The organism is Mycobacterium sp. Dal123C01 (assembly GCF_052566995.1).
The window spans coordinates 5073356-5304041 of sequence record NZ_CP199580.1; the positions used below are offsets into that span (position 1 = coordinate 5073356).

The following is a 230686-nucleotide window of genomic DNA, read 5'->3' on the forward strand; positions in this document are numbered from 1 at the left end:
ACGCGGTGCGGGCACTGCTGGCCTCCTACCACCGCATCGATGAGTCGCACACCGGCGAGGGCCTGTGGCTGGAAGCCATGGCGGCCAGGCAATTCCGGACCAGCGGCGACGACATCGCTGCCAATCGCGAGGCAGTGCTGCAACGCGGGCGGGCTCAAGTCCGTTAACGAGGGTCAGCGCGATGGCAGAATTCGGCTACTTGTCCACAAGACGAGCAATGTGGAAATGGCCGGGTACGGCTATTGCCGTAATTCCGTTAGTTATGCCGTTGACCTGTATCGCGAAACTTTTTGTCGCCAGCCGCGGCAATAGCCAATACGATCCCAACAGCGACCCGAAGCTATTCAGCCGAGCAGGAGGAATCGATGCGCGTTGTTGTCGACCTCATAATCCGGGTTCTCGGCGTCCTGACCCTGGCAACGGCATCCGCGCTCGTTGTCGAGCAGCACGCGGCCGCACAGCCGCCGCCGCGATTTCCCAGTCTGGACGGATACACCGCAGTTCCGGCCGATGGGTATCTCACGACCTCGCTGCCGGGCAGCTCGCCCCGGGTAAGTTTTTCGTCCCCCAACTCCGTGGTCTGTGACTTCTATGGCGGGCCGGCCCCCGCGCCACAACCGTCACAAGACATTAAGTGCAGCGGCGAAGTGCCCGGAATAGACGACATTCTCTTTCCCGGCGGGAATCACCCAAAACCGGGCGACTGCGTGGTGGGCTCGGTGAATTTCAAGGGACCCGGCTACGAATTGAGCCGCATGTCCTACGGCGGATGCGGCGGCAACGCGGCCGCATTGCCGTATAGCGGCAAGGCATTGGCGGTGGGGCAGAAATTGTCCTACCTCAACGTCACCTGCGCGGTGGGCGCTGACAATCTGGTCGCTTGTCTGGATACCACCAGCGGAGACCACGGATTCGTCCTGCAATCGGTGGGCAGCTGGGCGTTCTAACCCAGCCCTAATCAAGCGCCGTACGCAGCGATGCCACCACGTCGTCGATCGACCCGGCGGTCGAATAGCCGGCCGCGAGCCGGTGGCCACCGCCGCCGAACACCGACGCGACCGCGGCCAGATCCACATCCGTCTTGGCCCGCATCGAGACCGACCACTGTTGTGGGTCAACCTCTTTGAACACCGCAGCCACCTCGGCCTGCTGCGTGGTGCGCACGATGTCGACGATGCTCTCGACTTCCTCCGGACGTGAGTTGGTCCAGTCGTCGTTGTCGACGACCGCGTAGACCAGCCCGCGCCCGTCGACCGCGTCCGGCAGCAGCTGCGCCGAGCCGAGCACCCGCGACAGCAGCGGTAGCCAGACGAACGGATGGGTGTCCATCAGCGTTCGGCTGATCTTCGCGTTGTCCACGCCGATCTCGACCAGCCGGGCACCGAGCCGGAACGCCCGGGCGCTGGCCCAGCGGAACGATCCGGTGTCGGTGGTCAGCCCGGCGTAGATGCAGTGCGCGACGTCGCGGTCGATCGGCTTGCCCCACGCGTCGAGAAGTTCGGCCACCAACAGCGTCGTGGAGTCCGCCGACGGGTCGACGAAGTTCGCGGTGCCGAACATGTCGTTGGAGGCGTGGTGGTCGATCACCAGCAGTGGCTGGTCCGGGCCGGCCAAGTCACCGAGTGCACCGAGGCGTTTGACGCTCGGAACATCAACCGTCACAAGCAAATCGACGTCGCGGCGCATCGCGTCGGGGCCGACCAGCAGCTGGCAGCCGGGCAGCGAACGCAGCGACTCCGGCAGCTTCGCCGGTGCGGCGAAACTGACCTCGACCTGTTTGTCGCTTCTATCGAGCACCGTGGCCAGTGCCAGCCCGGCGCCAATGGTGTCGGCGTCGGGATGGACGTGGCAGATCACCCCGATTGTCGTTGCCGCCGAAAGTAACTCGGCGGCACCAACCGCATCCACCCGCGCGCCCACGATCGGGACGCGGGTCAGCTCAGTCTTCGGGTCGATGGTCGTCACCGGCGCCCTCACCGTCGAGCCCGTCCGCTGCCACCGCCGCCGGCTCCGTTACCGACCCGCCGTCACGGTATGGATCGGGCTCCCCGGCCGGCGTGGCGCCCACCCGAACCCGCGCGACGTCGGCGTCGGCGGCGCGAGCACGGGCCAGCAGCTCATCCATCCGCTGCACGTTGTCCGACGTGGTGTCCCGGGTGAACGCCAACGTGGGAGTGAAGCGCACGCCGGTGCCCGCTCCGACCTTGGTACGCAACGTCCCCTTGGCCCGTTCCAGCGCGGCCGCCGCCGCCTCGTAATCCGGCTCGTCGTCCAGCGTGGGTCCCATCACGGTGTAGAACACCGTCGCGTCGTGCAGGTCGTTGGTCACCTTCGCGTCAACGATGGTCACCCCGTCCAGGCCCGGATCCTTGATCTCGAACTCGATCGCCGAGGCGACGATGGTGTTGATCCGCTTGGCCAGCCGGCGCGCACGCCCCGGGTCAGCCATCAGGTGCGTTCCTTCTCGACCAGCTCGAAGGACTCGATGACGTCGCCCTCCTTGATGTCGGAGTAGCCCAGCGTCATACCGCACTCGAAGCCCTCACGGACCTCGGTCACGTCGTCCTTCTCCCGGCGCAACGACGCGATCGAAAGGTTGTCGGTGACCACGATGTTGTCGCGCAACAGACGAGCCTTGGCATTGCGGCGCACGATGCCGGAGCTGATCACGCACCCGGCGATGACACCGACCTTCGAGGACCGGAAGATCGCCCGGATCTCGGCCCGACCCAGCTGGTTCTCCTCGTAGATCGGCTTGAGCATGCCGCGCAGGGCCTTCTCGATCTCGTCGATCGCCTGGTAGATCACCGAGTAGTAGCGGATGTCCACGCCTTCGCGGTTGGCCAGCTCCGTCGCTTTGCCTTCGGCGCGCACGTTGAAGCCGATGATCACCGCGTCCGAGGCCGACGCCAGGTTGACGTTGGTCTCGGTGATGCCACCGACGCCGCGGTCGATGACGCGCAATTCCACCTCGTCGTCGATCTGGATTCCCATCAGGGCCTCTTCCAGCGCCTCGACGGTACCGGCGTTGTCGCCCTTGAGGATCAGGTTCAGCTGCGAAGTCTCCTTCAACGCGGCATCCAGATCGTCCAGGCTGATCCGCTTGCGGGACCGCGCGGCCAAGGCGTTGCGCTTGCGGGCGCTGCGCCGGTCGGCGATCTGGCGGGCAATGCGGTCCTCGTCGACCACCAGCAGGTTGTCACCGGCGCCGGGCACCGATGTGAAGCCGATGACCTGCACCGGGCGCGACGGGAGCGCCTCGTGGACGTCCTCGCCGTGCTCGTCGACCATCCGGCGGACACGCCCGTAGGCGTCACCGGCGACGATCGAGTCACCCACCCGCAGCGTGCCGCGCTGGATCAGCACGGTGGCCACCGGTCCACGACCACGGTCCAGGTGCGCCTCGATCGCCACACCCTGGGCCTCCATGTCGGGGTTGGCCCGCAGGTCCAAAGCGGCGTCGGCGGTCAGCAGCACCGCTTCTTCCAGCGCCGAGATGTTGGTGCCCTGCTTGGCCGAGATGTCGACGAACATCGTGTCGCCACCGAAATCCTCTGCCACCAAACCATATTCGGTGAGCTGGCCGCGGATCTTGGCCGGGTCGGCGCCTTCCTTGTCAATCTTGTTGACCGCCACCACGATTGGCACATCGGCCGCCTGCGCGTGGTTGATGGCCTCCACCGTCTGCGGCATCACGCCGTCGTCGGCGGCGACCACCAGGATCGCGATGTCGGTGGCCTTGGCGCCGCGGGCACGCATGGCGGTGAACGCCTCGTGACCCGGGGTGTCGATGAAGGTGATCAGCCGCTGGCTGCCCTCGAAATCAACGCCGACCTGGTAGGCACCGATGTGCTGAGTGATGCCACCGGCCTCGCCCTCGCGGACGCTGGCATTACGGATGGTGTCCAGCAGCCGGGTTTTACCGTGGTCGACGTGACCCATCACGGTCACCACCGGCGGACGCTGTTCGAGGTCCTCCTCGCCGCCCTCGTCCTCGCCGTAGGTCAGGTCGAACGACTCCAGCAGCTCGCGGTCTTCGTCCTCCGGGCTGACGACCTGGACGACGTAGTTCATCTCGCCGCCGAGCAGCTCGAGAGTCTCGTCGCCGACGGACTGGGTGGCCGTGACCATCTCGCCGAGGTTGAACAGCGCCTGCACCAGGGCCGCCGGGTTGGCGTTGATCTTGTCGGCGAAGTCGCTCAGCGATGCGCCGCGGGCCAGCCGAATCGTCTCGCCGTTGCCGTGCGGCAACCGCACGCCACCGACGACCGGCGCCTGCATGTTCTCGTACTCGGCACGTTTTGCCCGCTTCGACTTGCGGCCGCGCCGCGGGGCGCCACCGGGACGACCGAACGCGCCCGCGGCACCGCCGCGCTGGCCGGGACGGCCACCGCCGCCACCGGGACGTCCTTGGAAACCGCCGCCACCGCCGGGCGCGGCACCTACGCCGCCTCCGCCGCCGCGGTAGTTACCACCGCCGCCGTCGGTGCGGCCGCCGCCGGGACCACCGGGCCGGCCGCCGCCCCCGGGCCGGGGGCCACCGCCGCCGCCGCCGGTACGGGCCGGACGGAACTGCCCACCGCTGCTACCACCGGGACGGGGCGGCATGCTCCCTGGCGACGCGCCGCCGGGACGCGGCGCCCCGGGCCGGGGTGCTCCCGGCCGTGGGGCCTGCGGACGAGGAATGGGCCGGTCGACGGACGGTGTCGACGAGAACGGGTTGTTGCCGACGCGCGGGGTACGGGCTGCCGGCTTCGGGATCGGGCCGGGACGCGGGCCGGGTGTCGCACCGGATGGCGGCGCCTGTTCGCCGGGTGCCGGCGGTGCCGGCTGCCCGGGGGGCGGTGCCGAGGGGCGCGCGGGCGACGGCGCCGGCCGGTTGGGCGCAGGCGTCGGCGGGGCGGGTGCTTCGGTCGTCGCCGCCGGGGGAGCCGGGGCAGCCGCGGCAGCGGGCTTCGCGGGCGCGGCAGTCACCTCACCGTTCCCGGCGGGCTTTTGCATCGCCTTGTCCAGCGCCTTGTCGAGCGCCTTGTCCGGGCTCTTCACGGCTGCCTTTTCGGCGGCCGCCGGCTTACTGCCGCCGAAGGACTCGCGCAGCCGGCGCGCTACCGGCGCCTCTACCGTCGACGATGCGGATTTAACGAATTCGCCCTGTTCATTCAGCCGGGCGAGAACTTGCTTGCTGGTAACACCGAGTTCCTTAGCCAACTCGTGTACGCGGGCCTTGCCTGCCACTACATCTCCTGTCTATGAGGCGACAGTCGGTGGGCCGCGCCTCGGGTTTAGCTATGACACATGGTCATCGGGACTTCACGGTGTGCTCATGTTCTCTGCTACCTGTTCTGTTGCCCGGCGAGTCGAGCGCGGATAAGTGCTCGACCAACGCGGATGTGTCCGGTGGACGGTCGATGCGCAGCGCTTTTGTGAAAGCCCGCCGCCGAATCGCCTCGTGCACGCACCGCGGTACGGGATGCAACCAAGCACCCCGCCCCGGCAGGCTGGTCGCGGTGTCAACGATTACGGCGTATTCGCCGTTCCCGGTAGGCACAGCCACCACTCGGAGCAATTCGGTGGCCAACTCTCGCTTTCGGCACCCCACACACGTCCGCACGGGTCCACCCATGTGTCTGTGCGCCGAGGCCGAAGGCTCGCGCTGGATCACGGCTCAGTCTAGCGTCACGGAACCGATGGTCAGAACCACCCGGGGTGGGCCGTGACGTGCGGGCCTGATTGCGCACGCCGCCGCAGAAAACGGGCTTTCCCCAAACCAAACGCGCGCCGGCTATACCGGGTCAGTGATCATGCGCCATCGGGTGGCTGGCACCGTGTTCCGGCTGGTCCTCGGAATGCGAGGGCGAATCGCCGCGGATGTCGATGCGCCATCCGGTGAGCCGGGCGGCCAGCCGCGCGTTCTGCCCCTCCTTGCCGATGGCCAGCGACAACTGGAAGTCGGGCACCACCACGCGGGCGGCGCGGGCGGTCTCATCGATGACCGACACCGAAACCACCTTCGCCGGCGATAGCGCATTGGCGACGAACCGGGCCGGGTCCTCGTCGTAGTCGATGATGTCGATCTTCTCCCCGGAAAGCTCGCTCATCACGTTGCGCACCCGCTGCCCCATCGGACCGATGCACGCACCTTTGGCGTTCAGGCCGGACACTCGGGACACGACCGCGATCTTGGAGCGGTGGCCTGCCTCGCGGGCCACGGCCACGATCTCCACCGACCCGTCGGCGATCTCCGGCACTTCCAGCGAGAACAGCTTGCGGACCAGGTTGGGGTGGGTGCGAGACAACGTGATCATGGGCTCGCGCGACCCCCGCGTCACGCCGACCACGTAGCAGCGCACCCGGTTGCCGTGCTCGTAGCTCTCGCCGGGCACTTGTTCGGCCGCCGGGATGACGCCCTCGGATGCCTTGGTTTCGCTGCCCATCCGGACGACGACCAGACCGCGGGCGTTCGCGCGGCTGTCGCGCTGAATCACGCCCGCGACGATTTCGCCCTCGCGGGTGGAGAACTCGCCATACGTCCGCTCGTTCTCGGCGTCGCGAAAACGCTGCAGCATCACCTGGCGTGCGGTGGTCGCGGCGATGCGGCCGAAGCCCTCGGGGGTGTCGTCCCATTCGCTGATGACGTTGCCGTCCTCGTCCACCTCACGGGCGATCACCTGCACGACACCGGTCTTGCGGTCGATCTCGATGCGCGCATCGATCTGGTGGCCCTGGGTGTGCCGGTAGGCGGTCAGCAACGCCGACTTGATCGTTTCGAGCAGCTCATTGACCGAGATGCCCCGATCCACCTCGATGGCGTGCAACGCGCCCATGTCGATGTTCATGCTCCGGCCTCCGTCCTCCGGACCTCGCTCATACCCGCCAAATCCAACTCTTTTTGGGATGGCGACGAAAATTCAACCTGGACAACAGCTTTCGCGATCTCGACAAGCGGGATCTCGCGCACCGCCCAGTCGCGGCCGTCGCGGACCACCAGCCCCAGCGCGTCGGCGCGGGTCTCCCCCACCCGGCCGGTCAACTGCGAGCCGTCCGACAACTCCAGCTCGACCTTGCGGCCTCGCGCGCGGCGGAAGTGTTTCTCGCTGGTGAGTGGGCGGTCCACGCCCGGTGAACTGACCTCGAGCACATAGCCGTCGCTGATGCTGTCCAGACCGTCCAACAAAGCCGACGCCGAACGCGACAGGGCGGCTACGGCGTCCAGGTCCAGAGGGGTTTCACCATCGGCAATCACCGCGATCCGGGGCGGGCTCACCCGGGGATCGATGACCACGTCTTCGATCTCATAGCCGGCGCGCGCGAATTCCCCACCGAGTAGCTCGATCACCTGCGTCTGCGACGGTAGCCCGGTGGTCACGGCGAGCTCCTCATCTTGAGTTGTCCGGTCATCTGGCTGATGTCGCCGCCCCATGCATCTTCGGGCGGCTCCCGGTGTCCCGGTGGAATTGCAATAGCTGCAGTTCCGCGAGAACCGGGTACCAACGATACGCCAGGAATGGCGTAGGACGAGGTGATCGCGTAGGTCAAGGTCCTGGCATCGTGCCTGCCTTCGTTCCAATGGCAGGATGTTGCTGTGCCTAGCGCAGTACCTGTCACCAGCAGGCGGGGTGTGCTCGCCGGGGGTGCCGCACTTGCTGCGCTCGGGGTGGTCGTGTCCGCCTGTGGTGAGTCCCCGCCGAAACCGCCCGCGGCCGAAGAGCTGCTGGGGCCGTTAGACCAGGCCAGACGGGACACTGTGCTGGCTGGGGCCGCCGCCGCGGCGGTCGGGAATCCGCCGCAGGTCGCTGCCGCACTGACGGTGGTCGCGAACCAACGCGCCGCACACGCCCGTGCGCTTTCCACGGAGATCTCCCGGGCCGCCGGCAAGCTCACCGCCTCATCGAGTGAAACGACCGGCCCGAGCCCGGCCGCACCGACGGGGCCACCGCCGCCTCCACCACCGGTGTCCGACGTGATCAATGCGCTGCGCACCTCGGCCGACAACGCCGCTCGCCTGGTGTCCAGCCAATCGGGCTATCGGGCGGGGCTGCTCGCGTCCATCGCCGCGTCCTGCTCGGCGTCGTACACGGTCGCGCTGGTACCCGGGGGTCCGTCGATATGACCTCCGGCAAAGACGCCGACAACGCGGCACTGTGCGATGCGCTGGCCGTCGAGCACTCGACGATCTACGGCTACGGCATCGTGTCGGCACTCTCTCCGCCCAGCGTCAACGACTTGGTGGTGGACGCGCTGGGTCAGCACCGTCAGCGTCGCGACGATGTGATCGCCATGCTGGCCGCTCGCAAGGTCACCGCCCCACCCGCCGCCGCCGGCTATCAGTTGCCCTTGCTGGTGGGCAGCGCGGCCGACGCGGCTCGGCTGGCGACGCGGATGGAAAACGACGGTGCGACGGCGTGGCGCGCAGTCGTCGAACACGCCGAGACCGCCGAGGATCGGGCGTTCGCCTCGACGGCCCTGACCCAGAGCGCGGTGATGGCCGCCCGATGGAACCGCGTGCTGGGGGCCTGGCCGATCACGACGAGTTTCCCGGGTGGCAACGAGTAGCCGGCTAGCCGGTCAGCGCCGCCACGACGTCGGTGGCCAGCGAGACGCCGACCGCCAGCTCGCGAGTCTGTCCGCTGAAGCGGTCGCGCAGCTCGACCACACCGTCCGCCCAGCCCCGTCCGACCACGACGAGCCACGGCATCCCCAGCAGCTCGGCGTCTTTGAACTTGACGCCGGGCGAGGCCGTGCGGTCGTCCAGCAGCACCTCGAGTCCCAACCGATCCAGGTCGGCGGCCAGCGCGGTGGCTCCTTCGCGGGCCTCGGGGTCTTTGTTGGCGATCACCAGGTGAACGTCGTAGGGCGCGATCGCGGCCGGCCAGCGCAGGCCCAGCTCGTCGTGCTGCTGCTCGGCGACGACGGCGACCAGCCGCGATACCCCGAGCCCGTAGGAGCCCATGGTCAATCGCACCGGCTTGCCGTCCTCGCCGAGCACGTCGACGGTGAAGGCGTCGGTGTATTTGCGGCCGAGCTGGAAGATGTGCCCGATCTCGATTCCGCGCGCCATGACCAGTGGGCCGGCCCCGTCGGGAGAGGGATCACCTTCGCGCACCTCGGCGGCCTCGATGATGCCGTCGGGGGTGAAGTCGCGGCCGGCCACCAAACCGACGACGTGTCGGCCCGGCTCGTCGGCGCCGGTGATCCAGCTGGTGCCGTCGACCACTCGCGGATCGACGAGATAGCGAACTCCGTTGTCCTGCAACGCCTTTGGTCCGATGTAGCCCTTGACCAGGAAGGGATGCTTGGCGAAATCGCCGTCTCCGAGCAGCGCATATTCGGCCGGCTCCAGTGCCGCGCCCAGCCGTTTGTCGTCGACTTCGCGGTCGCCGGGCACACCGATGGCCAGCAGTTCCCACTCTCCGCCGGGTTGACGGACTTTGAGCAGCACGTTTTTCAATGTGTCGGCCGCGGTGACGGTGCGGCCGAGGTCGGCCTCATTGGCCCAGGCCACCAGGCTGGCGATGGTCGGCGTATCGCCGGTGTCGTGCACCACCGCGTCGGGCAGCCCGGCCACGACTTCTGCGGGCAGCGCCTCGGGCGCGGCGGTGATCACCGCCTCGACGTTGGCCGCATAACCCGACTCGAGGCAGCGCACGAAGGTGTCCTCGCCGCTCGGGCTCTCGGCGAGAAACTCCTCGGAGGCGCTGCCGCCCATCGCGCCGGACACCGCCGACACGATGACGTAGCGAAGCCGCAGCCGATCGAAGATGCGCTGGTAGGCCTCGCGGTGCGCGTGGTAGGCGGCCTTGAGGCCGGCGGCGTCGATGTCGAAGGAGTAGGAGTCCTTCATCACGAATTCCCGGCCACGCATGATCCCGGCCCGCGGCCGGGCCTCGTCGCGGTACTTGATCTGGATTTGGTACAGCGTCAGCGGGAAGTCTTTGTAGGAGCTGTATTCGCCCTTGACTGCTAAGGCGAAAAACTCTTCGTGCGTCGGAGCGAGCATGTAGTCGTTGCCGCGACGGTCCTGCACCCGAAACACGCTGTCGCCGTATTCGGTCCACCGGTTCGTGGTCTCGTACGGCGCGCGCGGCAGCAGCCCGGGGAACAGGATCTCCTGCCCGCCAATCGCGTTCATCTCCTCGCGGACAACGCGTTCGATGTTGCGCAGCACCCGCAGCCCCAGCGGCAGCCAGCTGTACAACCCGGGGGCGATAGGCCGCACATATCCCGCGCGAATCAGCAGCTTGTGGCTGGCCAGTTCGGCGTCGGCGGGATCGTCGCGCAGAGTGCGCAGGAACAGCTCGGACATCCGGGTGATCACAGCGGGCCAGCCTAATGGCGAGGGCACCGATGGCGGCGACGCGGGCTGCGTATGCGCCAGCTGTCGCGTGCAGTTGGGCCATTCGGCTAGCTGAGGGAAGCCGCCTCCGAAAAATAAATCCCTCGTTCGGGCTCAGTCGCCGCTGGCCTCGATGATCTTGTCGGCCAATCCGTTTGGATTTGTGAAGATAACCTCATGACTGCCCGGCAGTTCGAGGAATCGATGCTCGCCGAGCCGGCTGGTGTATCGCGGATGGTAGCCCCAGTCCCCGGCCGGCATCGAGATGTCATCGCTGCCGAGGATGTAGCTCTTTGGCGTTGTCAAGGAATAGAACTTCTTCAGATCCAACGGCTCGACGATCGGCTGGTAGGGCTCGGGGCACAGCCGCTCATACGTCAAGCGTGCGAGTTCAGGGTCGGCATCGTTGATGAACGCCGTGCGCCAGACGTCAAAGGGCAGCGCAACGGCGTTGTCCGCGGATGCGGCCGCAAGCTCCATGAACATATCGCGGTAGTGCGGTGGGGCGGCCTGCTCCATGGATTCGCCGTCTTTGAGCACATGGCCAGCTACGTAGACCAGCCGTCGCACACGATCGGCAATTTCTTCCACCGCCTTGCTGACGACTGTGCCGCCGTAGCTGTAGCCGACCAGCACAACGTCGGTCAAGTCGCGGTCAACCACGAAGTTCACGATCGACCGGCTCAGGTCGCCGTGGCTGATCCGCGTCGAAGCGTCTGGGCCACGACCGGGCAGGGTGGGGCCAAAGGTGGTGTGGCTGCGGGATTCCAGGCGGTGCCTGACATCGGTCCATGCCGAGCCGTCATGCCAGGCGGCGTGTACTAAAACGAAGGTAGACACGTCCTAATCAACGGCAACCGAATGCGCCTCGTTCTGCGATGTGATGTCGGCCACCGGGCGAATGCGCGCGACGGCGGACGTATGCCTATGTCGAGGAATTGACGGCGTCAGCCCTCGAACAGAAACCCCGGGAGCTAGAGCTCGCCGGCGTCGATGGCTTCCTTAACCTCTTGCGCGTGCGCAACCTGCTCCGGGGTGTAGCCGATGAACAGCGCTGCCACACCGACGATCACGGCCGCTCCGGCGATCCACAGCAGGCCGTAGGTATAGCCCTTATCGAGCGCGTGCAACTGAGCTTCGTTCATGAACTTCACCGGACCGGTGATACCGCCCAGGTACAGCGTGCGCGAGGTGATCACGGCCTGGATGACGGCCAGCACCAGCGGGCCACCCAGGCTCTGCAGCATCAGCGTCATTGCCGACACCGGGCCGATCCGGTCGAAGCCGACACCGGCGATCGCCGACAGGGTCAGCGGGACGACCACCATGCCGATACCGATGCCGCCAACCACGATCGGCACCACCAGGTTGGGGAAGTACGAGGCACCGCGGTGCATGCATGCCGAGCCGTACAGCATCGCTGCCAGCAGCAACCAGCCACCGCCGATGGTCAACACCCGCGGCGAGAACCGTGACACCAGCTGTGAGGAGATACCCAGGCCGATTCCCATCGCGATGACGAACGGGATGAAGCCGATGCCCGCGCCAAGCGCGGTATAGCCCAGGATGTCCTGCACGTACAGGCCGATGGACACGGTCAGGCTGAACATCACGCCGCCGGCCAGGAAGATCGCCACGAACGTGACCAGCCGGTTGCGGTCGCGGAACAAATCGAACGGCACGACGGGGTTTTCAGCGGTGCGCTCCACGAGCGCGAACGCGATACCAGCCGCCACGGCCACCACACCCGAACCAATGGTGGTCAGCGAGATCCAGCCCTTTTCCGGGCCCATGGAGAAAGCGAAAACGGCGGCGGTGCATGCCAAGGTGGCCAGCATGGCCCCGGCGGCGTCGAGCTTCATCCGCTCTCGGTTGGTTTCCCGCAGCGCGGTGCGGGCCAGGTAGATCATCAACAGCCCGATCGGCACGTTGACCAGGAACGCCAGCCGCCACGACCACTCGGTCAGCGCGCCGCCGACCACCAGACCCATCACGGAGCCGATCGCGGTCATCGCGGCGAACACGGCCGTCGCCGCGTTGCGGGCGGGACCCTTCGAGAAGGTGGTGGCTACCAGGGCAAGACCGGTCGGCGAGGCGATGGCCGACCCGATGCCCTGGGAGAGCCGCGCGATCACCAACGTCGCCTCGTCCCAAGCCACCGCGCACAGCACGGAGGAGATGGTGAACAGGGCGACGCCGACGATGAAGGTGCGTTTGCGTCCGATGGTGTCGCCGAGGCGGCCGCCCAGCAGCATCAGCCCACCAAAGGTGAGCACGTACGCGGTGATCACCCAGCTACGGCCGGCGTCGGACAGGCCCAGCTCGTTCTGAATCTTAGGAAGCGCGACGATCGCGACGGTGCTGTCCATGGTTGCCAGCAGCTGCATGCCGCCGATGGCGACGACCGCCGCCAGGAAGCGACGAGAGGGCAACCAGGTCGGGTAATACCTGCTAGTGCGGGTGGCGGCGGTCTCGGACGGGCGCTCGGTGCGCACCGGGGCCGGACGATCGGGGCGTGCAGCAGTCCAATTCTGGGCAGCGCGCTCTGTCTCGTTGAGGGCCGTCATAACGGGTTACCTTACAGTAATCTTAAGAATTGTTTAAACCCCGAATGCCGCTACCGGCCCGATCACGACGATCGCGGGAGGTCTGATCCCTTCCGCGCGAACCTTCTGTGGCGTGTCGGCAAGAGTGGCTCGCAACGTGTGTTGAGCTGGCGTTGTTCCGTGTTGAACCACCAGCACCGGCGTATCCGCAGGTCGGCCACCCTTCAGCAGCACCTCGACGAAGAGCTCAATGCGTTCGACCGCCATCAGCAAAACAATGGTGCCCGATAACCCCGCCAGTGCATTCCAATTCACTAACGATTCGGGATGCCCGGGCGCCAGGTGGCCGCTGACCACCACGAACTCGTGGTTTACCGCCCGATGAGTGACCGGAACGCCCGCCAATGCCGGCACGGCTATGGCACTGGTCACACCGGGGACCACCGTGACCGGAATGCCGGCCTCGGCGCACGCGAGGACCTCCTCGTAACCGCGCGCGAACACGAAGGGGTCGCCGCCCTTGAGGCGGACCACGAAGCTCCCGGAGCGGGCCCGTTCGATCATGACGTTGTTGATCGCGTCCTGGGCCATGGCCCGCCCGTACGGGATCTTGGCCGCATCGATGACTTCGACGTGCGGCGGCAGTTCGGCGAGCAATTCGGGCGGGGCCAGGCGGTCGGCGACCACGACGTCGGCCTGGGCGAGCAACCGGCGACCGCGGACGGTGATCAGCTCGGGGTCGCCCGGACCGCCGCCGACCAGCGCCACCCCGCCGCGCACCACGTCGGAACTCTCTGAACTTTCCGGAGTAATCAGGCCCTGCTGCAACGCTTCACGGATGGCCGAGCGGATCGCTGCCGACCTGCGGTGCTCCCCGCCGGCCAGCACCCCCACCGACAGTCCGGCGTAGCTGAACGACGCCGGGGTCACCGCGGTGCCCTCGAGCGCGATGTCGGCGCGCACGCAGAAGATCTGTCGGCTATCGGCCTCGGCGACGACGGCCGCATTCACCTGCGCATCATCGGTGGCCGCGATCGCATACCAGGCCCCGTCGAGGTCGCCGGCGCGGTACTCGCGCACCGACAAGGTGATTCCGTCCATCGCCTCGACCGCGGGGGTGGCGGAGCGGCTGATCACGTGGATGTCGGCGCCACTGGCGATGAGTAGGGGTAGCCGACGCTGGGCGACCGTGCCTCCGCCGACCACGACGACCTTCTTACCGGTCAGCCGCAATCCGACGAGGTAGGGGCTCTCGGTCACCCGGCAAGCTTAGTGAAGACCATCGGCGCGGCTCTCACGCCGGTTGGCGGCGTGTGCGACGAAACGCACCACCGCGTCCGGGGCCGCGGCAGGGTGAGTGTGCAGATACGACGCGTGTACGCCGGCATGCACCACGCCGTCGCGCACCGCGGCGGCATCGTGGCCCGCTTCGCCGGCCCGGTAGACCCAGGCGGGCTGGTAGCTCTCGGTGAAGGTGACCACGGTCCGGTGGAATTCATGTCCGACCACCCGCGCTCCGGCGGCATACAGCGCCGAATCGGCCACCGCGACCGCGTCGCGATACGCCAACTTCAGGTGTGGGGTGAACCGCGCCGATCCGGCCAGCACTCCGCACATCGGGTACCCGTCGAGTTCGGCAGCCAGGTAGATCAGACCGGCACATTCGGCGTGCACCGGTGCGCCGGTGCCGGCTAGCTCGCTGATCTGCTGTCGGACGACGTCATTGGCGGACAGGTCGGCGGTGAACTGTTCGGGAAAGCCGCCGGGCAGCAGCACCGCATCGGTGCCGTCGGGCAACGTATCGACCAGCGGGTCGAAGTCGACCACGTCGGCGCCGGTGGCACGCAGCAGCTCGGCGTGTTCGGCGTAGCCGAAGCTGAAGGCCTTCCCGGCGGCCATCGCCACCGTGGCGCGGCGCCGACCGGCCGTCTCCCCCACCGCGGCAACGGGATCCCACGCCGGGCCGCTGATCTGGCTGCGCGCGGCCGCCACCACCGCGGCCAGGTCGACGTGCCGCGCGATCAGAGCGGTCATCGCCTCGACCGCGAGCCGGGCGCGGCGCCCATACTCGACCGCGGTGACCAGACCCAAATACCGTGTCGGAAGCTCTAATTCGGCGTTGCGCGGAATGGCACCCAACACCGGGATGCCGGTGTGCTCGCACGCCTGCCGCAACACCTGCTCGTGCCGCGCCGATCCCACCCGGTTGAGAATTACGCCGGCGATCCGGGTTGCGGTATCGAACGTCGAAAAGCCGTGCAGCAGAGCGGCGATGCTGTGGCTTTGGCCGCGTGCGTCGACCACCAGGATCACCGGGGCGCCCACCAGACCGGCGACGTGGGCGGTGGAGCCCGCCGGCAGGGACGTCGCTGGACTTTCAGGGGGACCGATCCGTCCGTCGAACAGCCCCATCACGCCCTCGATCACCGCGATGTCCGCGCCGGCCGCACCATGGGCGTAAAGCGGGCCAATGAGCTGTTCCCCCACCAACACCGGGTCAAGGTTGCGTCCGGGCCGCCCCGCGGCCAGCCCGTGGTAGCCGGGGTCGATGAAGTCCGGGCCCACCTTGAACGGCGCGACCGTATGTCCGACCTCACGCATCGCCCCGATCAAACCCGTTGCGACCGTGGTCTTTCCGCTGCCCGACGCGGGAGCGGCGACGACGACCGCGGGGACATTCACCACTCGATGCCCTTTTGCCCCTTGCGTCCCGCGTCCATCGGGTGCTTGACCTTGGTCATCTCGGTGACGAGGTCGGCGGCCTCAACCAGCCGCGGCGGGGCGGCGCGTCCGGTGATCACCACATGCTGGTGCCCGGGCCGGGCCAGCAACACCTCCACCACCTCGTCGACGTCGATCCAGCCCCACTTCAACGGATAGGTGAACTCGTCGAGCACGTAGAAGTCGTGGCGCTGCTCGGCCAGCCGGCGGGAGATCTCCGTCCAGCCGGCGGCGGCCGCCGCCGCATGATCTTCCTCGCCGCCGGATTTACGCGACCAGGACCAGCCCGCACCCATCTTGTGCCATTCCACCGCTCCCCCGGCGCCGAGCTCATCGTGCAACTGGCCCAGTTGCCGGAAGGCGGCTTCCTCGCCCACCTTCCACTTGGCGCTCTTGACGAACTGAAACACCGCGACGTCAAGGCGTGCGTTCCACGCGCGCAACGCCATTCCGAACGCCGCAGTCGACTTCCCTTTGCCGTCACCGGTGTGCACCGCCAGCACCGGCAGATTGCGCCGGTCCCGGGTGGTCAGCCCGTCGTCCGGGACCTGCACCGGGGTTCCCTGTGGCATAAGGGCGCACCTCCCTTGTTGTGCTCCGCGGCTAGGCCACGCTGCGCACGGCCTGCGTCAAATGGTCGGCGTGCAATTGTTCCAGCCGAATGGTCTGCGCACCGAGCTGGCGGGCCAGCTGCCCGGCCAATCCCAGTCGCACGTACGACGTTTCACAGTCCACCACGACCGCCGCCGCACCTTCGGCGACCAGCCGTGAGGCCGCGATTCGACTGCGGCCCAACGGGTCCGGTCCAGCCGTGGCCCGGCCGTCGGTGAGCACCACGACCAGGGCACGCCGGGCCTGGTCGCGCGCCCGTTCCCGGACGATCAGCTCACGCGCGGCGAGCAGTCCCTCGGCCAGCGGAGTCCTCCCACCGGTATCGAACCGGGCCAACCGTCGGCCGGCGATGTGTGCCGACGACGTTGGCGGCAGCAACAGCCGCGCCTGCTGCTGCCGGAACGTGATCACCGCGACCTTGTCACGCCGCTGATAGGCGTCACGCAGCAGCGACAGGGTGGCGCCGCTCACCGCGGCCATCCGGTCCCGGGCCGCCATCGACCCGGACGCGTCGACGACGAAGATCACCAGGTTGCCTTCGCGTCCTTCGCGAACCGCCCGGCGTATGTCGTCGGGTCGCGGGCGCAGCGGCCCGGCGCCGGCATGCTCGGCGGCCGACAGCAGGGTGGCGAACAGGTGTAGTCCGTGAGCTCCCGCGTCGTTGCCGTCGGCCGCGGCCACCACGCTCCCGGAGAGGTTGCGGGCCCGTGAACGTCGGCCGGGTGCTCCTTGACCGACCCCGGGAACCGTCAGCGTGCGGGTCCGAAAGGTTTTCGACGGCGGGGCGCTGGGCCGCGTTTTAGGCGGTTGGGGCTTCCCGTTCGAGGGTGAGTCCGGTTGTGACGCAGGGTCATTGGCAGACTGGCCGCCCCCGGGTGGGTCGGAATCGGGTTCGGGATCTTTACCGGCCTGCTCCAGGGCCTGGTCCAGCTGGTCGCGATCGATGCCCGGATCGTCGAACGGGTCGCGGCGACGGCGATGCGGCAGCGCCAGTTCGGCGGCCACCCGGATGTCCTGCTCCTCGACGGTCGTCACACCGCGCCAGGCGGCGTGGGCGGCGGCGGTGCGGGCCACCACCAGATCGGCCCGCATCCCATCGACGTCGAACGCCGCACACAGCGCCGCGATGCGCCGTAATTCGTTGTCCGGCAACATGACATCGTCGACGAGCGCACGAGCCGCGGCGATCCGACGGGCCAACTCGGCGTCGGCGTCGGCATACTGCGCGGCGAACGCGTCCGGATCGGCCTCGTAGGCCAGCCGCGCCCGGATGACCTGCACCCGCACGTCGACGTCACGCGACGCGTGCACATCGACCGTGAGACCGAACCGGTCCAGCAGCTGCGGACGCAGTTCGCCTTCCTCCGGATTCATCGTGCCGATCAGCACGAACCGGGCCTCATGCGAATGGGAGATGCCGTCGCGTTCGACGTGCACCCGCCCCATCGCGGCGGCATCCAGCAGCACGTCGACCAGGTGATCGTGCAGCAGGTTGACCTCGTCGACGTAGAGCACGCCACCGTGAGCACGCGCGAGCAATCCCGGCGAGAACGCATGCTCGCCGTCGCGCAGCACCCGCTGCAGATCCAGCGAACCGATCACCCGGTCCTCGGTTGCGCCGAGCGGCAATTCGACCAGGCCGGCCGCGGCACCGTTGGTTCCGGTCGCCGCGGATAACAGCGCGGCAAGCCCGCGCACCGCCGTCGATTTGGCGGTGCCCTTCTCGCCGCGGATCAGCGCGCCGCCGATCTCCGGACGCACCGCACACAGCAGCAGCGCAAGCCGCAACTGATCGTGACCGACGATCGCGCTGAACGGGTAGGGCTTCACGGCTTGTCCGCGAGGCCGGAGCCGGGCCGCAGCATGGGGACGTGCGGAACGCCGTCGTCGAGGAAATCGTCGCCGTCGCGGACAAAACCGTGCTGGGCGTACATGTCGGCCAAGTAGGTCTGCGCGTTGATCCGGCACGGGTAATCGCCGACCTCGGCCAGTGCGGCGCGCAGCAACCGGGTGGTGTGGCCCTGTCCACGCGCGCCGCGTTTGGTGCACAGCCGCCCGATCCGGAACACCTTCGCGCCTCCGGCGTGCTCCTCCATCAGCCGCAGCGTGCAGATCACGTCGCCGTCAGACGTTTCCAGCCAGAAGTGCCGAGTTTCGGCGAGCAGATCGCGTCCGTCCAGCTCCGGATACGGAATCGCCTGTTCGACGACGAACACCTCTACCCGTAGCTTAAGCAGCTCGTAAAGGGTCTGCGCGTCAAGGTCTTTGGCCCAGATGCGGCGTAGCGCTTCAGTCATCGGCGCCGCTCCTCCTCATCGCTTCGCTCTGCATCGTCGCCGTCGCAAGTCATCGGCGCCGCTCCTCCTCATCGCTTCGCTCTGCATGGGTCATGAGGCGTCCAACTGTAATACCTTGGTGCTCCACGAGCGCACCTCGTCGTAGAGCCCCGGTTCATCGGACAGCTTGGCGCCTAACGAGGGAATCATCTCTTTGAGCCTGGGCAGCCAGGACCGATACCGGTTGGCAAAGCATCCCGCAAGCACATCGAGCATGATCGGCACGGCAGTCGAGGCGCCCGGCGAGCCGCCGAGCAGTCCGGCGATGCTGCCGTCGGCCGAGCGCAGGACCGTGGTGCCGAATTCGAGCACCCCGCCACTGCCTTTGACCCGCCGGATCACCTGCACCCGCTGACCGGCCACCGTCAGCTCCCAATCCGAATCCAGGGCACTGGGCGCGAATTCACGCAGCGCATGGACCCGGCCGGGGCCGGTGAGCCGCAATTGGCGGATCAAGTAATTGACCAATGCCATCTCGGAGACGCCGACACCCAGCATCGACAACAGGTTGTCCGGGCGAACGGATCGTGGCAAATCACTGAGGTGACCATGCTTCAAGAATTTGGGCGACCAGCCGGCGTACGGCCCGAAGACCAACCACGATTTGCCGTTGACGAACCGCAGATCCAGATGCAGCGCACCCAGCGGTGGGGCGCCGGGCGCGGGGACCCCGTACACCTTGGCCCGGTGCGCGGCAGTCAGCGCCGGATTGCCGGCGCGCAGAAACCGGCCGCCGATCGGGAAGCCGGCGAAACCCTTGACCTCATTGATGCCGGACTTCTGTAGCAGCGGCAGTGCGTCACCACCGGCGCCGACGAACACGAATCTTGCGTTCAGCTTGCGCTTTTCGCCGGTGCGACGATTCCCGATCTGCAGCGTCCAGCCGCCATCGGAGTGCCGGGTCAGGTTGCGGACCTCGTGACCGAACAGCGCGGTGACGCCGTTGCGCACGCAGAAGCCGACCAGCTGTTTGGACAGCGAACCGAAATCGACGTCGGTGCCCTCGGCGGCCCAGTTCAGTGCAATCGGCTCGGAGAAGTCACGTTTGGCGGCCATGAACGGTAGCCGCCGGGCAAACTCATCCGGGTCGTCGATCAATTCGGTGCCGGCGAACAGCGGGTTGGGCGCCAATGCCCGCTGCCGCCGCCGCAGATAGTCGACCCACTGCGCGCCGTGCACGAAACTGACATGCGGGACGCGGTTCAGGAAGCTTCGATCGGTGAGGATGCCGTTCTCGACGGCGTAAGCCCAGAACTGGCGGGTCACCTGGAATTGCTCGTTGATGACGACCGCTTTGGTGATGTCGATTGAACCGTCGGCATTCTGCGGGGTGTAGTTCAGCTCGCACAGCGCGGAATGCCCGGTGCCGGCGTTGTTCCAGGGACTGCTGCTTTCCGCGGCGACGGCGTCCAGCCGCTCGATCAGCGTGATCGACCAATCCGGCTCCAGCCGCCGCAGCAACGCACCCAGGGTGGCGCTCATGATGCCGGCGCCGACCAGCACGACGTCGGTACGCGCCGTCCCAGGGTCTGCCACCGCCGCGTTGGTCCTTCCGTTGGCTCTGCCGGTCATCAGGCTATCCCGGTCGGCATCGCCGAAACGACCTGAACCGGCCTGGACCGGCCTCGACCAGCAAAAGCTTTCGCCACGCTAAGCTGGCCGGGTGACTGGCTGGGTGCCGGATGTCCTGCCTGGCTGCTGGCAGTACACCATCCCGTTGGGCCCCGATCCCGCGGGCGAGGGCGACATCGTCGCAACCTTGATCCGGCGCGGCCCCGAAACCGGTCTCGAGCACGCGGTCCTGGCGGTCCATGGTTACACCGACTACTTCTTCAACACCGCGCTGGCCGATCACTTCGCCAACCGCGGTTTCACCTTCTATGCGTTGGACCTGCAGAAGTGCGGCCGGTCCCGGCGCGACGGCCAGACCCCGCACTTCATCACCGATCTCGCCCAGTACGACACCGAACTCGAACGCGCCCTCGCCGTCATCGGCGAGCAGGCCGGTCCCGGCCGTGCCGTCGAAGTTCTGATGTACGGCCACTCCGCCGGCGGTCTGATCGTGCCGATGTGGCTGGACCGGTTGCGCCGGCGCAACGCCAAAGCACACGCCGGCATCGGTGGTCTGATCCTCAACAGCCCGTTCCTGGATCTGCATGGCCCGGCGATCCTGCGCCTGGGAATGACCTCGGCGATGATCGCCGGCCTGTCGCGAGTGCGTTCCAAAGGCGTGGTCCGGTCGGCCAGCAAGGGCGGTTACGGCACCAGCCTGCACCGCGACTACGGCGGCGAGTTCGACTACGACCTGCAGTGGAAACCGTTGGGCGGCTTCCCTATCACCGTGGGGTGGTTGCACGCGGTGCGCCGCGGCCAGACCCGGTTACACCGGGGCCTCGATGTCGGGGTGCCCAACCTGATCCTGCGGTCGGACCACAGTGTGCGCGAAACCACCGACCCGAGTTCTATGCAACGCGGCGACGCTGTTCTGGACGTCACCCAGATCGCCAGGTGGGCGGGCTGTATCGGGAACCGCAGCGCCATGGTTCCGGTGGCCGACGCCAAACACGATGTGTTTTTGTCGCTGCAGGAGCCTCGCGAGGTCGCGTATCGGGAACTGGACATCTGGCTGGACGGCTACCTACGCTCCGATAACACCGACGCCTCGGCATCGTTCGGAAAGGGGTGACGGCGTGGAGACCTACGACGTCGCGATCATCGGAACCGGTTCGGGCAATAGCATTCTCGATGATCGACATGCCGACAAGCGGGTGGCGATCTGCGAACACGGCACCTTTGGTGGTACGTGCCTCAACGTCGGGTGCATCCCGACCAAGATGTTCGTCTACGCCGCCGAAGTCGCCCAGACGATCCGGGAGGCGGCGCGCTACGGCGTCGACGCACGCATCGGCGCGGTGCGCTGGGACGACATCGTCTCCCGCGTCTTCGGACGAATCGATCCAATCGGGCTCAGCGGCGAGGATTATCGGAGCTCCGCACCCAATACCGACGTGTACAAGCAGCACACCCGGTTCGGACCGGTTCAGGCCGACGGACGCTATCTGCTGCGCACCGACGCCGGCGAAGAATTCACTGCCGATCAGGTGGTGATCGCCGCGGGCTCGCGGCCCACGGTTCCGCCGGCGATCCTGGCATCCAACCTCGATTACCACACCAGCGACACCGTGATGCGAATCGCGGAGTTGCCCGAGCATCTGGTGATTATCGGAAGTGGCTTCGTGGCAGCCGAATTCGCGCACATCTTCTCCTCGCTCGGCGTCCGGGTCACCCTCGTGGTCCGTGGCGCCACGCTGCTGCGGCACTACGACGACACCCTCTGCCGGCGGTTCACCCGCATCGCCTCATCGAAATGGGAACTGCGCACTCACCGCAACGTCGTCGGCGGCACCAACCGCGATTCGGGCGTCGCACTCGAGCTCGACGACGGCTCGACACTGAACGCCGACCTCTTGCTGGTGGCCACCGGCCGGTTGTCCAACGCCGATCTACTCGACGCCGGGCAGGCCGGGGTCGATGTCGAGGATGGCCGGGTGGTCGTCGATGAATACCAACGGACCTCCGCCCGTGGCGTTTTCGCGCTGGGCGACGTCTCGTCGCCGTATATGCTCAAGCACGTCGCCAACCACGAAGCGCGCGTCGTGCAGCACAATCTGCTCTGCGACTGGGACGACACCGAATCGATGACCGTGACCGACCACCGGTTCGTACCATCGGCGGTGTTTACCGATCCTCAGCTGGCAGCGGTCGGATTGACCGAAAACCAAGCCATTGCACGCGGATTCGACGTCTCGGTGGCAATAGAAAAGTATGGCCACGTGGCCTACGGGTGGGCGATGGAAGACACCACCGGGATCGTCAAGCTGATCGCCGAACGCAACACCGGCTGCTTGCTGGGTGCACACATCATGGGCCATCAGGCATCGTCGATCATCCAGCCGTTGATCCAGGCGATGAGCTTCGGGCTTACCGCCCCGCAGATGGCCCGCGGCCAGTACTGGATCCATCCGGCGCTGCCCGAAGTGGTGGAGAATGCCTTGCTGGCGCTGCGCTGAGCTCAGCGGCGCCCGGCTGACTCGCCCTCCTGGCATCGCGGGCACAGGCCACGCAACGTCAGGCCGGCCCGCTCCGACAGGGCGAACGCACTACCCGCCATCGCGTGCTCGAGCGCAGAGCTGAGCTGCCCCGCGGGCACTTCGATGATCGAGCCGCACTGCGTGCATACCGCGTGGTGGTGCGGGGCGGTCGCCAGCCCGTAGGTCGTGACACCGCCGTCCAGGGTCAAGGCGTGCAACACCGCCTGCTCGACCAGGGTGGTCACCGTGCGGTAGATGGTGGCCACGTCGGGTGGGTGCGCGCCAGTAGGTAGGCAGGCCCGCACCCGCTGATGGATCTCCGCGACCGAAAGGTGCCCGTTAACCGGTTCGAGCACTGCCAACACCTGTATCCGCGACGCCATCCGCCGCAACCCGCGGGCGCGCAGAAAATCACCGATACGTTCGGTGACCGCGGGATCAAGAGCCGACGGATTGGGCGTCACCCGTTAAGTGTCGCGCCGGATATCCCGGATTGCCAGTGCTCGGCGCCGGTCCGAGGGTATTCCTTCATGCAAGTCACTTGCATCCAGTTCACGCTCGAACCTACAGTCGTGGCTGTGGCGTTCTGCCAACGCAGGAGGGACCGAATGGCCAGTATTGAGCTTGCCGCGCCGCGGACCAGGCTCGCCAGGCTGCACGGCTTCCTGACACCCCCGGAATGGGGGCGCCTGGGAGTCATGCTGGCAGTGATCGTCGCACTGCATCTCATCGGCTGGACCACCCTGCTCGTGCTCGTGGATCCGGCGCGATTAAGCGTGGGCGGCAAGGCATTTGGTATCGGGGTTGGGCTGACAGCTTATGCGCTGGGCCTGCGCCACGCCTTTGACGCCGACCACATCGCCGCCATCGACAACACCACCCGCAAGCTGATGAGCGACGGGCAGCGCCCGCTTGCCGTCGGGTTCTTCTTCTCGCTGGGCCACTCCACCGTGGTGTTCGCGCTGGCGATGCTGCTGGCGATCGGGGCGAAGGCCATCGTCGGACCGGTCGAAGACGATTCCTCGACGCTGCATCACTACACCGGCCTGATCGGCACCAGCGTCTCGGGCGTGTTCCTGTATCTGATCGCCATCCTCAACCTCGTTGTGCTGGTCGGAATCCTGCGGGTGTTCCTGCGGTTGCGCCGCGGCGAATACGACGAAGCGGAGCTCGAACAGCACTTGGACAACCGCGGGTTGCTCAACCGGTTGCTCGGCCGTTTCACGCGTTCGATCACCAAGTCCTGGCACATGTACCCGATCGGTTTGCTGTTCGGTCTGGGCTTTGACACCGCCACCGAGATCACCCTGCTGGTGCTGGCCGGCACCAGTGCGGCCGCCGGGCTGCCGTGGTACGCGATCCTGTGTCTGCCGGTGTTGTTCACCGCGGGCATGTGTCTGCTGGACACCATCGACGGCTCGTTCATGAATTTCGCCTACGGCTGGGCGTTTTCCAACCCGGTCCGCAAGATCTACTACAACATCACGATCACCGGGTTATCGGTCGTCGTCGCCCTGCTGATCGGCAGCATCGAGCTGCTCGACCTGTTTGCCGAGGAGCTGCGGTGGCGGGGCCCCTTCTGGGATTGGCTCGGCGGTCTCGACCTCAACACGGTCGGCTTCGTCATCGTCGGCCTGTTCGTCAGCACCTGGGCGGTCGCGCTGCTCGTCTGGCGCTACGGCCGCATCGAAGAGAAATGGGCCGCAAGCGCCTCGGCCGCCGAGACCACGCCCTAACCTGCCGCGTCATCGGGGTATTCGTCGCGGCCCCCGCGGTGTAGAAACGAATTCATGGGCCCGCGCCCGACGCCGGTGACCGGCAATGCATGAGCTATCGCTGTGCGAGGCGATCGCCGGCGTGGTCAAGACACATGCCGACGGACGGCACGTCGACGTGGTCCGCGTCCGGATCGGCGCCCTGCGCCAGGTGGTTCCCGAGTCGTTGTCGTTCTGTTGGACCCTGGTCCGGGACTCGGAGGACATGCCGGACGCCGCGCTGGAACTCGAGTGTGTCAGCGCCGAGGTGCGCTGCCGTGCCTGCGGCCGGCAGTCGGAGATCACCTCGGCCTGGTCGATTTGGTGTCCGCGATGCGACAGTTCCGACGTCGAGGTACTCCGCGGCAACGAATTCCTGGTGACGTCGTTGGACGTCTCGTGAAAGGTGTTGACGATGGGTAGATTTCATCGACACGACGACGGAACCGTGCACACCCATGAGCACGATCACCCGCCCCACGATCGCGACCACGGCGATCACAGCCACTACGAGACCGGCAAGCAGCGCATCGACGTGCTGGAGGCGATCTTCGCCGAGAACGACGTTCTCGCCGACGCCAACCGGGCCGCGTTCGAAAGCAACGGGATCCGCACCCTGAACCTGATGAGCTCTCCGGGGTCGGGAAAGACGACCGTCCTGCAGGCAACACTCGACGAGCTCGCCGGTGAGTTCGCGATCGGGGTGATCGAGGGCGACATCGCCACCGATCTCGATGCGGCCAAGCTGAGCGGTCGCGGCGCCCAGGTGTCACTGCTGAACACCAGTAACGGCTTTGGCGGCGAATGCCATCTCGACGCGCCCATGGTCAATCGTGCACTGCCGGGCCTCGACCTTCGGAGTCTGAACCTGGTGATCATCGAAAACGTCGGCAACCTGGTCTGCCCGGCGGAGTTCGACGTCGGCGAGCATGCGAAGGCCATGGTCTACTCCGTCACCGAGGGCGAGGACAAACCGCTGAAGTACCCGGTGATGTTCCGATCGGTGGATGTGGTGTTGCTCAACAAGATTGACCTGGTCCCCCACCTGGATGTCGAGGTGGACACCTACATCGCGCACGTGCGCGACGTCAATGCGACCGCGACGATCCTGCCGGTAAGCGCGCGCACCGGTGCCGGCATGGGTGCCTGGTTTGGCTGGCTGAGACGGTTCGCCCAGGGCGTCGTGGACTGAACTCCGATTGTCATGCAAATGATTTGCATGACAAGGCCGCTACAAATGCTGTGGACAACCTACCCAACGTCAGAAAAATTAGCCATCCTCAGTGGTTTCGCACCGGGGCGCGTGTCGCCCGAAAAGCGCTGTCCCACAATGGCACTAGGACACCTGGACCGGGCTGCGAAACACTTGTTTGGGTGCCGGTAAAACGGGAACCGTTGACAACTCCGGAGGGCGGGAGTAGACCCAAAAACAACGCTGCGCAAGTGGGCCGACGGTCGACTCCGGCGGCGTAGGGGTCCCAGCCCGGCCCCGGAAAGCTGCAGCATGCCAACGGACGCAGCAGTCAAAGCAGAAGAAACGTTGATCCACGTGTTATGGATCAACGCAGGCCTCAGTTGTGACGGTGATTCGGTGGCGTTGACTGCCGCCACCCAGCCCAGCGTTGAGGAGATCGCCCTCGGGGCGCTTCCCGGTCTTCCCAAAGTCGCCGTGCACTGGCCTCTGATCGATTTCGAATGCGGACCCAGCGGAGGGGCCGACGATTTCCTCGAGTGGTTCTTCAGAGCCGACCGCGGTGAATTGGAACCGTTCGTGCTGGTCGTGGAGGGATCCATTCCGAACGAGAAGATCAAGGACGAGGGGTACTGGTGCGGGTTCGGCAACGACCCCGCCACCGGCCAGCCGATGACCACCAGCGAGTGGCTCGACCGGTTGACGCCCAAGGCCACTGCGGTCGTCGCGGTCGGGACCTGCGCGACCTACGGCGGCATCCACGCGATGGCCGGCAATCCGACCGGAGCGATGGGCGTACCGGACTATCTCGGCTGGGACTGGAAGAGCAAGGCGGGCATTCCGATCGTCTGCGTACCCGGCTGCCCGATCCATCCCGACAACCTGTCCGAGACGCTGACCTACCTGCTGTACATGGCGACCGGTCAGGCGCCGATGATCCCGCTCGACGAGGCGCTGCGGCCCAAGTGGTTGTTCGGGGCGACCGTGCACGAGGGTTGCGACCGGGCCGGCTACTACGAGCAGGGCGATTTCGCCACCGAGTACGGGTCACCGAAATGCATTGTCAAGCTTGGCTGTTGGGGCCCGGTCGTGAAGTGCAATGTGCCCAAGCGCGGGTGGATCAACGGAATCGGTGGTTGCCCGAACGTCGGCGGCATCTGCATCGGGTGCACGATGCCCGGCTTCCCGGACAAGTTCATGCCGTTCATGGATGAGCCACCGGGCGGCAAACTTTCGAGCACCGCTTCGGGCTTGTACGGAACCGTGATTCGTAGTTTGAGGGGTATCACGGAGCGCACCCTCGACAAAGAGCCGCGCTGGCGGCATACGGGCAATGAACTCACCACTGGAGCGCGCCGCACCTGGTAACAGGGTCGCGCGCGCCCCATTCTCACCTCAGACCGACAGCCCTCGGGGCGGAGAGCAGTATTTGCGATGACAACCATCATTCCCAAGCCGACCGAAGCCAAGCGGGAGCCGGGCCAACTCGTCGAAATGGCGTGGGACCCGATCACCAGGATCGTCGGAAGCCTCGGCATCTACACCAAGATCGATTTCGAAAACAAGGAAGTCGTCGAGTGCCACAGCACGTCGTCGATCTTCCGCGGCTACTCGATCTTCATGAAGGGCAAGGATCCGCGCGACGCCCACTTCATCACCAGCCGGATCTGTGGCATCTGCGGCGACAACCACGCGACCTGTTCGTGCTACGCGCAGAACATGGCCTACGGCGTCAAGCCGCCACACCTGGGCGAGTGGATCGTCAACCTGGGTGAGGCCGCGGAATACATGTTCGACCACAACATCTTCCAGGAAAACCTGGTCGGGGTGGACTTCTGCGAGAAGATGGTCGCCGAGACCAACCCGAGCGTGCTTGCCCAGGCCGAGAAGACGGCGGCACCGCACGCCGACGCGCACGGATACCGGACGATCGCCGACATCATGCGCTCGCTGAACCCGTTCAGCGGCGAGTTCTACCGCGAAGCGCTTCAGGTCAGTCGCTGGACACGAGAGATGTTCTGCCTCATGGAGGGTCGCCACGTGCACCCGTCCACGCTGTACCCCGGCGGGGTCGGCACCGTCGCGACGATCCAGCTGATGACCGACTACATGACCCGGCTGATGCGCTATGTCGAGTTCATGAAGAAGGTCGTCCCGATGCACGACGACCTGTTCGACTTCTTCTACGACGCGCTGCCCGGTTACGAGAACGTCGGATTGCGCCGCACCCTGCTCGGCTGCTGGGGTTCCTTCCAGGATCCTGACGTGTGCAACTTCGACTACAAGGACATGGAGCGTTGGGGTAACGCGATGTTCGTGACGCCGGGCGTGGTGGTCGACGGCAAGCTGGTCACCCACTCGCTGGTCGACATCAACCTCGGCATCCGGATCCTGTTGGGCAGTTCGTATTACGACGACTGGACCGACCAGGAGATGTTCGTCAAGACCGATCCGCTGGGCAACACCGTCGACCGTCGGCACCCGTGGAACCAGCACACCAACCCGCACCCGCAGAAACGCGAGTTGGACGGCGGCAAGTACAGCTGGGTGATGTCGCCGCGTTGGTTCGACGGCAAGGATCACCTGGCGCTGGACACCGGCGGCGGCCCGCTGGCCCGGCTGTGGTCGACCGCGCTGGCCGGCCTGGTCGACATCGGCTATGTCCAGGCAACCGGCAGCAGCGTGAAAATCAACCTGCCCAAGACCGCCCTGAAGGGTCCGGTCGAATTCGAGTGGAAGATCCCCAAATACGGCAGCAACACGCTCGAACGGGACCGGGCCCGGACTTACTTCCAGGCTTACGCGGCGGCGTGTGCGCTGCATTTCGCCGAGAAGGCGTTGGAGGAGATCCGCGCCGGGCGCACCAAGACCTGGGAGAAATTCGAGGTGCCCGACGAGGGCATCGGTTGCGGTTTCACCGAGGCGGTCCGCGGCGTGCTGAGCCACCACATGGTGATCCGGGACGGCAAGATCGCCAACTACCACCCGTACCCGCCCACCCCGTGGAATGCCAACCCGCGCGACAGCTTTGGCACGCCAGGACCCTACGAAGATGCGGTGCAGGGCCAGCCGATCTTCGAGGAGAACGGCCGGGAGAACTTCAAGGGCATCGACATCATGCGCACGGTGCGCAGCTTCGACCCCTGCCTGCCCTGCGGTGTGCACATGTATCTGGGAAACGGCAAGACCCTGGAGAGATTGCACACGCCAACCCAGTCACCTGCCGGGGAGTGACATGGCGGATCGCCCGAAAGTCTCCGAGAGCGACACACAGTGGCGTACAGCGGGCGATCGAATCCAGACACTCCTGGATTCCTGCGCGGCGGGCGGCGCCCCAGCGTATGAGCGCGCGCAGCAGCTGGTTCGTGAGGTCGTCGGGCTCTACGGAGCCGGGCTGGATCGGATCGTCCAATTAGGTGACTCGGACCTGACCGAGCGGCTGGCCACCGACGACCTGGTGGCCAGCCTGCTCCTAGTCCACGGCCTGCACCCACACGATGTGCATCGCCGGGTATCCGACGCGCTGGACCGGGTGCGGCCGTACCTCGGCTCGCACGGCGGCGACGTGGATCTGCTCGAGATCGTCCCCGCCGGAACGATGGGAGAAATCACCGTGCGGCTGGCGTTCACGGGCAGCTGTAAGAGCTGCCCGTCCTCGGCGGTGACGCTGGAGCTCGCCGTCGAGGATGCGGTGCGGGCCGCGGCGCCGGAGGTCTCGGCGATCGAGGCGGTCACCGCCGAGCCCGCGTCCGGGCCGACCGTGATACCCGCCGAATCACTGATGGCACCCCTGCGTTCGAATGGCCACAGCCATTCGAACGGCTCAACCTGGTATCCGGTGCCCGAACTGGCCGAGTTGGAGCCGGGCGACGTTGCGGGGTTCCGGGTTTCGGGCACCACGCTGCTGGTGTGCAGGGTCGGCGACCTGCCCCTGGCCTACCGTGACCATTGTCCGGTGTGTAATGACTCGCTTGCGGGTGCCCAGCTGCGCGAGACGCTGCTGGGCTGTCCGCGCTGCGGCACGCAGTTCGACATCGTGAACGCCGGTGCCGGCCCCCACGGAACTCACCTCGAGCCACTCCCCCTGCTGCTTCGCGATGGGGTGCCCTCGGTAGCACTGGCCGAACCGATGGGAGCCGGCGCATGACAACTCCGTATGACGTTCTAGCCCGCATTACCAGCACCCGGGCTGACGCCGAGCCAGACGTCGAGCGGTGCGAAATGTGCTCCGAGCTCATCGCCGACGAGCATCAGCACGTCGTGAATGTTGCCGGCCGGCAGCTGATGTGCGTGTGCCGTGCCTGCTATCTGCTATTCACCGATACCGATGCGCAATTGCGTTACCGCGCGGTGCCCGATCGGTATCTGGCATTCCCGGATTTCGCGCTGGACCGCCGCGTGTGGTCGGCGCTGCAGATCCCGGTCGGCATGGCGTTCTTTTTCAGGAACTCCGAACTCGGGCGCACCGTCGCCTTCTACCCCGGTCCAGCCGGTGCAACCGAATCCGAGCTGGACCTCGATGCGTGGAACGCTATCGGCGGCGCCGACCCGCGCGCCGACCTGATGGCCGACGACGTGGAAGCGCTGCTGGTCCGGGTTCCGGACACTGAAAATGCCCAGCCGCAAAGCTATCTCGTCCCGATCGACGCCTGCTACGAGTTCGTCGGTCGCCTGCGCATGCTGTGGCGGGGTTTCGACGGCGGCCAGCAGGCCCGGCAGTTCATCGACGACTTCTTTGCTCAGATCGCGGCCCGCGCCCGGGAGACGCCGCGATGACCGGTGAGGTGGAGGTGACGTACACCATTCTCGACGTGGCGCCCGAACCGTACGCCGTCAGCCCGGTGCTCACCGCGCGCGTCGGTGTCGTCGCCGACGGGGACGATCCGGTGCACGCCATCGCGCTGCGCTGTCAAGTCCGCATCGAACCGCCGCGACGGCCGTACTCCGACACCGAAGCAGCCGGGCTGAGCGACTTGTTCGGGCCGCGCGAGCGCTGGGCGAGCACCCAACACAGCTTCCTTTGGCAGCACTGCACCGCGATGGTGCCCGGATTCGCCGGTACCACGACAGTGGCACTTCCGCTGGATTGCACCTACGACTTCGAGGTCGCTGCCGCCAAGTATCTGCACGCGCTGCGCGACGGCGCGGTGCCGCTGCAATTCCTGTTCAGCGGAACCATATTCGTCAAATCTGAGCGGGGCTTCTCGGTCCAGCAAGTGCCCTGGGATCGCGAGCACCGCTACGACATGCCGGTCGAGGTCTGGCGGGCCCTGATCGCGCAGCACTATCCCAACACCGGCTGGGTGCGGCTGAACCACGAAACCATCGCCACGCTGGCCAACTACAAGTCGGCACAGGGGATGCTCGACCTCGACCACGCGGTCACCTCGCTGCTGGAAGCCCAACGGACGACGGCATGACGACCTCGAGCTGGGACCGTGCCCGCGCCGCCGCCGACGCGGTGCTCTACGAGGGCTACCTGCTGTATCCGTATCGCGGCACATCGAGCAAGAACCAATCACGTTGGCAGTTCGGCGTGGTGGGACCGCCCGGAGCGGCCGACGCGGGCTTGGGCGAAGATGACGCCCTCGCGGCGCAGTTCCTGGTCGAGGGGGCCGAGGCGATCACCCTGGTGGTGCGATTTTTGCAGTTGCAACGCCGCGGCGCCGAACGTGAACTCACCGATGGGCGATTCGAACCCGTGGCCGAGCTGACCACACCGGGCGGGTCCTGGCTGACCTGGGATGAAGCCATCGAGTGCGAAACATCCTTCGGCCCTCTCGCATTCGACGATCTCCCGGTGACATTGCCGGTTGCGGCGCCGCAAGCGACCGACACCGAACTACTCGACGGCGGTCGCCTGGTCCGCAAACGAAGGCAGATTTGTGGCGAGCTGACCGTCGGCAGCGAACTCGACGGCGGCGTGCGCAGGGTTTCGGTGCGGCTCAACAATATCGGCGCCGCCGCAGTGGACAAGGACGACGCGATCGCGCGGTCCATGATCGGCAGCCACCTGATCGCCGAAGTCCTCGCCGGCGAGTTCGTCTCGATGCTCGATCCACCACCGGCCGCGGCCGACGCGGTGTCCCGGTGCGGCCAGCACCGCTGCTTCCCCGTGCTGGCCGGCCCGCCCGGCAGCACAGACATGCTGCTGATCTCGCCGATCATCCTCTACGACCACCCCGAAGTTGCCGAGCAGAGCAACACCGCGCTCTATGACTGCACCGAGATCGACGAGATCCTGACCCTGCGCGTGATGACGATGACCGATGACGAGAAGGCGCAGGCCCGGGCCACCGATCCGCGGGCCGCGCAGATCATCGACCAGTGCGACGCAATGTCACCCGACGCGATGGCGCGCCTGCACGGGGTGCTGCGCGATCCCCACCGGCTCGATATTCCGGCGGGACTGGTCCCCGAAATTCCCGAGGGCGTCGATTGGTGGGATCCACTGGCCGACAATGCCGTTCGGCCGGAGATTGACGCGGTGCTGGTGAACGGGACGCGGGTCGCCCGGGGCAGCCGGGTCCGGCTATGCCCGCGGCGCAACGCCGACGCCCAGGACATCTTCGTCGCCGGCAGAACCGCCCGCGTCACGTCGGTGCACGAGGACGTCGAGGGCAACAAGCATGTCGGGGTGGTGGTCGACGACGACCCGGCCGCCGACCTGCACGACTGGTACGGCCGCTACTTGTACTTCTCTCCCGACGAACTCGAACCTCTGGAAGCAGAGCACAAAACACCAACCCCTGAAAGGAGTTCGACATGGAAGTCGTAGGTTGGATCTTCATCGCCATCATCGCCTTGGTGGTCGGGATCGGTTTGGCGCTAGGCCTGGTGTCACTGCCGGATGCCCGCCGCTACCTCAAATTAAGGCGAATGTAGCCACCTCGCACACGGGGGACACGGGAATGACAGCGCGCATCCTGGTGGCCGGGATCGGCAACATCTTCCTGGGCGACGACGGATTCGGCTCCGAAGTGGTCCGTAGCGCCGGGCTGCCACCAGACAATCCGAGTGTCCGCGTGACCGACTACGGCATCGCGGGCATGCACCTGGCCTACGACCTGCTCGAGGAGTGGGACACGCTGGTCCTCGTCGACGCGGTACCCAGCCGCGGCCACCCGGGCACATTGCACGTCTTCCAGGCCGATGCCCTTGAACTTGAATCCAGCTGTACCACCGCCGGTCTCGATGCCCACAGCATGGATCCGGCCGCGGTGTTCGCCAGCCTGCGGGCACTGGGCGGCAGTCCGCCCTACACGGTCGTCGTCGGGTGCGAGGCCGGCAGCGTCGAGGAAGGCATCGGCCTCACCGAGCCCGTCGCCAACGCCGTTCCGCGGGCGGTGCACGCCGTCGAGGAGATCATCGCGGCGTTGCAGGTTCCCACCGCCTCCCCGATACCCGAGGAGTGCTGAGATGTGCCTGGGGATACCCGGTCAAGTGATCAGGATGCTGGACGGTTACGAGGGCCAGCTCGCGCTGGTCGACGTCACGGGCGCGCAGCGCAAGGTCAACGTCGGCATGTTGCCGGAAGAGACCTTCGCACCCGGTGATTGGGTGATCATCCACATGGGCTTCGTGGTCGAGAAGACGGATCGCGACGGTGCCGAGCAGGCGATGGCCGGCCTCGAACTGATGGGCCGGGGCGGCATCGATCCGGAAGTCAGCGCGGGGGGCGGGTGAGATGACCGATACCCCCCTGCTGCTGCGGGCCGACGTCTCCGGTACCCAGGTCCGGCAGCGCTTCACCGTGACCGGTGTTGTTCAGGGGGTGGGCTTCCGTCCGTTCGTCCACCGGATCGCCGGCGAGCTCGGCCTGGCCGGGTTCGTCGGCAATGATTCCGGCGCGGTCTTTCTCGAAGTACAAGGCGAACGCGCGCGGGTGGCAGAGTTCGGTCGCCGGCTGCGTGCGCAGGCTCCGCCGCTGGCCCGCATCGCCGCGATCAGCGTGACGGACCTGGCGGCAGACACCACCTACCGGCGCGAGTTCCGGATCGTGGCCAGTCGAATGATTGCCGGTGCCACGACACCGATTCCACCCGACGTCGCGGTATGTGACGACTGTGTCGCCGAGCTGTTCGACCCACGCAACCGGCGCTACCGCCACCCGTTCGTGACGTGTACGAACTGCGGGCCGCGGTTCACCATCATCCGCGAATTGCCCTACGACCGCCCGGCCACCACGATGTCGGCGTTCCCCATGTGTGCGCGGTGTGCCGCCGAATACTCCGATCCCGCGGATCGCCGGTTCCACGCGCAGCCGATCGCCTGCCCCGAATGCGGTCCCTCGCTGTGGTTCTCCGAGGAGGCCGGGCGGGCCGCCGCGCCGGACGCGGCACTGGCGGCAGCCCAACGCGCGTTGGCGGCCGGCGCGGTCGTCGCCATCAAGGGCATCGGCGGCTACCACCTGGCCTGTGCCGTCGACGACGAGACGGCCGTCGGCGCCTTGCGCGCACGAAAGGCGCGGGGCGCCAAGCCCTTCGCCATGCTGGTCCGCGACCTTGAGGTGGCGCGCCGCTACGCCGATATCGACGGCGACGAGGCCGCGGTGCTGTCGAGTCCGGCCCGCCCGATCGTGTTGTTGCGGCGCCGTCCGCACGCGCCGGCTGCCGAGGCCGTTGCGCCGGGAAGCCCACTGCTGGGGCTGATGCTGCCGTACTCCCCGATTCATCACCTACTGCTGGCACCCGTGCCCGGTGCCACCGGGCCGGTGCCCGACGCGCTGGTGCTCACCAGCGCCAACCGGTCCGACGAACCCATCTGCTTCACCGAAGATGATGCCGCGTCCAGGCTTTCGGGACTCTGCGACGGGATCCTCGATCACGATCGGCCCATCCACATACCCTGTGACGACTCCGTGGTCCGCGTCTTGAAGGACGAGGGGGCCGGACGGGAGCTTCCGATCCGCCGGTCCCGCGGCTATGCGCCACTGCCGGTCGACCTCGGCTGCGCGGGGCCTTCGGTGCTCGCGGTGGGCGGGGAACTGAAGAACACCTTCTGCCTCACCGACGGGTCGCGGGCCTACCTATCCGGCCACATCGGCGACATGGCCACCTGGGAGACCCTGCGCGCGTTCGAGCGCGCAGTGGGTCAACTCAGCGAGATCCGCGGCGCGCCGGCCCGATTGGCTGCAGACCTGCATCCGGGGTATTACACCCGAAGCTGGGCCGAGCGCCACGTCGGGAATCGACCTCTGGATCTCGTCCAGCACCATCACGCACACGTGGTGTCGCTGTTGGCCGAACACGGGCGGATCGGCGAACCCATCGTCGGCGTCTCCTTCGACGGCACCGGCTACGGCCGCGATCACACGATCTGGGGTGGAGAGATTCTCGTGCTCGGGCACGACAGCCACCGCTTCGTGCGTGCCGGCCACCTGCTCCCGGCGCCGCTGCCGGGTGGGGACGCCGCTGTCCGCAACCCGTGGCGGATGGCGCTATCGCAGTTGTGGATGGCCGGCATCGACTGGACCCCGGATCTCGCGCCGGTCGCCGCGGCAACCCCGGAAGAATTGCGGCTCACCCGTTCACAATTGGAGGGCGGGGCGGGATGTGTGCCGTGTTCCAGCATGGGCCGGCTGTTCGATGCGGTCGCATCGCTGTTAGGGGTGCGGCACCGCATCGACTACGAAGGCCAGGCCGCTATCGAGCTCGAGGCGCTGGCCGACCGCGCCGGCGGACCCGGGCCGTCGCTGCCGCTGACGGTCCGGGCCGATGGGGTGATCGACCCGGCCACCTTGGTGCAGACGATGGTGTCGGCGCTCTACGCCGGCACGTCACCGGCGCTGCTGGCTGCCGCGTTCCACCGGGCGGTCGCGATCGCCGCCGCCAGCGTAGTCACGCAGGTGGCCGGCCCGATCCGGCTGGTCGGCCTCACCGGCGGCGTGTTCCAGAACGTGCTGCTGCTGCGCATCTGCCGTGAACTGTTGCAGCTGAAGGGGTTTGAGGTGCTGACCCACCACATCGTTCCACCCAACGATGGCGGACTGGCGTTGGGCCAGGCGGCGATCTCGATGCTGACCGCAGTCGAGGAGGCTATGCCATGACAGCGATTACCGCGATCGACCGTGAGCTGGATGCGGAGCTGGCCTCGGATCTGGCCGCTGACTTGGCCGCCACCGCATTCACGTTGGCCAAGCGGTTCGCCGCGGGCGCCACCATGTGGTCCATCGCCCCGGCCTGGGAGCCGCATGCGCTGCACATCGCGGTCGAGTTCGTCCACCCGGTGATCATGGGGAAACGCGCATTGCCAGCAGTCGCGCTGACCGGGCCCGATTTGGTTGATCTGGTGCGGGTGTCGGTACGACCGGGCGACATCGTGATCGCGGTCGCGGGCGCCGACGACGCGCACGTGCGCTCGGTGCTGCGCCGAAGCCCCGCATGGGGTGCGACCACGATCTGGATCGGCAGCGGCCAGCGGCCAATAGCCGGTGTGGCCGATCACGTGCTGTGGCTTGACGACCCCGATCCGCGGGTGCCGGCAACGGGTGGCTTCGTGCTGTTCTATCACCTGTTGTGGGAACTGACGCACGTCTGTTTCGAACACTCCGGCCTGCTCAAACCCGAGTGTTCCGACGTCAATTGCGTGACGTGTAGCGACGAAGGGCGCCTGGGCGAGGTGCTGGCGGCCTCGGCCGACGGGCAGGCCCCGGTGCGTACCGCGCGAGGAGTCGAGGACGTGGTCACCACGCTGATCGACCCGGTTACCGCGGGCCAGCTGGTTTTGGTGCACGCGGGCACCGCGATCAGCAAGCTGGAGGAGGACGCCTGATGGCTGACGACGAGCCCACCAACTTCCTCTACCCGTTCATCGATGCCGAGGAGGACGACCCCACCTCGCTGCTCGCCGACCTGGCCGCGTCGGCGCGGGCCAAAGCGGCCGAGAGCCTGGCGTTGCGGCGCGCCACCCTGGATGCAAACGCCGATCTCCTGGATCGGGCGGCCACCGAGATGGCACGCCGATTTGCTTCCGGCGGACGGATGTTCACCTTCGGAAACGGCGGCAGCTGTACGGATTCCACCACGTTGGCGGGCTTGTTCGCCCGGCCGCCGATTGGCACGTCGCTACCGGCCTGGTCGTTGACCGCCGACCAGGCAATCATGACCGCGCTGGGCAACGACGTCGGGTTCGAGCTGGTGTTCGCGCGTCAGTTGATCGCCCGCGCGAAGGCCGGTGACATCGCCGTCGCGATGTCGACCAGCGGCAATTCACCGAATCTGCTCACCGCGCTCGCCGAAGCGCGTCAACGCGGCCTGTACACGATCGGTTTCGCCGGCTACGACGGCGGGTCCTTCGCGAACAACCCAAATGTGGACGCCTGCTTCGTCGTTCGTTCGCAAAGTGTGCACCGAATCCAGGAATCGCAAGCGCTGCTGGGCTATCAGCTGTGGTCGGCGGTCCACGAACGTTCGGGTGACCAAGGCTTGGGGGCCGCATGAGCCGCGCCAGCGACGATGCAGAGCGAGCGATGAGGAGGAGCGGCGCAGTGAGCACAGCAGCAGGTAAGTACTTGTCGTCAGGGCCGCGCTTCGCCGAGGGCGAGGTGATCGAACGGATCGAAACGTTCCGCAGACGCCGCCCCCGGTTGCTCGACGACCACGTGACGCTGGCGCATGGCGCCGGCGGAAAGGCATCGGCAGCACTGGTCGACGCGGTGTTCCTGGAGGCGTTCCGCAACCCGGCGCTGGAGTCACTCGGTGACGGCGCGGTGCTCACGCTGCCCAGCGGCGAGCGTCTCGCGATGTCCACGGATTCCTTTGTGGTGCAGCCCAGGCGTTTTCCGGGCGGCTCCATCGGTGAGCTTGCCGTCCATGGCACCTGCAATGACCTGGCAATGACCGGGGCGGTGCCGGCCTGGATCTCGGCGGCGTTCGTGCTCGAAGAGGGCTTTGCGATCGCCGAATTGAAAGAGATCGTCGCCGACATGGCGGCCGCCGCCGCCCAAGCCGGGGTGCAGATCGTCACCGGTGATACCAAGGTGGTGCCCCGCGGCGCCGCCGACGGCCTGTTCGTCACGACCGCGGGAGCCGGCGTGATCCCGGCCGGGCGCACGCTGTCGGCGGGTGCGGTACGCGTCGGCGACAAGCTGCTGTTGTCCGGGTCGATGGGCGATCACGGCATGGCCGTCATGCTCGCCCGGGGCGACCTGGCCATCGAGGCCGACATTCACTCCGACACCGCGTCCGTCAGCCCGCTGGTGGAATTGCTGATGGCCGCCGCGCCGTCCACCCGCTGGCTGCGCGACGCCACCCGGGGCGGGGTGGGCACGGTGTGCAACGAACTGGCCCAGGCCTGCGGCCTTGGGGTGCTGCTCGAAGAGGACCGACTTCCCGTGCAGCCCATGGTCAATGGCGCGTGCGAGTTGCTCGGCATCGATCCGCTCTACGTCGCCAACGAGGGCAAGTTCGTCGCCGTCGTCGCGCCGGAGGAGGCCGAGGCCGGTCTGGCCGCATTGCGGTCGCACCCCCTGGGAGCCGAGGCGGCCGAGGTCGGGGAAATCGTGACCGAACCCGCGGAAAGCGTGGTACTTCGCACCGGATTCGGCGGGACGCGGATCGTCGACATGCTCGTCGGGGACCCGTTGCCGCGAATCTGCTGACAGCTAAGGAGATACACCGACATGTGCCTTGGAATTCCGGGCCGGATCGTTGAGATCACTGATCCGGCAAACTATTTGGCGAAGGTCGACGTCAGCGGCGTCCAGCGGGCGATCAGTGTGCGTCTGCTGGAAAGCGACATGCCCGAGCCCGACGACTGGGTGCTGGTCCACGTCGGGTTCGCGATGGCCAAGATCGACGAAACCGAGGCGCTGCTCACGTTGGCCGCGATCCAGAAACTCGGCGACGCCTACACCACCGAAATAGCGGCCTTCGACTCGTCGGCCATCGTCTGAGGGGGACGGCAAAATGAAATTCGTTGACGAATTCCGCGATCCCGCGGCGGCCCGCAAGCTGCTCGTCGCCATCGAACACCTGGCCGGGTCCGGCGCCGACCACTTCAAGTTCATGGAGGTGTGCGGCGGTCACACCCACACCATCTACCGGCACGGCATCGAACATCTGCTGCCCGACAACGTCGAATTGGTGCACGGCCCGGGCTGCCCGGTCTGCGTGATCCCGATGGGCCGCATCGACGACGCGATGTGGCTGGCCAGTCAACCCGACGTGATCTTCACCTGCTTCGGCGACATGATGCGGGTGCCAGGTTCGAACGGAAGCCTGTTGGACGCCAAGGCCCGAGGTGCCGACGTACGGTTCGTCTACTCCCCGCTGGACGCGCTGAAGATCGCGATCGACAACCCGGACCGCCACGTCGTGTTCTTCGCCATCGGCTTCGAAACCACCGCCCCCTCGACGGCGGTGACGCTGGTGCGGGCACGCGACCTCGGACTGCCGAATTTCAGCGTCTTCTGCAACCACGTCACGATCGTGCCGCCGATCAAGGCCATCCTGGAATCACCGGATCTGCGGCTGTCGGGTTTCATCGGTCCCGGGCACGTGTCGACCGTGGTGGGCAACCGCCCGTACCGGTTCGTGACCGAGGTGTACCGAAAGCCGTTGGTAGTGGCTGGATTCGAGCCGCTGGACATCCTGGCCGCGGTCACGATGCTGCTGCGCCAGATCCGGGAGGGCCGCTGCGAGGTGGAGAACCAGTACAAGCGAGTGGTGCCGGAACACGGCAACCCGGCGGCCCTGGCGCTGATGGGCAAGGTCTTCGCGCTGCGGCCGCATTTCGAGTGGCGCGGGCTGGGTTTCATCTCGCAGAGCGCGCTGCGGTTGCACGACGACTTCGCGGAGTTCGACGCCGAGCTGCGGTATTCGATGCCCGGCGTCCGGGTCGCCGACCCGAAGGCCTGCCAGTGCGGTGAGGTACTCAAGGGCGTGCTCAAGCCTTGGGAATGCAAGGTTTTCGGCACCGCCTGCACCCCGGAGACCCCGATCGGGACGTGCATGGTGTCGCCCGAGGGGGCGTGCGCGGCCTACTACAACTTCGGCCGCATGCACCGCGACGCCGTCAAGCTCGTGGGGCAGTCCGGACGGGTGTGAAAGGTGCAGGCGCCGACCCCGGACAGGCGAGCCACCCGCGGCGCCGAGATGTTCGGCCGCTACGCCTATGCGCCCAACGCGCTGGGCTACTGCGGTCCGCCGTTGGGAGCGACCTTGCGGGACGGCTCGGTCGACGAGGTTCGCGCCGCGGCGGCGAAGTTTTCCGGGGCCTGGCCGTATCTGCGGGTGCTGTCCACGCTGACCGGTATCGCCGACCCGCTGGATCATCGCCTCGTCGAATCGTATTGGCTCGGTGGTGGCATCGGCGCCGGCATCGATCGGCAGGACTTCTTCGACGGATTGCTGGCGATCATCGGCCCCCAGGCCGGCCGCTACTGGTCACATCTCACCGCGGACCTGGCCCGCGAGGCGGCCGGCAACCACTGCTTCCACGTATTCGGCGTGTACCCGTGGACGCGGTTTCTGGGCCTTAAAAATGGGGGTATCGATGAACACCCGCTCGGCGTGCTGGACAACTGCCGGATCACGTGGGGCACAGTCGTTTCCCGCGTCCGTGATGGCGTTGAGGTGATGTGCAGCCGGCTGGTGTGCGATGGCCAGGGGCTGGCATTGACCGAACCTTCGGTGCGACTGCTCGACGTCTGGGCCGACGGCTATAGCGCGGTGCCCGATGTGGCCGTCGGTGACGAGGTCGCGGTGCACTGGGGCCGGCTGTGTGGGCGGCTGGACCCGCGGCAGGTACGCGCGCTCGCCGACAGCACGGACCGGCAACTGCGGGTGACCAGTCAACGGCTGGCGCACGTCTAGTCGTGCCAGACTGGGCCCATGCCTGCTCCACTGTCCGGTTCCCTCTGCGATGTACTGCCCGCGGCGGCCGCGCTGCTCGGGGTTCCGGGTGCCGTCGACCGTTTGGCGGTGACGGAATCGGTTGCTGAACAGGTTGATCGGGTCGCCGTCGTGCTGGTGGACGGCATGGGCTGGCACTTGTTGCCTAAGCTGGCGGCCAGCGCGCCGCTGCTTGCCTCGGTGCTCGCCGACGGCGTGGGGCGGATGACTGAACTCACCTGCACCTTTCCGTCGACGACGCCCAGCAGCCTGGTGTCGCTGGGCACCGGCGCGCAGCCGGGCGAGCACGGCATCCTGGGCTTCACCCTCAACGTCCCCGGCACCGATCGGGTACTCACCCACATCCAGTGGCGCGACGACCCGCCGCACGCCGAATGGCAGCCGTTGCCGACCTGGTTCGAACGGCTCACGCGGTGCGGGGTCGCCGCGCGGGCGGTGCTGCCGGCGTTCTTCATGGGCAGCGGTCTGACCGACGCGGCGTATGGCGGCGCTGAGTTCCGCCCGGTGCAGCCGGACGACGACTACGCCCAGCACGTCATTGACGAGTTGCGCGCGGCACCGGGCCTGGTCTACGGCTACACCGCCGACCTGGACACCGCCGCGCACCTATTCGGTATCGAATCGCCGCACTGGCATGAGGCGGCCGCACGTGTCGATGCGCTGTTGACTCGCCTGGTCGAGGCGCTGCCCCCGAACGCGGCGCTGCTGGTGACCGCCGACCACGGCGGTCTCAACGTTCCGCCGCAGGCCCGCTTCGACCTGGACACCGACCCGCGGCTGAGCGCGGGAATCCGGGTGGTCGCAGGTGAACCACGGGTGCGTTACCTGCACACCGAACCCGGCGCCGCGGCCGATGTGCAGGCCACGTGGAGCGAGCTGCTGGACGGCCGGGCCGAGGTTTACCGTCGCGAGCAGGCGGTGGCGACCGGGATGTTTGGGCCAGTCGACCCGCGGCATCTGGCGCGAATCGGCGATGTCGTCGTCATCTGCACCGGCGATGCAGCAGTGCTGGCAACCAAACGCGAGCCCCCGGAAGCGGCTCGGCTCATAGGTTTTCACGGCGGGGCCACCGCTGCCGAAATGGCGATTCCGCTTATTGTGTTCGGATCGCATTAGTGACGGATATCACCGGATTAGGTGACCGCCGTTCGGGATTCGCACGCGGTCCTCTCATCTGATTCCCGAATGCACATTAGATTCTGATCGATCTCACAGCTGATGACCCAGCTTTCCTGTTGTACAGTCAGGCCACTGTGAACGTTCGGGCCGCTAATCAAACTCGACGGTGGCAGCCGGCCATCGCCGTTGTCGCAGCGCTAAGTCTGTTCGTCAGCCTCGTCGCGGGTTCCGCATTGCGATCCCAATTTTCGGCAGCCACCCTGCCCGAGCCCGCCGCCTGGTCACACGTGACACCGAATGCCGGGCCATCGCAAGCTCATAGCGAGTCCCCGGCGACGACCCACCTTCAACATGCCAGTTCGTGGGGCAGCGCACCGACGAACAAAAAGCCGTTCCACAGCATGTGGATGACACACGACCGGCCGGACGCCTGGACACGCCTGCAATCAGTCCCGGTCTGGTTTGCGCTACCGGCCTCGTTCGCCAGCAGGGGTTTTCAATCCGGCGATGTTCACACCGGCGCACTCGCTGCTGAATGTGGCGACCAAGAAATCTTGGCGCTGCTCTGCGTATCTCGTCGCTGACAGCACGGCACCAGTCTCTTGAGCCGCCTCACTTTCACAAGTGAGGCGTCGTGAGGTCACTGTGCCGCGCCCATTCGCCGCACCACTAAGTGCACGCGAGAAAACTTTCACAATCAGCAAAGCTCGACAGCCCACTGCGGCGGTCTATTTCGCGTCGACGTATTGAAGGGAAAGTCCATGTTTTCAACAATCCCCACTGCCCTAAAAGTGAGATAGCAATGGATTTTGGAACGCTTCCGCCGGAAACCAACTCCGGGCTCATGTATTCGGGTCCCGGCTCGCGATCGATGATGAATGCCGCTATCGCCTGGGACGGGCTGGCCGATCGCCTGTATAACACCGCGGCGCGATGTAGTTCGGTGATATCCACGCTGGCGGCCGGATGGCAGGGTCCGGCCGCGACGGCGCTGACCCAGGCTGCGGCAACCCATACCGGGTGGCTGAATACCGTTGCCGCGCAGGCGCAGCGGATGGCAACTCAGGCCAAGTCGGCCGCAAACGCCTACGAGTTGGCCTTGGCGGCGATGGTGCACCCATCGGCGATCGAGGCCAACCGCATGCTGCGCACGTGGCTGGCCGAGACAAATTGTCTGGGCCAATCGAGCCCGGTGCTCGCGGACGCCGAAAGCGACTACGACCAGATGTGGGCCCAGGACGTCGACACGATGTACACCTATGCCGCGGCCAGCGCCGATGCCGTGACGGTGACACCGTTTCTTTCGCCGCCGCCCGCCGGCGCGGAGCCAGGTGTCACTCAAGCGCCCGGCAGCTGGGCGCTGACAGCGGCGCCGGAGGTCATATCGGCTGGGTGCCAAGTGGTTTCCACCATTCCCGATGCTCTCGATGCCCTGTCCGCGTCGCCGCTCACCCCGTTCGACGTATTCCTTTCGCCGGTGACCGCATCGCTGTCGAAGCTGAGTTCGCTGTCCGCGCCGTCGGACTTCGCGATCAACCACTTGAATTCCCTGAACAAGAGGGCAGCGCTGAATAACGCCGTTGCGTTGTTGTCCCGGCTACCGAACCGCAGTCGGGCCGGCGGTGCGGCCTCCACGACGGGGTTGGGGTGCGCAACGGCGGTCGGGACGTTGTCCGTACCTCAGGGCTGGGTAGCCAAGACGCCACGTCCGGTCACCGCGGCGCCGCAGTGCGGTTGGGGGTATGCACCAGTGCGCCTGGTCGAACTCAATGAGACGCCGGAATGGCCGCTCACCCGTTGACGGCGGGGCGAGCTACCGGTGTCCGCGTGTTCGAGGCATAGGCGCGAGCGGCGTCGACTATCGCCTCGAACAGTCGCAGGTCGTCGAGGAACTGCTCGGGATGCCACTGCACCGCAAGCGCGAAGCTGTCACCCGGCACCTCCAGCCCCTCGACGACGCCGTCGGCGTCCCACGCGCTGACGATCAGGCCGTCACCGACCTTGTCGACGGCTTGATGGTGATAGCACCACGCATCCGAAGAGTCGCCCAGCAGTGCGGCCAGTCTGGTGCCCGCAACGGTGCGGACCGGCAACTGGGTGAAACGCCCATAGCCCGCGTGATGCCCGCGGTGTCCGAGAACGTCGGGCAGGTGCTGATGCAGCGTTCCGCCGAACGCGACGTTGAGCATCTGCGTGCCGCGACAGATGCCGAGCACCGGGAGCCCGCGGTCCAGCGCACCGCGCAACAACGCGAATTCCCACGCGTCACGGACCGTGCGAGGCGCGTCGGTCTTCGGATGAGGTTGCTGCCCATAGACCGCCGGGTCGAGGTCGTAACCCCCGGTGATCACCAGGCCGTCCAGGCTGTCGAGCACGCTCTCGGCGATGTCGGGGTCCACCGGCTGCGGCGGCAGCAGCACCGCGATGCCGCCGGCCCTGATCACACCCTCGAAATAGTTCGCACCCAGGTAACCGGCTGGGATGTCCCAACCATCGGACTGCACTTGCTCCAGATAACTCGTCAGGCCTATCACCGGCCGGCTCATCCCAGAGGCGTTCACGCCCCACACATCCTTTCGTGTGACTGTGCGACCGCGATGTCGCGCAAGGCCGCCGCGACCCGTGATTGGTCTGCGGCCCGGTGCTACCAGGTGCTGGTACGCAAGACGATCTCGGCGGCCAATTGCGCGGTCGACTCCTGCGCATTTCGCCGTCCGAGCAGATCCACCGTGCGGTAGTCGGCGTAGACGTAGCGCTGGCTGTTGTTGGCCACCGCCCGTCCGTCCGGAGTGCTGGCCAGCACGGTGGTGCCGATCTCCACCGGCGGGCAGTGGTCGTCACGGACCACGCCGTTGACGTCGGCTACTCGCGGATGTCCGCGGTCGACGACCACCAGGCCCACAAATCGGCCCAGCTTGGTCGCCGCCAGCTCCCAGGCGATGTCGCCGCCGGCCCGGTCACCCACTACGACCGCCCAGCCGATGCCCAGTCCATCGAGGATGCCGACCACCGACTTCGGGGTCAGGCGCGGGTCGAGGCCGATGACGATGGTGCGCAGCGAAGCGGTGTGGAGGCGCTCACAGACCGCGTCATAGGCGGCCAACTCGCGCTGCTCGTCGCCGAGGATGACGACGACAACGCCCTTCTCAGGGCCGGACACGCCTACTGGGACGGGAAACCCGTCGAGCGTGGTCATCATCGAGGGCACTTACGCACGCTACAGCCATTATTCGGACCGCGCGAGGTTTGCCCGGCCTCCCACCAGCCCAAGCCCTACGGCCGAAGCTGGCTTGCCAGGTACGGCCGTGCTGGCGGTGGGCCGTCGAGCAGGCCGAGGACGGCATCGATATCGAGGTGAGACGCCAGCAGCTCGGCCGCCAGATCCAGTTGGGCATCGCGCCGCCCCGCGACGTTGGTGTCGTCGGCGACAACGAACCCTGTCCGTCCGGCGGCCGCGGCGACGCGGGTCAACCACGCACGCCGGAAGTCGTCGTTGTCGAGCAGTCCGTGCCAGTGCGTGCCGAAGACCGCGCCCCGCACGATGCCGTGTGGCCGCGCGTCGACATCGAACCAGGCGGCCTCGTCGCATCGGACGAGCTGCCCATGATGGATTTCGTATCCGCTGAGCGGGTGCTGCCAGCGGTGCAGGGTCTTGTGCTCGCCAAAGACGATGTCGGCATTCAGCAGTCCCAGCCCCGCCACTTCCCCGGTTCCGGATTCCACCGTGTCCTCGATACGTCGGCACAGCATCTGCAGCCCCCCGCAGATCCCCAGCACCGGCTTGCCGGCCCCGGCGTGATCGGTGATCGCGGCGGCCAGACCGCGATCGCGCAGCCAGTTCAGGTCGGCGACGGTGGCTTTGCTGCCCGGAAGCACGGCCAGATCGGCGTCGGCCAGATCGGCCGGGTCGCTGATCCAGCGCACCAGCACACCCGGCTCGCATGCCAGCGCCTCGATGTCGGTGGTGTTGGAGATCCGGGGCAGCCGGATGGCGGCCACCTTGAGCCACTCGCTGCCCAGCGGTGGCCCCGGCCTGCCGACGACGCGATGCGCGACGACCGACAGCGAGTCCTCGGCGTCCAGCCAAAGCTCGTCGGCGTAGGGCAACACCCCATAGGTTGGCCGGCCGGTCATTTCAAGCAGCTGCGCCAGCCCGGGCTCGAGCAGGGCGGGGTCGCCGCGGAACTTGTTGACGATGAAGCCCGCGATCAGCGCCTGGTCGTCGGGCTCGAGCACCGCGACCGTCCCGAACAGATGAGCCAGCAAGCCGCCGCGATCGATGTCCCCGACCAGGACCACCGGCAGGTTCGCGGCCCTGGCCAATCCCATGTTGGCCAAATCTGTTGCCCGTAAGTTGATTTCGGCCGGCGAACCGGCCCCCTCGCAGATCACTACATCGAATTCGTCACGCAAAGAAGACAATTCGTCGATGACGACTTTCGCGAGCCGGTCGCGATGCTCGATGTAATCTGCCGCGGTGACCGAGTCCGCGACGCGGCCCCGGATCACCAGCTGCGACATTCGATCACTGCCGGGTTTGAGCAGGATCGGGTTGAACCGCACGCTGGGTTCCAGCCCCGCCGCCCTGGCCTGAATCGCCTGGGCCCGTCCGATTTCGCCGCCCTCGACGGTGACCGCGGAGTTGTTCGACATGTTCTGCGCCTTGAAGGGCGCGACCCGGACTCCGCTGCGGGCCAGCAACCTGCACAGGCCCGCGACCACCACTGATTTCCCGGCATCGGAGCTGGTGCCCGCGACCAGCAGAGCGCCGTTCACGTGGGGAACGCGGTTCAGACGACCGTGAGGATCTCGACGCCGGTATCGGTGACCAGCAGGGTGTGCTCGAACTGCGCGGTCCACTTGCGGTCCTTGGTGACCACTGTCCAGCCGTCGCCCCAGATTTCGTAGTCCAGCGCGCCGAGATTGATCATCGGTTCGATGGTGAACGTCATTCCCGGCTGTATCTCGGTGGTCACCGAAGGCTGATCGTAGTGCAGCACGACCAACCCGTTGTGAAATGTGGTGCCGATCCCGTGACCGGTGAAGTCACGAACCACGTTGTACCCGAACCGATTTGCGTATGCCTCGATGACGCGGCCGACGACCGACAGCGCGCGCCCAGGTTTGACGGCGTTGATCGCCCGCATCGTCGCCTCCCGGGTGCGGTCGACGAGCAGCCGGTGCTCCTCGGACACATCGCCGGCCAGAAAAGTCGCGTTGGTGTCGCCGTGCACACCGTCGATGTAGGCGGTGACGTCGATGTTGACGATGTCGCCGTCGGCGATCACCGTCGAGTCGGGGATGCCATGGCAGATCACCTCGTTGAGCGACGTGCAGCACGATTTCGGGTAACCCTTGTAGCCCAAAGTTGAGGGGTAGGAGCCGTTGTCGACCATGTATTCGTGCGCGATGCGGTCCAGCTCGTCGGTCGTCACTCCGGGCGCGACCGCTTTGCCCGCTTCGGCAAGCGCGCCGGCCGCAATCCGGCCCGCGACGCGCATCTTCTCGATCACCTCTGGTGTCTGCACCCACGGCTCGGTGCCCTCCCGGGCTGTCGGCTTGCCGACATACTCGGGGCGCGGGATGCGGTTGGGCACCGGCAGAGTCGGGGACAACACTCCAGGCGAAAGCGCGGTGCGAACAGGCATGCCGCTAGCTTAATCGCGTCTTTCTCCAGCGTGCCGGGCATCGCGTGTGCAGCGGCGGCGTTGAGTGTGAACCCAGGGCGCCATGAGCGCACACGTCCCGCCGTCAACGCACCCTCGAGGCCGACACCGCACGCGCGACGCGGGCAACCCGCCGTCAGGCCCCGCGGCGACGCAGCAGCGCTCGGCGCGGTCCATGGATGGTCACCGAGCCGCACACCACCCGCCCGGTCAGCACGACATGCGGCCTGCCTTCGCCCGGCGCATCCTTGCGGCGGTCGCGGGCACTGCCCCCGTAGACCTCGACGTCATCGATCGAGGCGCTGGCGCCATCGGGCAGCCAGATATCGACCGAACCGAACCGCACGTCGAGTTCGACGACTACCACCGGCCCGGCGAACCGGGCCTTGGTGAGCTCGAGTTTGACCGACCCCAGCCGCCGTACCAGCGCCAACCGGGTGGGCACCGTCCATTCGCCGTGCCGCCGCAGCGACCCGGCCCAGCCACGCAGCTCCACCCGGTCTGCCGCGGAAGTGACGATCGCGCCCGGACCGGGCAGGTCACCGACCAGGCCGTCCAGCTCGGGGCGGGTGCGCGCGTAGGACACCCGCGACGAGCGCTGCTCGAACTCGTTGATATCGATCAGCCCGAGCGCAACGGCGTTGTGCAGTCGCCGCATCGTGCCGTTGCGGTCGGCGTCGGAGACCCGCAACGTCACCATGTCCCCGCCGGTATCCGTCATGTTCGCAATTTACCGCTGTCGCGGGCCCGGCGGCCCGGCGCTTCAGGTCAGATAGCCCGGCGGCAGCGACTCGAACATGAATTTCGTCATCCTGACCGCCCACTCCGAGCTGCCGCCCCCGACGATCAGCGCGGCGAAGGCCAGATCGCCGCGGTACCCGGCGAACCAAGAGTGCGATCCGCCCGGGAACTCGGCCTCACCGGTCTTCGCGTAGATCTCGCCCAGGCCGTTGATCTCCTTGGCGGTCCCATTGGTCACCACCAGCCGCATCATCGGCCGCAGCGCGTCGATCATCTTCGGGCTGATCGGCGTTTCGTCGCCCTCGACCGTCGTCGGCCGGCCGGCGATCAGCTGCGGCACCGGGGTTTTGCCGGCCGCGACGGTGGCCGCGACCAGGGCCATGCCGAACGGGCTGGCCAGCACCCTGCCCTGGCCGAAGCCGTCTTCGGTCCGCTCGGCCATGTCGACCGTCGGCGGCACCGACCCGGTCACGGTGCTGATGCCGTCCACCGTGTAGTCGAGCCCGATCCCGTATTGGGAGGCCGTCTGGGTCAGCCCGCGGGGCGGCATCCTGCTGCTCAACTCCGCGAACGTGGTGTTGCACGAACTGGCGAAGGCGCGGGACAGCGACACCACACCGAGGTCGAAGCCGCCGTAGTTCGGGATGGTGCGGTGGCCGATGTCGAGATGGCCCGGGCAGCCCAGCATCGAGTTGGGCGTCACCATGTCGCGGTCGACCGCCGCGCCGGCGGTGACCATCTTGAACGTCGACCCGGGCGGAAACAGGCCATTGGTGGCGGGCAGGCCGTCGGCGTCGGCGCCGCCGTTCTGCGCGATCGCGAGGATCTCCCCCGTCGACGGCTTGATCACGACGATCATCGCCTTGCCGCCCTTGTTGTCCACCGCGCGCTGGGCGGCGTTCTGCACCACCCGGTCCAGCGTGATCGACACCGACGGTGCCGGCGACCCTTCGACCTCGTGCAGCACGGCGACGTCGACGTTGTTCTGGTTGACGCTGACCACCCGCCAGCCGGCCTGGCCGTCGAGTTGGTCGATCACGGCCTTCTTGACGGCGCCGATGACGGCCGGCGCGAAATGCGGGTCGGTCGCCAGCATGTCGGCCTGCGGTGTGACCACGATGCCGGGCAGCCTGCCGATTACGGGAAACACCTTGTCGTTGTCGGCCGGAAGCAGCGTGACGCCCAGGTCCACCTGGTGGGATGTCGAGCTGGCCTGCTCGGCGAGCAGCTGCGGGTCGGTCAGCGCGTCGTTGAACGGCCGCAGCACGTCGACGATCGAGTGGGTGGTGAAGCTCAGCGACTGCGGCGGTCCGGCCTGGGTGGCGTCCAGCGTGTAGTGATAGCGGTAGCCCGGCGCCAGCACATCGCTGCCGCCGAGTTCGTTCACCGACGCGCGGTGTGGCGTATCGGCCCGCAACGCGAACGTCTGATGCTCGCCCAGCTTGGGGTGCAGCCCATTGGGGGCCCAGCGGACCTCCCAGCGCCCCTCGTCGCGGGCCATCCGCAGCTGGCCGTCATAACTCCACACCCGGTTCTTGGGCAGATGCCAGCTGAACCGATAGCTGATCGTGCCGGTGTCCTCGGCGTACTTGGAGCTGAGGATCTGCGCGTCCAAGTGGGTGGCCTGCAGCCCGGCCCAGGCCGCGTTGAGCGCCTCGCGAGCCTCGTTGGGGTTGTCGCTGAGTTGGGCGGCGGTCGCGGTGTCGCCAATCGCCAAGGCGCGGAAGAACTTCTCCGCCGCGGGGCCCGGACCGTCGGGCCGGGGGGTGCACCCGGACAGCGCAACGGCCGCGACGAGCAGCAGTCCGGAGACAATCGATGCGGCTGATTTCAGCGATACCCGAGTGGTTAGAGTTGCCATCGTTACTGATGTTAGAGCTGTGGCTTACCCGCGCGCGCCGACACACCGAGACAGAACCGTTATGCACACGGACGTAACACCGGTGCGAAAAATGAGCCGCTAGTCCAGCAGAACCGTGGCGAAGGTACCGACCTCCGCGAAACCCACCCGGGTGTAGGCGGCACGCGCCACCGCGTTGAAGTCGTTCACGTACAGGCTGGCAATGCGCCCGCTGCCGACGATCACGGCGGCCAGCATCGCGGTGCCACGCGCGCCCAGCCCCAGGCCACGCCACTCCGGATGCACCCAGACGCCCTGGATCTGGCCGACTCCAGGCGATTGCGAGCCCACCTCGGCCTTGAACACGACGTGACCGTGCTCGAACCGGGCCCAGGCGCGCCCGGCGGCGATAAGGCTGGCCACCCGGCGGCGGTAGCCGCGACCGCCGTCGCCGAGCCGCGGGTCGATGCCGACTTCGCCGATGAACATGTCGACCGCGGCCACCAGGTAGGCGTCCAGCTCCTCCGGCCGCACCTGGCGCACCTCGGGATCGAGCTCACAGTTCGGGTGGCTGGTCAGCGCCATCAATGGTTGGCGTTCGCGCACGTCACGGGCCGGCCCCCAGGCCGATTCGAGCCGTTCCCACATCGGCAGTACCAGGCTCGCCCGGCCGACCAGCGACGAACAGCGACGCGTGCCGCTCATCGCCTCGTCGGCAAACGCATTCAGGTCGGCCGGCAGCCCCCGTAGCGGGATCAGGTTGGCCCCGGCGAAGCAGAGCGACTCATCCGCGCCGCGGCGGGTCCACAGCTCCCCGCCAATCGCGCCGGGGTCGATACCGTGATCCGCGACGCGGGAGGCGACCATGCACGAGCTGATCGGATCCTCGTCGAATACTCGCCACACCGCGGCGGCGTCACGCACCACGGACACCCGTCGGTCGCCGACTAGGCGAAAAAGGGGCGGAGCCGACATCTGGCGAACTCTCTGTCGTGCGAACTGAGGGCCAGCAACAGTGAACTGGCCCTATCAGCTTACGGTCACAATTGGCGAACCGCTTGCTGTTGTGCCAGGACCGTTATCAGTTCCCGCTGCTCCGGCTGCTACGTCCATTTCGGAAGCCAGCCGCATGGCCTCTTCGATCAACGTCTCGACGATCTGGGCTTCGGGAACGGTTTTGATCACCTCGCCCCGGACGAATATCTGGCCCTTGCCGTTTCCCGAGGCGACACCGAGATCGGCTTCGCGGGCCTCCCCCGGGCCGTTGACGACGCACCCCATCACGGCGACGCGCAGCGGCACATCCAGACCGTCCAGGCCTGCGGACACCGCGTTGGCCAGCGTGTAGACGTCGACCTGCGCGCGACCGCAGGACGGGCAGGACACGATTTCGAGCCCTCGCGGCCGCAGGTTCAGGGATTCGAGAATCTGGTTGCCGACCTTGACTTCCTCGATCGGCGGCGCCGACAAGGACACCCGAATGGTGTCGCCGATGCCCCGCGAGAGCAGCGCACCGAAGGCGACGGCGGACTTGATGGTGCCCTGGAAGGCGGGCCCGGCCTCGGTGACGCCGAGGTGCAGGGGGTAGTCGCACTGCGCGGCGAGCTGCTCGTAGGCGGCGACCATGATCACCGGGTCGTTGTGCTTGACGCTGATCTTGATGTCGCCGAAGCCGTGCTCCTCGAACAACGAGGCCTCCCACAGCGCCGACTCGACCAGCGCCTCGGGCGTGGCCTTGCCGTGCTTCTCCATGAACCGCTTGTCCAGTGAACCGGCGTTGACGCCGATGCGGATCGGGATCCCGGCGGCCCCGGCCGCCTTGGCGACCTCACCGACCCGGCCGTCGAATTCCTTGATGTTGCCCGGGTTGACGCGCACGGCGGCGCATCCGGCGTCGATCGCGGCGAAGATGTATTTCGGCTGGAAGTGGATGTCGGCGATCACCGGGAGCTGGCTGTGCCGGGCGATCTCGCCGAGTGCGTCGGCGTCCTCCTGTCGCGGGCAGGCCACCCGAACGATGTCGCAGCCCGCGGCCGTCAGCTCGGCGATCTGTTGCAGGGTCGAGTTGACGTCATGCGTCTTGGTGGTGCACATCGACTGCACCGCGATCGGAGAGTCGCTCCCGACGCCGACGTCGCCCACCATCAGCTGACGCGTCTTGCGGCGGGGGGCAAGCGTGGGAACCGGCGGCGCCGGCATGCCCAGGCCAATGGTCATTGGAACAACCTGATCGGGTTGACCAGATCAGCGGTCACCGTCAGCAACATGTAGCCCACCACAAAAACCAAGACCACATAGGTCGCGGGCATGAGCTTGAGATAGTTCACCGGCGCGGCCGCGACCATGCCACGGGCGGACCGCACGAGGTTGCGGATCTTTTCGAACACCGCGATCGCGATGTGGCCGCCGTCGAAAGGCAGCAGCGGCAACAGGTTGATCGCGCCCAGGATCAGGTTCAACTGGGCCAGGAAGAACCAGAACGCCACCCACAGCCCGTGGTCGACGGTGTCGCCGCCGATGATGCTGGCCCCGACGACGCTCATCGGCGTCCCCGGGTCGCGCTGCCCACCTCCGATGGCGTGAACCAGCGCCCCCACCTTCGTCGGGATCGTGACCAGCGCCTTGCCCACCTCGACCGTCAGCTCGCCGGTGAAGGCAACCGTGGCGGGAATCGCGGAGAGCACGCCGTAGTGCGTGGGCGTGACTTTGACGGCACCGACCCCCATCGCGCCGACCGTCGCGGCCTCGGGCTTTCCGCCCTGACCGCCAGCCCCGTTGCTGACAAAGCGTTGGGTGGGCGTGACGTCGACGTAGGCGGTGATCGGGGTGCCGTCACGCTCGACGACGACCGCAACGGTGCCGTGCAACTTACGCACCGCGGCGGCCATCTCGTCGAAGGTGGACACCGGGGTGTCACCGACTTTGACGACGACGTCGCCCGAGCGGATGCCGGCCAGCGCGGCCGGACCGGGGCCGGTGCAGCTCCCGATCTTGCCGGGCGCGACTTCTGGTGCAATACAAGCGGTTTCGCCGACGATCGCCCGGGTGGGCGGATGCAGGTTGGGCAGCCCCCAGACCAACGCGACGACGTAGATGAGGACCAGGCAGATGACGAAGTTCATGCCCGGGCCGGCGAACAGTACCGCGACGCGCTTCCACGTCGTCTGCTTGTACATCGCCCGGTCGGTTTCGTCGGGCGCCAGGTCCTCGACCGGGGTCATCCCGGCGATGTCGCAGAAGCCACCCAGTGGAACGGCCTTGACGCCGTACTCGGTCTCACCCCGCCGGGTCGACCACAGCGTGGGGCCGAAGCCGACGAAATAGCGCCGAACCTTCATACCGGTGACGCGCGCGACCCACATGTGGCCGCATTCGTGCAGAGCCACCGAGACCAGGATGGCCAGCGCGAACAGCACAATGCCGATTGCGAACATCATCAGGCGCTAGGACCTTTCTCAAACCATTCCCGAGACTTTGGCGGGGCTTGCGGTTGCGACCGCGCGCTGCGCCCGCTCCCGCGCCCAGCGCTGCGCGTCTAGTACCTCATCCACGTTAGCGGGTGAAACGGCCCATTGGTCGGCGGCGCTCAGCACGTCGGCGATTGTTCTGACGATCGCGGGAAAGCCGATGCGGCCGTCCAGGAAGGCCGCCGCGGCTTCTTCGTTGGCGGCGTTGTAGACCGCGGTCATGCAGCCGCCGGTCTCTCCGGCCTGCCGGGCCAGCTCGACGGCCGGGAAAACGGCGCTGTCCAACGGCTCGAATTCCCAGGTAGAGGCGGTAGTGAAATCACAGGCAGGAGCGGCACCGCTGACTCGCCGCGGCCAGCCCAAGGCCAACGAAATGGGCAGCTTCATGTCCGGCGGACTGGCCTGGGCGATCGTCGAGCCGTCGTTGAACGTGACCATCGAGTGAACAATCGACTGAGGGTGGACCACCACCTCGATGCGGTCGTAGGGGATGCCGAACAGCAGGTGGGTTTCGATGAGTTCCAGGCCCTTGTTAACCAGCGACGCCGAGTTCAGCGTGTTCATCGGGCCCATCGACCAGGTCGGATGGGCACCGGCCTGCTCTGGTGTGACGGCCTCCAGGTCGGCGGCGGCCCAGCCGCGGAACGGCCCACCCGAAGCGGTCAATACCAACTTGGCGACTTCGTCGGGATCGCCGCCGCGCAGGCATTGGGCCAGCGCCGAGTGCTCGGAGTCCACGGGCACGATCTGACCCGGCTGCGCCGCCCGCAAGACCAGCGGACCGCCGGCGATCAGCGATTCCTTGTTGGCCAGTGCCAGCCGGGCACCCGAGTGCAGTGCCGCCAGGGTCGGCCGCAGGCCCAGCGCCCCGACCAGCGCATTGAGCACGACGTCGGCCTCGGTCTGCTCGACGAGTCGGGTGACCGCGTCGGGTCCGTGGAAGGGGATGTCGCCGAGCGTCGCGGCCGCGTGCTCATCGGCGACGGCGATGTTGGTCACCCCGGTCTCGGCCCGCTGGCGGCGCAACGTGTCCAGATTCTTCCCGCCGGCCGCCAGGCCGACCACCTCGAAGCGGTCCGGGTTCGCGGCGATGACCTCCAGCGCCTGGGTGCCGATGGAGCCGGTGCTGCCCAACACGAGCACCCGGACGGGGCCGTCGGCCTGCGCTTGGGTGCTCGGGTTGCTCACTCACCCATTGTGCCGCCCGATGGGTGCTGCGGGCCATGGCCTGAGCCGTGCGGCCTTGTCGCGGCGTGTGCCAGAATCTCCCATGAGAAGCCGATCCGATCCGAAGGGAAACGCTGTGGCCAGTACCGAGGTGGAGCACTACAACGGCGTCGACCCGGCCGAGGTGCCATCCGCCGCGTGGGGGTGGAGCAGGATCAACATCCGCACCTGGCACGCCGTCGGGGTGATCGGCGTCATCTTTTTGCTGGCGATGCTGCGCGGCAATCACGTCGGCCACGTCGAAAACAACTTCCTGATCGGCTTCGCCGCCCTCGCGCTCTTTGTTCTGGTCCGCGATTGGTGGGGCCGGCGCCGCGGCTGGATCAGGTAGCCGTCAGCCGCTGCTCAACGCCGCGCTCGTCGGTGCCAGGCGCTCACCAGCGCGGCGCCCACCAGCGCTGACAACGCCACGATCCACGGCCACACACCATGCTGGTGCACCCAGCCGGCCAGCTCGCCCTGTAACCGGCCTGCCGCGGTGATCACCGCATCGTGCGGATCGGCCGCGGTGTTCAACAGCCGCAACTCGTAGAGGCCGTAATAGCCGACGTACAGCCCGACCAGCACCAGCAGCGCGCCGCCGATCCGGTTGATGAACGGCAAGATTCGCCGCAGCCGATCGGCCAGGGCCGAACTCGCGGTCGCGGCGGCGACGGCAAGCACGCCGACGACCAGGGTCAGGCCCGCGACGTAAGCCAGATAGATCGACACCCCCGTGACAATCGACCCGCTCCGCAGGCCGGCGGCGGTGACCGCGAGAAACGGCCCGATCGTGCACGACAGCGAGGCGATCGCGTAGCTGATCCCGTACCCGTACACGCCGACTATTCGCGACCCCTGCTGCTTCGGAGCCCACCGCGGTCCCAGCGGTCGCGGCGTCAGCGCGGTCAGCTCCCGACCCGACAGCAACCAAATCCCAAGCGCGACAAGCACAATGCCGATCACCACCGTCGCGTAGGGCAGGTATCGCTGCACCGTCGTGGCCGCCGAGATGGTCAGCGCTCCGAACACTCCGAACACCGTGAAGAAGCCGAGAGCCATCCCCGCGGTGGCTCCCAGCGCGCGCCCGACCCCGCCCAGCAGACTGGTGCGTTTGCTGTTCTGCTCGCCACGCACCACCAGCAGCAGGTAGGCCGGCAGCATCGCGAACCCGCACGGGTTCACCGCGGCCACCAACCCGGCGGCGAACCCCAGACCGACGAGACCCTGATTCACGGGCTCAGCGCAGCGCGGCCACCCGGCCGGCCAGCTCCTGCTGCGACATGGCCGAGGTGGGGTTGTTGACGAACGTCGAGCTGCCGTCGGCCCGGTAGAACACGTACGCCGGCTGCCAGGGCACGTTGTAGCGGGCCCAAATCGAGCCGTCGGCGTCGTTGAGGTTGGTGAAGTTCAGGTTGTACTTGGAGACAAAGGCCTGCTCCGCGCCGACATCCGAGTGCCCGGCGATGCCGACGAAGGCGACACCCGGGTTGGCGGCCGAAACCTGGCCGACACCGGGGGCTTCGGCATTGCAGAACGGACAGAACGGTGCCCAGAACCACAGCACGGCCGGTTTCCCCTGCAGGGCGGCGCCGTTGAACGGCGCACCGGACAGGGTGGTGCCGGTGAACTGCAGCCGATCGTCGGCGGCCCGCGCCCGCGGTGCGGCGGCCGACATCAGGACAACTGCGGCCAGGCCCGTCACCAGAACCACGGCAAACTTCTTCAAGTGCGACAACACGCGAATGGTCATGGCAACCCCTTTTGCTGGACTTCTACTTCACAAGACGGAGTAGGGGGTTGCCCAGTTCAGCGCCGCGGCTTTGCGCCCGCTATCCCTTTTCGAAGGCCAGCTGTCCACACGCGGCACTGATCTCACGGCCCCGGGTGTCTCGCACCGTGCAAGAGACCCCTTTCGCGCGGACCCGCCGGACGAATTCCCGCTCCACGTTCTTGGGGCTGGCGTCCCAATCACTGCCCGGGGTGGGGTTCAGCGGAATCAGGTTCACGTGCACCAGCGGCCCGAGAGCGCCGTGCAGCCGTTTGCCGAGCAGGTCGGCCCGCCAGGGTTGGTCGTTGACGTCGCGAATCAACGCATACTCGATCGACACCCGCCGGCCCGTCACGTCGGCGTAGTAGCGCGCAGCGTCGAGCGCCTCGCTGATCTTCCACCGGTTGTTGACCGGCACCAGCGTGTCCCGCAGGTCGTCATCCGGCGCGTGCAGCGACAACGCCAGCGTCACTCCCAGCCGTTCATCGGCGAGCTTGCGGATCGCCGGGGCCAGACCGACCGTCGACACCGTCACCGAGCGGGCCGAGATGCCAAAACCGTGCGGCGGCGCCTCGGTGATGCGCCGCACCGCGGCCAGCACCCTGGCGTAATTGGCCAGCGGCTCCCCCATACCCATGAAAACCACGTTCGACAGCCGGTCACCGAAGTCGTCGCGTAGCGCCACCGCGGCGGCCCGCACCTGTTCCAGGATCTCGGCGGTCGACAGGTTGCGCGTCAATCCGCCCTGGCCGGTGGCGCAGAACGGACACGCCATGCCGCAGCCGGCCTGCGAGGAGATACACACCGTGTTCCGCTGCGGGTAGCGCATCAGTACCGATTCGAACGTGGTGCCAGCAGGGTCGTTGGTGGCCCGCCACAACGTCTTTCGCGTCTGACCCGCGTCGCAGCTGATTTCGGCGGCGACGGTGAGCAGGTTCGGGAAGATGGCCTCGGCGATCACATCGCGCACGGCCGCCGGAAGGTCGGTCATCTGCCGCGGATCGGCGATCAGCCGGCCGTAGTACTGGTGAGCGAGCTGCTTCGCCCGAAACGCGGGCAAGCCCAGCTCCGCGACGGCCGAGGCTCGGCCCTCCGCGTCGAGGTCGGCGAGGTGCCGCGGCGGCTTGCCCGCGCGCGGTTCTTCGAACACCAATTGTTGGACCATGACCTGTCCAGTATCGGCCCTACCCCGGCAGCAGTGTGAGCACGGTCCACGCCGCGACCGCCGAGGGGAGCACACCGTCGAGCCGGTCCATCAGACCACCGTGGCCGGGCAGCAGCCGTCCCATGTCCTTGATGCCGAGGTCCCGCTTCACCTGGGACTCCACCAGGTCTCCGAGCGTGCAGGTGAGCACCAGGATGAGACCCAGCAGCGCGCCAATCCACGCTGGTTTGCCCGCTAAGAAGGTCGCGGTCAGGATCGCCGCGGTGATCCCGAAGACCAGCGAACCGACGAAACCCTCCCAGGACTTCTTCGGGCTGATCGCCGGGACCATCGGATGCTTGCCGAAGAGCGCCCCCACGGCATACCCACCGGTGTCGGAAGCGACGACGGTGACCATCAGGCAGAACACCCGCCCCGAACCGTCGTGGGCATAGACCAGCATCGCGCCGAAGGACGCGAACAACGGGACCCAGGCGGCCAGGAAAAGGGTGGCCGACGCGTCGCGCAGGTAGTTCGACGACGATCCGGCGGCATCATTGCGGCTGGGATCCTGCATGAACAACCGCCAGAACATGCACATCACGACCATCACACCGAAGCCGGCCACCGCGCCGCCGGCATGGTATGGCCAGGTCAGCCAGATGGTGAGCTGGCCACCGGCCAGCAACGGGATGATCGGGATGATGTAGCCGGCCTCGCGCAGCCGGCGCACCACCTCATGGCTGGCCACGAAAATGGCGATGGCCACGATGAGCACCCAGTAGCGCGGGGCGAACACCAGCGTGGCGACGAGGACACCCGAGATAGCCAGACCCACCGCGATCGCGGCGGGCAGGTCGCGTCCCGCCCGCGACGTTTTCTTGGCCCGCTGCGCCAGGGTGTCCTTAGGCCCCCGCGCCGGGTCGTCGGGCGGGGTGCCTGGGCTGGCGTTGGAGGTTGCCACGGACTCGGTTGCTGAGCGGCCTTTAGACCTCCAGCAGCTCGCCTTCCTTGTGCTTGACCAGCTCTTCGATCTGGTTGACGTACTGCTGGGTGGTTTTGTCCAGGTCTTTTTCGGCGCGGCCGACCTCATCCTCGCCGGCCTCCCCGTCCTTGCGAATCCGGTGCAGTTCCTCCATCGCTTTGCGACGGATGTTGCGCACCGAGACCTTTGCGTCTTCGCCCTTGCCTTTGGCCTGTTTGACCAGCTCTTTGCGGCGTTCCTCGGTCAGCTGCGGTACCGCGATCCGGATCAGGGTGCCGTCGTTGCTGGGATTGAGCCCGAGGTCGGAATTACGAATCGCCGTCTCGATGGCCTGCAGTTGGTTGGCTTCGTACGGCTTGATCACGACCAGCCGCGCCTCGGGGACGTTGATGCTGGCCAGCTGGGTGATCGGGGTGTTCGTACCGTAGTACTCGATGACAATCCGGGTGAACATGCCCGGGTTGGCGCGGCCGGTCCGAATGGTCGACAGGTCGTCACGGGCCACCGACACTGCCTTCTCCATCTTCTCTTCGGCGTCGAAGATAGCCTCGTCGATCATGTGCGCCGCTCCTCCTCATCCTGCGCTGTGCATCGTCGCAAGCGCGGATCATCGCATCTGCACCCTCAGGTGGTGACTAGCGTTCCGATCTTCTCACCAGCGACCGCTCGAGCGATATTGCCGTTGGTCAGCAGGTTGAACACCAGGATCGGCATGCCATTGTCCATACACAGACTGAACGCGGTGGCATCGGCCACCCGCAGCCCACGATCGATGACTTCCCGATGGCTGATCACGGCGAGCAACTTGGCGTTGGGATCCCGGCGCGGGTCCGCGGTGAACACACCGTCGACCGCCTTGGCCATCAGGACCACGTCCGCGCCGATCTCCAGGGCCCGCTGCGCGGCGGTGGTGTCGGTGGAGAAGTACGGCAGCCCCATACCGGCGCCAAAGATGACCACGCGGCCCTTCTCCAGGTGACGGACGGCCCGCAACGGGATATAGGGTTCGGCCACCTGACCCATGGTGATCGCGGTCTGGACCCGGGTGGCGATGCCTTCCTTCTCGAGGAAGTCCTGCAGCGCAAGGCTATTCATCACGGTGCCGAGCATGCCCATGTAGTCCGAACGGGTGCGCTCCATGCCGCGCTGCTGAAGTTGTGCGCCACGGAAGAAGTTGCCGCCACCGATCACGACGGCGACCTGTACGCCGTCGCGGACCACCTCGGCGATCTGACGGGCCACCTGCGCCACGACGTCGGGATCCAGCCCGACCTGGCCGCCGCCGAACATTTCGCCACCAAGCTTGAGCAACACTCTCGAATACTTGGCCGGGTTCGGCGGGTCACCGGAAGGCTGTCCGGGGTCGGGCGAAGACGTCGGCACGCCGTTAGCGCTCGTAGGCTCGGGCTGCGTCATCAGACTCCTCGCATGACAGTGCCATCCCGGGCTCGGCCACAGTCACCCACCCCGGAACGGCATTTCACATCCTGCCCCATCGCAGCACAATCTGGCGCCAGCGGGGTGCATATAGGCGCGGTTTCCGGGGCGGGTCGCTGCCGTGACCCGTCGGTGCAGGTCACACCCGCACGGGGTGTCGTCGCGACTTTGCCTCCGGCATCAGATGTTTGAGCTCACGGTGGTCTGGGCATCCGCATCAACGCGGCGGGGAAACCACGGTCTTGAGAAGCAGGGCACAACCACGCCGCATACCGAATCGATCGTTTAGTCGATCGGCACGAGCGTCTCGCTCGAATCACGTACGCCACTGAGGAGGAATCAATTCATGGCGGACAAAGAAAACTCTGGACCCGCGGAAGCCGTCAAGGGCGTCGTCGAGGACGTCAAGGGGAAAGTCAAGGAAGCTGCCGGCGCTCTGGCCGGTCGCGATGACCTGACCCGCGAAGGCCAGGCCCAGCAGGACAAGGCCGAAGCCCAGCGCGACGCGGCAAAGAAAGAAGCCGAAGCCGACGCCGCGCGCGGTGCCGCAAAGGTCGCCGAGGAACGCCAGAAGTCCAACCAATAGCTTGTTTCAAGGATGGGTCCGGCCCGTATCGACGGGCCGGGCCCGTTCGACTTTTATGGGCCTTTTCGAGGTCCACCCAGGCGTGACCATCTTCACGAACCGCCCACTTCAGCGAGCATTCGCCCGTACGCGAGCAACAAAGTTGGCATAGTTGTGACCTGAATGGGGTATTCAGCGCTGCGCTGGCGGACATCTCCCGCGAGGTGCCTACGCGGCCGGGGGCGGCGACAGACCCTCATGAGGTATGGAGATGTCTTTGGACGTGCTACTGCTTTCCAATGCGGACGATTTCGCATCGGCGGTGCCGACCCTGGAGTCGTTGACGCAAACGATTCGATGCGTTCCGCTCTCCGACCAACTCGACGGACATCATGACAGTGCTGACGTGGCAATCATCGACGCGCGCACCGACCTCGCCGTCGCCCGCAGCGTCTGCCGTGGCCTGACGGCCAACACGCCCGCCATCGCGGTCGTCGCCGTCGTCGCCCCGGCGCATTTCGCGTCGGTTGACGTCGACTGGCGCATCGACGACGTCATGCTGCCCGCCACCGGCGTGGACGAGCTGGAGGCACGGCTGCGCCTGGCGATCAAACGACGCCGCAGCGCAGTGGACGGATCCTTGAAGTTTGGCGACCTCGTCCTGCACCCGGCAAGTTTCGCCGCATCGCTGCGCGGTAAGGATCTAAGCCTGACGGCCACCGAGTTCAGATTGCTGAATTTCCTTGTGCAACATGCTGGTCGGGCATTCAGCCGCACTCGTCTGATGCACGAGGTGTGGGGATACGACGCCAACGGACGCGTCCGCACCGTCGATGTTCACGTGCGACGACTGCGCGCAAAGCTAGGGCCCGAATACGAATCGATGGTCGACACCGTCCGCGGCGTGGGCTACATGGCGGTCACGCCACCGCACCCGCAATGGATTGTCAACGGCCAGGCACAGGGTCCGGGCCTCAACGGCAGGGCCCACCATCGATAAGCTCGGTAATACGCTGTTGCTCAACACCTTTCGCAGCGAATCATCATGCGAAGAGCGGCAGCGCACGCTTGCGCGCCAGCGCGTCCATTCCCCGCTGAATGGCGTCTTGGACCTCCCGGTACTTGCCGTCGACGTAGTCGTCGTCGTCCGCGCGCGCGAGGTCATGATCCACCTCGACCGCCGGCATGAACCGGGTCCGGATCTTGGCCGGCAACGGCAGCTGCGGAAGCGCGGCCGGTGCGATCCCCCACGGTAATGAAATCGCCAGCGGAAATACCTTGAGCCGCAGCATCCGATCGAGTTGTAACACCTTCGACAGGCGGTCACCGCGGATCAGCACCGGCATGGCGTCCGCGCCGCCGACCGTCGCGATGGGCACTATCGGCACGCCGGCACGAATCGCCATCTTCACGAAGCCTTTGCGGCCCGCGAGGTTGGCCCGGTCACGCTCGGCCCAGGGCCGCAGCGAATCCACTTCTCCGCCAGGCCATAGCGCGACGTCTCGGCCCTCGGCCAGTGCCGTGGAGATCGCGTCCGGGGCGGCCGGCAGCACGCCCATCGAGCGAAAGTAGCGTCCGATGAGCGGGATCGCCATCAACGCGTCGTGCGCTGTGCCGTGCAACGGACGCTCCTGACCGAAGCGGCGCCACCATTGCAGACCGACGGTCCAGGCGTCCCAGACGAACGGAGCGCCCGAGTGAATCCCGACCAAGAGCGCCGGTGGATCGGGAATGTGCTCCCAGCCGTCGATCTCCATGCGAAACCAATAGTCCACCAGCACGTTCCAGAAGAACTTCTGGTTCTGCATCGTGGTCTCGTCCTGGCCGCTGAGGTCCCACTGCGCGGCACGCTCGGCGACCCATCCGCTCAGCCCGCCGTCCTGGTCGCTGCGCCTGTCCTCGGCCGTCGCTCGGGCCTCTTCGGCGTGTTGCTGCGCCTGGGCACGTACCTTCGCCGGCCTGTGATCTGCATAACTCATTAGTGCCGAGTACCCATCCGCGCCGCGTCCAATTCGTGAATCGCTCACCAAAATGCTTGGAGCAGCGACGCAAAACTCCCCGCGCCACGGGGTGTGGCGCGGGGAGTCCGCAGCTGTTAGGCCCGAATGGGCTTACGGCTTAGGTGTGCGTCGGCGTGCTGGGCGCCGGGCCCGGCAGCGCACCAGGCGCCGGGGTTGCGTTCGGCGCAGGCGCACCAGGCGCCGAGCCACCCGACATGTTCGACGTCCACATCAGGATGTCTTGCATTCCGTCGTTGTACGCGACACCGTTCGGCGGTGCGCCGGTCACGTCGAAGTAGAGCGTGCCGGTCGACTCGTTGCCCTGCATGATCGGTGCGGGGTTAAGGCTGCCCGGGGCCTGGACCTTGTCGATCACCCGGTAGTTCTGGCCGTTGGGCCCGCGGGCGATGAAGTCGTTGACCATCGGGGTAACCAACCCGCCATCCGACCTGGCGCTGACGTCCGCCTGGTACAGCGTGCCCTTCGGGGTGTACCCGGGGATCGCCACACTGCTGGGTTGCAGGTTGCTCACGGTGTAGTTGGTGACCAGGGGCCCATCCACGAGTTGTTCGCTGGTGCCGAAGCCCTGGATGTTCGGCGGCGCGGCGGTTGCAGTCGCTGCGGTGAAAACGCCAACAGCGGCAATACCGGCGGCTCCGATTACCGATTTCATAGCATTCTTCATGCTAGATACTCCCATCACTACCAATTGTTTCCCGCGTTGATTTCCCCCCAAACGCGGGCTCTTTGCCGCATATCCATTACTTGGTGGATTCAAACATCGCGGCGCTGAGCTGCGTAACGCCATTGCCCCGGGAAAATTATCGCACCCCAGAATTCGCATATACCTCAAAATTACGTTCAGCCTCAAATGCCACAATCGCGCTCGGTGGGTAAACAGAACCTCGCGAATTCGCAGCTCACCGGCGATTAAACGTGGCGCGTCCAGACGAGGAAATCGTCTGCGCCATCGGTGTACACCACGCCGACGGGCCGCTGGCCGGTCACGTCGAAGTACAGTTCGCCGGACGTCTGTTGGCCTTGCTCGATCGGACTGGGGTCAAGCCCGTTGGGAACAGGTCCGTTGTTGACGACCTGGTAGACCGTGCCGTTGAACGCCCTCGCCATGAAACGAGAGATTTGCGGCTGAACCGTTCCGGCATCCGATTTCGCCGTCACATCGGCCTGATAGAGCTGCCCAGCGGGCTGAAATCCCGGTATCGTCGCGTCACTCGGCCGCAGATTGCTGACCGTGTAGTCGGTGATCAGCGGGCCATCGATGGCCTGTTCGGTAGCTCCATAGCCCTGAACGTTGGCACCAGCAGTTGCCGCCATGAAGATGCTCGCCCCGGCAATCCCCGCGGCGCTCAGAGCCGCCTTTGCCATCGTCGTGGTGAATGTCATTGTGACCCCATATCTCTCATGCCAATCCCCGTCATTCACCCGTACCCGTCGGTGTCCGCGCCCCAAACCGACCCCTGATGGCAAGATCGCCGAATTGAGACGACGTTCAAGCGCCGTGCGCTGCCGCGTAACTTCGTATTAGCCGCAGCGTAATTCGGCCCCAATCAGCCGTGCTTACCTCCGGGAGCCGCGCAGATATGTCAATATCGCTGACATGGCTGCGACCGACGACGCCCCGCTTGGCTACCTGCTCTACCGGGTGGCCGCCGCGCTGCGGCCCGAGGTTTCCGCCGTGCTGAGTCCGCTCTGCCTGACACTTCCCGAATTCGTGTGCCTGCGCATCCTTTCGATGTCCCCCGGAATGTCCAGCGCCGAATTGTCCCGCAGCGCCAATGTCACACCGCAGGCGATGAACACGGTGCTGCGCAGGCTCGAGGAGATTGGCGTGGTGGAGCGGCCGGCCTCGGTGTCCTCCGGACGTGCGCTACCGGCCACGCTGACCAGTCAGGGACGCACGCTGCTGAAACGCGCGGAAGCCGCGGTCGGCAACGCGGATGCCCGCATCCTGGCCAAGCTGACCGCGGGGCAGCAGCGCGAGTTCAAACGGATGCTGGAAAAGCTCGGCTCCGACTGACTGCGGCTATTCGGCCGCCTGGATTCGCGCTCGCGGCCGCGCCTCTTCGAGTTCGTAGGCCAGCTCCAGCAGCAGTGCTTCTTGCCCCAGATCGGCGGCGAGCATCATGCCGACCGGCATCCCCTCCGCCGATTGCGCCAACGGCAACGAAATCGCCGGATCTCCGGTGACGTTCTGCAGCGGGGTGAACGCCACCCAATCGATCAGCCGGTCCATAAGCTGCTGATAGTTGGTGGGCGCCAGGTAACCAACTCGTGGTGTCGGGTCGGCGAGGGTCGGGGTGAGCAACGCGTCATAGGTTTGGTAAAACTCGGCGCTACGCCGTCGCATGCGGCGCAACCGCATGATCACCCCCGGCAGCCGGTACAAGTTGTGGGCGGTGTGGCGTTCCAGGCCCAGCGTCAAGGCGTCCAACCGGGTGCGGTCGAACGTCTTGCCGAATGCCCGCCGCCCGGTGCGTACCTGCACCAGCGCGAGAAATCCCCAATACAGAATGAAGTCGTCGACGAAGCTGTCCGGCACCGGATGCTGGTCGATGTGTTCGACGCGGTGCCCCAGTTCCTCGAGAATCCCGGCGGACTTGAGGGTCAGCTCCCGCATCTCCTGGCCGCACTCGCGCCGCACCGAACGGGTCGCCACCGCGATCCGCAATCGCTGCCGGCCGGGCCCGGTGACGTCTCCGATGGGCGCGAGCTTGGGGTTGCGCCAGATACGTTCGGCCTCCCGATAAAACGCCGCGGTGTCGCGCACCGAGCGGGTCAGTACGCCGTTGGTGACGATGCCAACCGGCATCCGGCGCAGCTCCGCGTCAAGCGGCAACCTGCCCCGTGACGGCTTGAGGCCGACAATCCCATTGCAGGCGGCCGGAATTCGGATCGAGCCACCGCCGTCGTTGGCGTGCGCGATCGGCACCACCCCGGCGCCGACAAACGCGCCCGATCCCGACGACGAGGCCCCGGCCGTGTAGTCGGTGTCCCACGGGTTGCGCACCGGCCCCAACCGGGGATGTTCGGCGGCCGCGCTGAACCCGAACTCCGACATCTGCGTCTTGCCCAGCGGCGTCGGCCCGGCGGCCAGGTACACGCGGGTGAACTCGCCGTCGGCGACGGCGTTGCGCGGCTCCCACGCGTCGGCACCCCGCATCGTGGGCTGGCCGGCGACGTCGACGTTGTCCTTGAGGAACGTCGGGACTCCGCTGAAAAAGCCGCTCGAAGGATCGGCCGACGCGGTCGCGCGCGCCTGCTCAAAGGCGTTGTACGCCAAGCCGTTCAGGGCGGGATTGACGGCCTCGGTGCGGGCGATCGCAGCCTCGATTACCTCGGCTCGGCCGACCCAGCCGGCCCGGATGGCCTCGCTGAGGCCGACGGCATCGAGATCGCCAAGGGCGTCGTCACCGAAAGCGTGCACGCGTCGCATGACACTGACGCTAGCCCGCATACGCGGGGTGGCTCACCCCCGCCTACGTCGTCGGACGTTTGCGAACCGTGACCGTCGTGTCGCCTCGGGTTCGTCGGCCGGCACTCGGTTGAGCAGTTCTACTTCTTCAGCCGAAAATAAATCATTCGGGCGACGCGATTCTTGCGCAGTAGCTGGCGCGGCGTTCTGGGTGCACGAAACAACAGTGCGACTTTGTGACCAGCGTAAGTTGAATACTCAAGAGCGATGCGCACTGTGCTGTCGCATTTGCGTTCGATAGCTTGCTGAAACAGCCCTATATATTCGGGCTGAGTCAAAAAGACTTTGTTGAAACCGATTGCGAACGGCGCCAGGCCCCCGTTTTCTAGATAACGAAGCGTGCCCACCGAGACGCCGGGCCACCGCTCATTGAAGACATCGTCCGCGATCACAACACCGCCAGGCGTCAAACACGCCTCGGCTAGGGTCATGTCGGAAAATACTATTTCCTCGGTGTGTCCGCCATCAACGCTGAACAGTCGGACGGAAGACCCGACCAATGTTTGAACAGCAGCGCTATCCAATGTCGTGGAATCGGCTTGATGAACCACCGGCTTATTCGTCGACGCCCATCGTTGGGTGTTTGCGAGGAACTTATCGCGATCACCTTCGCCTGACTCATCGACATTCAAATGCTGGTCGCCGAAGATATCAATGGCAAGTGCGCGCTGTTCGTCCCTGAGCAGTAACTGCAAACCTATGAAGAATTTGCCGTGGTGGACACCGATCTCCGCGACGCCGCCTGGAATCTCGCTGCGGTGCTGGGCGGAATCAAGGGTGTGGACCACGTCCAAGACCTCAGGTTCGAGCCATCCTTCGACGAGTCTGTGACCCGCGGCGCGGTATAAGCCGAAGCTCTGCATGGCTCCCGATCTTGTCACGTCGCCCCAACGAGTAACGCGCCGCAACGGCACCGATCAAGCCGGGCGGCTAGGCCTGACCCACCTCAAAGCGAACGAACCGGGTCACCGTGACACCGGCCTCGTCGAGCAAAGCCTTGACGGTCTTCTTGTTGTCGGACACCGACGGCTGCTCGAGCAGCACGGCGTCCTTGAAGAAGCCGTTCAGCCGGCCCTCGATGATCTTGGGCAGCGCCTGCTCCGGCTTGCCTTCGGCCTTCGCGGTCTCCTCGGCGATGCGCCGCTCGCTGGCCACGACGTCTTCGGGCACATCGTCCCGCGAGAGGTAACGCGCCTTGAGCGCGGCGATCTGCAGCGCGACCGCGTGCGCCGCCTCCGCACCAGCCCCGGTGTATTCGACCAGCACGCCAACGGCGGGCGGCAGGTCGGCCGCGCGCTTGTGCAGGTAGGTCTCGACGGTGCCGTCGAAGAACGTCGCCCGGCGCAGTTCGAGCTTCTCGCCGATCTTGGCCGACAGCGCGGCGATGACCTCTTCGACCGTCGTGTCACCGACTTTCGCCGCCTTCAGAGCGTCGACATCGGCGGCCTTGGACGCCGCCGCCGCCGCGACGACCTCGTTGGCCAGCGCCTGGAACTCCGCGTTTTTGGCGACGAAGTCGGTTTCGCTGTTGAGCTCGATCAGCGCGCCGTCCTTGGCCGCGACCAGACCTTCGGCCGTGGCGCGCTCGGCGCGCTTACCGACATCCTTGGCGCCCTTGATCCGGAGCGCCTCGACGGCCTTATCGAAGTCGCCGTCGGTTTCCACCAGTGCGTTTTTACAGTCCAGCATCCCGGCGCCGGTCAGCTCCCGAAGTCGCTTGACGTCGGCAGCGGTGTAGTTCGCCATCTCAGCCTTCCGTGGGGGTTGTTTCGGTTGCGCCTCCAACGGCCTCGGTGGTGGCTGTGGTTGTCGCGGTCGTGGTCGCCGAAGCGAGCAGTTCCTGCTCCCATTCGGCGAGCGGCTCGGCGGCTTCCGCCTCGGGCTTGCCGTCGGCGCGGCCCGCTCCGGCCCGCGCCTGCAGGCCCTCGGCGACCGCGGAGGCGATCACCTTGGTCAGCAGCGCCGCCGAACGGATCGCGTCGTCGTTGCCCGGGATCGGGTAGTCGACCTCGTCGGGGTCGCAGTTGGTGTCCAGGATCGCGATGACCGGGATGCCGAGCTTGCGGGCCTCGCCGACGGCGATGTGCTCCTTGTTGGTGTCGACGACCCAGATCGCCGACGGCACCTTGGCCATGTCGCGGATACCGCCGAGGCTGCGCTCCAGCTTGTTCTTCTCGCGAGTCAGCATCAAGATTTCCTTCTTGGTGCGACCCTCGAAGCCACCGGTCTGCTCCATCGCCTCGAGCTCCTTGAGGCGCTGCAGCCGCTTGTGCACGGTGGAGAAGTTGGTGAGCATGCCACCCAGCCAGCGCTGGTTCACGTACGGCATGCCGACGCGGAGCGCCTCGGCCGCAACGGACTCCTGCGCCTGCTTCTTGGTGCCGACGAACATGACGCTGCCACCGTGGGCGACGGTCTCTTTGACGAACTCGTACGCCTTGTCGATGTAGGTCAGCGTCTGCTGCAGATCGATGATGTAGATGCCGTTGCGGTCGGTGAAGATGAACCGCTTCATCTTGGGGTTCCAGCGACGGGTCTGGTGCCCGAAGTGGGTGCCGCTGTCCAGCAGCTGTTTCATGGTCACGACGGCCATGGTGATGGCATTCCTTTGTGTCGGTTGTCGCCCGGCATCGGGTGAAGCCGGACCCTGGCGCCTGCTGCGATGCCGGACCCAGCCAGAAAAAACCTGGTCGGGACCGCCCGGCACGCGGTGCGAACTCCTTGTGGAACGGGAGACGCGGGGCAGACGCGCGAAGTCAGCCCGCGAACGAGCTGCGACGAGAAGTTTACACCGACTCAGCTGGTGCTTTTCCCCGCACGTGTCCACACCCGTCCACACACCGGCATCCGTGCACAGATTGGGCGAACGCAGGTCACCCAGTCGTCGACGCCACGCTGAACTGATGGGGTGCGGTGGGCGGCGCTGATCATGAGCTTGAACCTGACCCTGGCCGTGATCAGCGCATTGCCGGCGGCGGCGGACGACATCCGGCTGCAGTGGCCGCTGCGACCCGCCCCGGCCGTTGTTCGGAAATTCGACCCGCCGTCGCCCAACTGGAATCCCGGGCACCGCGGCGTGGACCTGGCCGGGCGCCCTGGCCAGCCGGTTTACGCCGCCGGGGCCGCGACGGTGGTGTTCGCCGGGCTGCTGGCCGGACGACCGGTGGTGTCACTGGCCCACCCCGGCGGACTGCGCACCAGCTATGAGCCGGTCCGGGCCGTCGTGCGGGCGGGTCAGCAGGTGACGGCGCAGACGGTGATCGGCGAGCTGGTGGCCGGGCACTCGGGCTGCCGGGCCTCACAAGCTGGAGGGGCCTGTTTGCACTGGGGCGCGATGTGGGGTCCGGCGTCGGGCGCCGACTATGTCGACCCGCTGGGCCTGCTGAAGTCCACTCCGGTTCGGCTCAAGCCGCTGAACCGCTAGACGCGGGGCGGCTTTCAGGCGCGCGGGTGGGCCTGATCGTGCACCGCCCGCAACCGCGACACCGCGACATGGGTGTAGAGCTGGGTGGTGGCCAAGCTGGAATGACCCAGCAACTCCTGGACAACCCGCAGGTCAGCCCCGCCTTCGAGCAGGTGCGTGGCCGCGCTATGCCGCAGCCCGTGTGGCCCCATGTCGGGCGCGCCGTCCACCGCGGCGATGGTCTGATGCACGACGGTGCGGGCCTGGCGCACATCGAGCCGGCGGCCCCGCGCGCCCAGCAGCAGCGCCGGCCCGGACTCCGCGGCGACCAGGGCGGGACGACCGTCGGCCAGCCAGGCGCCCAGCGCGTCGGCGGCCGGCACCCCGAACGGCGTGGTGCGCTGCTTGTTGCCCTTACCCAGGACACGCACCACCCGGTGACGGGTGTCCACGTCGTCGATGTCCAGTCCGCACAGCTCGCTCACCCGAATCCCGGTGGCGTACAACATCTCGACGATCAGCCGGTCCCGCAGGGCCAGCGGATCTCCTTGCTCGGCACCGGATTTCGCGGCTTCCATGGCATCGAGAGCCTGATCCTGGCGCAGGACGGACGGCAGGGTGCGGTGCGCCTTGGGTACTTGCAGCCGGGCGGCGGGATCGGTGGCCAGCACGCCGCGCCGCAGGGCCCATGCGGTGAACGTTTTGACCGCCGAGGTGCGGCGGGCCAGCGTCGTGCGGGCGGCGCCGGCCAGCGCGCCGGTGGACAGCCACGTCCGCAGCAGCGGCAGGCTCAAATCGTCCAGAGAGACTCCCTGGCCGTCGAGGAAGGCGGATAACGAGCGCAGATCGCCCAGATATGCGCGGCGGGTATGCGCTGAACGCAGGCATTGCAGCTCTAGGTACTCGTCGAACTCCTCGAGGATCGCCTGCATCCCCCCACGGTCGCAGGCACGGCCCGCTGCACCTCAGTCGACGCGCCGAAGCGTTTCCGGGGTGAGATCTTTCAGTGTCGGGTAGCCGTCGACGGCCATGATCAGGTCCGCCTCGGCCAGCAGGGTGCGCAGGACGTGCACGATGCCGTCGACGCCGCCGAGCGCCAGACCGTAGGCGTAGGGCCGGCCGATGCCCACCGCGGTCGCGCCCAGCGCCAGCGCCTTGATGACATCGGCGCCGCTGCGGATCCCCGAGTCGAAAAGCACGGGCAGCCCGTCGGCCGCCTCGACCACCCCGGGAAGGCAGTCCAGCGCGGGCAGGCCGCCATTGGCCTGGCGGCCGCCGTGGGTGGAGCAGTAGATTCCGTCGACCCCGCCGTCCTTGACGCGGCGGGCGTCGTCGGGGTGGCAGATGCCCTTCACGAGCAGCGGCAGCTTCGTCAGCGACCGCAGCCAGGGCAGGTCATCCCAGCTCAGGGGGTTTCCGAACACCTGAACCCAGCGCAAGATGGCGCCTTGCGGATCTTCTTCCGGCGGGCGCTGCAGGCTGGCGCGAAAGACCGGGTCGCTGAAGTAGTTGCTCAGGCAGTGGCCGCGCAGCTGCGGGAAGTTCGACGTGCGCAGGTCACGCGGGCGCCAGCCGGTGACCCAGGTGTCGAGGGTGACGACGATGCCCTTGAACCCGGCCGCCTCGGCGCGCTGCACGAGGCTGGCGGCCAGGTCGCGGTCGGTCGGGGTGTACAGCTGAAAAAACCCGGGTGTGTCGCCCAACGCGGCGGCGATGTCTTCCATCGGGTCGACGGTCAGCGTGGAGGCGACCATCGGGACGCCAGTGTGCGCGGCCGCGCGGGCGGTGGCCAGGTCGCCGTGGCCGTCTTGAGCGCACAGCCCGATGACGCCGATCGGCGCCAGGAACACCGGCGACGGCAGGGTCAGGCCGAACAACTCCACCGACAGGTCGCGTTGGGTGGCCGCGGCGAACATGCGCGGGATCAAGCCCCACCGGCCGAAGACCTCGCAGTTGGCCCGCTGCGTGCGTTCATCGCCGGCGCCACCGGCGACGTAGGACCACACCGACGGCGGCAGGGCCAGCTCGGCCCGGGCCTCCAACTCGGCGAAAACCATCGGCAGCGATGGCACCACCCCGGCCAGGCCCTGGAAGTAGATCTCGTTCTGATAGTCGCCGAATGCCATGCGTTAGAGAATGCCAGCCTTGACGTCAGGCTGACGAGCTCGCGGCCTCTGCCTCGGCCAGTTGCTTCTTCCATTGCCGGAATGTCTCTTCGGTGCGGCCGCGTCGCCAGTAACCAGAGATCGACGACGCCCACTTAGCGTCCACCCCACGCTCTTTGCGGATGTAGGGCCGCAGGTTGTGCATGACGGCTTGTGCTTCGCCGTGAATGAAGACGTGTGGCTGCCCGGGCAGCCACAGCGTGGTGGTGACCGCCTCGATCAATGGCGCGAAATCGCCGGCGCGGTCCTCGGTTACCAGATCGGCCCGGCCACCGCGGTAAACCCAGTTCACCAACACGCCTTCCGGCGCGGTCAGCGGGACCTCGTCCTGCGGGCCGGCCACCTCGATGAACGCCTTGCCGATTGCAGTGGCGGGCAACGCTTCCAGCGCTGTGGCGATGGCCGGCAGCGCGGATTCGTCACCAGCCAGCAGATGCCACTCGGCCGCCGGGTCGGGGGTGTAGGCGCCGCCCGGTCCCATCAGATAGATCACCTGACCGGGTTGGGCCGCCGCGGCCCAAGCGCCCGCCACGCCGTGCTCGCCGTGCACGACGATGTCGAGGGCGATCTGACAGGCCGCGGCGTCGACTTTCCGAACGGTGATGGTCCGTACCGAGGGCCGCTTCTCGGGTGGCAGGACGGCGAAGCTGTCCTGGGTCAGCGGCTGCGGCAACCCGGCGACGTCGACGTCGGGAGCGACGAACACCAGCTTGACGTAGGAGTCGGTGAAGTTGCTCGGCACAAAGGTGTCGAACTCACTGCTCCCCAGCGTCACGCGGACCATGTGCGGTGCGATCCGTTGGGCACCGGCGACTTCGAAGCGTTGAAGGGGTCGTCCTGCCACGTGTCCTCCTGTTGAGACTCGACCCCCGCCGACTATACGAGTCGCGCTGTCGCCGCAGGTCGGCTGTAGCCGCTGTGCGCAAATGCACCGTTACGCCGCCCGATACCGCGACAATGGAGGGATGAGCGAGGCCGAGGGTCTGGACATTCCCCCGTTGGCGCCGTCGCGGACGCTGTCTGCGGGCGTCAAGCCGTTGCTGGTACTGGCGAAGATTCGCGGCATCATGGATGCGTTCACGTTGTCTGAGCCGGAGTTGACCCTCGGCGAGATTCGCGCCCGGACCGGGTATCCGACGTCGACAGTGCAGCGGCTGGTGGCCAATCTGGTGGCCGAGGAGTTCCTCGATCGGGTGGGCGATCGTTTCCGGATCGGGGCTCGGGTCGCGTACTGGGCGGCTCCGGTCGCAAGCAGCATGGGCTTGCTGGATGCGGTGGCACCGGCGCTGGAGTCGCTGCGCGACGCGAGCGGTGAGACGGCTTGCTTCTTCCGTCGGGAAGGGCCTTTCCGGGTGTGTGTCGCAATTGCGGAGACCCGCCATGGAATCCGTCGCGAGATGCACGTCGGCAAGATCGTTCCGCTGCATGTCGGCTCGGCGGGGCGGGTCTTGATGGCCTGGGACGGCGACGCATTGCAAGCGATCCTGACGTCTGAGTTGGTCCGGTTCACCAATGCGACGGTCACTGATCCAGACCTGTTGCGCACCAAGGTCGAACAGACACGCCGGATGGGTTTCGCCATCACCAGCGGCGAACGTGACGAGGGCGCTACCGGCATCGCGGCGCCGGTATTCGATTCACATGGGCAAGTGCTGGGTGCGCTGATGATCAGCGGACCCAGCTTCCGGTTCTCACATGAGGTTGCGGAACTGTGGGCCGACAACGTTGTTGGCGCTGCCGACCAGGCGACCCGCACCCTCGGCGGCCGACTCCCGTATTGAGCGCGGCGCTATCCCGCAAAAGGCGGGCGCGCCATGACGGTAGGACGCACGCCGTATCGGGGTCCCCTGCCGGCGCCTCCGGCACCTGCCCCGGCCCCGGTGAGCGGCATGCCGCCGAAGACGTTCCCGGCCCCTGCGTCCGGGGCTTCCCTGATATTGCTGATGGGGAGCGGGGTTGCAGCGTGCTCCGCGCCCAGCACGGGGCCGTTCGCCCAGACCGGCGGAACAGACAAGCCCCCGACCGAGCCCGCTGTGCCGAGGCCCGCGGAAACTGCACTGCCACCGCCGATTAGCGCCGGGACTGCAGCGGGCGCGGCGAGGGCCGGTGCGGCCGCGGCAGCAGCACCGCCAAGTGCGCCGGTGGATTTCGCGATCGAGATAAAGGTGTTGGCGATGCCGGCGGAGAAGAAGGGCAGGCCCTCGGTGTTGTAGAACGTGGTGGAAAACGGCGCGTAGAAGGTCAAAAGATCACCCAGCCATCCCAGCGGACCCGAGGTCAGCGCGTCCTTCACCGGATCATCCGGCGGTGCGGCAGCAGCCATACCGTTGGACAGCTTTCCCAACGTCGAGGTGATCTTGCTCATCTTGCTGTGCAACGTGTTTTGCGCCGTGCCCGCCGAGGTACCAGTGGCCGCGGTGACCGAGGCGGTCTGATGGGCCGTACCAGCCGGGTTGGTCATATGGGGTGCCGAGGTAAACGGTTTGACCGCCGAGGTGTTCGCTGATCGGCCCGCATAGTTGTACATCGTGGCCGAGTCGGTTGCCCACATCTCCCCATACTGGGCTTCTAAAGCTGCTATCGCCGCGGTGTTTTGGCCCAGCACGTTGGTGGACAGCAGCTGCGCCAGATTGACACGGTTGGCCGCGATCACGGGCGGCGGCACGATCGTGGCATGCGCTGTTTCGAAGGCCGCCGCAGCGGACATGGCTTGACTGGCCGCATGTTCAGCCGCAGCGGCAGTGGTTCTCATCCATTCCACATAAGGGGTGACGGCCTCCGCCATCGATGCCGAGGCCTGCCCTAACCACTCCTCGCTGGACAACGTGTTCACCACCCTGCCGTAGGCTAAGGCAGCCGAATTTAGCTCAGCGGCAAGGGCATTCCACTCAGAAGCCGCCCCCATCATCGACGCCGAGCCCGCGCCCGCGTACATCAGCCCCGAGCTGGTCTCCGGTGGTAATGCGCCATAGTCGAGCATCACGAACCCCTTAACCAGCTGCGATCGCGTTGGCGGCCTCGGTGGCCGCATACGATCCCGAGCTGAAATTCAATGTGTTGACAAACATCTCGTGAATCGCCATCGCCTGTGCACTGACCTGCTGATACAGCTGTCCGTGGGCTGCAAATTGCGCCGCGGTCAGTATCGACACGTGGTCTGCGGCAGCGGGAATCACCCCCGTGGTCGGCGCCGCCGCCGCCGCATTCTGAGCCGCAAGCGCAGAGCCGATAGCCCGCAATGCACCAGCTGCTGCCGTCAACGATTCCGTTTGCGCAGTAACAAAGGACATATGATCTCCTTACTCAATAACTTTCCGGCTCAACGAACCTCGTGTTTCGCACATGGCGTTATCCGGCCGATGGTGGACGAGCAGTAAAGCGGGGGCGAAATCCGTATTCGCGGGGCGGCAAGCCGCCGCGGTCACGTCTGCCGCGAGCCGGCGCTATTTGGCGGAGCAATGCCTCTGGTCCGTTCGACGGCCCGCTGACACCCTCGCTGCCGATCGCCTGGACGATGGGCTCTTCTGCTGCCTGGGGTGCTGTCGTGGACCAGCTCGTTGGAACCGATAGCGAACCGATCTTGGCTGACGAAGCCAAGTTTGCCGAGATCAGCCCACCGCCGAGGGTGACCGGCGCCGCGAGGGCGGGAGTTGCGGATAGGCCAGCTGCGGTCCCGGCGGCGAGATGCTCGGGCCACAGCACACCTATCTGCGAGAAAATGTTAGATCCCACATAGATCATCGGCCAGTAGATGACGTCCAGGGGGCCGAACAAAAGTCCTTTTATCTGACTAGCCAAGGTATTGATGATCTCGTTGAGCGATGACTGCGTCGCCGGCGGTGCGTCGGTGCCCGCCGCTGCGGCCTCGGCCGCAGCCACCGCAGCTTGCTGTTGGGCCAGGCCGGCTTGGTCGGTGGTCGAGGTCGGCTCGGTGAACGGGGTCAATTGCGAAGCGGTCGCCGCCAAGCCGGCATAACCGTTCATGGCGACGGCATCTCGGGCCCACATCTCGGCATAGCTGGCCTCGGTGGCCGCGATCGCCGGAGCGTTCTGGCCGAAGAAGTTCGTCGCGACAAGCATCAGCAACAGTGCGCGGTTCTCGGCGACCACCGGCGGCGGGACCGTCATCGCGAAGGCCGCCTCGAAGGCCGACGCAACCGCTTTGGCCTGGCTGCTCGTCTGTTCGGCCAGCGCGGCGGCGGCGTTGAGCCACGCGACGTAAGGCGTGGCGGCGGCCCTCATGGATCGCGATGCCGGGCCGAACCACGACGAACAGGTCAATTCCGCAGTCACCGACGAATAGCTGGCAGCACTCGATGCCAGTTCGGCCGCCAGGTGGTCCCAGGCCGCGACCGCGGCCATCATGGGCCCCGGCCCGGCACCGGCATACATCCGGGCCGAGTTGATTTCCGGCGGGAACGCCGTAAAGTCGAACACCGCTACTCCTGGGTCCTCATACCGGGTTGATCTCCTCGAGGCTGCGCCGCGACGTGCGCGGACCCAGCGTGAGGACGGCGGCGATGACGACGGCCAACGCCGTTGCCACCACGGTGAACATCGCGCCGGCGCCGTAGCTGTCCAGGATCGGAATCAGCACGAAAGGCGCAGCGCCACTGGATAACCGGGATAACGAGTACGTCCATCCGACGGCCGTGGCGCGCACGGTGGTCGGGAAAATCTCAGCCTGATACACGTGATAGACGTTGGAGAAGACATTGCTGGTGGCGGTGGTCAAGAAGCCGAACACAATGATCGCTGCGACCGATGATTGCGTCGCGAACAACAGACCGAAGCCGGCGACGGCCACGATCGACCCGGCGAGCAGGAACTTGCGTTCGACTCTCGCCATCAGCGGGATCGCCATCAGGGAGCCGAGGGGATATCCGAGAAACGACAGCGCACTGAACAACATCGAGGACGTGACGTCGTAGCCCCGACTGACCAGCACCAGCGCGGCAAGCGTGCCGAACCCGTAGTAGCCGTACGTCTGAAACAGGTGGAATACCGTCAGCATCACCACCCGGCGGTTGTAGGGGGCACGCCGTAGTTGCGTCAGTGCGGATTGAGCCGGCCGGGTCACGCTGCCGCCGACGGCGGCGGGACGCATATCGATCTGAGCCGCAAGCACATTCGATCCAGCGGCGAAGATGTTCAGTGCCCGCTGCGCCTCCTCGAGCCGTCCGGCGGAAGCAAGCCAGCGCGGCGACTCCGGTAGCCAACGGTTGAGGACGAATACGATCACCGCGCCACCGGCGCCGAGGCCCAGTAACCACCGCCACCCCGCGACGCCGAGCGGCGAATGCTGGGTCAACCACCACGCCAAAAACGCGGCGAAGGGCACGGCGAGGAACGAACAGGTATAGGCGTAGGAAGCCATCCGGCCCCGGTGTTCTCTGGGCAGTACGTCGGCGAGGTAAGAGTCAGCCACCGGATACAGCGCGCCTATCCCGACGCCGGCCAGGAATCGTGCGAGTACCAATAACGCCGGAGACGGCGCAAACGCGCCGGCCAGCGAGAAGGCCGAAAACCAGCTGAGGCCGAGCAGGAAGGTTTTTCGGCGACCTATCCGGTCGGCAAGCCGGCCGAAAAATGCCGCACCGAAAAACATCCCGATGAACGAGGACGCCAAAACCAGCTTGAGCGCGGTGCCGCGTACACCGAAATCGTGGCTGAGTGTGGCGCTCAGGGTGCTGGACAGAAAGATCTCGTACATCTCGAAGAACAAGCCGAGCCCCACCGCGACGACAACCTTGCGGTGCGCCGACCCCACCGGCAAGCGATCCAATTGCTCGCCGACAGAGTCCGTGCTCGCCGTCATGATCGGTGCTGTGGTCATCCTGCCCCTCTCTTCGCCGAGAGCCTGTCGCTCTCGCAGCAGGTCCTACAAAGTGATTCTCTGCTCACATTGTGAGCCAAGCAACACCGTCCGACTGTAGCCGCTTGGGTCACTGGATGGAAGAGTTTCTTGCCATATTGTGGGTAGCAATGCACGATGTGGGTTACAGAGAGGATTCCAGTGAACGAAGCCAAAGGACCGCTCGATCGGGTACGCGTCCTCGAGCTGGGCAATTACATCGCCGCGCCCACGGCGGGACGGCTCTTGGCCGATTTCGGCGCCGAAGTCATCAAGATCGAGCGGCCGGAAACCGGTGACGAGTTGCGGACCTGGCGGCTGTACTCCGGTACAACCTCAATGCTGTTTCGCACCATCAACCGCAACAAGAAATCGGTGGTGGTCGACCTCAAGAGCGAGCGGGGTCAGGCAATCGTGCGGGAACTAGCCCGCTCCTGCGACATCGTGCTGGAGAACTTCCGCCCGGGAACCTTGGAGCGGTGGGGCATCGGCCCGGCCGAACTCAGCGCGGAGAACCCCGATCTGATCATCGTGCGGGTGTCGGCCTACGGGCAGACCGGACCGCGGCGTCATCAACCGGGCTTCGCCGCGGTGGCCGAAGCGATGGCAGGTCTGCGTGCGGTCACCGGCGAACCTGACCGTCCACCGTCACGCACGGGAGTGTCCATCGGCGACTCCATCGCGGGCATCTACGCCGCCTTCGGCGCGCTGGTTGCGTTACATCAGCGTCAAAACGACCGTGTCGCAGGCCGATCCACGTCGGTGCCTGATCGTACGGTGGACGTCGCGTTGACCGAAGCGATCTTCTCGGTGATGGAATCGTTGGTCCCCGAGTACGACGCTTACCACGTCACTCGTGCCCGCACCGGCGGCCGCATGGAAGGCATCGCCCCCTCGAACGCCTACCGGTGCGGCGACGGGCGCTGGGTGGTCATCGCCGGCAACGGCGACGGGATTTATCGCCGGTTCATGAACCTGATCGGCCGGGCCGACCTGGCTGATCATCCGCGTCTGGCCAACAACGCCCAACGCTGGCAGGCGCGCGAAGAGCTCGACGAAGCGATCGGCGCGTGGACCACCACAATGCCTGCGCGCGAGGCGCTTTCCGCGCTCGAGGCCGCCGGAGTTCCCGCCGGCCCGATCAACACCGCTGGCGACATCAAGGCCGACGAGCAGTTCCTGGCGCGTGGCATGATCCAGCACCTGCCGGTATCCACCGGTACCGAGATCCTGCCCGACGTGGCATTCCCGGGCATCGTGCCTCGGATCGGCGACGGCGCGCGTGCGATCCGCAACCTTGGACCGGATCTCGGCGAGCACACCGAAGAAATACTCGGCGCCGCTGCGGGGCAGGACCTTATCCCTCTCGACATCGAGGAGCTGATCAGATGACGACCGCGGTGCGATTGCGCGATGTCACCCTGCGTGACGGCTTACAGCTCACCGGCAAGCTGCTCGACACGGATATCAAAGTCGAGCTGGCACGAGCACTGCTGGACTCGGGCATCGACGCTTTGGAGATCGGGGCGATGGCACGCCCCGACAAGGTGCCGCCCATGGCCAATACCCTCGAGGTCATCGGTGCGCTGACTCCCGAAGAGCTGCAACGGTGTTGGGTGTGGACTGCCACACCTCGCGGCATCACCCGGGCAATCGAGGCCGGTGCGCGCAACCTCGAATACTGCTTGTCGGTCAGCGACCAGCACAACTACGCCAATGTCGGGCGTACCACCGAGCAGAGCATGGCCGCTTTGCCCGAGGCCGTCGACTTCGCCGCGGTCGCCGGGGCGCAACTGCAGCTGTCCCTGGCGACCGCATTCACCTGCCCGTACAGCGGGCCGGTCGACCCACAACGCGTCGTCGACTTGGTGCGCGACAGCCGCGCGGCGGACATCTCGAGCGTGGTGCTCTGTGACACCCTCGGCCAAGCCACGCCTGACCAGGTGCGGCACCTCATCGAACGAGTCCGCGACGTGGCACCGAAGGGCGAGATCGTGTTCCACGGGCACGACACCTGGGGGTTGGGAGTCGCCAACACCATCGCCGCCATCCACGCCGGAGCCGCGATGGTCGACGGAGCACTCGGCGGCCTGGGCGGCTGTCCGTTCGCTCCGGGAGCAAGCGGCAACACGTCCACCGAGGATCTCCTGTTCGCGCTGCAACCCGCGTGGCTCACTCCCCCGGTGTTCACCGGCGTCGTGGCCGCCGGTGAACAGATCCTGGCCCAGCTTGGCGAACCGAACCGCTCCCGAGCCGCCCAAGGCGCACGGTCCACGGTGGATGCATTCCCCTGGGTTACCTAGCCCGCAGCCGCGTCGCCACAGCATGGCCGGCGGTGCGAACGATGCGCCATCGCCCGCAATCGCGCTCGGCCAACCCGGCCACCTCGAGCATCGCCAGCGGTCCCAGCACCTGTTCGGGCACCCGCCCGGAGGCGACGGCGATCTCGTCGATGGTGGCGGCCCCGCGGCCGGGCAGCGCCTCGTACACCTGGCGTTCGGCCTCGCCCAGCCCGTCGAAAGCCGTGGCGGGCCGCGGCTCTTCGCAGGCCAGCTCACCGATGCTACCGACGAGCTCGACGATGTCGTCGGCCCGGGTGACCAGCTCAGCCCCGTTGCGCAGCAGCGCGTGACAACCCGCCGACGCCGACGACGTGACGGGTCCGGGCACCGCGGCCACCACCCTGCCCAACGCCCGGGCCCAGGCTGCGGTGTTCGCGGCGCCGCTGCGCAGCCCGGCCTCCACCACCACGGCGGCCCCCGCGACGGCGGCGACCAGGCGATTGCGGGTCAGGAACCGGTGCCGGGCGGGGCGGATGCCGGGCGGGTATTCGCTGAACAGCAGCCCATGTTGGCCGATGCGATGCAGCAAAGCCGAATGCCCTGCCGGATAAGGGATGTCGATCCCTCCGGCCAAGGCCGCGACGGTGATTCCTTCGCACGTCAGCGCCGCCCGGTGCGCCGCGCCGTCGATACCGTAGGCGCCGCCGGAGACCACCGCGACGTCGCGCTCGACCAGGCCCGCCGCCAGGTCGGCGGCCACCTGTTCGCCATAGGCGGTCGCCGCCCGGGTACCGACTATTGCGGCCGCGCGTTGCGCCACCTCGTCCAGACGCGCGGGACCCAGCGCCCACAACACCATTGGCGGCGCGGCGCGAGGCCGCGGCCCGATGCCGCCGAACGCCGAGAACGCGATCACCGGCCACTCCGGGCAATCGGGTGTGATCAGCCGACCGCCGTGACGGGCGAGCAGCGCGAGATCCGCTGCGGCCCTATCTATTTCCCGTCGGGCCGCGGTGCGGCGGACCAGGTCGTCGGTGACCAGTCCGCGCCGGACCCGGTCGGCCGCCTCCACCGGGCCAACGCACTGCACCAGGGCGGCGAGTTCCGGGCACGGCGGCTCGGCCACTCGCGACAGATAAGCCCAAGCCGGCCATGCGGGATCGTCGAAGGCCGCGGTCATCGTTGTGCTCCCAGCTGTCGGAAACTCAGCGCGGCGGCAACCTCGTCGAGCCCGGGCGCGCTCCGTCCGGCCAAGTCGGCAAGGCTCCACGCGACGCGCAGCGTGCGATCCAGCCCGCGAATGCTGAGCAACCCACGCTCCACCGCGAGGCGCAGCGGATCCATTGCCTTGCTGCTGGGCCTGAACTTTCGCCGCAACAGCGTTCCGCTGACTTCGGCGTTGGTTCCAAACCCATGCGGCCGCCAACGCGCAGCGGCGGTGTCGCGCGCTCGCGCCACCCGATCACGCACCTGTGCCGTCGATTCACCGTCGGCCGCCGCGAATGCGCCGGCCCGCACCGGATGCATCTGCACCCGCAGGTCCACCCGATCCAGCAAGGGACCCGAAAGTTTGCCCAGATAGCGCCGTTTGGTTGCTGCCGGACAGATGCAGTCCCGCGGATCAGCCGGCGCACAGGGGCAGGGGTTGGCGGCCAACACCAGCTGGAACCGGGCCGGGTAGCACGCGACCCCGTCGCGGCGTGCGAGGCGAATGACCCCGTCTTCCAACGGTGTTCGCAATGCTTCCAGTGCGCTGACGCTGATCTCCGCGCATTCGTCCAGGAACAGCACTCCGCGGTGCGCCCGGCTGACCGCGCCCGGACGGGCCATTCCCGAACCTCCTCCGACGAGTGCCGCGACGGTGGAGCTGTGGTGCGGTGCCACGAACGGCGGCTGGGTGATCAGCGGCGTGTCCCCGGACAACAGCCCGGCCACCGAGTGAATCGCGGTGACCTCCAGAGCCTCACTGTCCGTCAGCCTGGGCAGCAATCCCGGAAGACGCTGCGCCAGCATTGTTTTGCCCACTCCCGGTGGCCCGGTCAGCATGAGGTGATGCGCTCCGGCGGCCGCCACCTCGACCGCGAAACGTGCTTGCGCCTGACCTAGGATGTCGGCCAGATCCCCCGCCGGTTCCGGGCCCGTCGCCCGCGCCCTGATCCGCTCGTCCAGCCGAGCCGACCCGCCAAGCCAGCTCTGCAGTTGCCCCAGCGTGCGAACACCCCACACGTCGATCCCGTCGACCAGGCTGGCCTCGGCCAGGTTGTCCACCGGGACAACGACGGCGGGCCAGCCGTCGTGTTTGGCGGCCAGCACCGCGGGCAGTACCCCGCGCACCGGCCGGACCCGGCCGTCCAGCGACAGCTCGCCCAGCAGCACCGTCTTCTCCAGGCGTTCCCACGGATTCTTGCGCTGCGCCGAGAGCACGGCCGCCGCCAGCGCGATGTCGTAGACCGATCCCATTTTCGGCAGTGTCGCCGGTGACAGCGCCAGCGTGAGTCTGGCCATGGGCCAGCTGTTTCCGCAGTTGGTCACCGCCGCGCGGACCCGGTCCCGCGACTCCTGCAACGCGGCGTCGGGCAGACCAACGAGGTGAACACCGGGCAGGCCCGAGGTGATGTCGGCCTCGATCTCCACGATCTGTCCGTCCAGCCCGCGCACCGCGACCGAGAAAGCACGCCCCAGCGCCATCAGCCGATCCCGCGCAGATGCGAAATCTCCGGCGTGCGACGGCGCCCGATCCGCACCCCGATCACATCGATGCGGACCGCCGCCCAGTGCCCGTCGTGGGCGGCCAGCCAGAGTCCGGCCAGCCGGCGTAGCCGCCAGACCTTGCGCGGTGTGACCGCGTGCGCCAGACCTCCGTAGCCGTCGCCGGTACGCGTCTTGACCTCGACGAACACTACCGTGCGGGTGGCATCGTCGGCAGCGATCACATCCAGTTCGCCGTAGCGTGATCGCCAGTTGCGGTCCAGGATCCGCAACCCCATCCGGGTCAGGAAATCCACGGCGAGAGCCTCGCCCATCGCTCCCAGCTCGATCCGGGTCAGTGTCTGTTCGGCAGCGGAGGCCTTCTCTGTCGTCATGCGGCCAACCTGCCCGCCGGGCCCGACATGCCATGCCGCGACGGACGTCTCAGACCCGGCCCAACGCCCGGTTATCCCCAGTCGAGCGCCTATCCACAGCCTTAGCGCAACGCGCCTCACATACGCTGCGCCAGGGTACGGGCGGCGCTAGCCGGCCTCTGGCACCCGGCTGCCTGCATTGCGAGCGTTGATGACGCTCGTCGCCGAGTATTGAAGGGTCCACAGGTTGCCGTGATGCGGATACTTCGCGGCCATCGCCGAGACCAGATCGTCGGCAGTCTTGGCAACCTCGAATGTTGCGGCGAAATCCCTGATGTACGACCGTGTTTGGGCAATCATGGAACCGACAGCGTAGTCATCGCCGTCGGGCCTGCGGTGACCGGCGACAATCATCCGCGGGTGCAGATTCTCGATGACGTCGATGGTGCCGAGCCAGTCCTGCCACTGCCCCGGTGTGGAAAGGCCCAGCATCGCGTGGATCTCGTTGTAGATCGCGTCGCCGGCAACGACCGCGCTGATCGCGGGGACGTGGACGATGCTGGTCGGATTGATGTCCGCCTGTTCGACCTCAATGAGGTGCAGAGGTGAACCGTCGACGTAGAGCACACGGTCCTCGATCGGCTCGGGCAGGGGCGCTCCCTTCACGGCGGCGTCCCCGAACAGCATCGCCCACTGCAGGTCCTGAAACTCCCTCGTTTGCTTTATCGCCTCGACGACGTTGGGCAACGCCACGCACCGGGCGTTCGGGAACCGTTCCAGCAGTGGCCCAATGCCCAAGTAGTGGTCGGCGTGCGCATGGGTGATGTAGATCGTGGTCAGCCTCTTGTCGATGCGCTCAATCAGATCCCCCAGATCACGAACGTCATCTTTGAGGTACTGCGCGTCAACCAAAACCGCCTCGGTCGCACCACTGATGATGGTGGAAGTGGTCGGCGAGAACTTTCCCTTCGGCGTGCCCGGCACTTCGACGGCCGGGATGTTGGGCCAGCGGCCCACGTAAACCGTCGCGCGGATCGGCGGAGATAACGTCGGATCGGGTTGACCGGTGTCGGTCGAATCGGTTTGGGTGCTCATCGGTCAGACCGTCTGGTAGGGGACGGGCCGATTTCCTGTCGCCCACAGCTTCTCGGCCTCCGACTCGGCCCGCGGCGGTATCAAACCTTGCACCTGCCAGAAGTCGAACGGTGTCTCGTTGATGTGAATCTCCCAGTCGTATCCGCGATCCCTCACAAACGGAGCAATCTGTGCCTCGAGGAACGCCATCGCCTTCCGGCGCAGTTCGGTGGTCGGCAGTTGTCGGGCGATGTGTTCGGCCACCAGACGCACGAAGTTGTTGCGCGGCTCGCCGCCGATGAAGAAGTTCCCCTCGTCGACCTCGTGGAAGAGCACGTTGACGTAGAACTTCGGCAGGCCCGCGTCCACGTAGATCCGCATCAGTGCAGCTGACATGGCCTTCTTGTCCTCGGCAGAATATGCGCCGACCGGAGTGTAAATGTGCCAGAGGGGCATGTGTTCTCTCCTTTGATTCGTGATCTAGCGAGCCCGTGTGCGGTGCGGCTCGCTGCCTCGGTATTCGCTCTTCGAAACCTAACCAATCTGATTGCATAATGCAACCACTTTCAGGATAAGATCGGATTGTGGCTGCGGTCACTCGCCGCACCGAGGCCCGACTCAAGGAGATCCATGAAACGAGATATCGAGTTCGCGACTGAGGACGGGACCGTCCTGCGCGGCTTTCTGCACACCCCTGAAACGGAGGGAAGTGCACCGGGAATCGTTATGGCACATGGCTTTAGCGGTGTGAAAGAACAGCTGAACCACTACGCCGCCTTGTTTGCCAAGTCCGGATTCAGCGTGCTGCTCTACGACCATCGCTCCTTCGGCGCATCCGATGGGCTGCCTCGCTACGAAGTGAACCCCTACCAGCAGATCTGCGACTGGCAAGACGCGATCACGTTCGCATTGACACAGCCGCAGTTCGACGACGCGGTGACGGTCGGGGTGTTCGGATCTAGTTACGCGGGCGGGCTGGCGATGGTGGTGGCGGCGTGCGATACGCGGGTGGGCACCGTCGTCGCGCAGATCCCCAATGTGAGCGGACATCGCAATGCGCCCCTACTACTCGGCGAGGACGGTATCGCCGAAGTTCGCCGTCGTAGCGTCAAGGACCGGGCCGCGCGACTGGCCGGCGCGGATCCCGAAATGGTGCCGGTGTTCACCAGCGAGCCGGGCGCATTCTGTGCGCTGCCGCCGGCCATGAGTGCCGACGACATCCAGGCGTTCGAGGCCGCGGGAACATGGCGTAATACCGTCACATTGCGCTCAATGGAGTATCTGATCGACTTCGAACCTGCCGGGTGGGTGCCGTTCGTGGCTCCCAAGCCGCTGCTGATGGTGGTCGGTGAACACGACACCTGCACATTTGTCGAGATCCAGCGTCAGGTGTTCGCCACCGCCGGAGAACCTAAAAAACTCGTCGTGCACCCGGGAGGTCACTTCGATACCTACTCAACACATTTCGGTGTTGCGGGATATGCCGCCCGGGACTGGTTTGTCGATCACATGCCGATCAGACAGACCGCCGACGCCTGACTGATCGCCCGGGGCGAACACAGAGACGTTCGCCCGCATGTGAATTGCCCCGTTGCCCGCAAACTCGAAGGCGATATCTTCCCGCATTCGCGGGTGCCAGACCGCCGACGACACCAATTGTTGATACTGGTTGTATGCTGCAACCAGTATCAACAATGTTCAACAATGCGAGAATGAAGGTAATCCGGTGGCTACAACTGGTCGCTCCGACTGCCCGATTAATCTGACCGCCGAACTGCTTGGCGATCGGTGGAGCCTTGTCGTGTTGCGCGACATCATTTTCGCCGACCGGCGCCGCTTTCGCGTACTGCTGCAGAACTCCGAGGAGAAAATCGCCTCCAACACCCTGGCTGCGCGGCTGCGAAACCTCGTCGACGAAGGTCTGTTAAGCACCAGCGACGATGCCACCCATAAGCAGAAAATCGTCTACAGCCTGACCGAGGCGGGCATCGAACTCCTGCCGATGATGATCTCGATAGGCACCTGGGGCAATAAGAATCGGCCGGCCAGCCCGATTACCGGACCTTATTTCGCCTACGTATACGAACAGGGCCCGCAGATATGGGCAGAACTCGCCGATGACCTTCGTCATCGGCACCTCGGCGGCCCGGCGCCCAAATCTTCTGCAGCTACCATCGACTCAACCAAGGCTGCCTACCGCAAACAACTCCGCGCAACCTCAGTGCGCTAGCGGCACGCCAGCCAGCGCAACGCGGTGGCCGGAAACGATCGAACTTCGGCCTGTCAAGACCTCACACCCGCGGCGCGGGCGACGGCACGATCGAGATGTGACATGCGAAGACACTGCTCCACCCGCCGCACCGGCCATCGACACCTCGGGACTTGGCGCGACGGGCCGGATTCCGCAACGGCGTCGCTTTAAGGCGACACTTCCGCCGGCAGGTCGGCACCAGCCCGCTGCACTACCGGATGAAGTTCCGACCGCAGACCCCGGTCGTCGCCGAATGCGGCTAATGCTAACGGTTTTCGAAGCCGGCGCTAGGTGATCCGGTCGGCGCGGGTGTAGACGTTCATCGAGTCCGCACGCAGGAACGCCACCAGCGTGAGCGCGGATTCCTCGGCCAGCGACACCGCCAGCGACGACGGCGCGGACACCGCGGCCAGCACGGGAATGCCTGCCAGCACGGCCTTCTGCGTCAGCTCGAACGACGCCCGTCCGCTGACCAACAGCACCGCACCGCTCAGCGGGACCCGCCCGTGCTCCAGCGCCCAACCGATTACCTTGTCGACGGCGTTGTGCCGGCCGATGTCCTCACGGACCACCAGCATCGTGCCGTCAGCGTCGAACAGCGCAGCGGCGTGCAGTCCCCCGGTGCTGTCGAAAACCTTTTGCGCACTGCGCAGTTGACCGGGCATCGCCTTGAGAGTGGCGGCAGCGACCGTGACGGGGTCATCCCCCGGCGAGAAGCGGCTGATTACCCGCACGGCGTCTAGTGACGCCTTGCCGCAGACCCCGCACGAGGAGGTGGTGTAGAAGTTGCGGGTCACATTGAGATCGGGCGGTTCCACGCCCGGGGCCAGCGTGACATCCAGAACGTTGTAGGTGTTGGCGCCATCCTCACCGCGGCCGGCGCAGTAGCGGATGGTCAGCACGTCTTCGCGCCGCGTGATCACGCCTTCGGTGAGCAGAAAGCCCTGCGCGAGTTCGATATCCGCACCGGGGGTCCGCATGGTCACGGTGACCGGCGAGCCGTTGACGCGGATCTCCAGCGGCTCCTCCACGGCCAGGGTTTCGGGGCGGGTGATTGCCCGACCTGCGTTGAGGTGCGTTGCCCGCCGGCGCGCGGTGACGTTTCCCATCAACTGATTTCATTGCCGAGGGAACCGGCCGCAATGGCCGCCGATTCCACCCGGATGACGACCGCTTTCGACGCCGGGGTGTTCGATATGGCGGCGGTGTGATCCAGCGGAACCAACGGATTGGTCTCCGGATAGTAGGCCGCGGCATTGCCGACCGGAGTCGAATACGCCACTACCAGGAAGTCCTTTGCGCGCCGCTCCTGCAGGCGGCTATCGGCATCGGTCCACTCCGACACCAAATCGACGCGCTCACCGGCGGTCAGGCCGAGCATTTCGATGTCGGCGGGATTGATGAACACAACGCGACGGCCACCCTTGACCCCGCGATAACGGTCGTCGAGCCCGTAGATCGTGGTGTTGTACTGGTCGTGGCTGCGCAGGGTCTGCAGCACCAGCCGGCCCGGCGGCACCGGCACCCACTGCAGCGGATTGATGGCGAAGTTCGCTTTGCCGGTGCTGGTGTGGAATTCGCGCGCATCGCGGGGCGGGTGCGGAAGCTGAAATCCGTCGGGCGCACGGACCTTGCGGTTGTAGTCGGCGCAGCCGGGGACCACCGCGGCGATCGCGTCGCGGATGGTGTCGTAGTCGGCCGCGAGGCGCTCCCAAGGCACCGGGTGCTGGTCGCCGAGCACGGTACGGGCCAGCCGGCACACGATTTCCACTTCGCTGCGCAGCTCGTCGCCGGGTGGCTGCAGGCTGCCGCGGGACAGATGCACCATCGACATCGAATCCTCGACCGAGACAACCTGTTTGCGTCCACTGCGGATATCGCGGTCGGTGCGGCCCAGGGTCGGCAGGATCAGCGCGGTGGTCCCGTGCACGAGGTGGCTGCGGTTGAGCTTGGTGGAAATCTGCACCGTCAATGCGCAACTGTGCAACGCCGCCTCGGTGACAGCGGTGTCGGGCGTGGCCGAGGCGAAGTTGCCACCCATGCCGATGAACACCTTGGCTTGCCCGTCCCGCATGGCGCGGATGCCCGCCACGGTGTCGTAACCGTGCTTGCGCGGGCTGGTGATGCCGAACTCGCGATCCAGGGCCGCCAGGAACTCCTCGGGCATCTGCTCCCAGATGCCCATCGTCCGGTCGCCTTGCACGTTGGAATGCCCGCGCACCGGACACACCCCAGCGCCCGGTTTGCCGATCATGCCGCGCAGCAGCAGCAGGTTGGTGACCTCGCCGATGGTGGCCACGGCGTGCGTGTGCTGGGTCAAGCCCATCGCCCAGCACACGACCGTGCGCTCCGAGGCCATCAACATCGCGGCGACGCGGTCGAGTTGGTCCCGTTGCAACCCGGCGGCTGCCAGCACCGTGTCGAGGTCGACCTCGACGGTCCGACGCCGGTACTCGTCGAACCCGGCACAATGCGCGTCGACGAATGCCTGGTCGATCACGCTGCCGGGGGCGCGGTCGTCGGCTTCGAGCAACAAACGGCCCAGCCCGGCGAACAACGCCATGTCGCCGCCAAGGCGGATCTGCACGAATTCGTCGGCGATTGAGACACCTTGTCCCACAACCCCGTTCACCTTTTGCGGATCCTTGAACCGGATCAACCCAGCCTCGGGCAGTGGGTTCACCGCAATGATCTTGGCGCCGTTGGCCTTTGCCTTCTCCAGGACTGACAGCATCCGCGGGTGATTGGTGCCAGGATTTTGTCCGGCGATGATGATCAGGTCGGCGCGCTCGACGTCGTCGACGGTGACCGAACCCTTTCCGATGCCGATCGATTCGGTCAGCGCCGAACCCGAAGACTCATGACACATGTTCGAGCAGTCGGGCAGGTTGTTGGTACCGAAGCAGCGGACCAACAGCTGGTAGCAGAACGCCGCTTCGTTGCTCGTGCGACCCGACGTGTAAAACAGCGCTTCATCGGGGCTAGCCAGCGCATTGAGCTGCTCGGCGATCAACTGATAGGCAGCATCCCAGCTGATCGGCTGGTAGTGGTCCGCACCGGGCCGCAGCACCATGGGGTGCGTCAGACGTCCCTGCTGGGAAAGCCAATACTCGGGCTTTGCCGACAGCTCGGCTACCGAATGCCTCGCGAAAAATTCTGGCGTGACGGTGCGCTTGGTGGCCTCCTCGGCAACGGCCTTGGCGCCGTTCTCGCAGAATTCGGCCAACTTGCGTCCGCCGTGCTCTTCCGGCCATGCGCAGCCCGGGCAGTCGAAGCCGTGACGCTGATTGAGCCGAGCCAGCGCCGCCGCGGTGCGCAGCGCGCCCATCTGCTCCAGCCCACGTTGCATCGAGACCATCACCGCCCGCACTCCCGCCGCCTCATGCTTTTGCGGCGCTACGGTTATCGCGTGCTCGTCGTAGTCGGCAGACGCGTCACGAGACGCGGCCGAGTGCTCAAACCTCACACAAACAAATTACCTTGGCTTCGTAACTGATCGCGCGTGCAGCGATGTCGCTGTCGTCACACCCGGGGGTGTGGCCAAATCTCGCGTGAATCCAAGCCTCCAGCCCGGAAGTCGGTGGTTAACGGGCGTGTTTGTTCTAATGTCTTCTTGGGTCTTCGGTTATCGGCGTGGTGCACCGCATCTGCATCGGTCACTAAGGGATTAGGTAATGGGGAGACAGCGGGTGGGGCTCACGCACCGACACCGCCAGAAGTGAGGCACAACATGGCAGACGAATCGGAGGAATTCCCGCCGGGCGGCGAGAAGGCCGACCCAGCGACGGTATTCGCGGCCCTCGCCGAGATCATTTATCAAGGCTCGGACGTCAAGGAGATGTACGCGGCGATCTGCATCGCCGCGACGTTGACCGTGCGCGGCTGTGACCACGCCAGCCTGTTGGTGCTCGACAACGATCGCTACCTCACCGTCGGCGCGAGCGACCGGGTCGCATGGGAAATCGACGAGATGGAACGCCGCGCCGGCGACGGCCCCTGCGTCGACGCGATCGAGGAAGAGACTCCCCAGATCGACACCGATCTGACGACCCCCTCCCTGTGGCCCAAGCTGGCGGCCAAGCTTGTCGAGGAGACGCCGGTGCGCGGGGCCATGGGATTTCGGCTCCTGGTCAACAAACGCAAGGGGGCCGCGCTCAACCTGTTCAGCGACACCCCCAACAGTTTCGACGACGAGTCCGCCGGCCGAGCCGCGGTGCTGGCCTCGTTCGCCAGCGTGGCCATCAACGCGGTGGCTAAGGGGGAAGATGCCGCCAGCCTGCGACGGGGACTGCTCAGCAACCGCGAAATCGGCAAGGCGGTCGGTATGTTGATGCTGCTGCATGGGATGACCGAAGACGAGGCGTTCGACCTGCTGCGCCGGCACTCCCAGGGGCTGAATATCAAGCTGGCCGATGTGGCGCGAGAGGTCATCGATCGGCGGGGCGGCCTGCCAACCAACGGCGAGCAGGGACTCCCGCCCGGCACATAGCCGGCCGCTATTCGGGTAGCCGCAGCTCGGGCTTCTCGACTTCTTCGATGTTGACGTCTTTGAACGTGACCACCCGCACCTGCTTGACGAACCGGGCCGGCCGGTACATGTCCCAGACCCAGGCATCGGAGAGTCGGAGCTCGAAGTACACCTCGCCCTCGGCGTTGCGCGGCACCATCTCCACGCTGTTGGCCAGGTAGAAGCGCCGTTCGGTTTCCACGACGTAGCTGAACTGGCCGACGATGTCCTTGTATTCGCGGTAGAGCGAGAGCTCCATCTCAGTTTCGTACTTTTCGAGATCCTCCGCGCTCATCTGCCACTCATCTGTTCAGACGTCCTTTTCCCTGCAGTTTCCCGACTCCCCGTTCGGGCCGCTGCTGGACAGCATGGTCGCCGGGTGAGAAGTCTGCTTCCATCTTTCCTCACGGGTATCCGCCGCGCTCGCCCGGAGGGTCCGGTTTGCATTCGGCCACCACCTGCGTGCGGGAGCCCTGCCGGGATGGCGAGGCCACGCGCCGGACGTTGATGAACGAATAGCGGTGCTCAGCACACGGTCCGAGCCGGCTCAGCGCCGTGCTGTGCGCGGGAGTGCTGTAACCCTTGTGGTCGGCGAAACCGTAACCCGGATGGTCGGCGTCCATCGCGACCATCAGCCGGTCCCGGCTCACCTTCGCCAGCACGCTGGCGGCGGCGATGCAGGCGGCGGCCGCGTCCCCACCGATCACCGGCAACGAGGGCATCGGCAGCCCGGGCACGCGAAAGCCGTCGCTCAGCACGTAACCGGGGCGCACCGGCAGACCGGCCACCGCACGCCGCATGCCTTCGATATTGGCTACGTGCACGCCGCGCCGGTCGACTTCGACCGACGTGATGAACACCACGTGATAGGCCACCGCGTAACGGCAGATCAGGGGGAACAGCTTCTCCCGAACCTTCTCGGTGAGTTTCTTCGAATCATCAAGGGCGGCAAGACTTTCCAGGCGGTTCGGCCCCAACACGCAGGCCGCAACGACCAGCGGGCCCGCGCAGGCACCGCGGCCCACCTCGTCCACCCCGGCCACCGGTCCCAGACCGCCGCGATGCAGCGCCGATTCCAGGGTGCGTAGCCCCGACAATTTGCGGATCACCGTCCGCGGCGGCCACGTCGTGGCCATGGCTACTGACCTTGCTGAGGGTTCACCGAACCGACGCCGCCCCATCGTGCCGGCGGCCAGACGATGAACCTGGCCTTGCCGATGACATTGGCCACCGGCACCGTCCCCGACATCGGATCGCCGGTGCACAGGATGCCTTTGATCGCGTCGGCCGGGGTGCTGGTGCAGTGGGCGCGCGAGTCCGCCGAATGGGTGCGGTTGTCCCCCATCACCCACAGCCGTTCTGGTGGGACGGTGACCGGCCCGAACTCGCTGCCCAGGCACGGGTACACCGACGGGTCGGCCATCATGGTGGCCGGATTCAGGAACGGCTCCTTGAGTGGCTTGCCGTTGACCGTCAACCCGGTATCAGCACGGCACTGCACCGTCTGCCCGCCGACCGCGATGACCCGCTTCACCAGATCGTTCTCGTCCGGAGGCACGAATCCGACGAACGACAACGTGTTCTGGATCCAGCGCAGCGCGGTGTTGTTGGACCGGATCGACTTGTATCCGGTGTTCCAGGACGGCGGTCCCTTGAAGACGATGACATCACCGGGGTGCGGCGAGCCGAAGCGGTAACTGAGCTTGTCGACCATGATCCGGTCGCCGACGCAGCCCGTACATCCGTGCAGCGTGGGCTCCATGGACTCCGACGGAATCAGGTACGGACGCGCCACGAACGTCAACATGACGTAGTAGAGGACGATCGCGGTAACCGCCAGGATCGCGAGCTCGCGCAGCGCGGACTTCTTCTTGGGTTCCGCCTCGTCCGCGTCGGGCTCATCCCCCGGTTCGGGCTGGGTGGTGGCGTCGGCCGCTTCGTTCAAGGTCGCGTCTGGGGCGCGGGTGGAGACCTTCGGCTCCGACTGACCAGGCTCGGACTGGGGCTCAGGTGAGTCCGTGGAATCCGTCACGAGATCAGAGTAGCCAGCGCAGTTTGTGTGTTTGTAAAGCGTCTTCTAGACCGGACAAGCGAGCCGCAGCGGCCGCCGAGACGTGCGCGGTCAGCGCTTCTCCTTGATCTTGGCCTTCTTGCCGCGGAGTTCACGCAGGTAGTAGAGCTTGGCGCGGCGGACATCGCCACGGGTCACCACCTCGATATGGTCGATGGTCGGCGAATGCACCGGGAAAGTCCGCTCGACGCCGACCCCATAGCTCTCCTTGCGCACGGTGAAGGTCTCGCGGATGCCACCGCCCTGCCGGCGGATCACCACGCCCTTGAACACCTGGACCCGCTCCTTGGCGCCCTCGATGACCTTGACGTGCACGTTGATGGTGTCGCCCGGGCTGAAGGCCGGGATGTCGTCGCGCAGCGACGCCTGGTCGATGAAGTCCAGCCTGTTCATCTGAGAGACACTTCCTTGCGGTCACGGCGTGCGGCAACTGCGCCGCACGCGGGGGTGGTCGTTAAAGCCGAGGGGTTTCGGGCTTCGGGTCGTATGTCGCAGCAGGCGGAAAGCGGCCCGGCCGGCCGACTACCGCTGGAGACAACTGGTCAATTGTGCCAGACACCCGGCGTGCATTGAAAATCACAGGTAAACCCTGCGGTTCACGGCGCGCCGAACTCGCTGGTGAGTGGTACATATGACTGGGGTCAATACGCGCTCGCCCGGGGCAGATTGCGGTACGGCCGCCTAAATGCATATTTACATTAGTGGACTGGGAGAAGAACAGATGCGTGCACGCCCGCTCACCGCGCTCGCCGCCATCGCGGCGGTGACGCTGGTGTTGGCCGGGTGTGACGAAGCGATGCTCGTGGCAAAGGCCCAGGCAAAGGCCCAAACGAAGGTATCCAGCAAGTCCACCCCCGGCGCGCCCGATCGCGAGCCGCAACTCATTCAGCTGCTGCTGGACACCGTCGAGACGCCCGGGATGCCCGAGGCGCCGCCCAACGCCGGATCCGGCGGTCTGCAGGCCCGCATCCAGCAGGCAACCGAACAGGCCGCCGCCAGCGGGGCCACGCTCTCGGTGGGCATCCTGGACCGCAGGACCCATGAGCTGATCTCCAACGGCAACACCCAGATCATCGGTACCGCGTCGGTGGCCAAGCTGTTCATCGCCGACGACCTGCTACTACAGGAAGCCCAGGGCAAGACCACCTTGTCCCCTAGCGACCGTCAGGCATTGGACGTCATGTTGCAGTCGTCCGACGACGGAGCCGCCGAGAAGTTCTGGGATCAGGGCGGCGGCGACAACATCATCAGCCAGGTGGCGAGCCGATACGGGCTGGCGTCCACCACCCCGCCCTCGGACGGACGCTGGTGGAACACGATGAGCTCGCTGACCGACCTGATCTACTACTACGACAAGTTGCTCGACGGGGCCGGCGGGCTCCCCGCGGAGCGGGCCAAGATCATCGTCAACGACCTGGCCCAATCCACCCCGAACGGTATCGACGGCTACCCGCAGCGGTTCGGCATCCCCGACGGTTTGTTCGCGGAGCCAGTGGCGGTCAAGCAAGGCTGGATGTGCTGTATCGGCACCGAGTGGATGCATCTGTCCACCGGCGTGGTGGGCGCGGACCGCCGCTACATCGTGGTGGTCGAGTCGCTGCAGTCCTCCGACGACGCCACGGCGCGCGCGACGATCACCCAGGCGGTCAAAACGATGTTCCCCAACGGCCGGATCGGGCCCACAACCTTCTAAGCGCCAGACGATTTGCCCGGCTCGAGATCGGGGCGGCGATCGCGGGTGCGCTGCAGCGAAACCTCCCGGCGCCAGGCGGCAATGCGCGCATGATCGCCGGACAGTAGAACCTCGGGGACCTCGAGGTCCCGCCAGCTCGGCGGCCGGGTGTAGCTGGGCCCCTCCAACAGACCCTCGAGCACCGGCGAGTGCGAATCCTCGCGATGCGACGCAGGATTGCCCAGCACGCCGTCCATCAGGCGCACTACGGCCTCGATCATCACAATGGCCGCGGACTCGCCGCCCGGCAGCACATAGTCGCCGATCGACACTTCTTCGACCCGCATCCGCCGACCGGCATCCTCGACGACGCGCTGGTCGATGCCCTCGTAGCGGCCGCAGGCGAACACCAGGTGCTTTTCGGCGCTCCAGCGCTGGGCGGTTGCTTGGGCGAACAGCTCACCGGCGGGGCTCGGAATAACCAATAGTGTTTCACTGGACGAGATTTCATCCAGTGCGTCGCCCCACACCGGCGCCTTCATCACCATGCCGGGGCCGCCGCCATAGGGCGCGTCGTCGACCGAGCGATGCACATCGTGGGTCCACCGCCGCAAATCGTGCACCTGGAGATCGACCAGACCCGACTCGATCGCCTTGCCCGGCAACGATTGTCGCAACGGGTCCAGGTATGCCGGAAAAATCGTGATGACGTCGATGCGCACCCGCTACTCCAAATCCAGCAGGCCCTCGGGCGGGTCGATTTCGACCATCCGGTCGTCCAGCGACACCGACGTGACGATCGCATTCACGAACGGCACCAACAATTCCCGGGTTTCGCCGTCGTCACTTCGGCGTACCGCCAGCAACTCTCCGCCAGCGGTGTGCAGCACTTCGGCGACGACGCCGACATCCTGGCCCGTCGCGGTGCGAACGTGCAGGCCTTCGAGCTGGTGGTCGTAGTAGGTGTCCGGCTCGTCGATCGGCGGGAGGTCGTCGGAGTCCACGACAAAGAGGCTGCCGCGCAACCCGTCGGCGGCGTCGCGGTCGTCCACTCCGTCCAATCGCACCAGCAGCCGCCCGCCATGATCGCGCATGGCAGCGACAATGTAGCTGCGCTCCTGGCCCTTGCCGTCTGCGCGGCTGCGGGATGGCTTGGCGCGCAAGGTATTACCCGACGCAAACCGGGCGCCGGGGTCATCGGTGTGAGCCTCGACGACCAACTCGCCGGTGATGCCGTGGGCTTTTACGACGCGCCCGACGAGCAGCTCCATGAGCGCGCTCCGCTACTGGTCGGTGTCCACCACGTCGACACGGATACCGCGGCCGCCGATGCCGGCGACCAGCGTGCGCAACGCGGTCGCGGTACGTCCCCCGCGACCGATCACCTTGCCCAGATCGTCGGGATGGACATGGACCTCGACCGTCCGACCCCGCCGGCTCGTCACGAGGTCCACCCGGACATCGTCAGGGTTGTCCACGATTCCGCGGACCAGATGTTCAACAGCGTCGACGACGACCGTACTCATTGCGACAGTCAGCTTTCGGTGGTCGGTTCGGGCTGTTCGCCACCCTCGGCGGCTGCCTCGGCGGGCTTTTCAGCCTCAGCCGCGGGCTTTTCAGCCTCGGCCGCGGGCGTTTGCGCCTCGGCTTCCGTTGCGGCTTCAGTAGTGGCTTCGGTTGCGGCTTCAGTGCTGGGCTCGTCGGCCTTCGCGGCCTTCTTGGCCGGGGCCTTCTTCTTCGGCTTCGCGGCCTCGGTGGTCGGTCCGCCGTCCGCCTCGGCCAGCGCGGCGTTGAACAGCTCCAGCTTGCTGGGCTTGGGCGCGGCGACCTTCAGGGTGCCCTCGGTGCCGGGCAGGCCTTTGAACTTCTGCCAGTCGCCGGTGATCTTCAGCAGCTTGAGGACGGGTTCGGTCGGCTGAGCCCCCACGGAGAGCCAGTACTGGGCGCGCTCGGAGTCGATTTGGATGAGGCTCGGCTCTTGCTTCGGGTGATAACGGCCGATCACCTCGATCGAGCGGCCGTCGCGGCGGTTGCGTGCGTCGGCGACGGCGATGCGGTACTGGGGATTGCGGATTTTGCCAAACCGCGCGAGCTTGATCTTGACGGCCATGGTTGAGCGATTTCTCCTGTGTGTGTCACGCTGCAATTCAGCGATCGGGACGGAATGCCCGGGTCCGGTTTTGCCTTGCGTGTATGACCACCGAACAAGCACCCCGAAAACGGGGCGGGTCGCGCGGCGGACAGCCGCCTATTGTGCCAGAAGGACGGCCCTCGGAAGAAATTCGCCCAGCCGCGGCCTGCACCGCGGCCTCACATCACCTTCTGGAAGACCTTCGTCTCGACCCGGCGCGTCATCCGCCAGCCCTCCGCGGTGCGCACGAACTCGTCGTCGTACCAGAGGCCGCAGAACATCACCTGGTCTTGCTTCTTGGCCGGGTCGGCGGGAAAAACCATCGGGTTGAAGCAGATCACCCGCGACGAGGCCTTGTCACCGTCGACCTGGACCGAGAAGTTGCCGAGCATGTGCGCGTACACCGGAAAGCCCGGCAGCACCTCGGACAGCCACTTCTTGACCTCGGGATAGGGGCCTTCGATACCGCCCAGCGCCGTGTAATCGATGTAGGCGTCTTCGGTGAACACCTTGTCCAAATCGTCGAATCGGCGCTGATCAATGGCGGTGGAATAGTCCACCATCAGCTGCTGGATCTCCAGACGGTCAGAAATTTCGGCCAGGCTCAACATGCATCGATTCAACACCCGGGGTGTTGTCGGCAGCGAGGCGCCTCCGCTGCTGGCTGACCGCTGGTCAGTTCTGCTGTGTTTCAGCGTGTTTCACCGCTGCCGGCGGGCTGCGGAAGCTGATCGCCAACCGGTTGTAGGTGTTCATCAGCCCGATTGCCAGCGTCAAGTCGACCAGTTCCTTGTCGTCGAAGTGCGCCGATACCGCCGCATACGCGCTGTCGGGCGCACCGGTGCGCGATATCCGGGTGACGCTTTCCGCCCACGCCAGGGCGGCCCGCTCGCGGCTATCGAACAGCTCACCGGCTTCCTCCCACACCGGGACCAGGGCGATCTTTTCGTTCGACACCCCCAAATCGCGCAGTTCCCGCGAGTGCATGTCGATGCAGTAGGCGCAACCGTTGATCAGTGACACCCGCAGGTACACGCTGGTCAAAAGCTCCGGCGACAGACCCGACTGGCTGACGTAGAGGTGGACGCCACCAAGCGCCTTCACACCCCGCGGGGCCACCTGTGCGTAGTCGATTCGTTCACTCATAGCTATCGATTCAACACCCGGGCCTCCCCGGGCAGCGTGCCGGGGACTGGCCAGGTAAATCGCAGTACCGCGCAAAGCCGTCGAGGAGAATAATCCCAGCTATGAAGGCAGGAATCGCCTGCTTAGCAACGGCGGCGTTGTTGTGCGCCGGGTTGGCTGCGCTTGGCCAGGCCGAGCGTTTCGCCGCGGCCGCTCCCGGGGGCTGTGCGCCGGGAAGCTCCTGCCAGCGCTGGTGCCCGGGTGACCCCGATCCGGCGGGCAGGCCAATGCCGTGGGACTCGAATGTCTGCCACGACTTCTACTGGGATTACGCGGGCGTCCACGACATCGGCACCGGCACCTTCTACTCGTGGTCGTCGCTTCCGTTCAAGAAGCCGCCTCCGCCCGGTCCGGTGCCCACCCAGACTTCCTACCTACCGCTACCTGCGCTTCCGTTCTGCCCGGTGCCGCCCTGGTGCCCGTGAGGTAACGACACCACGGGCGTCGCGCGGGCCTGGACGTTAAACTTTGCGCCCATGCGGAAACTCATCGCCGCAGTTGCTGCTCTGCTCATGGTCGGCACCTGCGGTGCCACCGTCGGCGCGGCGACCGCTCCCATGTCCCGGGCCGACAGTCTGCAGCCGGTCGGCTCGGTGCCGATCCCCGACGGTCCGGCCCAGACCTGGATCCTGGCCGATCTCGACAGTGGTCAGGTGCTGGCCGACCGCGACCAGAACGTGGCCCACCCGCCCGCGAGCACCATCAAGGTGCTGTTGGCGCTGGTGGTCCTGGACCAGGTGAGCCTGGATTCCACCGTCGTCGCCGACGTCGCCGACACCCAGGTCGAGTGCAACTGTGTCGGCATCAAACCCGGCCGCACCTACACGGCGCGTCAGCTGCTCGACGGGCTGCTGCTGGTTTCCGGCAACGATGCCGCCAACACACTGGCGCACCTGCTGGGCGGCGCCGACGTCACGGTGGCCAAGATGAACGCGAAGGCCGCCTCACTCGGGGCGACCAGCACCCAAGCCGCCACCCCGTCCGGCCTGGACGGGCCCAACGGCTCCGGGGCCTCGACCGCCCACGACCTGGCCGTCATCTTCCGGGCCGCGATGGCCAACCCGATGTTCGCCCACATCACTTCCGAGCCGTCGGCGATGTTCCCCGCCGACACGCCTGACGGGGGCGAACGCCCCATCACCAACCAGGACGAACTGCTGACCCGCTATCCGGGCGCCATCGGCGGCAAGACCGGGTTCACCAACGCGGCCCGCAAGACCTTCGTCGGCGCCGCTTCGCGCGGTGGGCGCCGTCTGGTGGTCGCGATGATGTACGGGCTGTTGAAGCCGGGCGGACCGACCTACTGGGATCAAGCCGGCAGCTTGTTCGATTGGGGTTTCGCGCTCAACCCGCAGTCCAGCATCGGCTCGCTGTAAACCCGTTGCTAGGAGCCCTGATTCGGCACCAATCCGGTGATCAGCGCGGATAGCAACGCAATTCGTTGCTCCTCGATATCGGGTTCCGGGAAAATCCCGCGCACGATCGCCGCGCCGTCGAAGACGTTCGTCAGCAACGCCACCAGAACCGGGAACGTCTCGGATCCGATGGCGTCGGCACCCGGGAGTGCCCGCGCAGCGTCAAGAATCTTCGCGGTGTACTGCGCCAGGACGTCGCGCAGATGAGCGTTGAGCTTCTCGTCGGTGCGCGCGGCGATCATCAGTTCGTAGAGCACCGCGTTCGTCGAGCTGCCGGTGATGTCCCGCAGAATCGTCAGCGCCGCTTCCAGCGCCGGCCGGTCGGCCGGGATTTCGGCGACCTGCTTGGTGAATGACTCCACCTGCCGGCGCAGCACCTCCGACGCCGTCGCCGCCATGAAGTCGCTCATCGTCTCGAAGTGACGGAACAGGGCGCCGACGGACACCCCGGCCCGCTTGGTGATCACCGCGGCCGAAGCCCGCGCGTAGCCGACCTCGACGATGCTGGTGACGGACGCTTCGAGGAGCCGCCCGACGGTCTCCTCACGGCGTTGCTGCTGAGTCCTGGCCATTTCGGACGCTCACACCAGCGCAGCGGAACGCTGCTCGCGCTGACTGCGCGCACCCGCGCGCAGGTAGCGGCCCGACTTCACGGTCTGCCCGTAGCCCTCGCGGAACTGGCCCGCGCGGAAGACCACCGCGCCGTTGACGCCCGTCGCGACGACGGCCTCGTCGTTGCGATTGACCATGCGCCGCAAGCCGCCGTAGAAGGGGACCTCTTCTTCGTGGTAGGCGTCGACCTCGTCGGTGAGGCCGGCCGGGTCGATCACCACGAAGTCGGCACGGTCACCCTGCCGCAGCGTGCCGGCGTCGATGCCGAACCACTCCGCCAGCTCGCCGGTCAAACGATGCACGGCCCGTTCGGTGGACATGAACGGCGCGCCGGCCCGGTAGGCATCCCGGGTCCGCTTGAGCAGCTTCACCGGGAAGTTGTAGAAGGCCATGTTGCGCAGGTGCGCACCGGCATCCGAGAAACCCATGTGCACGCTGTCCTCGTTGGCGAGTGCGTTGAGCAGCTTGGGCCGGTGGTTGGCCACGATGGTTGTCCACCGGACGTTGCGTTCACCGTTTTCGACGAGCACATCGAGGAACGCGTCGAGCGGGTGCAGTCCGCGCTCGTCGGCGATCGCGCCGAAGCTCTTGCCGATCAACGACTTATCGGGGCACTCCACGATGACCGCGTCGTGGAAGTCGCGGTGCCACAACGACGGTCCGAGCTTGAGCTTGTCGAACTGGCGCCGGAACCGGCGACGGTACTCCTTGTCGGACAGTAACTCGTTGCGCTGCAACTGGTCCCGCAGATGCAGGGCCGCCGTGCCGGCACCGAACTCTTCGAAGACCGGCAGGTCGATTCCGTCGGAATACAACTCGAACGGGACAGGCAGGTGCTGGAACCGCAGACTGGAACCCAGCAACTTGTTCGCCAGGCGAGTCGCCGGCCCCATGACGTATACCGCAAGCGGCATCGACTTGGCGTCGGCCGAGACCAGCAGGCTCATCCGAACTCCCTTGCCGCGACCGAAGATCCGGCTACTGGTCAGGAAGAACATCAGCGCCGATGCGGGGTTCTCCACGTCGGGGGCGCTCTGCAGGATCCGGCCGTGCTTGCGCAGCACCTTGATCAGCTTGCGCCGTTCCCGCCAGGTCGCGAAGGTGGACGGCAGCGCTCGCGACCGGAAGCGGTCGCCGTCGAGTTTGTCGATCGCCGCGTCCATGCCCGACATGCCGAGCATCCCGGCTTCGAGCGCCTCCTCGAGCAGTGTCGCCATTCTCTCCAGCTCGGCCGCCGTGGGCTTGACGGTGTCGTCGGTGGCGCGTTCGAGTCCCAGCACCGTGGTGCGCAGGTCCGAATGTCCAAGCAGCGAGCCGACGTTCGGCCCGAGTGGCAGCGCGTCGATGGCCGCGATGTATTCCGCGGCGGTGGTCCATGTCCTATTGTCTTCCAGCGCACCGAGGACGTATTTGCGCGGCACCGCCTCGACCCGGCTGAACAGGTCGGCGGCGTCTTCGGTGCTCGCATACACCGTCGACAGCGAGCAGTTGCCCAGCAGCACCGTGGTGACACCGTGGCGCACCGACTCGCGCAGGCCGGGGTCCAGCAGCACCTCGGCGTCGTAGTGGGTGTGCACGTCGAGGAAGCCGGGCATGATCCACTTGCCCGCCGCGTCGATCACCTCGGGACAGCCGGTCTCGTCCAGCGACCCGGCCGTCACCGTGGCCACCACGCCGTCGCGGATACCCAGGGTGCGGGTGTGCGGCGCGCTGCCCGTTCCGTCAAACCACAATCCGTCGCGGATGATCACGTCGTAAGTCACTGTCGCCTCCAGGTCGATTGATGCAGCGAACCTATCATAGATAGTGAGCACTCGCAATCTTTTCTCCAGATGCGCGGCTCCCCCGTACAAAGTGCCGGTCAACCGGGTCAGCGACCCGGCTTGGACCGTGGTGCCTGCGGGGCGCTGGGCGTTGTGGGTGCGCCCGCGCTCGGCAGGCTGGTGGCTTCGGGAATCGATACCGGATCCGGCACGTAGACGCCGACCGGCATGTCGGTGGTGCGGCTGAGCTTGGCGGGGACCCGGACCATCGACCCTCGCTGGCCGCACTCGTCGGTTTGCACGGCAAGCTCCATTTCGCCGACCAGGTCACCCTGCGGGTTGGGCCGCAGCACCAGCGTCTGCACCATGGTCTCCGTCTTTGCCGGACCGCTGGCCGTCACGCACGGAAACGGCTCCGTTTCCGGCCGCGACTGCCATTGACCATCGGTGAACCGAAAGATCACGGGACGGCCGCCACCCGCCGTAGCCGGCTGGGTGTGATCGTTGTTGTCCAGCAGTATCGCGGCGGCCGAACAATACGACGGCGTGCACGACGAGCGGAACGCCCACCAGGTCGTGACGTCCGGTGGTTGAGGGCTGGGTGTGTAGTCGAAAGTCTCCTTGGAGCGCTCGACCTCGAGGCGATAGGTGCCGTCCAGCGGGGTCGGCGGGCCGGACTGGGCGCTGGGCGGCGGTAGCGCGACGGCCGCGGCCGACGCGCTGGACGGGGGGCTCGCCGCCCGCGCGGCGGTCGACTCCATCTTTCGCCCGGTGACAATGCCGAACGCGAACAGCCCGATGAGCACCACGATCGCCGCGGCACCGACCACGATCTTGCGGGGCCGCCGCTTGGTCGGCAGGCTGGCCGGGGCTTCTGCATCGGATCCGGCGGCGCGGTGGGGTGCGGCGCCCGGTACGACGCCCGGTATGTCAGAGTCCCCGGGCCAGCCGTAGGCGGGGTAATCCAGGACAAGAACACCCTCCGGACTGCGATCACCGCTCAAATCGCCGGCCGCCTCGTTGACCGCGTCGGCGAACTCGCGGCAGGTCTTGAAGCGGTCGGCGGGTCTGGTGGCCAGGGCTCGCACGAACACACCATCCAGGCGAGCCAGCTCCGGGCGTTGATCACTCAGTTTCGGCGGCGTACCGCTCAACAGCTCCCGCAGCGCGGCGGCCGCAGTGAGATATTCGGTCGGCGGCGCCCCGGTCAGCAGGTGAAAGGCGGTGGCCGCCAACGCGTACTGATCGGCACGTCGACCGATATCGGCGCCCATCAACTGTTCGGGCGCGGCGTAACCCACCGTGCCGGCCGGAACATGAGACCCGACCACCCCCGAGTGATCGGCGAGTTGCCGAGCTATTCCGAAGTCGGACAACAGAATCCGTTGTTCGCCATCGCCGCGGCCGGTTAGCAATATGTTGGCCGGTTTGACGTCACGATGCAGCAAACCGCGTTGATGCGCATAGTCGAGAGCGTCGGCCACCGCGGTGACGATCGCCAATACCTCGCCGGCAGGCCACACCGCCGGAAAACGATCCTTCAGGAGCTGCGCGGCGTTGCTGCCCTCCACGTAGTCCGTCGCGGTCCACAGCTGTCCGTCGAAGTCGCCACGGTCATGCACCTCGACGATGTTCGGGTGATACAGACTCGACACCGTCGGGGTCTCCGACAGAAAACGCCGGCGGAATTGACTGTCCGACGACAAGGCCAGCGAAAGGATCTTCAGGGCCTGCCAGCGCGCCGAACGAGGATCCTGAACAAGGTAGACCTCTCCAGTCACCCCGGATCCCAGCTTTCGCGCGACGGTATAACCGGCAAAAACCGCGCCGCTGGCCAACGCCATCAGCAGATTCTATCCGCCGGCGCGTTGCCGCGCCCATCTGGCGCCCGGCTGGCTCGCGGCATGCTTCAGGGCCGAAACATGTTGCCGCGCAGGATCACCAGGTCGGGTTGGGTCAACACACCGGGACCCTGCCGCGGGTCCTGCGCGTAGCACACCAGGTCCGCCGACGCCCCGTGATCCAGGCCGGGCCGGCCCAACCATGCACGGGCATCCCAGCACGCCGCCCCCAGCGCGGCGGTGGGGCTCATCCCGATCCCCTTGAGGGCCTCGACCTCGTCGACGATCCGGCCGTGCGCGATCATCGTGCCGGCGTCACTGCCGGCGTAGATCGGCACGCCGGCATCCACGGCCGCCGCGATCCGCCCGGGGCAACGCGCATACAGATCGCGCATGTGCGCGGCATAGGTCGGGTAACGCTTCGCCGCCTCGGCGATACCCGGGAAGTTGTCGATGATGTTGATCAGGGTGGGGACCAATACGGTTCCGTGCTCGAGCATCAGGGCGATGGTGTCGTCGGTGAGCCCGGTGCCGTGCTCGATGCAGTCGATCCCCGCCCTGATCAACCCGGGCATCGCCTCGTCGCTGAAGACGTGGGCGGTGACCCGGGCACCGTGGGCGTGAGCCGTGTCGATCGCGGCCTTGAGTACGTCGTCGGACCACAGCGGGGCGAGGTCGCCGACGCTGCGGTCGATCCAGTCGCCGACCAGCTTGATCCAGCCGTCACCGCGCTGCGCCTCGTGGGCCACCGCGGCCGGCAGCTGCGTTTCGTCTTCCAGCTCGACGGAGAAGCCGGCCTGGTAGCGCTTGGGTCTGGCCAGGTGCTTTCCGGCCCGGATGATGCGGGGCAGGTCGTCGTGGTCGTCGAGGCTGCGGGTGTCGGTGGGTGAGCCGCAGTCGCGCAACAGCAGCGCGCCGACATCGCGTTCAGCCTCGGCTTGAACGATCGCGTCATCGAGCGGGATCTCGCCGTGGTGGCCGAGCCCGACGTGGCAGTGCGCGTCCACCAGGCCGGGCAGGATCCAGCCTTGATCGAACACGGTGTCGGCGCCGGCAATCGGTTCCACGCTGATATGGCCGTCGACGATCCACAGCTCGATCTCGGTCTCGTCGGGCAACGTCCGACCTCGCACGTGCATCGGCACTGTGCGGCTACTTCTTGCCCGGGAACTTCAGCTTGGACAAGTCGAAATCGGCCAACCCGGGCGGCAGCTCGTTGAGGCCTTCGGGCATCTGCGACAGGTCGGGGAACCCCGGAGGCATCCCTGCCATCCCCGGCATGCCGGCTCCGAGCGGGTTGCGGGCCTTGGGTGGCGTCGGACCCCGTCCCCCCTTTTTGCCCTTCTTGCCTTTTGCTCCCTTGGCTTTACGGTTCGTGGACTTGCGGCCCATGCCCGGGATGCCCATGCCGCCGAGCATCGACGACATCATCTTGCGGGCTTCGAAGAAGCGGTCGACCAGCTGGTTGACCTCGGACACCGCCACGCCCGAACCGTTGGCGATGCGCAGCCGCCGCGAGGCGTTGATGATCTTGGGGTCGGCGCGCTCTTGCGGCGTCATCCCGCGGATGATGGCCTGCAACCGGTCGAGTTGGCTGTCGTCGACCTCGGCCAGCGCGTCCTTCATCTGACCGGCGCCGGGCAGCATGCCCAGCAGGTTGCCGATCGGTCCCATCTTGCGGATCGCGAGCATCTGCTCGAGGAAGTCCTCGAGGGTCAGCTCGCCGGCGCCGATCTTGGCGGCGGTGGCTTCGGCCTGCTCGGCGTCGAAGACCTGCTCGGCCTGTTCGATCAGGCTGAGCACGTCGCCCATGCCCAGGATGCGGCTGGCCATGCGGTCGGGGTGGAAGACGTCGAAGTCCTCCAGCTTCTCGCCGGTCGACGCGAAAAGGATTGGGACGCCGGTGACCTCGCGGACCGACAACGCGGCACCACCGCGGGCATCGCCGTCGAGCTTGGTCAACACCACACCGGTGAAGCCGACGCCCTCGCGGAACGCCTCGGCAGTCGTGACCGCATCCTGGCCGATCATCGCGTCCAGAACGAACAGCACTTCGTCGGGGTCGACGGCGTCCCGGATGGCCGCGGCCTGGCCCATCAGCTCGTCGTCGATGCCCAGCCGGCCCGCGGTGTCGACGATGACGACGTCGTGATGCTTGGCACGGGCTTCGGCGAGCCCGGCGGCCGCGACGGCGACGGGGTCACCGGGGCCGGCCTCGGACTCCCCACCTGAAGGGGCGCCGGGATGAGGCGCGAAGACGGGCACTCCGGCCCGTTGACCGACCACTTGCAGCTGGTTGACCGCGGCGGGCCGCTGCAGGTCGCAGGCCACCAGCAACGGCGTGTGCCCTTGGCCGCGAAGCCACGCGGCCAATTTCCCGGCCAGCGTCGTCTTGCCGGAACCCTGCAGGCCGGCGAGCATCACCACGGTCGGCGGCGTCTTCGCAAACGCCAGCTGGCGGGTCTGGCCACCGAGAATGCCGACGAGTTCTTCGTTGACGATCTTGACGACCTGCTGCGCCGGGTTAAGAGCACCGGACACCTCGGCGCCCCGGGCGCGGTCTTTGATCCGGCCGACGAATGCCCGCACGACGGGAAGTGACACGTCGGCTTCCAGCAGCGCGAGCCGAATTTCGCGGGTGGTGGCATCGATGTCGGCGTCGGTCAGTCGACCCTTGCCGCGCAGCCCTTGCAGGGCACCGGTCAACCGGTCGGACAGCGATTCAAACACCCCGCCAGCCTAGTGGAGGGTCAGCCGCGGCTCCCTACCGCCGCGAGCGTGCGGCCAGCTTCACACTCGACGCCCAGTGTGCGGCTAGCCGCACGTTCGGGAAGTGCGATGCCCCTTGACGGAGAAGCCGCCGCCAGCAAATGTCAGCTCATGCTCGAGGTAATCGACAAAGGATCCTGCAGCCAGGACCATCCCGTGCCGTTGCTCTTCGTGCACGGCGGGTGGCATGGCGCGTGGTGCTGGGACGACCATTTCCTGGATTACTTCGCCGACGCCGGCTACCGCGCGGTGTCGATGAGCCTGCGTGGGCACGGCGCCAGCCCCACACCCAAGCCGTTGCACAAGGTTTCCATCGCCGACTACCTCGACGACGTCGGTTCGGTCGCGGACGACCTGGGCGGCGGGCCGGTCCTGATCGGCCATTCCCTGGGCGGCTTCGTGATCCAGCGCTACCTCGAACAGCACAGCGCCCCGGCCGCGGTGCTGGTGGGCTCCGTGCCGCCGCAGGGCGTGCTCACCTTGGCGTTGCGCGTCTGGCGCCGTCGACCGTCGATGACCATGGAGGCCTGGACGGACCGCACGCTGCTGAAATTCCTCGCCACCCCGGCGCTGACCCGCGAGTACCTGTTCTGCGCGGACACGCCCGAGGCGATCGTCGAATCCTGCATGCGACGCGCCGGAGCCGAGAGCACTCGCGCCGCCATGATCGATCCGATGCTCCGCCGCGTCCGGACCCGGCGGCTCAAGACCCCGATTCTGGTGCTCGGCGCCCACTACGACGGCTTCGTCAGCGTCGACGAGGTGCGTGCCACCGCGCGCGCCTATGCGACCGAGCCGGAATTCTTCTCGATGGGCCATAACATGATGCTCGAACCGGGCTGGGCTGACGTCGCCGAACGGATCAACGTCTGGCTGCAGACCCGCGATTTAGCCAGCCCCTCCCAGCTTTCTGGATAACCCGGCAGCGTCGCTACAGCGCCGAAAAGCGTTGCCATGCTACATTTCACACCCGCCGTCACGCCGGTTAGCATCGCGGGCCGGACTTGCGTTTTTCCACGTTTTCAGGCGCGATCCCTAACTACGCGCCGGAGGGGAGCTGTGTCGATGCAGCCGGTCAGCACCGCCGACGCGACCATCGACGGCGGCGCGGCCGACAACCAACCACTGCGCGGCTGGCAGCGCCGAGCGTTGGTGAAGTATGTGGCCGCCGAGCCGCGCGACTTCCTCGCCGTGGCCACCCCCGGATCGGGGAAGACGACGTTCGCGCTGCGGGTGGTCGCCGAACTGCTGCGCACTCGCGCCGTCGAGCAGATCACCGTCGTGGTGCCCACCGAGCACCTCAAGGTGCAGTGGGCGCAGGCCGCGCAGCGGTACGGCATTTTCCTGGACCCGCGGTTCTCCAACACCAGCGCGGCGACCTCGCCGGAGTATCACGGCGTCATGGTCACCTACGCCCAGGTCGCATCGCATCCGACGCTGCACCGGGTGCGCACCGAGCAACGTAAAACCCTGGTCATTTTCGACGAGATCCACCATGGCGGTGACGCCAAGACCTGGGGCGACGCCATTCGGGAAGCCTTCAGCGACGCCACCCGCCGACTTGCCTTGACGGGCACACCGTTTCGCAGCGACGACAGCCCCATCCCGTTCGTCAGCTACGAATCAGGAGCCGACGGGGTGCGGCGTTCGCAGGCCGACCACTCCTATGGCTATGCCGAAGCGCTTGCCGACGGTGTGGTGCGGCCGGTGGTGTTCCTGGCCTACTCCGGTCTCGCGCGCTGGCGCGACAGCGCCGGCGAAGAGCACGAAGCACGCCTGGGCGAGCCGCTGTCCGCCGAGCAGACGGCGCGGGCGTGGCGCACCGCGCTGGACCCCGCCGGCGAATGGATGCCGGCGGTGATCACCGCCGCGGATCAGCGGCTGCGCCAGCTGCGCACACATGTACCCGACGCGGGCGGCATGATCATCGCGTCGGACCAGACCGCGGCCCGGGCGTATGCCGCCCTGTTGACGAAGCTGACGGGTGAGGCGCCGACGGTCGTGCTCTCGGACGACCCCGGATCGTCGGCCCGCATCAGCGAATTCGCCGAGAGCACCAGCCGCTGGCTGGTCGCGGTGCGCATGGTCTCCGAGGGCGTCGACGTACCCCGGCTGTCGGTCGGGATCTACGCGACCAGCGCCTCGACGCCACTGTTCTTCGCACAGGCCATTGGTCGGTTCGTGCGGTCCCGGCGGTCCGGAGAGAGCGCGAGCATCTTCGTGCCGTCGGTGCCCAACCTGCTGATGCTGGCCAGTGAGTTGGAAGCCCAGCGCAACCATGTGCTCGGCGAACCGCACCGCGAATCACTTGACGACCCGCTCCTCGATGACCCGGCCGTCAAGGCGCAAGACGAAAAGACGGAGCTGGAAAAGGGTTTCACCTCGTTAGGTGCCGATGCCGAATTGGATCAGGTCATCTTCGACGGCTCCTCGTTCGGCACCGCCACCCCGGCCGGAAGCGACGAGGAGGCCGACTACCTCGGCATCCCGGGACTGCTCGACGCCACCCAGATGCGGGCCCTGCTGCACCGCCGCCAGGACGAGCAGCTACAGAAGCGGGCCGCCTCGGGGCAGGCGGCACCCCCGCCGTCGGGTGCCATGCACGGTCAGCTCCGCGAGCTGCGCCGCGAACTCAACGCCCTGGTGTCGGTGGCCCATCACCGCACCGGCAAGCCGCACGGATGGATCCACAACGAACTGCGTCGGCGCTGCGGAGGGCCGCCGATCGCCGCCGCCACCCGCGACCAGCTCAGGGAGCGCATTGATGCTGTGCGGCAATTGAATTCGGAGCAATAAGGCTTAATCGCGGACGGGCTCGTCGCCCACCGCATCCGCGGTGGCACCCAACACCGCCAGCAGGTGCTTCTCGATCGCAGCTCGCGCGGTGGTGTCGTGGTCCCCGTTCGACTCAGCCGGCACTGTCACACTGAACACGTCGGCCGCCGTCGATCCGAACGTGTTGACCTTCGCCCAGGCGATGTCTGCACCCGCCCGCTCGAGCGCCTGCGCCAGTAATGCGAGCAGCCCGACCCGGTCCATGGCACGGATTTCGACGACAAGATCTCCGGGCGCGGCGGTATCCAGCCACAGGATGCGGGGCGGCGCGGTCGAACGCGTCAGCGGCGCCCCCACCTGAATCTCGCCGGCCCGACCCATCGCCGAGCTGGCCGCGTCGCTGTGCCGCTTTTCGAGCGTGCCGAGGACATCGACGTCACCGTTCAGCGCACCGACGAACTGCTGTCGCAGCAGGCCCGGTTCGGGCGGGGAACCAAAATGCGGCGACACCACGAACTCGGCGATCGCGACACCCTCGTGGACGTTGACCGACGCCGAGTGCACCCGCAACGAGTTCAGCGCCAGCACGGCTGCGGCTTTCGACATCAATCCCCGACAGTCCGGGGCCAGCATCACCGCGCGCATGCGCTCCCCGTCACCGGGCGTGATCTCCACGTGCACACCGTGATCGGCGGCCAGCGAAAGGTAATGCGGCGTCGTCGGTTCGGCCTGTGGCAGCGGCTCGCCGGCCATCACCAGTCGACAGCGACGCACCAGGTCGGCCACCAGGGAGGCTTTCCAGTCACTCCACACCCCCGGCCCGGTGGCCTTCGAGTCCGCCTCCGCGAGCGCATGCAGCAGTTCGAGCAATTGCGCATCCCCGCCCAGAGCCTCGGCCACCGACTCGATGGTTTCGGGGTTGTTGAGGTCGCTGCGGGTGGCGGTGACGGGCAGCAGCAGGTGGTGGCGAACCATGCCGGACAGCGTGTCGACGTCCTGCGGTGACAGTCCCAGCCGCTCGCCGACCGGGATCACCAGGTCGGCCCCGAGGACGCAATGATCGACGCCGCGCCCCTTGCCGATGTCGTGCAGCAGCGCGCCGAGCGCGAGCAGGTCCGAGCGAGCCACGCGAGTGGTCAACGGCGCCGCATTGACCGCGGTTTCGACGATGTGACGGTCCACGGTCCATTTGTGCGAGACGTCGCGCGGCGGAAGGTCGCGGACGGCATCCCATTCCGGCAACAGCCGGCCCCACAGACCGGTGCGGTCCAGCGCTTCGACGGTGTTCACCGTCGGGGGGCCGGCCAGGAGCACGACCAGCAGGTCGTCCAACGCCTCCCGCGGCCAGGGAGTCGGCAAGTCGGGGGCGCTGGCGGCCAACCGCTTCAGCGTGCCGGCCCCGATAGGCAGGTTGTTGTCCGCGGACGCGGCGGCCACCCGCAGCACCAGGCCGGCATCGGTGTCCGGTTGGGCCTCGCGGGCAAGCACGATTTCGCCGTCGTACTCGACCACGCCTTCGTCCAGCGGTCGCCGCTTCGGGCGCCGCACCAGGGCGGAAATCCCGCGCCGCGGCAAGGCGTTTTGCGCGGTGCGCAGGGCGGTTTCGGAATGGTAAGCGATGGTCCGGCCCGCGTTGGATAGCATGCGCGCCAAGGTGAATCGATCGCCAAGGCCCAACCTGGCGCTGATTTCGTCGCCGAACTGGGCCAGCAGTTGATCGCGTCCGCGGCCAGATACCCGATGCAGTTCGGTGCGCACATCGAGCAGGGTGCGGTGGGCGGCGTCCAACGAGCCCGCCGGCATGTCCGGGTTGGCCATGCTGTGGCGGTCGATGAGCTGCGCGAGCGCCAGCGCGTTGATCAATTGCACGTCACGCAGGCCGCCGCGACCCGTTTTCAGGTCGGGCTCGGCCCGTTGGGAAATCCGGCCGCAACGCAGCCATCGGGCATTCGTCACTTCGACGAGCTCGTCCATCCGGGACCGAATTGCACTGCGCCACTGGCGTCGTACCCCATCGATCAGCTGTGCCGCGAGTCCGGCGTCCCCGGCGACGTAGCGTGCTTCCAGCAGGCCCAGGGCGGCCGTCATATCGGAATTGGCCACTCCCAACGCACCGGACACCGTTCGCACGCTGTGATCGAGCCGAATGTTGGCGTCCCACAACGGATACCACAGCTTATCGGCGACCTCTTGCAGTACGTCGTCAGAGACGTTGTCGTGCAACAGAACTAGGTCAAGGTCGGAATACGGCAACAGCTCGCGGCGCCCCAGGCCGCCGACTCCGACCAGCGAATAACCACTGCCATCGTCGATCCCGATCTCGGCCGCCTTGGCTTCCAGCCAGGATTCGTGTAGATCCAGCCACGTTTTTCGCAGCGCGGCGGCATCCAGCCCCTCACCATCTGCCAGCAGTTTGCGCCGGGAGGCAGCCAAATTGCTTGCCCCGCCGGCGCTTGCTGTTCCCGCTCCAGATGACCCGGACGGGTCGGGTGGGTAGTTTGTCATACCCTCCCGGCCCGTCCGGCCTGGATCAACAATCTATGGCTAGGGTCAGAGGGCATCGGTCCCGCGTTCACCGGTGCGCACCCGCACGATGGTTTCCACGGGGCTGACCCAGACCTTGCCGTCACCGATCTTGCCGGTGCGCGCCGCCCGGACAATGCTGTCCACGACCTTGTCGACAATCGAATCGTCGACGACGACCTCGATCCGCACCTTCGGCACGAAATCGACCGAGTACTCCGCACCCCGGTAAACCTCGGTGTGCCCCTTCTGTCGTCCGTAGCCCTGGACTTCACTGACCGTCAACCCCAGGATGCCCGCTTCTTCAAGACTCGTCTTGACGTCATCCAGCGTGAACGGCTTAACGATTGCGGTGACCAGCTTCATGATTGGTCTGCCTCCACTTTCTCGGCAACTGCTTCGTCCAGTCCATTAGAGCTGTCCGGCAGACTGGCATGCGGAAGAATCGAACCGGTGACTACTGCGAAATCGTAGCTGCTCTCCGCGTGCTCCGATTCATCGATACCCGCGGCCTCTGACTCAGGACTGAGGCGCAGCCCAATCGTGTACTTGAGAATCAGAGCCAGGATGAGGGTGACGATCCCGGAGTAGAACAGAACCGAGAACGCACCGACCGCCTGCCGCTCCAGCTGATCCCAGCCGCCGCCGTAGAACAGACCCTTGGATACGCCGGTCACGCCGTTGATCGCGACGCTCTCCGGAGCGGCCAGCAGACCCACCAGCAGCGTGCCCGCCAGACCACCGACCAGGTGCACCCCGACCACGTCCAGCGAGTCGTCGAAGCCGAGCCTGAACTTCAGTCCGACCGCCAGCGCACACAGCACACCGGCGACCAAGCCGATCACCAGAGCGCCCAGAGCATTAACCGACGAGCACGACGGTGTGATCGCGACCAGTCCGGCGACGATGCCCGACGCCGCTCCCAGCGTTGTCGCCTTGCCGTCGCGGATGCGCTCCGTGAGCAGCCAGGCCAGCATCGCCGTGGCCGTCGCGATCGTGGTCGTCATGAACGTCGCACCCGCGGCACCATTGGAGCTGGTGGCCGAGCCGGCGTTGAAGCCGTACCAACCGAACCACAGCAGGCCGGCACCGAGCATCACGAACGGCACATTGTGCGGACGGAACAGCGTGGTGGGCCAGCCTTTGCGCTTGCCCAGCACGATCGCCAGCATCAAGCCCGCCACACCGGAGTTGATATGGACCGCGGTGCCACCGGCGAAGTCGATCGCGTGCAGCTTGTTGGCGATCCAGCCGCCCTTCTCGGCCGCGAACCCGTCGAACGCGAAGACCCAGTGTGCGACCGGGAAGTACACGAACGTCGCCCACAGCCCTGAGAACACCAGCCAGGCGCTGAACTTGAGGCGGTCGGACACCGCGCCCGAGATCAGCGCGACGGTGATGATCGCGAACATCAGCTGGAATGCCACGAATACGGTCGCGGGCAGCGTGCCGGCCAACGGAATGTCCGTCGCCGCAAGGCCCTTGGTCGGGTCGGCGGCTACAGCGTTGCCCCCGATCAGACCCTTCAGGCCCCAGTACTCGGTGGGGTCGCCCATGAAATTAGCCTTGTCAGTGCCAAATGAGACGGAATAGCCATATAGCACCCACAACACCGTCACGACGCCCATCGCGCTAATGCTCATCATGAGCATGTTGAGCACGCTTCTGGCGCGCACCATACCGCCATAGAAGAATGCCAAGCCTGGCGTCATCAATAACACCAGCGCGGAACTCGCCAGCATCCAGGCGGTATCGCCGGTATTGGGCTGGCCCATTACTGGGAAACTCACTCGCTATCACCTCCGGTCGGCCCTGAACAAGTCATCAGACATGTGCCTGATGACCTGATCCAGAACCTTGCGCAATAGTTGTTTCCGAGATGGGGCCGCCGTGTTTCGGCGTCATTAACGAAACGGCCGCAGTGTAAGCGATTTCAGCCGAGCAGGGCGTCCACGAAGGCGGCCGTCTCGAACGGCGCCAAATCGTCGGGGCCTTCGCCAAGGCCGACCAATTTCACCGGCACACCGAGTTCTTGTTGCACCCGGAAAACAATGCCGCCCTTCGCCGTTCCATCCAGCTTGGTCAGCACCGCGCCGGTGATGTTGACGACGTCGGCGAACACCTTCGCCTGAGCCAGGCCGTTTTGTCCGATCGTGGCGTCGAGAACCAACAACACCTCGTCAACGGCGGCGCGGCGGGTCACCACCCGTTTGACCTTGTCGAGCTCGTCCATCAGGCCCACCTTGGTGTGCAATCGCCCCGCGGTGTCGATCAGCACGACGTCGGCGCCCACTTCGATGCCCTTGTCGACGGCGTCGTAGGCCACCGACGCCGGGTCCGCACCCTCTGCTCCGCGCACCACCTCCGCGCCCACCCGGGCAGCCCACATCTGCAGCTGATCGGCGGCCGCGGCCCGGAACGTGTCGGCCGCGCCCAGCACGACACGCCGGCCGTCGGCCACCAGCACCCGCGCCAGCTTGCCGACGGTGGTGGTTTTTCCGGTGCCGTTGACACCGACGACGAGCAGGACCGACGGGTGGTCGTCATGCGGCAGCGCACGGATCGAGCGATCCATGTCGGGTCTCAGTTCTCTGATCAGCACCTCGCGCAGCACGGCCCGCGCATCGGCCTCGGTGCGCACATTGCTGCTGGCCAGGTGGCTGCGCAGCTGCGAGACCACCGACTCGGTGACCACCGGCCCCAGGTCGGCGATCAGCAGGGTGTCCTCGACCTCCTGCCACGAGTCTTCGTCGAGGTCGCCGCCGCCGATCAGGCCCAGCATGCTGCGTCCGAGCGCGTTCTGCGATCGGGCCAGCCGGCCGCGCAGGCGTTCCAGCCGGCCGTCGGTGGGTGCGATTTCGTCGATCCCGGCCGCCGAGGGGACCTCCGGTGCCGGCGGGGCTTCGGGTGCTGCCGCAGCGCGGGCTTCGGGTGCCGCGGGGGGCGCAGGCGGCGGGACGGTCTCGGGTTCGGCCTCCGGCGTGGGCAGGTGTACCTCGGAGATCGTGCGCCGCGGCGCGTCGCGAGGGATGGTCGCGTCGTCCCCGACGGCGGGCAACCCGCTGGTGTCGATCCGATCCTGCGTCGGCGCACCCTGGCTGAAGGTGATGCCCGACGACGCGGTGTAGCCCCCGGAACGGTCGAGCGCGCCCGGTTCGGGCCGGGTCAGGCTGATCCGCCGACGGCGGTACCGGGACAGCCCCAGGACCAGCGCAGCGATGGCAATCAGGGCGGCAACGACGGCGATGGCGATCCAAAGACCTTGGGACACGCTGACATTGTTTCAGGGCCACGCCTTGGAACTCACGGCGACTCACAACGGCAGCCGCCGCCCCCGCTCGGGGCGCGGCGCTAAGAAGAGGTAGAGACGAGCTGCTGCACCTGTTGTCCGCGCATGCGCTGCGAGATCACCGCGGTGACGCCGTCGCCCTGCATGGTCACGCCGTACAGCGCGTCGGCGACCTCCATCGTCGGCTTCTGGTGGGTGATGATGAGCAGCTGCGAGCGCGCCCGCAGCAGCTCGAACAGCGAGATCAGGCGGCGCAGGTTCGTGTCGTCGAGCGCGGCCTCGACCTCGTCCATGATGTAGAACGGCGATGGGCGGGCGCGGAAGATCGCCACCAGCATCGCCACCGCGGTCAGCGCCTTCTCGCCACCGGACAGCAAAGACAGCCGGGTGATCTTCTTGCCGGGCGGACGCGCCTCCACCTCGATGCCGGTGGTGAGCATGTCATCGGGGTTGGTCAGCCGTAGCCGGCCCTCGCCGCCGGGGAACAGCACCGTGAAGACTTCCCGGAATTCGCGTTCCACGTCGACAAAGGCGTCGCTGAACACCTGCAGGATGCGGGCATCGACGTCGTCGACGACGTCGAGCAGATCCTTGCGGGCCGCCTTGACGTCCTCGAGCTGGGTGGACAGGAAGTTATAGCGTTCCTCCAGCGCGGCAAACTCCTCGAGCGCCAGCGGATTGACCCTGCCCAGTTCGGCCAGCTCACGCTCGGCCCGCTTGGCACGCCGCTCCTGGGTGGGCCGGTCGTAAGGCATCGGGGCGGGTGCGACCACCTGCTCGCCGCGCTCCCGGGCCTGCTCGAATTCCGCCATCTCGAGCTCGGTCGGCGGCAGCGCGACCTGCGGGCCGTACTCGGCGATCAAATCCGCGGGGCCCATCCCGAACTGCTCCAGCACCGTCTGTTCGAGCTGCTCGATGCGCATCGCGGCCTGGGCGTTGGCCACCTCGTCGCGATGCAGCGAATCGGTCAGTCTGGCCACCCGGGCGCCCAGCGTGTGCACCTCGTTGCGCACCGCCGCCATCGCCGTCGACCGCGCTTCCCGTTCGGCGACCATTGCGTCGCGGATGTGCGATGCCGCGTCGACCACCTGGGTCAACCGCGTCGCCAGCAGCCGCCCCGCATCGGCCACCGCCGCCGCCACCGCGGCCGCACGCAGTCGCGCGGCGTGTGCCTGCTGGGCCCGCACCCGCGCCTCGCGCTCCGCGGCGGCCGCACGCCGCAGCGAATCCGCCCGGCCGCGCACGGCGTTGGCTCGTTCCTCCGCGGTGCGCACCGAAAGCCGGGCTTCCACTTCGACACCCCGGGCGGTCTCGGCCGCGGTGGTGACCCGCTGACGGTCGACGGAGTCTTCCGCGGGCGAGAGGTGGCTTTCCTGGGCATTGCGCAGCCGGGTTTCGAGTTCGGTGACCTCGTCAAGCGTCTGGGCGCGCCCCGCCTCCAGCTCCTCGCGCTGGCGCAGCAGCCGGTTCCAGTCTCCCTCGGCGCTCCGGGCGTCCTGGCCGAGCCGGCCCAGCTGCTCGTACATCGCCGAGATCGCGGTGTCGGATTCGTTGAGGGCGGCCAGCGCCTGCTCGGCGGAGTCCTGACGGCCGCGCTGCTCGGTCAATGCGCCGGACAACGCGGCGCCGAGTTGGGCCACCTGCGACTCGGCAGCGGCCAGCTCATTGCCGGCCTTGTCGATTTCGGAGGTGAGCTCCAGCGTCGAGGGTTTGCGGTCCGAACCGCCGCTCACCCAGCCGCGGCCGACCAGGTCACCGTCGAGCGTGACAGCGCGCAGCTGCGGGCGGCCCGCCACCAGATCCAGCGCCGCGCCCAGGTCGTCGACCACCGCGACGCCGGACAGCATGGCGACCATCGCGCCGCGCAGCCGCTGCGGTGCCTCGACCAGGTCGAGCGCCCAGAGAGCACCGCCCGGTAGCGGCGGGGCCGTCGGGGTGTGATCGTTTTCTGGGCCAGGCCAGTCCCCCAGGACCAGGGCCGCACGGCCTCCGTCGGCCTGCTTCAGCGCGGCAACCGCGGAACGGGCCGCGCCGAAGCTTTCGGCGGCAAGCGCGTCGGCCGCCGACCCGAGCACCGCGGCCAGCGCCGCCTCGTACCCCGAACGGACCTTGACCAACTTCGCGACCGGCCCGAAAAGCCCTGCACCACTGTGGTTTTGCGTGAGCCATGCCGCGCCGTCCTTGCGCTCGAGACCCACCGAGAGCGCATCGATGCGGGCCCGCAGCGAAGCGACCCGGCGCTCGCACTCCCGCTCACCGGCCTGCAGCTCGGCGACGCGCTCGTCGGCCAGTCGCAGCGCGGCGACCGTCCGGTCGTGGTGTTCGTCCAGGCCGACCTCGCCCTGATCCAATTCGCCGACGCGGGCCTGCACGGTTTCGAACTCCGCGCGGGTCTGCTGCGCGCGGGCCGCACCCTGTTCAATGCGCTCGGACAGCCGGGCGACGGTGTCGTCGATCGATTCGACCCGGGCCCGCATGGTCTCGACCTGACCGGCCAGCCGGGCCAGGCCCTCGCGCCGGTCCGCCTCGGCACGGACGGCGGCCATATGGGCCCGGTCGGCCTCGGCGGCCTCACGGTCACGCTCGGCCAATTCGGCGCGGGCGGCGTCCAGCCGGGTCCGCGTGGCGTCCAGTTCCGCAAGCAGCTGCCGCTCGGCGGCCGCGACCTGCTCGGCCTCGGCATCCAGCGCGTCGGGGTCGGTGTCGCTGGGCGCCACCGGCTCCACATCGAGGTGGTGTGCGCGTTCGCTGGCGATGCGCACCGTGGCGCCCACCCGTTCGGCCAGCGCCGACAGCCCGAACCAGGTGTGCTGGACCGACTCGGCCCGCACCGAGAGCGCGGCCAGTGCCGTCTCGTGCGAGGTCAGCTCCTCGGAAGCCACGGCCAGGCGGCTGGCGGCCTCGTCGTGGTCGCGGCGCATGGTGGCCTCGGCCTCCAAGATCGCGTCCCGCTGCACCTGCCGGTTGACCAGGTCGTCGGCGGCCAGCCGCAGTCGCGCGTCGCGCAGGTCGGCCTGGATGGTCTGGGCGCGACGGGCCACCTCGGCTTGGCGGCCCAAGGGTTTGAGCTGGCGCCGCAGTTCGGTGGTCAGGTCCGTGAGCCGAGCCAGGTTGGCCTGCATCGCGTCGAGCTTGCGCAGGGCTTTCTCCTTGCGCTTGCGGTGCTTGAGCACGCCTGCGGCTTCTTCGATAAACGCGCGGCGATCCTCGGGCCGGGACTGCAAGATCTCGTCGAGCTTGCCCTGTCCCACGATCACGTGCATCTCGCGGCCGATGCCGGAGTCGCTCAGCAACTCCTGGACATCCATCAAACGGCAACTGCTGCCGTTGATTTCGTATTCACTGGCGCCGTCGCGGAACATCCGCCGGGTGATCGATACCTCGGAGTACTCGATCGGCAGCGCATTGTCGGAGTTGTCGATCGTGACGGTGACTTCGGCGCGGCCCAGCGGGGCACGCGACGAGGTGCCGGCGAAGATGACGTCTTCCATCTTTCCGCCGCGCAGCGTTTTCGCGCCCTGCTCCCCCATCACCCAGGCCAGGGCATCGACCACGTTGGATTTGCCGGAACCGTTGGGCCCGACGACGGCGGTGATGCCCGGCTCGAAGCGCAGAGTCGTCGGCGAAGCGAAGGACTTGAAGCCCTTCAGCGTCAGACTCTTGAGGTACACGGCGAGCCAGACTACCGCCCAAATTGCCCGTGTCACCGTCACCGAGGGGTGTCGGCTCGCCCGAAATTCGCCCGTCGTTCACAGCCTGACGCACTGGCAACAGTGGCCACTTCAGTCACTGAAAAAGAGGCGATACTGCCTTCTCAAATGCGATAGCGCCGGCGATATCGCATCTGAGACCAGACCCACGGAAGGTCCGGCGGTGCCGCTGTGACTGCTGTGACTCGGCGGCCGCGACGGCTCGTGATCAGCGCTCGACGAATCCGTCGAACTGTTCTTGCGGCTGCGACCACTCCGCGACAACCTTGTCGACGCGGCCCGGCCGGGCGGGCCACGACGCGCCGCCCTCCAGCAGATCTAGCAATTTCTTGCCCGCTTCCCGCGGGCCATGGGCGACGACCAGGACGCGACCGTCGGTCTGGTTGGCCGCGTAGCCGGTGAGGCCGAGCTCCAGCGCCCGGCAGCGGGTCCACCAACGAAAGCCCACCCCCTGCACCAAGCCCTGCACCCAGGCGGTGAGCCGGACGTCAGGACCCGACATTGTCGGCTTGGGAGGCGACGTCGAACTTGACGATGGTGCCCGATTTGAGCGTGCGCCCGACGGTGCAGACCAGGTCGATCGCCCGGTTGACGACGACGAACAGGCGCTCCTTGTCGTCCTCCGACAATCCCGACAGGTCCAGCTCGAGGGTTTCGGAGAGCAGCGGATAGACCTCTTCGTCGCGGTCGGCCTCGCCGGAAACCCGGACCACCGCCTGGTAGTCGTCGCCGAGCCGACGGGCCAGCGGGTGATCGCTCGACATCCCGCTGCACGCGGCGAGCGCGATCTTGAGCAGTTCGCCGGGGGTGAACACGCCTTCGACGTCCTCGGAACCGACCAAAACCTGCGCGCCGCGCGAGCTATGGCCGGTGTAGCGGCGCGATCCAGTGCGTTCGACCCACAGTTCCGTCATGGCTCATTTCTACCGGGAACGCCCGCCGCGCTCTCAGCGGACCACCAACGACAGCAGCTTCTTTCCCAAAGATATTGCCGCCGAATCGTTTTCGCACGAGACCGCAACCTGCTCGCCGACACGCTCGCATAGTTCGCGCTGCAGTACGTCGCGCAGCGTGGACGCCGCGCCCGGGCATCCGTGGCAGGCGCCCAACATCCGAACGGTCACGGTGTGGCCAACCACCGAAACCAGCTCGATCGACCCGCCGTGCGAGGCGGCGAGCGCGCCCACCGACCCGGAAAGAAGCTCCGCGACAACGGTTTCCAACTCGGGAGCGGGTGGTTCGTCGACCGCCCAGCCCGCCGGGTCTGCGAGTGCCGCACTGAGCGCCGCACGTATGTCGTCACCCAATTCACGCCAGCTGTTGGCCACACCGATCGTGATCAGGATGCCGGTGGCGCCCACCAGAAGCTCGTCGATCACTGCGGCGTCCAGCAAGGCACCCAGCCGGCCCGGGGCGGTGCGGACGGTGCCGCGCGGCGGCAGCCGATCCGGTGCGACCACCCAGCGCAGCTGCCGCGGATTTTCGGTGGCCGTGGCGTGGATCGGAATCATGCGCCCAGCGCAATCGCGACCGACCGGGCGGCAAACGCCATCACCCAGGCCAGGACGAACATGTAGGACCACGCGAACGCGGGCCAGCGCCAGGAGTTGGTTTCGCGGCGCATCACCGCGACGGTGGACATGCATTGCAGCGCATAGATGAAGTACGCCATCAGCGCGATGACGGTCGGTGCGGTGAACACCTTGTGGCCGTTGTCGTCGGTCAAGGAGACCAGCGCTTCGTGCGGATCGTCGGGGCTCTCTGCCGCCGCCACCTGGCCCAGGGTGGACACGAATACTTCGCGCGCCGACATGGAGCCGAGCAGGGCGATGTTGACATGCCAATCGAAACCGAGCGGTTTGAACACCGGGCCGATCGCCTTCCCGACATCGGCGGCCCAGCTGTGGTCCATCACGTAGGCGGTGGCCTCGGTCGGCGACATCTTCGCGGTCTCGGCTTCGCGCGGCGGCAGATTGAGCAGCACCCACAGCACGATTGATGTGCCCAGGATGATCGTTCCGGCCTTGCGCAAGAACATCTTGGCCGAATCCCACATCGTGATCAGCACGTTTTTTGCCGACGGGAAGCGGTACGGCGGGAGCTCCATCGTGAACGGCAGCACATCGCTGCGCAGGATCGTCGATTTGAACAACGCCGCGGCGATCAGTGCCGAGGTGCCGCCGCACACATACAGCGCGAACATCGCGACGCCCTGCGCGCTCAGGCCGCCCCATTGGGTCTTCGGTGACACCAGGATGCCGACCAGCAGGGTGAACACCGGAAGCCGGGCCGAGCAGGTCATCAGCGGCGCCGTGATGATGGTGGCGATCCGGTCGCGCGACGACGGCAACGTCCGGGTGGCCATGATCCCCGGGATCGCGCAGGCGAACGACGACAGCATCGCAACGAAGGCACGGCCTTCCAATCCCGTCGCCGCCATCACCCGGTCCATCAAGAATGCGGCGCGCGCCATGTAGCCGACGTTCTCCAGCAGCGCGATCAGCAGGAACAGCAACACGATCTGCGGGATGAATTGAAGCACCGTCCCGACGCCACCGATCAGCCCCTGGCCGAGCAGTCCGCGCACGACGTAGTTGCCGACGTGGTTGCTGACCAGTCCGCCGAGCCAGGTGAGCCAATCGCCCACTTGATCCTGCAGTGGCGCGGCGATGGTGAAGACGACCTGAAAGAAGCAGAACATCACCGCGAAGAAGATGACGGTCCCCCACAGCGGGTGCAGCACGACCGCGTCGATCCCCCGCGTGCGCCGATCCGGTTTCGGCGCAACGTAATCGGCCGCATCCAGCACCGACCTACCCCACGCATCGATGGCGTCGTTGTCACCCGGAGGCAGGATCGGGGGCCGAAGCCAGCGGCCGAAGGACGTCAGTTGGGCGCGCAGGGTGTCGATGCCCACGCCGCGGTTGGCGACGACCGGGACGACCGGCACGCCCAGCGCCGTCGACAAGGCGTCGACGGAGATGCCGCCGCCGCGCGCGGTCAACTCGTCGGTCATGCTCAGCACCAGCAGGCACGGAAGGTCGCGCCGCAGCACCTGGGCCACCAGAATGATCGAGCGGTGCAGCGTGGTGGCGTCGGCGACGATGACGATCGCATCGGGGCAGCCGTCGCCGTAGACCTCGCCGCCCAGCAGGTCGGCCACCACCTGCTCGTCCGGACTGATCGGGTCGAGGCTGTAGGTGCCCGGCAAATCCTCGATGGCAACCTCGACGCCGTCCACCTTCGTGATGCCGACGCTGCGTCCGACCGTGACGCCCGGATAGTTACCGGTCTTGGCGCGCAGTCCGGTCAATTGGTTGAACACCGAAGTCTTGCCCGCGTTGGGACTGCCCACCAAAGCGATGCGTGCCATCCCTGCGACGGCGACCGCGGCGCCGCCTTCCTCGTGGCAGGACGTCATGCGTCGCTGCCCGGGGTGACCTCGATCAGACGCGCCTCGCGCCGGCGCAGGCACAGTTCGGTGTCCTGAACCCGATAGATGGTCGGGTCGCCCATCGGCGCCCGGCGGATGACCTCGACATGGGAGGCCGGGCGAAATCCCAACTGCCGTAGTCGACCCGCGACCACCGGCGATGCCGCCGGCGCCACGCCCACGATGGTTGCCCGCTCGCCCGGCGACAGCTGGGCCAGAACGGTTGGCGAACCCGAAAGACGATCGGCGTTCCGCGCCGATTTCCGCCGACGCGTGAGGTTCATCATCCTGGTAAGGATAACCTCACGATGCTGAGGTTAGCCTCAGCTTTTCGCGAGAAATGTTAACTGCGCGGACGCGGCTGACACCGCGGACAGTAGAACGACGAACGGTTCATAAACCGCTCACGGCGCATCACCGCGCCGCAGCGCCGGCAGCTTTCGCCTTCGCGCCCATAGGCATCCAGGGATCGGTCGAAGTAGCCCGACTCGCCGTTGACGTTGACATACAGCGAATCGAACGAGGTCCCGCCCTTACCGAGTGCCTCGCTCATCACCTCTGCGGCGGCGTCCAGGACGGCGACCAACTGGCCGCGGCTCAGCGTGGCGGCCACCCGCGCGCCGTGAACCTTGGCCCGCCACAACGCCTCATCGGCGTAGATGTTGCCGATCCCGGAGACGACGGTCTGGTCCAGGAGTTGGCGTTTGATCTCGGAATGCTTGCGCCGCAACACTTTCACCACCGCATCGGCATCGAAGCGGGGGTCCAGCGGGTCACGCGCGAGGTGAGCGACGGGCTCCGGAACCACGCTGCCGTCGACCTCCATCAGGTCGGCAAGCATCCAGCCCCCGAAGGTCCGCTGGTCGGCGAAGCTGAGCACTGTTCCGTCGTCGAGCAGCGCGGAGATCCGGACGTGGTCGGCCCGCGGAACCTCGCCCAGCAGCATCTGCCCGCTCATGCCGAGGTGAACGACGAGCGCGGTATCGGGCTCCCCCAGCAGCAGCCACAGGTATTTGCCGCGCCGATCGGTTCCGTCGATTCGCGCGCCGAGCAGCCGGGCCGTGAGGTCGGCGGGGCCGGCCTCGTGGCGGCGCACCGCGCGGGGGTGGTGCACCCGAACCGCGGTGATCGTCTTGCCCACAACGTGGGCCTGCAAGCCGCGGCGCACCACCTCGACTTCGGGCAGCTCGGGCATCTAGACGGGCGTTTTTCCCGCGGTGTCCAGCGCTTCCAGCGTTTTCCAGGTCGCGGCGGCCGCCTTCTGCTCGGCTTCCTTCTTGGAGCGGCCGACACCCGACCCGTATTCGGTCTCCATCACCACCACCACCGCGGTGAATTCCTTGTCGTGGTCCGGGCCGGTGGAGGTGACCAGGTAGGAGGGCGCGCCCAGGCCGCGGGCCGCGGTCAGCTCCTGCAGGCTGGTCTTCCAGTCCAGCCCGGCGCCCAGTGTCGGCGCGGTGTCCAGCAGCGGACCGAACAGCCGCAGGATCACCTCACGCGAAACCTCGATTCCGTGGTGCAGGTAGATGGCGCCCAGCAGCGATTCCATGCCGTCGGCCAGGATGCTGGACTTATCGGCCCCGCCGGTGTTCGCTTCGCCACGCCCCAGCAGGAGGTGACTGCCCAGTCCCCCTTCGGACAGTGTTCGCCCCACCTCGGCCAGCGCCAGGGTGTTGACGACACTGGCCCGCAGTTTGGCCAGATCACCTTCGGAACGGTCGGGATGACGGTGGTAGAGCTCGTCGGTGACGATCAGGCCCAGGACGGCGTCGCCGAGGAACTCCAGCCGCTCGTTGGTCGGAAGTCCGCCGTGCTCGTAGGCGTAGCTGCGGTGGGTCAGCGCCAACGAGAGCAGCTCCTCGGGCAGGTCGACCCCGAGCGCGGCGAGCAGAATCTCCCGGGAGGTCACCGGTCACCCCGTGAGGAATCCGGCTCGCCGGAATCGTCGGACAGCATGTCCACCAGCTTGGCCCACCGCGGATCGATGGTGTCGTGGTGGTGGCTGGGGTCGTTGGCCAGCAGCACCCCACACTCCGGGCACAACCCCGGGCAATCGGGTCGGCATACCGGCACCAGCGGGAGCTCGAGCCCGACGGCGTCGATGACGAACTGCTGGAGGTCGATGCGGTCGTCGATGACCCGGCCCACCTCGTCTTCGTCGGTGGTCGCCTCGGTGGTGCTGGCCGGGTAGGCAAAGAGTTCGGTCAGGCCGACCTGCACGTGGCCGTTGACCTCGGCCAGGCACCGGGAGCACTCGCCGAAGGTGGGCCCGGACACCGTTCCCGTGACCAACACGCCTTCCGACACCGACTCGACCCGCAGATCCATGTCCAGCGGTGCGCCCTGCTGGATCGCGATCATGTCCAGTCCCATGCGCAACGGGCTGGGCACGGTGTTACGCAGGGTGACCATCGATCCCGGGCGTCGCCCCAGCCGCGCGACGTCAATCGCCAGCGGCGAGGCCGGATGCTGCTGCGCAGTGGTGGTGTGTTTGCGCGCCATAGCAAAAAGCTTACGACGCCGCCGGCAAGCGTTAAGGGCTACCGGGTCGCGTAGTCGTGCGTTCCGGCCGCCGTCCGGAGTTGGTGGCGACCACGGCCCACCGAACGAAGTGTGCCGTTCAGGAACTCCTCGAACTCGGCAAGCTTGTTGTCGACGTAGATGTCGCACTCACCGCGCAACCGGTCGGCCTCGGCGTGTGCGGTGTCGATGAGACGGGTGGATTCCGCGTTCGCCGCCTGCACGACCTCGTTCTGCGAGACCAGGCGCTGCTGCTCCTTGATGCCCTCTTGCACGGCCTTCTCGTAGGAGATGTTGCCGTTTTCGATGAGCCGGTCGGCTTCGGCCTGGGCACGAGACACGCTGGCCTCGTACTCGCGTTTGGCCGCGGTGGCGATGCGGATCGATTCCTCGCGAGCCTCCCCCACCATCCGCTCGCTGTGCTGGCGCGCCTCGCCCACCATTCGATCGGCCTGCGACTTGGCGTCGGAAAGCAGCCGGTCGGCCTCCGCGCGGGAGTGGTTGAGCATCGACTCCGACTCGGTCGTCGCCGAGGACACCATCGATTCGGCGTGCGACTTGGCGTCGTGCAGCATCGAGTCACGGGCGTCCAGCACGTCCTGGGCGTCGTCCAGTTCGCCGGGGATCGCATCTTTGATGTCGTCGATCAGCTCCAGCACGTCACCACGAGGCACCACACAGCCCGCCGTCATCGGCACGCCGCGGGCTTCTTCGACAATGGCGCCCAATTCATCCAGCGCTTCAAAGACTCGGTACACGGCCATGCCCTCCTGGCGTCTTTAGCAAAAACCTGTTGTTACCAGTGTGCCTGGTGTTACCTCTGTGACGGCGGTGGCAACGCCGGTGTGTCGGCATTGACCTGACGCGGCCCGGAGATGGAAATTGGCCGGCGCCGGCAAGCAATCGCTCACAAAAGTAGATTCTTCCAGGACTTCTGCGCTTCCGCCCGCCCAGGGCGCCTGTCGTCATCGCGGGAACGAGCAGGCCGGCTAGGGGCATCAAGTTAGGCTGAATCAGTGCCCACGGACCGAGGTAGCGCCAACGCGAAGCCGGCCGCATCAACTCTCTACATATTTCCGCACGCCGGCGGGTCCGCGACCTTTTATGTGCCGTTCGCGAAGGCGTTCTCCGCGGACATCCAGCGCGTTGCCGTCCAATATCCCGGCCGGCGCGATCGGGGCCTCACCCAGCTTCCGAGCATTCCCGAGTTCGCTGACGAGATCTTCACCATGATGGGGCCCACCGCCCCCACCGACCGCCCGGTGGCCTTCTTCGGCCACAGCATGGGCGGGTTGCTGGCCTTCGAAGTGGCGCTGCGCTTCCAATCGGCCGGACATCCGATCGCCGCTCTTTTCGTGTCGTCCTGCGCGGCACCCGGCCATATCCGCTACAAGGAACTGCAGGGTTCGGATCGCGACATCTTGAACGTGGTCGCGCAGGTCACCGAGACGAACCCCGAAATGCTGGCGAATGACGAATTCGCCGCGACGATTCTGCCTACCTTGCAAAGCGTGCGGGCGATTGCCGCTTACACCCGGGCGCCGGAGGTAACGGTGTCGTGCCCGATCCACGCCTTCGTCGCGGATAACGACATCATCGTGGCCGAGGAAAACATGACGGCCTGGTCCGATCGCACCACGGCTGAATTTTCCCTCCAGATATTTGCTGGAGATCATTTTTACCTCAACAACAATTTACCGGAACTGGTGAAAAATATTGAGGAAAAATTCTCGATCGGTGCGGCAGGAGTTAGCTGAGTAGGCCACCGGCGGGTGGCGGGCGAATTTGCGCTGCCACCGGGCCGCCGATGAGCACACGCTCGCCGTACCCGCCCGCTGACCGGCGCGCCCGGGAAGCCCTCCCAGCCCGTCACCACCGCCCGCGCGCGCCCGTTGCGCCGTTCGCACCACCGGGGGCGCGAAACCGAGTGTCTGCGGGGCCCTCAAAACGGTGCGCTGGTCCCAAAACCGACCAGCCGACCCACCCGTCAGAGAGGCGATCTTGGTCACAATGTGTTACCCACACGCCACTCCAAAACCACCAACACCACCAATCACTCGCTGAGCCTAGGGCCATGACCTGCGAGAACGATGTTCGCGGCAAATGTGCTCCACACTGTCAACAACCCACGCCGTATCCTGTGTAGAAAGCTGTGGATTTTCTAAAACCCCACACTTCCCCGTGTTAGATTGCTTACCTTGCATAAGGAGACTCATGGCCGGGGAGGGAAACCGGGGACCCCGCCCATCCAGTCTTAACGCGCCGACGTTTCCGCCAGCAGCTGCTGTGTGCTAGGGGGGCTCCATCTGGAGCCGCAAAGCCGCTCAAAAGCTACACACAGGGTGCGTGCACTTAGCGACGCCGACAGCGAGTTGGGAAGGTAACGAAATGCCGGTAAGTAATGCGTCCATACCTGCTTTGCTGCAGGGGCGGGCTGACGAACAGCCTGACGCGACGGCGTTCACGTACATCGACTACGAGCAGGACCCAACAGGGTTTGCTGAGACCCTGACATGGTCGCAAATGCTACACCGCGCACGCATTGTTGCCGAGGAACTCGCACTGTGCGGCTCACCCGGTGACCGCGTGGCGATTCTGGCGCCGCAGGGACTGGAATATATTGTCGCTTTCTTCGGCGCGCTCGAGGCCGGCTTCATCGCCATTCCGCTCTCGACACCGCAATACGGTGTGCACGACGACCGGATTTCCTCGGTATTGCGGGATTCCAACCCGGTCGCCATTCTCACCACCTCTGCCGTGGTCGGCGACGTCACGAAATACGCAACGGGATACGACGGGCAACCCGCCCCATTCGTCATCGAGATTGATCTGCTGGATTTGGATTCGCCCCGCGAACTCTCGCCCGGCCAGCACCACTCGTCGGGCGCCGCATATTTGCAATACACGTCCGGCTCGACCCGCACGCCGGCCGGTGTCATCGTGTCGCACAAGAACGTCATCGCGAACGTGACACAGAGTATGTATGCCTACTTTGGGGATCCCGCTCAGATTCCGGCCGACCTGACCCTGACGTCCTGGCTGCCGCTGTACCACGACATGGGGCTGATTCTGGGGCTGTGCGCGCCATTGGTGGCCCAGCGGAGCGCGGTGTTGATGAGCCCGATGTCATTTTTGGTCCGCCCGGCACGTTGGATCCACATGCTCGCCACCAACGGTCCGTGCCTGTCCGCCGCACCCAACTTCGCCTTCGAATTGTCGGTGCGCAGAACGTCCGACGACGACATGGCCGGACTTGACCTCGGCAACGTGCAACGAATCGTCAGCGGCAGCGAACGGATCCATGTCGCGACGGTGAAGCGTTTCACCGAGCGGTTCGCTCCCCACAATCTGAGCGCCACGGCAATACGCCCCTCGTATGGGCTCGCGGAAGCAACGCTTTATGTGGCAGCTCCCGAACCCGGCAGCGCGCTCAAGACGGTCCGTTTCGACTATGAGCACCTGACTGCCGGTCAAGCCATGCCCTGCGGAACCGACGGGACTCTCGGAACCGAACTCATCGGCTACGGCGCCCCCGACCCCACGTCCGTGCGAATCGTCCACCCGGAGACCATGGTGGAGAGCTCCGAGGGGACCGTGGGCGAGATCTGGGTGCAGGGCGACCACGTGACGATGGGATATTGGCGCAAGCCGGAACAGACCGAGCGCGTTTTCAACGCCAAGCTGGTTGATCCCGCACCCGGAGCCGTGGAGGGGCCGTGGCTGCGGACCGGCGATCTGGGCGTCATCTCCGACGGCGAGCTGTTCATCATGGGTCGCATCAAAGATCTGCTCATCGTCGATGGGCGCAACCACTACCCCGACGACATCGAGGCCACGATCCAGGAAATCACCGGCGGCCGCGTCGCGGCGATATCGGTGCCCGACGACATCACCGAGCAACTGGTCGCCATCATCGAACTCAAGAGCAAAGCAGCCTCCGCGGAAGAGGGACTGGTGCGGCTTCGTTCGGTGAAGCGCAAAGTCACGTCGGCGATTTCGAAGTCGCACAGTCTGCGAGTCGCCGACCTTGTGCTGGTGTCACCCGGTTCGATACCGATCACCACGAGCGGGAAGGTCCGGCGCTCAGCCTGTGTCGAGCGCTATCAAACTGAGGGATTCACCAGGCTGGACGTGACCGTATGACATCGTCGGGCATCGGCGGTGAAGCCGACCTGCGCCACTGGCTGGTCGACTACTTGGTGACCAACATCGGCTGCACGCCGGACGAGGTCGACCCTGATCTGTCGCTGGCCGACCTTGGCGTGAGCTCTCGCGAGTCGGTCGTGCTGTCGGGTGAATTGTCAGAGTTGTTGGGAAAGACCGTGTCCCCGATCGAATTCTGGGAGCACCCGACGATCAACGCCCTGGCCGCATACCTCACCGCGCCCGAAGGCGACCCCGAATCCGACGCGGGACCCACCCGCCCGGTTCGTAACTCGCTTGACGAGCCGATCGCCGTCGTCGGGATGGGGTGCCGCTTCCCTGGAGGGATATCGGGCCCAGAAGCATTGTGGCAATTTGTGGTTGAGCGCGGTTGCACGATCGGGGAAGTGCCGCCCGAACGGTGGCAGCCGTTCGACAACGGTTCGCCCGAGGTAGCGGCAACGTTGGCTCGCACGACGCGGTGGGGCTCATTCCTGCCCGACCTCGACGCCTTCGACGCCGAATTCTTCGAGATCTCCCCCAGCGAAGCCGACAAGATGGACCCCCAACAGCGCCTCTTGCTGGAGGTGGCCTGGGAAGCGTTGGAGCACGCCGGAATACCGCCGAGCTCGCTGCGCCGTTCGCAGACCGGAGTATTCGCCGGTGCATGCCTGAGTGAATACGGCGTCATCGCGGCCAACGACCTCTGCCAGGTCGACGGCTGGAACAACACCGGCGGCGCGATGAGCATCATCGCCAACCGTCTGTCGTATTTCCTGGACCTGCGCGGCCCATCGGTCGCGATCGACACCGCATGCTCGTCGTCGTTGGTGGCCATCCACCTGGCGTGCCAGAGCCTGCGAACCCAGGATTCTCATCTGGCCATCGCCGCCGGTGTGAATTTGCTGTTGTCCCCGGCGGTATTTCGCGGTTTCGACCAAGTCGGCGCGCTGTCGCCCACGGGTAGGTGCCGCGCGTTCGACGCCGCGGCGGACGGGTTCGTCCGTGGTGAGGGCGCCGGGGTGGTGGTGCTCAAGCGGTTGACCGACGCGCAGCGCGACGGCGATCGGGTGCTGGCGGTGATCTGTGGTTCGGCGGTCAACCAGGACGGCCGCTCGAACGGGTTGATGGCTCCCAACCCCGCGGCCCAGATGGCGGTGCTGCGTGCCGCCTACACCAACGCGGGAATGCAGCCCGGCATGGTCGACTATGTCGAAACGCATGGCACCGGAACGTTGTTGGGCGATCCGATCGAAGCGCGCGCCCTGGGCACGGTGCTGGGTCGCGGTCGTCCCGAAGATTCTCCGCTGCTGATCGGCGCCCTGAAGACAAACCTGGGTCATACCGAGGCAGCGGCCGGGATCGCGGGCTTCATCAAGGCCGTGATGGCGGTCGAACGCGGCGAGATTCCGCCCAACCAGCGTTTCGAAAGCCCGAACCCGCACATTCCCTTCGACAATCTGCGGATGAAAGTCGTTGACACGCAGACTGCCTGGCCCGAAACGGGACGTCCGCGCCGGGCCGGTGTGTCGTCGTTCGGATTCGGCGGCACCAACGCGCACATCGTGATCGAACAGGGTCAAGAGCTCACGCCCCCACGGCGGCTCATCCCGGACGCCGGGGTGTCGACGTTGGTGGTGTCGGGTAAGACGGCGGCGCGGGTGGCGGTGACGGCGTCGGTGTTGGCCGATTGGATGGAGGGCTCCGGGGCGCAGGTGGCCTTGGCTGATGTGGCCCACACCGTCAACCATCACCGGGCCCGCCAAGCCAAGTTCGCCACCGTGGTCGCCCGTGATCGCGCGGCTGCGGTGGAGGGCCTGCGCGCCCTGGGCGCCGGCCAGCACGCCCCCGGCGTGGTCAGCCCCTATGAGGGTGCCGGCGGGCCGGGCACGGTGTTCGTCTACTCCGGTCGCGGCTCGCAATGGGCCGGCATGGGCCAACGACTGCTGGCCGATGAACCCGCCTTCGCCGCCGCGATCGCCGAACTGGAACCCACTTTCGTTGCCGAGGCCGGGTTTTCACTGCACGAGGTGATCGCCACCGGCAAACACCTCGAGGGCATCGAACAAATCCAGCTCGGCCTGATCGGCATGCAACTGGGATTGACCGAACTGTGGCGCTCCCACGGGGTGACCCCGGATCTGGTGATCGGGCACTCCATGGGCGAGGTCGCCGCCGCCGTCGTGGCCGGCGCGCTCACCCCGGCTGAGGGGTTGCGGGTCACCGCGACCCGCTCGCGGCTGATGGCCCCGCTCTCCGGGCAAGGCGGCATGGCCCTCCTGGAACTTGATGTGGCCGCCACTGAGGCGCTGATCGCCGATCACCCCCAGATCACCTTGGGCATCTACAACTCGCCACGCCAAACCGTCATCTCGGGGCCCGCCGACCAGATCGAAGCCCTCATCGAACGGGTACGCGGCCAAAACCGGTTCGCCAGCCGGGTCAATATCGAAGTGGCCCCCCACAACCCGGCCATGGACGCCCTGCAACCCGTCATGCGCGCCGAGCTGGCCAATCTGGCCCCACGGCCACCCTCGATCCCGATCATCTCCACCACCTACGAAAACCTCGACACCCACCCCGTCTTCAACGCCGAACACTGGGCCACCAACATGCGCAACCCAGTCCGCTTCCAACAAGCCATCACCAAGGCCGGAACCGACCACCACACCTTCATCGAAATCAGCGCCCACCCACTGCTCACCCAAGCCGTCCTGGAAACCCTGCACAATGCCCAGCACGGAAGTAAGTACGCCTGCGTCGGAACGCTGCAGCGCGACAGCGACGACGCGATTACGTTCCGCACCAACCTGAACAGGGTGCGGACCACCCACCCGCCGCAGACTCCGCATCCGCCCGAACCACACCCACAGATCCCCACCACCCCATGGCACCACACCCGCCACTGGATTCCCCGCGCGACGGTGACGGCACCGACACCAAAAACGATGCACCACAACGGTTCACCAGCCACTGCGGTGGCGCCGTCGGATTATCTGGACGGTGCACTCGACTCCTGGTGCTACCAGATGGAGTGGCCGGCGAAGCCCCTTCCAGCTACGGAGCCGAATGCCGTGATTGCCGGCGCCGGCCGGTGGTTGGTCCTGTCCGACGCCGACCTGGGCGACGAATTGGCCCGGATCGTGGGGCCGCAATCCCACGTCGAGGTGGCGCAGTCCCCGGTACTCGCTGACGAGGCCGTGTTGGACGCGGCGCTGCGCGGTGTCGACCATGTGGTCTATGCGCCGCCGGTCGGCAAGTCCGTCGACGCAGGCACGGCATACCAACTGTTCCATCAGGCACGCCGCCTGGTTGCCGCGATGGCTGCCGGCACCTCGTGGGCCAAATTGTTCATCGTCACCCGCAACGCCCAACCGCTGGCCGAAGGCGATCACGCCAACCCCAGCCACGGGGCGCTATGGGGGCTGGGACGCACACTCGCGCTCGAGCACCCCGAAATCTGGGGCGGAATCGTTGATTTGGACGGCTCGGTGCCCGCCGAACTGGCGGCGCCCCAGCTGCTGGGTGAAGTCACTGGCGACGACGGTGAAGACCAAGTCGTCTACCGGCGGGGTGTGCGTCACGTGCCCCGGCTGCAACGGCGCGCGGTGCCGTCACAGGCGCCGGTGACGCTGGACGCCAATACCTGTCAGCTTGTCGTCGGCGCGACCGGCAACATCGGGCCACACCTGATCCGGCAGCTCGCGCGGATGGGCGCAAAGACCATCGTCGCGGTGTCCCGTCATCCCGGCCAGCGACTGCACGAGCTGGCCGAAAGCCTTGCGGCACAGGGCACGGATCTCATCACCGTGGCCGCCGATGCCACCGACGAGACCGAGATGAGCGCGCTGTTCGACCGGTTCGGCGCCGGCTTGCCCACGCTGGAGGGAATCTATCTGGCAGCCTTCGCCGGCGGCCCGGTCCTGCTCAGCGAGATGACCGACGACGACGTCACGGCGATGTTCGCGCCCAAGCTGGACGCCGCCGCGGTGCTGCACCGGCTGTCACTGAAAACGCCGGTACGCCACTTCGTGCTGTTCTCCTCCATCTCAGGCCTGACCGGGTCACGCTGGCTGGCCCACTACACCGCCACCAGCGGTTTCCTCGACGCACTGGCCTACGCCCGTCGCGTGATCGGGCTATCGGCCACCACGGTCAACTGGGGATTGTGGAAATCGCTGGCCGACACCGAAGACAATGCCGCCAGCCAGGTCAGCGTGGGCTCCGGCCTGCTGCCGATGGACGACGAGATCGCGATCGGTGCGCTGCCGATCGTGATGAGCCCGGCCGCCGGTGTGCATTCCGTTGTCGTCGACGCGGATTGGCCGCTGCTGGCGGACGCCTACCGGATCCGCGGATCGCTGCGCATCGTCGACGACCTGCTGGCGGACTCCCCGGCGGCCGCCTCCCTGGTTCCCGCACGCGACTGGTCGCATCTCTCACCGGCGCAGATTCGCACCGAGTTGGAGACCGGCCTGCGCAGCATCGTCGCCCGGGAACTGCGGATCCCCGAATCGGACCTGGAAGCTGATCGGCCGCTGGCCGAACTGGGCCTCAACTCCCTGATGGCCATGGCGATTCGACGCGAAGCCGAGGTCTTGGCGGGTATCGAGTTGTCGGCGACCATGCTGTTCAACCACCCCACCATCGCAGCCCTGGCGGACTACCTTGCGAAAGCAGTAGCGCCGCAGGCGGATTCAGGAAATGATCAGATCGCGGAGCTGTCCGCTTCAGCAGGAAGCACATTGGACAGTTTGTTCGACCGCATCGAGTCATCGCCTGTGGCCGCCGAGGAGCCCGCGTAATGCGAAGTGTTTTCAGCCGCATCCTGGGTATGACGGCCGAACAACGCACGGCCTTGTCCGAAGAGTTCGCCCGGGCCGCGCGCACCACCACGGCCGAGCCGGTCGCGGTGGTGGGGATCGGATGCCGCTTTCCGGGAAACGTGACGAGCCCGGAGAGCTTCTGGGAACTGATGGTCGAAGGCCGAAACGCGATCTCCGGGATTCCCGCGGACCGGTGGGACGCCGAGGCCTTCTACGACGCCGACCCGTTGACGCCCGGGCATATGACGACGAAGTGGGGCGGCTTCGTGCCCGACATCGCGGGATTCGACGCCGAGTTTTTCGGGATCACCCCCCGCGAGGCCGCGTCGATGGACCCGCAGCAGCGGATGCTGCTCGAGGTCACCTGGGAAGCCCTCGAACATGCCGGTATCCCAACGGATTCCCTCAGCGGTAGCCGAACCGGCGTGATGATGGGCGTTTACTTCAACGAGTACCAGTCCATGGTGGCCAGCAGCCCGGAACGCGTGGACGCCTACACCGGGACCGGCAGCTCACACAGCATCACCGCGGGGCGAATCTCATATCTGCTGGGACTGCGCGGTCCGGCCGCGGCCGTCGACACGGCGTGCTCGTCCTCCTTGTCGGCGATCCACCTGGCCTGTCAGAGCTTGCGGGCACGCGAAACCGACTTGGCGCTGGCCGGTGGGGTCAGCGTGACCCTGCGCCCGGAGACCCAAATCGCCATCTCGGCGTGGGGACTGCTCTCTCCGCATGGCCGGTGCGCGACCTTCGACGCAACGGCGGACGGCTTTGTGCGTGGCGAGGGTGCCGGGGTGGTGGTGCTCAAGCGGTTGACCGACGCGGTGCGTGACGGCGACCAGGTGCTGGCGGTGGTGCGCGGTTCGGCGGTCAACCAGGACGGCCGCTCCAATGGCATTACCGCGCCGAACACCGCGGCCCAGTGCGATGTGATCGCCGACGCATTGCGGTCGGCCGATGTCGCGCCGGAAAGCGTGAACTACGTCGAAAGCCACGGAACCGGAACGGCTCTCGGAGACCCGATCGAGTTCGAGGCGCTGGCCGCCACCTATGGCCGCGGCGAGGGCTCGTGCGCGTTGGGAGCGGTGAAGACCAACATCGGTCACCTCGAGGCGGCGTCCGGAGTAGCCGGGTTCATCAAGGCGGTGCTGGCGGTGCAGCGCGGCCACATCCCACCGAATCTGCATTTCTCGCAATGGAATCCGGCGATCGATGCGGAGCCGACCCGGCTTTTCGTTCCGGTCGAGAACATCGGGTGGCCAGCGGATTCCGGCCCGCGCCGGGCGGCGGTGTCCTCGTTCGGCCTGGGCGGCACGAATGCCCACGCGATCGTCGAGCAGGGCCCGGAACTGGCGCCGGTCACCGCGGACGCCCCGGACGCCGGGGTGTCGACGTTGGTGGTGTCGGGTAAGACGGCGCAGCGGGTGGCGGTGACGGCGTCGGTGTTGGCCGATTGGATGGAGGGCTCCGGGGCGCAGGTGGCCTTGGCTGATGTGGCCCACACCGTCAACCATCACCGGGCCCGCCAAGCAAAGTTCGCCACCGTGGTCGCGCGTGATCGCGCGGCTGCGGTGGAGGGTCTGCGCGCCCTGGGCGCCGGCCAGCACGCCCCCGGCGTGGTCAGCCCCTATGAGGGTGCCGGCGGGCCGGGCACGGTGTTCGTCTACTCCGGTCGCGGCTCGCAATGGGCCGGCATGGGCCAACGACTGCTGGCCGATGAACCCGCCTTCGCCGCCGCGATCGCCGAACTGGAACCCACTTTCGTTGCCGAGGCCGGGTTTTCACTGCACGAGGTGATCGCCACTGGCAAACACCTCGAAGGCATCGAACAAATCCAGCTCGGCCTGATCGGCATGCAACTGGGGCTCACCGAACTGTGGCGCTCCCACGGGGTGACCCCGGATCTGGTGATCGGGCACTCCATGGGCGAAGTCGCCGCCGCCGTCGTGGCCGGCGCGCTCACCCCGGCCGAGGGGTTGCGGGTCACCGCGACCCGCTCGCGGCTGATGGCCCCGCTGGCAGGGCAGGGCGGCATGGCCCTGCTCGGACTTGATGTGGCCGCCACTGAGGCGCTGATCGCCGATCACCCCCAAGTCACCTTGGGCATCTACAACTCGCCACGCCAAACCGTCATCTCGGGGCCCGCCGACCAGATCGAAACTCTCATCGAACGGGTACGCGGCCAAAACCGGTTCGCCAGCCGGGTCAACATCGAAGTGGCCCCCCACAACCCGGCCATGGACGCCCTGCAACCAGCCATGCGCGCCGAGCTGGCCCACCTCACACCACGCACCCCGACGATCCCGATCATCTCCACCACCTACGAAAACCTCGACACCCACCCCGTCTTCAACGCCGAACACTGGGCCACCAACATGCGCAACCCAGTCCGCTTCCAACAAGCCATCGCTCACGCCTTCAGCGACGCCGGTGGGCCCTACCACACCTTCATCGAAATCAGCGCCCACCCACTGCTCACCCAAGCCGTCACCGAAACGCTCGAAGACGCGGACCGCGAACGCAACTTCACCAGCATCGGCACACTGCAGCGCGACACCGATGACACCGTCACCTTCCGCACCAACCTCTATCTCACCGACGGCGCGACCCCGCCGCAGACTCCGCATCCACCCGAACCACACCCACAAATCCCCACCACCCCGTGGCACCACACCCACCACTGGTTTACCGCCGCCGAAACGCGGACGCCGACGGGATCCGCAGAGCGCAACGGCGTTGTGCAGCACACGTATCCGGCACAAGGCGGTCCGCTCGACGAGTGGTCGCTTCAGGTGGTGTGGGAAACAACGCCACTTCCCGATACCGAGACCACGGTCGCCGGCCGGTGGCTGGTGGTAGGCGATGCCGCCCTGGCCGCCGAACTGGGCTGCCTCACCGACGTGCGGGCCGGTGACGCCGACCCGGCCGCGTTCGGCCGGGCTCTCGGCGACGTCGACCACGTGCTCTACGCACCGCCCGTTCCTTCTGATCCACTCGATGTCGGGACGGCCTACCGGCTGTTCCATCAGGTCCGCCGCCTTGCCTCGGCGATGGCTGCCGGCACCTCGCCGGCCAAGTTGTTCATGGTGACCCGCAACGCCCAACCGCTGGCCGAAGGCGATCACGCCAACCCCAGCCACGGGGCGCTATGGGGGCTGGGACGCACACTCGCGCTCGAGCACCCCGAAATCTGGGGCGGGATACTCGATTTCGACGGCTCGGTGCCGGTCCAGTTGTTGGCCCGGCAGGTGCTCGACGAGGCCGGTGCCACCGATCGCGAGGACCAGGTGGTCTATCGCTCGGGACTGCGGCACGTGCCGCGACTGCACAGGCGGGTGCTACCGACCGAAGAGGTGACGCTGGACGGCGGCGCCTGCCAGCTCGTCATCGGCGCGACCGGCAACATCGGGCCACACCTGATCCGGCAGCTCGCTCGGATGGGCGCAAAGACCATCGTCGCCGTGTCTCGTCATCCCGGCCAGCGATTGGGTGAACTGGCCGAAAGCCTTGCGGTGCAAGGGATCACTCTCACCACCGTCGCGGCCGATGCCACCGATGAGACCGAGATGAGCGCGCTGTTCAACCGGTTCGGCGCGGACTTGCCCACGCTGGAGGGAATCTATCTGGCAGCCTTCGCCGGGCAGCCGGTGCTGCTCAGCGAGATGACGAACGACGACGTCACGGCGATGTTCGCGCCCAAGCTGGACGCCGCCGCGGTGCTGCACCGGCTGTCGCTGGAAAAGCCGGTACGCCATTTCGTGCTGTTCTCCTCCATCTCAGGCCTGACCGGGTCACGCTGGCTGGCCCACTACACCGCCACCAGCGGCTACCTGGACGCGCTGGCCTATGCGCGGCGCGTGATGGGGTTGTCGGCCACCACGGTCAACTGGGGATTGTGGAAATCGCTGGCCGACGCTGAACACGATTTCAGCCAGGTCAGCCTGGGCTCCGGGTTGCTGCCGATGGACGACGAGATCGCGATCGGTGCGCTGGCCCGGGCGATGAGCCCGGCCGCCGGGGTGCATTCCGTTGTCGTCGAGGCGGATTGGCCGCTGCTGGCGGCCGCCTACCGGACCCGCGGATCGCTGCGCATCGTCGACGATCTGTTGCCGATCCCGGGTGAGACGGCAATGCCGGAAAGCGAATTCCGCCTCGCGCTGGGCAAGTGCGCACCCGAACGTCGCCACGACATGGTGCTCGACAAGGTCGCGCGACTGGCGGCCAACGTGATGGGACTGCCGCCCACGGAGTCACTGGACCCCTCCACCGGTTTCTTCCAACTCGGGATGGACTCGCTGATGAGCGTGACTCTGCAGCGCTCACTGACCGACACCCTCGGTGAATTCCTGCCGGCGTCCGTGGTTTTCGACTACCCGACCGTGTACAGCCTCACCGACTATCTGGCCACGGTGCTGCCCGAGCTCACCGGAGCCGATGAGCAGCCGGACGCGGATGCCTACGACGAATTCAGCGAAGCCGAGTTGTTAGAACAACTTTCGGAAAGACTAAGAGGGACGTAATGGCCACCCCGACACCAGATCGCCGGGCGATCATCGCCGAAGCGCTGCACAAGATCGACGATCTGTCCGCTCGCCTGGAGATCGCCGAGAAGGCAGGTACCGAGCCGATCGCGGTTGTCGGGATGGGTTGCCGGTTCCCTGGTGGGGTGGACAGTCCTGAGCAGTTCTGGGACTTGCTGCGCGACGGGCGAAGTGGGATTGTGCGGGTTCCGTCGCAGCGATGGGACGCCGACGCTCTTTTCACCGAGGACCACACCGTTCCCGGCACGATCTGCAACCGCGAAGGCGGCTTCCTTTCCGGCTGGGAACCCGACGAGTTCGACGCGGAGTTCTTTTCCATTACCCCGCGCGAGGCGGCCGCGATGGACCCGCAGCAGCGGTTGTTCCTCGAAGTTGCCTTCGAAGCGCTGGAGAACGCCGGAATCCCGCCGCACACCATTCGCGGCACCCAAACCTCGGTTTTCGTCGGCGTCACCGCATACGACTACATGCTCAAGATGTCCAGCACGGTGCGGCCCGAAGACCTCGACGCCTACCTACTCACCGGAAACTCGGCGAATTTCGCCGCCGGACGGATGGCCTACCTGCTCGGTGCCCGCGGTCCCGCGGTGGTGTTGGACACGGCATGCTCGTCGTCGCTGGTGGCCATCCACCTGGCCTGCCAGAGCCTGCGCTGGCGCGAAAGTGACACGGCGTTGGTCGGCGGGACCAACCTTCTGCTTACCCCCGGAACCAGCATCGCCTGCTCACGGTGGGGAATGCTGTCCCCGGAAGGCCAGTGCAAGACCTTCGACGCGGGCGCCGACGGCTATGTCCGCAGCGAGGGCGCCGGCGTGGTGATACTCAAGCGGCTCGCCGACGCGCAACGGGACGGCAACCAGATCCTCGCCCTGGTGCGCGGTTCGGCGGTCAACCAGGACGGCGCCAGCAGCGGGGTGACCGTTCCCAACGGCCCCGCGCAGCAGGCGCTGCTTCGCCAGGCACTGACGTCGGCCAAGTTGACGCCGGCCGACATCGATTACATCGAGGCGCACGGTACCGGCACGCCACTCGGCGACCCGATCGAACTCGATTCACTGAGCAAGGTTTTCGCCGATCGTGAAGACCGCGCGCCGCTGGTGCTGGGGGCGGTCAAGACCAATCTCGGTCACCTGGAAGCAGCGGCCGGCATCGCCGGATTCATAAAGACCGTGCTGGCCGTCGGCCACGGCCGCATTCCGCGGAACCTGAACTTCACCGAACTCACCCCGCATGCCAGTGCAGGCGTGTCGCGTCTGACGATCGCCACCGAGGACCTGGAATGGCCGGCCACCGGGCAACCGCGCCGGGCCGGGGTGTCCTCGTTCGGTGTCAGCGGGACGAATGCCCATATCGTGATCGAGCAGGCCACCGATCCGGTCCCGGCGCGCCAGCCCGGATCTGACCCGGCGGTGTCGACGCTGTTGGTGTCGGGCAAGACGAAACAGCGGGTGGCGGCGACGGCGTCGGTGCTGGCCGACTGGATGGAAGGCTCCGGTGCCGAGGTGGCGCTGGCCGATGTGGCGCACACCCTCAATCATCACCGCGCGCGGCAGACCAAGTTCGCCACGGTGGTCGCGGCCGATCACGCCCAGGCCGTCGCGGGGCTGCGCGCACTGGCCAGCGGTGATCCCGCCCCCGGCGTGGTGGACTGCCCCGAGGGGCCGATCGGGCCGGGCACGGTGTTCGTCTACTCGGGCCGCGGATCGCAGTGGCCCGGCATGGGCCGCCAGCTGCTGATCGACGAGCCGGCGTTCGCCGCGGCGGTCGCCGAGCTGGAGCCGACTTTTGTTGCCGAGGCCGGGTTTTCGTTGCACGAGGCGATCGCCACGGGCAAGCCGCTGGAGGGCATCGAACAAATCCAGCTCGGCATGATCGGCATGCAGCTCGCGCTCACCGCGCTGTGGCGGTCCTACGGAGTGACCCCGGATCTCGTAATCGGACATTCGGTGGGCGAAGTGGCCGCCGCGGTGGTTGCGGGCGCGATCACCCCCGCCGAGGGGTTGCGGGTGACCGCGACCCGGTCCCGGCTGATGGCGCCGTTGTCCGGGCAGGGCACCATGGCAACGCTCGAACTCGACGCCGACGCCACCGAGGCGTTGATCGCCGATCACCCGCAGGTCACCGTCGGGATCTATGCCTCACCGCGCCAGACGGTCATCTCGGGACCCACCGAGCAGATCGATGAGTTGATCGCGCAGGTGCGTGCGATGGGGCAGTTCGCCGGCAAAGTCAATATCGAAGTGGCGCCGCACAATCCGGCCATGGACGCCCTGCAGCCCGCGATGCGGTCGGAATTGGCCGGTCTCACCCCGCGGCCACCGGCCATTCCGATCATCTCGACCACCTACGAAAACTTGGGCAGCGCAGCGGCATTCGACGCCGAACACTGGGCCACCAACATGCGCAACCCGGTGCGCTTCCAGCAGGCCATCAGCGCGGCCGCGGCCGATCACCACACCTTCATCGAGATCAGCGGGCACCCGCTGTTGACCCATGCCATCAACGAAACGCTGGCCGCGCGCGAACCGGACGCCGAGGGCGGAGCCGGTTACTTGAGCCTCGGCAGCCTGCAACGCGACGCGCACGACACCCTGACCTTCCACACCAACCTCAACACCACCCGCCCGCCGCAGACCACGCATGTGTGCGCGCCGCACCCCGTGCTGCCCACCACGCCGTGGCAGCACACCCGGCACTGGATCGCCCCCACCATCGCCGCACACCACACGGCAGACACCCACCCACTGCTCGGCATCGGCGTCACCGACCCCACCACCGGCACCCGGATCTGGGAATGCGAGCTCCGCCCGGATCTGCTCTGGCTCGGCGACCACGTGATCGACGACCTCTGCGTGCTGCCGGGATCGGCCTACGCCGAGGTGGCGCTGGCCGCCGCAACGGACGCATTCGAGAGCGCGGAAAGCGCACCGGGCTGGATGATTCGCGAGCTCAGCCTGCACCAGATGCTGCACGTCACCGACGACACCATGCTCGTCACCACACTCACCGGTGACGAGCAGACCTGCCGGATCGAAATGCGCACGCAGAACGCCACTTCGGGGTGGGTCAAACACGCCACCGCCACGGTTGCGCGCGAGACCGCCTCCGACGACCAGGCACCGCGACCGGCGGACGACGAAGTGGCGGACGAACTCAACCCCGACGACCTCTATCAGCGACTGCGCGGCGCGGGACAACAACACGGGCCGGCGTTCCGCGGAATCGTGGGGCTCACCGTCGCGACATCCGGCGACGCCCGCGCGGACGTGCGGTTACCCGCGTCGGCCAAAACCGGTTCCCGCAACTTTGGCCTGCACCCGGTGATGATGGATATCGCCGTGCAGGCCCTCGGCGCCACCCGGGTGGCGACCGACCTGGCCGGAGGCCAGTCCGCCCGCCAGACCCTGGTACTGCCAATACGTTTCGCGGGTGTTCACGTGTACGGAGACATCACCACCGGTGTCTGCTCGATCGGCTCCCTTAGCCCCACCGACAGCCCGGACCGGCTCGTCGGTCAGGTCACGCTGACCGATCCGGACGGCCGCCCGCTGCTCGTCATCGACGAAGTCGAGATGGCGGTGCTCGGGTCAAGCAGCGGCGCAACCGAACTCAGCAACCAGCTGTTCACGGTGCAGTGGGAACCCGCACCGCTGGACAAAGCCGCCGGCGCCCTGGATGGCCTGTTGTTGATCGGTGATGCCACCGCCGACGACCCGCTGCTGCCCGCGCTGCGGTCGTCGCTGCGCGACGGCATCGCCGAGATGGAGCTGGTGTCCCCCACCGACACCGCGAACCTGCGCGCGGCGATCACCCGAACGCAGTGGGACAGCATCGTCGTGGTCTGCCCACCGCGAAGCGTCGACGAGGCGCGAGACGACCAGGCGCAGCTGGAGCTGGCGCAGGCGCGCACGCTACTGATCGCCGACATCGCCAAGACGGTCACGCGGATGGGGGCCAGGAACAGCCCCCGGCTGTGGATCGTCACCCGCGGCGCCCAAGCGCTCGATTCCGGCGATCGAGTCACCTTGGCGCAGGCCCAGCTTCGGGGAATAGCACGGGTGCTGACATTCGAGCATCCGGAACTGAAGACCACCATCGTCGACATCGACGCCGACGGTTCCGGCACACTTGCCGCCCTGACCGAAGAACTGCTCGCCGGTTCGGACCACGATGAAATCGCGCTGCGCGACCAGCAACGCTGTGTCAGCCGCCTGGTGCCCGCGCCCGTCGGGGCGAGCGGTGATCTTGCCGTCGAAGCCCGCCGCACGGTGGTGAGCCTGGACGACGGGGGCGCCGTGCGCCTGCAGATCGACCAGCCCGGACGCCTCGATGAGCTGAAACTGCATGCGGTGAAGCGGATTACGCCCGCCGCCGGCCAGGTGGAGGTTCAGGTCGTCGCCGCGGGTCTCAACTTCAGCGACGTGCTCAAGGCGATGGGCGTGTATCCCGGACTCGACGGCGCCCGGCCGGTGATCGGTGGCGAGTGTGTCGGTTTCGTGACGGCTGTCGGCCCGGATGTCAGCGCGGTCGAGGTCGGCCAGCGCGTCATCGCGTTCGGCCCCGGCACGTTCGGCTCGTACATGACGACCCTTGCCGACCTCGTCGCCCCGGTCCCCGAGGCACTCCCCGATGGCGAGGCGGCCGCATTCGGCATCGCGTATCTGACCGCCTGGCACTCACTGTGCGAGGTCGGGCGGTTGGCGGCCGGCGAGCGCGTGCTGATCCATTCCGCCACCGGCGGTGTCGGACTGGCCGCGGTTTCGATCGCGAAGATGATCGGGGCCCGGATCTACACCACGGCCGGCTCGGATGCCAAGCGCGAAATGCTGGCCGGGCTCGGCGTCGAGTATGTCGGCAATTCCAGGAACGTGGAGTTCGCCGACGAGATACTCGACATCACCGACGGCTACGGTGTGGATGTCATTCTCAATTCGCTTCCGGGCGAAGCGATTCAACGCGGCGTGCAGATACTTGCTCCCGGCGGCCGGTTTATCGAACTGGGCAAGAAGGACGTCCACGCCGACGCCAGCCTGGGATTGGCCGCACTGGCGAAAAGCGCGTCCTTCGCCGTGGTCGATCTCGACTTGAATCTGAAACTGCAACCGGCGCGGTACCGCGAAATGCTCGCGCACATCCTCGAGCACGTGGCGGACGGCAAACTACGGGTACTCCCGGTCACCGAGTTCAGCCTCGTCGAGGCGGCCGACGCATTCCGGCTGATGGCCTCCGGCCGGCACACCGGCAAGATCGTCGTGTCGATACCGGCCGGCGGCGACATCGAAGCGATCGCGTCACCGCCGCCGCAACCGCTGGTCAGCTCCGACGGCGGCTACCTGATCGTCGGCGGCATGGGCGGCCTCGGTTTTGTCGTCGCGCAGTGGCTGGTCGCCCACGGCGCGGGAATGGTTGTGCTCAACGGGCGTTCGAGCCCCACCGACGAGACCCGGTCGGCAATCGCGGACCTGACCGCCGCGGGTAGCCGCATCGAGGTGGTCACCGGCGACATCGCCGACCCCGGCACGGCCGGCCGGCTCGTGGCCGCGGTCGAAGACGCCGGCTTCCGCGTGGCCGGAGTCCTGCACAGCGCAATGGTTCTCGATGACGAGATCGTGCTGAACATCTCTGATTCGGCTGCGCGGCGGGTGTTCACTCCGAAGGTCGCCGGCAGCTGGCGCCTCCATCAGGCCACCGCTGGGCTCGATGTCGATTGGTGGCTGGCGTTCTCCTCGGTGGCGTCAATGCTGGGCGCGCCCGGTCAGGGCACCTACGCCGCGGCGAACTCGTGGGTCGACGGCCTGGTCGCCTATCGGCGCTCGCTCGGACTTCCGGCCGTCGGGATCAACTGGGGCCCTTGGGCCGAGGTTGGTCGCGCCCAGTTCTTCGCCGACCTCGGTGTCGCGATGATCACCGTCGAGCAGGGACTGGCAGCCATGCAGCTGGCGCTGGCGGCCGACCGGGCACGCACCGGGGTGTTCAGCCTCGACGCGCGGCAGTGGTTCCAATCCTTCCCGTCGGCGGCGGGCTCCTCGCTGTTCGCGAAGTTGCAGGACCTGACCACCACCGAGCGACGCGGCGGCGGCGCGATCCGCGCGGAATTGGATGCCTGCGACGCCGCCGAACGCCCGGGGCGCCTGGCGACCGCGATCGCCGGCGAGATCCGTGCGGTGCTGCGTTCGACCGAGCCGATCGACCCCGATCGCCCGATGGAGGCGCTCGGTCTCGACTCGCTGATGGCTCTCGAATTGCGCAACAGGCTGGAAGCGAGCCTGGGCACCATGTTGCCTGCCGCGCTGGTCTGGGCCTACCCGACGATCACCGATCTCGCCGGCGCGCTGTGCGAACGCCTCGGCTACGACGCCATGGCCGAGACCGAACCGACGCCGGAGGCCGAATCCGAGCTGTCGGATGAAGAAATGGAATTGCTGTCCGACCTCGTTGCGGCCAGCGAGCTGACGGCAACCGGGGGCAGTGAGTAAATGACCAGTCTTGCCGAGCGCGCGGCGCAGATGTCACCGAAGGCGCGCGAGGTTCTCGCACGCGAACTTGTTCGCGCGGGGACGGCGTTTCCGACCGATGTCGCCGAACCGGTCGCGGTGGTGGGGATCGGGTGCCGATTGCCCGGGAGTGTGACTGGGCCGGACAGCTTTTGGCAGCTGCTGATGGACGGGCGCGACGCCGTCGACGTGGTGCCGGCCGATCGGTGGGACGCGGACGCGTTCTACGACCCCGATCCGCAGGCACCGGGGCGGATGACGACGAAATGGGGGGGCTTTGTCGATGACGTCGCCGGGTTCGACGCCGACTTCTTCGGCATCACCCCGCGCGAGGCCGAGGCGATGGACCCACAGCAGCGAGTACTGCTCGAAGTCGCCTGGGAAGCACTCGAACATGCCGGGCTGCCACCGGATTCGCTGAGCGGCACCCGAACCGCCGCGATGATGGGGCTGTCGGCGTGGGACTACACGATCGTCAACCTCGAGCGCCGCGCCGAAATCGACGCGTACATGAGCACCGGGAACCCGCACAGCGCCGCGGTGGGGCGGATCTCGTATCTGCTGGGGCTCCGCGGCCCCGCGGTGGCCGTGGATACCGCGTGCTCGTCGTCGTTGGTGGCGCTGCACCTGGCCTGCCAGAGCCTGCGATTGCGCGAAAGCGACGTGGCGCTGGCGGGCGGGGTTCAACTGATGCTGTCACCGTTCACCAGCATCGCGCTGTCCAAGTGGTCGGCCCTGTCGCCGACGGGGCGGTGCAAGACTTTTGACGCCCTGGCCGATGGGTTCGTGCGCAGCGAGGGCTGTGGGGTCGTGGTACTCAAGCGGCTGGCCGACGCCACCCGCGACGGTGATCGCGTGCTGGCGGTGGTCCGCGGTTCGGCGATCAACCAGGACGGCCGATCCAACGGCATGACCGCCCCGAACGCGGCGGCACAGCGTGACGTGATCACCGCCGCGCTGCGCCTGGCCGACGCGACCGCGGACAGCGTGAACTACATCGAAACCCATGGCACCGGAACGGTATTGGGCGATCCGATCGAATTCGAGGCGCTGGCGGCCACCTACGGCCGCGGTGACGGCACGTGCGCGCTGGGGTCGGTGAAGACGAACATCGGCCACCTGGAGGCCGCGGCCGGGATCACCGGCTTCATCAAGGCGACACTGGCTGTGTCACGCGGGCACATTCCGCCCAATCTGCACTTCACCCGGTGGAATCCGGCGATCGACCCCTCGTCGACCCGGCTGTTCGTCCCGACCGAGGCCACCGCGTGGCCCGCGGGTGTGCGCAGGGCGGCCGTGTCGTCATTCGGTCTCAGCGGCACGAATGCTCACGTCGTCGTCGAACAGGCCCCAGAGCAAGCCCCAGAGTCGGCCCCCGCGAACGGATCCGGTCCGCGGGTGTCCACATTGGTGGTGTCGGGTAAGACAGCGCAGCGGGCGGCCGCGCTGGCGTCGGGCCTGGCCGACTGGATGGAAGGACCCGGCGCAACGACGCCGTTGGCGGATGTCGCGCAGACGCTCAACCATCATCGGGCCCGCTACGCCAAGACCGCCGTCGTGGTGGCGCGCGACCGCGCCGACGCGGTGGCGGGGCTGCGCGCACTGGCTGCCGGGCGACCCGAACCCGGGGTGCTGGAGTGCCGGGACGGCTTCACCGGGCCGGGCACCGTGTTCGTCTATTCCGGTCAGGGCTCGCAATGGGTCGGCATGGGTAGGCAGCTACTGGTCGACGAGCCGGCGTTCGCCACGGCCATCGACGAGCTCGAGCCCGACTTCCTTGCCCAGGCCGGTTTTTCGCTGCGCCAGACCCTCGCCGGCGGCGTCGAGGTGGTCGGCATCGATCGCATTCAGCCGGTGCTGGTGGGTATTCAGCTGGCGCTGACCGCGCTGTGGCGCTCGTACGGCGTGACGCCCGACGCCGTGATCGGCCACTCGATGGGCGAAGTGTCGGCCGCCGTGGTGGCCGGGGCGCTGACCCCGGCCGACGGGTTGCGGGTGATCGCCACCCGGTCGCGCCTGATGGCCCAGCTGGCCGGCCAGGGCGCGATGGCCCTGCTGGAGCTCGACGCCGACGCCGCCGCGACGCTGATCGCCGACTACCCGCAGGTGACGCTGGCCGTTCATGCCTCGCCGCGCCAATCGGTGATCGCCGGCCCGCCCGAATCGGTGGACGCGGTGATCGCGGTGGTGGCCGCCCGGAATCTGCTGGCCCGCCGCATCGACGTCGACGTGGCCTCCCACCACCCGATCATCGACCCGGTGTTGCCGCAATTACGTTCCGCGCTCGCGGATCTCGCGCCGCAGCCGATGACGATCCCGATGATCAGCACCACCAGCGAGCAGCCCCAGACGGTACTGGACGCCGACTACTGGGCGGCCAACCTGCGCAACCCGGTGCGTTTCCACCAAGCCATCACCACCGCAGCGGCCCGCTACCACACCTTCATCGAGGTCAGCCCGCACCCGGTGCTCACCTATGCCATCGACGACACACTCGGCGACGCGGAGAACCGGGCCCAGCTGACGGCCCTCGGCACCTTGCAGCGGGACACCGACGACACCATCACCTTCCACACCCAACTCGCGGCGGCCGGCAAGACTCCCCCGCTCGACACCAACCGTCGTCTCGTCGACATCCCGGTGACCCCCTGGCAGCACACGCGTTTCTGGGTTGCGGATCGCTCGGCGATGTCGGACGCGGTGGACACGCACCCGCTGCTCGGCATGCACGTCGAAGTTCCCTCGAGCCAAGACCATGTGTGGCAAGCCGACGTCGGCACCGACGTGTGCCCCTGGCTGGCCGACCACAAGGTCTTCGGGCAAGCCATCATGCCGGCGGCCGGGTTCGCCGAAATCGCTTTGGCCGCAGCAAGCGAAGCGTTCGGCCTGCCAGTCGATGCGCTCGCGATCAATCAGCTCGAGGTCGAGCAGATGCTCACCCTCGACGGCCACACCCAGGTCACCACGCAACTGACCCGTGCCGCCGACGACAAGACCCGCATCGAAATCTATTCCCGCACCCCCGCCGGCTGGTCCCGTCATGCGACCGCTAGAGCCTCGGTGTCGCCGCCGGATGTCGCCCCCGATCGGCAGACACCCGGCACCCGCCACGGTGAGGCGGCGCTATCGCCGGCCGATCTGTACGCCGTGCTGCGGTTGACCGGCCAGAATCACGGTCCCGCCTTCGCGGCGCTGACCCAGATTCACCGGCAGCCAGATGGGTCGGTGGAGACCGAGATCACCCTTCCCGACGGGGCGCCCAGGCATCCGGGTTACCGCATTCACCCCGTCATGCTGGACGCGGCCCTGCAAAGTCTGGCGGCGGCGGTACCGGACAATGCGGCCGGCGGATCCACCGGCTCGGCCGAAGTCAGTTATCTGCCAGTGTCGTTCGAGTCGCTGCGGGTGTACGGCAACCCCGGCCGGCACGCCCGTTGCCGCGCCCGGCTGATGAACCTCGACGAGGACGGCGCCGGAAAGCTCGGCAAGATCGTCTTGACCGACGACGCCGGAACCGTGACCGCCGAAATCAACGACATCTACCTGCGGCGTGTCGAACGACGCAGCGCACCATTGCCGTTGGCGCAGAAGATCTTCGATACCACGTGGGTGGACATGCCCATCGCGGGCGCGGTCACCTCCGACGCCACGGGCAGTTGGCTCGTGCTCACCGACGCCGGCTCGAAGGCCCAAGAATTCGTCGAACAGTGGCGTTCACCGGCGCGCCGGGTGCTCACCGCCGATCTCGGCGATGAATCCGCCATCCTCGCCGCATTCGCGGAAACGGCAGGCGATCCCGAGCGCCCACCCGTCGGTGTGGTCGCCTTCATCGACGACGTCCCTGACGCTTCGAGCATCACCGACGGCCAGCTCAGCCGGGCACGGGATTCGGTGTGGGCGATCTCGACGGTCGTTCGTGCGATCCTCGGCGGCTGGCACGGCCGAACACCGCGGCTGTGGCTGGTCACCCCGGGCGGTCTCGCAGTTCACGACGAGGCAGGTCGCCCGGCGATCGGCGCGCTGAAGGGCTTGGTCCGCGTGCTGGCCTACGAACATCCCGACCTGCGCACCACGCTCGTCGACCTCGATATCACCCGGGATCCGGTGTCCGCGTTGACCGCCGAGCTCGAGTCGAAGGACTCCGGGTCCAATTTCGACGACATCATCGCCTGGCGAGGCGAGCACCGATACGTCGAGCGGCTGTGCCGCGCGACCCTCGGCGAGCCGGTGCGCGACGCGGTCGTCGAGTCGGGCGCGTCCTACATCGTCACCGGCGGCCTCGGCGGCCTCGGCCTGGTGTTCGCCCGCTGGCTGGTCGACAGCGGCGCGGGCCGAGTCGTCCTCAACGGACGCAGCGAACCCTCCGACGAGCAGCGCAAGGTCATGGCCGAATTGGAAAGCCGCGCCGAGATCGCCGTGGTGTGCGGCGACATCGCATCCGCGGGGGTGGCGGAACGCCTTGTCGCGGCGGCCGAGAACCAAAATCGCCGGTTGCGTGGCATCGTGCACGGCGCCGCCGTGATCGACGACAGCCTGGTGGTGTCGATGAGCAGGGAGAGCCTGGAGCGGGTGTGGGCTCCCAAGGCCGCCGGCGCGCTACGGATGCACGAGGCAAGCGTCGGTCGCGAACTCGACTGGTGGGTCGGATTCTCCACCACCGCCTCACTGCTCGGCTCGGCCGGGCAGGGCGCCTACGCGTGCGCCAGCGCGTGGCTCGATGCGCTGGTGACGTGGCGCCAGGCGGCCGGAATGCCGGCGGCGGTGATCAATTGGGGGCCGTGGTCGGAAGTCGGAGTTGCCCAGTCGCTGGTCGGCAGCCCGCTCGACCCGATCAGTCCGGCGGAGGGCATCGCGGCCATGGACGCGTTGCTGGCCACCGACCGGTGCCGCACCGGCGTCACGCGGCTGCGGCCCGACCGGGCGATGATTGCGTTCCCCGAGCTCCGCAACCTCGGCTACTTCACCAGCGTCGTCGAAGAACTCGACGCCACGGGCGACGGCGGCGACTGGGCCGGGCCCGACGCGCTGCGAGAGCTCGACCCGGCCGAGGCCCGAGAAGTGGTCCGAGAGCGACTGTGCGGACGCATCGCAGGGGTGATGGGCTACTCCGATGCCTCGGCTGTCGATACCGGGATGCCGCTCACCGAACTGGGGATGGATTCTTTGATGGCAGTGCGGATCCGCAACACCACGCGTGCGGATTTCGGCATCGAGCCACCGGTGGCGATGATCCTGCAAGGTGCATCGCTGCAAGATCTCACGGTCGATGTGATCCGCCAGCTCGGCCTCGCCGAGCCTGAACACAACCTCGATCGAGGTAACGCGGTTCGCGACCGAGCACAACAGCGCGCTGCGGCGCGCCAGGGAGCCGCGACGCGGCGAAAGCGAGGACAGTAAGCATGAGCACGTACGAAGGGGCTTACTCAGAGTCTCAGCCGGACAACGCAATTGCGGTAGTCGGCATGGCAGGCAGATTCCCGGGCGCCAACAGCGTGTCGGCGTTCTGGGACAACCTACGGCGCGGGGAAGAGTCGATCACCACCCTTTCCGAGGACGAGCTGCGGACCGCCGGGGTCGGCGACGAGGTGCTGGCCAACCCGGCATATGTGCGGCGCGCGCCGATCGTCGACGGCATCGACGAGTTCGACGCCGAATTCTTCGGGTTCCCTCCGCAGCTCGCTCGGACGCTGGATCCCCAGCACCGGTTGTTCCTGCAGTGCGCATGGCATGCCCTCGAAGACTCCGGCTGTGACCCCGCGCTGTTCGACGGCTCGGTCGGCGTTTACGGAACCTGCTCCCCCAGCGGTTACCTGCTGCACAACCTGTCGTCGCACCACGGCCAAAACGCATTCATGGGAACGGGACTCAATTTCGAGCAGTTCAACCTGTTCCTGCAGAACGACAAGGATTTCCTGGCGACCCGGGTGTCTCACCAGTTCGATCTCCGCGGCCCGAGCCTCACGGTACAAACCGCGTGCTCGTCGTCGTTGGTTGCGATCCACCTGGCCTGCCAGAGCCTGCTGTCCGGGGAATGCGACATGGCGCTGGCCGGCGGGGTGTCGCTGTCGGTCCCCCATCATGTCGGTTACTGGACCTCGCCGGGATCGATGATGTCGGCGGTCGGCCACTGCCGGCCCTTCGACGTGCGCGCCGACGGCACGGTGTTCGGCAGCGGCGTCGCGATGGTGGCCCTCAAACCGTTGCAGGCCGCCCTCGATGCCGGGGACCGCATTCACGCCGTGATCCGCGGATCGGCGATCAACAACGACGGATCCATGAAAATGGGCTACGCGGCACCGAATCCGACCGCTCAAGCCGATGTCATCGCGGAAGCTCACGCGGTCGCGGGCATCGACGCCTCGACGGTGAGCTACGTCGAGACGCACGGGACCGGGACGCCGCTTGGTGATCCCATCGAAGTCCAAGGGTTGCGAAACGCGTTCGCCGTGTCCCAGACGCCGCGGCCCGGACCGTGTGTGCTCGGGTCGGTCAAGTCGAACATCGGCCACCTGGAGGTGGCCGCGGGTGTCGTGGGTCTGATCAAAACGATTCTGTGCCTGAAGAACAAGGCGATTCCCGCGACACTGCACTACACCAGCCCGAACCCGGAATTGCGTCTCGAGGAGACCCCGTTCACGGTGCAAAGTGCGTACGGCCCCTGGGAATGGGATGGCGTGCGCCGAGCCGGGGTCAGCTCGTTCGGGGTGGGTGGCACCAACGCGCACATCGTCGTCGAGGAGGCACCGCCGGTTCCGGCGCAGGCCGAGGCAACCGGTCCCCAGGTGCTGCTGCTCTCGGCACGAAACGCGGCCGCACTCGAGGAATCGCGGGGCAACCTGGCCGCCGCGCTGACCGCCCCGGACGGCCCGAACCTGTCCGATGCCGCGTTTACCCTCGCCGGGCGGCGTAAGTACGGCGTCACGATGGCGGCCGTGGTTCACGACCGCGAGCACGCGGCCACGGTCTTGCGGGCAGCCGAGCACGATAATGTCTTCGTCGGCGAATCCGTCGGCGACAACGTCGAATCCAACTCGGAGCACGTCGTTTTCATGTTCCCGGGACAGGGCGCTCAGCACGTCGGGATGGCCCGGGGGCTGTACGACACCGAGCCGGTCTTCGCCGAACACTTCGACGCCTGCGTCGCGGGTTTCCGCAGCGAGATGGGAATCGACCTGCACGCGGAGATATTCGGCGACGCCACAACGGATTTGGAGCGCATTGACCGTTCCCAGCCCGCGCTGTTCACGGTGGAGTATGCGCTGGCGCGGCTCGTCGAAACCTATGGCCTGCGCGCCGGAGCGTATATCGGCTACAGCACCGGCGAATACATCGCGGCCACCCTGGCCGGGGTGTTCGACCTCGATACGGCGATCAAGCTGGTGGCCCTGCGTGCCCGCCTGATGCATGAGTCCCCGCCGGGCTCGATGGTGGCCGTGGCACTGGGTCCCGACGACCTCGCCGAATACCTCACCCCCGGCGTCGAGCTGTCCGCGGTCAACGACCCGGGCAATTGCGTCGTCGCGGGCCCGAACGACGCGATCCGCGCGTTCACCCAACGGCTCCGCGAGGCCGGCATCACCGCGCGGCGGGTGCGCGCCACCCACGCATTCCATTCCAGCGCAATGGATGCCATGGCGGCGGAGTTCGGTCAGTTCCTGTCCGGCGTCACGCTCGGCCGGCCGAGCACACCTCTGCTCAGCAACCTCACCGGAACCTGGATGACGGACGAACAGATCACCGATCCGGCCAGCTGGGCACGCCAAATCAGCTCCACGATCCGCTTCGCCGACGAACTCGATGTGCTGCTCAGCGATCCGGACCGGATCCTTGTGGAGGTGGGCCCCGGCGGCAGCTTGACCGGTTCGGCGATGCGGCACCCGAAGTGGTCGGGCGGGCACCGCGCGGTTCGGCTGATGCGGCACCCGATTCAGAACGTCGATGACCGGGACACCTTGCTGCTCGGCCTCGGCCAATTGTGGTCGGCCGGTCTGCCGGTCGACTGGACACCGACGACCGGGCCCAAGCAGCACATCGTCTCCGTGCCCGGTTATCCCTTCGCCCACGAACGGCATTGGGTTGACCCCAAGCCGGTCAGCTGGGCCGAGCGGGTCGCCGACGAACACCTGGTGCCGACTGCGTCCACCAACGGCGCAGCCGTCCACCCCGATGTCTCCGTCAACGGGCAGTCGCAAACCGAGACGGTGTTGCGGCAGATCTGGATGCAGTGCCTGGGCCTGGGTTCCATCGGGCGCACCGACAACTTCTTCGACCTCGGCGGTGATTCCCTGATCGCGATCGGCATCGCGACCAACGCCAGCAACGCGGGTCTGGACGTCAGCCCACAGGACCTCTACGGAAACCCGACACTGGTAACCCTGGCGGCACACGTCGATGCGAAGTACGCGGCCGGCGGTTTGGCGAAACCTGCTGAGGCCACGTCACATCCGGCCGTTCCGCCGAATGTCGTGTCCTTCCTCGAACACGGTGTGCAAGAGGCGGGACGCTGGCGGGCGCCGCTGATCCTGCGCCTCGATGCGGGAGTCGGCGTCGACGACGTCCGGTCCGTGCTCACCGCGCTGGCCAACCACCATGACGCGTTGCGCCTCCAGCTTGTCGACCGCGCGGGAACCTGGGAGCAACACATCGCGGCGCCCGCCGAATTCGAGGCGCTCTCTGTGCGTTCGCTTCCCGAGAGCGTGGGATCGCAACCCGCGGCGCAGCGGGCGGCGGTGCTCGACATCGCTGCCGAGCTGACGGCCCAGGGCGACCTGAGCGCGGCGTTGACCGCCGTCTATGTCTCCGGTCGCGACGAAGGCGGCTACCTGGCGCTGTCGCTGCACGAGATCGTTGCCGACACCACGTCGCGCGAGATCCTGATCGCCGACATCTTGACGGCATTCACGCAACGCATTGCGGGCCAAGATATCTCGCTGCCGCCCACCACCACCTCGTGGCGGGACTGGTCGCTGCGCTCCGCGGCTCTCGCGACGCACCCGGCGGTTCTCGACACGCGTGACTTCTGGCTGGAGAGCTCCAAGGCGACGCTGCGCCCGGCGGACGCGAACGTCGCCGCCCCGCCGCACGGCGATGACCTGACGAAGGTGTCGTCGGCGCTGACCGTCGAACAGACATCCGAGGTCGACGACGCTCGCCGTGCGCTGGGGTGGTCGGTCGAGGAGATCCTGCTCGCGGCGCTGAGTCGGACCATCGCCCAGACCGTCGGCACCGGTGTGGCCGCCGTCGACCTGGAGGGGCCGGGCCGCTCGGTGCTGCGACCGGATGTCGATTTGCGCCGAACCATCGGGCGATTCACCACGATCTACCCGATCCCGCTGCGGTGTGCCACCAGCGACGACACCCCGGCCACCGAACTGCTGGAAGCCGTTCGCGACACCCTCAAAGCCGTTCCGCACTACGGCATCGGGTACGGGCTGCTGCGGCACCTTTATGCGCCCACCGCGCGGCTGCTGTCGGCGGCGGGCTCCGCTGACGTCCACTTCCGATATGCCGGCGCGATCCCCCAGCTGCCGCCGATCGATGCGGCGGTGCAATTCGACTCCGACGCGGCTTCAGTACTCGGGCCGGTGCGCGACACGCTTCCGGGCCTCGGTCATGCCATCGAATTCCGGGTGTACCGCCACTCCGGCGCAATGCATCTCGATTGGTGGTACGACACTCGCCGGGTGCAGAGCACCCAGGCCGAAGCGCTCGCGCAGCGTTTTCCGATCGCGCTGCGGGAGCTGATCGCCGACGCCATCACCGCCGTCCCCGACGACGGTGACATGGGCTCGGAGCCCATGGAGCTGGCCCTGGTGGACTTGTCGGCTCTTGACGCGGGTTGAGGTGAACTGAGTGGTTAACGCGCGTAAGAACTTTGACCAGGCCGTCATCGTCGACAAGGTTCGCAAAACCTTCGGCGAGTTTGTGGCCTTGCAAGAGGTCAGCTTTGAAGTCGGTCGCGGTGAGGTACTCGGCCTGCTCGGACCGAACGGGGCGGGCAAGACCACGCTGGTGGATATCTTGTCGACGCTGAGCCGGCCGGATAGCGGCCGCGCGGTGGTCGCGGGCTATGACACCGTTTCCGAGCCGGCCGGTGTGCGCCGGTCGATCATGCTCACCGGCCAGCAAGTCGCGATCGACGACATGCTCACCGGCAGCGAAAACCTGGTGATGTTCGGCCGGCTGTTCGGATTGAACAAGTCGGCGGCCCACACCCGGGCCAAGGAGCTCATCGACGAATTCGATCTGGCATACGCCGCTGACCGGCGCGTGAAGACCTACTCGGGCGGTATGCGCCGGCGCATCGACATCGCCTGCGGTCTGGTGGTCCGGCCACAGGTGGTCTTCCTGGACGAGCCCACGACCGGGCTGGATCCGCGCAGCAGGCAAAGCATTTGGGACCTGGTCAGCAAGTTCAAAGGTCTCGGCATCGCCACGCTGCTGACCACGCAGTACCTCGAGGAAGCCGACGCCCTGGCCGACCGGATCGTCGTGATCGACCACGGGCGGGTCATCGCGGAGGGAACGGCCGATCAGCTCAAGGAGCGCACGGGCGGCAGCTACTGCGAGATCGTGCCGCGCAATCTGAAGGATCTGGCCGCGATCGCCGACACGCTCGGCTCGCTGGTGCCCGAGAAGATCAGGGCCGCTCTGACACCCGAATCCGATCGGATCGCCATACCGGCGCCCGATGGTGCCAGCACCCTGATCGAGGCCGTCGGCCGGCTGGCCGCGGCCAACATCGACCTCGCCGACGTCGCCCTGCGGCGCCCGTCACTCGACGACGTATTCCTGGCGCTGACCGACGAATCTCCCCGGCCGCGCACTCCCGTTGCGACCCAGGCCGCCGGGTGACCGCGGCAACCACCACCGAGCGCCGCCCGTCTTCGCTCGCACAGTGGTGGGTACTCACCAAACGCTTCATCGCGCCGACCCTGCGCAACGGTGAGCTCGTCGTGACGATCGCCTCCTCGGTGGTTTTCACGGCCGGCTTCTACATCCCGTTGCACCAGGTCATGGGCACCGCCACCAAAACCCTGTGCAGCAGCTACGCGCAATACGTGATGCCGTTGATCGCCTTGCAGGCCATCACCTTCGCCGCGATGTCGACGGCGTTTCGGGCGGCGACGGATTCGGTGCAGGGCATCAATCGGCGGTTCAGGTCCATGCCGATGACTCCGTTCGCGCCGGTGGGTGCCCGCATCTCGGCCGCGGTGTACCGGTGCGCGATTTCGGTGGCGGTGGCGGTGGTCTGCGGCTATGTGATCGGATTCCGGTTCCACCAGTCGGCGGTGTACACCGCGGCCTTTGTGCTGCTGGTAATCGCGATCGGGTCGATCTTGTCCTTCGGCGCGGACCTGGTCGGCACCGGTAGCCGCAACCCGGCGGCGATGACCCCGTTGCTGATCCTGCCGCCGTTGATCTTCGGGCTGCTGTCCACCGGAGTCCAACCGGCCCAACAGTTTCCGCACTGGATCCAGCCGATCGTGCGCAACCAGCCGGTGTCGCAGTTCGTGACCGCGCTGCGCGCATTGGCCGGTGACGCCGCCCCGTACGGCACGCCGGTGACCTGGTCGCTGCTGGCGCCGACGTTGGCGTGGCTGGCCGGTCTGACCGCGTTGCTGATACCGACGTCGGTCGTCGTGTTGTCGAGGCGGGCGAAATGACGTTGGTACACGAGCAAGCCACGAATCTCGGTCCACACCACGGGCGGTACTACGAGAATTCGTTGCGGGCACTGGTGTCGCAAACCCGGGTCCTGACCCGGCGGATCCTGCTGGGGTGGGCACGCGACCTCACCACGGTGATCGAGGCGCTGGTATTGCCCATCCTTTTCCTGCTGACCTTGAACATCATTCTGGGCAGCGTCATTTCACAGGTCACCGGGCACAGCGCGTTGTACGGCACCGTCCCGCTGAACGCGCTCGCCGCCACGATCAACGGTGCTGCGGTCGGGGCGATCGGCCTGATCGGCGAGCGCTCCAATGGCTTGCTGCGCCGGCTCTGGGTGGTGCCCGTGCACCGCGCGTCGGGTGTGCTCTCGCGGATCGTCGCCGAAGTGGTTCGGATCATGATCACCACGCTCGTCGTGCTGGCCGTGGGGATGATCCTGGGATTCCGGTTTCACCAAGGCCTGCTCGCGAGCCTGACCTGGTTCATCGTCCCGCTGATATTCGGACTGGCCTGCACCACCCTGATCACCGTGGTGGCGCTGTACGCGGCCAACAACTTCCTCCTCGAGACGGTCACGCTCGTGCACATCCTCTTGGTGGTGTTCTCCACCGGTTTCTTGCCGGTGGACCAATTCCCCAAGTGGATACAGCCGGTCGTCGCGCACCAGCCGATGAGTTACGCGATCGAAGCGATGCGCGGATTGTCGATGGGCGGCCCGGTGCGATCGCCGATGATCGCCACCCTGCTGTGGGCCGGCGGCATCACCGCCGTATGCGTCCTACCGGCGCTGAGGGGCTATCGACGGGCCAGCACATGCTGAACAGGGGGGTATGACGGTGTTTCCCGGATCCGTGATCCGAAAGCTGACGCGCAGCGAAGAAGTGTTCGCGGTCAACGAGACCTATTTCGCGTTCACCGCGCGCGTCAACGGTCCCGTCGACCTCGACGCGATGTCGGACGCCTTCGACGCGCTGCTGGAATCCCACCCGGTTTTCACCGGCCGGCTCGAGAAGGCCGACGACGGGCGCTACCAGATCGTTGCCGAAGACCTGATGCACCCGGGGATCTGGGTGGTCGACGAAGATGCCGATTCGGAAGCCGCACCGAAGACCGCGGGCATGCACCTGGACCAGAATCAAACCCTGCTGAATCTGCGGTTGAAGCGCAGCGGCGGACGCACCGAGATCACACTGTACACCCACCACAGTCTGGCCGACGCCCACCACGCGTTCGGTCTTCTCGAAGAACTCTTCTCGCTCTACACCGATGTGGTCACCACCGGCGCCCCCGCCCCGATAACACCGCAGCCCGCCCCCGAAGCGCTGGAGCTCTTGCTCGAACAGCGGGGCGTGATCAAGCAGCAGCGATCGGGGCTCGAAAAGCTGTTCAAGGCACTGTTCGCCTATGACCTGCCGGCCCAGGAGAAGCCACCCGAGATGGCGGATCCGGATTCAATCCAACCGATTCCGATCGCCCGAATCCGGTTCACCGAAGAGGAGACCGCCGAACTGGTGGAGTTCGGGCTCGCCAATCAGCTCAGCCTCAACTCCGTGGTCGCCGCCGCCATCCTGCTGGCCGAGTGGGAACTGCGCAAAACCCCACACATTCCGATTCCCTACATCTATCCGGTTGATCTGCGCTATCTGCTGTCGCCGCCGGTGAGTCTCACCGGCAGCACACTGCCCCTGGGGGTGGCGACCTATCTCGCGGAGATCAGGCCCGACACCGACGTTGTCGATCTGGCCCGCGGCATCGTGGATTCTTTCCGGAACGACCTGTCCGACGGCGTGATTCAGCAATCCGCGCTGCACTTCAACCTGCAGTACCAGGGCACCCCGGCGGGACTGCCTCCGGTGGTGCTGGTCACCGACACCGGCACCATTCCACCGCTCCGCACGCCTGAAGACATGGACCTCGACGACTTTCAGAGCGAACTCTGGTTTCCCACCCGCGCACCCGTCGACCTCTACAGCTGCGGAAGCTTCGCGGGACGGCTGTTCATCGAGCACCACGCGCACCTACCGGGGCGGGAAAAGCCGTTGGAGGCAATACATTCCCTGCTCTGCTCGCTGCTGAGCGAGGAGGACAGCTGGGTCGTGGAGTAACCACGACCGGGCTGCTCACGATGCTTTACGATGGGGCCGCCTGACCCTCTTCTGCCGCGAGTGCCTCCGACACGTGTAGCCCCAAAGTGCGCGCCGAGTTGAAGGTGGCGATTGTCTTGGGGGTGACACGGATTCCGGTCTCGGCTTCGATACGGGTGCGCAGTTCGAGGTTGCCCAGCGAGTCCAGCCCGTGCTCAGCGAACGGGCGGTCGGGGTCGATCGCGCGGCGCAGGATCAAGCCGGTCTGATCCGCGATCAGGCGGCGCAGCCGGGCCGGCCATTCGTCGCGCGACAGCGTCCGCAATTCGGCACGCAGCGCCGAACTTTCGGCTCCATGGTGGTCCCCGGTGTCCTGGAACGCTTCGGCGAACGGGCTGCGGGCAACCAGCGCGGCCAGCCACGGCGCACCCGTGGTCGGGACATAGCCGGTGTAGCCCCGGTCGTAACGCAACAACGTTTCGAACGCCTGCGCTCCCTCGTCCGGAGCGATCATCGTGGTGCGACCACCCGCCGCCAGGAAAGTAGCGCGGCCGATCTCGCCCCACGCTCCCCACGCGACCGTGTTCGCCGGCAGTCCCTGACTGCGCCGCCAGTGGGTGAACGCATCTAGCCAACTCGACGCCGCGGCGTACGCGCCCTGACCGGCCGAGCCGAACAGCGCGGCCACCGACGAGAACGAGCAGAACCAGTCCAGTGGCTGACCGGCCGTCGCGTGATGCAAGTTCCACACGCCGTTGACCTTTGGCGCCCAGTCCTTGTCGATCAGCTCGTCGGTGATGTTGGCCAGAACGGCGTCCTCGACGACCGCGGCCGCGTGCAGCACCCCGCGCAGCGGAAGGCCGGTCGCGGTGGCCGCGGCCACCACCTGGGCGGCGGTGTCGGCTTCGGCGATGTTGCCGCTCTCCACGACGACGTCGGTCCCGTTCGCGCGCAACCGCTCAATTGCCTGACGCGCCTTGGGCGTTGGGGCAGAACGCGCGGTCAGCACGATCCGTCCGCAGCCCGCCTTGGCCATCTGGCCGGCCAGGAACAGTCCCAGGCCGCCAAGACCGCCGGTAACGATGTAGGCGCCGTCCTTACGGAAGACCGGTGCCTGCTCCGGCGGCAGCACCGCAGGGGTCTGCCCGGTGCGCAGCACGGTGAGCACCAACTTGCCGGTGTGCTCGGCACCGCTCATCACCCGGATCGCCGTAGCCGCCTGCGACAGCGGGTATTCGGTGCAGGACGGCGCCGGCAGGTCGCCGTCGGCGATCCGCTGGTACAGCGTGCGAAGCAGCGCCTGTACCCGCCCCGGATGGGTGTGCGTCAGCAGTGCCAGGTCGACGGCATAGAAGGTGAGGTTGCGGCGGAAGGGGAACAGACCCAGCCGGGCATCGGCGTAGATGTCGCGCTTACCGATCTCGACGAACCGCCCTCCGTAGGCCAGCAGGTCGAATCCGGCATGCTGGGCCGCACCGGTCAGCGAGTTGAGCACGATGTCGACGCCATATCCGTCGGTGTCGCGACGGATCTCATCCGCGAACTCGGTGCTGCGCGAATCATAGACATGCTCGATGCCCATGTTCCGCAACAGCTCTCGCCGCTCGGGGCTGCCCGCGGTAGCGAAGATCTCGGCGCCCACCATCTTCGCGATCGCGATCGCGGCCTGGCCGACGCCGCCGGTACCGGAGTGGATCAGCACCTTGTCTTCGGCCGAGATTCTGGCCAGTTCGTACAGCCCGTACCACGCGGTGCCGTACGCGGTTGCCGCGGCGGCCGCCTGGACCGTGGTGACGGTCGACGGCAGCGCGGAGACGAGCCGGGCATCACAGGTGACAAACGTGCCCCAGCTGCCGTTCGCGAATCCGGAGAAGCCACCCACCCGGTCGCCGACCTTCAGGTCGGTGACACCGTCGCCGACCCGGGCCACCACACCGCCCAGGTCGAAGCCCAACTGGTGTGGCTCGCCCTCCAGGTCGGGATAACGGCCAAGGGCCGCAAGGACTTCGGCGAAGTTGACGCTGGACGCGTCGACCGCGATCTCAACCTGGCCCGGCTCCGGTATCTTGCGGTCGAAGGCGACGAACTCGATCGTCTGCAGATCGCCGGGGTGGCGGACCACCACGCGCATCTGATCGGTCTCGTGGTTGACCGTGGTCGTCCGGCGCTCGTCGGCACCCAGCGGTGTGCAGCGCAGCCGTGCCGTGTACCACTGGCCGCCGCGCCAGGCGGTCTCGTCCTCGGGCGAACCGGACAGCAGCTCCTGGGCCACCTGTTCGATGTCGCCGTCGTCCTGCAGATCGATCTGGGTGGTGTGCAGCTGAGGATTCTCCGCACCGACCACCCGCAACAGGCCCCGCAGCCCGGCCTGCACCAGGTTGGGGTCGTCATCGGCCAGGACGACCTGTGCTCGCCTGGTAAGGACATACAGCCGCGGCGGTTGCGCCGACAGTTCCGGCAGCTCGCGGATCATCCGGACCACGTGACGCACTTGCTCACGGCCCTGCAGCAGACCCTGCTCGTCGGGCTGGCCGGCCGGCGGCGGGCACACGATTACCACACCCTCGAGACCGCCGCGCACCGAGGCGGCCAGCTGCGCGGTGTTGGCCAAGTGGTCGGCCTGGTCCGGCCAATTCAGGGTTGTCGATTGTGCGCCAAGGGATTTCAGCGCATCCGTGAGCCTCGACTCCAGCAGGTCGGTCTCGGCGGTGTTGATCAATAGCCAACTTCCCACCGTCGAATCGGGCACCGCCGGCAGCGTCTGCTGCCGCCACTCGACGGTCAGCAGTCGCTCGGCCATCAGGTGGTCGGTGCCGCCGCCGCTGGCCGCCATCCGCAGGCCCTGGACGGCCAGCAGGACCGCACCGGTCTCGTCCAACAGATCCAGATCCACCTCGACGGCCGACTCGCTCGCCGAGACGATGCGCAGGTGGCAGTAGCGAGTACCGCGCATCGGGGCATACCGGCGCAGCCGCCCCACACTCAACGGCAGCAGCAGGCCGACTTGCGAGGCATCCTTGATGGCCGGGTGCGCCAGCACCGCCTGGAAGCAGGCGTCCAACAGCGCGGGATGGACGCCGTAACTCCCCTGCTGCGTCCGGACCACCCTGGGTAGCTCGACCTCGACAACGACGCTGCGGCTCTTTCCTTCCGCGTTGTGCGCGAACATGAGACCGGTAAAGGCCGGGCCGTAATCGACGCCACGTTCGGCGAACAGGCGTCGCACCGCGGCGCCGTCCGTCCGTTGCGGATGGGTGGCCAGCAGGGCGGCGATGTCGCGCCGCTGCGGTAGTTCGTCGGGGTCTTTCGCGGAGGCGGCACGCAGCACCGCGCTCGCCTGCCGGGTGCGTTCGCCGTCGCGATCGGTTTCCACCACGAACTCGGCGACGCCGGCGTCCTTCATCGAAGCCACTGCGCTGACCGGGGTTTGGGCGTCCATCAGCAGCATCTGCTCGAACCGGACATCACGCACCTCGGCGTCGGGTCCGAGCATCTCGGCGGCCGACGCCAGCGCCATCTCGCAGAAGCCGGCACCGGGGAAGACCGCAACGCCGTTCACCTGGTGATCGGCCAGCCACGGCAACGCCGCGGTGCCGATCTCGCCCTGCCAGGCATGGCGTTCCGGCTCCTCGGGCAGCCGGACGTGCGCGCCCAACAGCGGGTGCACCGTTATAGCGGACTGACCGCGGGCCGTCGAGCCGTGAGATTCGACGAGCAGCCGTTGCCGGGTCCAGGTCGGCAGCGGGGCGTCCACCAGACGCCCGTTCGGATAAAGCGAGGCGAAATCAATTGCGGCACCGGCACTGTAGAGATCGGTCAGGAAGCCGAGCAAGCCGTGGGGCATCGGCTGCTCGCGCCGCATGCCGGCCAGAGCTTGCACGCTGATGTCGGCCGCGGCCGCGGTTTGTTCCACCGCGCGGGTCAGCAGCGGGTGCGGCGAGGGTTCGCCGAACACCCGGTGACCGTCGTCCAGGGCGGCCTGCACCGCGGCCGCGAACTTCACCGAGTGCCGCAGGTTGTTCACCCAGTAGCCGGCGTCGAAAGCCGGCACGATACGCGGATCATCAAGTGTCGCAGAGTAATACGGTACGTTCGGCGCCGTCGGGGTGAGGTCTGCGAGTTGTTCGGCCAGGTCAGCCAGGATCGGGTCGACCGCAGAGGTGTGCGATGCGACGTCCACGGCCACCTCACGGGCCATCACCTCGCGGGCTTCCCATTCGGCGACGAGCTCGCGAACCGGCTGGGTGGCTCCGCCTATCACGGTGGAGTTCGGCGAGGCGATCACCGACACCACGACGTCGTCGATGCCGCGGGCGGCCAATTCCTCCCGCACTTGCTGGGCGGGCAGCTCCACCGAGGCCATCGCTCCCGCGCCCGCGACGCGTGACATCAACCCGGAGCGCCGGCAGATCACCTTGACCCCGTCCTGCAGCGAAAGTGCCCCGGCAACAACGGCCGCCGCGATCTCGCCCATCGAGTGCCCGATAACGGCGCCGGGCTGCACGCCGTGGGCGCGCATGGCGGTGGCCATTGCGACCTGGAAGGTGAACAAGGTGGGTTGCACCCGCCCGATACCGGTCACCGTCTCCGGCGCCGACAGCGCCTCGGTAACCGAAAACCCCGACTCCGCCGCGATCAGCGGCTCGGCTTGCGCGACGGTTGCGGCGAACGCCGGCTCGTTGGCCAACAGCTCCGCGCCCATCGCCGCCCACTGCGAACCCTGGCCGGAGAAAATCCACACCGGTCCGCGGTCGTCGTGACCCGCCGCCGGCACGTAAGGGGTTTCGCCGTCGGCGATTTCGCGCAGTCCGGTGCTCAGCTCGGAGAGGTTGTCGGCGATCACCGCGGTGCGTACGGTCCGGTGCCCACGCCGCCGCGCCAGGGTATAGGCCAGGTCGCCGGCGTCCAGACCCGCTTGGTTGGCGTCCAGCCAGTCGCTCAGCCGTTGCGCGGTTCGGCGAAGCTCGTCGGCGGACGTCGACGACAATGCGAACAACAGCGGGCCGGTTATAGAGTTTTCCGCCGTGCCGGTTTGCGGCTCGGGCGCCTGCTCGAGAACGGCGTGCACGTTGGTGCCCGACATTCCGAACGATGTCACCCCGGCTCGTCTTGGAACGTAACCCTGCCCGTCGCCCTTGTCCGGCCACGGCGTAACCTCTTGTGGCACAAACAATCCGGTTTCGATCTGCTGCAGCTCGTCGGGCAACCGGGTGAAGTGCGCCATCGGCGGCACCACACCGTGCCGCAGCCCGAGAACAGCCTTGACCAGCCCGACCGCGCCGGCCGCCGCCTCGGTATGGCCCACATTGCTCTTGGCCGATCCCAGCGCAACGCGGTTACCGGCGGCACCATAAACCTCTGTGAGGCTGGTGAATTCGAGCGGATCGCCCTTCGGGGTTCCGGTGCCGTGCGCCTCCACCATGCCGACCGTCGACGCCGGGACGCCGGCGATATCCAACGCTGCCCGGTACACCGCGGCCTGCGCATCCGACGACGGCGTTGTGATCGTCTCGGAACGACCGTCCTGGTTGGCTGCCGTGCCGCGCACGACCGCCAGGATCCGGTCGCCGTCGCGCTCGGCGTCGGACAGCCGCTTGAGCATGACCACCGCACAACCATCGGAACGCACGAAACCGTCAGCGGCGACATCGAATGTGTGGCAGCGGCCCGTCGGCGAGAGCATGCCCTGCCCCGACGCCGAGGTTGACACCCGCGGGTCCAGCACCAACATCGCGCCGCCGGCCAAGGCAAGATCGCTCTCGCCGCTGTCCAGACTCTGGCAGGCCATGTGCACGGCGAGCAGACCCGACGAGCACGAGGTGTCCATGGTGATGGCCGGGCCCAACAGCCCCAGCCCATAGGCGATTCGCCCCGAAGCCATGCTGAACGGAGTGCAGGTGTAGCCGTAGGCATCGCCCAGCACGCCGGCGTCGCCGGTCATCAGGGTGTAGTCCTGCTGGCACAGCCCCACGAACACTCCGGTACGAGAGCCGCTCAAGGAGGCCGGCACGATTCCGGCATGCTCGATCGCTTCCCAGGACGTCTCCAGCAGCAACCGGTGCTGCGGGTCGATGGCGGTCGCCTCGCGTTCCCCGAAGCCGAAGAACGCGGCGTCGAAACCGCCGACGTCGTCGATGAATCCGCCCCACCGCGATACCGACCGATCCTGGACGCCGCGCTCGGGGTCGTAGTGGTCCTCGACATCCCACCGGTCAGGCGGGATCTCGGTCACTAAGTCGTCGCCGCGTAGCAGCGCCTGCCAAAACGCGTCAGGTGAGTCGATACCGCCGGGGAGCCGGCAGCCCATCCCGATGACCGCAATGGGCGTGACACGCGACTGCATCGCCGTTCTTACCTCGTCTCAGTTCATCCGGCGATGCCTTCCCAAGCATCACCAGAATGTCGATACGCGCAACGGAACCCCCCGTAGCAGCGCTCGCAAAACCACCAATCCGGGTATCGACACGGAAATATACGAACCGCACAAGCTTAGACGCCTGGTCCAAGCGCGGCGCGGGAATGGGTGGAATTTCCCGGCCGCTGGCCAGATCGAGGCGCTGACCAGTAACTTTGCCGCCGGCGCCGGCCGGTTGAATCGGGCCCGAATCGCTTGACAATATACCCCCTAGAGGTATATTTGGAATTCGGGCGCAGCCCGGACCTACCAGGGAGAATCGCCGGAATACGCAACTACCGCGGAGGCCCGAATGACAGGCAGAGCGCTGGCGGCCCTCGGTCATGCCTTGGCGTTGGCGGGGTCGATGACGTGGGAGATCACCTGGGCGTTGATCCTGGGTTTCATCCTGTCGGCGGTGGTGCAGGCGGTGGTGCGACGTTCGACGATCGTGAGCCTGATGGGCGACGACCGGCCGCGCACCCTGGCGGTGGCGGCCGGACTGGGCGCGGCCTCGTCGTCGTGCTCATATGCCGCGGTGGCGTTGGCTCGGTCGCTCTTCCGAAAAGGAGCAAACTTCACCGCCGCGATGGCGTTCGAGATCGGCTCCACCAATCTCGTGGTGGAGTTGGGCATCATCCTGGCCCTGTTGATGGGCTGGCAGTTCACCGCCGCGGAGTTCGTCGGCGGTCCCATCATGATCGTGGTGTTGGCGGTTCTGTTCCGGTTGTTCGTGCGTTCCCGCCTCGTCGACGCCGCCCGCGAGCAGGCCGAGCGGGGAATCGCCGGTTCGATGGAAGGCCATGCCGCCATGGACATGTCGATCCAGCGAGACGGGTCATTTTGGCAGCGGGTGTTCTCCCCCGAGGGCTTCACCTCGGTTTCGCATGTGTTCGTCATGGAGTGGCTGGCGATCCTGCGCGACCTCGTCCTGGGCTTGTTGATCGCGGGCGCTATCGCGGCATGGGTTCCTGAAACATTTTGGCAAAGCTTCTTTTTAGCCAATCATCCCGGTGTAGCACCGGTGTGGGGGCCGATCGTCGGCCCGATCGTGGCCATCGTGTCGTTCGTCTGCTCAATCGGCAATGTGCCGCTGGCCGCCGTGCTTTGGAACGGCGGTATCAGCTTCGGCGGCGTTATCGCCTTCATCTTCGCCGACCTGATCATCCTGCCGATCTTGAATATCTACCGCAAGTACTACGGCACCAAGATGATGCTGACGATCCTCGGTACCTTCTACCTCGCCATGGTCGTAGCCGGGTACTTGATCGAATTGATCTTCGGCACAACAAATCTCATTCCCCACGAGCGTAATGCCACAGTCATGCAAGCGGGTATCTCGTGGAACTACACCACGTGGCTCAACATCGTCTTCCTGGCGGTCGCGGCGCTGCTGGTTGCCCGGTTCGCCACCTCGGGCGGAATGCCGATGCTGCGGATGATGGGCGGCTCCCCCGAGCCGCGGCCCGATCAGCACCATCACTAGCCGGCGCGACGTCGAACCCAGCCGTGGCGCGCGCCATTCAGCTTTCGGTGCATCGCGAGCACGTTCCGTAGAAGTCGATCTGGTGAGCGACTTCGGTGAAGCGGTGTTGCTGGGCGAGTTGGCTTGTAAAACCTTCAATTTCGTCGGCGGTGAACGCGATCGCACGCCCGCACCGTCGGCACAGCAGGTAGTGGCGATGCTCGGGTGTGGTGCGCAGCCGATAAAGCATCTCACCATCTTCGGCGCGCTGGGTTTCGAGGATCTTCATATCGGCGAACGCGTGCAGGATCCGGTACACGGTCACCAACCCAATCTGGACGCCGTTGCGTTGACGGAGATCCTGATGGAGTTGTTGGGCACCACGGAAGTGGTCGCTGCCCTGCAGCAGGTCGAGCACCGCTCGTTGCTGGGCGGTGGTTCGGGTCCGGTGTAACAGCCGCGGCGCCGGCATCGTTGCGCTCCTGGGATTTCGGACGTTACTGGGTCGCCGGTGTATTCCGTGGCTGGCGGTCTCGGGCGCCGGTCACGGCGGCGATCAGGTAGATCATGGCGGCGGTGCTCATGATGGTGAAGGTGGCCGGTATCGCGGGAAGGGCGTAGGCGATGGTGACGCCAATCCAGATCGCGGCGGTGGCCAAGATCGCAGACAGCCAGAACCCCCGCCAAGGGTGGGTGGTCAGCCGCGCGGCGGCGGCGGCCGGCGCAGCGAGCAAGCCGAGCACGACAAGGGCGCCGATGATCTGGGCGGCTTCGGCGACGGTGATCCCCACAATGACCAGGAAAAGCATGCTCAGCAGTCGGGTCGGCACGCCGGCGGTCTGCGCGATGTCCGGATCGATGGTGGCGAACAGCAGCGGGCGCGCGATCGCGATCAACACGATGCCCAATGCGGCGGCGACGACCACTGCTAGGGTCCGAGCCTGGTCATTGATCCCAAAGATGCTGCCGAACAAGACATTCACGTTGGCAGTGCCGTTGTTGCCGCTGCCGTGGGTGGTGTAGTAGGCCAAGAACAGCGCACCCAGCCCAAGTATCCAGGAGAAAAACGAGCCGATCGCGACGTCGTCGACATCGCGACGACTGATCACGCCCAGCGCGACTCCGACAATGATCGTGGCGGCGAACAATCCCACCCGGGGGTCCAGCCCAGCCACCAGAGCCGCCATGGCGCCGGTGTACGCGATGTGTCCCTGTGCGTCGCCGGCGAATACCTGGCCACGCAGCACGAGGAAGTAACCGGCTAGCCCGCAGACCACCGCCACCGCGGTCCCGGCCACCAGCGCGTGGTTGATGAAGGAGTGGGACAGCATGTTCGCAAAGCCGTTCAGTGGCCCCGCCGCTATCGCGCGCCCATCGGTGATTGTCATGCCGCCACAACGGGGCGAGCCGCGGAGTTTCGTCGGTCGATCCGCCGAGGGGTCCGATCGGCGCTCGCCCGACAGCCCGCGGCCAGCAGATAGATAGCGAATGCGAAACTGCTGACCCAGAATCCAATCGGATACGGCGAATAGAACGCGCAGCCGATTCCCGCCCATGTCACAACAAGCGCGATGAGGACGGAAAGCGCGATCCCCGTCGCGGGGCGGGCGGTGAACTGGAACGCGGCCGCAGGCGGGGCCACCAGCAGCGCGAATACCAAGAGGCTGCCGGTGATCTGGCTGGCGCCGGCCGCAGCCGCGCCGAGGACCAAGAGGAACAGCCCCGCGACGAGCCGGGTCGGGACTCCGTTGGCGTTGGCGGCATCCGGGTCGATCGACGCCCACAGCAGTGGGCGCCCGATCGCGGCCAGCACAATCAGGCATACCAGTGCGGCGGTGATCAGCACGCCAAGCTGCTGGGAGCTGACCCCCGCGATGGTGCCGAACAGCAGGTTGGTCAAACCCGATAAAAAGCCGTGATACAGGCTGACGAACAGAAACCCGGTCGCCAGCGCGAGAGCTTGAATCGTGCCGATCCCAGCGGACTCGTCGCTGAGGCCGTTCAGTCTGCCCGCCTGAGTCGCCTTGGGCAGCAGCGTGATTGCCAGTGCCGCGCCGATGCACGCCGCGAAGTAACCGTAGCCGGTGGCGACGCCCAGCCAGGCCGCGGCTGCGGCACCGGGGAAGCCGACGATGGCCAGGGTGTGCCCGGCGAAGCTTTCTTTTCGCAGCACCATTACCCATCCGACAATGCCCGCGAGGACGGCGACGACGGTGCCGGCCCGGAAGGCGGTGACCATGAACGGGTAGATCCACATCTGTTGCAGATCGGTGATCAGATTCCAGGTCGGCTGCGGATTCATGCACGCGCTCCGGCGGTTTGCGTGGGAGCAGTGCTGTGTTGGCCGACGACGAACAGGTGCCCGGCTCGGTCGTGCAGCACTTCGATCGGGATGCCGTAGAGCGCGCTGAGTTGGTCGGCGGTGATCACCTCATCCGGGGTTCCGATCACGGCCGACCCGCCGCCGAGGTAAATGACGCGATCGAGGTAGGGCAGGATCGGGTTCACGTCGTGAACCACCATGACCACCGCGACCCCCTCGTGGCGGCAGATGTCGCCCACCAGAGCGCTGATCCCGGCCTGGCTGGGTACGTCGAGACTGTCGAGCGGCTCGTCGAGCAACAGCAGTTCCGGCTGGCGGATCAGGGCCTGTGCGATAAGCAGGCGCTGCTGTTCACCACCGGAGCACTGGCCGATCGGGCGCCGCGCATACTCAGTGGCGCCGACCATTTCGATCACCTGCTCGAGCCGTCTTCGCCGTTCCGCGAACCGTCGCGGGGCTAGCAGCCGGGTCAGTCCAGGCACGGGTGTTCCCCAGCGCGCGCCATCCAATCCCAGGGACACCACGTCGATGCCGCGAATTCGGACACTGGCGTCAAAGGCACGTCGTTGCGGGAGATTCCCGATCAGGTTATTGCGTCGACCGGGTCGCGCGCCCAGCACCTCAACCGTGCCGTACGACGGTATGAGCCCTAGGAGGACCTTGAGTAGCGTCGACTTCCCGCAGCCGTTGGGCCCCAGTACCGCAACGAATTCCCCGGCAGCCAGATCGAGGGACACGTCCGACCACACTGTCTTGCCGCCCACCACGGCTGACGCGCCGCGCATTCGGACCACGGTCTCCGGGGCGACCTGCTGGCTGGCGTCGCCGGGGCGCGCGGAGGTCATCTACATTCCTGTCGCACTGTGTAGAGCGTCGGCCAGGCCGGTCAACTGTGCGGATTGCCAATCTTGAAATGACGCGTTTGCCGGCGACAGAGTCTCGGTCACAGTAGTGACGGGAACGCCCTGTCTCTTGGCCGCGTCAACTTGGGCCTGCACGTCCGGGGTGTTGTTTTGAGTGTTCAACACGTACACCTTGAGCTCCTTGGCGGCGATCTGGTGGTCGATGGTCGCCTTGTCCGCCGGCGAGGGGTCGGTGCCTTCGCTGATTGCCTTGAGGAACTCCGGTGGCGTAATCAGGTTCAGACCCAACGCATTCGAGAGCGGGGAAAAGATCGACTCGCTGGCGCCGACCGGCGTCCCAGCGTATTTCGCTTTGATGCTGGCGATCAAGCTGCGGTAGTTGGAGAGGCCCTGGTTGCGGAACTGCTGGTTCTGCTGATCGAAATACCCCGAGTCGTTCGGGTCTGCCTTTTTGTAGGCGGCGGTGATCGCATCGGCCACCTTGGTGACCGAGTCAGGTGAATACCACTGATGGGGGTTTCCGCCAGCGGCGACGCCAACGGTGTCTCCGACGTTGACCACGGTGCGCTTCGGATTCGGGTCGGACGCAAGCATTTTGTCGGCCCACGCGTCGTAGCCGATGCCATTTTCGACAACCACCGTCGCGTCGGAGACCATGCGGGCATCCGCAGCCGACGGCTCATAGCTGTGCGGGTCGGTGTTGGGGTTGGTGATGATGCTGGTCTCCTGCACCCGGTCACCCCCGATCTGTGCCGCGATGCTGCCCCACGCATTGATCGTGGCGACAACCAGAAGCCGCGGGCCGGCCCCGGCGCTGCCGGTGCTGGGTCCAGATTGCGGCGAGTTGTTGCTGCTACACGCAACCGTGCCGAGCAGCAACGCGACCATATTCACCGCTACCAACGCCGCTAACCTGCGCCGACCAGCTTGACCTACCATCAACTTGCTCCCCGGTCTTATTGACAATGGTTTTCATTAGCATGTAATGCGGAAGGCTAGCACGCGACTGCGGGGTTCGCATCCACGAGCTCGGGAGACCCACGCAGAAGGACACCCGTGTCCGTCTGTGGGCAACCCGAAGTTTGTTGTGCCACTTGGCCGGCTATCGCGCTCAGCTGCTCGCGGGTTCGGGGGCGGTGCCGCCGCTGTCGACGGAGAGTCGTTCGGGGCAGTACACGGTGGCGGCGGCGTTGGCGAATTTGGCGGCGCTGGTCATCGTGAATGAGGGGTTGAGATCGCGGATGTCTCGGACGATGTCAAGCTGCGAGGTCCCCGAATTGGCCAAGTCGCACACCTTTTGGCCCGCTTTGATGGCTTTGTCCGGATTCTGATAGCTGATGCCGGCCTTGGTGAGCGCGGACAGAAAGGCGTCGTCATCGGAGTCGGCGTGAGCCGGTGCGGCCAGGCCGACCAGGGCAACGACGCTTGCGACAAGCGGTAAGACTTTCATCTGTCGTTACCCGGCAGCCGGTGGGCGTCCGATGACGCGGGGCCGGAACCCGTAGATCGGTTCAGCGAACTCATCCTCATGCGCGCCGGGCATGCCCGCCAAGGGCACCCCCGGCATGCCCGCTGCCCCAGCCCCTTCCATCACCATCGGGGTGGCGGCACCAAAGCTGTGATACGCCCCCGCCCCGACCTGAGTCGTGGCCGCAACCGTGCTGACCGTTGCCCCGCTGCCGGCCCAGGCCGACGGAACCGACAAGGCCCCCACCAGGCTCGCCTGCCCCACTGCCGACGTCGCCGCCGCGCCGGGCACGCTCACTGCTGACGTCAACGACGCGCCACTCCCCAGACCGGCGGCCAGATCCTCCAGCCCGTCGGTGCTTGCGCCTACCGCACTCAGGCCGTTGAGCGCCATCTGCGAATCGACGAACGTCGTCGGGTTCAGAATTCCGTTGGTGGTGAACCCGTTCGAGACGCCGGAGACCGACGCGTTGTTGAGAAAAGCCCCCATCAGATTCGGGTTGGAATTGCTGAAGAAGTTCATGAGCCCGGCAAGCCCGGTGGTAGAGGTATTCGAATTGGGCGACAGACCAAGCCAGTCGAGCAGGCTGTTTCCCGACGTGGCGGCCGGAGCGGCCGCGGCGTCGCCGGTGGCATCCTGAACCGCGTTGCCCTGCTGGGCCGTTCCGTCAGTGGTGGTGTCGGACTGCGGTTCGCTGAACGGGGTCATCTCGGTCGCCGCGCGCGAGGCGGTGGTGTAGCCGGTCATCGCGGAGGCATCTTGAGCCCACATCTCGCCGTATTGGGCATCGGTGGCCGCGATCGCCCCGGTGTTCTGGCCAAAGACGTTGCTGGACACCAGGTTCGCCAGCAAAGTGCGGTTGGCCGCGACAACCGGCGGGGGCACCGTCGCAGCAAACGCCGCCTCATACGCCGCCGCGGCCGTGGTCGCTTGCGCGCCGGCCTGCTCGGCTGCCACCGCGGTGGTGTTGAGCCACTCCAGATAGGGTGCGACCGCCGCCGCCATCTTCGCCGACGACGGGCCCAGCCAGCCCTCACTGACCAGCGAGGTGATCACCGACTCGTAATTGATTGCCGCCGAACGCATCTCAGCAGCCATCGCATTCCATGCAGCTGCCGCAGCCAACAACGATCCCGATCCAGCACCGGCATACATCTTGGCCGAGTTGATTTCCGGTGATAACGCCCCAAAATTCAGCATGACATCTTCTCCTGAATTCTCTTATCCGGCGGCCGGGGGACGCGGCATGACCACGGGGCGAAACCCGTACCGTGGGATCGCGCGGCGCAGCCGGCGGCCGTTACCGCCCAGCGGACCCGCCACACCGCCCGGCCCCCCCGCCGCCGGCGCCCCCGATGTCCCGATATCACTAAGACCACTCACCGGCGCCGCCGCTTGACCGCCGGTGATATTGGCCGCCGACGCCCAACTCTGGGGCACCGACATCGACCCCACCAGATGTGCGTTGCCCACCCCAGCCACCCCAGCCGATGCCCCGCCCAGGCCCGCTGACGGGACGGTATTCGACGCCAGGGCCGCCATCCCGCCGCCCTCCGCGTTCATGGCGAAGTCGCCTAGACCCGACAATGTCGTCGCGCGCGTCCCCATCGCGCCCACCGCCGTTCCAATAATGGACTGCGGGTTGAACGGGCCGCCCGCGATTGTTCCGTTGAGGATCGAGTTGCTGAAGAAATTGCTTTGCAAGAAGCTTCCCAGTGCCGTGTTGTTCGACCCGTCCAACAGCCCCGTCAAGTAATCGGACAGCGATTCGGGCGGGGCAGCGGCGGCCGCGTCCGCCCCGCCGTCCTGTGCTGCCACGGCAGGGGTCGACGACAACGACTGCGCGTTCCCGGCCGCCGAGTTGGCTGCCTGATTGACGGCTTCGTTTTGTCCGGCCGCCGCATCGGGGGTGGTGTTCGTCCGCGGCGAGGTGAACGGCGTCATCTGTGCCGCCGACTTCGAAGCGGTGGCGTAACCGCTCATCGCTGTGGCGTCCTCGGCCCACATCTCGGCGTATTCAGCCTCGGTGGCCGCGATCGCCGGCGTGTTCTGCCCGAAAATGTTGGAGGCCACCAGGTTCGCCAGCAACACGCGATTGGCCGCCACCACCGACGGCGGCACCGTCATCGCGAACGCGGCCTCAAAAGCCGTCGCGGCCGCATTCGCCTGCACGCCGGTCTGCTCAGCCGCAGCAGCAGTTGCGTTCAACCACGCCACAAAAGGCGCCGCCGCCGACGACATCGACGCCGACGACGGGCCAACCCAGCCCGCACTGAGCAGCTCCCTGAGCACCGAACCGTAAGCAGTTGCCGCGGAACGCATCTCAGCAGCCAACGCATTCCAAGCAACCCCAGCAGCCAACAACGGCCCAGACCCCGGACCGGAATACATTCTGACCGAGTTGACATCCGGCGGTAACGCCGCAAAATCCAGCATGGCTCCCCCCTCAACGCCTAGCCGCGGCTGCATTGACTGCCTCGGTGCCGGCGTCCCGGGAGTGCGCAGCAGCGCCCCCGCCAGGCATCCTCATCAGTCCCCTTATTGATAATGGTTTTCAATAAGATACCGTACCGCCTCAGGCTTGTCGAAATGACTCTCACGAGAGGCAGCGGCGTCTGACGAGGAAGGACCGGGTGGACAATCTGCGGCGCCAGGCCAAGACCCCACGACTGCTGAAGGTCGACGGCGCGCTAGTTGCGCGCCAACTGGATTCGACACCTCGTGACAAGGAGGACTGATCAGAGCATTGCGTCATGGAATGAAATCCCATGCCAACGAACAATTTTTGTTACGTTAGCGCGATGACTACCGACGAAGCTGGCGACAGCCGGCCTCGAGTCTTGCTGCTTTACTACACGTTCACCGGGCAGGCCCTGCGGGTCCTGGAGGCTGCGGGCGAGGTGTTCAGCGAGCGTGGCTTCCAGGTGCACAAAGCCCAGATCGAGTTCACCGATCGGCGCTACGCCGAGCGGTTCTCCCGCGTCCCGCTGCGGCACGCGATGCTCGATCTGCTGAGCATGCTTCCTGCCCAAGCCCGGCGCGCCGCCGGGGAAATCCGCACGCCGGATGAGGTGCGCAACGGCGACTACGACCTGATCTGCATCGGTTCCTCGACGTGGTGGTTCACCATGAACATGCCGATGCGCACCTTCTTGCAATCCGAGGAGGCGGGCGCGCTTCTCACCGGTACCCCTTTCGCCGCGTTCTGCGTGTGCCGTCGCTACTGGCGCGGCAATTTCCGGCTGGTGCGCAAGCTCGGAGAAAAGCGCGGAGGCCGATACCTGGGCGGCGTCCACTTCGAATATCTCGGCGGGCAGTTGGCCTCCGGGCTCTCAATGATCAGCTACTTGCGGTCGGGCCAATACCGCGATCGGTACTTTGGCGTGCCCATTCCGGCGACCAACGTCCAGCAATACCAGGTAGAGCAGACCCGGCACTTTGCCGGTGAACTCGCGGATCGGTTGGTCGCACAGCCCGTGCCGCGCTGAGGGCGGTCCGGCTCAGCTCAGCCGGACCGTGTTCATGGACACCCCGGCGGCCGGCAGCCGCGTCAGCAACGCGTCACCCATTGCCGCTGCGGGCGTGAGCACTCCGCGCGCCTCGGAGAGTCGATCGCGATCGAAGGCCAGCGCCAGCGCACACTCCGCGAGTAGGACCCCGGTACCGCTGTAGGCGTCGGCCTGCTGCGCGAAGGTCCCCCGGTACCGGGCACCGGACGTTGTGGTGGTGTAGGTCTGGACCGTGTAATGACCGCGTTCCCGCATCGCCTCACCCGGTCCGGTGCCCGGCTTCGCCAACGGGTGTAACCATCGTTGCGGCAATCGCCGAAAGTACCTGGTGCCCAAGGCGAACGCACTCGCCAGCGTCCCGGTCACCGCCCCGGACGCGACCGGTGCCGCGAAGGATTTCCCCATGCTCATGGTCTCCGAGTAACGAAACCGCTTGCCGTACGACCAGTTCTGTAATGCATTGCTGCGCCGCACCACTCGGGTGTTGTGCGGCGCCCACAACAAGCCGCCCACCCAGGAGCCGGCCAGCTCGGGCGCGATCCGGCTGCCCCGGCGCCAGAGGAAGTCCGGCTGCCGGCCGAGATCGGGTTCGGCCCCTCGGTCGGTGGTCAGCGTGTACGGGTCGTCCATCAGCCGGCGGGCCTCGGGGTCACTCGACGCGGTGCGCATCGATTCGAATTCCGAGGCGACGGTGCCCCCCGATCCCCCGCCCTGGAAGAAGGACCGAAACACCAGGGTGGTGTCACACAGCTCACCGGCGCCGTCGTCGAGCGCCCGGCGGTAGAGCTGGTAGACATTCAAATCCGAAGGGATCGAAGCGAATCCGCACGAGACGACGATCCGGGCACCGGTGTCGACGGCCTGTTTGTGGTACCGGTCGATGCTGGTGCGAACGAACATCACCTCACCGGTCAGGTCGGCGTAGTCGGTCCCGGCTTTGGCGCAGGCGGCCACCACCGGCAACCCGTGCGTGGTGTACGGGCCCACCGTCGTCACCACCACCCGGGTGCGGGCCGCCATCGCCTGCACCGCCGCCGGGTCCGAGGCGTCGGCGACGATCAGCGGCCAATCCTGCGCGCTGGGGCCGAGGGTTTCGCGCACTGCCAGCAGCCGTTCCGGCGAGCGCCCGGCCAGCGCGATGCGGGCCCCGCTCGCCGCGCGCGCGAGGTATTGAGCCGTCAACTTCCCGGAATAGCCTGTGACGCCGTAGACGACGATGTCGAACTCGCGGTCGGCCTGACTCATCGCGCCAGCAGCGCCGCGACCGCCGTCGGACCGGGGTCAGTGGTCACCGGAACGCCTCTCGCGGATTCGGCGGTTCACCGATTCCGGCAGCAGCGCAGACACGTCGCCGCCGAGCATCGCGACCTCCTTGGCCAACGACGACGACACGAACGAATACTGCGGCGCGGTGGCCACGAAGAAGGTGTCCACATTGGCGACGTGCTTGTTCATCTGGGCCATCTGCAGCTCGTATTCGAAATCGGTCCCGGTGCGCAGTCCCTTGACGATCGCGGTCATCCCACGGGACGTGACGAAGTCCACCACCAGGCCTTGCCCGACCTCGACCCGCAGGTTCGACAGATGGGACGTCGCTTCCTCGATCATCGCGATTCGCTCGTCGACGTCGAACATGCCCTTTTTGGCGGGGTTGGTCAGGATCGCGACCACCACCTCGTCGAACTGTGCCGAGGCACGTTCGAAGACGTCGATGTGGCCCAACGTCACCGGGTCAAACGAGCCCGGGCAAACGGCGCCGCTCATAAGCGATCAAGGTAGCAGGGCGGCGGCGCCAAATTCGGCCAGCTCCAAACGGGTGTCGCCGTAGACACGCTCCGGCCATGGGGTCCAGCCGTCCGGCCAGGTCAGCGGCGCGCCGGCGGCGGCACGCTCGACGACCGCAACTGTCCCCTCGCGCACCCACCCGTGGGCGCTCAGCGCGGCGACGACGGCCTGGACCTCGGCGGTCTCGATGTCATAGGGCGGGTCGGCCAGCACCAGATCCACCGGCGATCCGGCCCCGCCGGCCAGCACGGCGGCCACCGCGCCCCGGCGCACCGTCGCACCAGGCAGACCCAGGGTCTCGATATTGCGGGCGATGACGGCCGCGGTTCGCTGATCGGACTCGACGAGCAGCGCCGACTCCGCGCCGCGCGAGAGCGCCTCGAGGCCCAGCGCGCCCGAACCGGCGTAGAGGTCCAGCACCGCCAGGCCGGTCAGATCGCGGCGCGCGGTGACGATGTTGAAAAGCGACTCGCGCACCCGATCGGTGGTCGGCCGGGTTCCCCGCGGCGGCACCGCGATGCGTCGCCCTCCAGCGGCGCCGCCGATGATCCTCGTCAGCTGAGCACCACCAGCAGATCTCCGCCCTCCACCTGCGCGGTGCTCGACACCGCCACCCGCGCCACAGTGCCGTCCTTGGGTGCGGTGATCGGCGCTTCCATTTTCATCGCCTCGATGGTGGCGATGGTCTGGCCGGCACTCACCTGATCGCCCTCGGTGACTCCGACGGTGACCACGCCGGCGAAGGGGGCCGCGATGTGGTCGGGATTGCTTCGTTCGGCCTTCTCGGCGGTCGGGACCGTGCTGGCAATGCTGCGGTCGCGCACCAGAACCGGCCGCAGTTGTCCGTTCATGATGCACATCACCGTTCGCATGCCGCGCTCGTCGGGTTCGGAGATGGCCTCGAGGCCGATCAACAGATCAACTCCGCGTTCCAGCTCCACGCTGTGCTCTTCGCTTTGGCGCAGCCCGTAGAAGAACTGGTTGGCCGACAGATGTGAGGTGTCGCCGTAAGTTTCCCGGTGCTCCTCGAATTCCTTTGTCGGACCGGGGAATAACAACCTGTTCAGGGTCGCCTGACGTTTGGGGCCATTCAGCGCCAGAGCGGCCTCATCCTCCGCTGTCAGTTGCTGTGTCGGCTTGGCCGCGGCGCGACCGGCCAGCGCCGCGCTGCGCAGCGGCTCGGGCCACCCGCCGGCCGGGTCGCCCAGCTCACCGCGCAGGAATCCCAGCACCGATTCCGGAATATCGAATCGCGCTGGCTCGGAAGCGAACTCGTCCGCGCTGATCCCGGCACCGACCAGGGACAGCGCCAGATCGCCGACGACTTTCGACGACGGGGTGACTTTGATCAGCCTGCCCAACACGCGGTCGGCCCCGGCGTAGGCCTCTTCGACCGCTTCGAATCGATCCCCCAACCCCAGCGCAATCGCCTGCTGGCGCAGGTTCGACAGCTGGCCGCCCGGGATTTCGTGGTGATAGACCCGTCCCGTCGGCCCGGGCAGCCCGGATTCGAAGGGCGCGTAGACCTTACGCAGCGCCTCCCAATACGGCTCCAGCGCACAGACCGCCGGTAGCGACAGACCGGTGTCGTACTCGGTGTGCGCGGCCGCGGCGACGATCGAGCTCAGCGCGGGCTGGCTGGTGGTTCCGGCCAGCGGCGCGGCGGCACCGTCGACGGCATCGGCGCCGGCTTGCCAAGCGGCTATGTAGCTGGCCAGTTGACCGCCCGGGGTGTCGTGGGTGTGAACGTGGATCGGCAGGTCGAAGCGGCTGCGCAGCGCGCTGACCAGTTGGTGCGCGGCCGGTGCCCGCAACAGTCCGGCCATGTCCTTGATGGCCAGCACGTGGGCGCCGGCGTCCACGATCCGCTCGGCCAGGTTGAGGTAGTAGTCGAGTGTGTAGAGGCGCTCGCCGGGATCGGTCAGGTCCCCGGTGTAGCACATCGCGACTTCGGCTATCGCAGCACCGGTTTCACGCACCGCGTCGATCGCCGGGCGCATGGAATCGAGGTTGTTGAGCGCGTCGAAGATGCGGAAGATGTCGATGCCGGTGGCGGTCGCCTCCTCCACGAAGGCCGACGTGACCAGCTCCGGGTACGGCGTGTAGCCCACGGTGTTTCGGCCCCGCAGCAGCATCTGCAGGCAGATGTTGGGGATCGCCTCGCGCAGGGTGGCCAGCCGTTCCCAGGGATCCTCCTTCAGGAATCGCAGCGCCACATCGTAAGTCGCGCCGCCCCAGCACTCCACCGACAGCAGCTCCGGCATCGTGCGGGCCAAATACGGTGCCACCATATTCAATCCGCTGGTACGTACCCGGGTAGCCAGCAGCGACTGGTGGGCATCGCGGAAGGTCGTGTCGGTGACGCCGACCGCCGGCGACTCCCGCAGCCAGCGCGCGAAACCCTCCGGCCCCAACTCAACCAACCGCTGCTTGGAGCCTGCCGGCGGCGCCACCTCGAGATCTGTCAAGGGCAGCTTGTCGTGCGGATACACCGTCGACGGATGGGTGCCGTGCGGATGGTTGACCGTGACGTCGGCCAGATAGGTGAGGATCTTGGTGCCGCGGTCCGCCGAGGCGCGTGCGGTCAGCAGCTGTGGGCGTTCGTCGATGAAGGACGTGGTGACCCGGCCGGCCTGGAAGTCCGGATCGTCCAGGACCGCTTGCAGGAACGGAATATTCGTCGACACCCCGCGAATTCGGAACTCCGCGATCGCTCGGCGCGCCCGCGATACCGCCGTGTGGAAATCACGGCCCCGGCAGGTCAGCTTGACCAGCATGGAATCGAAGTGGGCGCCGATCTCCGCGCCGAGGTTCGTGCTGCCGTCCAGCCGGATGCCGGCACCGCCCGGACTGCGGTACGCGCTGATACGGCCGGTGTCGGGCCGGAATCCGTTGGCCGGATCCTCCGTGGTGATCCGGCACTGCAGCGCCGCGCCGTGCGGCCGAACGTCCTGCTGCCGCAGGCCCAGGTCGTCCAACGTCTCACCGGAGGCAATGCGCAACTGGCTGGACACCAGGTCGATGTCGGTGATCTCCTCGGTCACGGTGTGCTCCACCTGAATCCGCGGATTCATCTCGATGAAGACGTAGTGTCCGTTCTCGTCCAACAGAAACTCGACCGTGCCGGCACAGCTGTAGCCGATATGCCGGGCGAACGCGACCGCGTCGGCGCAAATCTTGTCCCGCAGTTCTGCGGCCAGGTTCGGTGCGGGCGCCAGCTCGATGACCTTCTGGTGGCGCCGCTGCACGCTGCAGTCGCGCTCGTAGAGATGGATCACATTGCCGATGTTGTCGGCCAGGATCTGCACCTCGATGTGGCGCGGTCTGATCACCGCCTGCTCGAGATAGACGGTCGAGTCGCCGAAGGCCGACTCGGCTTCGCGGCTGGCGGCTTCGATCGCTTCGGGCAGCGCGGCGATATCGCCGACCCGGCGCATGCCCCGACCGCCGCCGCCCGCAACTGCCTTGACGAACAACGGAAATCGCATGTCGGCTGCCGCTGCAACCAGCTCGTCGACCGATGACGACGGCGCCGAGGAGGTGAGTACGGGCAACCCGGCTTCCCGGGCGGCGGCGATGGCCCGGGACTTATTTCCGGTCAACTCAAGGACTTCGGCGCTGGGACCGACGAACGTGATGCCGGCGGCCGCGCAGGCCGCGGCCAAATCCGGGTTCTCCGACAAGAACCCGTAGCCGGGGTAGACGGCGTCCGCGCCTGCCCGGCTAGCGGTTTCGACGATTTCGTCGACCGACAGGTAGGCCCGCACCGGGTGACCCACGTCGCCGATCTGATACGACTCGTCGGCCTTGAGTCGGTGTTGCGAATTGCGGTCCTCGTAGGCGTACACGGCGACGGTGCCGACACCAAGTTCGTAGGCGGCGCGGAACGCCCGGATCGCGATCTCGCCGCGATTGGCCACCAGCACTTTGGAAATCACCCTTGACTCCTTACAGCAGCGTCGACCAATAGTCCCAGAACCGCGCCATGATCAGCAGAAACACCGCGGTAAACCATAGCGCGGTGATCGACCATCGCCATTGGTAGAGCAGCCGCGCCGCGGTGGCCTCGCGGCTGTCGAGCACCGGGCGAAGCGCGATGGACCCGACCACCACCAGCAGCGTGATCGTCATCGCCCAGACCACCATGCAGTAGGGGCACAGCGCTCCGATCCGGTAGAGGCTCTGGAAGATCAGCCAGTGTACGAACACCGTACCGACGAAGATCCCGGCCGTCAGCCCGATCCAAAACCATTGGGGTAAAGGTACTTTCGCCACAGCCAGGACACCGACGACCAATATGACGGTGAACGCCACGATGCCCAGCAGCGGGTTGGGGAAGCCCAGTACCGATGCCTGCGATGTGACCATCACCGAGCCGCACGAGATGATCGGATTGAGGTTGCACGACGGCACATAGGACGGGTTGAGCAGAATGTCGATCTTCTCCACCGTCAGGGTCATGGAGGCGAGCAGGCCGACCGCGCCGGCGATCAGCACCCACCACGCGCTGAGCGCCGATGCCCGCACGCCACGCGTGGGAGCCGGTGTCAGGTCACCGGATCGCTCGGCGGATTCAACCGACACCGCGACACCTCACGAACTCGCGGGCGCAACAGCTGTGTCGATGCCCGGCACGTCACCCACGATGCTCTTGATCTTGGCGACCAGCGCGTCGGGTGTCGACGGGTCGTAGTTCTCGCCGTTGATCTTGATCGTCGGGGTGGCGGTGACATTCGAGGCCGCCGCTTCCCCGCTGACCTTGGAGAGGTACTTCCCGCTGTTGACGCAGTCCGGCACCTTGCCGACGACGCCGGCCTGACGGGCGTATTCGATCAATTTCGCGTTGTCGGGGAAACTGGTGCCGCGTTCATCGGGTTGAACCTGGGTGGTGAACAGCGCGGTGTGAAAACGGCGGAACGCGTCCATCGACTCGTCGGCGACACACAGGGCCGCCGCCCCCGCCCGCGAGGAGTAGTTCTGGTTTTTGGAGCTGTCGAGAATGGCCACCATCGAGTAATCGGCCGCGACGGCGCCGGCGTCGATCAGCTTGGACACCGTCGGTCCGAAAGTGCGCTCGAAGTTACCGCAGGCCGGGCACAAGAAGTCCTCGTAGAACGTGACGACGGCCTTGGGGTTGCTGGACCCGGGCGCGGTGACCAGCTTGCTCGACGTCACGCGCACCGTGTCGCCCTGACCGGCGACGCCGCCCTTCTTGTCGTGATGTGACGTCACGATGTAGAACACGAGCGCTACCGCGAAGACGATGACGAACGCGGTGCCGCCGATTTGAATGAGCCGGCCGGACTTGCCGTCTGCGGACTTCAGGTCGAATCGGGGGGGACGTTTCGATTTGTCGGCCACAGGTTCCCTGATCCTTACTGTGCTTGGGTCGGCTTGCGGGCGTGTCCGTAGGTCGGAGACGGCGCTTCTAGGTTACCGGCGGCGACTGCGGGGCAAATCAGGCCCGGCTCAGGTGCGCGCGCAGGGCCGAAATCATGTCGCTGGTCGCGGCCGCGCTGTCGCCGCCGAGCTGAAACAGACTGGCGAAACCGTGGGTGAGCGAACCCAAGTACCGCAGATCGACCGCAGTGCCGGCGGCTTGCAGCGCCATCGCGTAACGCTGACCTTCGTCGCGCAACGGATCGAATCCCGCGATGGCGATCAGCGCTGGCGCCAGCCCGGACAGCGACTCGGCCTGCAACGGCGACATCAGCGGCTCCGCCGGGTCGATGCCGGTGCCGCGCAGGTACTGGGCGGTGAACCAGTCGACATCTCGCTTGGTCAGCACGAAACCACGGGCGAACAGGCTCAGCGACCGGGTCTGCGCGGTGAAGTCGGTCCGCGGGTACATCAGCCACTGCAGCAGCGGGGCCGGGCCACCGTCGTCGCGGGTCCGCTGGCACACGACCGCGGCGAGGTTGCCGCCCGCGCTGTCTCCCCCGACCGCGACACGCCCGGGGGTCGCGCCGAGTTCGCCGGCGTGCTCATAAGCCCACCTGAACGCCGCATAGGCGTCGTCGATGCCGGCGGGCGCCGGATGCTCGGGAGCCAGCCGATAGTCGATCGACAACACATGGACTCCGGCGTCACGGGAGGTCAGCCGGCACAGCGCGTCAGCGGTGTCCAGGTCGCCGAGCGCCCAGCCCCCGCCGTGGTAGAAGACCAGCAAGTCCGTCGCCTCACCACTGGCCGGCTGGTAGTGCCGCGCCGCGATCTCGCCGGCCGGTCCGGGGAGCATCAGCTCGTCGACCGTGACGTGAATCTGTGGACCGGGCAGTGCCAGGAGCGACTGGCGCATCCACGCGCGCGATGCCACCGGGTCGGAGTTGAGGACCAACCCGTCGATGCCGCCAAGCCGCAGGCCAGACAGCATCAGCTGCAGGGTGGGATCGAGTGTGTTGCCGTCGATGATGATCGCCCGACCGCCGAACATCACCCGCTTGGCCGGCGTCGGGATCCACGGGATGGCCTTGACGCCGACGCTGGTGACAACCTCCTGCACGCGATCGGTCCAGCGATTCGATGCGCGTTTGGCTTCGAGATGCAGGTCCGGTGCGCCTGGCAGACTCTGTGTCATGTCCGGCTCCCTTGAAAAAAACGTAGTCACACTCAATGACGGTCATACGATCCCCGCCGTCGGGCTCGGAGTCTTCCAGGTCTCGCCGGCGGAGACCGAGCAGGCGGTGAGTACTGCGCTGCGCGCCGGGTACCGGCATATCGACACCGCCGCCGCCTACCGCAATGAACGGGAGACCGGGCGCGCGTTGGCCGATTCCGACGTGCCGCGCGAACAACTTTACGTCGTGACCAAACTATGGAACCCGGAGCAGGGCTACGACAGCACGTTGGCGGCCTTCGACGCCAGCATGGACCGGCTTGGCCTGGACTATCTCGACCTCTACCTGATCCATTGGCCGATGCCCACGCTGGGAAAGTTTGTCGACACCTTCAAGGCCTTCGCTCACCTGCGCGACCAGGGCCGGATCCGGTCCATCGGAGTCAGTAATTTCGAACCCGAGCACCTGATGGTTCTGATCGATGCCACCGGCATTGTTCCCGCGGTCAATCAGATCGAGCTGCATCCCCGCTTCCCCCAGACGGAATTGCGGAAAGTGCATTCCCAACGCGGCATCGCGACCGAAGCGTGGGCGCCGCTGGGGCAGGGAGCGCTGCTGACCCATCCGACCGTCACGGCCGTCGCCGAACAATGTGAGCGGACACCCGCCCAGGTGTTGATTAGGTGGCATATCCAACTCGGTAATATCGTGATCCCCAAGTCGGTGAATCCTGCGCGGATTGCGAGTAACTTCGACGTGTTCGATTTCGAACTCAGCGCCACGCAAATGGCGACGATCTCCTCGCTCGACGACGGAACGCGACTTGGTCCTGATCCACGAACTTTCGTTTTCACAGGTAGGTGAATGACGTGACTGGCGACTCGGGCGCCGCACCCTCGATAGCTCTCAATGACGAAAACACGATGCCGGTGCTTGGCCTCGGCGTCGCGGATTTGTCGGATGACGAGACCGAACGCGCCGTATCGGCAGCGCTGGAAATCGGCTGCCGGCTCATCGATACCGCCGCGGCTTACGGCAACGAAGCCGCAGTCGGTCGCGCTATTGCCGCCTCCGGGATTCCCCGCGCGGAGCTGTTCGTCACCACCAAGCTGGCCACCGCCGAGCAGGGGTTCACTATTGCCGTGGATGCCTGCGCCGCCAGCGTGGAGCGACTAGGCCTGGATTACGTCGACCTCTACCTGATTCACTGGCCGGCCCCTGCGCTGGGCAAGTATGTGGACTCCTTCGGCGGACTGCTCCAAGCCCGCAGCCTCGGACACACGCGCTCGATCGGCGTCTCCAATTTCACCGAGGAATATCTGTCGATGGTCATCGACCTGACCTTCACCACACCGGCGGTCAACCAGATCGAGTTGCACCCACTGCTCAACCAGGACGAGATGCGCAAGTCCAACGCGCAGCACAACGTCGTGACACAGTCCTACACGCCGTTGGCTCTGGGCAGGTTGATGGACAACCCGACCGTGACCTCGGTCGCGGGCGAATACGGCAAGACGCCTTCGCAGGTGCTGCTGCGGTGGAACCTGCAACTGGGCAACGCGGTCGTCTTCCGGTCGGCCACGGCCGAGCACATCGCAAGCGACTTCGACGTGTTCGATTTCGAGTTGGCCGCCGAGCACGCGGACGCCATCACCGCGCTCAACGACGGAACCCGGCTGCGTCCGGACCCGGACACCTACGACGGCTCGTAACCGGCCCGGCCGCTAGTGCCGGGTCGCGGGGACGGCGACGGCGCGGTGCGGTACGACCGGACCGGGCGCACTTACTCACGCACCCGCCAGGCCGACCCGCGCGTCGTTGCGGTCATCGACGAAGCGCTGCTCGGAATGACGTCAGTCGCGAACATCGGCGCGGGCGCGGGCTCCTACGAACCGGCGCACACCGTTGTCGCGGTGGAACCCAGCCGGGTCATGATCGCCCAGCGGCCGCCCGGCTGCGCCGCCGCGGTCCAGGCCGTCGCCGAGCGGCTGCCGATCCGCTCGAACTCCGTGGACGCCGCGCTAACCGTGCTCACCGTGCACCACTGGACTGACCTCGCGCAGGGTATCGCCGAGATGCGGCGTATCGCGCGTCGGCGCCTGGTCGTCTTCACCTGGGACCACAACCTGTTTCAGCGGTTCTGGTTGGTCAGCGACTACCTGCCCGCGGCCGCGCAGACCGACGCCGACCTGGCCATCCCGATCGCCAACCTGGTGTCGCTGCTTGGCGATCCGAGGATCATCCCGGTACCCGTCCCGCACGATTGCGTGGATGGATTCGGCGGCGCCTACTGGCGCCGGCCACACGCCTACCTCGACCCGGCCGTCCAGGCCGGTATGTCCTTATTCGCTCTGACCCCGAAAGCAGAACTGCGGCAAGGCCTTTCACGGCTGCGCGCAGACCTCGACAGCGGCGCCTGGGATCGCCGGCAGCAGGATCTCCTGGACAAAGAGCAGCTGGATCTGGGCTACCGACTCCTCGTCGCCGAGCTTCCCTAGGGTCGCGCCGGGCAGGTGGCTTCACCGCAAAGTACGGCGTCCTCATGCATGCCGACAACGTGTGGCCCCAGGGCCGTCACGTCGAGATCGAATGCCGCAACCTTATCCTGTTGTCATTCAACGACATAACACCTGACTTGGCTCACGATTCGGGGTTCGCAGTGGTCGCTGCGGGTTAGCGTGTTGCTTTTCGCTTTGGGCGGTGGGCTCTCGGTCGAGCACCTCTTATCTGTTGGTGACGGCCACTTTCCGGCGCGCGGTTCGCGCCGCCGGGAATTGTCGTACCCGGCTGCAATGATGACGTTATGTCCTTGACCGCAGCAGCTGTCGCGGCGGTGAGCCCTGCCCAGCGTCTTGAGGTGTTATTCGAGGAGTTGGCGGAGTTGACCGGTCAACGCAACGCGATTGATGGGCGCATTGTGGAGATCGTCGCCGAGTTGGATCGCGACGAGTTGTGCGGCGCTACGGGTGCGCGCTCGGTGGCGGCGTTGGTGGCCTGGAAGACGGGATCGTCATCGGGAAACGCTCACACGATCGCCACCGTGGCGCGCCGGCTGGAGGAATTTCCCCGCTGTGCGCAGGGCATGCGGGAAGGCCGGCTGTCGCTGGATCGGGTCGGGGTGATCGCGGCGCGGGCGGGCCAGGGATCCGATGAGCATTACGCGAAGCTCGCCGCGGTCGCGACGGTCAACCAGCTGCGTACCGCGGTCAAGCTGGAACCGCGACCCGAACCCGAGCCCCGGCCTCAACCGCAGGCCTCGATCACCAAGACCTCCGACGAGGAGCTCACCTGTTGGCGCATCAAACTTCCGCACCCGGATGCGGCGAAGTTCGACGCGGCACTGGCGTCTCATCGCGACGCGGCGTTCGCCGAGTGGAAACTCGATCGCGAGGACCGCGAGCGGACATCAGATATCACGCCGCCATTGCCGGGCACTGTCGAGGCGTTCATGCGCCTGGTGGAGGCCGGATGGGACGCCGAGGCGGCCCGCCGGCCACACGGGCAGCACACCACAGTGGTGGTGCACGTCGACGTGGAACAGCGCGCCGCGGCGCTGCATCTGGGTCCGCTGCTCACCGACGCCGAACGCCGATACCTGACCTGTGATGCGACCTATGAAGTCTGGTTCGAACGTGACGGCGAGGTCATCGGCGCCGGGCGAGCGACCCGCCAGATCAACCGGCGGCTTCGCCGCGCGCTCGAGCACCGCCACCCCACCTGCGCGGTTCCCGGTTGTGGTGCCACCCGCGGTTTGCACGCACATCACATCCGGCACTGGGAGGACGGCGGTCTGACCGAGTTGTTCAACCTGGTGTTGGTATGCCCGTACCACCATCGGTTGCACCACCAGGGCGTCATCACCATCGCCGGACCGGCAGACGATCTCATCGTCACCGACAGCTCCGGTCGACGGCTCTACGCAAGATCACTCGCGCGTCCGCCACACCTCCCCCCGCCCGCTGTCTCACCGTGCCGCGGGCCCACTGGCGAACGCGCCGACTGGTGGTGGTATGAACCCTTCCAGCCGCAACCACCACCGACAACCAACTAGATTGGTCACCGCCGCCGGTCATCGGATCGAAGCTCAAACCGGTTGGGGCGGGAGGAAATTCGTTCGCGATACGCGCAACAGCCGCATCGTGACGAGCGAAGCCGACATCCCCGCACCGCCGACCCGCTACCCGACAACCTCCGCGAACCCTCACCACGATCCGCGCCCCCGGGAAGCCAACTTGAGCCAAGTCGGGTCGGGGGGCCAGTCTTTCCCGGGAACAGCTTCACGATCCCAGGAGGACCGCGCTGCGCCAGGCTAAACGAACGGCCCTTTCAACTCCTAGGGCAGGTCGCCGCGGCCTGACGCAACACATTCACCGAAGCCTGATCCACCGGCAGCTGATAACCACGCAGCACCGCGATGAACTGCATCGCGTATTGACAGGCGAACGCCTTGTTCGGCGGCATCCACTGCCCGGGCGGCAGGTCGCCCTTGTCCTGATTGGCCTGGCCCTGCACGGCCAGCAAGTTGGCCGGATCGTTGGCGAAACGCAGGCGCTCGGGATCCGGCCAGCCGAAGGCGCCCATGTCCCAGGCGTAGGCCAGCGGGACGATGTGGTCGATCTGCACCGATTCGCCGACTTTGGCGCCGCGCTGGAAGGCGATGGTGGTGTTGGTATACGGGTCGTGCAGCGTGCCGGTGGCCACGGCGCTGGGACACCGCTTGATCGACACATAGGTCTTGTCGAATAGATCGCGGTCGAGAATGTCATCGCGGGTGTCACAGCCGTTGTGCCCGCCCGGGGCGCCGTTGTCGTCGTCCCAGGCGTCTCCGAAGGCCGCCCTGCGGTAGTCATAGTGGTGCACTCGTTGCGGCTGCACCGCAATGCCGGCCAGCACGTCGGCTCCCGGCTGCACCGTGGGCACGTCGGCGCGCGCGGCGACTTCCGCGTGCTTGGCCGATGTCGACCCCAGCGTCTGATAAGCCACGAGCAGCGCAAGCACCGCGGCCACCGACAACCACAGCAGCACTTTGCGATTCACGACTTGTCCAGGTATTCGATGCGGTCGGTATTCGTGAATTGCGCTGCCAGCGAAGCCAATCCGGGGTGCTGGCCGGCGTCCTGATACGCGCGGGTGCAGAATTCTCGAGCGGCTTCGATGAATGTCAGGTGGTCGGCCAGCGACAGCAGCCTCAGGATGATGGCCTTACCGGACTGGTTGCGGCCCAGCACATCTCCTTCCCGGCGCTCTTTGAGATCCAGCTCGGAAAGGGCGAAACCGTCCAGCGTCCCGGCGACGGCACTCAACCGCCGGCCGGCCGGCGATCCCGGCGAGCTCCAGCTGGCCAGCAGGCACAGGCTCGGATGCTCGCCGCGGCCGATGCGGCCACGCAGCTGATGCAGTTGGCTGATTCCGAACCGGTCGGCGTCCATCACCAGCATGACCGTGGCGTTGGGCACATCCACCCCGACCTCAATGACGGTGGTGCACACCAGCACATCGATCTCGCCGCTGCGGAAAGCGGCCATCGCGGCGTCCTTCTCGTCGGCGGGCAACCGTCCGTGCATGAGCCCCAGCCGCAGATCCGACAGCTCGCCGGCGCGCAACCGGGCGAAAAGACCCTCGGCGGTCTCCGTCGGGCGCGCGTCGTCTTGGCCCTTCTCCGATTCGTCGGCCTCATCGATGCGGGGCGCCACCACATAGGCTTGCCGGCCGGCCGCGACCTCTTCGACGATGCGCCCCCAGGCACGGTCCAGCCACGCGGGTTTGTCCTTGACGAAAATGACATTGCTGGTGATCGGCTGGCGTCCGCGCGGCAGCTCCCGCAGCGTCGAGGTTTCCAAGTCTCCGTAGACGGTCAGCGCGACGGTGCGCGGAATCGGCGTCGCCGTCATCACCAGCAGGTGTGGGGTAATGCCTTCAGGAGCCTTGGCGCGCAACTGGTCTCGTTGCTCGACACCGAATCGGTGCTGCTCGTCGACCACGACCATGCCCAGGTTGGCAAACTCCACCGAGTCCTGCAGCAGGGCGTGCGTGCCGATGACGATGCCGACCTGACCGCTGACGATCTCGGCACGGACTTGGCTCTTCTGCGCCGCCGACATCGATCCGCTGAGCAGCGCCGCCCGGGTCGCGTTGTCGGCCCCGCCCAGCTGGCCGCCCATCGCCAACGGGCCGAGCACCTCGCGGATCGACCGCAGATGTTGTGCGGCAAGGACTTCCGTGGGCGCTAGCAGCGCGCACTGGTAGCCCGCGTCGACCATCTGCAACATCGCCAGCACCGCGACGATCGTCTTGCCTGAGCCGACTTCACCTTGCAGCAGCCGGTTCATCGGGCGATTGGCGGCGAGGCCGTCGGACAGCACGTCGAGCGTTTCGCGCTGTCCCGCGGTCAGCTCGAAGGGCAAGCGCTGCAACAGTTCCGCGGCCAGACCGGCCGAGCGTCGCGGTGCCGGTGGCCCCGATTGGGACAGCTCACCGTGGCGGCGCGACACCAGCGCCCACTGCAGGCCGACGGCTTCGTCGAAGGTCAGTCGGTCACGGGCACGGCGGCGCTCGACCTCGTCCTCGGCCAGATGGATCGCGCGCAGCGCCTGATCTTCGGGTATCAGATCGTGGGCGGCGAGAAGCTCGTCGGGCAGCGGATCGGTCACCGGATCGAGGACCTCGAGCACCTGGCGCACGCAGGCGAAGATGTCCCAGCTCTGCAGTTTGGTGCTGGCCGGGTAGATCGGGAAGAAGCGACGTTCGAACGCCGACATCAACAGCTCGCCGCTGATGGCCTGCGAGGTGTCCGCGATGGTTTTGAGCGACTTACTGCCGCGGTTGCGCCCACCCGGCGAGTCGAGGATGAGAAAGTCCGGGTGGGTCAGCTGCATGACGTTTTTGAAGTAGCCGACCTCCCCCGAGAGCATCACCTTGGTGCCCTCGGTGAGGTCCTTGCTGAGGTAGTCCGCGTTGAAGAACGTCGCGGTCATCTTGCTGCGACCCGAGCCCACGGTGATCCGCAGACATTTGCGCCTCGGGTTCTTCTTCATCGGAAACGAATGTGTGTCGGTGATGATGTCGACGACGGTGATGTGCTGGCCCTCTTCGGGCCGCTCGTCGCCACCCTCTTCGGCGCTGCGCACCGAAGCGCCCTCGGTGTAGCTGCGCGGGTAGTGGCGCAGCAGGTCGTCGACCGTCTGGATGCCGAACACCTCGTCGAGGGACTCCGCGGCCTTGGCGCCCAGAACGTAGTCCAGCCGATCACTCAACGACGCCACGATTACTCGACCCCGATCAGCAGGGCGTCGCCGCGATGGCCGGTGCGGTAGGTCACCAGCTCGGTGCCCGGATGGTGGTCGTGCACGTGCTCCTGCAGGATGTCGCGCACCGAGGCGGCGTCTGAGCCGATACCGGCACCGAACAGCACGGTCACCAGATCACCGCCGGACGCCAACAGCAGATCGAGCAGGCCGATCGCCGCCCCGGGCGTGTCGGCGGCCACGATGACCACCTCGTCGCCCGCGATGCCCAGGCCGTCGCCCGGCTGACAGTTTCCCGCCCAGGTCAGTGCGCTCTCGGTGGCCACGCGCACCGAACCGTGGCGGGCCGTGCCGGCGGCGCGGGCCATCGTGTAGCCGTCGTCGACCGCCTGCCGGCCCGTTTCGTGCACGGCCAGCGCGGCCAGCCCCTGCACCATCGACCCCGTCGGTATCGGTACCACGTCGATACCCCAGCCGATGGCCGCAGTGCAGCCGGCGACCAGCTCTTCGGCGGCCACATAGCCATTGGGCAGCAGCATCACCTGCGCGGCACCGGTGTCGACCACGGCCCGCATCAGCTGGTGAGCACTGATACCCGTGGCCGGGTCGCCCGCCTCCCCAGCGGGCTGCAGCACATCGGCGCCCTCGCCGGCGAACAACTCGGCGGCGCCGTCACCGTCGACGACGGCCAGCACCGCCCGTTCCCGCGTCCAGCTGCCCGCGGGCAGCCCGACGATCCCGGAGCTCAGCGCCGAGATCACGATCCGGCTCAGCCGTCCGGCCTCCAGCCCCGCTTCCACCGCCGCGCCGGCGTCATCGGTGTGCACGTGCACGGAGTAGCTGTCGGACGGCGCGGCGGCGATGGCCACCGATTCGCCCAGCTCCTCGAGCCGCTGCCGCAGCAGATCGGCGGCCGCGGCGTCGCAGCCATCCAGCCCGTACATCACCTCGAACTGTGGCGCCGGCCGTTCCGGAGCGCCCGCCGCCGGCTGTGCGCGCGGTGAGAGCTCGTAGACCGTGCGGGCGGGCGCTTGCCCGCTGACCGTGGAACCCAGCGCATCCAGCAGGACCAGCAGGCCCCGGCCGCCGGCGTCCACGGCACCGGCGTCGGCAAGCACGTCCAGCTGCTCGGGGGTCTTTTCCAGCGCGACGACGGCCGCGTCGCCGGCGGCGGTGATCGCCGCGGCCAGCCCGTCGGTCGCGCACTCGTCGACGGCGTCGGCGGCGGCCCGCAGTACCGAGACGATGGTCCCCGAGACTTCGCGCCCGCCCATCGAGCTGATCACCAGCTCGACGCCGCGCTGCAGCGCCGCTCCGAGCAGCACCGCGTCCAGGTGCGGCAGTTCACCACCGCAGTCCGCGGCCGCGGGCGCGGTGACGTCGGCGATGCCGCGCAGGATCTGCGACAGGATCACGCCGGAGTTGCCGCGGGCGCCGTTGAGCGCACCGACCGACAGGGCGGAAGCGACCCGGGCCACGCATCTCGGGGCACCGTCGGCGCCGATCCCCACGTTGGCCTCGGCCAGCGCGGAACGCATCGTGAACAGCATGTTCGCGCCGGTATCGGAGTCGGCGACGGGGAACACATTGAGGCGGTTGATCTCGTCGATGTGAGTGATCAGGTCGCTCACGGCGGTGTGCGCCCAGTCCCGCAGGGCCGGCGCGTCGAGCAGACGATCCGAACCGCCCACTGTGACCCACCTCCTCGCAGCCTTGTCCAGGCCAGCCGCCGGCCGGCAGGTAACCGGCCTACTGAGCCTAACCAGGGCGGGCGACAGCGTCAGATCAAGCCGAGGAGTCAGTTGTTGATCGTTTTGGTGGTTGCCCACCACAGTCGGTATCCTGGGCTGGCCCGGGTTACCCTGGGCCGTCCCGGCCGAGTGCCGGACCCCTGAACATTTGAGGAGTTTGAACGATGGCCGCTGTGTGCGAAATCTGCGGGAAAGGCCCCGGCTTCGGCAAGTCGGTGTCGCACTCCCACCGGCGCACCAGCCGGCGCTGGGACCCGAACGTCCAGACTGTGCACGTCGTGGCTCGTCCCGGCGGCAACCGGCAGCGACTCAACGTCTGCGCCTCCTGCATCAAAGCCGGCAAGGTCGTCCGCGGCTAGGCATTGCGGCCGCACCTACATCACGACGTGTCCGGCGTCGACGGGAATCGACACGCCCGTCACGTAGCGCGCGCGGGGCCCGACCAGCCACAGCACCGCCTCGGTGACGTCCTGCGCCTCCACCAGCGGCACGCCGGGCAACAGCATCTGGGAGACCGCCGGGTTCGGATTCTCCAGCATCCGGTTCACCACGAAGTCGTTGAGGATCATCGGGGTCGAGACGCCGCTCGGATGTACCGAGTTGACCCGAATCTGGTGTGGCGCATAGGCATTGGCTGCCGAGCGCATCAATCCGACCACGCCGTGCTTTGACGCGGCGTAGGCGAACATCGCGGCGCTGCCGTCGCCGCCCCGGCCGGTCAGGCCTTGCGAGGAGCTGACCAGAACGATCGAACCGCCCCGGCCGTTGCGGATGATCGACGGCACCGTCGCCAGCAGCGTGTGCCAGACCCCCTTGAGATTGGTGTCGACGATCGAGTTGAACACCGGCTCGGAATGGGTTTCGGGATCGCCGATCGCCACCACGCCGGCGTTGGCGATGACGATGTCCACCTCGCCGAGATCGTCGATGCCGCTCTGCACCGCGGCCTCCAACTGGGCCAGGTCTCGTACGTCGGCGACCACCGGTACGACCTTGCGGCCGGCGGCCTGGACCAGCCGTGCGGTCTCCTCGAGATCCGATTTGGTCCCCAGCGGGTAGGGAATCGCGTCGATATCGGAGCAGATGTCCACCGCGATGATGTCGGCGCCCTGTTCGGCGAGCGCCACGGCGTGGCTGCGGCCCTGGCCGCGCGCGGCACCCGTGATGACGGCAACCGAGTTGTCGAGTTCACCCATGACGGGCAACGTACCTGGCGGCTACACACATAGTTCGGTGCCGGTCTGTTCTTCGGCGAAAGCCACCAGCCGGGCGGCCGCGTCGTAGTCGGACGCGAGCGGTGTCCGACCGATCAGCGCCGGGTCGCCACGCAGGCCGAGCCTGCCGCTGACACCGACGAAACTACCCGGCGGCACCGGTTCGCTGATGCAGTACAAGGTGGGCGCCGCACCTTCGCCGATGTCGTTGGCGAGCCGATCGGCCACGACCTTGTGGGCTTTGTGCGCCAATGACATCAGCGGCGAGTCCGAGAGATTCGACAGGTTCGAGGCCACCCAGCCCGGGTGGGTGAGTTGGGTGACGATCGCGGATCCGGCGGCACGCAGCCTGCGGTCCAGCTCGAGCCCCCACAACATGACCCCGAGCTTGGACTGCGCATAGGATCCCAGCCTCGTCCACTTGTGGCGGCGCAGGTGCATGTCGTCGAATCGCAGCGTGGCCGACTTGTGCGCGTCGGAGCCGACATTGATGATCTGCGAACGCACCCTGGGCAACAGCAGATTGGTCAGCGCGAACGGTCCGAGCAGGTTGGTGCCCAGCGTCATCTCGAAGCCGTCGACGGTTTCTTTGCGACGGTCTGTGAGCGTGCCGGCGTTGTTGATCAGGATGTCGATTTCCCCGTCGACCTGATCGGCGAAAGCACGCACCGACGACAGGTCCGCGAGATCGAGCTTGATCACCGACGTCGAGCCGTCCATCTCGGCGGCTCGTTGCTTCCCCAGGTCGGTATTGCGCACGGCCAGGATCACGTGGGCGCCGGCTTTGGCCAGCGCGTGCGCGGTGCCCAGCCCGACGCCGTTGGTTGCCCCGGTCACGATGACTCGTTTGCCGGTCAAGTTGCCGAGGCGGCTCGGCGTCCAAGGTAACGTCACGGCGACTAAGAGTAATGGGCGGTTCTATGTAAGTTGGGCCAGTTCTGCCAACATGATCTGCAAAACGGCACAGGAGTCCATCCGAGGTGGCTTGGCATGAGTGACAGCGCGCGAGAAATCACCAACCTGATCTACACCTACGCCGAGCTCCTCGACGGCGGTGACCTGGACAGGGTGGCGGGGCTTTTTGAGCATGGCCGCATCTGCGGCATGGAGGACGGTCCGCCCGAGACGGTGTTCGCCGGGTCCGCCCGGGTGCGGCAGATGTATGAGATGGCCACCCGCATCTACGAGGACGGCACCCCCAAGACCAAACACAACACGACCAATGTGCAGCTGCACATCGACGAGGCGGCGGGGACCGCGCGCAGCACGTCCTACTACTGCGTCACGCAGGCCACCGAAGAGCTTCCGCTGCAGGTGATCGTCACCGGGCATTACAAGGACACGTTTCACCGCCTGGACGGTGTCTGGTGGTTCGACAGCCGGATCATGTTCGTCGACCAACTCGGCGACGTCAGTCAGCATCTGAAGTTCTGAGCGCGTGCACGCTTCGAGCGCCTTCGACGGCGCTTTTGATCCGGCCGCCGTGCTGGCCGATGCGCAACGCAAGGAGACACTGACCGATTGGGGCCCCGGCGAATTCGAGGGCCCGCTGCAGGTGTTGCTGGACGACTATGCGCGCGCCGACCTGAACGCCATCGGCGTGCACATCCTGCGCTCGGGCATTGTGCACAGCCTGCGCATGCGGCTTCGCACCCAGGAGTGGATCCGCCGCCACCCGGAGATCCTCGAGGAGCGGGTCGCCGCCCCGATCGTCGTCGTCGGAATGATGCGCAGTGGCACCACTCTGCTGCAGCGACTGCTGGCCGCCGACCCGCGCTTCATCTGCGCCTACGGCTGGGAGGTGGTCGAGGTCGCGCCCCGGCTCGACTATCAGTTCACCGGTCCCGATGTCGCTGATCCGCGCATCGCCATCAGCGAAGCGCGCGAAGCGAAATCGCGCGAGCTGGCGCCGGATCTGTTTGCCATCCACCCGATGTACGCGGCCGAAGCCGAGGAAGAGATCGTCTTTTTGGCCGACGCATTTTTGTCCCATGTCCCCGAATCCGGTGCCCACCTTCCGCATTACCGGTCCTGGCTCGACGAGCAGGACTTCTCCCCCGCCTACCACTACTTGCACCGGATGCTGCAATTCGTCCAGTGGCAGAAGCGGCAACGCTGTCCGGGGGGCGGCCTACAAGCACAACGCTGGGTGCTCAAATCGCCGGCGCACCTGGGCTATCTGGACGTACTGCGCGCGCAGTTTCCCGGCCTGCACATCGTCCACATGCATCGCGACCCGCGCACCACGATCGCTTCGGGGGCCAGCCTGAACGCCACCCTGCACGCGATGCACGCCGACACCGTGGACCGGCACCGGGTCGGTGCCCAATGGCTGGAGCGGATGGGCTGGACCAATGATCGGGCGATGGCGATACGCGACGGGTGGCAGGACGACACCGCCGTGGTCACCGACATCGGATTCGACGATGCGGTGGCCGATCCGATCGGGCAGGTGGCCCGCGTCTACGACGCCGTCGGCCTGCCGCTCACCGCGGCCGCCGAGGACGCGATGCGGCGCTGGTTGGCCCGGCGTCCCCGCGAGGCGGCACGCCCGCCCTACGGCCTGGAAAATTACGGCCTGCTTGCCGAGCAGGTCGACGAGCGATTCACGTTGTACAACAAAAGATTTCGGCAGTACGCCGGACAGTGAGGAGCAACGCAGTGCCTGACGATCCAGTCTCGACCGCATCCCAGCGCGAACAAGAGCTGGCCGCCCTCGACCTGATCGAGCATCCCATCGTCAAGGCCGCCTACCGGACCGTGGCCGACACCTGGCTGAGCCGGGCCAAGGCGTCGGATGCGATGCGCGAGCGGTTCGACGAATCCTTCGCCGAGGTGATGTTCTCGGCGGCGGTGTGGTCGTCCAATCAGGACAAGCTGCGCCCCAAAGTCAGCTGCATCACCCGGCTGGCGCACCCCGTGGACGGTCGTCGCATTCCCGGATCGCGGTGGGGCATCGACAATCCCGACAGCGTGTACCGCGTGATCCCGATCTCGGGAGACGAACGCTACGAGATCCGCGGACGGGTCGGCGAGCACCGCATGACCGAGAACTACTTCACGCTGTGGGATGCGCACATGGGCACCGTCGACGTGCTCAACGGCCGCACCATGGCGGTCGACTCCGATGGCAGCTTCACCATCACCGTCGACGCCGACCCGGCCGACGGGCGGGCAAACCACGTGCAGACCTCCGCGGAAGCCCACGAGTTCTACATCCGCGACGTGCTGCTGGATTGGGGTCGTGACGACCCCAATCATATTGAGGTGCAACGACTTGGCGGTCCGTCGGCAACTCCGGCCCGCACGCTCGACGAGCAGGCCGAGGCAACCGCGGCGATGATGGATTATTTCGCCAACTTCACCGGCAAGCTCAGCCATGGTGTGTACAAGATGCCGGCCAACCATTTCAACCTGGCCTGGTCGGCCGACAAGGTCGGCGCGATGCGCAACCAGGTCTATGTGATGGGTCGTTTCGAACTCGAGCCTGACGAGGCGTTCGTGGTCGACCTCAGTGACGGTGGCGCCGAATACTTCACCGTGCCACTGAGCAATATCTGGGGCACCACGCTCGATCTCGTCGACCGCACCGGCAGCCTCAACAAGGCGCAGTCGGTGGCCAACGAGGACGGCACCTACAGCTACGTGATCTCGCCCGTCGATCCCGGCGTGGCGAACTGGATCGACTCCGATGGCTTGCGGGAGGCCATCCTGACCCTGCGGATGGCGGAGTTCGGCGAGACCGGTCCCCGCGAAGACCTCGGGGCGCGCGGACGGGTGGCCAAGCTGGACCAGCTCGATGTCGAGGTGCCGCACTTGCCACGCGTGAGCGCCCAGCAGCGCGCGACTGAACTGGCCGAGCGGCGCGAGGCCTATCTGCGCCGCCTACCGGAAGGGACGATCTAGCGATGGCACGCTGGCTGATCACCGGTTGTTCCACGGGCTTTGGCCGCGCGATCGCGCGGGCCGCTTTGGACGCCGGCCACAGCGTCGTGGTGACCGCGCGGCGCGCCGACGCGGTGCAGGATCTCGCCGACGAATACGGCGAGCGGGCCCTTGCCGTGGCACTCGACGTGACTGACGCCGCCCAGATCGCGGCGGCGGTGTCGGCGGCCGACGATGCGTTCGGCGGCATCGACGTCCTGGTCAACAACGCCGGTCACGGTTACCTGTCCTCGGTCGAGGAGGGCGAGGACGCCGAGGTTCGGAAGTTGTTCGACGTCAACTATTTCGGGGCCGTCGACATGATCAAGGCGGTGCTGCCTGCCATGCGCGCCCGCGGTACCGGCCACATCATCAATATTTCGTCGATGACCGGTCTGGTGGCCAATCCCCCCAACGCCTACTACTCGTCGACCAAGTTCGCGCTGGAGGCGGTGACCGAAGCGCTGGCCACCGAGGTACGGCCCCTGGGCATCAAGGTGACCGGCATCCAGCCGGGCGCCTTCCGTACCGATTGGGCAACGCGGTCGATGAAGGAATCGGGCAGCCCGATAGCCGCCTACGCGGACGTGGCAGCGCGCAAGGACCTGATCAAGCAGTTCGCCGATCATCTGCCGGGCGACCCGCAGAAGGTCGCCGAGGCGGTGCTGATGGTGACGACACTCGACGAGCCACCACTGCGGCTGCTGCTGGGCCGTGACGTCCTGAAGGCAATGCGCGACAAGATCACCGCGATGTCGGCGTCGATCGAAGAGTGGAAAGCCGTCACGAAGGATGTGAACTTTCCGGATTCGTGAGCGGCGCCGTGAGTGTGCCCGATGAACCTAGGGCAGCCGCCAATCGATCGGGTCGGCCGCCACCCCGGCGAGTAGCTCGTTGGCGCGGCTGAACGGACGCGAGCCGAAGAATCCGCGCGACGCGGACAGCGGCGAGGGGTGCGGCGACTCGATTGCCACGCAGTTCCCCTCGGCCAGCACCGGTTTGAGCGTCGACGCGTCGCGGCCCCACAGGATCGCCACCATCGGCTGCGACCGCGCGACCAGGGCGCGGATGGCGCACTCGGTGACCGCCTCCCACCCCTTGCCGCGATGCGACGCCGGGTTGCTCGGACGAACCGTGAGGACCCTGTTCAACAGCAGCACGCCGCGCTGGGCCCAGGGCGTCAGATCGCCGCACGAGGGCCGCGGGTAGCCCAGATCAGCGCAGTATTCGTCGAAGATGTTGGACAGACTGCGGGGCAGCGGACGCACATCGGGAGCCACCGAGAAACTCAGGCCCACCGCATGCCCCGGCGTCGGGTAGGGATCTTGCCCGACGATCAGCACCCGCACCTGGTCGAATGGAAAGGTGAAGGCGCGCAGCACGTTCGGTCCAGCGGGGAGGTATCCGCGACCGTCCGCGATCTCGGCTCGCAGAAACTGGCCCAGCTGGGTCACCTGGTCGGCGACCGGCTCCAGCGCGGCCGCCCACCCCTGCTCGACGAGTTCACTCAACGGACGCCCGGTCACCGCGCAACCCTAACCCTCGAACGACTGCCAGCCCGCGTATCCCCGCCACTCGGCGCCGTCGACAAGCACCCGGGCCGGCCCATCGAACACTCGTCCGATGACGCGCCATCCGGACGGCGCGTCGCCGGCGAAACAGGCCACCAGGGCGTGGTCTTCGCCGCCGCCCAGCACCCACGACCATGGATCATCGCCCACCGCCGCCGCGGCCGCGCTCAGCGCGTCGTGATCGGATGCCAGCGCCGCGGTGGACAGCTCGATACCCACACCCGACGCGTAGGCGACGTGCCGGAGGTCGGCGACCAGGCCATCGGAGATGTCGATCATCGCCAGCGCACCCGCATCCGCGGCCACCGCGCCCTGACCATACGGCGGCTCGGGCACCAGATGACGAGACCGCAGCTCGTCGAATCCGCCAATGCCCTTGTTCCACAGCGAGTATCCGGCGGCCGAGCGGCCAAGTTCACCGGCGACGGCAAGCACCGCGCCGGGTTTCGCTCCGGAGCGCAACACCGGCGCCCGACCGTTCAAGTCGCCCAGCACCGCCACCGACAACACCCACAGCGGGGAGCTCACCAGATCTCCGCCGACGATGCCGGCGCCGACTCGCGCTGCCTCGTCCCACATTCCGTCCATCACCGCGTCCGCGTCCGCCGTCGGGGTATCAGCGGGTGCACCGAAGCCGACCACGAATGCCGTGGCCCGGCCGCCCATCGCCTCGATGTCCGCGGCGTTCTGAGCGATCGCCTTGCGGCCGACGTCGCGCGGTGTCGACCAGTCCAGCCGGAAATGCCGGCCGGCCACCAGCATGTCGGTAGACACCAGGGTGCGGCCGTCGCCGGCAGACACCACCGCCGCGTCGTCGCCGGGTCCGAGCAGGACGACACCGGGCTGAACGCGGCCGCGTACCAGCCGATCGATGACGGCGAACTCGCCCAGTTGCCCCAAAGTTGGTGACCCCTCGGTTGCGTCGTCGCGCATGCCACCTCCTCCGGCGCGTCCCGGCCGTGCGCGGCCCTCGTAACGTCGTCCGACCTGCGGTAAATTTGGTCCCTGCCCGCGCGGGCGGACCGCGCCAGTGTATGAGATGGGAGGTGCCCGGGTGATCGGTGCTCTGCCATCGACGGCCGGGCGGTGATGACGAGTTCGGACACCGAGGATCTGGGCGGACCGCCCCGGGCCCTACTGATCGCCGCGGTTGCCGTGGCGGTCGTGGCGATCGGCATCGTCCTGGTCATCGCGGCAACCCGCCAAGCGCCGCCGCAGCCGGTCGCCGTTCCCGCCGTGCCGGCTCCGCAGGCCGGCAATTCCGCATGCCGCGCACTGTTGGCGGCCGTGCCGCAACGGCTCGGGGACTATCAGCGCGCGCCCCTGGCGCCGCCGGCGCCCGAGGGCGCGACCGCCTGGCGCGCCGGACCCGACAGCGAGCCGGTGGTAATGCGGTGCGGGCTCGACCGCCCGTTGAGTTTCGTGGTGGGATCCGCGATCCAGATCGTCGACCGGGTGCAGTGGTTCGAGGTGGCGGCCGAACAGCAATCCGCCGGTGACGCAGGCAGATCCACCTGGTACACGGTGGACCGGCCGGTGTATCTCGCGCTGACCCTGCCGTCGGGATCGGGGCCGACACCGATCCAGCAGCTCTCCGAGGTGATCGACCGCACCATCGCGGCGGTGCCCATCGATCCCGCCCGGCCCGGTACGGGTTAGCGCAGACCCACGCCCCGGGCCAAGGCCGTTTCCACCATCGTTGCCAGCAGGCTGGGATAGTCGACGCCGCTGGCCGCCCACATCCTCGGATACATCGAGATCGTGGTGAACCCCGGCATCGTGTTGACTTCGTTGATCACCGGCCCGTCGTCGGTCAGGAAGAAATCAACCCGGGCCAGGCCCTGGCAGTCGATGGCACCGAACGCGCGGATCGCCAATTGGCGGACGGCGTCGGCGATGTCGTCATCGATCTTGGCGGGCACATCCAATTCGGCTGCGTCGTCGAGGTATTTGGTCACGAAGTCGTAGAAGCCGTCCTCGCGTCCGCGCACCCCGGCCACCCGGATCTCCCCCACCGTGCTGGCTTCTATTGTGCCATCCGGCATTTCGAGCACGCCGCATTCCAGCTCGCGGCCGTTGATCGCGGCCTCGACGATCACCTTCGGATCGTGCCGGCGAGCATCCGCCACCGCGGCGGACAGCTCGTCCCACGTCGCGACCCGGGTGACGCCGATCGACGACCCACCGCGTGCCGGTTTGACGAACACCGGCAAGCCCAGTCGCTCGCACTCGTGGCGGGGCAGCGTCTGCTGTGACGGGCGCAGCACTGCATACGAGCCGACCGGAAGTCCCTCGGCGACAAGCAGTTTCTTGGTGAATTCCTTGTCCATCCCGACGGCGCTGGACAGCACGCCGGCGCCGACGTACGGAACGCCGGCGAGTTCGAGCAGCCCCTGGATCGTGCCGTCCTCGCCGTAGGGGCCGTGCAGCACCGGAAACACCACGTCGACCGAACCCAGGACTTCACCGGCACCGGGCGGCAGTGACACCAACTGGCCGCCGCGCTGCGGGTCGGCCGGCAGCGTCAGCTCGGTGCCCGACTCTCTGGTCACCCCGGGCAGTTGCCGGTTGGTGATCGCCAGCGCGTCCGGATCGCCGTCGGTGAGCATCCACGAACCTTCGGGGGTGATGCCGATGGCGACCACGTCGAATCGCTGCGGGTCGAGGTTGCGCAGGATGCTGCCCGCCGACACACACGAGATGGCGTGCTCGTTGCTGCGTCCACCGAAGACGACGGCGATGCGCACGCGGCTACCGCGTGACACGGGGGGCCGGCTCGACCCGTCGCTGGCGTTCACAACCTGGAGAGGCTACCGGGTGGGCCGCCGACAGGTCGGAGTGCCGGTCTCTAGCTGGGTTTTTGCCGAACCCGGAGACGACTTATTCCGGTTTGGTGCTGCGGCCCAGCAACAGAGCCATCGCTTCGTCGACCGAGAGTCCCTTGTGGCAGACCCGGTGCACCGCGTCGGTGAGCGGCATCTCGACGTCGTAGCTGGACGCCAGCGCGAGCACGGATTCGCACGACGTCACGCCCTCGACGACGTGGCCGTCCTTTCCTTCCAGCGCCGACTGCATCGTTGCGCCGCGCCCCAGGCGCTCCCCCATCGAGCGATTGCGCGAATGCGGCGACGTGCAGGTGGCCACCAGGTCACCCACCCCTGCCAGCCCGGCCAGCGTCGCGCCCTTGGCGCCGAGCGCGATGCCCAGCCGCATGATCTCCGCCAGGCCCCGGGTGATGATCGCCGCGGCGGTGTTTTCGCCCAGACCGACGCCGACCGCCATCCCGCACGCCAGCGCGATGACGTTCTTGCAGGCCCCGCCGATCTCGGTGCCGACCACATCGCTGTTGGTGTACGGGCGGAAGTATCCGGTGTTCAGCATGCGCTGCAGGGCGACCGCACGGCCGGAGTCGCTGCACGCCACGACGGTGGCGGCGGGCTGACATTCGGCGATCTCGCTGGCCAGGTTCGGCCCGGAAATCACCGCGACCTGCTCCGAGTCGACGCCGGTCACCGAAACGACGACCTGGCTCATCCGCATCAGGGTGTCCAGCTCGATGCCTTTGGCCAGACTGACCAGCGTCGCGCCGTCGGCAATCAGAGGCGCCCACTGCTCGAGGTTGCTCCGCAGGTGCTGGGCCGGGACGCCGAGCAGCACCGTCATCGCGCCGCGCAGCGCCTCACCCGCATCGGGGGTGGCCCGGACGCCCGGCGGCAGCAGGGTGCCCGGCAGATAAGCGGGGTTGTATCGGGTGGTGTTGATCTGCTCGGCGACGTCGGAGCGCCGGGCCCAGAGCCTGACCTCTGCGTCGGGCGCTCCGGTCGTTTCGCGGACCTCAGCGAGCACCTTGGACAGCGCCGTACCCCATGCTCCGGCGCCCATCACCGCAACGGCGCCCACTGTGCTGGCCATTTCCCATCCCGATCTGTCATCAACGCCGCATCTGCAGCCGCTACACCCTAGAACAGGGACGGCCGGCCGTCACCTGTCCCCCGCGAGGGGGCGGAACCCCGGCTCGCGACCGGCGCGAAATGCAGCGCTGGCAGGATGACGTCATGAGCGGCACACGGGCCGACGGCGCCGACGATATTGCGTTGATCATCGCCGTCAAGCGGTTGACCGCCGCCAAGACCAGGCTGGCTCCGGTGTTCTCGGCCCGGACCCGGGAGACCGTTGTGCTGGCCATGTTGGTGGACACCGTGACGGCCGCGGCGGGGGTCGCATCGGTGGGCTCGATCACCGTCATCACGCCAGACGACGACGCGGCGGCCGCGGCGTTAAGGCTCGGAGCGCAGGTAATCGCCGATCCGACACCCGAAGGCCACGACGATCCACTGAACAACGCGATCGCCGCCGCCGAACGCGCGGTGGCCGAGTCTTTCGCCAATGTGGTTGCGCTGCAAGGTGATTTGCCCGCATTGCAGACACAAGAGCTGGCCGAAGCGATCGCTGCCGCACGTCACCATCGGCGCAGCTTCGTTGCCGACCGGCTGGCAACCGGCACCGCCGCGCTGTGCGCGTTCGGCACTGCGTTGGATCCACGGTTCGGGTCGGATTCGGCCGCGCGGCATCGTCGTTCGGGTGCGATTGAGCTGACGGGCGCGTGGCCCGGCCTGCGCTGCGATGTCGATACTCCCGCCGACTTGGCGGCCGCCCGCCGTCTCGGCGTCGGCGCAGCAACCGCCCGCGCCATCACGGCGCATTGAGCAAAAGCCGCGTGGCAAACACGTCTGGGGGATGAACGGCGCGCCAACGGCGAATGGATGTCTACCGCGCGCTAGCAGCACCAGCGGGTGATGCGCAATGATTCGATGGTGACCGAAATCGAAGCCGAAGCACGGCTTGACGAAACTGTATGGCAACCCGGTGACAGCGCCGTGGGAGCGCCCCCCGCTGCGACCCCCGCCGCGATCGACGACGCGCTGCCGGAGGACCGTTACCTCAACCGGGAGCTGAGCTGGCTGGACTTCAACTCGCGGGTGCTGGCCTTGGCCGCCGACACCTCATTGCCGTTGTTGGAGCGAGCCAAGTTTCTGGCGATTTTCGCGTCCAACCTCGACGAGTTCTACATGGTCCGGGTGGCCGGCCTCAAGCGCCGCGATGAGATGGGCCTGTCAGTCCGCTCGGCCGACGGTCTGACGCCACGTGAGCAACTGGCCCGCATCGGCGAGCAAACGCAGCGGATCGCGACCCGGCACGCCCGAGAGTTCCTCGATTCGGTGCGACCGGCGCTCGCGCAGGAAGGCATCTACATCGTCACGTGGGCCGATCTGGATCAGGCCGAACGCGAACGACTGTCGACGTATTTCACCGAGCAGGTCTTCCCGGTCCTGACCCCGCTCGCCGTCGACCCGGCGCACCCGTTCCCGTTTGTGAGCGGGCTGAGCCTGAACCTGGCCGTCACGGTCAAGGACGACGGCGGTCAGCACTTCGCTCGAGTCAAGGTGCCCGACAACGTGGATCGCTTCGTCGAGCTCGACAGCCGCGGCGATGCGGACGGCAGCGACGGGCCAGTGGTAATCCGCTACCTGCCCATGGAAGAGCTGATCGCGGCCTTCCTTCCGGTGCTGTTCCCCGGCATGGAAATCGTCGAGCATCACGCGTTCCGCATTACCCGTAACGCCGATTACGAGGTTGAAGAGGACCGGGACGAAGACCTGCTGCAGGCGATGGAACGGGAATTGGCGCGCCGGCGTTTCGGTTCGCCGGTGCGACTCGAGATCGCCGACGACATGACCGAGAGCATGTTGGAGCTGCTGCTACGGGAGCTCGACGTGAATCCCGGTGACGTCGTTGAAGTCCCCGGGCTTCTCGACCTCTCGTCGTTGTGGCAGATCTACGGGATCGACCGGCCCGCATTGAAAGACCGCACCTGGGTTCCGGCCACCAGTCCCGCTTTCGCCGACCGGGAAACCCCCAAGAGCATCTTCGCGACGCTGCGTGAAGGCGATGTGCTGCTTCACCATCCGTATGAATCGTTCTCCACGAGCGTGCAACGATTCATCGAGCAGGCTGCCGCCGATCCCAACGTGCTGGCGATCAAGCAGACGCTGTACCGCACCTCCGGTGACTCGCCGATCGTTCGGGCACTCATCTCCGCCGCCGAGGCCGGAAAACAAGTGGTGGCAATGGTGGAGATCAAGGCACGCTTCGACGAGCAGGCCAACATCCGCTTTGCCCGCACCCTTGAGCAAGCGGGCGTGCACGTCGTCTACGGGTACGTCGGACTCAAGACGCACTGCAAGACCTGCCTGGTGGTGCGCCGCGAAGGTTCGGTGATCCGGCGCTACTGCCACATCGGGACCGGCAACTACAACGGGAAGACGGCGCGACTGTACGAGGACGTCGGTCTACTCACCGCGTCCGCCGAGATCGGAGCCGACCTGACGGACTTGTTCAATTCGCTGACCGGCTACTCACGCAAGGTCTCCTACCGCAACCTCTTGGTTGCCCCGCACAGCATTCGCACCGGCATCATCGAACGCGTCGAGCGTGAGATCGAAGCGCACCGCGAACATGGTGGCGGCCGGATCCGGATGAAGATGAACGCTCTCGTCGACGAGCAGGTCATCGACGCGCTGTATCGCGCGTCGCGGGCCGGCGTGCAGGTCGAGGTGGTGGTGCGCGGCATCTGCGCGCTGCGCCCCGGCGCCGCAGGCTTCTCGGAGAACATTTCGGTCCGTTCGATCCTCGGCCGATTCCTGGAGCACTCGCGGATCATGCATTTCAGTCGCCTCAACGAGTTCTGGATCGGCAGCGCCGACATGATGCACCGCAACCTCGACCGGCGCGTCGAAGCGCTGGTTCAGGTCAAGGATCCGAAGCTGACCGCATATCTGAACGACTTGTTCGAGTCCGCGCTGGACCCGTCCACCCGGTGCTGGGAACTCGAGTCCGGCGGGCAGTGGATCGCGTCGCCACGGGAAGGTCACACCGTGCGCGACCATCAGGAGTCATTGATGGAGCGCCACCGCAGCGCCTAACACCGTGTGGTAACTTTCCAGGCCACATCCATGACCGGCGCCCCGCTGGCCGAATTGACTTGCAGGAGTGTGGTGTCGGACCAGAACTCGTCAGGCAATCGGCGCTCGGGGAAGCGGATCGTCTTCGCCGCGGGCGCGGTGTTGTGGCGACAAGCCGGTGCGGATGCGGCCAACCCGGAGCTGGAGATCGCCGTCATCCACCGCCCCCGCTACAACGACTGGTCACTGCCCAAGGGCAAAGTCGACCCGGGCGAGACGGCACCCGTGGCCGCGGTACGTGAAGTGCTGGAGGAAACCGGACAGCACGCCATTCTTGGCAGACGGCTCAACAAGGTGAGCTATCCGATCGACCAGGGCGTCAAAAAGGTGTACTACTGGGCCGCCCGCGGCGCCGGTGGGGAATTCGTACCGGGCAAAGAGGTCGACGAATTGGTCTGGTTGCCCATCGCCAACGCGATGAAGAAGCTCGACTACGCCCAAGACCGAAACGTGTTGCAGCGCTTTACGAAACAGCCAGCGGATACGCGTAGCGTTTTGGTGGTCCGGCACGGCACCGCCGGCCGGAAGTCCCGCTTCTCCGGGGATGACACCGAGCGACCGTTGGACAAACGAGGACGCGCGCAGGCCGAGGCATTAGTCGCGCAGCTAATGGCGTTCGGCGCCACCGACGTGTACGCCGCCGATCGGGTGCGCTGCTACCAGACGGTTGAGCCGATCGCCGAGGAACTGGGTGTGACCATCGGGAACGAGTCCACCCTCACCGAGGAGTCGTACGCCAAGAACCCCAAACGCGGCCGGCATCGGATGCTGGCTATCGCCGCCGAGGGCGGCACACCGGTGATCTGTTCGCAGGGCAAGGTGATTCCGGATCTGATCGAGTGGTGGTGCGAACGCGACGGAGCGCGCCCCGACAAATCCCGCAACCACAAGGGCAGTACCTGGGTGCTGTCGCTGTCCAATGGACGCGTGGTGGCGGCCGACCACATCGGCGGCGCACTGGCCGCCAACGTGCGGGCCTGACACACGAAATACCCTTCGGGCGCAGCCTTGCCGCCCGAAGGGTATTCGCGTCTGAACTCGGTTACTGACCTACTTGCGGCCGCGCTTGGTGGCGGCCTTCTTGGCCGGCGCCTTCTTGGCTGCGGTCTTCTTGGCCGGAGCCTTGGTTGCGGCCTTACGCACGGGCGCCTTCTTGGCCGCGGTCTTCTTGGCCGGAGCCTTGGTCGCGGCTTTACGCACGGGCGCCTTGGTCGCGGCCTTCTTCACGGCGACCTTCTTGGCGGGTGCCTTCTTCACGGCGGCCTTCTTGGCCGGCGCCTTCTTCACGGCGACCTTCTTGGCGGGCGCCTTCTTCACGGCAGCCTTCTTGGCGGGCGCCTTCTTGGCGACCTTCTTGGCTGCGCCTGCTACAACACCACGTTTCACGGCCGGTCCTTCCGACGGGAGGCGCTGTGCGCCAGCGACAACCGCTTTGAATTGGGCGCCCGGGCGGAATGCGGGAACGGACGTCGGCTTTACCTTCACCGTCTCACCGGTACGCGGGTTACGGGCGACACGCGCTGCGCGGCGCCGTTGTTCAAACACACCGAACCCGGTGATGGTCACGCTGTCGCCCTTGTGCACCGCACGCACAATGGTGTCGACAACATTCTCGACAGCGGCGGTCGCCTGCCGACGATCCGAGCCCAATTTCTGTGTGAGCACATCTATGAGCTCTGCTTTGTTCATCCAAACCCTCCGAAGCCAGTGGTCCCATTTTGGGAACCGACTAGCGAACACGGTAAACCCTCACCTAGCAAATTTCCAAGCGCCACGCGCAATTTCACGGCTAAGCGACAGGAAATTCCGGAATCCGGTTGTCGCCCTTGGTTGGTGACGCGGCCCGAAAATAAGCCTTGCTATCTAAGATGATCGGGGCGAAATGCGATCCCGATCAACCCTTCATGGGGTGGGTAGAGTGCGCGGTTTCCAGTCCGGACGGGCCGCCTCGAAAGATTCGATCTCGTCGAGTTTGCGCAGCGTAAGGGCTATATCGTCAAGCCCTTCGAGAAGTCGCCATGCGGCGTGATCGTCAATCTTGAACGGCAACACCGTCGTTCCCGCAGTGATATTTCGATCTTGAAGATTGGCAGTGATTTCCAGCCCCGGACTCTGCTCGATGAGCTTCCAAAGAAGTTCGACACCGTCTTGGCTGACTTCGGCCGCCAGCAGCCCCGCCTTGCCCGCGTTGCCCCGAAAAATGTCACCGAACCGAGATGAGATGACTACCCGGAATCCGTAGTCCATCAGCGCCCACACCGCATGCTCGCGCGACGATCCGGTCCCGAAGTCGGGTCCGGCGACCAAGACCGAGCCTCGGTCAAAGGGGCTGAGGTTGAGCACGAATGACGGATCCGACCGCCATGTCGCGAACAAGCCGTCCTCGAATCCGGTTCGGGTGACGCGCTTCAAATACACCGCAGGAATGATCTGATCGGTATCGACATTGGAGCGCCGCAGCGGCACGCCGATCCCGGTGTGGGTCTGAAAGGCTTCCATCTTCGTCCTCGATTTCGTTTCAGTTCAGGTCGGCCGGAGCGGACAGGGTGCCGCAAACCGCGGTTGCCGCGGCGACGGCCGGTGATACCAAATGTGTGCGGCCCCCTTTGCCCTGTCGCCCTTCGAAGTTGCGGTTGGACGTCGCGGCGCAGCGCTCGCCGGGCGCAAGCTGATCGGGGTTCATGCCCAGGCACATCGAGCAGCCGGCCTGCCGCCATTCGGCACCGGCGGCGGTGAATACCTCACTGAGCCCTTCGGCTTCGGCCTGCGCGCGCACCCGCATCGAGCCCGGAACGACCAGCATTCGCACGCCCTGGGCCACTTTGCGGCCGCGCAACACCTCGGCCACCACCCGCAGATCTTCGATACGACCGTTGGTACAAGAGCCGACGAACACCGTGTCGACGGCGATTTCACGCATCGGCATACCCGGCCGAAGGTCCATGTATGCCAACGCTTTCTCGGCGGACTGCCGGTCGCCGTCGTCGGTCATCAATTCGGGATCCGGCACCGCCGCACCCAATGGCACGCCCTGGCCGGGGTTCGTTCCCCAGGTGACGAACGGGGTCAACGACTCCGCGTCGAGATAGACCTCGGTGTCGAAGACGGCGCCGTCATCGGTGCGCAGCTGTTGCCAGTACTGCAGCGCGGCGTCCCACTGCGCGCCGGTCGGCGCATGTGGGCGGCCCCGCAGGAATTCGTAAGTGGTCTCGTCCGGCGCCACCATTCCGGCCCGGGCGCCGGCTTCGATACTCATGTTGCAGACCGTCATCCGGCCTTCCATGGACAGCGATTCGATCGCGCTGCCCCGATATTCGATGACATGGCCTTGCCCGCCACCGGTGCCGATCTTGGCGATCAACGCGAGAATGATGTCCTTGGCCGTCACTCCGGGCGGCAATTGCCCGTCGACGTTGACCGCCATTGTCTTGAAGGGCCGCAGCTGCAATGTCTGAGTGGCCAGCACATGCTCGACTTCGGAGGTACCGATGCCCATTGCCAGTGCACCGAATGCCCCGTGGGTGGAGGTGTGACTATCTCCACAGACAATCGTCATCCCCGGCTGGGTCAGCCCCAATTGCGGCCCGACGACGTGCACGATGCCCTGGTCGATATCGCCCATCGGATATAGCCGGACCCCGTATTCGGCGCAGTTGCGCCGCAACGTTTCGACTTGAGTGCGCGACACCAAGTCGGCGATCGGCTTGTCGATGTCGACCGTGGGCACGTTGTGGTCCTCGGTGGCCAGCGTCAGATCGGTCCGGCGTAACGGGCGGTCGGCCAGACGCAGGCCGTCGAACGCCTGCGGACTGGTGACCTCGTGCACCAAATGCAGGTCGATATAAATCAAGTCGGGCGCGCCGGCCCCCTCGCCGGCTGAGCCGGGGACCACAACGTGGTCGTCCCAGACCTTTTCGGCCAGGGTGCGCGGCTTGCCGGCGCCCGGTTCCTGTATTTCGCTTCCCATCGTGAACTCGCCTCGATTCGCCTCATCTGCGGCTCGCGGATCAATCTGGGCTGTGATCTCATAATGCGAGACGCTAGTATCTCTCTATGAGACAGCATAGCGGCATCGGCGTCCTGGATAAAGCCGTGGATGTGCTGCACACCATCGCGGAATCTCCCTGCGGGTTAGCCGAACTGTGCGAACGAACCGGCTTTCCCAGGGCCACCACGTACCGGCTGGCGGCCGCGCTGGAAGTGCATCGCCTGCTGGCGCGCGACGACGAAGGGCGTTGGCAGCTCGGTCCCGGGCTGACCGAACTCGCGGCGCAGGTCGACGATCCGTTGCTGGCGGCCGGCGCGGCGGTGCTCCCCCACTTGCGAGAGACCACCGGTGAAAGCGTGCAGCTCTACCGCCGCGAGGGCACTTCGCGGGTCTGTGTGGCCGCCCTGGAACCGTCTGCGGGCCTTCGCGATACGGTTCCGGTCGGGGCACGACTGCCGATGACGGCCGGTTCGGGAGCCAAAGTTCTGCTGGCCCACAGCGATGTCGCCACTCAAAAAGCCGTGCTGCCGACGGCGAAGTTCACCGACCGGACGCTGGCTGAAGTACGCCGGCGCGGTTGGGCGCAAAGCGTTGCCGAGCGCGAGCCAGGGGTCGCGAGCGTCTCGGCCCCGGTGCGTGACGGCCGCGGCGTGGTCGTCGCCGCCATCTCGGTGTCGGGACCCATCGATCGGATCGGCCGGCGCCCGGGAGCGCGGTGGGCCGCCGACCTCCTGTTGGCCGCCGACGCAATGGCTCGCCGTTTGTAAGCCCTGCCGTGCGCCGCGAGTGTGCGTTCTCGGCGTTGAGTGTGCGTACAGGGCGCCAGAATCGAGGTATCGCCGCCCTGTACGCACACCCAAAGCCACCAGTGCACAGTTGGCCGCAGCAGGCCTGACAGACTGACGCGATGGGAACCAATCAGCGCGCGAGCATCGTCATGTCCGACGAGGAAATCGCCGATTTCGTTGTCAAGAGTCGTACCGGGACGCTGGCCACCGTTGGTCCCGACGGCCAGCCGCACTTGACCGCCATGTGGTACGCCGTCGTCGACGGCGAAATCTGGCTGGAGACAAAAGCCAAGTCTCAGAAAGCGGTCAACCTTTTACGGGACCCGCGGGTGAGCTTCCTGATCGAGGGCGGCGACACCTATGACACGCTGCGCGGGGTTTCCTTCGAAGGCATTGCAGAGATCATCGACGATCCGGACGTCTCGCACCGGGTCGGGGTCAGCGTGTGGGAGCGCTACACCGGTCCCTACACCGACGACATGTTGCCCTTCGTCGAGCAGATGATGAACAAGCGGGTCTGCGTACGCATCGTCGCCCGGCGCGCGCGCTCGTGGGATCACCGCAAACTTGGCTTGCCAGCGATGCCGGTGGGTGGTTCCACCGCACCGGCTGTGCTGGGGACCGGCCAGTAACTGCCGTAGCAGTTTTGTAGCCCCGATGGGATTCGAACCCACGCTACCGCCGTGAGAGGGCGGCGTCCTAGGCCGCTAGACGACGGGGCCAGAACCGATCCGAGCAGCCAGCATAGCTCACCCGACGGGGGCCGCCTAATCGCTTGCAGCCTGACAGATTTTGCTGGGGTACCAGGACTCGAACCTAGAATAGCGGTACCAGAAACCGCTGTGTTGCCAATTACACCATACCCCATTGGCTGCCTAAAACCGCTGCTCAGAGCGCATTCTGTCGACCTAGACAAGCATCCTGCGACTGCCGCTGCCAGCCATTGTCGGCCGACGAGCAGACTACCAAAGACTCAGCCGGCAATCCGCATGCCTACTGCGCGGCGACCTGATCGCGGGCCGATCGCAGCCGCGCCAGGCTGCGGTCGCGACCCAGCAGCTCCAGCGATTCGAACAACGGCGGGCTGATCGTCGTCCCGGTCGCGGCCACCCGGATCGGGCCGAACGCCTTGCGCGGTTTGAGCTCCAGCCCGTCGATCAGCGCGGATTTCAGCGCGTCCTCGATCGGGGCCACGGTCCAGTCCGTCACGCCGTCCAGCGCCGTCAGGGCGGCATCCAGCACCGCCGCCCCGTCCGGACCGAGCTCCTTGGCGGCGGCCTTGGGGTCGATCGCGTATTCGTCGTTGTTGAGGAACTTCAGCAGGTCCCACGCGTCTCCGAGCACCACGATGCGGGTCTGCACCAGCTCGGCCGCGGTGGCGAATCCCGCCTCGTCGAGCGAAAGTCGATGTCCGTGGGCATCGAAGTAGTCGCGCAGCCTGCCGGTGAAGTCGGCCACCTCGAGCATCCGGATGTGTTCGGCGTTGATCGCGTCGGCCTTCTTCTGATCGAATCGGGCCGGGTTGGAGTTGACGTCGACTACGTCGAACGCGGCCACCATTTCGTCGAGACTGAACAGGTCGTGATCGTCGGCGATCGCCCAGCCGAGCAGCGCAAGATAATTCAGCAGGCCTTCGGGGATGAAGCCCCGGTCGCGGTGGGCGAACAAATTGGACTGGGGGTCGCGCTTGGACAGCTTTTTAGTCCCGTCCCCCAATACCGTTGGGAGGTGGGCGAACTCCGGAACGCGTTCGGCCACCCCGATCCGGATCAACGCCTGATACAACGCCAGCTGACGCGGCGTCGACGGCAGCAGGTCCTCGCCGCGGAGCACATGGGTGATCTTCATCAGCGCGTCGTCACACGGGTTGACCAAGGTGTATAACGGATCTCCGGTTGCGCGGGTCAACGCGAAATCGGGCACCGTGCCCGCCGCGAAGGTGGTGGTCCCCCGCACCAGGTCATCCCACGCGAGATCTTCGTCGGGCATCCGCAGCCGCACCACCGGTTTGCGGCCCTCGTCGAGAAATGCCGCGCGCTGGGAATCGGTCAGCTGCCGGTCGAAATTGTCGTAGCCCAGCTTGGGGTTGCGGCCCGCCGCGATGTGGCGCGCCTCAACCTCTTCCGGCGTGGAAAAGGCGTAGTAGGCCTCGCCCGCTTCGACGAGCTTGACCACCACCTCGCGGTAAATCTCGCTGCGCTGCGACTGCCGGTACGGGCCATAGGGTCCGCCGACCTCGGGCCCCTCATCCCAATCCAGACCGAGCCAGCGCAGCGCGTCGAGTAGGGCGAGATAGCTTTCCTCGCTGTCGCGCTCGGCATCGGTGTCCTCAATGCGAAAGACGAAGGTGCCGCCGGTGTGCCGCGCGTACGCCCAGTTGAACAGGGCGGTGCGCACCATCCCGACGTGCGGGGTGCCGGTAGGCGACGGGCAGAACCGGACCCGAACGGTGCCTGCTGCGGTCACGACTTTCCTTTTCGGACCACGGGATTGGTCAGGGTGCCGATGCCGTCGATGGTGATGGAAACGGTGTCACCATCCTCGATCGGACCAACGCCCGCCGGTGTTCCGGTGAGGATGAGATCGCCTGGCAACAAGGTCATCACCGCCGAGATCCATTCCACGACGGCGCCGACATCGTGGATCATCAGCGAGGTGCGGCTGTCTTGTTTGACGTCGCCGTTGACGACGGTGCGCAGTGCCAGATCGGCCGGGTCGACGTCGGTGACGACCCACGGCCCGACCGGGCAGAATGTGTCGTGCCCCTTCGCGCGAGTCCATTGGCCGTCGGCCTTTTGCTGATCGCGTGCCGACACGTCGTTGGCGATCGTGTAACCGAGAATGTTGTCAGCGGCCTGCGCGGCGGAGACGTCCTTGCACGGCCGGCCGATCACCACCGCCAGCTCCCCTTCGAAGTGCACCGGTGATGCGTTGGCGGGCAAGCGGATCGGTACGTTCGGCCCGACGATGGCGGTATTGGGTTTGAGGAAGATGATGGGATCTGCCACGGCCGGGCCAGTTCCGAAACTTTGCATCTCGGCGATGTGATCGGCGTAGTTCTTTCCGATGCAGACCACCTTGCCCGCCAGCATCGGGGCCAACAGCCGAACGTCGGCTACCGGCCAGGAGCGACCGGTAAACGTCGGCGTGCCGAAGGGATGCTCAGCGATCTCACGGGCAGTCATCGCGCTGGAATCTTCCAGCGGGCCCTCGATGCTGACGAAGGAGACACCATCCGGACTAGCGATTCGACCAAGGCGCATTCGCCCGAGCCTAGTGACGGTCGCGAGCGCGGCAGCAGCCGGGCGACGCGGGCCGTCACCATCTGGCCGCGAGTGACAGAAATCTGATGCGCCGACACGTCCGGCGGCCGGGATGCTCCGAACTACTAGAGGGGCAGGTTTCGTGACAGGCGAAAGGAGTCCGCAGACCTAAGGGATAGGAATACGTGCCGGAGCAGTCGATCAGCACCCTCAGACGATGGGTGATGCTTGGAGTCTCCTTGGGCGCGACGTTGTGCGCCAACGTCTTCATCAACGGCGTCGCCTTCTTGATCCCGATGCTGCACGCGCGCCACAACACCGGCCTGGCCGAGGGCGGTCTGCTGGCATCGCTGCCCAGTTTCGGCATGGTCGTGACCCTGCCGGTGTGGGGTTATCTGCTGGACCGCATCGGGGAGCGCATCGTGCTCACCATGGGCCTGACCCTGACCGCGGCGGCCGGTTTCGCCGCCGCATCGGCGCACTCGATGGTGACGATGGGGGTATTTCTGGTGCTCGGCGGCATGGCCGCCGCCAGCAGTGTCACCGCGTGTGGCCGGCTGGTCACCGGCTGGTTTCCCCCGCACCAGCGAGCCCTGGCGATGGGTATCCGCCAGACCGCCCAACCATTGGGAATTGGATTGGCGGCGTTGGTGATTCCTGAGCTGGCCAAACAGAGCTTCTCGACGGCGCTGCTCTTTCCCGCCGGACTGTGCGCGGTGTCGGCGGTGGTCAGCGCCCTGGGGGTCAAAGACCCACCGCGCCCGCTCCGGGCGGATGCCAGCGATGAGGAGCTGGCGAATCCGTACCGCGGCACGACCACGCTGTGGCGGATCCACGCCGCCTCGGCGCTGCTGATGGTGCCCCAGCCCGTCATCCTGACGTTCATGCTGGTCTGGTTCATGATCGACCGCGGCTTGTCGGCCGCATGGGCGGGAGCGCTGGTGGGCCTCTCCCAACTGCTCGGCGCGCTCGGACGCATCGCGGCCGGCCGCTGGGCCGACCAGGTCGGCTCGCGGATGCGTCCACTGCGGGCCCTGGCCGTCGCCACCAGCGTGGTCGTCGGGGTGCTGGCGCTCAGCGATCAGTTGAATTGGGCCCTCGCCGTGCCGGTCATGGTGACCGCGGCAGCGCTCACCGGCGACAGCGGCTTGCCGTTCACCACGATCCCCGAATTAGCCGGGCCGTTTTGGAGCGGACGCGCGCTGAGTGCGCAGAACGCGCTGGAGCGGCTGATGGTTGCGCTCGGTCCTCCGCTATTCGGCGGATTGATCAGCGCGGCCGGCTTTCCGGTGGCGTTCGCGGTCTGCGCATTGTTCCCGCTGGCGGCGCTGCCGTTGGTGCCTGTCGGCCCGCCCCCGCGGGCAACGGGTGACATCCCGTCCGAACGAGCCGCCGCGGCCGAATCCTGATGCGCTAACCGCAGTTAGCATGGGGAATGACCACGGACGTGGGAGCTGAAGGCCCACCTGAGGGCCAACTCGGTGCCCGCGCACGCTGGTCGATCATGCTGATCTCGTTGGTTGTGACGTCCACTTCCTTCCTCTTCATCAACGGGGTCGCCTTCCTGATCCCGGCGCTGGAAGCAGAGCGCAAAACCCCGCTGACCGAAGCCAGCCTGTTGGCGTCGATGCCCAGCTGGGGCATGGTCGTCACGCTGATCGGATGGGGCTATGTGCTGGACCGGGTCGGCGAGCGCATCGTGCTGACCGCGGGCTCGGCGCTCACCGCGGTGGCGGCCTACGCTGCGGCATCGGCACATTCACTGATATGGGTCGGTGTGTTTCTGTTTCTCGGCGGTATGGCCGCCGCCGGTTGTAACAGTGCCGGTGGCCGGCTGGTCTCGGGCTGGTTCCCGCCGCACCAGCGAGGCCTGGCAATGGGAATTCGCCAGACCGCCCAACCGCTGGGTATCGCCTTGGGCGCCTTGGTAATACCCGAGCTGGCCGAGGGGAGCCCCCACGCAGGGCTGTTGTTTCCCGCCGTGGCGTGCACGGGGGCCGCCCTGCTCAGCGTGGTGGGTGTCGTCGACTCACCACGAAAACCGTTGGAGACGGCCACCGATGAGGAACTGGCAAGCCCCTATCGCAGGTCTTGGGTGCTGTGGCGAATTCACGCCGCGTCTGCGCTGATGATGATGCCGCAGACGGTGACGGTGACGTTCATGCTGGTTTGGCTGATCAGAAACGACGGCTGGTCGATCGCGTCCGCCGGCGCGGCGATGACGATCTCGCAGCTGCTGGGTGCGCTGGGTCGTATCTTGGTCGGGCGCTTGTCAGATCGGATCGGCTCGCGCATGCGGCCCGTCGCGGTCATCGCTGCCGCCGCCGCGTTGACGCTGTTCGTCCTGGCCTACGCCGACCACCGGGGTTCGCATTACGAAGTGGTCCTGATGGTCATCGTCTCGGTGCTCGCCATGCTCGACAACGGGTTGGAAGCAACGGCGATCACCGAATTCGCCGGACCGTTCTGGAGCGGGCGGGCGTTGGGCATCCAGAACACCACTCAGCGACTGATGGCAGCCGCCGGCCCCCCGCTCTTCGGTGCGTTGATCAGCGCGGCAAGATATCCGACGGCCTGGGCGTTGTGCGGGCTGTTCCCGTTGCTGGCAATACCGTTGGTGCCGGCCAAGCTGCTGCCGCCCGGCTTGGAGGCTACAGCCCGGCGGCAATCCGTTCGCCGACTTCGCTGGTGGAGAGCCGTTCGTCCCCGCGAGACGCCAGATACGTCTCGACGGCCCGGTCCACCCGGCTAGCGGCCTGCGTCTCACCAAGGTGGTCGAGCAGCATCCCGACCGAAATGATGGCCGCGGTCGGATCGGCGATGCCCTTGCCGGCGATATCGGGCGCACTGCCGTGCACTGGCTCGAACATCGAGGGATTGCTCCGGGTGGCGTCGATATTTCCACTGGCGGCCAAGCCAATTCCGCCGCACACCGCCGCTGCCAAGTCGGTGACGATGTCGCCGAACAGGTTGTCGGTGACGATCACGTCGAAGCGGCCCGGGTCGGTGACCATGAAGATGGTCGCCGAGTCGGCGTGTTGATACGCCACCTCGACATCGGGATATTCCGCGCCGACCTCGGCCACGATCCGCGACCACAGCCTGCCCGCGAAGTTCAGCACATTGGTCTTGTGCAGCAGCGTCAGGTGCTTGCGTCGCTGGCGGGCCCGCTCGAAGGCGTCCTGCACCACGCGCCGCACACCGAACGCGGTGTTGACGCTAACCTCGGTGGCCACCTCGTGGGGCGTGCCGACCCGGATCGCGCCACCATTGCCCGTGTAGGGACCTTCGGTCCCCTCCCGCACCACCACGAAGTCGATCTTCGGGTCCCCCGCCAGCGGGCTGCTCACCCCTTTGTAGAGTCGGGCCGGCCGCAGGTTGACGTGATGGTCGAGCTCAAAGCGCAAGCGCAACAACAGCCCTCGCTCCAGCACCCCGCTGGGCACCGACGGGTCGCCGATCGCCCCGAGCAGGATGGCGTCCTGCCCACGGAGCTCGGCCAGCACCGAGTCGGGCAGCAGGTCGCCGGTGGCGTGGTAGCGCCGAGCACCCAGGTCGTATTCGGTCTTCTGCACGCCGGGCAGTACCGCATCGAGGACTTTGACCGCCTCGGCAACTACTTCCGGCCCGATCCCGTCACCGCCGATGATCGCCAATTTCATGACAGGTCAACCACTTCGAGCTTGTTGGCGCCGACCGCCTTCGCGATCTCCGAGCGCACGGCATCGGGCACGTCTTGGTCGAGCCGCAGCAGAATCGTCGCGCTCGGGCCTTCGGCGTCCTCGGAGAGTTGTGCGGCCTGGATGTTCACCCCGGCCGCGCCCAGCACGGTGCCGATCTTGCCCAGCGCGCCGGGCTGGTCGGCGTAGTTGATCACCAGGTTGGTGCCCGTGGCGCGCAGGTCGAAGTTGCGGCCGTTGATCTGCACGATCTTCTCGACCAACTGCGGACCCGACAGGGTGCCGGCGACGTTGACGCGCGAGCCGTCGTGGCCGGCCACCCGCACGTCGAGCAGGCTGCGGTGGTTGGGACTTTCCGAGGCCGTGCTGATTTCGGCAGTCACGCCGCGCTCGGCGGCCAGCGCCGGCGCGTTGACGAACGTGACCGGATCCTCGATCACGGCCGAGAACAGACCGCGCAGAGCCGAAAGCTTGAGCACCCCAACATCTTCAGCAGCCAGCTCGCCGCGGACCTGCACCGACAACGAGGTCGGCGCGCCGTCGGACAGCGCGGCGGCCAGCACCCCGAGCTTGCGGGCCAAGTCCAGCCACGGCGCCACCTCCTCGTTGACCACGCCCCCGCCGACGTTGACCGCGTCGGGCACGAACTCTCCCGCCAGCGCCAGCCGCACGCTTTCGGCCACGTCGGTGCCGGCCCGGTCCTGCGCCTCCTCGGTGGACGCCCCCAGGTGCGGCGTCACCACCACCTGCGGCAGCTCGAAAAGCGGGCTGTCGGTGCACGGTTCGGAGGAGTACACGTCGAGACCGGCCGCGCGCACATGTCCGCTGCTGACCGCTTCGGCCAGGGCCTCCTCGTTCACCAAACCGCCGCGGGCGGCGTTGACGATGATGACGCCCGGCTTGGTCTTGGCCAGCGCCTCCTTGTCGATCAGGCCGGCGGTCTCGGGTGTCTTCGGCAGGTGCACCGAGATGAAGTCGGCCCGGGCCAGCAATTCATCCAGCGGCAGCAGTTCGATGCCGAGCTGCGCGGCGCGGGCCGGCGACACGTACGGGTCATAGGCGATGACGTGCGTGCCGAAGGCCTCGATCCGTGCGGCGACCAGCTGGCCGATGCGGCCCAGGCCGACGATGCCGACCGTCTTGCCGAAGATTTCGGTGCCCGAGAACTTCGACCGCTTCCAGGTGTGTTCGCGCAACGTGGCGTCGGCCGCCGGGATCTGCCGGGACGCGGACAGCAGCAGCGCCAGTGCGTGCTCGGCAGCGCTGTGGATGTTCGAGGTCGGGGCGTTGACGACCAGGACACCGCGTTCGGTGGCAGCATCCACGTCGACGTTGTCCAGCCCGACCCCGGCCCGGGCGACGATCTTGAGTTTGGGCGCGGCGGCCAGCACCTCGGCGTCGACGGTGGTGGCCGAACGCACCAGCAGCGCGTCGGCCTCGGGCACCGCTGCCAGCAGCTTCTCCCGGTCCGGACCATCTACCCAGCGCACTTCGACCTGGTCGCCCAGGGCGGCGACAGTTGATTGAGCGAGTTTGTCGGCGATTAACACAACAGGCAAGTTCACCCGACCAGGTTATAGGCCAGCCTCTCCGCTGTAATTGTCCGATGGACGTCACCGTCGTCGGCAGCGGACCCAACGGGCTCTGCGCGGCCGTCATCTGCGCCCGCGCGGGACTCAAAGTGCAGGTCGTCGAGGCGCAACCCACCTTGGGCGGCGGTGCCCGCACCGCGGCCGACCCAGAATTCTCCGGAGTCGAACACGACATCTGCTCGGCGGTGCACCCACTGGCGCTGGCATCGCCGTTTTTCGCGGAGTTCGACCTGCCGGCGCGCGGCGTACAGCTGGGTGTGCCGGAAATCGCCTACGGCAACCCGCTGCCGGGCCGGCCCGCCGCGATCGCTTACCGCGACCTCGAGCGCACCTGCGCGGAACTGACCGACGGCGCCTCCTGGCGGCGGCTATTGGGCCCGCTGGTGGCGGACTGGCAAGCCGTCGTGGAATTGCTGCTCGGCGACAAGCGTTCGGTGCCCAGTTCGTTGCCGTCCGCGCTGCACCTGGGGCTGCGGATGCTAACTCAGGGCACCCCGGCGTGGGGGGCGTTGGCCGGCTTACTAAAAGGAGACGATGCCCGCGCGTTGTTCACCGGCGTTGCCGCCCATGTGCTTTCGCGGATGCCGTCCTTGACGGCGGCCGGCGCCGGGTTGATGCTGGCGACGCTGGGTCATTCGGTCGGCTGGCCGATTCCGGTGGGTGGCAGCCAGGCGATCACCGACGCGCTGATCGCCGACCTGCGCGCGCACGGGGGCGAGGTGACGGCCGGCGTCGAAATCACTTCTCCCCCGCCGGGCTCAGTCGTCGTGTTCGACACGGCACCCACCGCGCTGCTGCGGATATACGGCCAGAATTCTCAAGCTCTGCCGGACCGATACGCTAAAGCGTTGCGCCGCTATCGATTCGGACCCGGAGTTGCCAAGGTCGATTTCGTGCTCAGCGACGAGATTCCGTGGTCGGACCCGCGCCTGCGCCGCGCTCCCACCCTGCATCTCGGCGGCACCCGGGAGCAGATGGCGCTGGCCGAGAAAGAGATCGCGGCCGGACGCCACGCACAGTGGCCGATGGTGCTGGCCGCCGCCCCGCACATCGTCGATTCCGGCCGCATCGACGTCGCGGGCCGCCGTCCGTTCTGGACGTATGCGCACGTCCCGTCGGGTTCTGACCTCGATGCGACCGAGGCCGTCACCGCGACCATCGAGCGGTTCGCACCCGGCTTTCGCGACGTCGTGCTCGCGGCCCGCGCCGTGCCCGCCGCACACCTGGCCGACCACAACGCCAACTACGTCGGCGGCGACATCGGGATGGGCGCAAACTCGGCGTGGCGCGCGATCGCCGGGCCCACACCGCGGCTCGACCCATGGCGGCTCCCGATTCCCAAGGCGTATCTGTGTTCGGCAGCTACCCCGCCCGGCGGCGGCGTGCACGGCATGGCCGGTTTCTACGCCGCGCGCAGCCTGTTGCGCCGTGAATTCGGCATCGCTAACCTGCCTGCGCTCGGGCCTAAGCTATCGGCGTGACCAAACTCGCGATCATCTACTACTCGGCCACTGGGCATGGCACCACGATGGCCAAACGCGTCGCCGCGGCGGCCGAGGCCGCCGGCGCCGAGGTCCGGGTGCGCCATGTCGCCGAAACGCAAGACCCGGAATCCTTCGCGCACAACCCGGCCTGGACGGCGAACTACAACGCAACCAAGGACCTTCCGGCGGCCACCGGTGACGACATCGTGTGGGCCGACGCCGTGATCTTCGGCTCCCCCACCCGGTTCGGCTCGCCGGCAGCGCAGTTGCGCACCTTCCTGGACTCGCTGGGCGGGCTGTGGGCCGGGGGCAAGCTGGCCGACAAGGTGTACGCGGGCTTCACGTCCTCCAACACCCTGCACGGCGGCCAGGAAACCACGCTGGTCTCGCTCTACCTGACGCTGATCCACTTCGGCGGCATCATCGTGCCACCGGGATACACCGATCCGAGCAAGTTCGTCGACGGCAACCCGTACGGGGCGAGCCTGGTCGCCACGCACGACAACATCACCGATATCGGCGAGGTGACGGCCACCGCCCTCGAACACCTGGCGCGCCGGGTGGTGACCTTCGCCGACCGGCTGACGTCATAGCGCTGGCCGGCGACACTTAACCTACGTACACGACACGCCGAGAAGCGTCGCCGTAGTTTAAGTTTCGGCGTGTCGCGGCGGTTCGAGGATTAGGCCGTCTCGGTGATCGGGCGGTCCACCCAGCTCATCAGGTCACGCAGCTTCTTGCCGGTGACCTCGATGGGGTGCTCGGCATTCTCCTTGCGCAACTGCTCGAGCTGCTTGTTGCCGCCCTCGACGTTGGCGACGAGCTTCTTGGTGAAGTCGCCGTTCTGGATGTCGCGCAGGATCTCCCGCATCCGGTCCTTGGTGCCCGCATCGATGACGCGCGGGCCGGACAGGTATCCGCCGAACTCCGCGGTGTCGGACACCGAGTAGTTCATCCGAGCGATGCCGCCCTCGTACATCAGGTCGACGATCAGCTTGAGCTCGTGCAGCACCTCGAAGTACGCCATCTCCGGCGGATAACCCGCCTCGACCATCACATCGAAACCGGTCTTCACCAATTCCTCTGTGCCACCGCACAGCACGGCCTGCTCACCGAACAGGTCGGTCTCGGTCTCGTCCTTGAAGGTGGTCTTGATGACGCCGGCCCGGGTACCGCCGATGGCCTTGGCGTAGGACAGTGCCAGCGCCTCGCCCTTGCCGGTCGGGTCCTGGTCGACGGCGATCAGAGCTGGCACACCCTTGCCGTCGACGAACTGCCGGCGCACCAGGTGCCCGGGCCCCTTCGGCGCGACCATCGCGATGGTGACGTTGCCGGGCGGCTTGATCAGGTCGAAGTGGATGTTGAGGCCGTGACCGAAGAACAGCGCGTCGCCATCCTTCAGGTTCGGCTCGATGTCGTTGGCGAAGATCTCGGCCTGGGCAGTGTCCGGGGCCAGCAGCATGATCACGTCGGCCCACTTGGCGACCTCGGCCGGGGTGTCGACGTCCAGGCCCTGCTCGGAGACCTTGGGCCGCGACTTCGAGCCCTCCTTGAGCCCGACGCGGACCTCAACCCCGGAGTCGCGCAGGCTCAGCGAGTGCGCGTGCCCCTGGCTGCCGTATCCGATGACGCCGACCTTGCGGCCCTGGATGATCGACAAATCTGCGTCATCGTCGTAGAACATCTTTAATGCCTCTGGCACGGTGAATCTCCCCTTCTCATTTGACTTTTCGGATGTGCGACGTTACTTGGCGGTGCCGATACCGCGCGGCCCGCGAGCTAACGACACGAGTCCCGATTGGACGATCTCGCGGACACCGAACGGCTCCAATACCCGCAGCAGCGCTTCGAGCTTGCCGTGGTCACCGGTGGCCTCAATCGTCAGCGATTCCGCTGACACATCAATCACCTTGGCGCGGAACAGGTTCACGGCTTCGATCACCTGACTGCGGGTACCGGCATCGGCCCGTACCTTGATCAACGCCAACTCGCGAGCCACCGAGTTGTCCTCGTCCTGCTCCACAATTTTGATGACGTTGATCAGCTTGTTGAGCTGCTTGGTGACCTGCTCGAGCGGAGTCTCCTCGGCGGAAACCACGATGGTCATCCGCGACATGTCCTTCTGCTCGGTGGCACCCACGGCCAGCGACTCGATATTGAAACCACGCCGCGAGAACAGCGCCGCGATGCGCGCGAGCACACCCGGCTTGTCTTCGACCAGCACCGACAGCGTGTGCGTCTTGGTGTACATCAGGCGTGTCCTTCGGTTTCGTCGTCGAACAGCGGCCGAATTCCGCGGGCGGCCTGAATCTCGTCATTGCTTGTCCCGGCGGCCACCATCGGCCACACCTGCGCGTCGGCGCCGACGATGAAGTCGATGACGACCGGGCAGTCGTTGATCGCGCGAGCCTGATTGATCACGTCGACGACGTCTTCTTCACGCTCGCAACGCAATCCGACACAGCCTAACGCCTCGGCCAGCTTCACGAAATCCGGGATGCGGCGTGAGTGGGTCGCCAGATCGGTCTGCGAGTACCGCTCCTGATAGAACAGGCTCTGCCACTGTCGCACCATGCCCAGGTTGCCGTTGTTGATCAGCGCCACCTTGATCGGCACCCCCTCGATCGCGCAGGTGGCCAACTCCTGGTTGGTCATCTGGAAGCATCCGTCGCCGTCGATCGCCCAAACCTCCGCCTCGGGGCGAGCGACCTTGGCGCCCATGGCCGCCGGGATCGCGAACCCCATGGTGCCCAGCCCGCCGGAGTTGAGCCAGGTACGCGGCTTCTCGTACTTGATGAACTGCGCGGCCCACATCTGGTGTTGGCCAACGCCGGCCACGTAGATGGCGTCCGGACCGGCGATCTCGCCCAGCTTCTCGATCACGTATTCCGGCCCCAGGCTGCCGTCGCTCTGCGGGTCGTAGCTCAGCGGGTAGGTCTTGCGGACGTCCTCCAAATAAGCCCACCAGGCGGTCATGTCGATCTTGCCCGGCGTCTCGTACTGGCGCAGCATCGCGATGAGGTCGGTGATGACGGCTTTGACATCGCCGACGATCGGCACGTCGGCGACCCGGTTCTTGCCGATCTCGGCCGGGTCGATATCGGCGTGGATGACCTTGGCCTCGGGCGCAAAGGAATCGAGCTGTCCGGTCACCCGGTCGTCGAAGCGGGTGCCCAGCGCGATCAGTAGATCACTGCGTTGCAGTGCCGCCACCGCGGCGACGGTGCCGTGCATGCCCGGCATGCCCAGGTTCTGCCGGTGGCTGTCCGGGAAGGCGCCCCGCGCCATCAGCGTGGTGACCACCGGGATCCCGGTCAGCTCAGCCAAATCGCGGAGCTGCTCGGTCGCCTCGCCACGGATCACGCCGCCGCCGACGTACAGCACCGGTTTGTGCGAACGCGCGATCAGCTTGGCGGCCTCACGGATCTGCCGGTTGTGCGGTTTGGTGTTCGGCTTGTAGCCGGGAAGATCCATCCGCGGCGGCCAGCTGAATGTGCACTGCGCTTGCAGTACGTCCTTGGGAATGTCGACGAGCACCGCGCCGGGGCGTCCCGAGGATGCGATGTGGAAGGCCTCGGCCAGCACGCGGGGAATGTCGTCACCGGAGCGGACCAGGAAGTTGTGCTTGGTGATCGGCATGGTGATGCCCGAGATGTCGGCCTCCTGGAAGGCATCGGTCCCGATCAGCGCACGCCCGACCTGCCCGGTGACGGCGACCACGGGTATCGAGTCCATCTGCGCATCGGCCAGCGGGGTCACCAGATTGGTGGCGCCGGGGCCCGATGTCGCCATCATGACCCCGACCTTGCCGGTGGCGTGCGCATAACCACTGGCCGCATGCCCGGCGCCCTGCTCGTGGCGAACTAGCACGTGCCGCAGCTTTTTCGAGTCGAATAGCGGATCGTAGACCGGCAGCACCGCGCCGCCCGGGATTCCGAAAATGATCTCGACGTCGAGTTCCTCCAGCGACCGGATTACCGACTGAGCACCGGTAAGTTGGTGCGGTGCAATGTGTTTCGCTTGGCTGGCCGGAACTTTTGCGGCGGCTTCCGCGGCGTCCGGCGCCCAGTCGCCGCCCTCGGGCGACCCGGGTGTCTGTTGCCTGGTGGGTGCGCTCACTCTGGTCCTCATCTTCTTAGTGCTGATTTGGCTGTGAAAGTTTCGTTGGTACGCAAGAAAAAACCCCCGTCAGCTCCCGCTGATCGAGGGTTGCGCGTTGGTGCCGGATCGCTTCACATGCTGAAGGAATTAGTCAGCCACCAACGCGCCGCTAATTACTACGAGCATCCCGGGCTTTCCGGCGGTATCCATAGCCCTCGACGGTAGTCTTCGCACTGCTCAACCGTCAAATCCGGAGCGGCGGGACGAACCAATCGTCGCCCGCGGGTACGGGCACCGGCGTCGGCACGAAATCGGCAACGCAAGCGAGGGTGAAATGATGTTCGGGTGGCTTCCGGCTCTGCTGCCCCGACACCCGCGCCCGTAGTGATCAAGATCTCACCGATGGCGCACCTCGCCGTGGGATTTTTTACCCTCGGGTTGCTGATCCCGGTGCTGGCCTGGCCGCCGTCGGCCCCGTTGCTCGTCATCCCGGTGCTGTTGTCAGCGTTGATCATCCGGCTGCGCACCGTGGCCGACGGCCGAGGCGTGACGGTGCGAAACCTGTTGGGGAGCCAGACGGTGGGGTGGGATGAGATCGACGGACTGGGCTTTCACCGGGGCTCCTGGGCACGCGCCAAGCTCACCAGCGGGGCACAGCTGCGCTTGCCGGCGGTCACTTTCGCGACGCTGCCACAGCTGGCGGCGGTCAGTTCCGGGCGAGTGCCCAACCCCTACCGATGACCGCCTAGCGGGGCAATTCAGGCGATCGGGTTGACCCCGTTGAGCAGCACCCACACGGCGATGCCGGCGGCGATGCCGGCGAGCAGGGCAACGAACGACCCGATGAAAGGCCGGTGGGCCCATCCCCTGTTGGCGTCCAGGCCGTAGCGGCCAGGCCCGGACAGGACGATCGCGACGGCGAGCACGATCAGCGTGATCTGGTATTCGTGTCCCTGCGGGAGGAAGTAGGAGAAGGTGTGCGGCCGCGCCGAGATGCTGACCAGCAGCTCGTTGATCAGGAACGCCAACGCACCCGCCGCGGCCACCGGGGTGAACAACCCCAGCACCAGAAGCACAGCCGCAGCGATCTCCCCGCCGGCGCTCACGTAGGACAGGATGTCGGCGTGCTGGTAGCCGGCGTCGGACAGTGAGTTCTTGAAGCTGCTCAATCCCTGGCCGCCCCACCAGCCGAACAACTTCTGCAGCCCGTGCGCGCCGAGCACCACCCCGAGGCCGAGCCGCAACACCAGCAACCCGAGATTCTGGGTGCCGCGCCGGCCGACGGCGGTTTGCCGTTCGTACTCCTCGCTCGCATCGATCTCGGCGGGTTCGGCCGCTAAATGCCGCGGTGCCGCCTGGGGCTGCGGCTGTGGCTGTACGTACGGCAGCGGCTCTGGCTGGTCGAGGACGTGGTAGGACGGCCCAGCCGGGCCGGCGGCCTGATTCGGGTCTTGGTAAGGGATCACGGTGGTGGTTCCGAAGTCGCCCGGATACCCGACGGGTGTCAGGTCATCTTCGGGGTCGACCAAGCGCGCTGCGGCGGGGCGTCCCTGGGCAGGCTCCGGAACTTCGCCGGGCCGCTGCCAAGGTGCGTCATGAGATTGACCGGTCACGCGTGTCAGGGTAAGGGCATTCATGCCCGAATTGGGGATTTGAGCGGCGCTTTCGCCAGGTAATTGACGCCTTGACCGCTAAACAGGCCCAGATCGGCCCCAAATAGGGTCTGGCTCATTCCGAACGGTGAATCCGGCCGGGCCGGATTCAGACCCGCGCGAGGGGCTTCACCGACGCGCACACAGGCACGCGTGTGGCGCCGGTGCCCGCACTATCCGTAGCCTGTCGGTCATGCATTTGGGGTGGCCGGTTCGCCGCGGGCTCGCTGCGCTCTGCGCGCTAATGCTGGTAGCGACGGGCTGCGCGCGGTTCAACGACGCGGCATCCGCGCCCTTCACCACCAACCCGGAACTCAAGCCCCAGCCGAGCTCGACGCCTCCCCCGCCGCCACCGCTGCCGCCCACGCCGTTCCCCAAGCAGTGCCCGGCCCCCGGGGTGATGCAAGGCTGCCTGGAGAGCACCAGCGGGCTGATCATGGGGCCCGACAGCAAAACCGCGTTGGTCGCCGAGCGCGCCACCGGGGCCATCAAAGAGATCTCCGTGAGCGCCGAGCCGAAGGTGAAGACCGTCATCCCGGTCGATCCGTCCGGGGATGGCGGCTTGATGGATATCGTGCTGTCGCCCACCTACTCGCAGGACCGCCTGATGTACGCCTACATCAGCACGCCCACCGATAACCGGGTCATCCGGGTGGCCGACGGCGACATCCCGAAGGACATTCTGACCGGGATTCCCAAGGGCGCCACCGGAAACACCGGAGCGTTGCTGTTCACCAGCCCCACCACGCTGCTGGTGCTGACCGGCGATGCGGGTAACCCGGCCATGGCCGCCGATCCGAAATCGTTGGCGGGCAAGGTGCTGCGCATCGAGCAGCCGACCACCGTCGGCCAGGCGCCGCCGACGACCGCGCTGTCCGGCGTCGGCTCGGGCGGCGGCCTGTGCGTCGATCCCGTCGACGGCTCGCTGTATGTCGCCGACCGCACGCCCACCGCGGACCGGTTGCAGCGCATCACCAAGAGCTCGGAGGTCTCCACGGTGTGGACCTGGCCGGACAAGCCGGGCGTGGCCGGATGCGCGTCGATGGACGGGACGGTGATGGTCAACCTGGTCAACACCAAATCGACCGTGGCGGTACGGCTCGCGCCGAACACGGGTGCGGTCACCGGTGAACCCGACGTCGTCCGCAAGGACACGCACGCCCACGCGTGGGCCCTGCGGATGTCGCCGGATGGAAACATTTGGGGCGCCACTATCAACAAGACCGCCGGTGACGCCGAAAAGCTCGACGACGTGGTGTTCCCGCTGTTCCCGCAGGGTGGCGGCTTCCCGCGCAACAACGACGACAAGGCCTAGCCGGCCGGATCGCCGGCCAAGTGTGGCCCGCTGATCCGCGCTAGGCCTGCCCGCAGGCGGCCAGCACCAACTCGCGCACCCGGGCCGCATCGGCCTGCCCGCGGGTGGCCTTCATCACCGCGCCCACGATCGCGCCGGCCGCGGCCACCTTGCCGCCGCGAATCTTTTCCGCCACATCGGGATTGGCAGCCAGGGCCTCGTCGACGGCGGCCTGGGTGACCGTGTCGTCGCGCACCAGCGCCAGACCACGGGTGATCATCACCTGCTCGGGTTCACCTTCTCCGGCGAGCACGCCCTCGACGACTTGGCGAGCCAGCTTGGTGGACAGCTTGCCGTCGTCGACCAACGCCACCACCGCGGCGACCTGGGCGGGGCTGATGGCCAGCTGGTCCAATTCGATGTTCGCCTCGTTGGCCTTCTGCATCAGGAAGTTTCCCCACCAGGCGCGGGCCTGTTCGCTGGAGGCGCCGTGCTTGATGGTCGCAGTGACCAATTCGATTGCGCCTGCATTGACGAGATCGCGCATCACCTCGTCGGAAACACCCCACTCATCCTGAATTCGCTTGCGGCTCAACCACGGCAACTCGGGGATCGTCTGGCGCAATTGCTCGACCAGCTCGCGACTGGGCGCGACGGGTTCCAGATCGGGCTCGGGGAAATAGCGATAATCTTCCGCGGTTTCTTTGACGCGGCCCGGGCTGGTGTATCCCGACTCGTGAAAGTGCCTGGTTTCCTGCGTAATTTGACCGCCGGACAGCAGGACGGCGGCCTGGCGCTGCATTTCATAACGCACCGCGACCTCGACACTTTTTAGCGAGTTGACGTTCTTAGTCTCGGTCCGGGTGCCGAATTCGGTTGTCCCAGTGGGTTTCAGCGACACGTTGGCGTCACAACGCATTGAACCCTGGTCCATTCGAACGTCGGATACCTCCAACACGCGCAGCAAGTTTCGCAACGCCGTCACGTAAGCCCGGGCGATCTGCGGTGCCCGCGCTCCGGCTCCCTCGATGGGCTTGGTGACGATTTCGATCAATGGCACGCCGGCGCGGTTGTAGTCGATCAGTGAACCGGTGGCACCTTCGATGCGGCCGGTCTCGCTGCCCAGGTGAGTGAGCTTGCCGGTGTCTTCTTCCATGTGGGCGCGTTCGATCTCGACCCGCCAGGTGGTGCCGTCTTCCAGCGGCGCTTCCAGGTAGCCGTTGATGGCGATCGGCTCGTCGTACTGCGAGATCTGGTAGTTCTTCGGCTGGTCCGGGTAGAAGTAGTTCTTCCGGGCGAAGCGGCACCACGGCACGATCTCGCAATTCAGCGCCAACCCGATGCGGATTGCCGACTCGACCGCGGCCCGGTTGAGCACCGGCAGTGAACCCGGCAACCCCAGGCATATCGGGCACACCTGGGTGTTGGGGTCAGCACCGAATGCGGTGACGCAGCCGCAGAACATCTTGGTGACGGTGGACAGCTCCACGTGCACTTCCAGGCCGAGCACCGGATCAAAACGTGCGATGACCTCGTCGTAATCCAGCAGCTCAGCCGCCCCAGCCTTCGCCGCCCCGGAAGTAACAGTCATGGAAAAGATCCTAATGGCGACCGCGCGGAGCGCAGGGCCGGGCACAATCGGCCGGCGATCAGGACGGGCGGGGCTCCCGCCACGACCGTGACGGGCCGTCCTGTCCCGCGGGCCTGCCGGCGGCCACGTCGCCCAGCATGGCCGCCAACCGCAGGTAGCTGCGCCGGCTTTCCTTACTCAACCGGTCCAGCCCGAGCTCTGTGCCCTCATGCACATGCCGATCGAACGGCAGCACCACGGTGGCGGCGACGCGAGCAGACAGTGACTCGAACTCTTTGGTGACCACACCGTCCAGCTTGGCCGGCTCGGTGTAGTTCATGGCAAGTACGGTCGACTTCAGCAGTCTCCGATATCCGTTGTTGGACAACCACTCCAGCGTTGTCCGGGTCTTTCGTACCGAGTCGATGGAGGTGCCGCTGACCACCACGAGGGCTCGAGCCTCGGGCAGAACAGCGTCCATCACGCTGGAGTTGATTGCCTTGACACAATCCACCAGCACCACCGAATAGTGTTTCCGCAGTATCGAAAATGCCTTGGCGATGTCCTGGCGCTCCAGCCGCCAGTGGGCGCGGCCATAGTCCGGCAGTCCGAGCACTTCCAGGCCGAAGCTGTTCAGGTAGGTATGCGCGCGCACCTCGGCGTACTGGGTCACCGAATCGCGCGCGAGGAGGTCCGCCAGGTTCAGCGGGTTCCGGCGGCCGTGCCGCTCCGTCAGATCGCCGGCGTCGATATCGACGGCGATGACCCGGTCGTCGCGCACTTCGGCGAAGGTCGAGCCGAGCGCCTCGACCACCGCGGTCTTGCCGACACCGCCTTTGAAGTTGAGCACGGCGATCGGAAATGCGCCGCCGATGACGGTGCCGATGCGCTGTCGCAGTGCTTGTTCGTATTCGGCGTCTTTACCCGGACCGAGATCGATTCCGGTCACCCGATGGATCACCTCGCGCCAGCTGAACCTGGTCGACTCCGCGCTGGCCCGATAATCCAGGCCGTCGAGCGCGGTCCCGCCCGGGCTGACGTCACGGCGAAACGCGGACCGCCGTACCTGCACCAGGCGGGCCGGCGTCGGCGGCCCTGCCGACCTGGACGGCCGCCGGCGTGCTGGCCCGGGCGGGCGGTAGCGCGGCTCCGGCACCGTGGCCGCGGCCGGGTCGGCGTCGGCGCGCCAACTCGGCACCGAGGGTGCGGGCTCGGCCGAGCCCGCCGGATGCGCCGGAGCAGCAGACAATGCATTGACTCCGCGAACCCCCTCGCGGTTGCTCATACCCGAGGGGGTAACCATTTCGACCTGGCCGTTAAACCAGATAAATGCACCCATCGAGGGGAGCTGGCCGATCGGGCGGCAAATTCAGCTGGGTGTCAGGGCCGTGCCGCCGGTTGTTTGCCCACCGCGGGCTAGAGCCGGTGCGCTTTCTTCAGGATCTGTGCGGCACGTTCCCCGATGACCACGCACGGCGCCATCGTGTTGGTAGCGGTGATCTGCGGCATGATCGAGCCGTCTGCCACCCGCAGGTTCTCGATGCCGTGCACCTTGAGATCGCCGTCGACCACCGACATCGTGTCGCGGCCCATCTTGGCGGTACCGACCTGGTGAAAGAAGGTGGTTGCCGCGTCTCGTACGAACTCTTCCAGTTCTGCTCCCCTGAGGTTCCCGGGCATAACTTCGCGTTTCACGTACGGCCGTAGCGGTGCGCTGTTGGCGATTTCGCGGCACCACTGCACGCAGGCGATCGCTTTTTGGACATCATCGGGATGTGCCAAGGTGTTGGCCTCGATGCGCACCGGATCGGTGGGGTCGGGGCCGCCGAGCAGTATCCGGCCCCGGCTCTTCGGGTGGGTAAGAGCAGCGTGGAAAGTCCAGCCGGCGGCGGGAAGCCCGAACCGGGCCGCGGTCTCATCGGTGGCATAAGGCACTTCCACTTGCCAAGCGAAGACGTCAGGGTGGGCCAGCCCGGACTCAGTCTCCCCGAGCACGACGACTTCGCACGCGTTGTTCCGCGGTGGCTGCGGGTCGCGGTATTCCCACATGCAGTCGAAGGCCACGTGATCCTGAAGGTTGCGACCCACCCCGGGCAGGTGTTGACGTAGGGGAACCCCCACTCGGCTTAGCTCGTCTTGATCTCCTATGCCGGACAGCATCAGCACCTTGGGCGTGTTGTTCGCGCCCAGGGACAAGACGACTTCCGCGCCGGCATCGACGCGGCGGCTCGCTCCTTGATAA

The 230686-nt window shown here is 66.8% G+C and carries 195 protein-coding genes, 2 tRNA genes and 3 pseudogenes (2 of these 200 cut by a window edge); 77 read left to right on the forward strand and 123 right to left on the reverse strand.

Features of this window, described 5'->3' with window-relative positions; translation table 11 throughout:
• Positions 1–167: the 3' portion of an enoyl-CoA hydratase gene (locus tag ACTXG5_RS23810; protein ID WP_445161132.1), read on the forward strand. Its footprint begins 583 nt before the window's first position; only the last 167 of its 750 coding nucleotides appear in the window; its start codon lies off the left edge, out of view; it ends in the stop codon at positions 165–167.
• 198 nt (positions 168–365) lie between these two features.
• Positions 366–947: a hypothetical protein gene (locus ACTXG5_RS23815; protein WP_445161133.1), complete on the forward strand. Its 582-nt coding sequence runs from the start codon at positions 366–368 to the stop codon at positions 945–947.
• A 7-nt stretch (positions 948–954) separates the two neighbouring features.
• Here the strand turns inward: ACTXG5_RS23815 and ACTXG5_RS23820 are convergent, their stop codons facing one another.
• From ACTXG5_RS23820 to rimP, 6 genes are all read right to left on the reverse strand, one after another.
• The gene (locus tag ACTXG5_RS23820; RefSeq protein WP_445161134.1) at positions 955–1965 is read right to left on the reverse strand and encodes a DHH family phosphoesterase; all 1011 of its coding nucleotides are present in this window, start codon (positions 1963–1965) and stop codon (positions 955–957) included.
• On the reverse strand, positions 1940–2449 hold the full coding sequence (gene rbfA / locus ACTXG5_RS23825; protein ID WP_445161135.1) for a 30S ribosome-binding factor RbfA: 510 nt from the start codon (positions 2447–2449) through the stop codon (positions 1940–1942). The genes ACTXG5_RS23820 and rbfA overlap by 26 nt, the downstream gene beginning before the upstream one ends.
• Positions 2449–5235, reverse strand: a complete 2787-nt coding sequence (gene infB / locus ACTXG5_RS23830) for a translation initiation factor IF-2 (protein WP_445161136.1) — start codon at positions 5233–5235, stop codon at positions 2449–2451. Before infB ends, rbfA begins: the two co-directional genes overlap by 1 nt.
• Positions 5236–5299: 64 nt before the next feature.
• Positions 5300–5623, reverse strand: a complete 324-nt coding sequence (locus tag ACTXG5_RS23835) for a YlxR family protein (RefSeq protein WP_445161137.1) — start codon at positions 5621–5623, stop codon at positions 5300–5302.
• A gap of 169 nt (positions 5624–5792) precedes the next feature.
• On the reverse strand, positions 5793–6836 hold the full coding sequence (nusA, locus tag ACTXG5_RS23840) for a transcription termination factor NusA (protein WP_445161138.1): 1044 nt from the start codon (positions 6834–6836) through the stop codon (positions 5793–5795).
• Complete coding sequence (rimP, locus tag ACTXG5_RS23845; protein ID WP_445161139.1) at positions 6833–7366, reverse strand: ribosome maturation factor RimP; 534 nt, start codon at positions 7364–7366, stop codon at positions 6833–6835. The genes nusA and rimP overlap by 4 nt, the downstream gene beginning before the upstream one ends.
• 216 nt (positions 7367–7582) lie before the next feature.
• Between rimP and ACTXG5_RS23850 the strand changes: the two genes are divergently transcribed.
• Together ACTXG5_RS23850 and ACTXG5_RS23855 are read left to right on the forward strand one after the other, a co-directional pair.
• Entirely contained in the window at positions 7583–8110 is a 528-nt protein-coding gene (locus ACTXG5_RS23850; protein ID WP_445161140.1) for a hypothetical protein, read from the forward strand.
• Complete coding sequence (locus tag ACTXG5_RS23855) at positions 8107–8553, forward strand: ferritin-like domain-containing protein (protein ID WP_445161141.1); 447 nt, start codon at positions 8107–8109, stop codon at positions 8551–8553. The genes ACTXG5_RS23850 and ACTXG5_RS23855 overlap by 4 nt, the downstream gene beginning before the upstream one ends.
• Before the next feature lie 4 nt (positions 8554–8557).
• Here the strand turns inward: ACTXG5_RS23855 and ACTXG5_RS23860 are convergent, their stop codons facing one another.
• The 9 genes and pseudogenes from ACTXG5_RS23860 to mqo form a co-directional block, all read right to left on the reverse strand.
• Entirely contained in the window at positions 8558–10315 is a 1758-nt protein-coding gene (locus tag ACTXG5_RS23860; protein WP_445161142.1) for a proline--tRNA ligase, read from the reverse strand.
• A 132-nt stretch (positions 10316–10447) separates the two neighbouring features.
• Positions 10448–11173, reverse strand: coding sequence for an alpha/beta fold hydrolase (locus ACTXG5_RS23865; RefSeq protein WP_445161143.1), 726 nt, complete (start codon positions 11171–11173; stop codon positions 10448–10450).
• Between the two features lie 134 nt (positions 11174–11307).
• Positions 11308–12900: an MFS transporter gene (locus tag ACTXG5_RS23870; protein WP_445161144.1), complete on the reverse strand. Its 1593-nt coding sequence runs from the start codon at positions 12898–12900 to the stop codon at positions 11308–11310.
• A gap of 22 nt (positions 12901–12922) precedes the next feature.
• A pseudogene (gene cobA / locus ACTXG5_RS23875) lies at positions 12923–14139 on the reverse strand (uroporphyrinogen-III C-methyltransferase).
• Positions 14140–14148: 9 nt separating this feature from the next.
• Positions 14149–15561 (reverse strand): cobyrinate a,c-diamide synthase, encoded by a 1413-nt coding sequence (locus ACTXG5_RS23880; protein ID WP_445161145.1) that lies wholly within the window; start codon positions 15559–15561, stop codon positions 14149–14151.
• On the reverse strand, positions 15558–16172 hold the full coding sequence (cobO, locus tag ACTXG5_RS23885) for a cob(I)yrinic acid a,c-diamide adenosyltransferase (protein ID WP_445161146.1): 615 nt from the start codon (positions 16170–16172) through the stop codon (positions 15558–15560). Before cobO ends, ACTXG5_RS23880 begins: the two co-directional genes overlap by 4 nt.
• 31 nt (positions 16173–16203) lie before the next feature.
• A complete protein-coding gene (locus ACTXG5_RS23890; RefSeq protein WP_445161147.1) occupies positions 16204–18042 on the reverse strand; it encodes a magnesium chelatase subunit D family protein in 1839 nt (612 codons plus the stop codon).
• Positions 18039–18509, reverse strand: coding sequence for a GNAT family N-acetyltransferase (locus ACTXG5_RS23895; protein WP_445161148.1), 471 nt, complete (start codon positions 18507–18509; stop codon positions 18039–18041). Before ACTXG5_RS23895 ends, ACTXG5_RS23890 begins: the two co-directional genes overlap by 4 nt.
• 90 nt (positions 18510–18599) lie before the next feature.
• A complete protein-coding gene (gene mqo / locus ACTXG5_RS23900) occupies positions 18600–20120 on the reverse strand; it encodes a malate dehydrogenase (quinone) (RefSeq protein ID WP_445161149.1) in 1521 nt (506 codons plus the stop codon).
• Between the two features lie 91 nt (positions 20121–20211).
• Between mqo and ACTXG5_RS23905 the strand changes: the two genes are divergently transcribed.
• Positions 20212–21234 carry an alpha/beta hydrolase gene (locus ACTXG5_RS23905; protein ID WP_445161150.1) on the forward strand — a complete coding sequence of 341 codons (1023 nt, stop codon included), beginning with the start codon at positions 20212–20214 and terminating at the stop codon, positions 21232–21234.
• 4 nt (positions 21235–21238) lie between these two features.
• On the forward strand, positions 21239–22618 hold the full coding sequence (gene mtr / locus ACTXG5_RS23910) for a mycothione reductase (RefSeq protein WP_445161151.1): 1380 nt from the start codon (positions 21239–21241) through the stop codon (positions 22616–22618).
• 2 nt (positions 22619–22620) lie between these two features.
• On the opposite strand, the gene ACTXG5_RS23915 is transcribed toward mtr, so the two are convergent.
• A complete protein-coding gene (locus tag ACTXG5_RS23915) occupies positions 22621–23103 on the reverse strand; it encodes a Fur family transcriptional regulator (protein ID WP_445161152.1) in 483 nt (160 codons plus the stop codon).
• A 144-nt stretch (positions 23104–23247) separates the two neighbouring features.
• Between ACTXG5_RS23915 and ACTXG5_RS23920 the strand changes: the two genes are divergently transcribed.
• The 21 genes from ACTXG5_RS23920 (at position 23248) to ACTXG5_RS24020 (ending at position 43360) form a co-directional block, all read left to right on the forward strand.
• Positions 23248–24375, forward strand: coding sequence for a HoxN/HupN/NixA family nickel/cobalt transporter (locus ACTXG5_RS23920; RefSeq protein WP_445161153.1), 1128 nt, complete (start codon positions 23248–23250; stop codon positions 24373–24375).
• A gap of 85 nt (positions 24376–24460) precedes the next feature.
• On the forward strand, positions 24461–24796 hold the full coding sequence (locus ACTXG5_RS23925; RefSeq protein WP_445161154.1) for a hydrogenase maturation nickel metallochaperone HypA: 336 nt from the start codon (positions 24461–24463) through the stop codon (positions 24794–24796).
• Between the two features lie 12 nt (positions 24797–24808).
• Positions 24809–25585 carry a hydrogenase nickel incorporation protein HypB gene (gene hypB, locus ACTXG5_RS23930; protein WP_445161155.1) on the forward strand — a complete coding sequence of 259 codons (777 nt, stop codon included), beginning with the start codon at positions 24809–24811 and terminating at the stop codon, positions 25583–25585.
• A 312-nt stretch (positions 25586–25897) separates the two neighbouring features.
• Positions 25898–26953 (forward strand): hydrogenase expression protein HypE, encoded by a 1056-nt coding sequence (locus tag ACTXG5_RS23935; protein ID WP_445161156.1) that lies wholly within the window; start codon positions 25898–25900, stop codon positions 26951–26953.
• Positions 26954–27019: 66 nt separating this feature from the next.
• A complete protein-coding gene (locus ACTXG5_RS23940) occupies positions 27020–28819 on the forward strand; it encodes a nickel-dependent hydrogenase large subunit (protein ID WP_445161157.1) in 1800 nt (599 codons plus the stop codon).
• Between the two features lies 1 nt (position 28820).
• Entirely contained in the window at positions 28821–29732 is a 912-nt protein-coding gene (locus ACTXG5_RS23945) for a NifU family protein (protein ID WP_445161158.1), read from the forward strand.
• Positions 29729–30361 carry a DUF5947 family protein gene (locus ACTXG5_RS23950; protein WP_445161159.1) on the forward strand — a complete coding sequence of 211 codons (633 nt, stop codon included), beginning with the start codon at positions 29729–29731 and terminating at the stop codon, positions 30359–30361. The genes ACTXG5_RS23945 and ACTXG5_RS23950 overlap by 4 nt, the downstream gene beginning before the upstream one ends.
• The gene (locus ACTXG5_RS23955; RefSeq protein ID WP_445161160.1) at positions 30358–31005 is read left to right on the forward strand and encodes a DUF6084 family protein; all 648 of its coding nucleotides are present in this window, start codon (positions 30358–30360) and stop codon (positions 31003–31005) included. Before ACTXG5_RS23950 ends, ACTXG5_RS23955 begins: the two co-directional genes overlap by 4 nt.
• Complete coding sequence (locus ACTXG5_RS23960; RefSeq protein ID WP_445161161.1) at positions 31002–32363, forward strand: hypothetical protein; 1362 nt, start codon at positions 31002–31004, stop codon at positions 32361–32363. The genes ACTXG5_RS23955 and ACTXG5_RS23960 overlap by 4 nt, the downstream gene beginning before the upstream one ends.
• Entirely contained in the window at positions 32351–32470 is a 120-nt protein-coding gene (locus tag ACTXG5_RS23965; RefSeq protein WP_445161162.1) for a DUF6893 family small protein, read from the forward strand. The genes ACTXG5_RS23960 and ACTXG5_RS23965 overlap by 13 nt, the downstream gene beginning before the upstream one ends.
• A 26-nt stretch (positions 32471–32496) precedes the next feature.
• On the forward strand, positions 32497–33003 hold the full coding sequence (locus ACTXG5_RS23970) for a hydrogenase maturation protease (protein WP_445161163.1): 507 nt from the start codon (positions 32497–32499) through the stop codon (positions 33001–33003).
• Between the two features lies 1 nt (position 33004).
• Positions 33005–33271 (forward strand): HypC/HybG/HupF family hydrogenase formation chaperone, encoded by a 267-nt coding sequence (locus ACTXG5_RS23975; RefSeq protein WP_445161164.1) that lies wholly within the window; start codon positions 33005–33007, stop codon positions 33269–33271.
• Position 33272: 1 nt separating this feature from the next.
• On the forward strand, positions 33273–35633 hold the full coding sequence (gene hypF, locus ACTXG5_RS23980; protein WP_445161165.1) for a carbamoyltransferase HypF: 2361 nt from the start codon (positions 33273–33275) through the stop codon (positions 35631–35633).
• Positions 35630–36358, forward strand: a complete 729-nt coding sequence (locus ACTXG5_RS23985) for a HypC/HybG/HupF family hydrogenase formation chaperone (RefSeq protein ID WP_445161166.1) — start codon at positions 35630–35632, stop codon at positions 36356–36358. The genes hypF and ACTXG5_RS23985 overlap by 4 nt, the downstream gene beginning before the upstream one ends.
• Positions 36358–37026, forward strand: coding sequence for a D-sedoheptulose-7-phosphate isomerase (locus ACTXG5_RS23990; RefSeq protein WP_445161167.1), 669 nt, complete (start codon positions 36358–36360; stop codon positions 37024–37026). The genes ACTXG5_RS23985 and ACTXG5_RS23990 overlap by 1 nt, the downstream gene beginning before the upstream one ends.
• Positions 37027–37073: 47 nt before the next feature.
• Positions 37074–38186, forward strand: coding sequence for a hydrogenase expression/formation protein HypE (gene hypE / locus ACTXG5_RS23995; RefSeq protein WP_445161168.1), 1113 nt, complete (start codon positions 37074–37076; stop codon positions 38184–38186).
• 21 nt (positions 38187–38207) lie between these two features.
• Positions 38208–38480 carry a HypC/HybG/HupF family hydrogenase formation chaperone gene (locus ACTXG5_RS24000; RefSeq protein ID WP_445161169.1) on the forward strand — a complete coding sequence of 91 codons (273 nt, stop codon included), beginning with the start codon at positions 38208–38210 and terminating at the stop codon, positions 38478–38480.
• A gap of 13 nt (positions 38481–38493) precedes the next feature.
• Positions 38494–39633: a hydrogenase formation protein HypD gene (hypD, locus tag ACTXG5_RS24005; protein WP_445161170.1), complete on the forward strand. Its 1140-nt coding sequence runs from the start codon at positions 38494–38496 to the stop codon at positions 39631–39633.
• Positions 39634–39636: 3 nt separating this feature from the next.
• Positions 39637–40401 (forward strand): DUF6390 family protein, encoded by a 765-nt coding sequence (locus tag ACTXG5_RS24010; protein WP_445161171.1) that lies wholly within the window; start codon positions 39637–39639, stop codon positions 40399–40401.
• Positions 40402–40431: 30 nt separating this feature from the next.
• Positions 40432–41556, forward strand: coding sequence for an alkaline phosphatase family protein (locus tag ACTXG5_RS24015; protein ID WP_445164564.1), 1125 nt, complete (start codon positions 40432–40434; stop codon positions 41554–41556).
• A gap of 805 nt (positions 41557–42361) precedes the next feature.
• Complete coding sequence (locus ACTXG5_RS24020; RefSeq protein WP_445161172.1) at positions 42362–43360, forward strand: PPE family protein; 999 nt, start codon at positions 42362–42364, stop codon at positions 43358–43360.
• On the opposite strand, the gene ACTXG5_RS24025 is transcribed toward ACTXG5_RS24020, so the two are convergent.
• The 10 genes from ACTXG5_RS24025 to dxr all read right to left on the reverse strand — a co-directional run bounded on the left by ACTXG5_RS24025 (position 43350) and on the right by dxr (position 54461).
• Positions 43350–44093 carry a gamma-glutamyl-gamma-aminobutyrate hydrolase family protein gene (locus ACTXG5_RS24025; RefSeq protein ID WP_445164565.1) on the reverse strand — a complete coding sequence of 248 codons (744 nt, stop codon included), beginning with the start codon at positions 44091–44093 and terminating at the stop codon, positions 43350–43352. The two genes, ACTXG5_RS24020 and ACTXG5_RS24025, sit on opposite strands and share 11 nt — an antisense overlap.
• 110 nt (positions 44094–44203) lie before the next feature.
• Entirely contained in the window at positions 44204–44758 is a 555-nt protein-coding gene (locus tag ACTXG5_RS24030) for an alpha/beta hydrolase (protein ID WP_445164566.1), read from the reverse strand.
• A gap of 74 nt (positions 44759–44832) precedes the next feature.
• Complete coding sequence (locus tag ACTXG5_RS24035; RefSeq protein ID WP_445161173.1) at positions 44833–46335, reverse strand: cobyric acid synthase; 1503 nt, start codon at positions 46333–46335, stop codon at positions 44833–44835.
• 14 nt (positions 46336–46349) lie between these two features.
• Entirely contained in the window at positions 46350–47207 is an 858-nt protein-coding gene (gene map / locus ACTXG5_RS24040; RefSeq protein WP_445161174.1) for a type I methionyl aminopeptidase, read from the reverse strand.
• A 154-nt stretch (positions 47208–47361) separates the two neighbouring features.
• The gene (locus ACTXG5_RS24045; RefSeq protein WP_445161175.1) at positions 47362–47946 is read right to left on the reverse strand and encodes a DUF1707 SHOCT-like domain-containing protein; all 585 of its coding nucleotides are present in this window, start codon (positions 47944–47946) and stop codon (positions 47362–47364) included.
• Positions 47947–47988: 42 nt separating this feature from the next.
• A complete protein-coding gene (locus ACTXG5_RS24050) occupies positions 47989–49827 on the reverse strand; it encodes a penicillin-binding transpeptidase domain-containing protein (RefSeq protein WP_445161176.1) in 1839 nt (612 codons plus the stop codon).
• Between the two features lie 99 nt (positions 49828–49926).
• A complete protein-coding gene (locus ACTXG5_RS24055; protein ID WP_445161177.1) occupies positions 49927–50781 on the reverse strand; it encodes a GNAT family N-acetyltransferase in 855 nt (284 codons plus the stop codon).
• Positions 50782–50835: 54 nt separating this feature from the next.
• On the reverse strand, positions 50836–52023 hold the full coding sequence (gene ispG, locus ACTXG5_RS24060; RefSeq protein ID WP_445161178.1) for a flavodoxin-dependent (E)-4-hydroxy-3-methylbut-2-enyl-diphosphate synthase: 1188 nt from the start codon (positions 52021–52023) through the stop codon (positions 50836–50838).
• Complete coding sequence (locus tag ACTXG5_RS24065) at positions 52020–53243, reverse strand: M50 family metallopeptidase (RefSeq protein WP_445161179.1); 1224 nt, start codon at positions 53241–53243, stop codon at positions 52020–52022. Before ACTXG5_RS24065 ends, ispG begins: the two co-directional genes overlap by 4 nt.
• Before the next feature lie 18 nt (positions 53244–53261).
• Positions 53262–54461: a 1-deoxy-D-xylulose-5-phosphate reductoisomerase gene (dxr, locus tag ACTXG5_RS24070; protein WP_445161180.1), complete on the reverse strand. Its 1200-nt coding sequence runs from the start codon at positions 54459–54461 to the stop codon at positions 53262–53264.
• 115 nt (positions 54462–54576) lie between these two features.
• On the opposite strand from dxr, the gene ACTXG5_RS24075 reads away from it, so the two are divergent.
• A complete protein-coding gene (locus ACTXG5_RS24075; protein WP_445161181.1) occupies positions 54577–54831 on the forward strand; it encodes a DUF2631 domain-containing protein in 255 nt (84 codons plus the stop codon).
• Between the two features lie 14 nt (positions 54832–54845).
• Here ACTXG5_RS24075 and ACTXG5_RS24080 read toward each other — a convergent pair whose 3' ends face one another.
• The 6 genes from ACTXG5_RS24080 to pyrH all read right to left on the reverse strand — a co-directional run bounded on the left by ACTXG5_RS24080 (position 54846) and on the right by pyrH (position 59795).
• Positions 54846–55715, reverse strand: a complete 870-nt coding sequence (locus ACTXG5_RS24080) for a cytochrome c biogenesis CcdA family protein (RefSeq protein ID WP_445161182.1) — start codon at positions 55713–55715, stop codon at positions 54846–54848.
• A 4-nt stretch (positions 55716–55719) separates the two neighbouring features.
• Complete coding sequence (locus ACTXG5_RS24085) at positions 55720–56232, reverse strand: protein disulfide oxidoreductase (protein WP_445161183.1); 513 nt, start codon at positions 56230–56232, stop codon at positions 55720–55722.
• A gap of 79 nt (positions 56233–56311) precedes the next feature.
• Positions 56312–57415: a 23S rRNA (adenine(2503)-C(2))-methyltransferase RlmN gene (gene rlmN, locus ACTXG5_RS24090; protein WP_445161184.1), complete on the reverse strand. Its 1104-nt coding sequence runs from the start codon at positions 57413–57415 to the stop codon at positions 56312–56314.
• A 19-nt stretch (positions 57416–57434) separates the two neighbouring features.
• Positions 57435–58358 (reverse strand): phosphatidate cytidylyltransferase, encoded by a 924-nt coding sequence (locus ACTXG5_RS24095; protein ID WP_445161185.1) that lies wholly within the window; start codon positions 58356–58358, stop codon positions 57435–57437.
• 22 nt (positions 58359–58380) lie between these two features.
• A complete protein-coding gene (frr, locus tag ACTXG5_RS24100; RefSeq protein WP_445161186.1) occupies positions 58381–58938 on the reverse strand; it encodes a ribosome recycling factor in 558 nt (185 codons plus the stop codon).
• Between the two features lie 65 nt (positions 58939–59003).
• Complete coding sequence (gene pyrH, locus ACTXG5_RS24105) at positions 59004–59795, reverse strand: UMP kinase (RefSeq protein ID WP_445161187.1); 792 nt, start codon at positions 59793–59795, stop codon at positions 59004–59006.
• A gap of 367 nt (positions 59796–60162) precedes the next feature.
• On the opposite strand from pyrH, the gene mbp1 reads away from it, so the two are divergent.
• Both mbp1 and ACTXG5_RS24115 read left to right on the forward strand, forming a co-directional pair.
• Positions 60163–60402, forward strand: a complete 240-nt coding sequence (gene mbp1, locus ACTXG5_RS24110) for a microaggregate-binding protein 1 (RefSeq protein ID WP_445161188.1) — start codon at positions 60163–60165, stop codon at positions 60400–60402.
• 250 nt (positions 60403–60652) lie between these two features.
• A complete protein-coding gene (locus ACTXG5_RS24115) occupies positions 60653–61381 on the forward strand; it encodes a winged helix-turn-helix domain-containing protein (protein WP_445161189.1) in 729 nt (242 codons plus the stop codon).
• A 43-nt stretch (positions 61382–61424) separates the two neighbouring features.
• Here ACTXG5_RS24115 and ACTXG5_RS24120 read toward each other — a convergent pair whose 3' ends face one another.
• The 3 genes from ACTXG5_RS24120 to ACTXG5_RS24130 all read right to left on the reverse strand — a co-directional run bounded on the left by ACTXG5_RS24120 (position 61425) and on the right by ACTXG5_RS24130 (position 63785).
• Complete coding sequence (locus ACTXG5_RS24120) at positions 61425–62360, reverse strand: lysophospholipid acyltransferase family protein (protein WP_445161190.1); 936 nt, start codon at positions 62358–62360, stop codon at positions 61425–61427.
• Positions 62361–62499: 139 nt separating this feature from the next.
• A complete protein-coding gene (locus ACTXG5_RS24125; protein ID WP_445161191.1) occupies positions 62500–63066 on the reverse strand; it encodes an MPT63 family protein in 567 nt (188 codons plus the stop codon).
• Between the two features lie 245 nt (positions 63067–63311).
• Positions 63312–63785, reverse strand: coding sequence for an MPT63 family protein (locus tag ACTXG5_RS24130; protein ID WP_445161192.1), 474 nt, complete (start codon positions 63783–63785; stop codon positions 63312–63314).
• A 214-nt stretch (positions 63786–63999) separates the two neighbouring features.
• On the opposite strand from ACTXG5_RS24130, the gene ACTXG5_RS24135 reads away from it, so the two are divergent.
• Complete coding sequence (locus ACTXG5_RS24135) at positions 64000–64419, forward strand: MarR family winged helix-turn-helix transcriptional regulator (protein WP_445161193.1); 420 nt, start codon at positions 64000–64002, stop codon at positions 64417–64419.
• Positions 64420–64425: 6 nt separating this feature from the next.
• On the opposite strand, the gene ACTXG5_RS24140 is transcribed toward ACTXG5_RS24135, so the two are convergent.
• The 4 genes from ACTXG5_RS24140 to rpsB form a co-directional block, all read right to left on the reverse strand.
• Entirely contained in the window at positions 64426–65835 is a 1410-nt protein-coding gene (locus ACTXG5_RS24140; RefSeq protein ID WP_445161194.1) for an amidase, read from the reverse strand.
• A gap of 119 nt (positions 65836–65954) precedes the next feature.
• Positions 65955–66737, reverse strand: coding sequence for a class I SAM-dependent methyltransferase (locus ACTXG5_RS24145; protein WP_445161195.1), 783 nt, complete (start codon positions 66735–66737; stop codon positions 65955–65957).
• Positions 66738–66804: 67 nt separating this feature from the next.
• A complete protein-coding gene (gene tsf, locus ACTXG5_RS24150) occupies positions 66805–67620 on the reverse strand; it encodes a translation elongation factor Ts (RefSeq protein ID WP_445161196.1) in 816 nt (271 codons plus the stop codon).
• A gap of 1 nt (position 67621) precedes the next feature.
• Positions 67622–68467, reverse strand: a complete 846-nt coding sequence (gene rpsB / locus ACTXG5_RS24155) for a 30S ribosomal protein S2 (RefSeq protein WP_445161197.1) — start codon at positions 68465–68467, stop codon at positions 67622–67624.
• A 369-nt stretch (positions 68468–68836) separates the two neighbouring features.
• Between rpsB and ACTXG5_RS24160 the strand changes: the two are divergent.
• Positions 68837–69292, forward strand: a pseudogene (locus ACTXG5_RS24160) (M23 family metallopeptidase); the annotation flags it as partial.
• A gap of 20 nt (positions 69293–69312) precedes the next feature.
• Here the strand turns inward: ACTXG5_RS24160 and ACTXG5_RS24165 are convergent.
• From ACTXG5_RS24165 to ACTXG5_RS24175, 3 genes are read right to left on the reverse strand one after another with little or no spacing between them, the layout of a single operon-like run.
• Positions 69313–70209: a tyrosine recombinase XerC gene (locus ACTXG5_RS24165; RefSeq protein ID WP_445161198.1), complete on the reverse strand. Its 897-nt coding sequence runs from the start codon at positions 70207–70209 to the stop codon at positions 69313–69315.
• A gap of 33 nt (positions 70210–70242) precedes the next feature.
• The gene (locus ACTXG5_RS24170; protein ID WP_445161199.1) at positions 70243–71403 is read right to left on the reverse strand and encodes a lactate 2-monooxygenase; all 1161 of its coding nucleotides are present in this window, start codon (positions 71401–71403) and stop codon (positions 70243–70245) included.
• A 25-nt stretch (positions 71404–71428) separates the two neighbouring features.
• Positions 71429–72286, reverse strand: a complete 858-nt coding sequence (locus ACTXG5_RS24175) for a siderophore-interacting protein (RefSeq protein WP_445161200.1) — start codon at positions 72284–72286, stop codon at positions 71429–71431.
• Positions 72287–72407: 121 nt separating this feature from the next.
• Here ACTXG5_RS24175 and ACTXG5_RS24180 point away from each other — a divergent pair, with 121 nt between their 5' ends.
• The gene (locus tag ACTXG5_RS24180; RefSeq protein ID WP_445161201.1) at positions 72408–73223 is read left to right on the forward strand and encodes an IclR family transcriptional regulator; all 816 of its coding nucleotides are present in this window, start codon (positions 72408–72410) and stop codon (positions 73221–73223) included.
• Between the two features lie 8 nt (positions 73224–73231).
• Here ACTXG5_RS24180 and ACTXG5_RS24185 read toward each other — a convergent pair whose 3' ends face one another.
• The 4 genes from ACTXG5_RS24185 to ACTXG5_RS24200 all read right to left on the reverse strand — a co-directional run bounded on the left by ACTXG5_RS24185 (position 73232) and on the right by ACTXG5_RS24200 (position 77278).
• Positions 73232–74422: a PPE family protein gene (locus tag ACTXG5_RS24185; RefSeq protein WP_445161202.1), complete on the reverse strand. Its 1191-nt coding sequence runs from the start codon at positions 74420–74422 to the stop codon at positions 73232–73234.
• A gap of 10 nt (positions 74423–74432) precedes the next feature.
• Positions 74433–74732 carry a PE family protein gene (locus ACTXG5_RS24190; protein WP_445161203.1) on the reverse strand — a complete coding sequence of 100 codons (300 nt, stop codon included), beginning with the start codon at positions 74730–74732 and terminating at the stop codon, positions 74433–74435.
• Positions 74733–74790: 58 nt separating this feature from the next.
• Positions 74791–75834, reverse strand: coding sequence for a PPE family protein (locus ACTXG5_RS24195; protein ID WP_445164567.1), 1044 nt, complete (start codon positions 75832–75834; stop codon positions 74791–74793).
• Between the two features lie 61 nt (positions 75835–75895).
• Positions 75896–77278 (reverse strand): MFS transporter, encoded by a 1383-nt coding sequence (locus ACTXG5_RS24200; protein ID WP_445161204.1) that lies wholly within the window; start codon positions 77276–77278, stop codon positions 75896–75898.
• A gap of 156 nt (positions 77279–77434) precedes the next feature.
• Here ACTXG5_RS24200 and ACTXG5_RS24205 point away from each other — a divergent pair, with 156 nt between their 5' ends.
• Positions 77435–78688 (forward strand): CaiB/BaiF CoA transferase family protein, encoded by a 1254-nt coding sequence (locus ACTXG5_RS24205; RefSeq protein ID WP_445161205.1) that lies wholly within the window; start codon positions 77435–77437, stop codon positions 78686–78688.
• Positions 78685–79599 carry a hydroxymethylglutaryl-CoA lyase gene (locus ACTXG5_RS24210; protein WP_445161206.1) on the forward strand — a complete coding sequence of 305 codons (915 nt, stop codon included), beginning with the start codon at positions 78685–78687 and terminating at the stop codon, positions 79597–79599. Before ACTXG5_RS24205 ends, ACTXG5_RS24210 begins: the two co-directional genes overlap by 4 nt.
• On the opposite strand, the gene dprA is transcribed toward ACTXG5_RS24210, so the two are convergent.
• The 5 genes from dprA to ACTXG5_RS24235 form a co-directional block, all read right to left on the reverse strand.
• Positions 79592–80758 (reverse strand): DNA-processing protein DprA, encoded by a 1167-nt coding sequence (dprA, locus tag ACTXG5_RS24215; protein ID WP_445161207.1) that lies wholly within the window; start codon positions 80756–80758, stop codon positions 79592–79594. The two genes, ACTXG5_RS24210 and dprA, sit on opposite strands and share 8 nt — an antisense overlap.
• Complete coding sequence (locus ACTXG5_RS24220) at positions 80755–82266, reverse strand: YifB family Mg chelatase-like AAA ATPase (RefSeq protein WP_445161208.1); 1512 nt, start codon at positions 82264–82266, stop codon at positions 80755–80757. Before ACTXG5_RS24220 ends, dprA begins: the two co-directional genes overlap by 4 nt.
• Complete coding sequence (locus ACTXG5_RS24225) at positions 82266–82661, reverse strand: YraN family protein (RefSeq protein ID WP_445161209.1); 396 nt, start codon at positions 82659–82661, stop codon at positions 82266–82268. Before ACTXG5_RS24225 ends, ACTXG5_RS24220 begins: the two co-directional genes overlap by 1 nt.
• A 147-nt stretch (positions 82662–82808) precedes the next feature.
• Positions 82809–83735: an MBL fold metallo-hydrolase gene (locus ACTXG5_RS24230; protein ID WP_445161210.1), complete on the reverse strand. Its 927-nt coding sequence runs from the start codon at positions 83733–83735 to the stop codon at positions 82809–82811.
• A gap of 3 nt (positions 83736–83738) precedes the next feature.
• Positions 83739–84170, reverse strand: coding sequence for a tautomerase family protein (locus ACTXG5_RS24235; RefSeq protein WP_445161211.1), 432 nt, complete (start codon positions 84168–84170; stop codon positions 83739–83741).
• Positions 84171–84344: 174 nt separating this feature from the next.
• Here ACTXG5_RS24235 and ACTXG5_RS24240 point away from each other — a divergent pair, with 174 nt between their 5' ends.
• Both ACTXG5_RS24240 and ACTXG5_RS24245 read left to right on the forward strand, forming a co-directional pair.
• Entirely contained in the window at positions 84345–85253 is a 909-nt protein-coding gene (locus tag ACTXG5_RS24240) for an alpha/beta hydrolase (protein ID WP_445161212.1), read from the forward strand.
• A 130-nt stretch (positions 85254–85383) separates the two neighbouring features.
• Positions 85384–85944 (forward strand): winged helix-turn-helix transcriptional regulator, encoded by a 561-nt coding sequence (locus tag ACTXG5_RS24245; RefSeq protein ID WP_445161213.1) that lies wholly within the window; start codon positions 85384–85386, stop codon positions 85942–85944.
• A 308-nt stretch (positions 85945–86252) separates the two neighbouring features.
• Here the strand turns inward: ACTXG5_RS24245 and fdhD are convergent, their stop codons facing one another.
• Both fdhD and ACTXG5_RS24255 read right to left on the reverse strand, forming a co-directional pair.
• Positions 86253–87074: a formate dehydrogenase accessory sulfurtransferase FdhD gene (gene fdhD / locus ACTXG5_RS24250; RefSeq protein ID WP_445161214.1), complete on the reverse strand. Its 822-nt coding sequence runs from the start codon at positions 87072–87074 to the stop codon at positions 86253–86255.
• Positions 87074–89431, reverse strand: a complete 2358-nt coding sequence (locus ACTXG5_RS24255; RefSeq protein WP_445161215.1) for an FdhF/YdeP family oxidoreductase — start codon at positions 89429–89431, stop codon at positions 87074–87076. Before ACTXG5_RS24255 ends, fdhD begins: the two co-directional genes overlap by 1 nt.
• Before the next feature lie 264 nt (positions 89432–89695).
• On the opposite strand from ACTXG5_RS24255, the gene ACTXG5_RS24260 reads away from it, so the two are divergent.
• Entirely contained in the window at positions 89696–90454 is a 759-nt protein-coding gene (locus ACTXG5_RS24260) for a GAF and ANTAR domain-containing protein (protein WP_445161216.1), read from the forward strand.
• 7 nt (positions 90455–90461) lie between these two features.
• On the opposite strand, the gene ACTXG5_RS24265 is transcribed toward ACTXG5_RS24260, so the two are convergent.
• The 4 genes and pseudogenes from ACTXG5_RS24265 to rplS all read right to left on the reverse strand — a co-directional run bounded on the left by ACTXG5_RS24265 (position 90462) and on the right by rplS (position 92936).
• The gene (locus tag ACTXG5_RS24265; protein ID WP_085196486.1) at positions 90462–90767 is read right to left on the reverse strand and encodes a DUF2469 domain-containing protein; all 306 of its coding nucleotides are present in this window, start codon (positions 90765–90767) and stop codon (positions 90462–90464) included.
• Between the two features lie 15 nt (positions 90768–90782).
• Positions 90783–91608: pseudogene (locus ACTXG5_RS24270) on the reverse strand (ribonuclease HII).
• Positions 91609–91610: 2 nt separating this feature from the next.
• Positions 91611–92504, reverse strand: a complete 894-nt coding sequence (gene lepB / locus ACTXG5_RS24275) for a signal peptidase I (protein ID WP_445161217.1) — start codon at positions 92502–92504, stop codon at positions 91611–91613.
• 90 nt (positions 92505–92594) lie between these two features.
• Positions 92595–92936: a 50S ribosomal protein L19 gene (gene rplS, locus ACTXG5_RS24280; protein WP_313862369.1), complete on the reverse strand. Its 342-nt coding sequence runs from the start codon at positions 92934–92936 to the stop codon at positions 92595–92597.
• A 328-nt stretch (positions 92937–93264) separates the two neighbouring features.
• Between rplS and ACTXG5_RS24285 the strand changes: the two genes are divergently transcribed.
• Complete coding sequence (locus ACTXG5_RS24285) at positions 93265–94236, forward strand: hypothetical protein (RefSeq protein WP_445161218.1); 972 nt, start codon at positions 93265–93267, stop codon at positions 94234–94236.
• On the opposite strand, the gene trmD is transcribed toward ACTXG5_RS24285, so the two are convergent.
• The 6 genes from trmD to ACTXG5_RS24315 all read right to left on the reverse strand — a co-directional run bounded on the left by trmD (position 94233) and on the right by ACTXG5_RS24315 (position 97492).
• Positions 94233–94937 (reverse strand): tRNA (guanosine(37)-N1)-methyltransferase TrmD, encoded by a 705-nt coding sequence (trmD, locus tag ACTXG5_RS24290; protein ID WP_445161219.1) that lies wholly within the window; start codon positions 94935–94937, stop codon positions 94233–94235. The two genes, ACTXG5_RS24285 and trmD, sit on opposite strands and share 4 nt — an antisense overlap.
• Positions 94938–94940: 3 nt before the next feature.
• Positions 94941–95486, reverse strand: coding sequence for a ribosome maturation factor RimM (gene rimM / locus ACTXG5_RS24295; RefSeq protein WP_445161220.1), 546 nt, complete (start codon positions 95484–95486; stop codon positions 94941–94943).
• 12 nt (positions 95487–95498) lie between these two features.
• Positions 95499–95741 (reverse strand): RNA-binding protein, encoded by a 243-nt coding sequence (locus tag ACTXG5_RS24300; RefSeq protein ID WP_036354608.1) that lies wholly within the window; start codon positions 95739–95741, stop codon positions 95499–95501.
• Positions 95742–95749: 8 nt separating this feature from the next.
• A complete protein-coding gene (gene rpsP / locus ACTXG5_RS24305; protein ID WP_445161221.1) occupies positions 95750–96325 on the reverse strand; it encodes a 30S ribosomal protein S16 in 576 nt (191 codons plus the stop codon).
• Between the two features lie 200 nt (positions 96326–96525).
• Positions 96526–96957: a nuclear transport factor 2 family protein gene (locus ACTXG5_RS24310; RefSeq protein ID WP_445161222.1), complete on the reverse strand. Its 432-nt coding sequence runs from the start codon at positions 96955–96957 to the stop codon at positions 96526–96528.
• A 64-nt stretch (positions 96958–97021) separates the two neighbouring features.
• The gene (locus ACTXG5_RS24315) at positions 97022–97492 is read right to left on the reverse strand and encodes a carboxymuconolactone decarboxylase family protein (RefSeq protein WP_445161223.1); all 471 of its coding nucleotides are present in this window, start codon (positions 97490–97492) and stop codon (positions 97022–97024) included.
• A 101-nt stretch (positions 97493–97593) separates the two neighbouring features.
• Between ACTXG5_RS24315 and ACTXG5_RS24320 the strand changes: the two genes are divergently transcribed.
• Together ACTXG5_RS24320 and ACTXG5_RS24325 are read left to right on the forward strand one after the other, a co-directional pair.
• Positions 97594–97956: a hypothetical protein gene (locus ACTXG5_RS24320; RefSeq protein WP_445161224.1), complete on the forward strand. Its 363-nt coding sequence runs from the start codon at positions 97594–97596 to the stop codon at positions 97954–97956.
• A gap of 51 nt (positions 97957–98007) precedes the next feature.
• Positions 98008–98907, forward strand: a complete 900-nt coding sequence (locus tag ACTXG5_RS24325; protein WP_445161225.1) for a D-alanyl-D-alanine carboxypeptidase family protein — start codon at positions 98008–98010, stop codon at positions 98905–98907.
• An 8-nt stretch (positions 98908–98915) separates the two neighbouring features.
• Here ACTXG5_RS24325 and ACTXG5_RS24330 read toward each other — a convergent pair whose 3' ends face one another.
• The 5 genes from ACTXG5_RS24330 to ffh all read right to left on the reverse strand — a co-directional run bounded on the left by ACTXG5_RS24330 (position 98916) and on the right by ffh (position 105892).
• The gene (locus ACTXG5_RS24330) at positions 98916–99518 is read right to left on the reverse strand and encodes a TetR/AcrR family transcriptional regulator (protein WP_445161226.1); all 603 of its coding nucleotides are present in this window, start codon (positions 99516–99518) and stop codon (positions 98916–98918) included.
• A 9-nt stretch (positions 99519–99527) separates the two neighbouring features.
• The gene (locus ACTXG5_RS24335) at positions 99528–101339 is read right to left on the reverse strand and encodes an N-acyl-D-amino-acid deacylase family protein (protein ID WP_445164568.1); all 1812 of its coding nucleotides are present in this window, start codon (positions 101337–101339) and stop codon (positions 99528–99530) included.
• 89 nt (positions 101340–101428) lie between these two features.
• Positions 101429–103165 carry a serine/threonine-protein kinase gene (locus ACTXG5_RS24340; RefSeq protein ID WP_445161227.1) on the reverse strand — a complete coding sequence of 579 codons (1737 nt, stop codon included), beginning with the start codon at positions 103163–103165 and terminating at the stop codon, positions 101429–101431.
• 65 nt (positions 103166–103230) lie between these two features.
• On the reverse strand, positions 103231–104301 hold the full coding sequence (locus ACTXG5_RS24345) for an amidohydrolase family protein (protein WP_445164569.1): 1071 nt from the start codon (positions 104299–104301) through the stop codon (positions 103231–103233).
• Between the two features lie 13 nt (positions 104302–104314).
• Positions 104315–105892 (reverse strand): signal recognition particle protein, encoded by a 1578-nt coding sequence (ffh, locus tag ACTXG5_RS24350; RefSeq protein WP_445161228.1) that lies wholly within the window; start codon positions 105890–105892, stop codon positions 104315–104317.
• A 150-nt stretch (positions 105893–106042) separates the two neighbouring features.
• On the opposite strand from ffh, the gene ACTXG5_RS24355 reads away from it, so the two are divergent.
• Both ACTXG5_RS24355 and ACTXG5_RS24360 read left to right on the forward strand, forming a co-directional pair.
• A complete protein-coding gene (locus tag ACTXG5_RS24355) occupies positions 106043–106849 on the forward strand; it encodes an alpha/beta hydrolase (protein WP_445164570.1) in 807 nt (268 codons plus the stop codon).
• 147 nt (positions 106850–106996) lie between these two features.
• Positions 106997–108727: a DEAD/DEAH box helicase gene (locus ACTXG5_RS24360; protein WP_445161229.1), complete on the forward strand. Its 1731-nt coding sequence runs from the start codon at positions 106997–106999 to the stop codon at positions 108725–108727.
• A gap of 3 nt (positions 108728–108730) precedes the next feature.
• Here the strand turns inward: ACTXG5_RS24360 and ACTXG5_RS24365 are convergent, their stop codons facing one another.
• From ACTXG5_RS24365 to sepIVA, 14 genes are all read right to left on the reverse strand, one after another.
• The gene (locus ACTXG5_RS24365) at positions 108731–111211 is read right to left on the reverse strand and encodes a [protein-PII] uridylyltransferase (protein ID WP_445161230.1); all 2481 of its coding nucleotides are present in this window, start codon (positions 111209–111211) and stop codon (positions 108731–108733) included.
• Positions 111212–111256: 45 nt separating this feature from the next.
• Positions 111257–111595 carry a P-II family nitrogen regulator gene (locus tag ACTXG5_RS24370; protein ID WP_445161231.1) on the reverse strand — a complete coding sequence of 113 codons (339 nt, stop codon included), beginning with the start codon at positions 111593–111595 and terminating at the stop codon, positions 111257–111259.
• Positions 111592–113004 (reverse strand): ammonium transporter, encoded by a 1413-nt coding sequence (locus tag ACTXG5_RS24375; RefSeq protein ID WP_445164571.1) that lies wholly within the window; start codon positions 113002–113004, stop codon positions 111592–111594. The genes ACTXG5_RS24370 and ACTXG5_RS24375 overlap by 4 nt, the downstream gene beginning before the upstream one ends.
• Before the next feature lie 158 nt (positions 113005–113162).
• Positions 113163–114500, reverse strand: coding sequence for a signal recognition particle-docking protein FtsY (gene ftsY, locus ACTXG5_RS24380; protein ID WP_445161232.1), 1338 nt, complete (start codon positions 114498–114500; stop codon positions 113163–113165).
• Between the two features lie 80 nt (positions 114501–114580).
• Positions 114581–118189 carry a chromosome segregation protein SMC gene (smc, locus tag ACTXG5_RS24385; RefSeq protein ID WP_445161233.1) on the reverse strand — a complete coding sequence of 1203 codons (3609 nt, stop codon included), beginning with the start codon at positions 118187–118189 and terminating at the stop codon, positions 114581–114583.
• A gap of 247 nt (positions 118190–118436) precedes the next feature.
• Positions 118437–118730, reverse strand: coding sequence for an acylphosphatase (locus ACTXG5_RS24390; protein ID WP_445161234.1), 294 nt, complete (start codon positions 118728–118730; stop codon positions 118437–118439).
• Positions 118717–119142 carry an OsmC family protein gene (locus tag ACTXG5_RS24395; RefSeq protein WP_445161235.1) on the reverse strand — a complete coding sequence of 142 codons (426 nt, stop codon included), beginning with the start codon at positions 119140–119142 and terminating at the stop codon, positions 118717–118719. The genes ACTXG5_RS24390 and ACTXG5_RS24395 overlap by 14 nt, the downstream gene beginning before the upstream one ends.
• A gap of 33 nt (positions 119143–119175) precedes the next feature.
• A complete protein-coding gene (locus ACTXG5_RS24400; protein ID WP_445161236.1) occupies positions 119176–119739 on the reverse strand; it encodes a NifU family protein in 564 nt (187 codons plus the stop codon).
• Entirely contained in the window at positions 119736–121649 is a 1914-nt protein-coding gene (gene feoB / locus ACTXG5_RS24405) for a ferrous iron transporter B (RefSeq protein ID WP_445161237.1), read from the reverse strand. The genes ACTXG5_RS24400 and feoB overlap by 4 nt, the downstream gene beginning before the upstream one ends.
• Positions 121646–121948, reverse strand: a complete 303-nt coding sequence (locus ACTXG5_RS24410) for a FeoA family protein (RefSeq protein WP_445161238.1) — start codon at positions 121946–121948, stop codon at positions 121646–121648. The genes feoB and ACTXG5_RS24410 overlap by 4 nt, the downstream gene beginning before the upstream one ends.
• Positions 121949–122004: 56 nt before the next feature.
• Positions 122005–122856: a DNA-formamidopyrimidine glycosylase gene (gene mutM, locus ACTXG5_RS24415; protein WP_445161239.1), complete on the reverse strand. Its 852-nt coding sequence runs from the start codon at positions 122854–122856 to the stop codon at positions 122005–122007.
• Complete coding sequence (gene rnc / locus ACTXG5_RS24420; RefSeq protein WP_445161240.1) at positions 122857–123570, reverse strand: ribonuclease III; 714 nt, start codon at positions 123568–123570, stop codon at positions 122857–122859. It abuts the gene before it with no gap.
• On the reverse strand, positions 123567–124163 hold the full coding sequence (locus tag ACTXG5_RS24425; protein WP_445161241.1) for a YceD family protein: 597 nt from the start codon (positions 124161–124163) through the stop codon (positions 123567–123569). The genes rnc and ACTXG5_RS24425 overlap by 4 nt, the downstream gene beginning before the upstream one ends.
• 38 nt (positions 124164–124201) lie before the next feature.
• Positions 124202–124939 (reverse strand): cell division protein SepIVA, encoded by a 738-nt coding sequence (gene sepIVA / locus ACTXG5_RS24430; protein WP_445164572.1) that lies wholly within the window; start codon positions 124937–124939, stop codon positions 124202–124204.
• A 258-nt stretch (positions 124940–125197) separates the two neighbouring features.
• Between sepIVA and ACTXG5_RS24435 the strand changes: the two genes are divergently transcribed.
• The 11 genes from ACTXG5_RS24435 to ACTXG5_RS24485 all read left to right on the forward strand — a co-directional run bounded on the left by ACTXG5_RS24435 (position 125198) and on the right by ACTXG5_RS24485 (position 157963).
• Entirely contained in the window at positions 125198–125938 is a 741-nt protein-coding gene (locus ACTXG5_RS24435) for a thioesterase II family protein (protein ID WP_445161242.1), read from the forward strand.
• Positions 125939–126569: 631 nt separating this feature from the next.
• The gene (gene fadD26 / locus ACTXG5_RS24440) at positions 126570–128324 is read left to right on the forward strand and encodes a long-chain-fatty-acid--AMP ligase FAAL26/FadD26 (protein ID WP_445161243.1); all 1755 of its coding nucleotides are present in this window, start codon (positions 126570–126572) and stop codon (positions 128322–128324) included.
• The gene (locus ACTXG5_RS24445) at positions 128321–133129 is read left to right on the forward strand and encodes an SDR family NAD(P)-dependent oxidoreductase (protein ID WP_445161244.1); all 4809 of its coding nucleotides are present in this window, start codon (positions 128321–128323) and stop codon (positions 133127–133129) included. The genes fadD26 and ACTXG5_RS24445 overlap by 4 nt, the downstream gene beginning before the upstream one ends.
• Positions 133129–137670: a type I polyketide synthase gene (locus tag ACTXG5_RS24450; RefSeq protein ID WP_445161245.1), complete on the forward strand. Its 4542-nt coding sequence runs from the start codon at positions 133129–133131 to the stop codon at positions 137668–137670. Before ACTXG5_RS24445 ends, ACTXG5_RS24450 begins: the two co-directional genes overlap by 1 nt.
• Complete coding sequence (locus ACTXG5_RS24455; RefSeq protein ID WP_445161246.1) at positions 137670–144167, forward strand: type I polyketide synthase; 6498 nt, start codon at positions 137670–137672, stop codon at positions 144165–144167. The genes ACTXG5_RS24450 and ACTXG5_RS24455 overlap by 1 nt, the downstream gene beginning before the upstream one ends.
• Positions 144168–149582, forward strand: a complete 5415-nt coding sequence (locus ACTXG5_RS24460) for a type I polyketide synthase (protein ID WP_445161247.1) — start codon at positions 144168–144170, stop codon at positions 149580–149582.
• Positions 149583–149584: 2 nt separating this feature from the next.
• On the forward strand, positions 149585–154027 hold the full coding sequence (locus tag ACTXG5_RS24465) for a type I polyketide synthase (RefSeq protein ID WP_445161248.1): 4443 nt from the start codon (positions 149585–149587) through the stop codon (positions 154025–154027).
• Between the two features lie 10 nt (positions 154028–154037).
• Positions 154038–155039 (forward strand): ATP-binding cassette domain-containing protein, encoded by a 1002-nt coding sequence (locus tag ACTXG5_RS24470; protein ID WP_445161249.1) that lies wholly within the window; start codon positions 154038–154040, stop codon positions 155037–155039.
• Positions 155036–155851: an ABC transporter permease gene (locus tag ACTXG5_RS24475; RefSeq protein WP_445161250.1), complete on the forward strand. Its 816-nt coding sequence runs from the start codon at positions 155036–155038 to the stop codon at positions 155849–155851. The genes ACTXG5_RS24470 and ACTXG5_RS24475 overlap by 4 nt, the downstream gene beginning before the upstream one ends.
• Complete coding sequence (locus ACTXG5_RS24480) at positions 155848–156678, forward strand: ABC transporter permease (RefSeq protein ID WP_445161251.1); 831 nt, start codon at positions 155848–155850, stop codon at positions 156676–156678. The genes ACTXG5_RS24475 and ACTXG5_RS24480 overlap by 4 nt, the downstream gene beginning before the upstream one ends.
• A 16-nt stretch (positions 156679–156694) precedes the next feature.
• Positions 156695–157963 carry a phthiocerol/phthiodiolone dimycocerosyl transferase family protein gene (locus ACTXG5_RS24485; RefSeq protein ID WP_445164573.1) on the forward strand — a complete coding sequence of 423 codons (1269 nt, stop codon included), beginning with the start codon at positions 156695–156697 and terminating at the stop codon, positions 157961–157963.
• Between the two features lie 25 nt (positions 157964–157988).
• Here ACTXG5_RS24485 and pks2 read toward each other — a convergent pair whose 3' ends face one another.
• The gene (gene pks2, locus ACTXG5_RS24490; protein WP_445161252.1) at positions 157989–164285 is read right to left on the reverse strand and encodes a sulfolipid-1 biosynthesis phthioceranic/hydroxyphthioceranic acid synthase; all 6297 of its coding nucleotides are present in this window, start codon (positions 164283–164285) and stop codon (positions 157989–157991) included.
• A gap of 364 nt (positions 164286–164649) precedes the next feature.
• On the opposite strand from pks2, the gene ACTXG5_RS24495 reads away from it, so the two are divergent.
• A complete protein-coding gene (locus ACTXG5_RS24495) occupies positions 164650–165822 on the forward strand; it encodes a permease (RefSeq protein ID WP_445161253.1) in 1173 nt (390 codons plus the stop codon).
• A gap of 37 nt (positions 165823–165859) precedes the next feature.
• Here ACTXG5_RS24495 and ACTXG5_RS24500 read toward each other — a convergent pair whose 3' ends face one another.
• The 8 genes from ACTXG5_RS24500 to ACTXG5_RS24535 all read right to left on the reverse strand — a co-directional run bounded on the left by ACTXG5_RS24500 (position 165860) and on the right by ACTXG5_RS24535 (position 172891).
• Positions 165860–166273, reverse strand: coding sequence for a Fur family transcriptional regulator (locus tag ACTXG5_RS24500; RefSeq protein WP_445161254.1), 414 nt, complete (start codon positions 166271–166273; stop codon positions 165860–165862).
• 25 nt (positions 166274–166298) lie between these two features.
• Positions 166299–167189, reverse strand: a complete 891-nt coding sequence (locus tag ACTXG5_RS24505) for a metal ABC transporter permease (RefSeq protein WP_445161255.1) — start codon at positions 167187–167189, stop codon at positions 166299–166301.
• Positions 167186–168103, reverse strand: a complete 918-nt coding sequence (locus ACTXG5_RS24510) for a metal ABC transporter permease (RefSeq protein WP_445161256.1) — start codon at positions 168101–168103, stop codon at positions 167186–167188. The genes ACTXG5_RS24505 and ACTXG5_RS24510 overlap by 4 nt, the downstream gene beginning before the upstream one ends.
• Positions 168100–168969 (reverse strand): metal ABC transporter ATP-binding protein, encoded by an 870-nt coding sequence (locus ACTXG5_RS24515; protein WP_445161257.1) that lies wholly within the window; start codon positions 168967–168969, stop codon positions 168100–168102. The genes ACTXG5_RS24510 and ACTXG5_RS24515 overlap by 4 nt, the downstream gene beginning before the upstream one ends.
• On the reverse strand, positions 168970–169926 hold the full coding sequence (locus ACTXG5_RS24520) for a metal ABC transporter solute-binding protein, Zn/Mn family (protein ID WP_445161258.1): 957 nt from the start codon (positions 169924–169926) through the stop codon (positions 168970–168972). It lies immediately after the preceding gene.
• A 172-nt stretch (positions 169927–170098) separates the two neighbouring features.
• On the reverse strand, positions 170099–170437 hold the full coding sequence (locus ACTXG5_RS24525; protein WP_445161259.1) for a DUF732 domain-containing protein: 339 nt from the start codon (positions 170435–170437) through the stop codon (positions 170099–170101).
• A gap of 6 nt (positions 170438–170443) precedes the next feature.
• Complete coding sequence (locus ACTXG5_RS24530) at positions 170444–171655, reverse strand: PPE family protein (RefSeq protein WP_445161260.1); 1212 nt, start codon at positions 171653–171655, stop codon at positions 170444–170446.
• 21 nt (positions 171656–171676) lie between these two features.
• Positions 171677–172891 (reverse strand): PPE family protein, encoded by a 1215-nt coding sequence (locus tag ACTXG5_RS24535; RefSeq protein WP_445161261.1) that lies wholly within the window; start codon positions 172889–172891, stop codon positions 171677–171679.
• 365 nt (positions 172892–173256) lie between these two features.
• Between ACTXG5_RS24535 and ACTXG5_RS24540 the strand changes: the two genes are divergently transcribed.
• Positions 173257–173943, forward strand: a complete 687-nt coding sequence (locus ACTXG5_RS24540) for a flavodoxin family protein (protein ID WP_445161262.1) — start codon at positions 173257–173259, stop codon at positions 173941–173943.
• A 12-nt stretch (positions 173944–173955) separates the two neighbouring features.
• Here ACTXG5_RS24540 and ACTXG5_RS24545 read toward each other — a convergent pair whose 3' ends face one another.
• From ACTXG5_RS24545 to ACTXG5_RS24575, 7 genes are all read right to left on the reverse strand, one after another.
• Entirely contained in the window at positions 173956–175209 is a 1254-nt protein-coding gene (locus ACTXG5_RS24545; RefSeq protein WP_445161263.1) for a saccharopine dehydrogenase family protein, read from the reverse strand.
• Between the two features lie 36 nt (positions 175210–175245).
• Entirely contained in the window at positions 175246–175728 is a 483-nt protein-coding gene (coaD, locus tag ACTXG5_RS24550) for a pantetheine-phosphate adenylyltransferase (RefSeq protein ID WP_445161264.1), read from the reverse strand.
• A 6-nt stretch (positions 175729–175734) separates the two neighbouring features.
• Entirely contained in the window at positions 175735–176307 is a 573-nt protein-coding gene (gene rsmD, locus ACTXG5_RS24555; protein ID WP_445164574.1) for a 16S rRNA (guanine(966)-N(2))-methyltransferase RsmD, read from the reverse strand.
• Entirely contained in the window at positions 176304–179687 is a 3384-nt protein-coding gene (locus ACTXG5_RS24560) for a pyruvate carboxylase (RefSeq protein WP_445161265.1), read from the reverse strand. The genes rsmD and ACTXG5_RS24560 overlap by 4 nt, the downstream gene beginning before the upstream one ends.
• Positions 179688–179697: 10 nt before the next feature.
• Positions 179698–180300 (reverse strand): vitamin K epoxide reductase family protein, encoded by a 603-nt coding sequence (locus tag ACTXG5_RS24565; RefSeq protein ID WP_445164575.1) that lies wholly within the window; start codon positions 180298–180300, stop codon positions 179698–179700.
• A 42-nt stretch (positions 180301–180342) separates the two neighbouring features.
• Positions 180343–181110 carry a DsbA family protein gene (locus ACTXG5_RS24570; protein WP_445161266.1) on the reverse strand — a complete coding sequence of 256 codons (768 nt, stop codon included), beginning with the start codon at positions 181108–181110 and terminating at the stop codon, positions 180343–180345.
• 97 nt (positions 181111–181207) lie between these two features.
• Positions 181208–182326: an alpha/beta hydrolase gene (locus ACTXG5_RS24575; RefSeq protein ID WP_445161267.1), complete on the reverse strand. Its 1119-nt coding sequence runs from the start codon at positions 182324–182326 to the stop codon at positions 181208–181210.
• Between ACTXG5_RS24575 and ACTXG5_RS24580 the strand changes: the two genes are divergently transcribed.
• The 4 genes from ACTXG5_RS24580 (at position 182325) to ACTXG5_RS24595 (ending at position 186357) form a co-directional block, all read left to right on the forward strand.
• Positions 182325–183170 carry an aldo/keto reductase gene (locus ACTXG5_RS24580; protein ID WP_445161268.1) on the forward strand — a complete coding sequence of 282 codons (846 nt, stop codon included), beginning with the start codon at positions 182325–182327 and terminating at the stop codon, positions 183168–183170. The genes ACTXG5_RS24575 and ACTXG5_RS24580 overlap by 2 nt on opposite strands.
• Before the next feature lie 5 nt (positions 183171–183175).
• Positions 183176–184018, forward strand: a complete 843-nt coding sequence (locus tag ACTXG5_RS24585; RefSeq protein ID WP_445161269.1) for an aldo/keto reductase — start codon at positions 183176–183178, stop codon at positions 184016–184018.
• A gap of 15 nt (positions 184019–184033) precedes the next feature.
• Positions 184034–184804, forward strand: a complete 771-nt coding sequence (locus ACTXG5_RS24590; protein WP_445161270.1) for a class I SAM-dependent methyltransferase — start codon at positions 184034–184036, stop codon at positions 184802–184804.
• Between the two features lie 305 nt (positions 184805–185109).
• The gene (locus ACTXG5_RS24595; RefSeq protein WP_445161271.1) at positions 185110–186357 is read left to right on the forward strand and encodes a DUF222 domain-containing protein; all 1248 of its coding nucleotides are present in this window, start codon (positions 185110–185112) and stop codon (positions 186355–186357) included.
• A 275-nt stretch (positions 186358–186632) separates the two neighbouring features.
• On the opposite strand, the gene ACTXG5_RS24600 is transcribed toward ACTXG5_RS24595, so the two are convergent.
• From ACTXG5_RS24600 to ACTXG5_RS24610, 3 genes are read right to left on the reverse strand one after another with little or no spacing between them, the layout of a single operon-like run.
• Entirely contained in the window at positions 186633–187343 is a 711-nt protein-coding gene (locus tag ACTXG5_RS24600; protein WP_445161272.1) for an HNH endonuclease family protein, read from the reverse strand.
• Positions 187340–189568: an ATP-dependent DNA helicase RecG gene (recG, locus tag ACTXG5_RS24605; RefSeq protein ID WP_445161273.1), complete on the reverse strand. Its 2229-nt coding sequence runs from the start codon at positions 189566–189568 to the stop codon at positions 187340–187342. The genes ACTXG5_RS24600 and recG overlap by 4 nt, the downstream gene beginning before the upstream one ends.
• Positions 189569–189570: 2 nt before the next feature.
• Entirely contained in the window at positions 189571–191241 is a 1671-nt protein-coding gene (locus tag ACTXG5_RS24610) for a DAK2 domain-containing protein (protein WP_445161274.1), read from the reverse strand.
• Positions 191242–191465: 224 nt separating this feature from the next.
• Between ACTXG5_RS24610 and rpmB the strand changes: the two genes are divergently transcribed.
• A complete protein-coding gene (gene rpmB / locus ACTXG5_RS24615; protein WP_445161275.1) occupies positions 191466–191660 on the forward strand; it encodes a 50S ribosomal protein L28 in 195 nt (64 codons plus the stop codon).
• Positions 191661–191675: 15 nt separating this feature from the next.
• Here rpmB and ACTXG5_RS24620 read toward each other — a convergent pair whose 3' ends face one another.
• A complete protein-coding gene (locus ACTXG5_RS24620; protein ID WP_445161276.1) occupies positions 191676–192497 on the reverse strand; it encodes a mycofactocin-coupled SDR family oxidoreductase in 822 nt (273 codons plus the stop codon).
• A gap of 21 nt (positions 192498–192518) precedes the next feature.
• Positions 192519–193409: an SDR family NAD(P)-dependent oxidoreductase gene (locus tag ACTXG5_RS24625; RefSeq protein WP_445161277.1), complete on the reverse strand. Its 891-nt coding sequence runs from the start codon at positions 193407–193409 to the stop codon at positions 192519–192521.
• 96 nt (positions 193410–193505) lie between these two features.
• On the opposite strand from ACTXG5_RS24625, the gene ACTXG5_RS24630 reads away from it, so the two are divergent.
• The 4 genes from ACTXG5_RS24630 to ACTXG5_RS24645 are packed head-to-tail and all read left to right on the forward strand — an operon-like array spanning position 193506 to position 197254.
• Entirely contained in the window at positions 193506–193949 is a 444-nt protein-coding gene (locus tag ACTXG5_RS24630; RefSeq protein ID WP_445161278.1) for a nuclear transport factor 2 family protein, read from the forward strand.
• Between the two features lie 4 nt (positions 193950–193953).
• Positions 193954–195165, forward strand: coding sequence for a sulfotransferase family protein (locus tag ACTXG5_RS24635; RefSeq protein ID WP_445161279.1), 1212 nt, complete (start codon positions 193954–193956; stop codon positions 195163–195165).
• A gap of 11 nt (positions 195166–195176) precedes the next feature.
• A complete protein-coding gene (locus ACTXG5_RS24640) occupies positions 195177–196421 on the forward strand; it encodes a hypothetical protein (protein ID WP_445161280.1) in 1245 nt (414 codons plus the stop codon).
• A 2-nt stretch (positions 196422–196423) separates the two neighbouring features.
• Positions 196424–197254 carry an oxidoreductase gene (locus ACTXG5_RS24645; RefSeq protein ID WP_445161281.1) on the forward strand — a complete coding sequence of 277 codons (831 nt, stop codon included), beginning with the start codon at positions 196424–196426 and terminating at the stop codon, positions 197252–197254.
• 27 nt (positions 197255–197281) lie between these two features.
• Here ACTXG5_RS24645 and ACTXG5_RS24650 read toward each other — a convergent pair whose 3' ends face one another.
• Together ACTXG5_RS24650 and ACTXG5_RS24655 are read right to left on the reverse strand one after the other, a co-directional pair.
• Positions 197282–197965: a uracil-DNA glycosylase gene (locus tag ACTXG5_RS24650; RefSeq protein WP_445161282.1), complete on the reverse strand. Its 684-nt coding sequence runs from the start codon at positions 197963–197965 to the stop codon at positions 197282–197284.
• A gap of 9 nt (positions 197966–197974) precedes the next feature.
• Complete coding sequence (locus ACTXG5_RS24655; protein WP_445161283.1) at positions 197975–198943, reverse strand: thiamine-phosphate kinase; 969 nt, start codon at positions 198941–198943, stop codon at positions 197975–197977.
• A 156-nt stretch (positions 198944–199099) separates the two neighbouring features.
• Between ACTXG5_RS24655 and ACTXG5_RS24660 the strand changes: the two genes are divergently transcribed.
• Entirely contained in the window at positions 199100–199669 is a 570-nt protein-coding gene (locus ACTXG5_RS24660) for a DUF3515 domain-containing protein (protein ID WP_445161284.1), read from the forward strand.
• Here ACTXG5_RS24660 and ACTXG5_RS24665 read toward each other — a convergent pair.
• Both ACTXG5_RS24665 and ACTXG5_RS24670 read right to left on the reverse strand, forming a co-directional pair.
• Positions 199666–200775 (reverse strand): D-alanine--D-alanine ligase family protein, encoded by a 1110-nt coding sequence (locus ACTXG5_RS24665; protein WP_445164576.1) that lies wholly within the window; start codon positions 200773–200775, stop codon positions 199666–199668. The two genes, ACTXG5_RS24660 and ACTXG5_RS24665, sit on opposite strands and share 4 nt — an antisense overlap.
• A gap of 115 nt (positions 200776–200890) precedes the next feature.
• Complete coding sequence (locus ACTXG5_RS24670) at positions 200891–201922, reverse strand: NAD(P)H-dependent glycerol-3-phosphate dehydrogenase (RefSeq protein WP_445161285.1); 1032 nt, start codon at positions 201920–201922, stop codon at positions 200891–200893.
• Between the two features lie 143 nt (positions 201923–202065).
• Between ACTXG5_RS24670 and cofC the strand changes: the two genes are divergently transcribed.
• The 3 genes from cofC (at position 202066) to ACTXG5_RS24685 (ending at position 206013) form a co-directional block, all read left to right on the forward strand.
• Positions 202066–202716: a 2-phospho-L-lactate guanylyltransferase gene (cofC, locus tag ACTXG5_RS24675; RefSeq protein WP_445161286.1), complete on the forward strand. Its 651-nt coding sequence runs from the start codon at positions 202066–202068 to the stop codon at positions 202714–202716.
• An 87-nt stretch (positions 202717–202803) separates the two neighbouring features.
• Positions 202804–204993 (forward strand): RNA degradosome polyphosphate kinase, encoded by a 2190-nt coding sequence (locus ACTXG5_RS24680; RefSeq protein WP_445161287.1) that lies wholly within the window; start codon positions 202804–202806, stop codon positions 204991–204993.
• A 72-nt stretch (positions 204994–205065) separates the two neighbouring features.
• Complete coding sequence (locus ACTXG5_RS24685; protein ID WP_445164577.1) at positions 205066–206013, forward strand: NUDIX hydrolase; 948 nt, start codon at positions 205066–205068, stop codon at positions 206011–206013.
• A gap of 69 nt (positions 206014–206082) precedes the next feature.
• On the opposite strand, the gene ACTXG5_RS24690 is transcribed toward ACTXG5_RS24685, so the two are convergent.
• The 3 genes from ACTXG5_RS24690 to leuC all read right to left on the reverse strand — a co-directional run bounded on the left by ACTXG5_RS24690 (position 206083) and on the right by leuC (position 208999).
• Positions 206083–206721, reverse strand: a complete 639-nt coding sequence (locus ACTXG5_RS24690; protein ID WP_445161288.1) for an HU family DNA-binding protein — start codon at positions 206719–206721, stop codon at positions 206083–206085.
• Between the two features lie 213 nt (positions 206722–206934).
• Positions 206935–207531: a 3-isopropylmalate dehydratase small subunit gene (gene leuD / locus ACTXG5_RS24695; protein ID WP_445161289.1), complete on the reverse strand. Its 597-nt coding sequence runs from the start codon at positions 207529–207531 to the stop codon at positions 206935–206937.
• 19 nt (positions 207532–207550) lie between these two features.
• Positions 207551–208999: a 3-isopropylmalate dehydratase large subunit gene (gene leuC, locus ACTXG5_RS24700; RefSeq protein ID WP_445161290.1), complete on the reverse strand. Its 1449-nt coding sequence runs from the start codon at positions 208997–208999 to the stop codon at positions 207551–207553.
• 86 nt (positions 209000–209085) lie between these two features.
• On the opposite strand from leuC, the gene ACTXG5_RS24705 reads away from it, so the two are divergent.
• Together ACTXG5_RS24705 and ACTXG5_RS24710 are read left to right on the forward strand one after the other, a co-directional pair.
• Complete coding sequence (locus ACTXG5_RS24705; protein WP_445161291.1) at positions 209086–209787, forward strand: IclR family transcriptional regulator; 702 nt, start codon at positions 209086–209088, stop codon at positions 209785–209787.
• Between the two features lie 140 nt (positions 209788–209927).
• Positions 209928–210440, forward strand: a complete 513-nt coding sequence (locus ACTXG5_RS24710; RefSeq protein ID WP_445161292.1) for a pyridoxamine 5'-phosphate oxidase family protein — start codon at positions 209928–209930, stop codon at positions 210438–210440.
• 17 nt (positions 210441–210457) lie between these two features.
• On the opposite strand, the gene ACTXG5_RS24715 is transcribed toward ACTXG5_RS24710, so the two are convergent.
• From ACTXG5_RS24715 to ACTXG5_RS24730, 4 genes are all read right to left on the reverse strand, one after another.
• Positions 210458–210530, reverse strand: a tRNA-Glu gene (locus ACTXG5_RS24715).
• Positions 210531–210603: 73 nt separating this feature from the next.
• A tRNA-Gln gene (locus ACTXG5_RS24720) sits at positions 210604–210675 on the reverse strand.
• A 126-nt stretch (positions 210676–210801) separates the two neighbouring features.
• Positions 210802–212274, reverse strand: coding sequence for a glutamate--tRNA ligase (gene gltX / locus ACTXG5_RS24725; RefSeq protein ID WP_445161293.1), 1473 nt, complete (start codon positions 212272–212274; stop codon positions 210802–210804).
• Positions 212271–213071: a fumarylacetoacetate hydrolase family protein gene (locus tag ACTXG5_RS24730; RefSeq protein WP_445161294.1), complete on the reverse strand. Its 801-nt coding sequence runs from the start codon at positions 213069–213071 to the stop codon at positions 212271–212273. The genes gltX and ACTXG5_RS24730 overlap by 4 nt, the downstream gene beginning before the upstream one ends.
• Positions 213072–213295: 224 nt before the next feature.
• On the opposite strand from ACTXG5_RS24730, the gene ACTXG5_RS24735 reads away from it, so the two are divergent.
• A complete protein-coding gene (locus ACTXG5_RS24735; RefSeq protein WP_445161295.1) occupies positions 213296–214480 on the forward strand; it encodes an MFS transporter in 1185 nt (394 codons plus the stop codon).
• Positions 214481–214506: 26 nt separating this feature from the next.
• A complete protein-coding gene (locus ACTXG5_RS24740; RefSeq protein ID WP_445161296.1) occupies positions 214507–215823 on the forward strand; it encodes an MFS transporter in 1317 nt (438 codons plus the stop codon).
• Here ACTXG5_RS24740 and ACTXG5_RS24745 read toward each other — a convergent pair.
• Both ACTXG5_RS24745 and serA read right to left on the reverse strand, forming a co-directional pair.
• On the reverse strand, positions 215723–216733 hold the full coding sequence (locus tag ACTXG5_RS24745) for a 3-isopropylmalate dehydrogenase (protein ID WP_445161297.1): 1011 nt from the start codon (positions 216731–216733) through the stop codon (positions 215723–215725). The genes ACTXG5_RS24740 and ACTXG5_RS24745 overlap by 101 nt on opposite strands.
• On the reverse strand, positions 216730–218316 hold the full coding sequence (serA, locus tag ACTXG5_RS24750) for a phosphoglycerate dehydrogenase (RefSeq protein ID WP_445161298.1): 1587 nt from the start codon (positions 218314–218316) through the stop codon (positions 216730–216732). Before serA ends, ACTXG5_RS24745 begins: the two co-directional genes overlap by 4 nt.
• A gap of 41 nt (positions 218317–218357) precedes the next feature.
• Here serA and ACTXG5_RS24755 point away from each other — a divergent pair, with 41 nt between their 5' ends.
• Both ACTXG5_RS24755 and wrbA read left to right on the forward strand, forming a co-directional pair.
• Complete coding sequence (locus ACTXG5_RS24755) at positions 218358–219824, forward strand: phytoene desaturase family protein (protein ID WP_445161299.1); 1467 nt, start codon at positions 218358–218360, stop codon at positions 219822–219824.
• Positions 219821–220420, forward strand: coding sequence for an NAD(P)H:quinone oxidoreductase (wrbA, locus tag ACTXG5_RS24760; protein ID WP_445161300.1), 600 nt, complete (start codon positions 219821–219823; stop codon positions 220418–220420). The genes ACTXG5_RS24755 and wrbA overlap by 4 nt, the downstream gene beginning before the upstream one ends.
• Before the next feature lie 89 nt (positions 220421–220509).
• Here wrbA and ilvC read toward each other — a convergent pair whose 3' ends face one another.
• From ilvC to ACTXG5_RS24775, 3 genes are read right to left on the reverse strand one after another with little or no spacing between them, the layout of a single operon-like run.
• Entirely contained in the window at positions 220510–221511 is a 1002-nt protein-coding gene (ilvC, locus tag ACTXG5_RS24765; RefSeq protein ID WP_445164578.1) for a ketol-acid reductoisomerase, read from the reverse strand.
• A 60-nt stretch (positions 221512–221571) separates the two neighbouring features.
• Positions 221572–222078 carry an acetolactate synthase small subunit gene (gene ilvN, locus ACTXG5_RS24770; protein WP_445161301.1) on the reverse strand — a complete coding sequence of 169 codons (507 nt, stop codon included), beginning with the start codon at positions 222076–222078 and terminating at the stop codon, positions 221572–221574.
• Positions 222078–223946, reverse strand: coding sequence for an acetolactate synthase large subunit (locus ACTXG5_RS24775; protein ID WP_445161302.1), 1869 nt, complete (start codon positions 223944–223946; stop codon positions 222078–222080). The genes ilvN and ACTXG5_RS24775 overlap by 1 nt, the downstream gene beginning before the upstream one ends.
• A gap of 384 nt (positions 223947–224330) precedes the next feature.
• Here ACTXG5_RS24775 and ACTXG5_RS24780 point away from each other — a divergent pair, with 384 nt between their 5' ends.
• Positions 224331–224669, forward strand: a complete 339-nt coding sequence (locus ACTXG5_RS24780; RefSeq protein WP_445164579.1) for a PH domain-containing protein — start codon at positions 224331–224333, stop codon at positions 224667–224669.
• 17 nt (positions 224670–224686) lie between these two features.
• On the opposite strand, the gene ACTXG5_RS24785 is transcribed toward ACTXG5_RS24780, so the two are convergent.
• Positions 224687–225541 (reverse strand): DoxX family protein, encoded by an 855-nt coding sequence (locus tag ACTXG5_RS24785; protein WP_445161303.1) that lies wholly within the window; start codon positions 225539–225541, stop codon positions 224687–224689.
• A gap of 232 nt (positions 225542–225773) precedes the next feature.
• Here ACTXG5_RS24785 and ACTXG5_RS24790 point away from each other — a divergent pair, with 232 nt between their 5' ends.
• The gene (locus ACTXG5_RS24790) at positions 225774–226895 is read left to right on the forward strand and encodes a PQQ-dependent sugar dehydrogenase (protein ID WP_445161304.1); all 1122 of its coding nucleotides are present in this window, start codon (positions 225774–225776) and stop codon (positions 226893–226895) included.
• Between the two features lie 40 nt (positions 226896–226935).
• Here the strand turns inward: ACTXG5_RS24790 and gatB are convergent, their stop codons facing one another.
• From gatB to ACTXG5_RS24805, 3 genes are all read right to left on the reverse strand, one after another.
• Positions 226936–228465 (reverse strand): Asp-tRNA(Asn)/Glu-tRNA(Gln) amidotransferase subunit GatB, encoded by a 1530-nt coding sequence (gene gatB, locus ACTXG5_RS24795; protein ID WP_445161305.1) that lies wholly within the window; start codon positions 228463–228465, stop codon positions 226936–226938.
• A gap of 58 nt (positions 228466–228523) precedes the next feature.
• A complete protein-coding gene (locus ACTXG5_RS24800) occupies positions 228524–229729 on the reverse strand; it encodes a MinD/ParA family ATP-binding protein (protein ID WP_445161306.1) in 1206 nt (401 codons plus the stop codon).
• A 131-nt stretch (positions 229730–229860) separates the two neighbouring features.
• A protein-coding gene (locus tag ACTXG5_RS24805) for a GMC family oxidoreductase (RefSeq protein WP_445164580.1) crosses the window boundary here: on the reverse strand, positions 229861–230686 show its 3' portion. The gene runs 728 nt beyond the window's last position; the window shows 826 of its 1554 coding nt (coding positions 729–1554); its start codon lies off the right edge, out of view; its stop codon occupies positions 229861–229863.

What these genes read in the sequence shown, in the direction of transcription:
- ACTXG5_RS24505 (WP_445161255.1), bottom strand. Translation starts at nt 167,189, where the DNA reads ATGACAATCACCGATGGGCGCGCGATAGCGGCGGGGCCACTGAACGGC.
- ACTXG5_RS23945 (WP_445161158.1), top strand. Translation starts at nt 28,821, where the DNA reads ATGGCGGATCGCCCGAAAGTCTCCGAGAGCGACACACAGTGGCGTACA.
- ACTXG5_RS24045 (WP_445161175.1), bottom strand. Translation starts at nt 47,946, where the DNA reads ATGACGGATACCGGCGGGGACATGGTGACGTTGCGGGTCTCCGACGCC.
- rplS (WP_313862369.1), bottom strand. Translation starts at nt 92,936, where the DNA reads ATGAACAGGCTGGACTTCATCGACCAGGCGTCGCTGCGCGACGACATC.
- ACTXG5_RS23965 (WP_445161162.1), top strand. Translation starts at nt 32,351, where the DNA reads ATGGAAGTCGTAGGTTGGATCTTCATCGCCATCATCGCCTTGGTGGTC.
- ACTXG5_RS24260 (WP_445161216.1), top strand. Translation starts at nt 89,696, where the DNA reads ATGGCAGACGAATCGGAGGAATTCCCGCCGGGCGGCGAGAAGGCCGAC.
- ACTXG5_RS24180 (WP_445161201.1), top strand. Translation starts at nt 72,408, where the DNA reads ATGAGCGAGGCCGAGGGTCTGGACATTCCCCCGTTGGCGCCGTCGCGG.
- ACTXG5_RS24300 (WP_036354608.1), bottom strand. Translation starts at nt 95,741, where the DNA reads ATGAGTACGGTCGTCGTCGACGCTGTTGAACATCTGGTCCGCGGAATC.
- ACTXG5_RS24520 (WP_445161258.1), bottom strand. Translation starts at nt 169,926, where the DNA reads ATGGTAGGTCAAGCTGGTCGGCGCAGGTTAGCGGCGTTGGTAGCGGTG.
- ACTXG5_RS24265 (WP_085196486.1), bottom strand. Translation starts at nt 90,767, where the DNA reads ATGAGCGCGGAGGATCTCGAAAAGTACGAAACTGAGATGGAGCTCTCG.
- mbp1 (WP_445161188.1), top strand. Translation starts at nt 60,163, where the DNA reads ATGGCGGACAAAGAAAACTCTGGACCCGCGGAAGCCGTCAAGGGCGTC.
- ACTXG5_RS24545 (WP_445161263.1), bottom strand. Translation starts at nt 175,209, where the DNA reads ATGAGTCAGGCCGACCGCGAGTTCGACATCGTCGTCTACGGCGTCACA.
- ACTXG5_RS24445 (WP_445161244.1), top strand. Translation starts at nt 128,321, where the DNA reads ATGACATCGTCGGGCATCGGCGGTGAAGCCGACCTGCGCCACTGGCTG.
- ACTXG5_RS23960 (WP_445161161.1), top strand. Translation starts at nt 31,002, where the DNA reads ATGACGACCTCGAGCTGGGACCGTGCCCGCGCCGCCGCCGACGCGGTG.
- ACTXG5_RS24360 (WP_445161229.1), top strand. Translation starts at nt 106,997, where the DNA reads ATGCAGCCGGTCAGCACCGCCGACGCGACCATCGACGGCGGCGCGGCC.
- feoB (WP_445161237.1), bottom strand. Translation starts at nt 121,649, where the DNA reads ATGACGTCCTGCCACGAGGAAGGCGGCGCCGCGGTCGCCGTCGCAGGG.
- ACTXG5_RS23925 (WP_445161154.1), top strand. Translation starts at nt 24,461, where the DNA reads ATGCATGAGCTATCGCTGTGCGAGGCGATCGCCGGCGTGGTCAAGACA.
- ACTXG5_RS24225 (WP_445161209.1), bottom strand. Translation starts at nt 82,661, where the DNA reads ATGACGACAGAGAAGGCCTCCGCTGCCGAACAGACACTGACCCGGATC.
- ACTXG5_RS24705 (WP_445161291.1), top strand. Translation starts at nt 209,086, where the DNA reads ATGAGACAGCATAGCGGCATCGGCGTCCTGGATAAAGCCGTGGATGTG.
- ACTXG5_RS24135 (WP_445161193.1), top strand. Translation starts at nt 64,000, where the DNA reads ATGGCTGCGACCGACGACGCCCCGCTTGGCTACCTGCTCTACCGGGTG.
- ACTXG5_RS24525 (WP_445161259.1), bottom strand. Translation starts at nt 170,437, where the DNA reads ATGAAAGTCTTACCGCTTGTCGCAAGCGTCGTTGCCCTGGTCGGCCTG.
- ACTXG5_RS24320 (WP_445161224.1), top strand. Translation starts at nt 97,594, where the DNA reads ATGAAGGCAGGAATCGCCTGCTTAGCAACGGCGGCGTTGTTGTGCGCC.
- ACTXG5_RS24450 (WP_445161245.1), top strand. Translation starts at nt 133,129, where the DNA reads ATGCGAAGTGTTTTCAGCCGCATCCTGGGTATGACGGCCGAACAACGC.
- ACTXG5_RS24575 (WP_445161267.1), bottom strand. Translation starts at nt 182,326, where the DNA reads ATGACACAGAGTCTGCCAGGCGCACCGGACCTGCATCTCGAAGCCAAA.
- ACTXG5_RS24210 (WP_445161206.1), top strand. Translation starts at nt 78,685, where the DNA reads ATGACGACCGCGGTGCGATTGCGCGATGTCACCCTGCGTGACGGCTTA.
- ACTXG5_RS24755 (WP_445161299.1), top strand. Translation starts at nt 218,358, where the DNA reads ATGGACGTCACCGTCGTCGGCAGCGGACCCAACGGGCTCTGCGCGGCC.
- ACTXG5_RS24190 (WP_445161203.1), bottom strand. Translation starts at nt 74,732, where the DNA reads ATGTCCTTTGTTACTGCGCAAACGGAATCGTTGACGGCAGCAGCTGGT.
- rbfA (WP_445161135.1), bottom strand. Translation starts at nt 2,449, where the DNA reads ATGGCTGACCCGGGGCGTGCGCGCCGGCTGGCCAAGCGGATCAACACC.
- hypB (WP_445161155.1), top strand. Translation starts at nt 24,809, where the DNA reads ATGGGTAGATTTCATCGACACGACGACGGAACCGTGCACACCCATGAG.
- leuD (WP_445161289.1), bottom strand. Translation starts at nt 207,531, where the DNA reads ATGGAAGCCTTTCAGACCCACACCGGGATCGGCGTGCCGCTGCGGCGC.
- ACTXG5_RS24740 (WP_445161296.1), top strand. Translation starts at nt 214,507, where the DNA reads ATGACCACGGACGTGGGAGCTGAAGGCCCACCTGAGGGCCAACTCGGT.
- ACTXG5_RS23950 (WP_445161159.1), top strand. Translation starts at nt 29,729, where the DNA reads ATGACAACTCCGTATGACGTTCTAGCCCGCATTACCAGCACCCGGGCT.
- ACTXG5_RS24365 (WP_445161230.1), bottom strand. Translation starts at nt 111,211, where the DNA reads ATGACAAACTACCCACCCGACCCGTCCGGGTCATCTGGAGCGGGAACA.
- dprA (WP_445161207.1), bottom strand. Translation starts at nt 80,758, where the DNA reads ATGACCGCGGCCTTCGACGATCCCGCATGGCCGGCTTGGGCTTATCTG.
- ACTXG5_RS24645 (WP_445161281.1), top strand. Translation starts at nt 196,424, where the DNA reads ATGGCACGCTGGCTGATCACCGGTTGTTCCACGGGCTTTGGCCGCGCG.
- ACTXG5_RS23895 (WP_445161148.1), bottom strand. Translation starts at nt 18,509, where the DNA reads ATGACTGAAGCGCTACGCCGCATCTGGGCCAAAGACCTTGACGCGCAG.
- ACTXG5_RS24530 (WP_445161260.1), bottom strand. Translation starts at nt 171,655, where the DNA reads ATGCTGAATTTTGGGGCGTTATCACCGGAAATCAACTCGGCCAAGATG.
- frr (WP_445161186.1), bottom strand. Translation starts at nt 58,938, where the DNA reads ATGATCGACGAGGCTATCTTCGACGCCGAAGAGAAGATGGAGAAGGCA.
- ACTXG5_RS24630 (WP_445161278.1), top strand. Translation starts at nt 193,506, where the DNA reads ATGAGTGACAGCGCGCGAGAAATCACCAACCTGATCTACACCTACGCC.
- ACTXG5_RS24730 (WP_445161294.1), bottom strand. Translation starts at nt 213,071, where the DNA reads ATGCGCCTTGGTCGAATCGCTAGTCCGGATGGTGTCTCCTTCGTCAGC.
- ispG (WP_445161178.1), bottom strand. Translation starts at nt 52,023, where the DNA reads ATGACCATTGGCCTGGGCATGCCGGCGCCGCCGGTTCCCACGCTTGCC.
- ACTXG5_RS24395 (WP_445161235.1), bottom strand. Translation starts at nt 119,142, where the DNA reads ATGACGGAACTGTGGGTCGAACGCACTGGATCGCGCCGCTACACCGGC.
- ACTXG5_RS24355 (WP_445164570.1), top strand. Translation starts at nt 106,043, where the DNA reads ATGCTCGAGGTAATCGACAAAGGATCCTGCAGCCAGGACCATCCCGTG.
- cobO (WP_445161146.1), bottom strand. Translation starts at nt 16,172, where the DNA reads ATGCCACAGGGAACCCCGGTGCAGGTCCCGGACGACGGGCTGACCACC.
- rlmN (WP_445161184.1), bottom strand. Translation starts at nt 57,415, where the DNA reads ATGGTCCAACAATTGGTGTTCGAAGAACCGCGCGCGGGCAAGCCGCCG.
- ACTXG5_RS24660 (WP_445161284.1), top strand. Translation starts at nt 199,100, where the DNA reads ATGACGAGTTCGGACACCGAGGATCTGGGCGGACCGCCCCGGGCCCTA.
- ACTXG5_RS24020 (WP_445161172.1), top strand. Translation starts at nt 42,362, where the DNA reads ATGGATTTTGGAACGCTTCCGCCGGAAACCAACTCCGGGCTCATGTAT.
- ACTXG5_RS24710 (WP_445161292.1), top strand. Translation starts at nt 209,928, where the DNA reads ATGGGAACCAATCAGCGCGCGAGCATCGTCATGTCCGACGAGGAAATC.
- leuC (WP_445161290.1), bottom strand. Translation starts at nt 208,999, where the DNA reads ATGGGAAGCGAAATACAGGAACCGGGCGCCGGCAAGCCGCGCACCCTG.
- ACTXG5_RS23835 (WP_445161137.1), bottom strand. Translation starts at nt 5,623, where the DNA reads ATGGGTGGACCCGTGCGGACGTGTGTGGGGTGCCGAAAGCGAGAGTTG.
- ACTXG5_RS23985 (WP_445161166.1), top strand. Translation starts at nt 35,630, where the DNA reads ATGACAGCGATTACCGCGATCGACCGTGAGCTGGATGCGGAGCTGGCC.
- ACTXG5_RS23990 (WP_445161167.1), top strand. Translation starts at nt 36,358, where the DNA reads ATGGCTGACGACGAGCCCACCAACTTCCTCTACCCGTTCATCGATGCC.
- ACTXG5_RS24495 (WP_445161253.1), top strand. Translation starts at nt 164,650, where the DNA reads ATGACAGGCAGAGCGCTGGCGGCCCTCGGTCATGCCTTGGCGTTGGCG.
- ACTXG5_RS24480 (WP_445161251.1), top strand. Translation starts at nt 155,848, where the DNA reads ATGACGTTGGTACACGAGCAAGCCACGAATCTCGGTCCACACCACGGG.
- ACTXG5_RS24515 (WP_445161257.1), bottom strand. Translation starts at nt 168,969, where the DNA reads ATGACCTCCGCGCGCCCCGGCGACGCCAGCCAGCAGGTCGCCCCGGAG.
- ACTXG5_RS24285 (WP_445161218.1), top strand. Translation starts at nt 93,265, where the DNA reads ATGCGTGCACGCCCGCTCACCGCGCTCGCCGCCATCGCGGCGGTGACG.
- ACTXG5_RS24145 (WP_445161195.1), bottom strand. Translation starts at nt 66,737, where the DNA reads ATGCAGAGCTTCGGCTTATACCGCGCCGCGGGTCACAGACTCGTCGAA.
- ACTXG5_RS24140 (WP_445161194.1), bottom strand. Translation starts at nt 65,835, where the DNA reads ATGCGACGCGTGCACGCTTTCGGTGACGACGCCCTTGGCGATCTCGAT.
- ACTXG5_RS23975 (WP_445161164.1), top strand. Translation starts at nt 33,005, where the DNA reads ATGTGCCTGGGGATACCCGGTCAAGTGATCAGGATGCTGGACGGTTAC.
- ACTXG5_RS24200 (WP_445161204.1), bottom strand. Translation starts at nt 77,278, where the DNA reads ATGACCACAGCACCGATCATGACGGCGAGCACGGACTCTGTCGGCGAG.
- ACTXG5_RS24510 (WP_445161256.1), bottom strand. Translation starts at nt 168,103, where the DNA reads ATGAATCCGCAGCCGACCTGGAATCTGATCACCGATCTGCAACAGATG.
- ACTXG5_RS24205 (WP_445161205.1), top strand. Translation starts at nt 77,435, where the DNA reads ATGTGGGTTACAGAGAGGATTCCAGTGAACGAAGCCAAAGGACCGCTC.
- gatB (WP_445161305.1), bottom strand. Translation starts at nt 228,465, where the DNA reads ATGACTGTTACTTCCGGGGCGGCGAAGGCTGGGGCGGCTGAGCTGCTG.
- ACTXG5_RS24370 (WP_445161231.1), bottom strand. Translation starts at nt 111,595, where the DNA reads ATGAAGCTGGTCACCGCAATCGTTAAGCCGTTCACGCTGGATGACGTC.
- ACTXG5_RS23815 (WP_445161133.1), top strand. Translation starts at nt 366, where the DNA reads ATGCGCGTTGTTGTCGACCTCATAATCCGGGTTCTCGGCGTCCTGACC.
- coaD (WP_445161264.1), bottom strand. Translation starts at nt 175,728, where the DNA reads ATGAGCGGCGCCGTTTGCCCGGGCTCGTTTGACCCGGTGACGTTGGGC.
- cofC (WP_445161286.1), top strand. Translation starts at nt 202,066, where the DNA reads ATGAGCGGCACACGGGCCGACGGCGCCGACGATATTGCGTTGATCATC.
- ACTXG5_RS24390 (WP_445161234.1), bottom strand. Translation starts at nt 118,730, where the DNA reads ATGTCGGGTCCTGACGTCCGGCTCACCGCCTGGGTGCAGGGCTTGGTG.
- ACTXG5_RS23970 (WP_445161163.1), top strand. Translation starts at nt 32,497, where the DNA reads ATGACAGCGCGCATCCTGGTGGCCGGGATCGGCAACATCTTCCTGGGC.
- ACTXG5_RS23940 (WP_445161157.1), top strand. Translation starts at nt 27,020, where the DNA reads ATGACAACCATCATTCCCAAGCCGACCGAAGCCAAGCGGGAGCCGGGC.
- ACTXG5_RS24130 (WP_445161192.1), bottom strand. Translation starts at nt 63,785, where the DNA reads ATGACATTCACCACGACGATGGCAAAGGCGGCTCTGAGCGCCGCGGGG.
- ACTXG5_RS24030 (WP_445164566.1), bottom strand. Translation starts at nt 44,758, where the DNA reads ATGATGACCACGCTCGACGGGTTTCCCGTCCCAGTAGGCGTGTCCGGC.
- ACTXG5_RS24185 (WP_445161202.1), bottom strand. Translation starts at nt 74,422, where the DNA reads ATGCTCGACTATGGCGCATTACCACCGGAGACCAGCTCGGGGCTGATG.
- ACTXG5_RS24195 (WP_445164567.1), bottom strand. Translation starts at nt 75,834, where the DNA reads ATGTATGCCGGTGCCGGGCCGGGGCCCATGATGGCCGCGGTCGCGGCC.
- ACTXG5_RS24580 (WP_445161268.1), top strand. Translation starts at nt 182,325, where the DNA reads ATGTCCGGCTCCCTTGAAAAAAACGTAGTCACACTCAATGACGGTCAT.
- mutM (WP_445161239.1), bottom strand. Translation starts at nt 122,856, where the DNA reads ATGCCCGAGCTGCCCGAAGTCGAGGTGGTGCGCCGCGGCTTGCAGGCC.
- ACTXG5_RS24595 (WP_445161271.1), top strand. Translation starts at nt 185,110, where the DNA reads ATGTCCTTGACCGCAGCAGCTGTCGCGGCGGTGAGCCCTGCCCAGCGT.
- ACTXG5_RS24240 (WP_445161212.1), top strand. Translation starts at nt 84,345, where the DNA reads ATGAAACGAGATATCGAGTTCGCGACTGAGGACGGGACCGTCCTGCGC.
- ACTXG5_RS24120 (WP_445161190.1), bottom strand. Translation starts at nt 62,360, where the DNA reads ATGAGTTATGCAGATCACAGGCCGGCGAAGGTACGTGCCCAGGCGCAG.
- ACTXG5_RS24330 (WP_445161226.1), bottom strand. Translation starts at nt 99,518, where the DNA reads ATGGCCAGGACTCAGCAGCAACGCCGTGAGGAGACCGTCGGGCGGCTC.
- hypD (WP_445161170.1), top strand. Translation starts at nt 38,494, where the DNA reads ATGAAATTCGTTGACGAATTCCGCGATCCCGCGGCGGCCCGCAAGCTG.
- ilvN (WP_445161301.1), bottom strand. Translation starts at nt 222,078, where the DNA reads ATGTACACCAAGACGCACACGCTGTCGGTGCTGGTCGAAGACAAGCCG.
- ACTXG5_RS24325 (WP_445161225.1), top strand. Translation starts at nt 98,008, where the DNA reads ATGCGGAAACTCATCGCCGCAGTTGCTGCTCTGCTCATGGTCGGCACC.
- rpsB (WP_445161197.1), bottom strand. Translation starts at nt 68,467, where the DNA reads ATGGCCGTCGTGACCATGAAACAGCTGCTGGACAGCGGCACCCACTTC.
- rimM (WP_445161220.1), bottom strand. Translation starts at nt 95,486, where the DNA reads ATGGAGCTGCTCGTCGGGCGCGTCGTAAAAGCCCACGGCATCACCGGC.
- ACTXG5_RS24340 (WP_445161227.1), bottom strand. Translation starts at nt 103,165, where the DNA reads ATGGCGTTGGCCAGCGGCGCGGTTTTTGCCGGTTATACCGTCGCGCGA.
- ACTXG5_RS24310 (WP_445161222.1), bottom strand. Translation starts at nt 96,957, where the DNA reads ATGTTGAGCCTGGCCGAAATTTCTGACCGTCTGGAGATCCAGCAGCTG.
- ACTXG5_RS24345 (WP_445164569.1), bottom strand. Translation starts at nt 104,301, where the DNA reads ATGCACGTGCGAGGTCGGACGTTGCCCGACGAGACCGAGATCGAGCTG.
- ACTXG5_RS23855 (WP_445161141.1), top strand. Translation starts at nt 8,107, where the DNA reads ATGACCTCCGGCAAAGACGCCGACAACGCGGCACTGTGCGATGCGCTG.
- ACTXG5_RS24460 (WP_445161247.1), top strand. Translation starts at nt 144,168, where the DNA reads ATGACCAGTCTTGCCGAGCGCGCGGCGCAGATGTCACCGAAGGCGCGC.
- hypF (WP_445161165.1), top strand. Translation starts at nt 33,273, where the DNA reads ATGACCGATACCCCCCTGCTGCTGCGGGCCGACGTCTCCGGTACCCAG.
- ACTXG5_RS23870 (WP_445161144.1), bottom strand. Translation starts at nt 12,900, where the DNA reads ATGACGGCCCTCAACGAGACAGAGCGCGCTGCCCAGAATTGGACTGCT.
- fdhD (WP_445161214.1), bottom strand. Translation starts at nt 87,074, where the DNA reads ATGGGAAACGTCACCGCGCGCCGGCGGGCAACGCACCTCAACGCAGGT.
- ACTXG5_RS23920 (WP_445161153.1), top strand. Translation starts at nt 23,248, where the DNA reads ATGGCCAGTATTGAGCTTGCCGCGCCGCGGACCAGGCTCGCCAGGCTG.
- nusA (WP_445161138.1), bottom strand. Translation starts at nt 6,836, where the DNA reads ATGAACATCGACATGGGCGCGTTGCACGCCATCGAGGTGGATCGGGGC.
- ACTXG5_RS24230 (WP_445161210.1), bottom strand. Translation starts at nt 83,735, where the DNA reads ATGAGCACCCAAACCGATTCGACCGACACCGGTCAACCCGATCCGACG.
- ACTXG5_RS24170 (WP_445161199.1), bottom strand. Translation starts at nt 71,403, where the DNA reads ATGGCATTCGGCGACTATCAGAACGAGATCTACTTCCAGGGCCTGGCC.
- pks2 (WP_445161252.1), bottom strand. Translation starts at nt 164,285, where the DNA reads ATGCAGTCGCGTGTCACGCCCATTGCGGTCATCGGGATGGGCTGCCGG.
- ACTXG5_RS24235 (WP_445161211.1), bottom strand. Translation starts at nt 84,170, where the DNA reads ATGCCCCTCTGGCACATTTACACTCCGGTCGGCGCATATTCTGCCGAG.
- ACTXG5_RS24535 (WP_445161261.1), bottom strand. Translation starts at nt 172,891, where the DNA reads ATGCTGGATTTTGCGGCGTTACCGCCGGATGTCAACTCGGTCAGAATG.
- ACTXG5_RS24050 (WP_445161176.1), bottom strand. Translation starts at nt 49,827, where the DNA reads ATGGCAACTCTAACCACTCGGGTATCGCTGAAATCAGCCGCATCGATT.
- ACTXG5_RS24115 (WP_445161189.1), top strand. Translation starts at nt 60,653, where the DNA reads ATGTCTTTGGACGTGCTACTGCTTTCCAATGCGGACGATTTCGCATCG.
- ACTXG5_RS24065 (WP_445161179.1), bottom strand. Translation starts at nt 53,243, where the DNA reads ATGATGTTCGCAATCGGCATTGTGCTGTTCGCGCTGGCCATCCTGGTC.
- ACTXG5_RS24085 (WP_445161183.1), bottom strand. Translation starts at nt 56,232, where the DNA reads ATGACCATTCGCGTGTTGTCGCACTTGAAGAAGTTTGCCGTGGTTCTG.
- fadD26 (WP_445161243.1), top strand. Translation starts at nt 126,570, where the DNA reads ATGCCGGTAAGTAATGCGTCCATACCTGCTTTGCTGCAGGGGCGGGCT.
- ACTXG5_RS24690 (WP_445161288.1), bottom strand. Translation starts at nt 206,721, where the DNA reads ATGAACAAAGCAGAGCTCATAGATGTGCTCACACAGAAATTGGGCTCG.
- ACTXG5_RS24790 (WP_445161304.1), top strand. Translation starts at nt 225,774, where the DNA reads ATGCATTTGGGGTGGCCGGTTCGCCGCGGGCTCGCTGCGCTCTGCGCG.
- mqo (WP_445161149.1), bottom strand. Translation starts at nt 20,120, where the DNA reads ATGACCGGCAGAGCCAACGGAAGGACCAACGCGGCGGTGGCAGACCCT.
- pyrH (WP_445161187.1), bottom strand. Translation starts at nt 59,795, where the DNA reads ATGACGCAGCCCGAGCCTACGAGCGCTAACGGCGTGCCGACGTCTTCG.
- ACTXG5_RS24220 (WP_445161208.1), bottom strand. Translation starts at nt 82,266, where the DNA reads ATGGCGCTGGGGCGTGCTTTCTCGGTCGCGGTGCGCGGGCTGGACGGA.
- ACTXG5_RS23935 (WP_445161156.1), top strand. Translation starts at nt 25,898, where the DNA reads ATGCCAACGGACGCAGCAGTCAAAGCAGAAGAAACGTTGATCCACGTG.
- ACTXG5_RS24375 (WP_445164571.1), bottom strand. Translation starts at nt 113,004, where the DNA reads ATGGGCCAGCCCAATACCGGCGATACCGCCTGGATGCTGGCGAGTTCC.
- ACTXG5_RS23955 (WP_445161160.1), top strand. Translation starts at nt 30,358, where the DNA reads ATGACCGGTGAGGTGGAGGTGACGTACACCATTCTCGACGTGGCGCCC.
- ACTXG5_RS24735 (WP_445161295.1), top strand. Translation starts at nt 213,296, where the DNA reads ATGCTTGGAGTCTCCTTGGGCGCGACGTTGTGCGCCAACGTCTTCATC.
- ACTXG5_RS24540 (WP_445161262.1), top strand. Translation starts at nt 173,257, where the DNA reads ATGACTACCGACGAAGCTGGCGACAGCCGGCCTCGAGTCTTGCTGCTT.
- map (WP_445161174.1), bottom strand. Translation starts at nt 47,207, where the DNA reads ATGCCTGTTCGCACCGCGCTTTCGCCTGGAGTGTTGTCCCCGACTCTG.
- ACTXG5_RS24465 (WP_445161248.1), top strand. Translation starts at nt 149,585, where the DNA reads ATGAGCACGTACGAAGGGGCTTACTCAGAGTCTCAGCCGGACAACGCA.
- ACTXG5_RS24410 (WP_445161238.1), bottom strand. Translation starts at nt 121,948, where the DNA reads ATGATGAACCTCACGCGTCGGCGGAAATCGGCGCGGAACGCCGATCGT.
- ACTXG5_RS24780 (WP_445164579.1), top strand. Translation starts at nt 224,331, where the DNA reads ATGGCGCACCTCGCCGTGGGATTTTTTACCCTCGGGTTGCTGATCCCG.
- ACTXG5_RS24315 (WP_445161223.1), bottom strand. Translation starts at nt 97,492, where the DNA reads ATGAGTGAACGAATCGACTACGCACAGGTGGCCCCGCGGGGTGTGAAG.
- ACTXG5_RS24125 (WP_445161191.1), bottom strand. Translation starts at nt 63,066, where the DNA reads ATGAAGAATGCTATGAAATCGGTAATCGGAGCCGCCGGTATTGCCGCT.
- ACTXG5_RS24745 (WP_445161297.1), bottom strand. Translation starts at nt 216,733, where the DNA reads ATGAAATTGGCGATCATCGGCGGTGACGGGATCGGGCCGGAAGTAGTT.
- ACTXG5_RS24620 (WP_445161276.1), bottom strand. Translation starts at nt 192,497, where the DNA reads ATGGGTGAACTCGACAACTCGGTTGCCGTCATCACGGGTGCCGCGCGC.
- ACTXG5_RS24655 (WP_445161283.1), bottom strand. Translation starts at nt 198,943, where the DNA reads ATGCGCGACGACGCAACCGAGGGGTCACCAACTTTGGGGCAACTGGGC.
- ACTXG5_RS24800 (WP_445161306.1), bottom strand. Translation starts at nt 229,729, where the DNA reads ATGAGCAACCGCGAGGGGGTTCGCGGAGTCAATGCATTGTCTGCTGCT.
- ACTXG5_RS24000 (WP_445161169.1), top strand. Translation starts at nt 38,208, where the DNA reads ATGTGCCTTGGAATTCCGGGCCGGATCGTTGAGATCACTGATCCGGCA.
- ACTXG5_RS24500 (WP_445161254.1), bottom strand. Translation starts at nt 166,273, where the DNA reads ATGCCGGCGCCGCGGCTGTTACACCGGACCCGAACCACCGCCCAGCAA.
- tsf (WP_445161196.1), bottom strand. Translation starts at nt 67,620, where the DNA reads ATGGCGAACTACACCGCTGCCGACGTCAAGCGACTTCGGGAGCTGACC.
- ACTXG5_RS24670 (WP_445161285.1), bottom strand. Translation starts at nt 201,922, where the DNA reads ATGGCCAGCACAGTGGGCGCCGTTGCGGTGATGGGCGCCGGAGCATGG.
- rpsP (WP_445161221.1), bottom strand. Translation starts at nt 96,325, where the DNA reads ATGGCCGTCAAGATCAAGCTCGCGCGGTTTGGCAAAATCCGCAATCCC.
- ACTXG5_RS24055 (WP_445161177.1), bottom strand. Translation starts at nt 50,781, where the DNA reads ATGTCGGCTCCGCCCCTTTTTCGCCTAGTCGGCGACCGACGGGTGTCC.
- ilvC (WP_445164578.1), bottom strand. Translation starts at nt 221,511, where the DNA reads ATGTTCTACGACGATGACGCAGATTTGTCGATCATCCAGGGCCGCAAG.
- ACTXG5_RS24165 (WP_445161198.1), bottom strand. Translation starts at nt 70,209, where the DNA reads ATGCAGGCGATCCTCGAGGAGTTCGACGAGTACCTAGAGCTGCAATGC.
- ACTXG5_RS24455 (WP_445161246.1), top strand. Translation starts at nt 137,670, where the DNA reads ATGGCCACCCCGACACCAGATCGCCGGGCGATCATCGCCGAAGCGCTG.
- ACTXG5_RS24425 (WP_445161241.1), bottom strand. Translation starts at nt 124,163, where the DNA reads ATGGCGCGCAAACACACCACCACTGCGCAGCAGCATCCGGCCTCGCCG.
- rpmB (WP_445161275.1), top strand. Translation starts at nt 191,466, where the DNA reads ATGGCCGCTGTGTGCGAAATCTGCGGGAAAGGCCCCGGCTTCGGCAAG.
- ACTXG5_RS24400 (WP_445161236.1), bottom strand. Translation starts at nt 119,739, where the DNA reads ATGATTCCGATCCACGCCACGGCCACCGAAAATCCGCGGCAGCTGCGC.